Raw genomic sequence first — 218,733 nt, 5'->3', positions numbered from 1 at the left:
CTGGACGAGGTGGCGCGCTCGCAGCTCGCGCCCTATCACGAGGAGCAGATCGAGCTGGCGGGCCCCCCGGTGCCGCTGGAGAACGCGGCGGTGCTGCATATCGGGATGGCGCTGCACGAGCTGGCGACGAATGCGGCGAAGTACGGGGCGCTCTCGGTGCCCGGCGGCCGCGTGCGGCTGGCCTGGGAGAGGACGGAGACGGAGTGCCGGGTGTCCTGGCGGGAGTCGGGCGGGCCGCAGGTGCGGCCGAGCAGCCGGCGCGGCTTCGGACGCGACGTGATCGAATGGGCGGTCGCGCATGCGGTGGACGGCGCGGTCGAGCTGGCCTTCCCGGAGGGAGGCGTGACCTGGGATCTGCGGTTTCCGCTGCGGGCGCGGGCTTGAGGGGGCTTCGCCTCCTGTCCAGATCGGAGAGATGGTTGACGGGTGTCCGGAGACATCCCTGACGGTTTGGACTGCCGGATTTGGCTCGGTGACGTCGATCTCTCCGAGCCTGAATCGCATGAAGTGGAGGCTGAGGACGCCCTCGCATTCGGTGGGCCGCAGGGCGATGTCGAGCCCTGCAAAGGCCTGGTACAGGCCCTACTCCGCCGCCTTCGCCACCACCGGATCCCGGAAGCGCGTGCGCAGCGCGTCCCACTCATCGGCGCCCCAGCGCCGGAAGCGCTCGCGCACCGAGGGCACGCCCTTCGAGGAGGGCGGCGCGTCCGTCTCGCGCACCTGCCGCAGCACCTCGTCGCAGGCCATCATGATCGTGCTGAGCAGCAGGCTCGGCATGATGGTGAGACGATAGCCCATGGCCTCGGCCTCGCCCAGCGCCAGGTCGGGCGTCTTGCCGGCGCGCACCATGTTCAGCAGGCAGGGGCCGTTCACCAGCCTCGGAATGGCGGCGACCTCCTCCATCGAGCGCGCGGCCTCGACGAAGGCCATGTCGGCGCCGGCCTGCAGCGCGAGGTTGGCGCGCGCGATGGCCTCGTCCCAGCCGAGCACCGCGCCGGCATCGGTGCGGGCGATGATCAGGAAGTCGGGATCGCGGCGGGCGGCGACGGCGGCGCGGACCTTGGCGATGTACTCGTCTCGCGGGATCACCTCCTTGTCGTCGAGGTGGCCGCATTTCTTCGGGAAGACCTGGTCCTCCAGGTGCAGGCCCGCGAGGCCGGCGCGCTCGTATTCCCGGATGGTGCGGGTGACGTTGAGCTCGTTGCCGTAGCCCGTGTCGGCATCGGCGATGACGGGCACGGTCACGGAGCGGGCGATGACCTCGCCGTTCCCGGCCATCTCGGACAGGCTCAGCAGCCCGAAATCGGGAAAGCCGCGCGCGGCCGAGGTGCCGGCGCCGGTCATGTAGAGGGCGGGAAAGCCGGCCTGCTCGGAGAGCTTGGCGGTGATGCCGTCATAGACGCCGGGGGCACGGACCATGCGCGGCTCGGCCAGCAGTTCCCGGAGCTTGCGGGTGGGGGTCATTGTCGTTCCTCCTCTTGCTGTCCGGATGTTCCGCCTGCGGAGCGGTTCCGTCCAGCACCCATCTCGATGAGGACGTACTGGTCCTCCACCGAGACCGGGAAGGTCTCGGCGACATAGGGCCCTTCGGCCAGTTCCGCGCCGTCCTTGACGGTGACGGCATAGGCGCGCGCGCGGATGCTGTGCGGGTCGCAGTAGGACTGCCCCGTGCGGATGTCGAACTCCCAGCCGTGCCAGGGGCATTGCAGCATCTCGAAGGGTCGCGTGCGCTCGTAGGTCCCGGGCTCGCTGGAGCGGACCAGGCCGATCAGCCGGCCGCGGCACAGGCTGCCGCCCTCATGCGGGCAGGTGTTGCCGATGGCGAAGTACTCGCCGCCGACATGGAAGAGCGCGATCGGCCGGCCCTTCACCTCCACCAGCTTGCTGCCCCTGTCCGGGATCTCGCCCACCTTCGCGACGACGTGCCGCGTCATCACGGCCGCGCTCATGCCAGCAGGTCCCCGTAGATCGCCTGGGCGTTGCCGGCGAAGACGCCGTGCCGCTCCGCCTCGCTCATGCGGAGCTTGAAGACGTGGCGGGGGTCGTCCGAATCCCAGTGCGGGTAGTCCGAGGCGAAGACGATCCGGTCCCAGCCCATCCAGTCCAGCATCTGGCGCAGGTGCCAGGGCTTTTCGGGCTCCTCCATGGGCTGGGTGGTCCACCAGAAGTTGCGGCGCAGGTATTCGGAAGGCTTTTGCTTCAGATAGGGCACCTCGCCGCGGAAGCGGTCGAAGAGCCCGTCCATCCGCCAGCCCAGCGGCGCGGCCCAGGCGAAGCCGCCCTCGACCACGACGATCTTGAGCTCCGGCAGGTGCTCCAGCACGCCCTCCAGGATGAAGCTGGCCACCATGGCGTGCAGGCTCAGCGAGACCGCCTGGTGCTCCTCGAAGTAGAAGGAGGGCGGGCCGCCGCCCGTCACCGCATGGCCGTTGGTGCCGGAATTGTGCAGGCCGAGCGGAAAGCCGTGATGCGCGGCGGCCTCGTAGATGCGCCAGTAGCGGCGGCGGCCCAGCGGCTCGGTCGAGCGCGTCGCCATCGCGACCTGCGCGAAGCCCTTGATCCTGGCGCAGCGCTCGATCTCGGCGACCGCGCCGTCGGGGTCCTCGTCCATGACGGTGATGGTGGCCCGCAGGCGCGGCTCGGGCCCTGTCCACTCCGCGATCTGCCAGTCGTTGATGGCGCGGCAGACGGCATGGGCGCAGTCGATGTTCCGCTCGTCCAGCGCGCGCGGGAAGAGCGGGAAGAGCAGGCCGCGGTCGATGCCGTTCGCGTCCAGGTGCTGGCGCTGCATCATCGCGAGGTCGGAGCCGGGCGGGCTGCCGTCCTCAGGCCAGGCGTCGCGGCGGGCGAGCTGCGGCGTGGCCTTGGGATAGGGCGTGGAGGCCACGAAGGCCTGGCGGAAGCGCTGGCCATAGGCGTCGAGATGCTCGCGCCAGCGGGCGGGCATGTAGGGGTAGAGGCTCCTGAGGGACCGCACTGTGGGATGGATGTCGCAATCCACCAGGGTGATGGCGGCATCCTTCGGCTTCGCCGGTGCCTGCAGGGTCGAACTGCTCATCACGCGGTCTCCTTCAGGCGGGGATAGGTGGCCAGCGGCGTCTCGCGCAGGGCCTTGGCCAGCAGCGCGGGCGGCAGGCCGCGCGTGGGGTCGCCGCCGTCGAAGCGCCAGTGCGGGTAGTCGGTCGAGAAGAGGAAGATATCGTCGGCGCCGATCTGCTCGAGGAGCTGGTCGAGCTGAACAGGATCCTGCGGCAGGTCCCAGCTCTGCAGCGAGAAGCGCACGCGGTCGCGCACGATGGCGGCCGGCGAGGCGTCCACCCAGGGGATCTCCTTGCGCAGGCCGCGCCACATCTTGGTGCCGCGCCAGAAGAAGCTCGGCAGCCAGGAGATGCCGGATTCCAGCAGCACCACGCGCAGCGCCGGGAACTTGGTGAAGACGCCCTCGGCGATGAGGTTGAGGAGCTGACTCTGGAAGGTCTGGGCGAAGCTGACATGGTCCTCGTAGAGCGTGGAGGGCCAGCCATTGGCGGTGGGCGCATGACGCATGGCGCTGCCGGCGTGGATGGCGATGGGCAGGTCGTGCTTCTCGGCCGCCCTGTAGATGGGCCAATGCACGCGCTGGCCGAGCAGCGACTCATGCGCGCCCAGCACCAGTATCTGCACGAAGCGGCGGTCCGGCGCCCAGCGCTCGATCTCGTCCACCGCGAGCTCGACGTTCTGGAGGGGGATGACGATGGAGGCGCGGAGACGGTCGTCCCGGTCGAGCCATTCGGCCGCCATCCAGGCATTGGTCGCGCGGCAGATCGCGGCGCCGAGGTCGGCGCTGTACATGGCCGGCCCGCCATAAAGGCAGTTGAGGATGGCGCGGCTGATGCCGAAGGCATCGAGCGCCTGGGCCTGCATGTCGGCCAGCGTGGAGCCCGCCTTGCGGCCGGGGACGCGCCAGTCCGGGCGCGCGCTGACCGGCGCGTTGGGCGGGTAGTAGCTGAGGTCGAGCCCATCCACGCCGCGGGCGTCGATGACCTCCTGCCAATGCGCATCGAAATAAGGGAGCAGCGCCTTCATGCCGGGCACGGCGGGGTGGATGTCGCAGTCGATCAGGCCGGTGGCGGCGATGTGCCCCATCCGATGTCCTCCTGGAAGGCCGCCATTTGTCCGGGCCATTCCGGCGAGCCTAGGTCCCGCGGAGCCTCCAGGCAACATTGTGGTCTCGAGGCAGTGCGGGTGGCGTGCAAGGGGACTTCGTCCCCCTGCACCCCCTACCAAAGGCCGAGAGGCCTTTGGAAACCATGACTTATGGGAGTTTGGGAGAGGGCGCGGAGCAACCGCCGAACATGCGGTTGTGCGATGCCCTCTCCCAAACTCCCATGTACCGGGGTCCAGGGCCCACTGGCCCCTGGTGGGGGAGCGCGAGGGGGCGAAGCCCTCTCGCAGCCGCCCGTGCCGCCTCAGGCCCTCAATGCGCCGAGGGGGGCTCGCGCAGGCCGAGGTTCGCGCGCAGCGTCGTGCCCTCGTATTCCCTGCGGTACAGGCCGCGCTTCTGCAGGATCGGAATCACCTGGTCCACGAACTCGACCAGGCTGGGCGGCGAGAGCGCCGGCAGCACGTTGAAGCCATCGGCGGCGCCGGCCTCCATCCATTCCTGCATCGCGTCGGCGACCTGCTCGGGCGTGCCGACGACGACGTTGTGGGTGTTGCCGATGGCCGTGCGCTGGAAGAGCTGGCGGATGGACCAGTTGTTCTCGCGCGCGAGGTTCAGGATGATCTGCGCGCGGGTGGCGAGCTCCTTGTCCTTCCGGAGGTCGGGCACGGGGCCGTCGATGGGATAGTCGGACAGGTCGCCGAAGAGGGCGCTGAGGTAGCGCAGCCCCACATAGGGGTCGATCATCTCCTGCATCGCACGGAACTTGGCCTTGGCCTCCGTCTCGGTGCCGGCGATGACCGGCAGCAGGCCGGGCATGATCTTCATGTCGTCGGGCTGGCGGCCGTACTTGGCCATGCGCGCCTTGAGGCCAGCATAGAACTTCACCGCGCCCGGAAGCGTGGGCTGCACGGAATAGACGACGTCGGCGGTGCGGGCGGCGAGCTCCTGCCCCTCCTCCGAGGCGCCGGCCTGGATGATGATGGGCCGCCCCTGGACGGAGCGCGGCGTCCCGAGCGGACCGCGGACCCTGAAGTGCTTCCCCTCGTGGTTGAGCGTGCGGACCTTCTGGGGATCGAAGAGCAGGCCGCTCTGCCGATCGTAGAGATAGGCATCGGGCGCCATGCTGTCCCAGAGGCCGAGGACGACATCCACGAACTCCTCGGCGCGCTCGTAGCGCGAGGCCTTGGCCAGGATCGCCGAGGAGCCGAAGTTCATCGCCTCCTCGTCCTGGTAGGAGGTGACGACGTTCCAGGCCGCGCGCCCTTTGCTGAGCAGGTCGATGGAGGAGAAGGCGCGGGCGACGTGGAAGGGCACGCCGAAGGTGGTGGAGGCGGTGGCGGCGAGGCCGATGTTCGTCGTCATGGGCGCGAGGGCGGCGAGCAGGGTCAGCGGCTCGAAATTGCCGCCGCGGACGCTGCGGCCGCTGGCGCCCCTGGGCGTGTCGATCATCGAGAAGGTGACGAAGTCGGCCAGGAAGGCCATGTCGAAGAGGCCGCGCTCGGCGGTGCGCGTCAGGTTCAGGTAGAAGTCGAAGCTGCTGATTCCGTCGGGCGGGACATCCGGATGGAGCCAGGCGCTGTGGTGATAGCCGTGTCCTGCCATGGACAGGCCGAGCTTGATCTGCGGTCTCTTATCGCTCATTCGCTGGTCATCCGTCGCAACGCGCTCAGTCTGCGCCTGAAAGGCTTCGTCGTAAAGGTATTGAAGCTGCCGATCAGGGCCTGGCGGCGATGATCGCGCCGGAGAGGCTGGCCGGAATGCGGCTGCGCCAGGAGCCGCCGTCCACCGCCGTCACGAAGTCGAGCACCGCGCGGTTGAAGGCGTCGGGATCCTCGATGTTCATGGTGTGCCCGCATTTCGGCAGGACCACGAGCGCCGCGCCCGGGATGGTGCGCTTGAGGTAGAGAGCGGGCTCCAGCGTGGGGTCGTCCTCGTCGCCGGCGACGATCAGGGTCGGCGCCGCCATCTTCCGGAAGCCGGCCTCGAGCTCGAAGAGCGAGGGGCGCTCGCGCTGGACGCCCTGCATGGTCAGGGCGGACCCTTCGGTGGAATGGGCGGCGAGCTGCGCCTCGAACTCGGCGAAGCCGCGGGGGTCCTTCTCCTCGAAGACCAGGCGCGTCGGGCCATGCGCGTAGATGGTGGCGAATCTCTCCATGCCCATCTCGCGCAGCTTGGCGATGGAGGCGTCGATCTCGGCCTGGAACTGGACGCGCCTGGACGGCTCGGCGCCGTAGCCCACGCCGGCGGCGACGAGGCTGCGGGCCAGGTGCGGGTGCCGCAGGCCGAGATGCAGCGTGGCGAAGGCGCCCATGGAGAGGCCCACCACATGCGCCGGCGCCAGCTTCAGCGCGGTGATGACGGCGGCGATGTCGTCCGTCGCGCGGTCCTGGCTGTAGGCCCCGGGATCGGTCGGGATGCCGCTGGGAGAATAGCCGCGGGCGAAAAAGGCGACGCAGCGGTAACGGCGGGAGAAGAAGCGCATCTGCGGCTCCCAGGAGCGCGCATCGCCGGCGAATTCATGCACGAAGACCATCGGCGTGCCGGAGCCGGCCTCGATATAGCTGATATCGACGCCGTCGTCGGTGCGGATGCTCGGCATGCAGAACCCCCTCGGTGCCCTCGGAGATTGCGCCGGGCGACGGGGTGCGGCAAGGCGAGGAGGCCCCTGGAGCCACCGCCATGAAGACCACCCGCCGCGCTCTCGCCTTCCGCGTTCCCATGCGCGACCCGGGCGACGTCTCCGGCATCGTGGCGCTGTTCGACAGCGGCGTGCTGCGGCCGGAGGAGGTGGTGGCGATCCTCGGCAAGACCGAGGGCAATGGCTGCGTCAATGATTTCACGCGCGCCTATGCCACCAGCATGCTGTCCGCGACGCTCGGTGCCCGGATGGGGCTGCCGCCGGAGAGCGTGACGCATCGCGTGGCCCTGGTGATGTCGGGCGGGACGGAGGGCGGGCTCTCGCCGCATTTCCTGGTGCTGTCAGCGCGGGAGGAGGTCGGCGCGGGCACGGGCGCGCTGGCGCTCGGCGTCGGCTTCACGCCGGAGCTGCCGCCGGAGGCGATCGGCCGGATGGCGCAGGTGCGGGCCACCGCGGCGGCGGTCCGCATGGCCATGGGCGATGCCGGCATCACCGACCCGGCGGAGGTGCATTTCGTGCAGGTGAAGTGCCCGCTGATCACCTCAGCGCGGGTGGCGGAGGCGGCCTCGCGCGGGGAGAGCGTGGCCACGGCCGGGACCTATGCCTCGATGGGGCTCTCGCGCGGCGCCTCGGCGCTGGGGGTGGCGCTGGCCCTGGGCGAGATCGCGGAGGATGCGGTCACCGACGCCGCGATCGGCCGGGATTTTTCCCTGTTCTCCGGCCGGGCCAGCTGCTCCGCCGGGGTGGAGCTGCGGCATGGCGAGGTGGTCGTGATGGGCAACAGCCCCGCATGGGCGGGCGACCTGCGCATCGGCCACGACGTGATGCGGGATGCCATCGACCTGCCGGCGGTGCAGCGGGCGCTGGCCTCGGCGGGGCTGGCGGCCCCAGGGGAGGGCCTTGGCCAGCTCGGCGAGGCGGAGCGCGGCCGGCTGGTGGCGGTGCTGGCCAAGGCCGAAGCCTCCAGCACCGGCACCATCCGCGAGCTGCGGCACATCATGAACGACGACAGCGACATCCACTCCACCCGCCACGCCCGGGCCCTGGTGGGCGGGGTGATCGCGGGGGCCGTGGGGCGGACGGACCTCTTCGTCTCGGGCGGGGCCGAGCACCAGGGGCCGGATGGCGGCGGGCCCATCGCGGTGATCGCGACGCGGTAAGGCCGAGCCGCCCCGGAGGCGCGCCAGCCATGCCTTGTCGCAAAAGGTTTTTTTGCCGAAAAGCATGGCTCAGGGGGACTCAGCCCCTTCAAAGCGGACGCCATTGGTCCTATTTGAGGTGCATCGCAGGAGAACGGCGGTGCTGAAGCTCTCGAGATTGACCGACTACGCGGTGGTCGTGCTGTCCCGCATGGGGCAAAGCGACGCGCCGCTCCTCAGCGCCCCGGGGCTCGCGGCGCGGACCGGCCTGGCCGAGCCGACGGTCGCCAAGGTGCTGAAGATCCTCGCGCAATCCACCATCGTCGAGGGTCTCCGCGGCGCCCGCGGCGGCTACCGGCTGACCCGGCCGCTCACCGAGATCAAGCTGTCCGAGGTGATCGTGGCCTTCGATGGCCCGATCGCGCTGACCGCCTGCGTCGAGGGCGGCACCGGCGGGTGCGAGAGCGAGCACTGCTGCCCCGTCCGAGGCCGCTGGGATCCGGTGAACCGGGCCATCCGGGACGCGCTGGCGAACATCTCCGTCGCCGACCTTGCGGGAGGGGGCTGTCTCGGCGGATTCCTGCCCCTCCCCATCGACCACCATGTTGCCGCCAAGTAGAGTTGTAGGAGCGTCGTATGGGTGCCGTTGCAGAGACCCTCGAAACCGTCCAGGCCGCCAATGACGGCGGCTACAAATGGGGCTTCGAGACCGACATCGCGATGGACTTCGCGCCCAAGGGGCTGAACGAGGACATCGTCCGCTTCATCAGCGCGAAGAAGAACGAGCCGGAATGGCTGCTCGAATGGCGCCTCAAGGCCTATGCGATGTGGCTGAAGATGGAGGAGCCCGAATGGGCCGCCGTCACCTATCCGAAGATCGACTACCAGGACGCCTACTACTATGCGGCGCCGACCCAGAAGGCCGGGCCGAAGTCGCTGGACGAGGTCGATCCGGAGCTGCTGCGGACCTATGAGAAGCTCGGCATCCCCGTGCAGGAGCAGCAGCGGCTGCAGGGCATCGCCGTCGACATGGTGTTCGACAGCGTCTCGGTGGCGACCACCTTCAAGGACCGGCTGGCCAAGGAGGGGATCATCTTCTGCTCGATCTCCGAGGCGGTGCAGAACCATCCGGAGCTGGTGAAGCAGTATCTCGGTAGCGTGGTGCCGCAGGGCGACAACTACTTCGCCTGCCTGAACTCGGCCGTCTTCACGGATGGCAGCTTCGTCTTCATCCCCAAGGGCGTCCGCTGCCCGATGGAGCTGAGCACCTATTTCCGTATCAACGCGAAGAGCACGGGCCAGTTCGAGCGCACGCTGATCATCGCCGAGGCCGGCAGCCACGTCTCCTACCTGGAGGGCTGCACCGCGCCGATGCGCGACGAGAACCAGATGCACGCCGCCGTGGTCGAGCTCGTCGCGATGGACGATGCGACCATCAAGTACAGCACGGTGCAGAACTGGTACCCCGGCGATGCCGAGGGCAAGGGCGGCATCTACAACTTCGTGACCAAGCGCGGCGCCTGCCGCGGGGCGCGGAGCAAGATCTCCTGGACGCAGGTGGAGACCGGCTCGGCCATCACCTGGAAGTACCCGTCCTGCATGCTGCTCGGCGACGACAGCGTGGGCGAGTTCTACTCGGTGGCCATCACCAACAACCACCAGCAGGCCGATACCGGCACGAAGATGTGGCATGTGGGCAAGAACACCCGCTCGACCATCGTCTCGAAGGGCATCAGCGCGGGCCAAGGCCAGAACACCTATCGTGGGCTGGTGAAGATCAGCCCGAAGGCGACCGGCGCGCGCAACTTCACCCAGTGCGACAGCCTGCTGATCGGCGACCAGTGCGGCGCGCACACGGTGCCCTATATCGAGAACCGCTGCGCCACGGCGAAGGTGGAGCACGAGGCGACGACCTCGCGCATCGCCGAGGACCAGCTGTTCTATTGCCGCAGCCGCGGCCTGACGCAGGAAGAGGCGGTCGGCCTCATCGTGAACGGCTTCTGCCGGGAAGTGCTCAAGGAATTGCCGATGGAGTTCGCCGTGGAAGCCCAGAAGCTTCTGGCGATCTCGCTCGAAGGGAGTGTTGGCTAAGTGTTGAAGATCGAAGGCCTGACTGCGGAAATCGACGGAAAGCCCATCCTGAAGGGCATCGACCTCCACGTCCCCACGGGCGAGATCCACGCGATCATGGGCCCGAACGGCTCGGGCAAATCCACCCTCTCCTACGTGCTGAGCGGGCGCGAGGGCTATGAGATCACCGGCGGCTCCGCCACCTTCAACGGCATGGACCTGCTGTCGATGGAGCCGGAGGAGCGCGCGGCCTCGGGCCTCTTCCTCGCCTTCCAGTACCCGGTCGAGCTGCCGGGCGTGGGCAACGCCAACTTCCTCCGGACCGCCGTGAACGCCGTGCGCAAGCACAAGGGTGAGCCCGAGATCGACGCCATGCAGTTCCTCAAGCTGGCGCGCCAGAAGATCAAGGCGCTGCAGATGTCGGACGACATGCTGAAGCGCAACGTCAATGTCGGCTTCTCCGGCGGCGAGAAGAAGCGCAACGAGGTGCTGCAGATGGCCCTGCTGGAGCCGTCGCTGGCCATCCTCGACGAGACGGATTCCGGCCTCGACATCGACGCGCTGAAGATCGTCGCCGACGGCGTGAACGCCATGCGCGGCCCGAACTTCTCCGCCCTTGTCATCACCCACTACCAGCGCCTGCTGGACTACATCGTGCCCGACCGCGTGCATGTGCTGATCGGCGGGCGCATCGTGAAGTCCGGCGGGCCCGAGCTCGCGCTCGAGCTGGAGGCGGAGGGCTACGCGAAGGTGGCGGCATGAGCGCGCAGCCTTCCGGGACGCAGGCCTTCCTTGCGCGGTTCGACGGGCTGCGCGAGCACCTGCCGGGCCACCGGCTCCCCTGGCTCGCGGCGCAGCGTGACGCGGCGGCGGAGCTGTTCCGCGCCGCCGGCCTGCCGGGACGCCGCGTCGAGGCCTGGCGCTACACCGACCTCGCGCCCATCGCGCAGGCCGGCTTTTCCGAAGCGCTGACGCTGGCCGACGAGACCCCTGCCCTGCCGCCGAAGCGTGCGCCCTATCGCGCGGTCTTCATCGACGGGCGCTTCGCCGAAAACCTTTCCGTGCTGCCCGAGGGCTATCGCTGCGGCTCGCTCGCGGCCGGGCTCGGCGACGCCGAGGCCCTGCTCGGGACCATGGCGGAAAAGCTGCCGCTGGTGGCGCTGAACACCATGCTTTTCGAGGATGGGCTGCTGCTCGACCTCCCCGCCGGCCTGGACGGCGGCGCGCTGGAGCTGCTGAGCGTGGCGAGCCATGCCGGCCGCCCGATCGCCTTCCACCCGCGCCATCTGATCCACATCGGCGACGGCGCCTCGCTCACGCTGATCGAGACCAGCATCGGCCCGGCCGAGGCGGCCTATCTGCACAACCCGGTCTTCGAGATCGCGGTTGGCGCCAGCGCCACGCTCTCCCATATCCGCATCCAGCGCGAGGGGCGCGCGGGCTTTCAGCTCTCCACGGTGCAGGCCGCGGTGCAGGCGGGCGGGACCTACGACAACTTCACGCTGAATGCCGGCGCCAAGCTGGTGCGCAACGAGATCCACGCGGTGCTGCTCGGCCCCAAGGCCGCCTGCCACATGAACGGCGCGCAGCTCGCGGGCGACGGCCAGCACGCGGATACGACGACCTTCCTCGACCATGCGGCGCCCGACTGCGCGAGCCGCCAGACCTACAAGACGGTCCTCGCCGGCAAGTCCCGCGGCGTATTTCAAGGAAAAATCCTGGTCCGCCAGGTGGCGCAGCGCACCGACGGCTACCAGATGAACCAAGCCCTCCTCCTTTCCGAGGAGGCCGAGATCGACGCCAAGCCGCAGCTCGAGATCTACGCCGACGACGTGAAGTGCAGCCACGGCGCCACCGTCGGCGCGCTGGACGAGGCGCAGCTCTTCTATCTCCGCGCCCGCGGCATCCCCGCCGAGCAGGCCCGCGCCATGCTGGTGCAGGCCTTCCTGGTGGAAGCCGTCGAGGGCGTCACGAACCCCATCGCCCAGGCCGCCCTGGCCGAGGCGACTGAGGGCTGGTGGGAACGCGAGGCCGCCTGAACATGGACACGATCATCACGCCAACCTTCGACATCGAGCGCATTCGCCAGGATTTCCCGATCCTGTCGACGAAGGTGCACGGCAAGCCGCTGACCTTCCTGGACAGCGGCGCGTCGGCCCAGAAGCCGCGCGCGGTGATCGATGCGATGGTCCGGGCGATGGAGACCGCCTACGCCAACGTCCATCGCGGCGCCTACCACCTCAGTGAGGCCGCGACGGAATCCTACGAGGCCGCGCGCGTCGCGACGCAGCGCTTCCTCGGCGCGGCCGAGGCGGAGGAGATCGTCTTCACCTCCAACAGCACGGCGGCGATCAACCTCGTCGCCCACAGCTACGGGCGCGGGATGATGCAGCCCGGCCAGTTCGTGCTGACCTCCGAGATGGAGCACCATGCCAACATGGTGCCCTGGCAGATGCTGCGCGACGAGAATCGCGGCATCGGCCTGCGCTACGTCCGTGTCACCGAGCGCGGCGAGCTGGACCTCAAGGACCTCGCGGCCAAGCTCGCGGACGGCAAGGTCGGGCTGGTCGCGGTCACGCACATGTCCAACGTGCTGGGCACGGTGACGCCGGCCGCGCAGATCGCCCGCATGGCGCATGAGGCGGGCGCGAAAGTGCTCTTCGACGGCAGCCAGGCCGCCGTGCACCGCCATGTGGACGTGACGGCGATCGACGCCGATTTCTACGTCTTCACCGGCCACAAGCTCTACGGCCCCACCGGCATCGGCGTGCTCTACGGCAAGCGCAAGCTGCTCGACGCCATGCCCCCCTTCATGGGCGGCGGCGACATGATCGAGACCGTGACGCTGGAACGCACCACCTACGCCGCCTCGCCGGCGCGCTTCGAGGCCGGCACACCGCCGATCATCGAGGCGGTCGGCCTCCATGCGGCGATCGACTACGTCACCAACATCGGCATGGGCGCCATCGAGGCGCATGAGCGCGCGCTGGTGGACCACGCCATGGCCGTGCTGCCGCATGTCGAGGGGCTGACGCTGATCGGCGGCGCGCAGGACCGCGGCGGCGTCTTCGCCTTCGCACTGGACGGCGTGCATCCGCACGACCTCTCCACCTTCCTCGACCGCCACGGCATCGCGGTGCGCGCCGGCCGGCACTGCGCCGAGCCGCTGCACACGCGCTTCGGCGTGGAGGGCGGTACGACGCGCGCCTCCTTCGGCCTCTACACGACGCCGGAGGAGATCGATCTGCTTGCGCAGAAGCTCACGGAGGCGCGACGCTTCTTCGCATGAACGACACGGCCGACATCGCGGATCTCTACTCGAAGACGCTGCGTGAGCTCGCGCGCGATCCCGCGCACAAGGGCAAGCCCGAGGCCTTCGACGCCACCGCCCGCGGCGACAACCCGATGTGCGGCGACCGCGTGGACATCTATGTCAGCCTCGATGGCGAGCGCATCCGCGAGGCGCGCCACGTCGCGCGCGGCTGCGAGATCTGCCAGGCCAGCGCCTCCCTGCTGGCGGAGCTGGTGCCGGGCAAGACGCATGCGGAAACCCACGCGCTTGGCCGGCGCGCCGGCGAGATCGCGAAATCGGGCACCGGCGATGACAGCAGCGAGGAACTTCGCCGCTTGTCGATCTTCGCCGTCGTGCACAAGTTCCCCAGCAGGGTGAAGTGCGTGACCCTGGCCTGGAATGCGCTGGACGCCGCCTTGTCCGGCGTGAAGGAGACGAGCAGTGAGTGAACCGGCCACCCAGAATCACGGAAGCTGGACTCCCGAGGGCGAGGCGCTTCCTGCCGTCAGCGAGGAAGGCGTGATCGCCGCCCTCAAGACCGTCTTCGACCCGGAGATCCCCGTCGACGTCTACGAGCTCGGCCTGATCTACGCCATCGAGCTCGAGGATAGCGGCAAGGTGAAGGTGGAGATGACGCTGACCACCCCCTCCTGCCCCTCTGCCCAGGAGCTGCCGGGCATGGCCGAGGAGGCCATCCGCCAGGTCCCCGGCGTCACGGATTGCCAGGTCGAGATCGTCTGGGATCCGCCCTGGGACCAGTCGCGCATGAGCGAAGACGCGCGCCTCGCGTTGAACATGTACTGAGGAGACACGCGAATGAGCACCACGTCAGCCGCCCCCCGCGTGAAGCGCGAGCTGCCGCCCCTGATGAGCGTCTCCGACAGCGCCGCCGAGCGCCTGCGCGCGCTCTATGCCAAGGCCGAGGCCGGCAAGCTCCTGCATATCGGCGTGAAGACCAAGGGCTGCTCCGGCCTCGCCTACGATCTCAGCTTCGTGGATGCGCCGGCGCCCAGCGACGAGCGCGTGACGGACAAGGGCATCACCATCCTGGTCGACCGCAAGGCCAGCCTCTACCTCATCGGCACGATGATGGACTACGAGGTGAAGGCGATGAGCGCGGGCTTCACCTTCGTGAACCCGAACGAGAAGGGCCGCTGCGGCTGCGGCGAGAGCTTCCACGTCTGAGCTTCGCTCAGACGTTTGTTTTTGCGCCCTCAAGCGCCGGGCGGTTGCGTCCGCGGCCTTGGCTTCGCCGCGTCACTGAAGCACCCGGCCGCTGAGTCGAGTGGGCGGCGTCGGCGGCTTCGCGGCCGAATTCTCTGAAGGCGTTCGAGACCTTGCGCCGCGAGGGCCCTGCCCGGCTTCACGCCCCCGCTTCCCCGGCCTAACCTCCCGACCGACCAATCGGTAGGAGGAATCGCCGCATGATGCTCAAGGACAAAGTCGCCGTCGTCACCGGAGCCGGTGGCGGAATCGGGCGCGAGATCGCCATCGCCATGGCCGATGCCGGCGCCAAGGTGGTCATCAACGACATCGGCGCCTCCCTCGGCGGCGAGGGCTTCTCCACCACCCCGGCCGAGCAGACCAAGGCCATCATCGAGCAGAAGGGCGGCCAGGCCGTCATCAGCACCGAGAGCGTGGCGGAGTGGGAGAAGGCCAAGGCCATCGTCCAGACGGCGATCGACGCCTTCGGCCGCATCGACATCGTGGTGAACAACGCGGGCATCCTGCGCGACCAGATCTTCCATCGCATGACGCCGGAAGAGTGGCTGGCCGTCATCAACGTCCATCTCAACGGCAGCTTCTTCGTCAGCCGCGCCGCCGCCGAGCATTTCCGCAAGCAGGAGAGCGGCAGCTTCGTCCACATCACCAGCACCTCCGGCCTCATCGGCAATTTCGGGCAGGCGAACTACTCCGCCGCCAAGCTCGGCATCGTGGCGCTGTCCAAGTCCATCGCGCTCGACATGAAGCGCTACAACGTGCGCTCCAACTGCCTCGCGCCCTTCGCCTGGTCGCGCATGACCAGCTCCATCCCCGCCGAGACGCCGGAGCAGAAGGCGCGCGTCGAGCGCATCATGCAGATGGGCCCGGAGAAGAACGCGCCGCTGGCCGTCTTCCTTGCCTCGGACGCCGCGAAGGAGGTCACCGGCCAGATTTTCGCCCCGCGCATGCACGAGCTCTTCCTGTTCAGCCAGAACCGGCCGATCCGCTCGGTGCACAGCGACAGCGGCTGGACGCCGGAGAAGATCGCCGAGATCGCCCTGCCCGCCTTCCGCTCGAGCTTCGTGCCGATGGAACGCTCGGGCGACGTGTTCAGCTGGGATCCGGTCTGAGCGTGATCGGGGTCCCGATGCAGCGTCCCTCGCCATGAGGGCGCTGCTCGCGCCCTCCAGCATCGCGCTGATCGGCGCGTCGGGCGATCCGGCGCGCCTCACCGCGCGGGCGCAGATCTACCTGCGCAAGCACGGCTATGCCGGTGCGCTCTATCCCGTGAATCCGCGCTCGCCGGAGGTGCTGGGCGAGAAGGCCTACGCCCGCGTCGAGGACATCCCGGCGGAGATCGACTTCGCCTATATCCTGCTCGGCACGGAGCAGGTGGAAGCGCAGATCGCGGCGGTCGCGGCCAAGGGTGCCAAGGTCGCCTGCATCCTGGCCGACGGCTTCGCGGAGGCCGGCCCCGAGGGCCAGGCCCTGCAGGACCGTTGCCTCGCGGCGGCGAAGGCGGCCGGGCTGCGGCTGCTCGGGCCCAACTCCATGGGCATCATCAACATCCCCCGGAAGATCGCCGCCAGCGTGAACGCGGCGCTGGAGGCGGAGACGCTGCCGCTCGGCCGCCTCGCGCTGGTGAGCCAGTCGGGCTCCATGCTGGGCGCCATCATGGGCCGCGGGGCCGCGCGCGGGCTCGGCTTCAGCCACATGATCGCGACGGGTAACGAGGCCGACCTCACCGCCGGCGAGATCGCGACGATGCTGGTGCAGGATCCCGGCGTCGATGCGGTGATGCTCTTCCTGGAGGCCATCCGCGCGCCGGAGCACTACGCCGAGGCCGCGCGGCTCGCGCATGCGGCGGGCAAGCCGATCGTCGCCTTCAAGCTCGGCCGCTCCAGCTTCGGCGCGGAGCTGGCGACCAGCCACACCGGCGCGCTCGCGGGCAGCGATGCCGCCGCGGAGGCCTTCTTCCGCGCCAACGGCATCCTGCGCGCGACCATGCTCGAAAGTTTCCTGGAGCTTCCCGCGCTGGTGCTGGGCCGCAGGCCGCTCGCCAAGCCGCACCGCGCCGTCTCGGTGCTCACCACGACCGGCGGCGGCGGCGCCATGGCCGTGGACGCGCTGGGCGTGGCCGGCATCGAGGCGCGCGTGCCCGATGCGGCGGCTGCGGCGAAGCTCCACGACATCGGCATGAAGGCGCATGGCCGCCTGCTCGACATGACGCTGGCCGGCACGAAGCCCGAGCGCATCGAGGCCGCGATCACGGCGCTGGCCGCGGCGCAGGACACGGACGCGGTCATCCCCGTCATCGGCTCGTCCGCGCAGTTCCGCCCCGCCGATGCGGTCGCCGGCATCCTGCGCGGCCGCGACGCGGTGGGCGGGCAGAAATTGGTCGCCGCCTTCCTGGTGCCGCAGGCCGACGCCTCGCTGCGCCTGCTGGCCGAGGCCGGCATCCCCGGCTTCCGCACGCCGGAGAGCTTGGCAGATGCGATGCGCGCCTTCCTCGACTGGCGCGCGCCCGTCCCGCCGGACATCTCGGTGCCGCCCTTCTTCGATCTGTCCGAGGCGCCGGACGAGGCCGATGCGCGCAACCTCTTCGCCGCGCTGGGCCTCGCGACGCCCTATGCCTACATGGCGGGCGCCGCCGACATCCCGGCCGATGCGGTCTACCCGGTCGCGCTGAAGATTCTCTCGCCGGACATCGCCCACAAGACGGAGATGGGCGGCGTCGCGCTCAACATCCCCGACGCGGACGCGCTGAGCGAGGCCGCGGCGAAGATGGAGGCCCGCGTGAAGGTCGCCGCCCCCGAGGCACGGCTCACCGGCTTCCTCGTGCAGACCATGGCGCGCGGCCTCTCCGAGGTCATCCTCGGCTTCCGCCGCGATCCCTCGGTCGGCCCGATCGTCCTGCTCGGCGCCGGCGGCGTCCTCGCCGAGCTGCACCGCGACGTCGCCCTTCGCCTCGCCCCCATCGACGAGGCCGGCGCGCGCGAGATGATCGCCGAGGTCCGCGCGCTCCGCGTCGTCGAGGGCTGGCGCGGCCTGCCGCGCGGCGATGTCGAGGCGCTGGCGGCGGCCATCGTCGCCGTCTCGCGGCTGGCGACGATGCCCGGCATCGCCGAGGCCGAGATCAATCCCTTGATGATCCACGAGAGCGGCGTCACCGTCGCCGATGCCTGGGTGGTGCGCGCATGACCGATCCCCGTCCTCTGATCGAGGCGCGCTTCGGCCACCTCCCCTTCGAGCCGCCGGCGGACGTCCCGCCGGCGCTGGCCGCGATCCTCGATCGCCGCGTGACCCGCCGCTACAGGCCCGACGCGATTCCCGAGCCGCTGCTGTCCACCATCCTCGCCGCCGCGCAATCGGCGCCGAGCAAGAGCGACATGCAGCAGCTCTCCATCGTCGTGCTCGAGGACAAGAATCGCATCGCCGCCGTCGCCGACTGGATCGGCACCATGCCCTGGATCAAGGACGCGCCCGTCCTGCTGATCTTCTGCGCCGACATCCGCCGCAACCGCGACATCACCGCTCGCGCCGGCCGCGAGCACGCGAACGACAACCTCGACACCATCCTCAACGCGACCGTGGATTCCGCGCTCGCCATGGGCATGACCATCGCCGCCGCAGACGCCGCGGGCCTCGGCACCTGCCCCATCAGCTACGTGCGCAACCACCTGGAGAAGGTCGGACCGCTGCTCTCGCTGCCCAAGGGCGTCTTCCCGATCGCCGGCCTGACCCTCGGCTGGCCCTCCGCGCGCAACGAGCCCAGCGCGCGGCTGCCGCCCTCCGTCGTGATCCACCGCGACCGCTACTCGACCGAAGGCGAGGCCGAAGCCCTCGCGGCCTACGACGCTCGCCGCGAGAAGGCGAAGCCGCGCTACCCGGAAGTGCACGGACCCGCGCCCGAAGGCTGCAGCTGGACCGACAACGTGGCGCGGCAGCTCTCCGTGCCAGAGCGCGCGGGCTTCCGGGCCTGGCTCAGATCGCGCGGCTTCGCGCTTGATTGACAAGCCAAAGCGGGGCGCCGCCGCGCACCCCGCTGGGGTCCATGGCGGACCCCAGACCCCGCCGCAACAGGACGACAACCCCGGGGGCGCCGATCAGGGGGGGCGGAAGCCCAAAAGGGCCGTGCGGCCGAAGGACGCGGCCAGCCTGATCCTGTGGAAGGACGGGCCGCGGGGCATCGAGATCCTCATGGGGCGCCGGCACCACAACCTGCGCTTCATGCCGGGCGTGCTCGTCTTCCCCGGCGGCCGCGTGGACCCGGACGACCACCGCGCGCGGCCGATCAGCCCCCTGCCCGCGGAGACGCGGCGCATGCTGGAGATCAGCGCCTCCCCGGCGCGGGCCACGGCACTCGCCCATTGCGCCCTGCGCGAGCTGCATGAGGAGGCCGGCCTCGTCCTGGGCGAGATGGAGGGCGACCGGCTCCGGCCCGATTTCGCGCCCCTGAGCTACCTGACGCGCGCCATCACGCCGTCGGACCGGCCCATGCGCTTCCACGCGCGCTTCCTGATCGCGGAGGCTCGGCATGCGAAGGGCAAGATCCAGGGCTCGGGTGAGCTGGAGGAAATCCGCTTCTTCGCGCTGACGGAGCTGCACGCGCAGCCCGTGGCGAAGATCACCGCGATGATCCTGGCGGAATTCGAATCCTGGCTGGCGACGCCCGCGGCGGAGCGCGTCCACCGCCAGTTCATCCGCATCCAGGGCCGCGACAACCGTCTGCCGGAAAAGGCCTGAGCGGCCTCAGCGGCCCGGCGTCTCGAGCACCGAGGCGTGCACCCAGCCCATGGCGCTGCCGGCCTGGCCCACCTGGTACCAGCCGCCCGGCGCTTCGCCGATCACCTCCAGCGTGCTGGAGGGCGGCAGGGTCCGGATCACCTCGCCGCCGCGGGTGGCGCTGCGCAGGTTGGCGCCGCTGCGCGAGGAGACCATGACGGTGTTGGTCGGCCGTGACGGCTCGGCCGGCGCCGCTGCGACGGTCTCTGCGCCCGGCTCGCCCGTCGGTGCGCCGGGGATCGGCAAGGGCGGGAAGGTCCGCGCCATCGCGCGCGATGTGACGGGGCCGCCGCCGTCGAAGCAGCGATCCACCATCTCGACGAAGACGCGCGAGGCCTCGGGGCCGGTGGCGCCGAGCACGAAATTCGACATGCGCGGCGCATCGCCCTCGAAGGACACCACGGCGACATAGGGCACGAAGGGATCGCTGACCGAGCCCGTGGCGCTCGATCGCCCGCAGACGGCCAGGGTGTTGGGAAGCGCCTGCGAAAAGACCTGCACGCCGCGCTGCTGCACCGACTGGGCGCGGAGCCGGCCCTTGATCGCGGTCGCGGCGGCGTCGCGGGCGGCCTGCTGGCGCCCTTCCGGCGTCGAGGAGCGGGACGCGGTCTCATCCTCGCGGCACGCCGCGAGGGCGAGCAAGGCGACGGAGAGGGCGAGGACGACACGCATGTCCGACTAACGCGGGATGCCGCCGGTCGTTGCGGTTGCGCCGCTTGATCCTAAGATAGATGCGGCGCGAAGCGGCGGATCAGCCGCATCATTTCGGTCGCGCTGGTATCGAGCGCGTCGAGCGGCACGCGGACCTTCCGCAGTCCGGAGCCCCGGTTCCCGGCGCCGCTGAGGAGGTCGGAGCCGACCTCCATCGCTTCGGCCAGCTCCAGCTCGATGATATTGGCGCTGTTGCCGAGCCCGAGATTTGTCGCCGTCCCCACCGCCGGCCAGGGGATCAGCACGCCGCCGGAGCGGCGGTCGCGAAAGCCTTCCGGGGAAAGGGTGAGCTGCACTGTGCGATCCAGCCCGATCCGCAGATGGGCAAGCCCGATCGCGACGAAGCCGAGGCCGGCGATCCAGGCGAAGGCCAGCGGCCCGATCGCGGCGCCCTGCCAGGAGCCATAGGCCGCGAAGCCGCAGAAGATGAGGCCGATGCCGAGCTTGGCCGCGATGACGAGGACATGTCCGGCGCGCAGGCCGTTGCGGATCTCGACGACGTCCAGCCTGTCCCCCTCTGCTAAGCCGCCGCGAAAGCCTGGGTCCGCACCAGCCGCGCGTAAAGCCCGCCCTGCGCCATGAGCTCGGCATGCGTGCCCTGCTCGATGGCGCGCCCCTCCTCCATCACCACGATGCGGTGGGCGTTCTGCACCGTCGCCAGCCGGTGCGCGATGACCAGCGTGGTGCGGCCCTCGCGCAGGGTGGCGAGCGCGGCCTGCACGGCGGCCTCGTTCTCGGCGTCGAGCGCGCTGGTGGCCTCGTCCAGCAGCAGCACGCGGGGATTGCGCAGCAGGGCGCGGGCGAGGCTCACGCGCTGGCGCTGCCCGCCCGAGAGCCGCCCGCCGCCCGGGCCGAGCGGCGTGTCGTAGCCGGCGGGCAGCGCCTGGATGAAGGTGTGCGCCTGGGCGGCCCGCGCCGCGGCCTCGACCTCCTCGCGCGTGGCGCCGGGCCGGCCGCAGGCGATGTTGGCGAGCGCCGTGTCGTCGAAGATCACGGCCTCCTGGCCGACATAGGCGATGGCGTCGCGCAGTTCCGTGAGGTGCACGTGGCGGATGTCGGCGCCGTCGAGCAGGATCCGGCCCGAGGTCGCGTCGTAGAGCCGCGGCAGCAGCGCGATGGCGGTGGACTTTCCCGCGCCTGAGGGGCCGACCAGCGCCACCGTCTCGCCCGGCGCGGCACGGAGGCTCAGCCCCTCCACGGCTGGCACCGTGCTGCCGGCATAGTGGAAGCCGACGCGGTCGAAGACCACCTCGCCATGGCCCGAAGGCAGTGGGCGGGCGTCCGGCGCGTCGGCGATCTCGCGCCGGATGTCGATCACGCCGAAGACGCGGACGAGGCCGGCCAGCCCCTCCTGCAAAGCCGCGTTCAGCGAGCCGAGCGAGCGCACCGGGCGGGCCGCGATCAGCACGGCGGCGACGAAGCCGGTGAACTCGCCGATCGTCCCCTGCCCCGTGGTCACCCGCCAGCCGACCACGCCGAGCACCACGCCCACCGTGAGCCCGCCCAGCGCCTCCAGGATGGGATCGACGCGGGCGCGGGCGCGGACGATGCGCTGGAGGCTTCTGCGCAGGTCGGAGAAGGCCGCGGCGGCGCGGGCCTCCTCCTGCTCCTCCAGCCGGTAGGTGCGCACGACGCGGGCGCCGGCAAAGCTCTCGTTGAGCAGGGCGCTGGTCTCGCCGGCGCGGTCCTGCATGCCGCGCGAGGCGCGGCGGATGCGCTTGCCGATGGTCAGGATCGGCCAGGCCGCAACGGGGTAGAGCAGCGCGGCCATGGCGGCAAGCTGCCAGTCCAGCCAGATCATGGAGCCGACGAGGCCGATCACCGTCAGCAGGTCGCCCATGCCGTTGATGCTGCGGGTCAGCGCCTCGCGGATCTGGGTGGCGTCCAGGGTGAAGCGGGTGACGTGGCGCGCCGGCGCCTCCGCGCTGACGGCGGCGTAGTCGGCGCGGGTCAGCGCGGAGAAGAGCGCGTTCTGCAGGTGCTCGATGCTGCCGAGGACGGCACCCTGCATGGTGGTCTGCTGGAAGTACATGGCGGCGCCCCGGGCCGCGGTGACGAGGACGATGACCGGCGGCAGCAGCCAGACGATCCGGGAATCCCCGGCGCCGAAGCTGTCGAAGGCCTGCTGGATGATGACCGGGTAGAGCGCGGTGATGCCGGCCAGGATCAGGGTGAGCAGCACGGCCATGGCGAGGCGGCCCCGCTGCTGGTGCAGGTGATCGCGCCAGAAGCGCTGGATCAGGGGAAGCGAGGCGGTCTCGGAGGACATGGGGCGCGGGGTATCAGGAAGCGTCCCGCTCGACCAGTTCGCGGAGTTTTCGGAGGCAGGCGGCGTGATCGGCCGAGGCGCCGGTCTGGAGCCACCAGTCGCGGACCTCGGCGAGCAATTGGCCGATGCGCGGGCCATGCGGGACACCAAGGGCGATGACATCACGGCCCTGGAGGGGAAAGGCCGGGCCGAGGCCGGGTTCCAGGTGGTCGAGCAGCGTGCCGTAGTCGAGCTCGGGGTGCTGGGCCGCTGCGATGAGGAGGATTTCCCCTGGCAGGGCGGCCTCGCTGCGCAGGCGCGCGGCGGCCCGGAAGCGGCAGAGGGCGGCGGGATCGCGCTCCTCCGGGCCGGGGGCGTCGGCGATGGTGTGGAGCGCGCGAAGCCGCGCGGCCTCCTCGCCGGAGAGCTTCAGGCGGGAGGCCAGCATCGAGGTGTCGACACCGACAGGCAGGAGCAGGGCGATGCGCAGCAGGATATCCGTCACGCCTCGGGCGAGGGCGATATCCAGCCGCGAGGGATCGCCCGCCTCGGGCAGCACGGCCGGCAGGACGCCCGTCTCGATCATCAGCCGCAGCGCGGCGCGGGGATCCTCCGCCTCCATGAGCCGCTTGAGCTCGCTCCAGACGCGCTCGGCCGAGAGGCGGGCGAGGCCCGGCACCGCCTCGCGGATGGCCTGGATCGCGACGGGGTCGGGCTCCGCGCCGCCGTAGCGCGCGTGGAAGCGGAAGAAACGGAGCGCGCGGAGGTAGTCTTCACGCAGGCGCTGGGCCGCGTCGCCCACGAAGCGCACGCGACGCGCTTTCAGGTCCGCCGTGCCGGAAAAATAGTCGTGCAGCACGCCGTCGGCGCCCATCGACATGGCGTTGATGGTGAAGTCGCGCCGCTCCGCGTCCTCGCGCCAGTCGGTGGTCCATTCCACCTCGGCGTGGCGGCCGTCCGTGGTCACGTCGCGGCGGAGCGAGGTGACCTCGATGGGCACGCCGTGCAGCACCGCCGTCACGGTCCCGTGCGCGAGCCCCGTCTCGAAGACCTTGAAGCCTGCCGCCTTCAGCCGGTCCGCGATCTCCTCCGGCGGGAAGGGCGCCGCCATGTCGAGGTCGCGCACCGGCAGACCCGCCAGCGAATCCCTGACACAGCCGCCGACCGCCCGGGAGCCTGCCAGCGCCGCAAAGACCCGCTGAGGGCCCTCGGCGCGCAGATAGTCCGGCAGGCTCACCGCCCGGTCCCGTGGATGATCCCGCCGCGCTCCATCCGCGCGGGCACGTAGTCGTCGCCCTCGAAGCTGCGCGACAGCCCGTAATAGATCGCCGCGGCCACCCCGCAGAGCACGCCGATCGCCGCCAGCGTAATCAGCCGGCGCGAAGGCTCGTGCCCCGGCTTCCGCCCCGCCATCCGCCACCAGACGGCATAGGCCAGGAAGGGCAGCGCGAAGAAGAAGAACTCGATGAGGACGCCCATGAGGCTGTGCCTAGCCGGCCCGCAGCGCTGTGGCGAGATTTACCAAGATGGTCGCCGTCGCGCCCCAGATGAAGTGTTCGCCATGCGGCCAGACCCAGTATTCCCGCATCCGCCCCTTCCACTCCGCCCGCTCGCGGCGGGGCGCCGCGGGGTCGAGCAGGATGGAGAGCGGCAGCTCGAAGGCGGTCTCCACCTCGTCCGGCGAGGGAATCAGGGTGAAGCCAGGCCGCAGCGAGGCCAGGATGGGCGTGATCTCATAGCCCGTGCCGGTGAGGTGCCGCGGCAGCCGGCCCATCACATGCGGCAGGGCCGGGTCCAGCGCCACCTCCTCATAGGCCTCTCGCAGCGCGGCCTGCTCGGGCGACTCGCCTGGCTCGATGCGGCCGCCGGGGAAGCTCACCTGTCCCGCATGGTTGTTGAGGTGGGAGGCCCGCTGGGTCAGCAGCACGCCGGGCTCGTCTCGGTGCAGCACCATGGCCACCAGCACCGCCGCCGGCTTGATGATGGTGCCGGGCGGCAGCAGGTGGTCGTCGCCGGTCGGCGGCGGCATGGCCTCCAGGAATCCAGGATCACGCAGCCGGGCGCAAAGCTCCTCGGCCGTCACTCCGCCGCCACGTCGAGGGCAGGTTCCTCGTCGATCGGGAAGAAGACGCCCTCGCTCCAGACGCCCATGATCTGGCGGTCCTCGATCCGCTCGGTCACGGCCAGGGCCACCATCTCGTAGAAGACGGGGCGAGCGATTCGCGCCTCGATCCCCGGCCGCACCGTGAGGTAGGGCCGCGGCTCGCGCGTACGTGGGTCCAGCTGGATGCGGATCGGGTGCTCCGCGTTGCAAGGGATGACCTCGTCGCAATTGGTGCGGAAGCTGAGGCACTGGCGGATCGGCCCGCCATCGCCGCAATCGCAGTCGCGCCAGACCATCTCGACTGCCACGAAGGGCGCGTCCTCGACGGTAATGCGGCCTTTTTCCACAGGCGTCTCAAGGAGATAGCCGCCATCCTCTGCCCGCTTCAGCACCGAGGCGAAGAGGCAGACCAGCTCCTTGCGGTTGATCGGGCTGCCCTTGTAGTACCAGGTGCCGTCACGGGCGATCCGCATGTCGATCGTTCCGCAGTCATGCTTCTGGCGGAGGGGCAGCTTGCCCATGGATTGATCAATCCGCCGCGCGCAGTCGGGGAGTTCCACCCCAATCGATGCTTTGATCCCGGCTTCGGGCGGCATAGGCTTTCCTGGCAATCACCGTGTGGTCCGGCGAGGTTGCCCAACGCAGCATCGCCGCCACACCTCGTCAATATGGGAATCGCAACCAGATGGGTGAAGTGGCCGACGCAGAATCCCTGATCGCCGATATCGAGGCCCTGGGCGGCAAGCTCCAGAAGGCCCGCCAGTCCGTCGGCCGGGTGATCTTCGGCCAGGACGAGGTGATCGACCAGGTGCTGATCACGCTGCTCTCCGGCGGCCATGTACTGCTGGTGGGCGTGCCGGGCCTGGGCAAGACGAAGCTGGTGGACACGCTCGGCACCGTGATGGGGCTCGACGCGCGGCGCGTGCAGTTCACGCCGGACCTGATGCCGGCGGACATCCTGGGCTCCGAGGTGCTGGAGGAGGGCGCGGACGGCAAGCGCGCCTTCCGCTTCCTCCAGGGCCCCGTCTTCTGCCAGTTGCTGATGGCCGACGAGATCAACCGCGCCTCGCCGCGCACGCAATCGGCGCTGCTGCAGGCCATGCAGGAGCACAAGGTGGCCATCGGCGGCCAGATCCTGCCCCTGCCCGAGCCCTTCCACGTGCTGGCGACGCAGAACCCGATCGAGCAGGAAGGCACCTACCCCCTCCCCGAGGCCCAGCTCGACCGCTTCCTGCTGGAGATCGAGGTCGACTATCCGAATGCTGCGGCCGAGCGCGCCATGCTGCTCGCCACCACTGGCGCCAGCGAGGCGAAGCCCGTGGCGGCCATGACGGCACGGGAGCTGATCGCGGCCCAGGCGCTGATCCGCCGGATTCCGGTGGGCGAGCAGGTGGTGGACGCCATCCTCAAGCTGGTCCGCGGCGCGCGGCCGGGCGCGGACGGGCTTGAGACGGTGCGCCACAACCTCGCCTGGGGCCCGGGGCCCCGCGCGGCCCAGGCGCTGATGCTGGCCACGCGCGCGCGGGCCGTCCTGGACGGCCGCCTCTCGCCGAGCCTGGACGATGTGCTGGCCCTGGCCGAGCCGGTGCTGCGGCACCGCATGGCCCTCTCCTTCGCGGCGCGGGCCGACGGGGTGAAGCTCTCGGACGTGATCGCCGAGCTGAAGGCCAGTCTTGGCTAGCCCCACGGAAGTCACGCATCTCCGGGCGGAGGCCGCGGCCGCCCGGCTGCCGCCGCTCATCGTCGAGGCCGAGCGCGTCGCGAACACGGTGATGCAGGGGGTGCATGGGCGCCGGCGGTCCGGCCATGGCGATGCCTTCTGGCAGTTCCGCGCCTATTCGCCGGGCGATGCCGCCTCCTCCGTGGACTGGCGGCAGAGCGCCAAGGCGGATCGGCTCTTCGTGCGCGAGACGGAGTGGGAGGCGGCGCAGACGGTGCTGCTCTGGCGCGATCCGTCGCCCTCGATGCGCTGGCGGTCCGACCGGAACCTCGAGGAGAAGGCGGCGCGGGCCGACCTGCTGCTGCTGGCGCTGGCCTCGCTGCTGCTGCGCGGGGGCGAGCGGGTGCGGCTGATGCCGGGCGACCGGCAGGCCTTCATGGGGCGCTCGGCGCTGCCGGCCCTGGCGGCGGCGATGATGCGGCCGGCGCCGGCGGAGGCCGAGGAGATCACCCTGCCCCGGCATGCGCGGCTGGTGATGTTCGGCGACTTCCTGCAGCCCCTGCCGGAGCTGCAGGCGATGCTGTCGCGCTATGCGGCGCGGCCCCTGCGGGGGCAGATGCTGCAGATCCTGGATCCGGCGGAGGAGAGCCTGCCCTATTCCGGGCGCATCCGCTTCGACGGGCTGGAGGGCGAGGCGCCCTTGCTGGTGCCGCGGGTGGAGACGATCCGCAGCCTCTATGCCGAGCGGCTGGCGGCGCATCGCGAGGGTCTTTCGACCATGGCGCGGGCGGCGGGCTGGGGCTTTTCGACGCATCGCACGGACCAGCCGCCGCATCTGGCCCTGCTGTCCCTGTGGCAGGCGTTGGCGCCGTCATGAGCTCCATCGTATGCTGACGAATAAATCTGATCGGAGATGCAAGAACATGGTGGACATACATGTCCACCTTGCAGGGTCTTTCAGGGCGCAAGCTGAATGATCACCTTCGCCGCCCCTCTTCTGCTCCTGGCGCTGCCGGCCCTGCCCTTGCTGTGGTGGCTCCTGCGCGTCACGCCCCCCCAGCCCCGCCGGATGGACTTCCCCGCGGCGATGCTGCTGCGCGACCTCCCCATCGCCGAGGAGACGCCGGCGCGCACGCCCTGGTGGGTGCTGCTGATGCGCATCGCGGCGGCGGCCCTGCTGATCCTGGGGCTGGCGCGTCCGGTCCTGGGTCCCGGCGCCACAGGCTCGGGCGAGGGCACGCTGCTGCTGGTGCTGGATGACGGCTGGGCTTCGGGTCCCGACTGGCCCCTGCGGGTGGCGATCGCGCAGGCCGAGCTGGACCGCGCGGAGCGCGAGGGCCGCCCCGCGGCGCTGCTCACCACCGCGCCCGGCGAGGGCGCCGCGCCGCCGCGCGTGATCGGGCCCATGCCTGCGGCGGACCTCGCGCCGCGGCTGGCGGCGTTGCGGCCGCGCTCCTGGGCACCGGACCGGCAGGCGGCGCAGGCCGCGCTGGAGGCCTGGAGTGGCCGATCGGAACGGTTTTCCGCCCTCTATCTCTCGGACGGGATCGCGCATCGTGGCGACGACACGGCCGAGGCCTTCATGGCCCGGCTCCAGGCGGGCGGCGCGCTGATCCTGGCCCGGGCGGAGGAGCGGCCGGTGCGGCTGCTCGCGCCCCCGCGCACCGAGGGCGACCGGCTGATGCTGACCCTGCGGCAATCGCCGGTGAGCACGCCGGGCGAGGCCCAGGTGATCGCCCGCGCGCAGGACGGCCGCGCGCTCGCGCGCACGACCTTCCAGCTCGGCGCCGGCGCCACGGAATCCGAGGCGGTGCTGGAGCTGCCGACGGAGATCCGCAACCGCGTCTACCGGCTGGACCTCGCGGACGAGGCCGGCCCCGGCGGTGTGGTCCTGCTGGACGAGCGTTTCCGCCGCCGCCCGGTCGGGCTGCTGCCGGGCGCCGAGGAGACGGCCGCCGACGCGCCGCTCATCGGCGACCTCTTCTATCTGGAGCGGGCGCTGAACCCCTTCGCCGAGCTTCGCCGCGGCGAGGTGGACCGGCTGCTGGCCCGCCCGCTCTCGGTGCTGATCCTCGCCGACCGGCCCGTGGCGGAAGGGCCGGAGATGGCCGCCCTCACCCGTTTCGTGGAGCAGGGCGGCATGCTCATCCGCTTCGCCGGGGCGCGGCTGGCCGAGCATCCGGATTCGCTCCTGCCGGTGCAGCTGCGGGCGGAGCGGCAGCTGGGCGGCTCGCTCTCCTGGGAGCAGCCGCAGCACCTCGCCCCCTTCGCAGAGGGCTCGCCCTTCGCGGGCCTGCCGGTCCCCGCCGAGATCAGTGTGGAGCGCCAGGTGCTGGCCGAGCCTTCGGCGCGGCTGGCGGACCGGGTCTGGGCCCGGCTGACCGATGGAACCCCGCTGGTCACGGCGGAAACGCGCGGCCAGGGCCGCATCGTGCTCTTCCACGTGACGGCGACGGCGGAGTGGTCGGACCTGCCGCTTTCGGGGCTGTTCGTCAGCATGCTGCGGCGGCTGGTGGCGCTCTCCTCGGGCGTGTCGGGCCAGGAGGGCGAGGGTGCGCTGACGCCGCTGGAGGCGCTGGACGGTTTTGGCCGGCTGGTCCCGCCGCCGCCCGGCGCGCAGCCCATCCCGGCCAGCGGCGAGGCCGTGCCCTCGGCGCGCAACCCGCCGGGCTGGTACGGCACCTCCGGCGGCGAGGGATTCCGGCGCGCGCTCAACCTCGGCGACACGCTGCCGGCGCCGCGGCTGCATGCCAACCCGCCGGCCGGGACGACCCTGCGGACCATCGCCGGCATCCCGCCCGAGCGCGACCTCGGGCCCTGGCTGATGGCGGTGGCGCTGGCGATCCTGGCGATCGACCTGCTGGCCTCGCTGCGGCTGCGCGGGCTGCTGGGCTTCGCACGGGCGGCCGGTGTGGCGCTGGTCCTGATGGCGGGGACGGCGCAGGCGCAGGAGGATAACCTGCCGGCCCTGGTCACGCGGCTCGGCTATGTCGTCACCGGCGACAGCAGCGTCGACGAGACCATGCGGCAGGGCCTCGTCGGCCTCTCCGACTTCGTGAACCGCCGCACCGCCGCCGCCCTGGCCGAGCCGGCCGGCGTCACGCCGGGGCGCGACGACCTCAGCCTCTACCCCCTGCTCTACTTCACGGTACGGCCCGACGCCCCGGCGCTGAGCCCGGAGGCCGTCACGGCGCTCAATGCCTTCATGCGCAATGGCGGCATCATCCTCTTCGACACGCGCGACGAGGGCTCGGGCGAAGGATTTTCCCCGGGCGCGCGGGCCGCGCTGCGGCGGGTGACGCAGGGGCTGGCCATCCCGCCGCTCATGCCCGTCCCCGAGGAACACGTCTTGCGCCGCGCCTTTTACCTGCTGGCCGAGCTGCCCGGGCGCTTCGCGGGCGGCACGGTGTGGGTCTCGCGCGAGCAGGACCGCGCCAATGACAGCGTGAGCCCCGTCGTCATCGGCGGCCACGACTGGGCCGGCGCCTGGGCCGTGGATGCGCGCGGCCAGAACGTCCACGCCGCGGTGCCGGGCGGGGCGCGGCAGCGCATCCTCGCCTATCGCTTCGGCGCCAACCTCGTGATGTATGCCCTCACCGGCAACTACAAGGGCGATCAGGTCCACGTGCCCGCCATCCTCGAGAGGCTGGGCAATTGATGCAGACCGCCTTCGGCTTCGACTTCGCCCCCATCCTGCCGATCTGGCTGATCGCCTCCCTCGGCGTGCTGTGCCTGCTGGCGCTGGTCCCGGCCGCGATCCGCGGCGCGCGCGGGACCTGGTGGCGCGCGCTCGCCTTTCTTCTTCTCCTGGGCGCGCTCTCGCAGCCCCGCCTCGTCGAGCAGACGCGCGAGACCCGGCCGGACATCGCCCTCCTCCTGGTGGACCGCAGCGACAGCACCCGCGTCTCCACCAACCACGCCGCCGCCATCGAGGCCGCCCGCCGCCAGATCGAGGCCCGCATCGGCCGCATGCGCGAGGTCGAGCTGCGCGTGGTCGACGTGCCAGAGGGTGGCAACCAGGGCACCCGTGCCTTCACCGCTCTGGAGCGCGCACTCGCCGACATCCCCGCCGCGCGGCTGGCCGGCGTGCTGCTGCTCTCCGACGGGCAGGTCCATGACGTCCCCACCGATGGGACCGGCTGGGCGCCCGGCGAGGGCGTGCCGCTGCACCTCCTCATGCCGGGACGCCAGGGCGAGGTGGACCGGCGTATCCGCCTGCTGGAGGCGCCGGGCTTCGGCATCGTCGGCCGCAGCGTGGAGCTGCGGCTGATCGTCGAGGATCTCGGCGTGCCCACCCAGACCGGGCAGGCCCAGCTCACGCTGCGCCGCGACGGGCAGGCGCCGATCACCGAAAGCGTGCCGATCGGGCGCGAGCACCGCATCACCCTGCCCATCGAGCGCGCCGGCCCCTCGATCATCGACCTCGTGGCCGAGACGCGGCCGGGCGAGGTCTCCGACGTGAACAACCGCGTCGTCGTCGCCATCAACGGCGTGCGCGACCGGCTGCGCGTGCTGCTCGTCAGCGGCGAGCCGCATGCGGGCGAGCGCACCTGGCGCCGGCTGCTCAAGGCCGATCCGGGCGTGGACCTCGTCCACTTCACCATCCTCCGCCCGCCCGAGAAGGACGACCTGACCCCGCTCAACGAGCTGGCGCTCATCGCCTTCCCCGTGCGCGAGCTCTTCCAGGTGAAGCTGCGCGACTTCGACCTCGTGGTCTTCGACCGCTTCGCCAATCGCGGCATCCTGCCGCCGAGCTACCTCCGCAACATCGCCGAATATGTCCGCGGCGGCGGCGCGCTGCTGGTCTCGGTGGGGCCGGAATTCGTGGGCGGGACGAGCCTCGCCGCCACGCCGCTCGGCGCGGTGCTGCCGGCAAGGCCAGCCGGGTCGCAGGCCATCCTGGACCAGGCTTTCCGTCCCCGCATCACCATCCCCGGCGCGCGGCATCCCGTCACCGAGGGGCTGACCGGCGCCAACACCGAGACCGCCGATGCCAGCTGGGGCCGCTGGTACCGCACCATCCGCACCGACGCGCGCGCGGGCACCACCGTCATGGAGGGCGGCGGCGGCGCGCCGCTACTCGTGCTGGACCGCGTCGGCCAGGGGCGGGTCGCGCTGATGCTGTCCGACCATATCTGGCTCTGGTCGCGCGGGCATGACGGCGGCGGGCCGCAGCAGGAGCTGCTGCGCCGCACCGCCCACTGGCTCATGCGCGAGCCGGAGCTCGAGGAGGAGGACCTGACGGCGCGGATCGAGGCCGGGCGGCTGATGGTGAACCGCCGCAGCCTCGACGCCGGGGCGCCGCCCGAGGTCACCATCACCGCGCCGGATGGGGCCACGAGCCGCGTGCCGCTGGCCAATGGCGGCGGCGGGCGTTCCTCGGCCGATGCGCCGGCGGCGGCCCCCGGCCTCTGGCAGGTGAGCGACGGGCGGCGACAGGCCTTCGCGGCCGCGATGCCCGCCAACCCCCCGGAATTCGCCGACCTCCGCGCCGATCCCGCGCGGGTGCAGTCGCTGGTGACGGCCACTGGCGGCGCGGCCCGCTGGTTCGGCGACGGCACGACCGTCCCCGAGATCCGCAGCGTCTCGGCCGGGCGCGACGCCCAGGGCTCGGGCTGGATCGGGCTGCGCCGCCGCGAGGACCACACGGTGACGGGAATCGCCGCCCTGCCCCTGCTGCCGCCCTGGCTGATGCTGCCGCTGCTGCTGGGTGTCGCCATCATCGCCTGGCGGTCCGAGGCGCGCTGATCCCGCGGCACCGCGTGACAGACGATGCAAAAACCCCGTTGCGCCGCCCCGCCCGCCGTAGGAGCCTTCGCCGAACTCAGCCCCGGGAGGCATGCTTGTTTTCGAGAATCCTGGCCGTTTCGGCCGCGGTCCTGGCCGTCACCGCCGGCAGCGTGGTGGCCCAGAACTACAACCGGCGGCCGACCTTCGGCACGGTGAACCTCAGCGCCAACTTCGCCCCCGATCCCTTCGTGGTGAACGTGACGGCGGGCGGCAACATCCCCGCCGAGCGCATCGGCGGCCCCGGCTGCGTCGGCTCCATCGCCGATCCGCCGGATGTCCGGTTGAACTACCGCGCGGGCGGCTATCCGCTCTACCTGTCCGCGACCTCGAATTCCGACGTGACGCTGGTGGTGAACCTGCCCAACGGGCGGTGGATCTGCAACGACGACTTCAAGGGGACGGATCCCGGCGTGGTGCTGAACAACCCGATGTCGGGCCAGTACGACATCTGGGTCGGCCACTACAACCGCGGCTCGGGCGTGCCGACGCAGTTGCGCATCTCGGAAATTGCGCCACGTTGAGCGCGTCACACTGCGAAAGATCGATTCATGACTGACATCAAGATCGGCACGGGCGAGACGGCCGTCGCCGGCAAGCCCGTCGCCGTCCACTACACGGGCTGGCTCTTCGACGAGGCCGCGCCCGAGAACAAGGGCCGCAAGTTCGACAGCTCGGTCGACCGCGGCGACCTCTTCCGCTTCCAACTCGGCGCCGGCCACGTGATCGCGGGCTGGGACGAGGGCGTGCAGGGCATGCAGGTCGGCGGCCAGCGCCGCCTCGTGATCCCGCCGGAGAAGGGCTACGGCGCGCGCGGCGCGGGCGGCGTGATCCCGCCCAACGCGACGCTGGTCTTCGACGTGGAACTGTTCGAAGTCGGCTGAATCCTGATGCGCCGGGAGATGCAACAGCTCTCGGCGCTGATCGAACGGGGCGCCTTCCTCCCGGAGGCGCCCGGTTTCCCCGGGGATCGCGTCGTCACGCGGGTGATCCTCGCGCCCTCGCGCAACCTGCTGCCCCCGGCAGCGCTCCTCCTTTGCGCCGGTATCGGCTGGGGGGCGCTCGGCCTGCCCGGCCTCGTCGCGACGCCCGCCCTGGCCTGGCTGATCGCCGGCCGCCGCTTCACCGCCTGGTCCTGGCGCTGGGCCGAGCGGCGTGCCGGGCTGGAGCTGGGCGCCGCCCTCGCCCGCTTCGCACAGGCTCGCCTCATCGAGTTCGGGAGCGGCACCGAGCGCCTCGGCCGCGTCACTTACGCCGCCTCCGGCATCGCGCTGGAGGCCGCGCCCGTCCTGCATCTCGTCGAGCGCGGCATCGTCTCGCGCATCCCCCTTCCCCTGCTGCGCGGCTGGCGCGCGGAGGAGGGTGCTCTCCTGGTCGAGACCGCCGAGCGCTCTTGGCGCATCCCCCTCGCCGATCCCGCGCCCTGGGCGCGGCGGCTGGTTGACAGGTGCGGTGAATCTCCGGTCGGCTGAGGCAAACCAAACGAGGAGACGTCGCCATGAACGTCATGGACCGTCCGGCAAGCGCCACCGTCACCGCCTGGCTCGACGCCTTCGACCAGGCCCTCTCCCGCGGCGAGGCCGAGGCCGCCGCCGCCCTCTTCCTGCCCGAGGGGCATTGGCGCGATGTGCTCGCCTTCGGCTGGGACATCGTCACCGCCAACGGCGCCGCCGCCATCGCGGAGCGGCTGTGCGGGACGCTCGCCCGCACGCAGCCGCGCGGCTTCCGCCTCGCCGAGGACCGCACGCCGCCGCGCCGGGTGAAGCGCGCCGGCGTCGAGTGCATCGAGGCCATGTTCGCCTTCGAGACGGCGACCGGCCCCTGCGAGGGCGTGCTGCGCCTCGTCGCCGCCGAGGCCGGGCCGCGCGCCTGGATCCTGCTCACCGCGCTCGACGCGATCCGAGGCCAGGAGGAGCGGCTCAACCGCGCCGGCGCCGGCGAGGCGGACTACCAGCGCGACTTCGGCGGTGAGAACTGGCTCGACAAGCGCCTCCGCCACCAGCGCTACGAGGATCGCGAGCCCGCCGTGCTGGTCATCGGCGCGGGGCAGTCGGGGCTCGGCATCGCGGCGCGGCTGGGCGCGCTCGGCGTGGACACGCTCATCGTCGACCGGCAGCAGCGCATCGGCGACAACTGGCGCAAGCGCTACCACGCGCTGACGCTGCACAACGAGGTGCACGTCAACCACCTCCCCTACATGCCCTTCCCCCCGACCTGGCCGGTCTTCATCCCCAAGGACAAGCTGGCCGGCTGGTTCGAGGCCTATGCCGAGGCGATGGACCTCAACGTCTGGACCGGGACGGATTTCCGGGGCGGCGACTACGACGAGGCCGGCGGCCACTGGCGCGTCACGGTCCGCCGCGCGGATGGATCCGAGCGCGTGCTGAAACCCCGGCACATCGTCTTCGCGACCGGCGTCAGCAGCATCCCGGTGAAGCCGAAGCTTCCCGGCCTCGAAGACTTCCAGGGCACCGTCCTGCACTCCGGCGCCTATACGGAGGGCGCGGCCTGGAAGGACCGCCCGACCATGGTGCTCGGCAGCGGCAACAGCGGGCACGACGTGGCGCAGGACCTCTGCGCGAGCGGCTCGAAGGTCACGATCGTGCAGCGCAGCCCGACCTATGTGGTCGGCATCCGCGAGGCGCAGCGCGTCTATTCCATCTATGCCGAGGGCATTCCCTTCGAGGATTGCGACCTGCTCGCCATGGCCTCGCCCTTCCCGGTGATGAAGCGCGGCTACCAGCTCTCGACCGCGCATTCGCGCCAGGTGGACAAGCCGCTGCTCGACGCGCTGGAGGCGCGCGGATTTCGGCTGGACTACGGGCCCGACGAGACCGGCTTCCAGATGAAGTACCTGCAGCGCGGCGGCGGCTACTATTTCAACGTCGGCGCCTCCGACATGATCGTGGAAGGCCGCATCGGCCTGCTGCAGTTCGCCGACATCAACCGCTTCGTCGCCGGGGGCGCGAAGCTGAAGGACGGCTCCGTCGTGCCGGCGGAGCTGCTGGTGCTGGCCACCGGCTACCTCAACCAGCAGGAGGTGGTGCGCCACTTCCTCGGCAGTCCCGTCGCCGACCGGATCGGCCCCGTCTGGGGCTTCGGCGGGGATGGCGAGCTGCGCAACATGTGGCGCCCGACCGGCCAGGACGGGCTCTGGTTCACGGCGGGAAGCCTGGCGCAGAGCCGCATCTACTCGAAAGTGCTGGCCCTGCAGATCCTGGCGCGGGAGCTCGGGCTGACGTGAAGCTCGACTGGGATGGCCTGCTCCGCGGCCGCGCTCGGCCGGCGGATGGCGCCGAGGTCACGCTGGAGGGCGAGGTCTTCCCGCTCGACGACGCGCCCGAGGGCCGGCTGCTGCTGGTCGCGGAGGCCGCCTGCTGCCTCGGCTGCCGGCCGGAGCCGGAGACCACGGTGGAGGTGCTGCTCGACGGCGCGGCGCCGAAGAACCGTTCGATCCGCGTCACCGGTATGTGGCGCAACCTGCCGGACGAACATCCCTGGCGCTGGCGCATCGAGGCCGCACAGGTCGCGGCGCGCGCGACGGGCGGGCCCTGGCTGAACCGCCGCGCGCTGCTGGCCGCCTCGCCGCTGCTCTGCGCCGCGCCACGCGTCCCGCAGGCACAGTTGGCCGCCGGTGCCGGACGCGCGCTGGTCGGCGCCGCCATGGACCTGCACAGCCATGCCGGCCGCGTGATCCTGCTGCCGTCCGATCCCGACCGGGCCTTCCAGCCGCTCGCCGCGCCCATGCGCGAGGGCGGCATGTCGCTGGTCTCGCTTGCCATCGTGCCGGACAGCCCGGTGATCCGCGTCTCCGGCGGCTACATCATGCCCTATCGCGATCCGGCGCCGGGCGAGCTCTGGGCGCATGGCCAGCGGGCCTTCGCGCGGCTGCACCGGCTGGTCGCGCAGGAAGGGCTGGCCGTCGTCACCGACAAGGCCGGCCTCGCCCGCCAGATGCGGCCCGGCGCGCCGCCGGCCATCCTGGTGGAATCCGAGGGCGGCGATTTCCTGGAGGGCCGGATCGACCGGCTCGAATGGGCCTTCCGCGAGCAGAAGCTGCGGCACCTCCAGCTCACGCACTATCATGTGAACGAGCTGGGCGACATCCAGACCGTCGGCGCCGTTCACAACGGCCTCACCGATTTCGGCGTAGAGGTGGTGCGCGCCTGCAACCGCCTCGGCATCCTGGTGGACGTGGCACATGCGACGCTGCCCATGGTGCGCAAGGCGGCGGAGGTGAGCAGCAAGCCCATCAACCTCTCGCACACGGCGCTGACCAGCCAGCCGCGCCCCTTCACGCGGCTCGTCCCGGCCGAGCATGCGCGCGTCGTGGCGCAGACCGGCGGCGTGGTCGGCATCTGGCCGCTGGTCGGCGACAACCCGACGCCGCGCCGCTACGCGGAGAGCATCGCGCGCATGGTGGATGCGGTGGGCGTGGACCATGTGGGCATCGGCAGCGACATGCGCGGGCTGCTGGCGCGCAGCGCGCTGGAGGACTACCGCGAGACGCCGGATATCGCCCAGGCGCTGCTGGAGGTGGGCTTCGACGCGGAGGGCGCGAAGAAGATCATGGGCGGCAATTTCGCCCGGGTGCTGCAGGCGGTGCTGCCCGGCTGACAGCTCCGGCGGGGCGCGCCGCCCCGCCGGCCGCTCCCGTCAGGGCGTCGTCATGGTGTTGGCCTTGTCCATCAGCGCGATCGCCGCATCGACACAGGCGCGCATCGGCTCCGATTCCGCGCAGCGCACGCCGATGCTGATGTCGCCGCGCTCGATGTGGAACGCCGCTGCGCGCGACGGCGGGCCATGCCGCCAGCCGCGGGCGCCCTGCATCATTCCCGGACCTTCGCCCGGCGACATCATGGGGCCGCGCGCCTGCGGCCCCGGGGGCGGTGGAGGCGGACCGCCCGGCTGGGCCTGCGGCGGAGGCGGTTGAGGAGGAGCGGGCTGCGCCAGGGCGCCCGCCGCCACCGCGCCGACCATGCCGGCGGCGGCGACCATCAGAAGGGCCTTGTTCATCGAAAACGTCTCCGTGCCAGTGGATCCGGCCGGCGCATCATGCCGGCTGGGCGCTTTGCTGTGCTTTCCGAAAGGAAACGGAAGGTTACGGCGCGGAACGACAACGCCCCATTCAGTACAGCGGCGGCGTCACCGCCCAGACCACCACGCAGCGCAGCGGTCCGGGGTTGGAAAAGCGGTGCGGCTGCGTCGCCGGGAAGCGGAAGGAATCGCCGGCCTGGAGCCGGCCGGCCACGCCGTCCACCTCCAGTTCCAGCACGCCCTCCAGCACCGTGCCGGCATCCTCGCCGGCGTGCTGGTAGGGCGCATCGCCCGAGGAGCCGCCGGGCTCCACGGTGATGAGCATGAGCTCCAGCACGCCGTCGCCGTCGGGCACCAGCAGCTCCTTGGTGATGCCCTTGGCCGAGAGGTCCAGCACGCGGCGCTGCGCACGGCGCTGGATCCAGGCCGGCCCCTGCTGCGGCGCCGTCGCCTCGGAGAAGAACCAGCCGACGGGGACCGCGAAGATCTCCGCCAGCTTCTGCAGCGAACGGATGGAGGGCGAGGAGAGGCCGCGCTCGATCTGGCTCAGCATGCCGACCGAGAGGCCGCTCCGCGCCGAAAGATCCTGCAGGGTCCATTGCCGGCGCTGGCGCATGCTGCGCATCCGCTGGCCCAGCACCTGGGCCGCGGATTCGCCTTCGCGCAGCAATTCCTCGCTCATTGAAAATTTCACCCGTATATTTTCATTCTGGTTGCACATGCGCCCAGGTTCGTTAAGCTACTCCTAAGGCAGTTCGGAATCAAAGCATGCGTGTGGGCATCGAGGTCGGCGGCACTTTCACGGACCTGGTCGCGGTGGACCGAGGCGAGGTGAAGGTCATCAAGGTGCCCTCCACGCCGCGCAGCCCCGATATCGGCGCCTTCAACGCGCTGGGCGCGGCCGGCATCCCGCCCGAATCGGTGACGGACCTGGTGCACGGCTCGACCGTCGCGACCAACGCCATCCTGGAGCGGCGCGGCGCCAACATCGCCTTCGTCGCGACGAAGGGATTTCGGGACATCCTGTTCATGCAGCGGCACGACCGCCGCAGCATCTACGATCTGCACTACGCCAAGCCCGCCCCGCCCGTGCGCCGGCGCGACTGCTTCGAGGTGATCGAGCGTATCGGCCCCGACGGCAGCGTCATCGCGGCGCTGGACGAGGCGCAGGTGGCACGGGAGCTGATCCCGGCGCTGGCGGCCGGGGGCTTCCAGGCCGTCGCGATCTGCCTGCTCTCGGCCTATGCCTCGCCGCTGCATGAGATGCGGCTGAAGGAGCTGATCGCGACCGCCCTGCCCGGCGTCACCATCGCCGCCAGCCACGAGGTCGCGCCCGAGTTCCGCGAGTTCGAGCGCGCCTCCACCACGGCGCTCTCCGCCTATGTGCAGCCAGTGATCGACGGCTACCTCGCGCGCTTCGAGAAGACGCTGGCCGGCGCCGGCTTCAAGGGCCATTTCAGCGTGATGCAGTCGAACGGCGGGCGCATGCCGGCGGTGGCCATGCGGCGCAACGCCATCTCCGCGCTGCTCTCCGGCCCCGCGGCCGGCGTGGTGGGCGCGATCCGGCAGGCGGCACGGTCGGGGCGCGGCAACCTCGTCACCTTCGATATGGGCGGCACCTCCACCGACGTGGCGCTGGTGCAGGATGGCGAGGCCGCGCTGGCCGCCGAGACCGAGGTGGACGGCCTGCCCATCCGCACCCCTGTGCTCGACATCGTGACGGTGGGCGCGGGCGGCGGCAGCCTCGTCTGGATCGACGATGGCAACATGCTCCGCGTCGGCCCGCGCAGCGCCGGCGCCGAGCCCGGCCCCGCCTGCTACGGCCGCGGCGGCACGCTGCCGACCATCACCGACGCGCATGTGGTGCGCGGGACCATCCGGCCCGACGCCTTCCTCGGCGGCGGCATGAAGCTCGACACCGACGCCGCGCATCGCGCCTTCGAGGAGATCGCGAAGCGCCTCGGCACCGACATCCGCGGCGCGGCGGCGGCGGCCATCCGGCTGGCGGTGGCGAATATCGTGCGCGCCATGCAGCTCGTCTCCACCGAGCGCGGCCGCGACCCCCGCGACTACGCGCTGCTGCCCTTCGGCGGCGCCGGCCCGCTGCTGGCCGCCGAGATCGCCGAGGAGATCGGCATCCGCGAGATCCTGGTGCCACCCAATCCCGGCGTGATCTCGGCGCTGGGGTTGCTCTCCGCCGATTATGTGAAGGTGCGCGGCGTCACGCGGCGCATGGCGCTGGCGGACGACACGCCCGCCGTCGTCGCCGCCGATTGCGCGCGCCTTCAGGCCGCGACCGAGGCGGAATTCGCCGAGCTCGGCCTGACCGGCCCGCTGGAGCACAGTCTGGAGCTGGACATGCGCTTCGTCGGCCAGGCCTTCGAGATCCCTGTTACCGTCGATCCCGCGACGCTGGCCAAGCTCACCGCCGCCGACCTCGGCGAGCGCTTCGCCGACGAGCATCGCCGCGTCTACCTGCATGGCGGCGAGGCCGGCCGGAAGGTGGAGCTGGTGGGGATGCGCTTCGGCGTCCGCAAGCGCCTCGACGCGCTGCCCGAAGTGCGCGAGCGCGCCGCTGACCTCCAGCGTCCGCCGACCGCCGAGGTCGTGACCGGCGGCGTCGCGGTGCAGGCGCGGCTCGCCGATGCGGCGAAGCTCGGCATCGGTGAAATCGTGAGCGGACCCGCGCTCATCGAGGGATACTCCTCCACGACCTGGGTTCCCCCGGGCTGGAGCGGCGCGCGCGATGCCGCCGGAAACATGCTGCTGCGGAAGGAGGGCTGAGCCATGCAACTCGATCCCGTCGAATACGCGATCCTCAGCCAGTCCGTCATCGCGGCCGCGCGCGAGATGGGCGTGAAGCTCATCCGCTCCGCCTATTCCACCATCCTGCGCGAAGCCCGCGACGGCTCAGCCGCGCTGCTGGACGCCGAGGGCTTCACCGTCGCCCAGGCGGAGCTGATCCCCATGCAGCTCGGCTCCATCGGCCCGATCTTCCAGCCCTGCAAGGCGATGTTCCCCAAGGAGACGCTGGAGCCCGGCGACTTCCTCGTCATCAACGACCCCTATTCCGGCGGCCAGCATCTCCAGGACGTCTTCTTCTTCCACCCGATCTTCGTGGACGGCGAGGTCATCGGCTTCGCGGCCTCCGTGGCGCACCACCTCGATCTCGGCGGCGGCGCGCCCGGGCTGAACGCGGGCGCGCGCGACGTCTATGCTGAAGGACTCATCATCCCGCCGATGAAGGTGAACATCCACCGCGACTGGGAGAATGGCGGCGGCTTCCAGCGGCTGCTGCGCGCCAATGTCCGCGTGCCGCAGCAGACCATGGGTGATTTCGATGCGCAGATCGCCGCCAACAACATCGGCGTGCTGCGCGTGCAGGAGCTCGCCGCGCGCTACGGCGTGCCGAAGGTGAAGGCCACCATGGCGGGCCTCCAGGACTATTCCGAGCGCCGCATGCGCGCCGCCATCGCCCAGGTGCCCGACGGCACCTATCGCGGCGAGGCGCAGCTCGACGACGACGGCATCGGCAACGGCCCGATCACCGTGCGCACCGCCGTCACTGTCACCGGCGATTCCATCACGGTCGATTTCGCCGGCACGGACCCGCAGGTGGGCACCAACCTCAACTGCCCCTTCGCCTCGCTGATCTCGGCCTCGGTCTCCTGCCTGAAGGCGGCGCTGACCAGCCCCGACATCCCCTTCAACGACGGCGCGCTGCGGCCCATCCAGGTCACGGCGCCCAAGGGCTGCCTGCTGAACCCGAACCATCCGGCACCAGTGCGCGCGCGCATGGTCTCGGCCTCGCGCGCCTGGAACGCCGTGATGATGGCGATCTCGCAGGCCGTGCCCGACAAGGTCATCGCCCAGGGCTACGACACCACCACGGCCTTCTGCCTGTCCTGGCTCGGTCCGAAGGGCTGGTCGGTCTATCTGGAGGTCTATGGCGGCGGCTACGGCGCGGGAATCAACAACGACGGCTGCGACGCCGTCGACAATCCGCTGGCCAATTGCTCCAACACCCCTGTCGAAGCGATGGACCAGGATTTCTCCTTCTTCCGCGTCACCGAATACACGCTGCGCGCCGACAGCGCCGGCATCGGCGCGCGGCGCGGCGGCGCCGGCTTCAGCCGCAGCTACGAGATCCTCTCCGACGAGGCGCTGGTCTCCTACTACAGCGACCGCTTCACCGGCTCGGCCTCCGGCATCTTCGGCGGCGGCCACGGCGCGTCCGGCGCCTGCGAGGTGCTGCGCGGCAACGAGCTCATCAGCCTCACCAGCAAGGCCTCCTTCCCGCTGCGGAAGGGCGACCTGGTCACCATCAAGCTCGGCGGCGGCGGCGGCTACGGCGCGCCGGCCGAGCGCCCGGCCGCGCTGATCCAGCGCGACGTCGAGGACGGCATCATCACGCGAGAACTGGCGGAATCCTGGGCGAAGTAGCCCATCAACCCAAACAGGCGAGGCTGGACCATGAAGCGTAGGACTTTCCTTGCGGCCGCCGGCGCCGCCGGCATCGCCGCCCCATCGCTGGCCCAGGCGCAGGGCTCGCGGGTGCTGAAATTCAAGCCGAACGCGGATGCGACCATCCTCGATCCGCTGTTCAGCACCGCCTTCTCCACGCGTTATCTCGCGCTGCTGAGCTACGACATGCTTTACGGCATGGACGATGCGCTGAACCCGCATCCGCAGATGGCGGCGGGCCATGTCATCGAGAACGACGGCAAGCTCTACCGCATCACGCTCCGCGACGGGCTGAAGTTCCACGACAACGAGCCCGTCCGCGCCCGCGACTGCGTGGCGAGCCTGCGCCGCTGGGGCCGCGTGGACGTCATGGGCCAGATGCTCATGGCCGCCACCGACGAGCTCTCCGCGCCCGACGACAAGACCATCGTCTTCCGCCTCAAGGCCCCCTTCCCGCTGCTGCTGCACGCGCTCGCCAAGAGCACGAGCTACATCCCCGCGATGATGCCCGAGCGCCTCTTCGCCGCCGACCCGACGAAGCAGGTCACCGAGGTCGTGGGCAGCGGCCCCTACCGCTACGTCGCGAGCGAGCGGGTGAACGGGGCGCGCTCGGTCTGGCAGAAGTTCGACGGCTACGTGCCGCGGCCCAACGGCACGCCGCAATTCACCTCCGGACCGAAGCACGCCTATGTCGAGCGCGTCGAGTGGAACATCATCCCCGACCATTCCACCGCCGCCTCGGCCATCCTCAGCGGCGAGATCGACTGGTACGAGGACCTCCTGCTCGACCTGCTGCCGGTGGTCCGGCGCGACCGCAACGTGGTGGTCGGCAGCGTGAACCCGGCCGGCAACATGGGCATCCTGCGGATCAACCACCTCCAGCCCCCCTTCGACAACCCGGCCATCCGCCGCGCCCTGCTGGGCGCGATCAACCAGGCGGAGATCATGACGGCGGTGGCGGGCAACGACGCCTCGCTCTGGGACGCGAAGGTCGGCGTCTTCTGCCCGAGCTCGCCCATGGCGTCCGATGCCGGCATGGCCGCGCTGAACGCGCCGCGCGACTACGCCAAGGTGCGCAGCGACCTCGCCGCGGCCGGCTACAAGGGCGAGAAGATCGGCTTCCTCTCCGCCATCAACTTCAACACCATGGCGCGGCAGGTGGATGTCGCGGCCGACCAGTTCACGCGCGCCGGGCTGAACGTCGAGGTGATCCCCGTCGATTTCGGGGTCTGGCTGCAGCGCCGCGCCAATCGCGGGCCGGTGGACCAGGGCGGCTGGAGCTGCACCACGACCTTGCTGCCCGGCCTCGACCTCTGGGATCCGACGGCGCATCTCGGCCTGCGCGGCAACGGGCTCTCGGCCTGGCCGGGCTGGCCGACCAGCACCGAGCTGGAGAGCCTGCGCACGCAATGGGTGGAGGCGCCCGATGTGCCGGCGCGGCAGGCGATCGCGCGGAAGCTGCAGGAGCAGGCCTTCGTGGACGTGCCCTACATCCCCACGGGCCAGTGGAAGGACCTCACGGCCTATCGCCGCGGGTTGACCGGGATGCTCCAGGGCATGCCGCTCTTCTACAACCTGCGGAAAGGCTGAGGCGGGACCTGGGACGGCGGCCCAGGCTGGCGCGAGGCCGCGGATCCTGCTGCGCTGGCCGGCGCGGAGCGCAACACCGCCGCCGGAGAAGGCGCCGTCCTTCCCGAACCCACGGAGGAAACCCATAACGCCATGAGCGGAAGCCTCTTCTCCCCCGCGCGCCTCCTGCCCTTTCCGGGCGGCGGCGGGCTGATCCTCGTCTCCGGCATCATCAGCCGCGATCCCGCCGCGAAGAACGACTGCGGCAGGCAGGCCGAGGCCGTCTTCGCCCAGATGGAGACGGCCCTCGCCGCCCATGGCGCGACGCTGAAGCATGTCGTGCAGATGCGCTGCTTCCTGGTCGATCTCGCTGACTATGACGCCTACAACGCCGTCCGCCGCCGCCTCTTCGCCGGCATGGACCCTCTGCCCGCCAGCGCCACGGTGGGCGTGGCGACGCTGCTCGGCGAAGGCACGCGGCTGGAGGTCGAGGCCACGGCCTTCCTGCCCCCGGCGTAGCGGAGGCGGGCGCTTGGCGCCCCCCACGGCCAGTCATGACTGGCCCGCCGGTTGCCCCCTTGCCGCCGGCCATGCAGGATCGACGGCAAGAACCGGGGAAGCGCGACATGTATCGACGGACGTTCATCGCTGCGGGCGCGCTGCTCGCCCCCGCAGCGCGCGCCCAGGCCGCCTTCCCCTCCCGCCCCGTCGAGATCGTCGTTCCCTACGCGGCGGGCGGCCCGGCCGACCGCTACGTCCGCGCCATGACCTCGGCGCTGCGCGAGGCCTGGGGCCAGCCCATCGTCATCAGCAACCGGCCCGGCGCCGGCGCCTCCATCGGCGCGGCCATGGTCGCGCGGGCGGCGCCGGACGGGCACATCATCCTGATGGCCAGCTTCGGCCTCGTCAGCAATCCACTGCTGATGCGCGACCTGCCCTACGACCCGCGCTCGCTGGCGCCCATCTCGCTCGCCGCGGTCGGCGGGATGACGCTCTACACCCGCGCCAGCCTGGGCGCGCGCGACGTAGCGGCCTTCCTCGCGGCCGCCCGGGCCCGGCCCGGCGGGCTGCGCTTCGGCTCCTCCGGCGTGGGCTCGACACCGCATGTCGCCGCCGAGCTCTTCGCCGCCCGCGCCGGCGTCGAGATCATCCACGTCCCCTATCGCGGCTCCGGCCCGGCGCTGACCGACCTGCTGGCCGGCAATCTGGACGCCGTCTTCACCGCGACATCAGGCGGCCCCGCGAGCTCCAATGCGCTGGTCGCCATCGCCTCCAGCGGCACGCGGCGCTCCCTGCTGACGCCCGACGTGCCGACACTCGCCGAGGCCGGGATCGATGTCGTGGCCCGCACCTGGTACGGCTTCCTCGTTCCATCAGCGACGCCGCCGGCCGCGCAGGCGAAGCTGGAAGAGGCGTTCCGCGGCCTCGCCAGCGTGGACGAGGCCCGCCGCGCCCTCACCGAGGACGACCTGGAGCCGCGCTTCACCGGCGCGGCCGAATTCGCCCGCTTCCTCGCGGAGGAGCAGGCCTATTGGACCCCCGTCTTCCGCGAACGGAACATCCAGCCATGAAGCCTCACCCGTGACGGGCCCCCGCATCCCCCTCCCCGCGCCGACCGAGATGAACGCGGCGCAGCGCGACCTCTACGACCGCATCCTCGCGAGCCCCACGCGCGGGATGAACGGCCCGCAGCGCGCCAATATCCACAGCCCCGAGCTGGCGGAGGCCTGGTGGCGGCTCGGCGACACGCTGCGCAGCCGCACGGTGCTGCCGCAGAAGCTCACGGAACTCGCGATCATCGTGGTCGGCCGCCGCTGGAACAGCCAGGTCGAGTTCCATGTCCACGGCGCGGCGGCGGTGAAGGCCGGGCTCGACGCCGCCATCGTCGAGGCGATCCGCATCGCCGCGCCGCCGCCGATAGAGGCGGCCGAGGAGCGCGAGGTCTACGAATTCGCCCGGCAGATCCAGGTGAAGGGCGAGCCCGGCGATGCCGCCTATGCCGCCATCTTCGCCCGCTGGGGCGAGCGCGGCGTGGTGGAGCTGACCGCGCTGATCGGCTTCTACACGATGGTCTCGGTCGCGCTGAACGCGCACCGCATCCCGCTGCCATCGGGCGCCCCGCCGGCGCTGGCCGAGGCGGAGGGCTTCACCGACCTGCCGGCCTGAGCCTCACCCGTCGCCGAGGCAGCGGCGCACCAGCTCCATCAGCTCCGAGGCCCGGAAAGGCTTGGCGATGGAGGCGTCCGCGCCCAGCTCGACGGCCAGGTCGAGGTAGCTGCGTCCCTCGGTCTCGCCGCCGCCGGACATGGCGATGATCCGCACCTCCGGGCTGCGCGCGCGGATCTGCCGCACGATCTCCAGCCCCAGCGGCCCGGGCATCCGCATGTCGGTGATCACGAGGGCGTGGCTGCCGCCCGCCAACGCCGCCAGCCCCGCCATGCCGTCCTCCGCGGTGTCGACCGCGTGGCCCTTCATGCGCAGCATGAGCCGCAGCGACTGCCGGATCGGCTCCTCGTCGTCGATGACCAGGATGGCATGCGGCATGCGCGTCAGGCCGGCACGGGGAATTCGACGTCGAAGCGCGTGCCGAGGCCGAGCCGGCTCGTCACGCCGATCGTCCCGCCATGCTCCGCCACGATCCCGCTCACGACAGAGAGGCCAAGCCCCGTCCCCTGCCCCGCCGACTTGGTGGTGAAGAAGGGCTCGAAGATGCGCCGGCAGGTCTCCTCGTCCATGCCCGCGCCGTTGTCCTGCACGTAGAGCAGCACGCGGCGGTCCGCCTCCTCCACGCCGATGGTGATCGTGCCGTCGCGGTCGCCGATGGCCTGCGCGGCATTGGTCACGAGGTTCAGCACCACCTGGTAGAGCTGCCCCTGGTTGCCGGAGACCTCGGGCACCGTCTGCACGCGCAGGCTGCAGCGGATGAGGATCGGCAGGCCGGCCGTGATCATGCGCATGGTGTCGCGCACCAGCTGGTCGAGCCGGACGGGCTGGCGCTCGCCGCCGCCCTTGCGGCTGAAGGCGAGGATCTGCGCGACCAGCCCGCGCGCCCGCTCCGCCGCGTCGAGGATGAGCGTCAGCCCGTCGCGCCGCACCTCGTCCTCGCCGGCCGCATCCAGCATCATCGAGCCGAGCGTGGTGATGGGCACCAGCGTGTTGTTGAGGTCGTGCGCGATGCCGCCGGCCAGCGTGCCGAGCCCGTCCAGCCGCTGGGCGTGGCGCAGCTGCTCCTCGATCTCCGCCTGGCGCGCCTGGGCCTCGCGCAGCTCGGTGACGTCGCGCAGCACGCCGATCACGCGGGCCGGGCCGGGAGTCGTCCCCTGCCCGTCGCACCGCAGCAGCACCTTGCGGGCCGCGCCGTCGCCGCGGCGGAAGGCGAACTCGATCTGCTCCGGCTGCTCGCCGGCCCGCGCGGCCTCGACGAGGCGCGCCACCTCCGGCCGCGTCTCCGCGGGGATGCAGAGCTCGAGGAAGCGCTCCCAGGGCAGCAGCGCCAGCTCCTCGCGGCCCGTCATGGCCCGCAGCTGCCCGCTGCCGGCGCAGAGCATGGTGCCGGCGTCCAACTCGAAGCTGCCGGTGGCGGCGATGCGCTGCGCCGCCTCGAGGTGGCGCTGGCTGCGCAGCAGCTCCTCCTCGCTGCGATGGAGCGCGCGGTCGCCCTCGACGCGGGCGATCGCGTAGTCCACCGCGCGGCGCAGGGTGCTCACGCGCATCTCGTCCTTGCCGATGTAGTCCTGCGCGCCGGCGGTCAGGCATTCAAGGGCGAGCGCCTCGCCGGCCATGCCGGTGAGCACGATGATCGCCGCGTCCGCCGCGGCGTCGCGGATCCGCGCGACGCATTCCACGCCGGCGCCGTCCGGCAGCCGCAGGTCGAGCAGGATGGCGTCGAAGGGCGCGGCGCGCAGCGCCTCGCGCGCGGCGGCGATCGTCTCGACGCGCTGGATCCGGTCCGCCGCCTCCCCGGCACCGGAGAGCATGTCGGCCACGAGCTCCGCGTCGCCCGAATTGTCCTCGACCAGCAGGATGCGATAGCCCGCGCGCTGCCGCTGTCTCATGGCAGCTTCGCGACGTCGAGCCAGAACTCCCCCACCGCGCGCACGACGCCGCGATAGGCCTCCAGCCCCAGCGGCTTGGTCAGGTAGCAATTGGCGCCGAGCTCGTAGCTCCGCGCGATGTCCCGCTCGGAATCGGAGGAGCTCAGGATGACGACGGGGATGGACCTCAGCTCCGTCCGGCACCGGAGCTCGCCCAGGAGCTGGCTGCCGTCCAGGCCCGGCAGGTTGAGGTCGAGGAGGATCAGGTCGGGCCGGGGCGCATTGGCATAGGGCGCCTCGCGCAACAGGTAGGCGCGCGCCTGCTGCCCGTCGGTCACCGCCTCCACCCGCGGCGAGGACCGTCCGGCGCGCAGGGTCTCGCGGGTGAGGTCGGCGTCCGCCTCGTTGTCCTCGACCAGCAGGATATGGGCGGAAAGGGTCATGTCGGGCGTCCCCCGGCGGCTGCGCGCAGCGTGAAATGGAAGGTGGAGCCCTGGCCGGGCGCGGATTCAAGCCAGATGCGCCCGCCGTGCCGCTCCACGATGCGCTTGGCGATGGCGAGCCCGATGCCGCTGCCGGGATAGCGGCTGCGCGCATGCAGCCGTTGGAACATCTGGAAGATCCGTGTGGCGTGCTGCATGTCGATGCCGATGCCGTTGTCATCGATGGAGAACTGCCACTCCGTCCCCGACCGGACGGCGGAGATCCGCACGGCCGGCGGCTGCTCCCCGCGGAACTTGATCGCGTTGGCGATCAGGTTCTGGAAGAGCTGGCCGAGCTGGGATTCGTCGGCGAGCACGGCGGGCAGCGGACCATGTTCCACCGCGGCGCCCTGCTCGCGGATCAGTGCGTCGAGCGAGGCGACCACCTGGTCCAGCACCGTGCCGGAGGCGACCAGGCTGAGCGGCTTGCCCTCGGAGCCCACGCGCGAGAAGGCCAGCAGGTCGGCCACCATGCGCTGCATCCGGCGCGCGCCGTCGGAGGCGTAGCCGATGTACTTGTCCGCCCGCTCGTCGAGCTGGCCGCGATAGCGCTCGGCCAGCAGCTCGACGTAGTTCGCGACCATGCGCAGCGGCTCCTGCAGGTCGTGCGAGGCGACATAGGCGAACTGCTCCAGTTCGGCGTTGCTGCGGCGCAGCTCGGTGTCGCGGCGCTTCTGCTCGGTGATGTCGCGCATGATGGAGGAGGCGCCGATCACCCGTCCCAGCCCATCGCGCAGCGGCGAGAGGCTGGCCGAGATCTCGAGCACTGCGCCGTCCTTCCGCAGCCGTCGGGTCTCGACATGCTCGGCATGCCGGCCGCCGGCCAGCTGCTCCAGCAGGCGCGCCTCGGCCTCGCGCTCCTCCGGCGGGATGATGAGGAAGACGGAGCAGCCCACCGCCTCCTCCTCCGTGTAGCCGAAGAGCCGCTGCGCCCCGCGGTTCCAGCTGGTGACCATCCCATCCAGCGTCTTGCTGAGGATCGCGTCCTCCGAGGATTCCACGATGGCGGCGAGGCGGTCATGCGCGGCCTGAGCGCGCTTGCGCTCGCTGATGTCGATGATCGAGGCGAGGGTATGCGGCTCGCCGCCCATCGACAGCGGGTTGAGGCCGATCTCGACAGGGAACTCGCTGCCGTCCTTGCGGCGGCCGTAAAGGTCGCGGCCGGCGCCCATGGGGCGTGTCGCGGGGGCGCGGAAGAAGCCCTGGACGAGGCCGGGATGGTGGGCGCGGAAGCGCTCTGGGACCAGGATCTCCACCCCCTGGCCGAGCAACTCGTCGTGGTCGTAGCGGAACAGCGCCTCGGCGCGGCGGTTGCTGCGGCAGATCCGGCGCGCATGGTCGATCACCACGATGGCATTGGGCATGGCCTCGAGGATGTCGCGAAACTGTTCCGCCTCACGCGGCGGCGCTTCCCTGGCTTCTTCCGTCGAACCGGCCACACCGAACCATCCCTAGGCCTCGGGTGTGGTAGACCAATCCCGCAGCCTATTCCAGGCTATTTTCATCCGACAGAAAGGTCCGGAGACCAATACATTTTAAGTAAGTGACCAGGACGTTTCTTCCGCAGCGCAACATCATTCCGACACGGATCGTTTCGCAGGGCCGACTTACTGACGTTAAGTCCGAACCACCCGGCGGATCTCCGATGTCACAGAGCCGCGACTTGCTACTCTCGCTGCAGCCCCGCCCGCCGAACCACTTCACCCCAGAGGCGGATGTCCCGCTCGGTCGCCGCCAGCGTCTCGGCGGGGTCGCTGCGCAGCGGCGTTAGGCCGAGGCTCACCAGCCGCGCCTGGATCTCCGGCGTCTCGTTGATCTTCTGGAACTCCTGGTTCAGCCGCGCGATCGCCGCGGCCGGCGTGCCCGCGGGCACCATCAGCGCGTGCCAGGTGGTGCTGACGAAGCCCGGCAGGTCGCAGGCCTCGGCGACGGTCGGGACCTCGGGGAGCTGCGGATGCCGCTCGGCCGAGGTGATGCCGAGGATGCGGACGCGGCCGGCACGCATGTCCTCCACGACGGTGCCGCTCTGGTAGAAGAAGAACTCCACATCGCCCTGGTAGAGCGCGATCATGGCCGGCGGGCCGCCGCGATAGGGAACGTGCTGCGCGTCGAGCCCCGTCGCCTGCAGGAACTGTGCGGCGGCCAGGTGCGTGGAGGCGCCGATGCCGCTGCTCGCGTAGTTCAGCCGGCCGGGCGCCGCCCGCAGCGCGGACATCACCGCGCGGCAGTCGGTGTATTGCGGCCGCGCCGCCGTGCTGACGGTGAAGGCGTTCGGCGCGTCGAAGGTCCGCATGACCGGCAGCAGGTCCTTCATCGGGTCGATCGGCATGCGAAGCAGCAGCGGGTTCACGGCGGTGAGGCTGGTGGTGACGAGCGCCACCGTGTGCCCGTCGGGGGCCGAGCGGGCCACGGCCTCGGCGGCGATGTTGCCCGTGGCGCCCACCCGGTTCTCGACCGTGACCGGCACGCCCAGCGCGGCCGAGAGGCGCGGCGCGGCCAGGCGCAGGTAGACGTCGCCCGAGGTGCCGGCCGGGAAGCCGTAGATGATGGTGATCGACCGGCCCGGGATGGGGAAGGTCTGCGCCCGCGCGGCCGGCAGCAGCGCGAGCGTGCAGAGGAGGACGGAACAGAGCAGTCGGCGCATGCGGGGCCTCACATGTTTCGGTCGCGTCGTGCCGTGCGGGGCGAGGTCTTCTTGGGCGCCGGACGCGCCATGGTCGATTGCGAGCCAAGCCCGGATGGGCGGCTCAGTAAAGGCGGTTGGTGTAGCTTTCCTCGAGGAGCACCTGGATCTCCTCCTTCGTCTTGAAGTTGCGGCCCGTGTGGTCGCGCCAGATCTCGGCGGCGGAGGGCATGTCGCCGAGCTCCGGCCAATGCTCGGGATGCCAGAGATGCGAGCGCATCACCGCCTTGGCGCAGTGCAGAAAGGCGTCCTCGACCGCGATGACCATCACCGTCGCCGGGACGCGCCCGAAGATGGCCAGCCGCTCGCGCAGCGCCGCGTTGCGCGTGAGCTGCGCACGCCCGCTGATGCGCAGCACCTCGCCGAAGCGCGGCACGAAGCTGCAGATGCCGATGCGCGGGTTGGCCACGATGTTGCGCAGCGTGTCGATGCGTCGGTTGCCCGAGGCGTCGGGGATCAGCAGCGTGTGGTCGTCATGGACGGTGATGAAGCCGGGCGGGCCGCCGCGCGGCGAGGCGTCGCAATCGCCGTCGGCATCGGCGCTCGCAATCATCGCGAAGGGGCTGCGGGCGAGGAAGGTCCGGCAGTGGCCGTCGAGACGGTCGAGATGCTTCAGCACCGGGATTCCGGCGGGCGGCGCGTAGACCTCGCGCAGCTGCACCTCGGAGGTGATGGCGTCGTCTTCGGGAAGGTCGAGGGCCATCGGTCCGTCTCCTGCGCGGGAGGATTCTGATAGCAGCCATCTGCGCCGCATGGCGAGCGCGATGCCTTTGACAGGGCGCGAATTCGGCTCCTAACCTTCGCATGCTGCATCGCACCGACGTCCGGCGCGAGCGGCCGTCTCATTATAAGGATGCGGCTGCGCTCCCATGGCTTCCCATCGCTTCTCCGGCCGCCTCGCCATCGTGACGGGCGCGGCCTCCGGCCTCGGCCGCGTCACCGCGGAGGGGCTGGCCCGGGAGGGCGCCCGCCTCGTCCTCTTCGACCGCGACGCTGAGGGCCTCCGCCAGACCGCCGAAGCCTGCCCCGGCTCCGTTGCGGTCCAGGGCGACGTCACCCGCGCCGAGGACCAGGAGCGCCTGGCCGAGGCGGCGCGGGCGCTCGGCCCGGTCACGCTGCTCGCCACCGCCGCCGGCATGCTCGGCCCCACCCTGCCCCTGGACCAGACCAGCGAGGCCGATTGGGACAGGCTCTTCGAGGTGAACGTGAAGGGCACCTGGCTCACGCTGCGCGCCGTCCTGCCGCTGATCCGGGCGGCGGGCGGCGGCGCGATCGTCACCTTCGCCTCCACCGCGGGCCTCACCGGCTCGCCCGCGCTGCCGGCCTATTCCGCGAGCAAGGCGGCCGTGGTGATGATGAGCCGCAGCCTGGCCCGGGCCGAGGCGCCGGGGGGCATCCGCGTGAACTGCGTCTGCCCGGGCTCGATCGAGACGCCCATGCTGGAGCTGACCTTCGCCTCCGCCGGCACCCCCGAGGCGCGCGCCGCGCGCGAGGCCGAGTTCCGTGCGCGCCACCCGCTCGGCCGCTTCGGTAAGGCGGAGGAGGTCGCCGCCGCCGTGCTCTACCTGCTGAGCGACGAGGCCGGCTTCACGACGGGCGTGTCGCTGCCGGTGGATGGGGGCCGGCTTGCCTGAGGTCGGACGCTTCGCCAGCCGCGCGGCGCTGGTCACCGGGGCCGCGCGCGGCATCGGTGCGGCGATCGCGGCGCGGCTCGCGGCCGAGGGCGCGCAGGTCCTGCTGACCGACATCAACCCCGAGGTCGCGGCCACCGCCGCGGCCATCGGCGGCACGGGCTTCGTCTTCGACATCGGCGCGCCCGGCGCGGGAGAGGCCGTGGTCGGCGCCGCCATGGCCGCCTTCGGCCGGCTCGACATCCTCGTGAACAATGCCGGCATCGGCGGCTCTAAGCTGCTGGCGGAATCCGACGACGCGCTGATCGACCGCTTCATCGACATCAACCTGAAATCCGTGCTGCGCGTGACGCGCGCGGCGCTGCCGCACCTGACACGGCCGGGCGGGCGGATCGTCAGCATTTCCTCCACCTTCGGCCTCGCCGGCTATCCCGGCACGACGGCCTATGCCGTGGCCAAGGCGGGCGTCGCGCAGTTCACGCGGCAACTCGCGGGCGAGGTCGGTCCCGAGGGGATCCTGGTGAACGCCATCGCCCCCGGCGTCATCGAGACTGCGATGACCGAGAAGCATCTGACGCGGCGCTACTACCAGCGGGCCGTCGTGGAGCCGACGCCGCTGCGGCGTGCCGGGAAGCCCGAGGAGGTGGCGGCGGTGGCTGCCTTCCTCTGCTCCGGCGACGCGTCCTTCGTGACGGGGCAGGTCCTGGTGGTGGATGGCGGCTGGCTCACGTCGCGCAACCCGCCGCGCGAGCCTGGGGAAGAGGTGATGGGATGATCGACAAGAGCGTGAACTGGCCAGGGGGCGCGCGCATCGCGGTCATGCTCACCTTCGACTTCGACGCCGAGACGCTGTGGCTCTCGCGCGATCCGGACAATGCGCGCCGCCCCGGCGTGCTCAGCCAGGGGGTCTACGGCGCCAAGGTCGGCGTGCCGAAGATCCTGGAGACGCTGAAGGACGAGGGGCTGAAGGCCACCTTCTTCGTCCCCGGCTGGACCGCCGAGCACCACCCCCAGCGCACCGAGATGATCCTGCACGAGGGCCACGAGATCGGCCATCACAGCTACTCGCACAACTGGATCCATCCCGACTTCCCGGACCAGGAGGTCGAGGAGATGGAGAAGGGCCTGGACGCGCTGAAGCGCGTGGTCGGCGTGGTGCCGAAGGGCTATCGCTCGCCCGCCGGCGAGACCAGCGACAACCTGATCCGGCTGCTGCACAAGCACGGCTTTCTCTACGACAGCTCGCTGCTGGATGATGTCGTCCCCTACCGCATGACCATGCCGGATGGCGGCAAGGGTCCGGTCGAGCTGCCCTGGCACTGGAGCACGGACGACGCGCCGCACGCGCTCTTCTCCGTGAAGTCGCCGCGGCCGATCTTCCCCAACAGCCACATCCTCGAGATTTTTCGCGATGAGTTCCGGGAGATCTACCGCTGGGGCGGGCTATACAACCTCGTCATGCACCCGCAGGTGACCGGGCGGCCGAGCCGCATCGCGATGCTGCGCGACATGATCGCCTTCATCAAATCCTTCCCGAACGTCTGGTTCGCCACCGGCACCGAGGTCGCGGAAGCCTGGATCGCCGCGCACGACACGCCCTGACCCAAAGGATCACGCGAATGGCATTTCCGAAAAGCTTCCGCACCGCGCTCGCCGCCGTGCTGCTGGCCGCGACCGCCCTCGCCGCCCCCGGCCTCGTTGCTCCCGCCGAGGCGCAGCAGCCGCAGCGCCCGCTGCGCCTCGTGCTCAATGTCGGGCTGCAGAACCTCGACCCCATCGCCGGGCCGTCCTTCGTCACCCGCAACTTCGCCTACATGGTCTACGACACGCTCGTCGCCATGGACGGCAGCGGCGAGTACCGGCCGCAGATGCTGCAGGGGTGGCAGGTCAGCCAGGACGGGCTGACCTACACCTTCACCCTCCGCGACGGGCTGGAGTTCAGCGACGGCACGCCGGTGACGGCGGAGGACTGCATCGCCTCCATCCGCCGCTGGGGCGGCCGCGACTCCCTCGGCCGGCGGCTGATGGCGGCCACCAAGGAGTTGCGCGTCGTTGACCCGAAAACCTTCGTGCTGGAGCTGTCGCGCCCCTTCGGCCTCGTCATCGAGGCGCTGGGCAAGCCCAGCGTGCACGTGCCCTTCATCATGCCCGCGCGGCTCGCGGCCAGCACGCCGCCGACCAGCCAGGTGGCCGAGGTGGTCGGCTCCGGCCCCTACCTCTTCGTCCGCGAACAGTGGATTCCGGGCGAGCGCACCGTCTTCGTCCGCAACCCCCGCTACCGCCCGCGCAGCGAGCCGGCGGACGGCCTCGCCGGCGGCAAGGTGGCGCGCACCGAGCGCGTCGAGTTCGTGAACATGGGCGATCCCGGCCTGCGCGCCGCGGCGATCCAGCAGGGCGAGGTCGACTACCTCGAATACGCGCCGATCGACTACCTCCCGCTCTTCCAGCGCGACCGTAATCTGGTGCTCGCCCGCGCGCGCGGCGGCGCGGAGATCCTGGGCGGCGTCAGCATCAACCACTTCCAGCCGCCCTTCGACAACGTGCTGGTGCGCCGCGCCGTGCAGCAGGCGCTGGACCGGCGGGAGAACATCGCCTCGCGCGGCCTGCCCGAGAGCTTCACCCGGCCGGACTGCCTCTCCATCTTCGTCTGCGGCACCTACTATGCGAGCGACACCGGCACCGAGCCCGTGCGCGACCCGACGATCGCCCGCGCCCGCGAGCTGCTGCGTCAGGCCGGCTACAACAACGAGCGCGTCGTCTGGCTGCAGCCCGCGGATTCCGCCCTCATCAACCCGATGGGCCTCGTGATGCTCGACCGGCTGCGGCAGGCGGGCTTCAACCTCGACGTCCAGACCTCCGACTGGTCCTCGCACGCGCAGCGCTGGATCCAGCGCCAGCCGCTGAGCCAGAACGGCTGGAGCCTGATCCCCGTGATCTACACGGGCTTCGACCTCGCGAACCCGCTGAGCAACATGGGCGTCGGCTACAACTGCACGGACAACCAGCCCTGGGGCTACTGCGATCCCGCAATGACGCCCGTCCTCGAGCGCTTCGAGGCGGAGAGCGACCCGGCGAAGCGGCGCGAGATCGCGGGCGAGCTGCAGCGGCTCTCGATCGCGAACGCGAATTTTCCGATGTCGGGACAGTTCGCGAGCCCGGCGGTGTGGCGCGCGGAGCTGCGCGGGGTGATCGACTTCGGCTTCCCGATCCTGTGGAACATCGAACGCGCGGCGCGGTGAGGCCTGCGAGAGGGCTTCGCCCCCTCGCGCTCCCCCACCAGGGGCCAGTGGGCCCCTGGACCCCGGCACATGGGAATTTGGGAGAGGCATGGCGCAACCACATGTTCGGCGGTTGCTCCGCGCCCTCTCCCAAATTCCCATAAGTCATGGTTTCCCAAAGGCCTCTCGGCCTTTGGTAGGGGGGTGCGGGGGACAAAGTCCCCCGCGGCGCCACCTCACGCGCGCCGCGCGTCCGCGGGCCGCAGGTACTCCGCCAGCAGGAACAGCGCCGTCACCACCAGCACCACGACCACCGAGGCGGCCACCAGCAGCGGGCTGACCTGCAGGTTCACGTCGTCCCACATCTGCTTCGGCAGCGTGACGCGCACGCCGCCGCCCACGAACATCGCCACCGTCAGCTCCTCGAAGGAGGAGAGGAAGGCGAAGATCAGCGCGCCCACCATCCCGCCGCGGATCAGCGGCAGCGTCACGCGCCAGAATGTGCGCGGGCGATCCGCGCCGAGCGTGGCTGCCGCCTGGTCCAGCCGCCGGTCGTGCCCCTTGATCGTCGCCAGCAGGATCACGAAGGCGATGGGGATGGCATGCACCATATGGCCGAGCGCGATGCCGAGGTCGCTCGCCAGCAAGCCGATCTTCGCGAAGACGTAGAAGAGCGAGACGCCGATCACGAGGCCCGGCACCACCATGGGCGCCATGAAGATCAGGAAGAACGCCCCCGACAGCCGGCTCGTGCTGCGCGCCAGCCCGATCGCGGCCAGCGTCGCCAGCGTGCAGGTCAGGAAGGCCACCACGATCCCGATGCCGAAGGAGCGCAGCGTCGCCGCGACCCAGATCGGCGCGGCGGCATAGGCCTCGAACCAGCGCAGGCTGAAGCCCGGCGGTGGGAAGGACATGAAGGTGGAGCTGGTGAAGGCCATCGGCACCATGGCGACCACCGGCACGATCAGCACCGCGACCGCCAGCCCGGCATAGGCCTTCAGCAGCCAGCCGAAGCGATGCCCGCCGAGCAACCGCGCCAGCCCCTCCGAGAGACCGCCGAAGACCGTGGCAAGGAAGGCCGCGATGGCGAGGCCGAGCCGGCGGATCGGACCACGCCGCCGCGCCGTCCCTCCCCCGCCCGAGACGCCGGAGAGGCCGAAGACCGCGTCGTAGACGAGGCAGGTGGCGAGTGCGGCGCCGATCATGATCGCGGCCAGCGCGGCGCCGAAGACCATGTTGTCCATCTGCATCACCTGCACGATGATGGCGTTGCCCATCATCGTCTCGCGCGGGCTGCCGAGCAGCGCGGGGGTGATAAAGTAGCCGAGCGAGGCGATGAAGACGAGCAGCCCGGCCGAGGCCACGCCCGGCATCGAGAGCGGGAAGTAGACGCGCCAGAAGCCCGCGACGCGCGGCGCGCCCAGCGTGCCGGCCGCCGCCCGCAGCCGCGGGTCGATCGTGGTCATGGTCGAGAGCATGGTGATGACGGCGAGCGGCAGCAGGCTGTGCGTCATGGCGAAGAGTACCACGCCGCGGTTGAACAGCAGGTCCGGCGCGTCCATCCCGAGCGAGCGCAGCGCGCCCGCCACCACGCCGTTGCGGCCCAGCAGCACCAGCCAGGCGAAGTTCTTCACGAGAGCGCTGGTCCAGAAGGGCAGCAGGACGAGCAGGCTCATCATGCGCCGCCGGCGCGCGGGAATCTCGGCCAGCCAATAGGCCAGGGGATAGCCGAGCAGCAGGCAGAGCCCGGTGGTCTGCGCCGCGACCGTGAAGGTCTGCCCCACGATCCGCCGCCAGGAGGCCGTGCCGAAGGCGCGCTCATAGGCCGCGAGCGTGAACTCGCCCGTGTCGGCGTCGGTGAAGCTGACGGAGAGCAGCGCGAGCGTCGGCAGCAGCAGCAGCGCCGCCAGGAACAGAAGCCCGGGCAGCGCGAGCCAGAGGGCGTCGCGCCGCTTCGTTGCCACGGCGCTCATCGCTCAGCCCAGCAGGAAGTCCTGGAAGCGCTGCTGCACGCGGCGGCGGTTCGCCGCCCACCATTCGGGGTTCGAGGGGACGAGGCCCTGGATGTTGTGGGGCGAGGTCGGCAGGATGGCGGCGCGGTCGGGCGGAATGAAGTTGAAGGCGTCCTCGTTGCTCGGGCCGTTGGCCACCTGCGTCGAATAGGCGGCCTGCCGCTCGGCCTTCGTGCAATAGGCGACGAAGCGCCGGGCGAGGTCCAGCTTCGGCGTGCCCTTCAGGATCGACCAGCCGTCGGCGGAATAGAGGCCCTGGTTCCAGGTCAGCCGCACCGGCGCGCCGGACTGGATGGCGGCATAGGCGCGCGCCCCCCAGGTGTCGCACATGTCCACCTCGCCGCTCTGCAGGATCTGCGTGTTCTGCGCGCCGCTGGTCCACCAGACGTTGATGTGCGGCTTGATCTGCTCGAGCTTGCGGAAGGCGCGGTCGAGGTTCAGGGGATAAAGATCCTTCGCCGCCACGCCATCGGCCATCAGCGCGGCCTCGATGACGCCGGTGAAGTTGCGGTAGAGGCCGCGGCGGCCGGGGAATTTCGCCACGTCCCAGAAGTCCGCCCAGTTCTTCGGGCCGTTGTCGCCGAACTTGTCGCCGCGATAGGCCAGCACGGTCGAGAAGACGGAGAAGCCGAGCCAATAGGGCGTCACCAGGCTCGGCACGAGGTTCGGCACCGGCGGGAGGTTCAGCGGCTCGCAGTACATCCGCGGCGCCGTGAGCGTCAGCAGCTCGGACGGGGTCACCATGCTGATGTCCCAGATGAAGCTTCGGGTATCCACGATCATCCGGAACTGCTGCGAGGGATCGGCCTCCTGCGAGACCAGGTTCACGCGGATGCCCGTCTCCCGCTCGAAGGGATCGCAGAAGGCGGCCTTGATCGCCGCGCCCGGCGCGCCGCCGACATTGCTGGCGGCGATCTCGTCGGCGGCGAAGGCGCGCTCCATCGTGAAGAGATAGGGCGCGGCGAGGCCGGCCGTGGCGAGGCCGGCGCCGCGGAGGACGGAACGGCGGGAGGCTTTTGCGGCGTGGCTCATCTGGGTCTTTCCTTACCTGGTCATTCGGTCAGCAGGCGGGCGCGGTCGGGCGCCCAGCCCAGGGACACCTCGTCGCCGATGGCGGGCACGTCCTGGCCGGCGGAGCGGCGGACGACCAGCGTGGCGCCGGAGGGCAGCGTCACCATCAGGCGGAACTCGGAGCCGGCATAGACGGACTCCGTGACACGGCCCCTGAGCGGCCCTTCCAGCTCGACATGCTCGGGCCGGATGACCAGCGCGGCCTCGCCGGTCGCGGCCGCGTCGGACGGCAGCGGGAGCGCGCCGTCCGCCGTCTCCAGCACGCCGGCGCCCACGCGGCCGCGCAGCACGTTGGAGATGCCGATGAAGTCCGCGGCGAAGAGGCTGGCCGGGTGCTCGTAGATCTCGCGCGGCGTGCCGAGCTGCTCGATCCGCCCGTGATCCATCAGGCAGATCCGGTCGGAGAGCGCCAGCGCCTCCTCCTGGTCGTGCGTGACGAAGACGATGGTGGCGCCGGTGTCGCGGTGCAGGCGCTTGATCTCGACCTGCATGGTCTCGCGCAGCTTGCGGTCCAGCGCGCCAAGCGGCTCGTCCATCAGGATCAGGGCGGGCTCGTAGACGAAGCAGCGGGCGAGCGCCACGCGCTGCTGCTGCCCGCCGGAGAGCTCCTGCGGCAGCCGGTCGCGGAAGGGCCCGAGCCCGACCATCTCCAGCGCCGCGTCGGCGCGGCGGCGCAGCTCCGCGGCGGCGATGCGGCGCATCTGGAGGGGGAAGCAGACATTCTCCTGCACGGTGAGATGCGGGAAGAGCGCATAGCTCTGGAAGACCACGCCGATGCCGCGCTTGTGGACGGGGGTGTGCGTCTCGTCGCGGCCGTCGATGAAGAGGTGGCCCGCGCTGGGCTCGACCAGGCCGGCGACGAGCTGCAGCAGCGTCGTCTTGCCCGAGCCGGAGGGGCCGAGGACCGTGACGAACTCGCCGGGCGCCACGTCGAGGTCGAGCGGCAGCAGGGCGTCGGTCGCGCCGTAGCGCTTGGCGATGCCGCGCGCGGAGAGCTTAGGCCGGAAGCCCTGATTGGCGGAGGTGGTCACGATCCGTCCGGCACTCGCGTTCATGTTTCAGGCCCGAATCAGCCGGGTGAGACCGGCACTCTAGGCAAGCGGACGAGAATGGGCATCCGGGGGCGGAACGAAAAATTGCGAGGTTTCAGGCCGGCTCACAGCCGATCATTGCTGGTGTGGAAGCAATTGCACAAAACGATGCCAGGCGCGGCCTACTCCCGGCGGACCAGCGAGGCCGCCGTGTAGCCGCTCATGTTCGGCTCGAAGCTCAGCCCCTGGCGCAGGCCCCAGACCAGGGAGAGGTGGAAGAGCGGGATCATGAGCACCTCGTCCGAGACGAACTTCACGGCCTCGCGGAGCACCGCCTCGCGCTCGCCGTCGTCGAGCAGCGTGAAGGAGCGCTCGATCAGCGCGTCCAGCCGCGGGTCGGAATGGCGGCTCCAATTGGTCGCGCCCGCGCGCTTGGCGGCATTCACCGTGGCGACGTTGTTGTTGAGGAAGTACGAGGCCTCTCCGGTCGAGCTCGCCCAGGTGTGCAGCCAGATGCCGTATTCCTGCCGGCTCGCCCTTGCGGAGAAGGCCGAGTAGGGCAGCGCGTCCACCTGGGTCTGCACGCCGGCGCGCGTCCACATCTGCGCGATCGCCTGGGCGACGCGGCTGTCATTGGCGAAGCGGTCCGTGGTCGCATGCAAAGTGAGCCGGAAACCCTGCGGGAAGCCGGCCTCGGCGAGCAGGCGCCTGGCGGCATCGAGGTCGAAGGGTGGGATCGGGACCTCGGGATTGTACGAGAAGAAGCCCTCCGGCAGCCATTGGCCGTTGGGCGTGCCGCGGCCCTCCATCACGCGGTCCACCAGGGCACGGCGGTCGATCGCGAGCGAGAGGGCGCGGCGCACGCGCAGGTCGAGGAAGGGATTCTGCGGCAGCGGTGTGCCGGCATTGTCGGTCACATCAGGCAGGCTGCCGGCCCGGGAAAAGTTCGGCTGGAGGAAAACGAGCCGCGTGGCCTGCGTCTCCACCACCTTCACCCGGCGGTCGCGCTGGAGGGCCTGGGCGTCGTTGGAGGAGACCTCATCGATCAGGTCCACGTCGCCCGCCAGCAGCGCCGCGGCGCGCGGGCCGGCCTGCGGGATGACGCGCAGGTTCACCCGCTCCCAGGGCTCGGGGCCGCCGAAATAGGCGTCGTTGCGAGTCAGCTCGACCAGGCTGCCCGGCTGAAAGCGCGCGAGCTTGTAGGGGCCGGTGCCGATGGCGGCCTTGCCGCTGTTGTAGTCGTCGGTGGTGGCCCCCTCGCCCGCGTGCTTTGAGACGATGGCGACGAAGGTGAGGTCGTTGGGCAGCACCGGATGCGGACCCGAGGTGTGGAAGCGGACGGTCAGGGGATCGACGATCTCGACGCGCGAGATTGGCCGGACATAGCCGCCGAAGCCGCCGGGGCTGTTGGGCACGTTGGGCGCGCGGGCGATGGTGAAGGCCACGTCCTCGGCGGTGAAGTCGCGCCCGTCATGCCATTTGACGCCGGGGCGGAGGTTGAACTCCCAGAGCGTGTCCGTCACCGGGCGCCAGCGGAGGGCGAGGCCGGGGATGGGGCGCAGGCGCGCGTCACGCTCGACCAGGCGGCTGAAGACGTGGAGCGCGAGATTCAGGTTGGGTTGGAAGGTGTAGAAGAGCGGGTCGGCGGAGGTCGGCGTGGTGGCGATGCCGATGTTCAGGACGGGGCGCTGCTGGGCGCGGGCGGCGGCGGGGAGGAAGCCGGCGCCGAGGAGCACCGGGAGGGTGCGGCGGGGGAGCGGGAGATGACGCATGGCAAACCTTCTCGCGAGGAGAGTGGAAGAACGGATGTTTCCTGCCAGCGTCCGGACATTCGACGGCATTTTGGTGAGGTCGTCCATTCGGTCCTGGACAATTATGTCCCTCGGCGGGTTATGGCGACTTTTCGAGACGTCCGCCTCCTCTCCGTGGCAGCATCTCACGCTTTCCGTGCAATGACGGGGGAAGTCATAGGAGTGACAGTTGGTGAGATGCACCGATGACCGCCGATGAACGCGTTTCCTATGATCGATACATTTGCGGTCGATTGAAGTCGGCTCCGGTGCCACAGTTTTTGCTCGTGGGTGAAGAAGACGCTCGGGTCATTGAAGCGGATTGTCACCGGAACGCTGAGAGATGGTCCGCCAGCGAGCGCGGTTTCGCTCCCGTTCGCGGCTGGCTCCTGCATGCCAGCTACGCCCCCGTTGGCTGTCAATTAGCCGCACATTCGGTCGTGGAGAACTCGGTAGGAGAATTGATCGACATAACACTGCGTGGACGCGGGCGGGAATACATGCGTTTTGTGAAGCACGTAGGTCCGGATAGCATTTTTTTCGCCAGGGAACAGATATGCAAGACATTGGATTGCTTATACTCGAGCGATTGTGATTAGAAATATGATAAATCTTGCTCTATTTGGATAATTATAAAGTCGGAGGCTTGCAATGTTTAACTTCCACAACATCTCCATGAACCTCCGCGCCAGCGGGCCAGCGGCGGTCATATGTGTTTGGATCACCTCCATTGCCGCACTCGGCATGTTTGGAGAGCGGCCACTCACGGGGCTAGCGCCAGGTATTTTGGGCGGGTCCGGCGCCCTCATCTTCCGGGTTCTATCCGAATTACCCAACCCTCCTCCGAAGTAACGACGCCACGGAGGATAATCCTCTATTTGATACAGGGTCGCAGCGCTCCGCGTCGCAATAGCGCCGCGTTGAGGGGCTGATCACGAACCCGCCAGGGTAGGAAGAAGGAACCTTCGCGACACCGTAATGCACGGCACTTCTAGCTGATGCGGCTGAGTTGTGAGTGATTTTGGCCCAAGGCCGCCCCGTGATGCACGGCCCGGTAGAAAAGGCTGCAATCACAAGGGCTTGGTCGAGCTGGCTGGGGGACCTGGATTCGAACCAAGACTGTCCGAGTCAGAGTCGGAAGTTCTACCGTTAAACTATCCCCCAAGCGCTGCCGCTCGGCTGGCGGGGCAGATAGCATCGCCCCTCCGGGCTGCCAACCCCGCAATAACGCTTGCGATGACAGCCCCGCTTCATGATCATGACAGCTACGCATCCCGAACGAGTCAGCCCCCATGACCGCTCTCCACCAAGGCTACGGCCATCAGGGCCCTCCCCCGGCCCTCTTCGCGGCCCTGGATCTCGGCACCAACAATTGCCGCCTGTTGATCGGCGCGCCCACCCGCCACGGCTTCCGCGTGGTCGACAGCTTCTCCCGCATCGTCCGCCTCGGCGAGGGTCTGGCCGGCTCCGGCGCGCTCTCGGACGCGGCGATGGACCGCACCATCTCCGCGCTCTCCGCCTGCGCCGAGCGGCTGCACCGCCGCCCCGTCCGCCGCCTCGCCGCCGTCGCCACCGAGGCCTGCCGCCGCGCGGCCAACGGCTCCACCTTCCTCGCCCGCGCCGCGCAGGAGACCGGCCTGCGCCCGCGCATCATCTCTCCGCGCGAGGAGGCCGAGCTCGCGATGGAGAGCTGCGCCCCCCTTCTTGAGCCCGACGACCGCCGCGCCATCCTCTTCGACATCGGCGGCGGCAGCACCGAGATCGCCTGGATCCGCACTGGCCCGCGCCCCGAGCTGATCGGCTACCTCTCCATCCCCTGCGGCGTCGTGACGCTCGCCGAGCGCGAGGGCGGCGACTGCTTCTCCGTCCATGGCTTCGAGGCCGTGGTGGACGACATCCACGCCCGCCTCATGAGCTTCGACCGGCTGCACTGCATCGGCCAGGAGATCCGCCGCGGCGGCGTGCGGCTCATCGGCACCTCCGGCACGGTGACGACGTTGGCCGGCGTGGTGATGGACCTGCCGAAGTACCGCCGCCAGCTGGTGGACGGCACGCGCCTCTGCACGGAAGCGGCCGACGACGCGCTGGCGCAGCTCTTCGCCATGGGCCGCTCCGGGCTTTCGGCGCATCCCTGCATCGGGCCGGAGCGCGCGGATTTCGTGCTGCCGGGCTGCGCGGTCTACGCCGCGATCCGCAAGCTCTGGCCGGTGCGGGAGCTGACGGTGGCCGATCGCGGGCTGCGCGAGGGCATGCTCATGCGCCTCATGCGGGGTGACCGGAGCGTCTGGCGCGCGTAAAGGCACGCCATGGCCAAACCAACCAGCCGATCCGGCAGCGGCGGCCCCGTGGGGGGGCCCCGGGGCACCCATTCCAACCTCAAGACCGCGCGCGGCCGCAGCAATGCGAGCCAGCGCTGGCTCTCGCGCCAGATCAACGACCCCTATGTGAAGGCCGCGCAGCAGGCCGGCTACCGCAGCCGCGCCGCCTTCAAGCTCACCGAGCTGAACGAACGCTTCAAGCTGCTGAAGCCCGGCCAGCGCGTGGTGGATCTCGGCGCGGCCCCGGGCGGCTGGACGCAGGTCGTGCTGCGGGCGCTGGACGAGCGCGGCGAGATCGTGGCGCTGGACCTGCTGCCGATGGACGGCCTCCCCGGCGCGACCATCCTGCAGGGCGACTTCCAGGACGACGCGGTCGAGGCCGCGGTGCTGGCGGCGCTCGGCGGGCCGGCGGACCTCGTGCTCTCGGACATGGCGCCCAACACCACGGGCCACGGGCCCACGGACCACCTGCGCATCATGGACCTGGCGGCGCTCGCGCTCGACTTCGCGGTGAAGGTGCTGGCGCCCGGCGGCGGATTCGTGGCCAAAGTCTTCCAGGGCGGCTCGGAGAAGGCGATGCTCGAGCGGCTGCGGCAGCATTTCGCCAAGGTCCAGCACGCCAAGCCGCCGGCCAGCCGCAAAGAGAGCAGCGAGCTCTACGTGGTCGCCCAGGGGTTCCGCCGCGACGCCTCGTCGGGCTGAGCGCATCGCCCCGAAGGTTACGTCCGTCATGGGAAACGACGATCCCAACATACGGGCGTAGCGCGACGCCCTCAGGAAGGCGCCCTCACCGCCTCGATGAGGAGCGCCCCATGTCACACGCCCTGTTGAAACGCCGGAACAGCGCCCGCCTGGATGCGGCCGCGATCGAAAGCCTGCGCGAGGGTTTCGCGGGACGGATCATCCAGCCCGACGACCCCGCCTATGAGGACGCCCGGCGGGTCTGGAACGCGGATATCGACAAGTATCCCGGCCTCATCGCGGTCTGCTCCGGGACGGCCGACGTCGTCCGGGCCGTCGGCTTCGCGCGGGCGAACGGCCTTCTGGTCGCCGTCCGGGGCGGTGGGCACAACGTCGCCGGGCGCGCTTCGTGCGACGACGGCCTGGTGATCGACCTGTCGGCGATGAAGGGGGTCTTCGTCGATCCCGCCTCCGAGACGGTCCGCGTCCAGCCCGGCGCGACGCTGGGCGACATCGATCGCGAGACGGACCTGCACGACCTGGCCATCCCGACCGGGGTGGTCCCGCAGACCGGCATCGCGGGGCTCGCGCTCGGCGGCGGCGTGGGCTGGCTGACGCGGAAATACGGGCTGACCTGCGACAACCTGCTCTCCTGCGAGGTCGTGACTGCCTCGGGCGCGGTGCTGACCGCCAGCGCGACCTCCAATCCGGAGCTCTTCTGGGGCCTGCGCGGCGGCGGCGGGAATTTCGGCGTCGTCACCTCCTTCCTGTTCCGTGCGCATCCCGTGGGCACCGTGCTGGGCGGGCTGATCCTCTGGCCGCGCGACCAGGCGGGCGCGATGCTGCGGCACTATCGCTCCGTCATGGCCAAGGCGCCGGACGAGCTGACCGTCTATGCCGGTCTGTTCAGCGCCCCCGACGGCACGCCGGTCGCCGGCGTGATGGGTTGCCATTGCGGCGACCTGGAGGAAGGCGAGCGCGCCTTCGACCGCCTGCGCGCCTTCGGGCCGCCGATCTTGGACCTCGTGCAGCCGCGCCGCTTCACGGAGATGCAGAAGCTGGCCGACCTGCACGGCCACCTCAGGACCCGCAACTACTGGCGCTCCGCCTTCCTGGAGGAGCTGAGCGATACGGCCGTCGACCTTCTCGTGGAGCACGGCAACAGGGCGGAATCCCCGATGACCGTGACCCTCGTCCAGATCTTCGGCGGCGCGGTGGGACGGGTCGCCGAGACGGACACCGCCTTTCCGCACCGGAAGGCGCGCTGCAACATCGGCATCGAGGCCTGTTGGCTCGAGGCCGGCGAGGGCGAGCGGCATCGCGGCTGGGCCCGCACCTTCTCCGAGGCGCTCGCTCCGCATTCCACCGGCGCGGCCATGCTGAACTTCCTCGGCGAAGAGGGTCCCGACGCCACGCGCCGCGCCTTCGGGGTCAATCATGAGAGGCTGGTCGCCCTGAAGCGGCGGTACGACCCCGACAACTTCTTCCGCGTCAACCAGAACATCCAGCCCGGGACGGACTGGCTGCCCTGAAGACGCCGTCAGGATCCCGGCCCGGCTGGGACGGGGACTGGATGCGCCGCATGGGCCACGGCTCCGCCCATGCGGCGTCCGCCCCGGCGCCGCGCGAGGTGCCACCGGGAGGCCGTCGCAGGAAATTCACGCGCCTCCGGCGGGCGGCCTGCGGCGTCCGGGATCGGCCCGCAAGACCAGCCGCGTCCTGACACGGGATCCGTGAACCGAAATACAACACGCGCTCCGCGCATGCGGGCATCGCGAAGACTCTCGCTGGACGACACCCTCTTGCAAGGTTATGGACGCACGCCAAGGTCGACTGACCGCCCGAAAGGTCCCCCGCCCATGGCAGCCCTCGATTTCGCTGAACCGATTCGCATTGCCGAGGCCTACGCCTTCGACGATGTGCTGCTGCTGCCCGCCTATTCGACGGTGCTGCCGGGACAGACAGACACGCGCACGCGCCTCACCCGCGAAATCTCGCTGCACATCCCGCTCATCGCCGCGGCGATGGACACCGTCACCGAGGCGCCGATGGCCATTGCCATGGCGCAGCGCGGCGGCATCGGCGTCATCCACAAGAACATGACGCCGGCCGAGCAGGCCGAGCAGATCCGCCAGGTGAAGCGCTTTGAATCGGGCATGGTGGTCAACCCCGTCATGGTCCATCCCGATCAGACGCTGGCCGAGATCCAGGAGCTGAAGGCGCGCCACCGCATCAGCGGCTTCCCCGTGGTGGAGCCGGGCACGGGGCGGCTTGTCGGCATCATCACCAGCCGCGACGTGCGCTTCGCCACCGATCCCAACCAGCGCGTCTACGAGCTCATGACGCGTGAGAACCTCGTCACGGCGCCGCTGAACGTCACCGTCGAGCAGGCGCGCAACCTGCTGCACAAGCGGCGGCTCGAGAAGCTGCTGGTGGTGGACGAGCAGGGCCGCTGCGTGGGCCTCATCACCGTCAAGGACATGGACAAGTCCGAGGCGCATCCGAACGCCGTGAAGGACGCGCTGGGCCGGCTGCGCGCCGCGGGCGCGACGGGCGTGGGCGAGGACGGCCTCAAGCGGGCCGAGGCGCTGGTCGAGGCCGAATCCGACGTCATCGTGGTGGACACGGCGCATGGCCATTCCGGCGGCGTGCTGGCGGCGATCGAGCGGATCAAGCGGCTCTCCAACACGGTGCAGATCATCGCCGGCAACGTGGCGACGCCCGAGGGTGCGATCGCGCTGATCGAGGCGGGCGCGGATGCGGTGAAGATCGGCATCGGGCCGGGCTCCATCTGCACCACGCGCATCGTGGCCGGCGTCGGCGTGCCGCAGCTGACGGCTGTGATGGAATGCGCTGCGGCGGCGCGCGAGCGCGGCGTGCCCGCGATCGCCGACGGCGGCATCCGCAGCTCCGGCGACATCGCCAAGGCCATCGCGGCCGGCGCCGAATGCGTGATGATGGGCAGCCTCTTCGCCGGCACGGACGAGGCGCCGGGCGAGGTGTTTTTGTACCAGGGCCGCTCCTACAAGTCGTATCGCGGCATGGGCTCGCTGGGCGCCATGGCGCGCGGCTCGGCCGACCGCTACTTCCAGGCCGAGGTGCGCGACCAGTTGAAGCTCGTGCCCGAGGGCGTGGAAGGCCGCGTCGGCTACAAGGGGCCGGTGGGCAACGTGATCCATCAGCTCGTGGGCGGGCTCAAGGCCGCCATGGGCTACACGGGCAGCGCCACCATCGCCGACCTGCAGAAGAACGCACGCTTCCGCCGCATCACCGGCGCCGGCCTGCGCGAGAGCCATGTGCACGACGTCGCCGTGACGCGCGAGGCCCCGAACTACCGCAACGATGGTTGAAGACTTCGAGCCCTGGCGACGGAAGGAGAAGCCGGGGCGCGAGGTCGAGGCGGTGGTCTTCGACGCCTATGGAACGCTGCTCGACGTGCATTCCGCGGTCGCGCGCCATGCCGACCGGCTCGGCGAGCTGGCCGGCGACTTTTCCCAGGAATGGCGTGTGAAGCAGCTCGAATATTCCTGGGTCCGCAGTCTCACCGGCCCCGCGAGGCACCAGGATTTCTGGGCCTGCACGGTCGACGCGCTGCGCTTCGTCTGCGCGCGCTACAGCGTCACCAACGAGAGCTTCATGGCCGAATTGCTCGACGCCTATCGCCTGCTCTCCCCCTATCCCGAGGTGCCCGCCATGCTGCGCGCGATCCGCGCCAGGGGCGTGCAGGCGGCGGTGCTGTCCAACGGCTCGCCGATGATGCTGGCGGAGGCCTTCGGCCATGCCGGGCTCTCCACGCAGATCGACGCGCTGCTCTCCGTCGAGGCCGTCGGCGTCTTCAAGCCGGACGCCCGCGTCTATGCGCTGGCCGAGAAGCGGCTCGGCCAGCCGGCGCGGCGGATGATGTTCGTCTCGGCCAATCCCTGGGACACGCAGGCCGCCCATGCCGCAGGCTTCCGCTGCGTCCGCGTGAACCGCATGGATGCGCCGGACGAATACGGCCTGGCGGCCGCCGGCGTGCCCAGCCTGCCGGATCTTGCCGGCCTGCCGGAGTTGCTGAATTGACCCCCGAAGGGCGGCTCGCCGCCGCGATCGACCTGCTGCACGCCGTCTTCGACCAGCCGCGCCGCCCGGCCGACGCGATCGGCGCGGACTTCTTCCGCAGCCGCCGCTACATCGGCGGCAGCGACCGGCGAGCGGTCGCGGACCTCGCCTGGGGCGTGCTGCGGCAGCGGCTGCGGCTGGAATGGTGGATCGGACAGACCGGCGCGCGGATCACGCCGCGGCTGCTGGCCCTGGCCTATCTGATCCTCGTCGAGAAGCGGAAGCCGGGCGAGGCCGCGAAGCTCTTCGATGCCGGGCGCTACTCCGCCGGCCTGCTCGATGCCGGTGAGGTGGGCGTCGCCGACCGCCTCGTGGGCAAGCCGCTCATGGGCAAGGAGATGCCGGATTCCGCCCGGCTGAACCTCCCCGAATGGGCCCTGCCCGGCCTCGTTGCCCGCTTCGGAGACAGGCTCGACGCGGAGGCGGCCGCGATGGAGGCCAATGCCCCGCTCGACCTGCGCGTGAACATCCTCAAGGGAACCCGCGAGGAGGCGCAGCGCGGCCTGCGCGCCGAGGGGCTGGCCTCCGAGACCACCCCCCTCTCCCCCTGGGGCCTTCGCCTGGCCGGCCGCACGCCCATCACCGGCACGGCCGCCTATAAGTCTGGCCTCGTCGAGGTGCAGGACGAGGGCAGCCAGCTCATCGCCGCGCTCGTCGGCGCCGCCCCGGGCATGCGCGTCGCCGACTACTGCGCGGGCGCCGCGGGGAAGACGCTCGCCATGGCCGCCACCATGAACAACCAGGGCCGCGTCACCGCCTGCGACGTCTCGGCCCCGCGGCTCGAGGGTGCCACCAAGCGCCTGCGCCGCGCCGGCGTCCACAATGCCGAGACGCACCTGCTGGAGCCCGGCGACCGCTGGGTGAAGCGCCGCGCCGGCCAGTTCGACCGCGTCCTGGTCGACGCCCCCTGCACCGGCACCGGCACCTGGCGCCGCAACCCCGACGCCCGCTCGCGCACCGGCCCGGAGGACCTCGCCGAACTGCTTCGGAAGCAAGGTGAAATTCTTGTAACTTCTTCCCTTCTCGTTCGTCCTGGCGGTAGGCTCGTTTACGCGACGTGTTCGCTGCTGCCCGAGGAGGATGAATTGCAGGTTGAGCAGTTCCTGGAGGCCCATCCGGAGTTCCGTGCGATCCCGCTCGGCGCGGCCTGGCCTGCCGCTGGACTTACGGGCGCGCCGCCCATGGACGGCGTCCACCTGCTGCTCTCCCCGGCCGCCCACGGCACCGACGGCTTCTTCTGCGCCGTCCTGGAACGGCAGGCCTGAGGCCCGCGTGCGATGGTCACCATTCGCCGCGCGAGACCTGGGGACGCGCCCGCCCTCGGCCGGGTGCATGTGGCCTGCTGGCGCAGCACCTATGCCGGCGTCCTGCCCGACGAGTATCTGAGCTCCCTCTCCGCCGCGCGCGAGACGCTGGGCTACGAGCGCGGCATGGCGGAGCGCCGCGGCGGTCATGCGGCCTTCGTGGCCGTGGCGGACAACCTGGAGATCCCCGGCGGCGGGGTGGTGGGCTTCATCACCGGCGGCCTCTCGCGCCGCCCCTCCATCGCCGAGGGCGAGGTCGAGACGCTCTACCTGCTCGACGACTTTCATGAGCGCGGCATCGGCCGGCGGCTGATGCGCGCCATGGCCTCGCACCTGGCCTCGCTCGGCGCGCAGTCGGCCTTCGCCTGGGTGCTGGAGCACAACCCCTCGCGCTGGTTCTACGAGCGTCTCGGCGCCAAGCTGGTGGCGCGGGAGGAGATGCTCTTCGCCCGCGAAAAGACCACCCAGCTCGCCTATGCCTGGGACCCGATCCACACGCTGCTGACGGCGACGGCGACGACCAAGCTGCCGCGGTAGGGCCGCCCTTATGGGCCGCTTGCGTCTTCCGGGGGCTTTTTGTTGCCTCCGGAACTGGTGTGCCGGAATGTATACGCTATCCTGCGGCATGACCCGACATATCCGAGGACAGGAGCCCCTGGAGTGACCGCCCGCATCCTGCTCGCCGGCCTTTTCGCCGCCGCCCTGCTGCCCCGCGCCGCGCTCTCCGCCGACGCCATCCCGACCTATGACCCCGTCGTGAGCTGCACCGAGGCGGCCCGCCGCGCCGGCGACCGCGACGCCGGGCCCCGGCCGGAATGCCTCGATGCCGAGACGGAAGCCAAGGCGATCACCGCCACGCTCTGGCCCGCTCAGCCGGCCAGCCTCCGGCAGCGCTGCGCGCGCCTCAGCGAGCGGCGGAAGTCCTTCGTGACCCTGAACAGCTGCCTGCGCAGCAACGCTTCCGGCACCCGCTGAACGCCCCTCGCCGAACGCAGGGCCCGATGCCGTAACTCGCGCTTGACGCCGGGCGGATTCGCCCTTTCAAGCGCGCATGACCCAGCACGACCGAATCCTGATCCTCGATTTCGGCAGCCAGGTGACGCAGCTCATCGCCCGGCGCCTCCGCGAGACCGGGGTGTATTGCGAGGTGTGGCCCTTCAACGCCGCCGCCCCCGAGCGCATCCAGGCCTTCGCCCCCAAGGGCATCATCTTCTCCGGCGGCCCGGCCTCCGTGACCGAGGGCGAATCGCCCCGGGCGCCGCAGGAGGTCTTCGGGATGGGGCTGCCCATCCTGGGCATCTGCTACGGGCAGCAGACCATGGCGGCCCAGCTCGGCGGGACCGTCGAGGGCGGGCATGCCGCGGAGTTCGGCCGCGCCGTCGTCACCGTCACCGGCGAATGCGCGCTGACCCAGGGGCTCTGGGCCAAGGGCGCGCACGAGACCGTCTGGATGTCGCATGGCGACCGCATCACTGTGCTGCCGCCGGGCTTCCGGGTCGTCGCGGAATCCGAGGGCGCGCCCTTCGCGCTCATCGCCGACGAATCCCGCCACTACTACGGCACCATGTTCCACCCCGAGGTGGTGCACACCCCGCACGGCGCGGCACTTTTGAAAAACTTCACCCACGGCGTCTGCGGCTGCACGGGCGACTGGACCATGGCCGGCTTCCGGGCCGAGGCCATCGCCCGCATCCGCGCGCAGGTCGGCACCGGCCGCGTGATCTGCGGGCTCTCGGGCGGCGTGGATTCCTCGGTCGCGGCGGTGCTGCTGCACGAGGCGATCGGCGACCAGCTCACCTGCATCTACGTGGACCACGGCCTCATGCGCGCCGGCGAGAGCGAGCAGGTGGTGAAGACCTTCCGGGACCGCTTCAACATCACCCTGGTGCATCGCGACGCGAGCGACCTGTTCCTCGGCCAGCTCTCCGGCGTCACGGACCCCGAGCAGAAGCGCAAGATCATCGGGCGGCTCTTCATCGAGGTCTTCGAGGAGGAGCAGAACAAGCTCGGCGGCGCCGATTTCCTCGCGCAGGGGACGCTGTACCCGGACGTGATCGAATCCGTCTCCGCCACGGGCGGTCCCTCCGTGACCATCAAGTCCCACCACAATGTCGGCGGCCTGCCGGAGGGCATGCGCATGCGCCTGGTGGAGCCGCTGCGCGAGCTGTTCAAGGACGAGGTGCGCGCGCTGGGCCGCGAGCTCGGCATGCCCGAGGAGATCGTGGGGCGGCACCCCTTCCCCGGGCCGGGCCTGGCGATCCGCATCCCCGGCGAGGTGACGCGCGAGAAGGCCGACCTGCTGCGGAAGGTGGACACGGTCTATCTGGAGGAGATCCGCAATGCCGGGCTCTACGACGCGATCTGGCAGGCCTTCGCGGTGCTGCTGCCGGTGCGGACCGTGGGCGTGATGGGGGATGGGCGGACCTACGACATGGCCTGCGCGCTGCGCGCCGTGACGAGCACGGATGGGATGACGGCGGAGTTTTATCCGTTCGACATGGGGTTCCTGGGGCGGGTGGCGAACCGGATCGTGAACGAGGTCCGGGGGGTGAACCGGGTGACTTATGATATTACGAGCAAGCCGCCGGGGACGATTGAGTGGGAGTGAGCGGAGCAAGAATCGTCCTATCTTGCTCCGATAGCTCGATGGGTGTGTGCTTGCGCTGCAAGAGTGATCTAATGCTTATTTGATAGACATTTTGGCGACCAGAACGTCTTCTGCCATCAAACATCTCCCTAAAGGTGTCCGATGCTCTCGTTTGCAACTGAATTCCCAGTCGATCCTAAGAGAACCACAGGGGATTTCCTTGAGGTAGGCCGAGATTGGATTCTGGGATCTCCTCACACCACCTTTAACAAAGACACGCTTAAACCCATGCTAACGGAGAAATCGTGGTTTGCATGCCGCGACGATAATTGCATTGCCGTTTTGCAGATACAACAAGATGACAATAAAATAGCGGCACTCCGCTACACTCAAAACGATTCAGATCTTGAATGGCAAACTGAAGTTGTAATGTGGCACCGCGACAATGCTAGCTGGATTGGCATACGCGTAAGTCGAGAGGCATCTGTTGCCACGAGTCATCTTCCATCTGCGAAAAAACCAGTTCTTGTCCGATTTCTTCTTGACCGACTTGGAGGTGGATTTGATGGAGAACTTCAGGTCGGCCAGAGAGCATACAAATTTTTAGAGCATGAAGTCGATAAGGCAGCCCGCGTACTCTTGGCTAGTGCTGGCTGTAGGCTTCCAGTTATTTATATTAGCAGATCTTTTTTTGACGATTATGCCATTGATGTGAATTCTATAGCGAATGATCTCATGGGCATGGGTCATGTTGTTGTTGAACCAAGTAGAAAATTTTCGTATCGATTGAGAATGAGTGTTGGTGGGCAAAATGCCTATGGAGGATCTGTAGGTATATATTGGCCAGAGGATGGTGGAAATTATATAATTTTTCGACCATCTGATTTTACCAATCAACAAGAAATGAAAAAGGCAATCATTAGCGAAATTCGCCATTCTTTGCTCAATAGCCGGCCAAATAATTTTGTACTTGGCACGGCGCGCAAGATATTTCATCCCGCCTGTCATACAATACCCTGCGAGAATCTGGCTCAAAAGAACTTTCCAACTACATTAGATCATTTGACAGTGAAATTATCGCTAAAGCCCAGCAACTCGCAGATGCGGAAAAAGAAATTATTCGCTTAAAAAATCAAATTGAAGAATATAAACGCACTTATGTCAAAAAGACGGGCATTACAATCGATGCCGGTTCAGAACAAAATTTCTTTGAATCCGAAATAAAAGATATTATTATTGATGCTTTGGAAGAAGGTATAAACCGCACGGTGAAGGACAGTCGGAGGCAACACGTTCTCACCGCACTCGTGCAAGCCAATACCTACTATGGGGAAGGCTCGCGCATGCGAGATCGAGTAAAAAATGCACTCAGTAAATATGATGGTATGAATGCTGGAATCCGTCGAGCATTAGAGGGTATCGGTTTTGAGCTTAGCGAAGATGGAAAGCATTTTAAGTTAATTTTTCGAGGCGACGATCGTTACACTTTTAGTATAGCGACAACTCCAAGCGATCGACGAGGCGGCCCCAACTCTGTGAGCGACATAAATAAAAGATTATTTTGAATACATGATTTTGAAGAAAAATAGATTCGTATGAGCATTGTTCATTCCTCCCTATAATGAAGGAGAACTCTATGGTGATGCTCGCGTTCTAACCCACTTCAACACAACCTCGCATTCTTCCTCCAAACCACCGCCGCCGATGACGGCCACGCCAAGAGCCACGGCCTGATCGACGCCACCCTCACCATCCTCCCGGGCCTCCCGCCTGAATACGCCCAGGACCTCTTCGCCCGCCCCGGCGAGCACCCCGCCGTCCTGCGCTTCTCCGCCATCCCCGGCGACCTGCTCGATGATGCCATCGGCCTCGTGAGGCCGCGCCGCAACGATCAGCGACATGGCGAGAAGAGCCTCAGAAGTGGTCCTCCTCCCGCATCGCCCGCACTAGATCGGCGGCCACCTGCGCCTGGGGTGGCAGGCTGGCCGTCAGGGCCTGGAGCCTGGCCGCATCGACCGGCTTGCACGGCCGGGCGACCGAGGTGAGCCGCGCGACCGGCCTGCCGCGCCGGGTGATCTCGACGGAATCGCCCGCCTCGATCCGATCGATCAGTTCTCTCTGATGCGCCCTGGCCTCCGCCAGACTGATCGCATTCATGCCCACCTCCTGACCATCCGGATGGTCCCATAGCCCATCTTCGGGCCGGGCTTCAGCCAAACGTATCCCGCGCTCTTCCCAAGGCGCAGAATGCCGCGCATGCCATCCGAGAAGGTCACGCTCACCGGCGAGAAGGAGACCCTCCTCCTCACCCTCGTCGCCAAGGCCGGCGAGAGCCGCCTGCCCGACTCCCTCCTGCACGACCATTTCGCCGCCGGGGCCGTCGCGCGCATCGACTACGACTTCCCGAAGCTGCGCGTCGACCACGACCTGATGATCGCCCTCGCCCTCCGCTCCCACATCCTCGACGGCTGGACGCGCGCCTTCCTCGCCCGCCACCCTGAGGCGGTGGTGCTGCATCTCGGCTGCGGGCTGGACAGCCGGGTCTTCCGCATCCACCCCGGGCCGGGCGTGCACTGGTTCGAGGTGGACTACCCCGAGGTCATCGCGCTCCGCCACCGCCTCTACCCCGTGCGCCGCCACTGCCGGGCGATCGGCACCTCCGTGACCGAGCCCGGCTGGCTCGCCCAGATTCCCGCGGACCTCCCGCGCCTCGTCCTGGCCGAGGGGCTGCTGCCCTACGTCCCCGCGGCCGAGGTGCTGCCCCTGCTCGACCGCGTGACGGCCGGGCCGCCCTCCGGCGAGGTGGGTTTCGACGCCTACGGCCGGCTTGGCCTCTGGATGATCCGCAACAACCCCGCGATCCGCGCGACCGGCGCCGAGCTGCACTGGTTCCTGGAGGACCCCGGCGAGATCGAGCGCCAGGTCCCGCGCCTGCGGCTGGCGCAGGAGATCCTGGCCTATGACCCCGAGGGCTATGACCCCGCGCAGGTCGCCCGGATGTCGCTGGCGGCGCGCTGGGCGGTGCGGGTCTTCCGGATGGTGCCGGGGCTGGGGAAGCTCGGGCGGCTGCTGCGCTACGAGTTCTGACGCGGGAGATCGCGCCGCCAGTCCGCCATCCGCACGAGGTCGGCCACGGAGCGGGCGCTCATCTTCCGCATCAGGCGGCCGCGGTGAAGCTTCACGGTGAACTCGCTGAGGCTGAGGCGATAGGCGATCTACTTGTTCAGCAGGCCGTGAATGGGCTTCCGCCGCCGAGCCGCATCCCGGCGGCGACGGCGCCGGACCTCGGCGTGCTGAGCGCCCTGCTCTGCCTGTGCTCGGCTGGTCGGTGCCGCCGGCCTACCTGACCGCACGCCGGCGCGACGCGGGCGAACTCGTGGAGATTCCCGCGCCGGTCGTCCGGCCCGAGAACACCTACAACCTCGTCTGGGCCGCGCTGCGGCAGCCGCGGATTGTGTTCGCCCGCGACCTGCTGGTGAAGGCTCTCCGGGACGGTTGCCGGATGGACTCCGGGGGGTGATCGGCCTATATGCCGATCAGAACATACCGTGAACATATAAGGCGAACGATCATGTCCAGCTGGCAGGCTCGGGTCCCCGGGCAACTTTGGTTCGACGGCTTCGAGGTGCCGGCGGGGCCGCCCGGGCCGCCGAGACCGCCGGGATCGTCGAAGCCGCCGGAGCCGCGGCGCTTCCGGCACAACCTGTTCTTCGCGGTCCGGCTGGACGCGGCGGCGACCGGGAGCGTCCTGGCCATGCGGTCGGAGCTGAGCCGGACCTTCGACCTGCGCGAGCGCCCCGTCGCCCCGGAGCAGCTCCATCTGACGCTCTTTCCCGTCGCTTCCTCCGACGAGCCGCCGGCACCAGAGCTGGTGGACCGCGCCCGCGGCGCCGCGGACGCCGTCACGGCTCCACCCTTCACGATCGAGCTCGACCGGGTCCTCAGCTTCCGCAACCGCCGGACGGCCAAGCCGCTCGTTTTGACCGGTTGCCGGGGCAGCGAATCCTTCGTCGCCCTGCAGCGCCGCATCAGCCTGGCCGTGGGCGCCACCGGGCTCCACGCGCGGCCACACGGCTTCGGCACGCCGCATGTCACCATGACCTGGGACCGCGACATCGAGCGGGAGCTGGAGGTCGACCCGATCCCGCTGGTGGCCCGCGAATTCGCCTTCATCCACAGCCATGTCGGCCAGCGGCGGCACGACATGCTCGGGCGCTGGCCGCTGCGGGGCTGAGGCGGCCGGGCTGGGCAAGGGTGCCCTGCCCCGGCAGGATCGCCGCCATGCCATTCCTCCATGCGAGCGCGGCGCAGATCGAGGCCTATCTCGCGGCCTATGGGCTCTTCGCGATCTTCGGCCTGATCTACCTGGAATCGCTCGGCCTGCCGCTGCCGGGCGAGAGCGCGCTGATCGGCGCCTCCGTCCTCGCGATCCATGGCGAGTTCTCGGTCTTCCACCTGCTGGCCGTCGTCTGGGCCGCGGCCGTGCTGGGCGACAGCACGGGCTATGTGATCGGCCGGGTCGGCGGGCGGCCGCTGCTGCGGCGCTACGGCTGGCTGGTCCGCCTCACGCCCGAGCGGCTGGAGAAGCTGGAGGAGCTGTTCCGCCGGCGGGGCGCGTGGATCGTCCTGGGCGCACGCTTCGTGGTGCTGCTGCGGCAGCTGAACGGCGTGGTCGCCGGCTCCATGGCGATGCCCTGGCCGCATTTCGTGGCGGCGAATGCCCTGGGTGCGGCGCTGTGGGCGGCCGCCTGGACCCTCGGGCCCTACTATCTCGGCGCGTTCTTCGGGCTCAACAGCTTCCTGCACCGGCCCTGAACGAGGCCCCAGCTGCCGGAATCGGGGCGATTCCGAGGGAATCCGGGTTGCGTTCCGGGCCGGCGCATGGGTTCATGGACGACATCATCGCCCGAAGCGACGCGCCGGCCCTCGTCGCGAGACCGCGCCCAGATGGAGCAGCCCATGGACACCATCACCCACACCCCCGCCGACCTCCTGGAAGCCGAGCGCCGGCAGGCACGCATCGACATGGCGGCCGCGCATCGGCTGGCCGTGACGCACGACTTCCACGAGGCCATCGACAACCACTTCACCTTGATGGTGCCCGGCCGCCCCGGCCGCTTCTACCTCAACGCCTACGGCCTGCACTGGACCGAGGTGACGGCGAGCAACCTCATCGAGGTCGCCTATGACGGCGAGGTGATCGAGGGCACCGGCCCCGCCGACCGCAGCGCCATCTGCATCCACGCGCCGATCCATGAGATCACCGGCGCCGAATGCGTGCTGCACACGCACATGCCCTACTGCACGGCGATCTCGCAGCTCGAGGACATGACCATCGAGATGACGGGCCAGAGCGCGCTGCAGTTCAACAACCGCATCGCCTACGACTACGACTACAACGGCTTCGCGCACGAGCACGACGAGGGCGCGCGCATGGCCGCGCTCATGGACGGCAAGCCGATCCTGATGCTCGCCAATCACGGCGTGGTGGTGACGGGCAGGAACGTCGCCCAGGCCTATCACCGGCTCTACTATCTCGAGCGCGCCTGCCGCACCCAGATGTTCTCCATGTGGACCGGCCAGCGCCGCCGCTTCGTGAAGGAGGAGGTGCTGGAGAAGATGCGGGCGCAGGCCGGGTGGAAGGACCCGACCATGGCGATGTCGGGGCCGGAGTACCACTTCGCCGCGCTGAAGCGCGTGCTCGACCGGACCCAGCCGGACTACGCGGACTGAGAATCGGGGCCGGCACGCCCGCCCGCCGCATGCGGGCCTGCAGGGCAGCTGATTCCGCTCTGGCAACGGTCCGCCTTTTCCCATAGGTTTCGAGCGCCTCCGGCACCGGAGGCGACGCCGGGACATCACGGGGACGGAACTTCCATCGGAGGGGCTGGCCTTGCGACTTTCCGGAACCCGGCCGCGGCCCGCTGGCCGCCGTGCCTGACCTCCAGCTCCTGGAGCTGATCGGCCATCTCTACGATGCGGCCGCCGATCCCCGCCTCTGGTCCGGCATGGCCTCGCGCATCGCCGGCGCCTTCGGCTCCACCAGCACGGTCATCAAGCTGCATGGCGGCTCGGCGCGCTTCCAGCTCCTGGAGACGACCGAGAACCTCCTCGTCCCCGATCGCCTGCGGAGCTGGGCGGAGGACTGGCACCGGCGCGACCTCTGGGTGGAGCGCTCCATCGCCCACGGCCCCTCGCGCGTCGTGACCGGCGACGCCCTGGTCGATCCGGAGGAGCAGCGGCGCAGCAGCTTCTACCAGGAATGGCTCCGGCAGCTCGACATCCACCACATGGTGGGCGCGGTGTTCCCCGTCGGCGACGGCGCCATCGGCGTGATCGGCGTTCATCGCCCCTTCGACGCGGGGGCCTTCGCGGAGGCCGAGCAGCGCAAGGTGGCGCTGCTGCTGCCACACCTGCGGCGCGCGCTGGAGATCGGGCAGCGCCTCGCCGACGCGGCGCTGGTGCAGGCGGCAAGCCTCGACGCGATGAACCGGCTGGACACCGGCGTGCTGGTGCTGGACCAGGCCGGCCGCATCCTCCACGCCAATGCCGAGGCGGACGCCATCCTCGTCGAAGGCGCCGGGCTGGGCGTGCGGAACGGCCGCCTCGCCGCGCACCCGCCGGCGGTGCTGGCACGGCTGGAGGCCGTGCTGCACGACCCGGCCGGGGCGGCGGCACTCGGCATCCCCCGGGCGGACCGCCCGCCCCTGACGCTGACCGCGGCGCCGATGCGGCCGGGGCGGATGGCTTATGCCAGCCTGCGGCCGCTCGTGCTGGTCTTCCTGCGCGATCCCGAGCGCGGCGGGCCGCGCGCCGACCTGCTGCGGGACCTCTTCGGTCTCACGCGGACCGAGGCGGCCATCGCCGCCAGCCTGGGCGCCGGGCTGGACATCGAGGAGGCGGCGCGACGGCAGGGCATCGGGCCGGGCACCGCACGCTGGCACCTGAAGAGCATCCTCGCCAAGACCGGCACGGGAAGGCAGGCGGAGCTGGTCGCGCTGCTGGCCCGGAGCGTGGCGACCCTGCCCAGGCGGTAGCGAGAGGGCTCCGCCCCCCTCGGTTGTCCCACCTTCGGCGCCAACCCCCGCCAGGGCTTTTGGCCCGGGCCCCTTTGACTCGGGGAGCCGTCCCCTCCCGTTTGGCAGGCGACGCGCGGCACCCCGTCGCCGCAGCATCCGCCCCTGGCAGCAACGAGGGGAAGCAAGGCCATGCAAGAGTACCGGGGCATCCTGAAGCGCATCGGCGGCAAGGATTCCGACATGATCGTGGGCGGCAACGTGCGCGTGGGCGGGCTGATCTCGGTCATCCAGATCGGCGACACGGTGCTGCGCAAGGTGGCCTGCAGCCGCGACATCTACGACCTGCTGGACCCGGGCGAGGAGGCCATCCTCTACGTCCACTGGCACTTCTTCCGCACGCCGATCGTGCTGGGCGTGAAGTACCCGGCGACCGGCCGGAAGTTCACCATGGGCCTGATGGGCGTCGTGGCCGGCGCCGTGAAGTACCTGGTGATCACGCCGCTGCTGATCGTGATCGGCGGGATCGTCTCGACCATGTTCCTGGGCAACGCGCTCGGCGCGCTGCTGATCCTCGTGGGGCTGGGCCTGTGCCTCTACAACGCCGGGACGCTGTTCCTGGGCAGCGTGAAGCTGGCGCAGGCCTAGCTAGAAGGAGCCCCCGTTCACCGGCAGCATCTGGCCGCTGACGAAGCCCGCGAGTGGCGAGGCGAAGAACATCACCGCGTCCGCGATGTCCTGCGCCGCGCCCAGCCGTCCCAGCGCGATGCCCGCCAGCGTGGCGTCGCGGCGCTCCTGGGTGAGCGTGTCCCAGTTGTCCTGCTTGTCGGCGTCGGTGAGCACCAGGCCGGGCGCCACCGCGTTCACGGTGATGCCGAAGGGGCCGAGCTCCATCGCCATCTGCCGCGTCAGGCCGAGCACCGCGTGCTTGGCGCTGCAATAGGCCTGGATGCGCGTGCGCGAGGGCTTGAAGGCCGCGCCCGAGGCCAGGTTGACGATGCGCCCCGCCCCTGCCTGCTTCATCGCCGGCGCGGCCGCGCGGATGGTCACGAAGCTGGCGTCCACGTTGAGGTCGAAGATCGAATCCCACTCTTCGTCGGTGACCTGCTCCACCGGCTTGCCGCGTTGGCCACGCATGCCGCCGGCGTTGTTCACGAGGATGTCGATGGCCTTGCCCGCGGCGTCCTCCACCTCCGCGATCCAGCCGGCGGCCAGCGCGCGGTCGGTCAGGTCGAAGGCCTGGACTGTCATGGGATGGCGCCCTGATGAACCTTGGGCGGTCTCCGTCAGCCCGGCCGCGTCCACGTCGGTGGCGAAGACCTTCGCGCCGCGCTTGGAAAAGCTGCGCGCGATGGCGCGGCCGAAGCCCATGGCGGCCCCCGTGACGGCGACGGTGCGGCCGGTGAAATCGAGGGGATCGGTCATGGCGGTGTCCTTCCGGCGCGGATCGTTTCGGCGCTAACAATCACCCGCGCGACGCAACGCGCAACCGCGGGGGATCGAGATTTGACGTCCACCAACCATCCCGAGGGCGAGCCCTGGACCTGGCCGGAGCCCACCTGGCGCCGCATCACCGGCCGCGCCCGCGCCGGGCGGTCGCTCAAGCCCACCCATTGGCCGGACGGCGCGCGTTGCGCCGTCGCCCTCTCCTTCGACGCCGATCACGACACCATCCCGCTGCGCGACGGCGACGAGAGCCCCATGCGGATCAGCCAGGGGCAGTACGGCAACCGCCAGGCCATGCCGCGCATCCGCCGGCTGCTGGCACGCGAGGGGGTGAAGGCCAGCTTCTTCTACCCGGCCGTCTCGGCGCTGCTCTATCCGGACGAGGCGCGCGGCGTGGCCGAGGAGGGGCACGAGATCGGCATCCACTCCTGGATCCACGAGCGCAACACCGCGCTCCCCTACGAGGCCGAGCGCGACCTCGCCTTCCGGGCCAGGGACGCGCTGGAGAAGGTGACGGGCCAGCGCCCCGTCGGCATGCGGACCGCGAGCTGGGACTTTTCGCTGCGCACGCTCGATATCATCCGGGAGATGGGGCTGCTCTACGACAGCAGCCTGATGGCCGACGACGACCCCTACGAGCTGGTCGCCGACGGCGTGCCCACCGGCATCGTCGAGCTGCCGCCGGAATGGATCCGCGACGACGCGGTCTATTTCAACATGAACCGTTTTTCCGCCCTCCGGCCGTACACGCCGCCCTCGGCGGTCACGGAAATCTTCCTCGCCGAACTGGACGGCGCCTGGGAGGAGGGCGGGCTGTTCCTCCTCACCATGCACCCCCACTACACCGGCCATCGCAGCCGCATGCCCGTGCTGGAGAAGGTGATCGAACATGCCAAGGCGAAAGGCGGTTGCTGGTTCGCCACCCATGCCGAGGTCGCCGCCTGGTGCCGCGACCACGCCGCGCCGTGACCGCCGACCGGGAGGCCCGGCTGGCCGCGGCGCTGCGGGCCAACCTGCGGAAACGGAAGGTCCAGGCCAGGGGACGCCAGGATGCCCGCGCCGACGACGCAAAGCAGCCCCCCGAGCCCACCGATGGACGCACCACGGCGGAAGAGGCTAGACCGGCCTCCCGCAAGGACCCCGCTGACAGCAAGGACCCCTGATGCCGATCATGCCCGACCACTGGATCCGCCGCATGGCGACGGAGCAAGGCATGATCTCGCCCTTCGTCGAGGCCCAGAAGCGCGAGGGGGTGATCTCCTTCGGCCTCTCCTCCTACGGCTACGACGCGCGCGCGGCGGATGTCTTCAAGGTCTTCACGAACGTCGACAACGCCATCGTCGACCCCAAGGCCTTCTCCGAGACCGGCTTCGTCACGAGGCAGGGCCCGGTCTGCATCATCCCGCCCAATTCCTTCGTGCTGACCCACACGATCGAGGTCTTCAAGATCCCGCGCGACATCCTGGTGATCTGCCTGGGCAAGTCGACCTACGCCCGCTGCGGCCTGATCGTGAACGTCACCCCGCTGGAGCCCGAATGGGAGGGCCAGGTGACCATCGAGATCAGCAACACCACGCCGCTTCCGGCCAAGGTCTACGCCAATGAGGGGATCTGCCAGTTCCTGTTCCTGAAGGGCGAGAGCGCCCCCGAAGTGAGCTACGCCGACCGCGCGGGCAAATACATGGGACAGCGGGGCGTCGCCCTGCCGAAGCTCTGATGGACCGCATCCGGATCCGGGGCGGCGTCCCGCTCAACGGCACGGTCCCCATCTCCGGCGCCAAGAACGCGACCCTGCCGCTGATGGCGGCCGCCCTGCTGGCCGACGGGCCGCTGGTGCTCACCAACGCGCCCGACCTCGCCGACATCGCCACCATGCGCGCGCTGCTCGTCCAGCACGGGCTCACGGTGGAGCACGACAAGACGGCCCGCACGCTGACCCTGTCGGGCGCCGCGACCAACCTGGAAGCGCCCTACGACATCGTGCGCAAGATGCGCGCCTCGGTGCTGGTGCTCGGCCCGCTGCTGGCCCGCTATGGCCAGGCCCGCGTCTCGCTGCCCGGCGGCTGCGCCATCGGCACGCGGCCGGTGGACCTGCACATCAAGGGGCTGGAGCAGCTCGGCGCCGAGATCGAGATCACCGCCGGCTACATCGAGGCCCGCGCGCCCCAGGGCAAGCTGCGCGGCGCGAAGATCATCTTCCCCCAGGTCAGCGTCGGCGCCACGGAAAACCTGCTCATGGCCGCCTGCCTCGCCGAGGGCGAGACCGAGCTGGTCAACGCCGCCCGCGAGCCCGAGATCACCGACCTCGCCATGTGCCTCATGCGCATGGGCGCGCGGATCGAGGGCATCGGCACCGACCGCCTCCGCATCGAGGGCGGCGCCAGCCTCCTCCCCGCGACGCACCCCATCGTCCCCGACCGCATCGAGGCCGGCACCTATGCCTGCGCCGCCGCCATCACCGGCGGCCAGCTGCACCTCGAAGGCGCCCGGCTGGAGCACCTCGGCTCCGTTGCCCGCGTGCTCAGGGATTCGGGTGTGGATGTCGCCGAGACCAATTCCGGCCTCACCGTCAGCCGGCTCAACGGGCTGCGCGGCGCCGACGTGATGACCGAGCCCTTTCCGGGATTCGCGACCGACATGCAGGCCCAGTTCATGGCGCTCATGACCGTCGCCGAGGGCGCCTCGATGATCACCGAGACCATCTTCGAGAACCGCTTCATGCATGTGCCCGAGCTCATGCGCATGGGCGCCCGCATCAACTTCCACGGCAGCTCCGCCATCGTGCGCGGCGTTCCGAAACTCTCCGGCGCGCCCGTGATGGCCACGGACCTCCGCGCCTCGGTGAGCCTCATCCTCGCGGGCCTCGCCGCCGAGGGCGAGACCATCGTCAACCGCGTCTACCACCTCGACCGCGGCTACGAGCATGTCGAGCAGAAGCTCGCGGCGGTGGGGGCGAAGATCGAAAGGCTGGCCAACTGATGGACCTGCCCCTGTCGCTGACCGAGTCCGATGTGGGCACCGGCCTCGTCATGGCCCTGCCCAAGGGCCGTATCCTCTCCGAGCTGAGGCCCGTCCTCGCCCGCGTCGGCATCACCCCCGCCGCGGATTTCGAGGACGAGGACAGCCGCCGCCTGCGCTTCGAGACCAACGAGCCCGCGCTCGACGTCATCCGCGTGCGGCCCTTCGACGTCGCGGCCTTCGTGGCCCATGGCGCGGCTCATATCGGCGTCTGCGGCGCCGACGTGCTGATGGAATACGAGACCGACCAGATCTACGCGCCGCTCGACCTCGGCATCGGCCGCTGCCGCGTCTCGGTGGCCGAGCAGGTGGCGACGGCGGGGCTCGACGATCCCTCGCGCTGGTCGCGCATCGCGGTGGCCACCAAGTACCCCAACATCGCCCGCCGCCACTTCGCCGCGCGCGGCGTGCAGGCGGAGGTGGTGCACCTCAACGGCGCGATGGAGCTGGCGCCGTCGCTCGGCCTCTCGCGCGTCATCGTGGACCTCGTGCAGACGGGCTCGACGCTGAAGGCCAACGGCCTCGTGGAGACGGAGGTGATCGCAAACGTCACTTCGCGCCTCATCGTGAACCGCACGGCGCTGAAGACGCGTCCCGAGGAGATCGCGGCCTGGATCGCGCGCTTCCGCGCGGCGCTGGCCACCGCCTGACCATGGAAATCCTCTCCACGGCCCAGGCCGAGTTCGAGACCCGCTTCCAGGCCCTGCTGGACGATGCGCGCGAGACCACTTCCCGCGTGGACGGCGCCGTCTCCGCCATTATCGCCGAGGTCCGCGCCGAGGGCGACGCCGCGCTGCTGCGCCTCACCGCGCGCTTCGACGGTTGGGTGCCCAACGACATCACCGCATTGCGCGTGACGCCGGAGCAGATCGACGAGGCCGTAGAGAGCATCGAGCCGGAGCTGATGGCCGCGCTCGACCTGGCCGCGACCCGCATCGAGGCGTTTCACCGCGCGCAATTGCCCGCCGACATCGAGCTCCCCGGCACGGACGGCGTGGCGCTGGGGATGCGCTGGAACGCGCTGGACGCCGTCGGCCTCTACGTGCCCGGTGGCAAGGCGGCCTACCCCTCCTCCGTGCTGATGAACGCCCTGCCCGCCCGCGTCGCCGGCGTGGGCCGCGTTGCGATGGTGGTGCCGACCCCGGGCGGCGTGCTGAAGCCGCTGGTGCTGGCCGCGGCCCGACGCGCGGGCGTGACCGAGGTCTGGCGCGCCGGCGGCGCCCAGGCCGTGGCAGCGCTGGCCTGGGGGACCGAAAGCCTCGCGCCCGTGGACCGCATCGTCGGCCCCGGCAACGCCTATGTGGCCGAGGCCAAGCGCCAGGTCTTCGGCCGCGTCGGTATCGACAGCATCGCCGGCCCCTCCGAGGTTCTGGTCCTGGCCGACGCGACCAACGACCCCGCCCATGTCGCCATGGACCTGCTGGCCCAGGCCGAGCACGACGAGGCCGCGCAATCCATCCTCATCACCGACCACGCGGATTTCGCCGCCGCGGTGATCCGCGAGGTCGAGAAGGCGCTGATCGCCCTGCCCCGCCGCGCCATCGCCGGCGAGAGCTGGGCGCGGCACGGCGCAGTGATCCTGGTGCGCGACTGGGACGAGGCCTGCGCGCTGGCCAACCGCCTCGCGCCCGAGCACCTGCAGATCATGCTGGACGACCCGCGCGCGGTGTTCGGCAAGATCCGGCACGCGGGCGCGGCCTTCCTCGGCCGGCACACGCCCGAGGCGATCGGCGACTACGTGGCCGGGCCGAACCACGTGCTGCCCACCGGGCGCAGCAGCCGGTTCTCCTCGGGGCTGTCGGTGTTCGACTTCCTTAAGCGCACGACCTGGGTGCAGGCCGAGCCGCACGGGCTGCGGGCGATCGGGCCGGCGGCGGTGAAGCTCGCGGAGGCAGAAGGGCTCGGCGCGCATGCGGCAAGCGTCGCGGTGCGGCTGGACGAGATGCAGGTGCGAGGATAGCGGGGAAGTCGAGAGCCAATACTGACGGCTCCTGGCTGACTTATAGGGCACCCGCGAAGAAACCATTTGCGCCCGGCGCGCTGTGCGACCCAAAAATTGCGGCAGGAATAGGGCGGTCGTGGCGCATTCCGCCCCCTATGCCGGGCCTTGCTATTTGCTGTGGCATATAGCAAGGCAGGGCCACGTCATCGCTCTGCCTTCGACGGACCTCCGTCGTTCGCCTCTACTGCCGCGCTCCCCACCGGACCTGCCCACTGGACCTGTAGGACGCTCGGCGCGTGCTTGGCAGAGCACTGGAAGAAGCAAGGGAGGCCTTCCATGGAGTGCCTACGCCATTCGTCGCAGATTCGCCCCACTTCCATCATCGATGCTTCGTCGACACGGAGGCTGATCGGAGGCAGTGGCTGATGCGGCGCGCCGGCTGGCGGTTGGCCGCCAGCTGCGCGGTGCTTGGCCTGGGTTCGATGACAATGGGATGCGCGTCGCAACCCGTCGCCAGCGCCGGCCCCGCGACGGAGCAGCCGAATGGAGAGCCCGGCGATCCCTCCGCCGAGGCCTCCTCTCTCCCGGCGACCGGAACCGGGTACGCGCCCCGGCTCGGCCAAGGCTCGTATCCCCAGATTGGCCGGGCCTCGTACTACGCGGCGCATTTCACCGGCCGGCGGACGGCCTTCGGAACGCGCTTCGATCCGCGAAGGGCCACGATCGCGCACAGGACCTTGCCGTTCGGGACGGTAGTGAGGATCACCAACCTCGAGAACGGCCGGTCGGAAACGGCGACCGTCGAGGATCGCGGGCCCTTCACCCCTGGCCGCATCGTCGACATGAGCCGCAGCCTGGCCGAGCGCCTCGACATGATCCGGCAAGGCGTCGTGCGCGTGGAGGTGACACCTGTGGAGATGATCCCCGTGGAGGGGACCGAGAGGCGAGGGTGATGTGGGGCGGGTTCGGCCGAAGCGCTTCCTAGATTATTCCCATATAAATGGACGGCTGCTCCCCTCCGCCTTCCCCACAACCTTCTCTCCGATGCGGAATGGCAGGCCATCCTGCCCCATCTCCCCGACAGCGGGCGCGGCCGCCCCTGCGACCTCCGCGCCCGGCTCGACCCATCTCCGCGTCGCCGCCAAGACGGCCCCTGGCGTGATCTCCCCGAGCCCCACGGCAAGCCCGACACCATCTCCCGTTACTATCCGGCGCCTCACCCTTGAAGGCTTCTGGGAACACCCGCTGCTCGCCCTCGCCGCCGCGCCCCAGGGCCACCCGCGGCGCAACCTCCTCGGCCCCATCTGCTTGCTGGCTATGACGCCCGGCCCCCTAAAGCAGCGGGCTGAGCACCGCCACCGTGTTGTTCCACAGCCGCCGCCAGGCCGGCCACGCGGCCACCTCCGCGGGCGTCACAAGTCGGCTCGCCGCGATGTAGCTCTCCTGCCGCTCCCGCACCTCCGTCGTGGTCGCGCGGTCGTGCAGCAGGATATTGTTCTCATAGTTCAGGTCGAAGCTGCGCCTGTCCATGTTCGCCGAGCCGATCAGCGTCACCTCGCCGTCCAGGGTCAGCGTCTTCGCGTGCAGCAGCCCGTCCGGGTATTCCAGCAGCCGCACGCCGGCCTCCAGCAGGTCGGCGTAGTAGCTGCGGCTGGCGGCCGCCACGGCCCAGTTGTCGTTGCGCTCGGGCACCACCAGCGTCACGGCCACCCCGCGATAGCCCGCCGCGCAGAGCGCCGCGTGCAGCGCGCCGTTCGGCACGTAGTAGGGCGTGGTGACGACGAGCTCGCGCCGCGCGCCGTAGATCAGCGTCTGAAAGATCTCGGGCATGGCCGAGTTGCGCACGGTCGGCCCGCTCGCGATCACCTGGGCGGCGAAGCCCCCGACCGCGAACTCCGGCGGGTCCAGCAGCAGCGCGCTGATATCCTCCCCCCGCCAGGCCATCCAGTCGCTGGCGAAGAGGTGCTGGTTCTGCAGCGCGACCGGCCCCTCGAAGCGCATCATCACGTCCACCCAGGGCGCGAACTTCGCCTTCACCAGGAATTCGGGGTCGGCGCAGTTCTGGCTGCCGGCCCAGGTGATGCGGTTGTCGATGACGGCGATCTTGCGATGGTCGCGCAGGTCGATGCGGCCGTTCAGCGGGCGCAGCAGCGGAAATCCCACGCGCAGCGCCCGCGAGAGCCGGATGCCCGAGGCCGCCATCGCCTCCCAGTGCGCCGTCCGCACCAGCGCGCTCGAGCCGATGTCGTCCACCATGGCGCGGCAGGCCACGCCGCGCCCGGCCGCGCGGCGCAGGGCGTCCACGACCCGCAGGCCATTATGGTCGGGCAGCCAGATGTAGAAGAGCAGGTGAACATGCGCCGTCGCGGCGTCGATGTCCTCCACCAGCGCAGTGATGGCGGCGTTGGAATCCGCCGACAGCCGCGCGGTGTTGCCGCCGATCGGCGGGTAGCCGCTGATCGACTGCCCCACCTGGAAGAGCGGCCGGTGCCGCGGGGGAATTTCCGGCGCCGGCGTGGTGGCCGGGGGCGGCAGCGTTTCCAGCGCCCGGCGCACCCGGTCGGCGCGGCGCCGGCCGATGCTGGTCTCGCCGAGCAGGATGTAGCCAACCACGCCCACGATCGGCAGCCCGAGCACCACGGCGATCCAGGAGATGCGCGAGGCCGGGTCCCGATGCGGCCGGAGCAGCACGCGGATGATGGTCAGGAGCTGCGTGGCGAAGATGGCGAGGGCGAGGAGCATTGCCCCGATCCTGGACGGAAATGCGCCTCCGGGCGAATTCGATTGCCGGCCGATGCGCCGGAGGTCCAGGATTCAGGCCGCGAATCGAGGAGATTTCCCTTCCCGCGGCGCGTGAAACGATGGCATGCCGGGGGCGTTGACGGTCCCGGAACCCGGTCCCCTTGCCGGCCTGTCGCCATCTCAACCCAACTGGAGCGAGTCGATGCCCACCAAGACGCCAGAGAAGAAGCCGGCCCCGAAGGCCAAGGCTGCCACCCCCGCCAAGGCGAAGGCCGCGCCGTCCGGGAAGCCTAACGCCCTTCAGCAGCCGCTGACGCCCTCGGCCGAGCTCGGCGCGGTGGTCGGCACGGCGAAGATCGCCCGCGGCGAGGTGGTCTCGAAGATGTGGGAATACATCAAGGCCCACAAGCTGCAGAACCCCGAGAACAAGCGCGAAATCCTGGCCGACGACAAGCTCAAGAAGGTCTTTGGCAAGGACAAGGTGACGATGTTCGAGATGAACAAGTACATCGCCGCCCACCTCAAGTAGCCGTCGCGGCATCGGGGGGCCGAGCCCCCCGGCGCCGTCATCGAACCGAGCAGCGCTCCACGATCGTGCCGCCCGACGGCTCGAGCAGCACATTGCGGGCGTTGCCGAGCGAGAACTCCTGCCGCCAGTTGATCTCGGGAACCTCGGCGGTGAAGCTCTGGGCGCTGCTGGCCGAGATGGCCCGCGCGGATTCGAGAACACCCGAGCCACGCTGGTTGCCGTTCACCACGCCGTTGAGCAGGGGCATGCTGTAGTTCTGCCCGTCCACCACGAGCTGCAGCGTCTTCGGCCCGTCCAGCGAGCGGCCGTGCGCCTCGACCGAGATCGTCGGCCCCTGCTGGAACTGCCCGTTCGAGCAGTTGAAGGCGACATAGGATTCGTCGGGCGATCGGATCATCGCCTGCAGCACGCCCTGACCGTAGCCGGTGGCCCAGCGATAGGCGACGGGCTGCTGCGCCAGCGCGGCGCCAGAAATTGCGCAGAGGGCGCCGAGCGCCAAGAGTGTCTTGCGAGCCATGGGGTATCCTCCATCCGGCATTGTCTGTCGGATGGAGAATGCCCGAGCGGCCGGTCGGGTTGCCGTCAGGTGCTTTGCGCGGCCGCCTTGAACTTCGTGGGCAGGAAGGGCACCGAGCGCATCCGCACCCCCGTCGCGTCGAAGACCGCGTTGGAGACGGCCGAGGGCACGATGGCCGCGGCCGGCTCGCCGGCGCCCCAGGGGGCCTCGGCGGGGCGATCGATGAGCTCGATGGTGATGTCAGGCACCTCCGGGAAGGCGATGACGCGGTAGCTGCCCCAATCGAGGCTGGTCACGGCGCCGCGGTCGTAGGTCAGCTCCTCGAAGAGGGTGCGGCTGAGGGTGTGGATGATGTTGCCCTCGACCTGAGCCTTCACCCCGTCCGGGTTGATGATCTGGCCGCAGTCATGCGTGCAGAAGAAGCGCGTGACCCGGATCTCGCCGGTGCCGCGGTTCAACGAGACCTCGGCGACGCCGGCAATGTAGGTGCGGATCAGCTCGTACTTGCAGTAGGTGACGCCGCGGCCGGTCACCCAGTCGCCGGTGAGGTCGCGCTGCGGGCTCGGGCGCTTCTGCCAGTTGGCCAGCCGCGCCACGCGCTCCAGCACCTCGCGGCCACGGGTCTCCTCGGGCGGGAGCAGGCGGAGGCGGTAGTCGATCGGGTCCACCTTCGCCTCGGCCGCGCATTCATCGAGGAAGGATTCATTGGCGAAGGTGTTCTGCATGCGCCCCGGCGTGCGGATCCAGCTCGGGCGGAACGGCGTGGTCTCCAGGCGCTGGCAGGTGGTCTTCACCGCCGGCATCGCATAGGGCAGCGCCAAGTTGTGGACGATGTTGCCGGGGCTCTGGATGGACTCGCGCGGCGCGCCGGAGAGCTCGGCAGCGGTGAGGTCCACATTGCCGCCGGCGCCCTTGGGAATGAAGGCCTCGCTCTGCCAGCCGACGATGTTGCCGGCAGCATCCAGCCCGGCCTGCAGGTCTACGAGATGCGGCGGGCCCTTGGGATCCCAGCCGTGCTCGTCGGCGCGCATCCACTGCACGCGGACAGGGCGGCCGACGGCCTTGGCGAGCAGCGCCGCGTCGGCCGCGGCGTCCTCATGGCCGTTGCGGCCGTAACAGCCGGCGCCCTCCAGGTAGATGCAGCGCACCTGATCCACCGGCATGGCCAGCATCATCGCAAGCTGCTTGCGGAGATTGTGCGTGGCCTGGCTGGCGGACCAGCTCGTCAGCCTTCCGTCCTTGAACTCCGCGACGGCGCAGGAAGGCCCCATAGAGCCGTGGGTGTGGATGGCGAAGTCGTAGCTGGCCGACAGGCGTTTCGCCGCGCCGGCCATGGCCGCGGCCGGGTCGCCGCGCTCCTGCGTGACCTGGGCCTGGGCGATCGCGCTGGTGCGGACGTGCTCCCAGATCTTCGCCTGGTCGGGCAGGCCCGCCCAGGAGGACCAGCGCACCTTGAGGTCGCGCGCGGCCTTGATGGCGGACCATTCGTTCTCCGCCACGACGCCGACAAAGGCGCCCTGGTGCACCACGCGGACGATGCCGGGGATGTGGGCGATGCTGGATTCATCCACGGCCTCGGCGGTCGCGCCCATCTGCGGCGGGCGCACCGGGCGGCCGTGCAGCATGCCCGCCACCTTGAAATCGTGGACGTAGCCGGGACGGCCGAAGACCTTGTCCGGGATGTCCACGCGCGGAACCGTCCGGCCGACGATGCGGCGGGCATTGGGCGGCTTGATGGGCGCCGCCGTGTCCACCTTCAGCTCCAGCCCGCCGGCGCGGACCAGCTCGGCATAGGAGACGCGGCCGGTGGGGGCGACCACCACGCCGTCCTGCACGCCCACCCCCGCGACGGGCACGCCGAGGCGCTCGGCGGCGCGGGAGAGCAGCTCGCGCCGGGCGGTGGCGGCGGCCGCGCGCAGGGCCACGCCGCCCACCTGGATGGAGAGCGAGCCGTAGGTGGCGCCCTGGTCCGGCGTCAGCGCCGTGTCGCCCTCGACCACGCGGATGCGGGCGAGCGGGACGTCCAGCTCCTCGGCGGCGATCTGCATGAAGCCGGTGCGCACGCCGGTCCCGAGGTCGACCTTGCCGACATAGACGGTGACGTTGCCCTCCTGGTCGATCGCCAGGAAGGAGGCGACCTGGTCGCCCGCGACGGGCTTCTCCGTCCAGGCCGCGGCGGGGTTGGGGAGGCCGGCCGCGAAGCCGACGACGAGCGCACCGCTGGCCTTGAGCCAGGAGCGGCGGTCCATGCTGATGGCGTTCATGTCCCTGCCCTCCCTCAGCCTTGCGCCGCGGCGCGCATCACGGCGGCCACGACGCGAGGATGGGTGCCGCAGCGACAGATATTGTTGACCAGCTCCTCCCTCACCTGCGCCTCGGTGGGCCGCGGCGTCTTCGCCAGGAAGGCGGCGGACTGCATGATCATGCCATTGGCGCAGTAGCCGCACTGGACCGCCTGCTCGGCGATGAAGGCCTGCTGCAGCTTGTGCGGGCGCTCGGGCGTGCCGAGGCCCTCCAGCGTCACGATGGTTTTCCCGGCGGCCGAGGCGACCGGCATCACGCAGCTGCGCGCGGCCTCGCCGTCGAGATGCACGGTGCAGGCACCGCACTGCCCGAGACCGCAGCCGAAATGCGGGCCGGTCAGGCCGAGCTCGTTGCGGAGCGCGTAGAGCAGCGGCATGTCGGGATCGTCGACGGTGACGGTGACGTTGCGGCCGTTCACGGTCATGGCCAGGTTCTGGCTCATCCTTTTCCTCCCTGGGCGCCTGTGGCGGCGCTCTGTGACTGGGCGCATTCAAGCGCCCCGATGTCACGGGAAGCAACAAAAAGGGGGGCGAAACTTGACCTTGCCGGGTTGAGGGCGCATTTCACCCTCGCCCGTGCCGGGGCCTGCCCGCGGCGCGATTCCGCACGCCCGCGAAGCCCTCAGCACTCTCACAAGGATACGAATGTCGAAAGAGGATATGATCGAGTTCAGCGGCCAGGTCGTTGAACTTCTGCCGAATGCCATGTTCCGCGTGAAGCTCGACAACGAGCACATGGTCCTCGCCCACACCTCGGGGAAGATGCGCAAGAACCGCATCCGCGTGCTCGCCGGCGACCGCGTGAACGTCGAGATGACGCCCTACGACCTGACCAAGGGCCGCATCACATTCCGCTTTAAGTAATTGGGCCGCTTCAAGTGAACCCCGGCACCGGGGAGCGCCTGCCCCTGGTCCTGGCCTCCGCGAGTCCGCGCCGGATCGAATTGCTGGCCCGCATCGGCGTGACGCCGGACCGCGTGGCCCCCACCGACATCGACGAGACGCCCCGCCGCGACGAGCTGCCGCGCCAGCTGGCCGCGCGGCTGGCCGCCGCCAAGGCCGAGGCCGCCGCCGCGCCCGATGCGCTGGTGCTGGCGGCGGACACCGTGGTCGGCGTCGGCCGCCGCATCCTGGGCAAGCCGGCCGACGAGGTGGAGGCAGCGCGTTTCCTTAATCTGCTCTCGGGCCGGCGGCACCAGGTGCACACCGGCGTCGTGCTGCGTCGTCCCGACGGGCGCTTGGGAAAGCGGCTGGTGACGACGGTGCTCGCCTTCCAGCGGCTGACCGACCAGCAGGTCGCGGCCTATGTCGCGGGCGGCGAGTGGCGCGGCAAGGCCGGCGGCTATGCGCTGCAGGGCGCGGCCGAGATGTTCGTGCGCTTCCTGTCGGGGAGCCATTCCAATGTGGTGGGCCTGCCGCTCTTCGAGACGGCGCAGCTGCTGCGGGGCTGCGGCTGGCTCCGGCCGTGATCGAGATCCGGCATGATTGAGATCAGATTGGCGCGCTCGCCGGGCGAGCGGCGGGTGGCCCTGCTGCGCGACGGCGCGCTGGAGGGGTACCGGCTGGAGCGGCCGTACCGGCCCGATGGCGTGGGCGACATCGTCAGGGGCCGGATCGCCGCCGCCATGCCCGCCCTGTCCGGCGCCTTCGTGGCGCTGCCGGAGGGCGAGACGGGCTTTCTCCCCGAGGGCGATACGGAAGGCCGCCGAATCCCGTCCGAAGGCACCTACCTGACCCTGCGCGTCACCCGCGCCGCCCAGGCCGGCAAGGGCAAGCGCGTAACGGCGCGCGTGCCGCAGGTCGCGGGCGAGGGCGTGATCGAGCGTGGGCCGGATGCCGCGCTGCGCTGGGCCCTCGCGCATCCCCAGGCCGTGGTGCTCGCCGACGACGCGGCCGAGGTCGCGCGGCTGCGCCGTGCCCTGGCCGGGTCCTCCCGGATCCGCCAGGGCATTGCCTTCGACGATGCCGTCGAGGACGAGGTGGCGCGGCTCCACGCGCCCGACTGGGCGCTGCCGGGCGGCGGGCGGCTGATCTTCTCCCCCCTCCCTGCCCTGACCGCCGTGGATGTGGATTCGGGCGGCGCGGACCCGCGCGAGGTGAACCGGGCCGCCATCGCGGAATTCGCGCGGCAATTGCGGCTGCGCGACCTGGCGGGGCCGATCCTGCTCGACCTGGCCGGCCTGTCGGTGAAGCAGCGGATAGCGCTGGAGCCGGCGCTGAAGGCCGCGCTGGGGCCGGACGGGCTGACGCAGCTCCTGGGAATCGGGCCTCTGGGGCTGTTCGAGATGCGGCGCGCCCGCATCCATCCGCCGCTGCACGAGGTGCTGGAGGACCGCGCTCTGGCCCGCGGGCTGGCGCTGTTGCGCCGGGCCGCGCGCGAGGCCGCGGTGGCGCCGTCCCGGCGGTTGGCGCTGCGTGCATCGCCGGCGGCGCTCGCGGCGTTGGAAGCCATGCCCGAGGCCCTGGCGGAATTCGCGGCGGGCGCGGGCCGGCCGATCGAGCTGCGCGCCGCCGAGAACGAGGAGATCACCGATGCCTGAACCGCGCTGCCCCATCTGCGGCAAGCCGGCGGCCAAGCGCGAGCCCGGCCGAAGGACCGCCTATCCCTTCTGCTCGGAGCGCTGCCGGCAGGTGGATCTGGGACGCTGGTTCAGCGAGAGCTACACGGTGCCGGCGGTCGATCCGGAGGACCAGGAGGAGGAGCGGTAGGGGCTTGGTCGCTTCGCGTTTTCGTCTCGCGACAAAGCCCGCACGGGTGGCTGGACACCCCTTCGTCACTCCGTTATCACCCGCCCACCCAACGGCGCCCAGGTAGCTCAGTTGGTAGAGCATGCGACTGAAAATCGCAGTGTCGGTGGTTCGATTCCGCCCCTGGGCACCATCTCTTTACGATCCGCGCCAGTATATTGCCGCCGCGGCGGAGTTCGAATGCGGTCCGGCCCGCTCTCAGCGAAATATCCAAAACCCGCCGGCTGCCTAGCCTTCCGTCCAAGCCTCCGCATGCCAGACAGTCGACGCCGTTGCGTAGATTGTCATAGGCTATTCGCATCCGGCATGTAGATGCCCGATAATGCACAGAAATCACCTCATAATTTTTTTCTTTTAAATATGAAATCCACTGGATATAAATACCTCGATATTTGCTTGACATTCAAATCAAAAGAATTCGTCACAGTTTCCCTCGCCTCCAGAAAAAGGAAACGCAGCGATGCCATCCCCTTCCCTCTCGCGGTGGCGGCCTTGGATCATTGGCGCGATGCTCGCAGGCGCCGTCATCTTCGGCTTCCCAGCACCGCCCTATTTCGAGGCATCGGCCCAGACAGATCCGATCTGGCGGGTCAGGGGGAAGCTCCTCGGCGAACCCGTCGGCCCCAACGCGCTGGATAGCAAGAAGGCTGAGGACATTAGCGGGATCGCCTGCGCGACGGACAGCGGTTCCCCCCGACTCTGCATCATCGCCGATGACGAGTCCCAGGGTGCCCAGATCGTCATCCTCGGGGATGGGGAGATGAGAGCCGGCAGCTTCATCCGCCTCATCGCCAACGACTTCGCGGGAGAGCTTCTCGAGCTGGATGCGGAAGGTGTGGCCTATGCCGATGGCGCCTTCTATGTGGTCGGCTCGCATGGCCGACCTCGCCACCGCGACGCTGAGACGGATGCGCAAAGGGCGCAGAGCGACGCCCGCGCAGCGGCGACCCGGCAGCTCTTCCGTATCAGGCTCCCAGCCGGGAGCGTGGACATGGCCACCGGTACGCTGACCGGCGCGGCCGAGATCACCCCAGCTCCATCCCCGGCGCTGAACGCGCTGATCCAGGCGAACGCCAGGCTGGCTCCATCCTTCGACAGGCCACTGGCAGACAACGGCCTCACCATCGAAGGGATCGCGGTGCTGGGTGAGCGGCTTTACGTCGGCATGCGGGGCCCCGTCCTGGACGGTGCTGCCGTCATGCTGGTGGCTCCACTGGCCTCCTTGTTTCCCACCCAGGGCACGACGACGGGCTCTTCCGCGACCGCCGCGAGCCTCGGAAGCGTCGATTTAGGCCGGGACAGCCAAGGCCAGGCTCGCGGCATCAGAGATCTCCTGGCCTATCGCGGGCGCCTGCTCATCCTGGCCGGGCCAGCGCAGGACCCGGCGGACGATCGTGTCAGGCCCGGCGACTACAGCATCTATGCCCATCAGGATGGAGGCACTCCGAGGCTGCTGCTGAATCTCCCAGGCTTTCCCGACAAGACGAAGCCGGAAGCGATGCTCCCCCTGGTCGAGACGAATGGGGAGCTGCAGCTGCTGCTCCTCTTCGACGGTCCGGACGAGGGCGCGCCAAGACCCGTTCGGCTGCGGTTGAACTGACCGATCGCGGCCAGGTTCTGCGTCTATCGCACCGTCACCCCGGTCTCCCCGATGATCCGCCGCCAGATCGGCGCGTCATGCGCGATCATCGCGGCGAACTCCTCCGGCGCGCTCCCCACCGGCTCGTAGCCCACGCTGCGGATGAACTGCGCGGGCGCCGGCCGATGCGTCGCTTCCCCCATCGCGCGCCCCAGCCGCGCCACCACCTCCGGCGGCGTCCCCGCCGGCAGGAACATCCCCTGCCAGATCTGCGGGTCGAAGCCGGAGAAGCCCAGCTCCGTCAGCAGCGGCACCTCCGGCAGGTCGCGCGAGCGGCGCGGCCCCGTCACGCCCAGCGGCCGCAGCTGCCCGGCCCGGATGAACTCGCGCGCCGAGCCCGCATCGATGAAGGCGCAGCAGATTCGCCCGCCCAGCATCTCCGACATCAGCTGCGAGGTGCCGTTGTAGGGCACCGTCTCGACGTCCAGCCCCAGCTGCTTCCCGACCAGGATTCCCTGCAGGTGGCTCGACGAGCCGTAGCCGTAGCTGCCCCAGTTCAGCAGGCTCCGGTCCTCGCGCGAGAGCGCCACGAGGTCGCGCGGCGCCCGCGCCTCGACGGCGCTGCGCACCACGAAGACCGCCATCGCCGCGGTGATCTGCGAGAGCGGGATCAGGTCGCGCCCGATCTCGTAGGGCATGCTGCGGTCCATCATCGGCCCGATCAGCGTGCCCGAGACGGCCGAGAGGATGGTCGTCCCGTCGCGCCGCGACTGCACGACGCGCCCGGCGCCGACCATCCCGCCGCCGCCCGCAACGTTCTCCACCACCACCTGCTGCCCGAGGATGTCCGCGAGCGGCTCAGCCAGTACGCGCGCGACGGCGTCGGCGGCACTGCCGGGCGCGCTGTTCAGCACGATGCGGACGGGGCCCTGCTGGGCCAGCGCCGGCGCGGCCAGCGCGAGGACGATCGCGGCCGCGCCCAACGCGCGCTTCAGGACGGATGGCATGTTTCTCTCCCGGACGGTTCCGCCTGTCGTAGCAGCGCAGGCCGCGTCAGGCGACCTCGAGCCGGAGCTCGCGCAGCGCCGGCATCACCTCGCGCGCATAGAGGCCGATCGAATGCCGCGCGACCTCGTGCGGCATGTCGCCGAAGACGAAGCTGCCGATCAGGTAGTTCAGCCCGCCCTCGCTCACCTGGCGCAGCAGCGCCTCGCGCACCGTGGCCGCGGAGCCCGCGACGGCATGGCCGGATTCGATCAGCGCGTCGAAGCTCGGCGGCAGCTTCGCGTTCACGGGCTGCGTGCCGTGCTTGCTCCAGAGCTTGAAGAAATTGCCGTGGAAGCGCGGCCAGGCGGCACGGCCGATCGCCAGCGCCTCCGCATCGGTGTCGGCGACAAGGATGTAGCGGTTCACCCCCATCAGCGGCTCCGGCCCGGCGAGGCCGGCCACCGCGCGCTCGGCGCGGTAGCGGTCGGTGACGGCGCGGATGCGCGCGACCGGCCCACCGCAGACGATGTTCACGCCCCGCTGCGCCGGCCAGACCGTGCTGTCCGGCGAGGCCAGCGCGTACCAGATCGGGGGATGCGGCTGCTGCAGCGGCTTCATCTCCACCGGCACGTCGCGGATCTGCCAGAAGCGCCCCTCGTGGTTCAACGTCTCGGAGGAGAAGTAGAGCTGCAGGATCTCGAAGGCCTCGGCATACATCTGCGGCGCCAGCGCCGGGTCCACGCCCAGCGCCTCCAGCTCGTGCGGCGAGGCGCCGCGGCCGATGCCGAACTCGAAGCGCCCGCGGCTGAGGTGATCGAGCATGCAGATCTCCTCGCCCAGACGCATCGGGTGATGGATCGGCAGGAGGTAGACCAGCGGGCAGAAGCGCAGCCGCGTCGTGCGCTGGGTCATGGCCGCGAGGAAGACGCTCTGCGCGGGCGCGGTGCTGAGCGGCGTCGCATGGTGCTCGCTGATGTGATAGGCGTGGAAGCCGCTGGAATCGTAGAGTTCCGCGAGCTGCAGCCGCTGCTCGTACTGGTCTGCGAGCGGGATTCCGCTGCGGTCGTTCTGGTCGAAGATGCCGAACTTCATGGCGCGGCTCCTGCGGGGCGGGAGAAGAGCTGGAAGAGGTTTCCGTCCGGGTCGGCGAAGGTGAACGTGGCGCCGTGCGCGCCCATGTCGCGCCGCATCAGCAGCTGGCCGCCGGCCGCGATCACGCGGGCCTCGGTCGCCGCCAGCTCCTCCACCTCGAAGACGGGGACGCTGCCCACCGCGCCGGGCGCGGCCTCCTCGGCGGAGCAGAGCGCGAAGCGCGTATCGCCGAGCTTGAACTGGCACCAGCGCTCGCCGTCGCGGAAGGCCGGCTGGAGGTCCAGTGCAGCGGCGTAGAAGCGCTCTGCGCGGTCCATGTCCCGGATGACCGTGTAGACGCTGTGGATCTTCGCCATGGCCTCCTCCTATTATTCAAATATATTGAATAATTGTTCTTATGTTGTAAGATTGAGCCGCATTGATCCGATCTGTCAACGGAGTTCCAGATGGAAGAAGCGCCGTCGCGCAAGGGCATCCAGTCGGTGGAGGTGGGCTTCCGCCTCCTCGCCGCGCTGCGCGACAGCCCGCAGCCCCTGCCCTTGAAGGGGGTCGCCGCCCGCGCCGGGCTCAGCCCCAGCGCGGCCAACAATTACCTGGTGAGCCTGGTCCGCACCGGCCTCGCCGCCGCCGATGCGAAGCCCGGGCACTACCGCCTCGGCCCCGCCGCGCTGACCCTCGGCCTCGCCGCCATGCGCCAGATCGACGGCTTCGAGGTGGTCCGCCAGGAGGTCACCGCCCTGCGCGACGCCACGAGCCACAGCGCCGCCGTCACGGCCTGGACGCGGGATGGCCCGGTCAGCCTCTTCAAGCAGGAAGGGTTCTCCCGCACCGCCTTCGACCTGCGGACCGGCCTGCTCTCCATCACCGGCACCGCGGCCGGAAAGGTCTTCGCCGCCTGCCTGCCGGAGGCGGCGACGCGGGGGATGGTGGAGGAGGAGACGGCGGCGCCCGCCGCCTTCCTCGCCGCCGCGCGGCGCGAGCTGGCGGAGGCCGGCTTCGCCGTCATCCGGCGCGACGACGGCACCGGCTATGCCTCCGCGGCCGCCCCGGTGCGCGACTGGAGCGGCACCGCGCTCTTCGCGCTGAGCCTCATCGGCCCACAGGCCCTGCTGGAGATGCAGCCGGGCAGCCCGGAGATCCGGGCGCTGCTCGCCGGGGCCGCCCGGGCGACGGAGGCCCTGGGCGGCCCGCCTCGCTGACGGGCCGCCTCCCAGCGAGGGGCGTCGTCTCTGATTTGTCTCAGTTCCCGAGGAGCTTGCGGCTACCGGGAGTCCCGCAGATGACGTAAAGGCAACCCAGGCGATGCGGGGCGGTTAAGGCCCCGCCGGCTGAAAGGGAGAATCGAGAGCCATGTCCGACCGTTTCCTCGACGACCGACGCGCGGGTCTGGAGGAGGCCTTCTTCGCCCGCCAGAACGAGGAGCTCCGGCGCCGGCTCGTCGAGGCCGGCGTGCAGTCCGACCGCCGCCAGGCCCTGGCCGCCGCCTCGCACATCCAGGATGCCGCCGTGCTGGACCGGCTGCTGGAGCTGGGCCTAGGCGCCGAGACGCTGTCCGCCCTCACGCTGGTCCCGCTGGTGCTGGTCGCCTGGGCCGATGGCGACCTTTCCGACCTCGAGCGCGACGCCGTCATGGAGGCCGCCGCGCAGGAGGGTATCCACCATGCCGCGCCAGGCCACGCGCTGCTGGAAGGCTGGCTCCGGGCGAAGCCCGGGCCGCGGCTCGCCGCCGCGTGGAAGGACTACGTGCGCGCGCTCACCAAGCCGCTCGATCTCGACGCGCGGCGCGAGCTGGAGCACCAGGTGATGTCCCAGGCGACCAAGGTGGCCGATGCCGCGGGCGGCTTCCTGGGGCTGACCTCGCGCGTCTCGGTCGCCGAGCGGGAGATGCTCTCCGACCTCAGCGCGGCGTTCCACCCGTAGGGCAAGACAGGGCTACCTGAAGCGGCTCATGAAGTAGAGGCGGGTCCGGATGTCGCTGAGGCCCGGCGGCGGCGTCGCGGCCGCCTTGGGGCCCGGATCGCCGATCTTCCCCGCGAAGTAGCGGCTCCGGGATTCCGTCATGGCGGGGTCGGCGAGATGGATCTGATCGTCGGCGTCGTTCCATTTGCGGCGCTAGCCCAGGCCCGCCGCGCGGATGAGCTGCTCCGCCCGGACCACGCCGAGCCACTCCCAATCCGCCCCGCGCGGCCGGAAGACGGCCGCCGCACCCTCCGGGAATTCGGCCTGGGACAGGCTGCGGCCGAGGATCAGCCCGAGCGGGACGATGTGGCCCACCATCACCCGGTTGCCGCCCGGGATGGGCTCGGCGAGGCGGCGCGAGACGCGGCGCGCATCCTCGGCGGCGTCGCCGGGCGTGTATTCGTCGGCGATCAGGTCGGGCTCCACGCTGGCCCAGCCGAAGGCCAGCTCCGCTGTGTCGCGCGCCCGGAACACCTCGCTCGTCAGCACCTCGGCGACGGGAATGCCGAGCGCGCGGAAGGCCTCGCCCAGCCGCGTCGCCTGCGCGCGGCCGGCCTCGCTGAGGTTGCGCTGGCCGGCGCGGTCGCCACGGCGGCCCGTGTCGATCTGGCTGCGGTCGGTGATGCCGTGACGGAGGTAGAGGTTCAGCCCGCCCTCCCGCAGCAGGGCGACGGCCCGGTCGTCGGCGAGAAGCCCCTGAGCGAGGGCCGGAGCCGGCAGCGCAAGCAGGCTGAGCAGGAGGCGGCGATGCATGCGCGCAGATTGCTGCACCCGCTCCCACCCGTGAAGATGCGCGCATGACCCGCATCCTCCGCCGCGCCCTGCTCGCGATGCCGCTTGCCGTGCCGGCCCTCGCGCAGCCCGGCTTTCCCAACCGGCCGATCCGGCTGATCGTGCCCTGGCTGCCGGGCGGCAACACGGATCACCTGCGGCTGCTGGCCGATCTCGCCTCGCAGGGCCTCGGCCAGCCCGTCGTCACCGAGAACCGGCCGGGCGTGAGCGGCACGCTCGGCCCCACGCTGCTCGCGCAAGAGGCGCGCGGGGACGGCCACCTGATCGGCCAGATCCCGATCACCTGCTTCCGCATCCCCGCGATGATGCGCCGGCCGCCCTTCGACCCCACGGCGGACTTCACCTGGATCATCCACCTCTCCGGCTACTGCTTCGGCGTGGTCGTGCGCCGCGACAGCCCCTTCCGGAGCTGGGAGGAGCTTCTGGGCCACGCCAGGGCCAATCCGGGGAAGCTCAGCTACGCCTCGCCCGGCATCGGCTCGAGCGCGCATATCGCCATGGAGCGCATCGCCGCGGAGACCGGCGCGTCCTTCCTGCACGTGCCCTATCGCGGCGGCTCCGACACGGCGCAGGCGCTGCTCTCCGGCGCGGTGGACTGCACGGCGGACGCCACGAGCTGGGCGCCGCTGGTGCAGGACGGCAGCTTCCGGCTGCTCGTCACCTGGGGGGCCGAGCGCGCCAGGCGCTTCCCCGAGGTCCGCACATTGCGCGAAACGGGCATCGACCTCGTCGCCGACAGCCCCTTCGGCCTGGCCGCGCCGAAGCACACCGATCCCGGCGTGGTGCGCGCGTTGCACGATGCCATCAAGCCCGCGCTGTTCGACCCGCGGCATGTCGAGATGCTCGACCGCTTCGACATGCCGCTGCGCTATATGGGGCCGGAGGAGTACGCCGCCTTCGCGCGGCGGCTAAACGAGGAGGAGGGCGACGCCGTGCGCCGCCTGGGCCTCCGGATGGATTGAGGGATGGGCACAGAGATCGCACAGGCCGGCACGGAAACCGATCTTACCGCCGTCGTCGCGCTGTTCCGCGCCTATGCCGCCTCGCTCGACGTGGACCTGGCCTATCAGGGCTTCGAGGCCGAGATCGCCGCCATGCCCGGCAAGTACGCACCACCCGCCGGGCGCCTGCTGCTGGCCCGCTCGGCCGGGGGCGCACCGCTCGGCTGCGTCGGCCTGCGCGCCCTCGACCTGCCGGGCTGCTGCGAGATGAAGCGGCTCTACGTGGCGCCGGAGGGGCGCGGGACAGGCCTCGGCGCGCGGCTGGTGGAGGCCGTGATCCGCGAGGCGGAGGCCATCGGCTACCGCGAGATGCGGCTCGACAGCCTGCCCTCCATGGGGCCGGCGATCGCGCTCTACCGCAGGCGCGGCTTCGAGACGATGGCGCCCTATTACGACACGCCGGTGGCCGGCACGGTCTTCCTGCGCCGGATCCTGCATCCCGCCTGACACGTGTCGCGCCCCTGTCGCGCGCCTTGTCGCATGCGTCTCGCCAGGCCCGTTCGTTCCGATTTCCTCGTAGGCCTCATCCATCCCCAAGCATAATATGCCCTGCATGCCGCCGAGCGGCGGCGAAGCCGCGCAGGGCCATCGGGGACAGCGCCATGAGCTACGTCGACAGCATCGTCGCCTTCGCCGCCGGCGAGGAAGGCCGGAACTGGAAGACGGACGAGGCGCAGATCCTCGAATACTTCCGGGTCGCCACCGGCAACACCTACACCAAGGAGAGGGCGAAGACGCTCTCCTGGTGCACCTTCTTCGTCATGTGGGTGCTGAAGAAATCCGAGGTGAGCCCCTTCCCGCAGGTCGGCCTGCCGCCGCCGGAGAATTTCTCCACCGCCCGCTTCATCAAGAGCCTCGACGGGAAGACGGGCGCGTCCAACAAGGCGGGGGCGCACAGCTACTGGGGCGTCTATCCCGCCTTTACCGTCTCGTCCAAGGGCTACCAGCCCAAGGCGGGCGACCTCTTCTACCTGCCGAAGTTCAACGATCACATCGGCATCATCGAGGAGGTGCTGGACGACGGCACCCTCGTCACGCTGAACGGCAATTCCGGCCCCGTGCTGGGCGAGCGCTTCGACGCCCGGCTCGAGACCGGCATCGGCGGCGGCTTCGTCTTCCGCAAGAAGCGCAAGCTGACCGACGGCTCGGCCCCGCATGCCGGCTCCTGCTACATCCAGGTCCCGGACTGAGCTTGCCCATTCGCGGCGTTGCGGCGATAGGTCTCGGCAAGATCAAGCCGAGGAATCTCATGTCCGTCATCACCCGCCGCGGCGCGCTCGCGCTGCCCCTCGCCACCGGCCTCGCCGCGCCCGCCTATGCCCAGCAGAATTTTCCGAGCCGGCCCATCCGCATGCTCGTCCCCTGGGCGCCGGGCGGCACCTCCGACATCGCGATGCGTGCCCTGTGCGAGGCCGCCGGGCGCCGGCTTGGCCAGACCGTGATCGTGGAGAACCGGGCGGGTGCCGGCGGCGTGCTCGGCGCGCAGTTCCTGCTGAGCGCCTCGGCCGACGGCTACGTGCTGAGCCAGTTCCCCATCAGCGTGCTGCGCCAGCCGCTGCTGAACAGCCGGGCGCTCTTCGATCCGCTGGCGGACTTCACCTATGTCTCGCTGATCACGGGCTATCTCTTCGGCATCGTGGTGCGGCCGAACGCGCCCTGGCAGACCCTCGGCGAGCTCATCGAGGCGGCGCGGCGCGAGCCCGGCAAGCTCAACTACGGCACGCCCGGCGTCGGCACCTCGCTGCACCTGACCATGGAGCAGATCGCCAAGGCGAAGGGCATCGAGTGGACGCATGTGCCCTTCCGCGGCGTCGCCGAGAACATGCAGAGCCTGCTGGGCGGGCAGACCGACATCCTGGCCGACAGCTCCGGCTGGGGGCCCCAGGTTAAGGACGGCGCCTTGCGCTGCCTCGCCGTCTGGAGCGAGGCGCGCGCCAAGAGCTTCCCCAGCGTGCCGACGCTTGTCGAGAGCGGCATCGACATCGTCTCGGTCAGCCCCTACGGCGTCGGCGGGCCGAAGGGCATGGATGCGGGCGTTGTCCGGGCGCTGGACGCGGCCTTCCGGGAGGCAGTGTCCGACCCCGTGCATATCGGCGTGCTGGACCGCTACGACATGGCGCCGATGTACAAGAACAGCGCCGACTACACGGGCTATGTGCGCCAGACCATGGAGGAGGAGCGCAAGCTCATCCAGGAGCTGGGTCTGCGGCTGAGCTGAGTGCAGGGGGAGGCCGTCGCCTGCCTTCCCTCGAGCGCCGAGGCGGCGTCGGCGTCGCGAAGCGCGAGGCCAGGCCGTGACGGGCATATGGGCGAGCCGAGCCGGCATGGGCTGTCTCTCTCGCGCCCGACCCTGAACGAGAACGGCCTGCCCGGAACTTCCGCGCAGGCCGTCTGTGATGGTGTCGACGGGACGGCGCCGGGCGCCATCGGATTCCGCGCTACGGGCGGGCCTCCGCCGCCGAATACCTCGGCGGCGAGCCCACCTGCGGCGGAACTCCGGGCGCCCTGCGGGCTAGCCCCGTGCCGGCGGAACCGGAGCCGGAGCGGGGGCCGGCGGGGCCACGTAGACCGGCGCCGGCGCCGGGGGCGGCGTTTCCGCGCAGGCCGCGAGGAGCGCCACGGGAGCCACGATGGCGACCATCGCCGCGCCGCGGAACATCTTGCGGCCAGCCACTATCTTGGAAACAACGGACATTTGTAGCTCCTCGATTGAAACGTTGCATGGATAGGGTAGGGTTGAAGGACGAGTTTTAGCAAGTATCAACTGCCGGTTGTGTGGATCGGCAAGGGTTCAGGAATGGGATCGGTGCACGCGCCGCGATGCAAGGGCAGGCTGGAGGACCAGGAACCATCGGCCTCCGCCCGGGTCCGGGTGTCCCGGCGCACCGCGATCGCAGGCGGCCCGATCGCTCTTGCCGCATGTGCGCTTGCCGCGTGCAGCGCGGATCCGGAGCCCATAGCGACCTCCGCGCCGGCGCTGCGTGCCGATACGGAGCTCGGCGATCTGAGCGACGGCTCGCCCGACCTGATCGTCGCCGGCGAGCGGCTGAATGGAGGCTTGCTGCGGCGCTTCTACGCACGCCGTGGCTTCGAGCGGGTATGGACGGCCCGGCCCGCGCAGGCGACGTCCCTGGTGAATGCCGTGCTGCGCGCCGGCGATCATGGTCTGGACCCCGAGCTGTTTCACGCCAGCCTGCTATGGCGCAGGGACACGTTTCCGCCGATCCGCCGGGAATTGCTGCTGTCGCACGCCTTCCTGGCCTATGCCGACGCGCTGGCCGCCGGCGCCGTGCCGGTGGAGCGCCGGAAGGATGGCGAGGCCTTGAGGCCCGAGCCGATCGACGTGGCTGCCGCGCTCGATGCGGCCATCGACAGCCCCGATCCGACGGCGGCGATCGAGGCGCTGGCGCCGGCGACGCCGACCTACCGGGCGCTGCGGCAGGCTTTGCCGAATGAGCGCCCGGTCCCCGGAGCCGGCGGTGCGGCCGCGGCGAACCTCCTACGCAAGATCGAGGCAAACCTCGAACGCCAACGCTGGCTGCCGCGGCGGCTGCCGGCGGACCGCGTCTGGGTCAACGTCGCCGACCAGAAGCTGGTGCTTTACCGCGCGGACCGGCCGGTCTTCTCCACGCGCGTGGTCGTCGGGGAAGATGTCGAGCGCAGCCAGAGTCCGGAGTTCCGCGCCACGATCGAGGCCAGCTTCTTCAACCCTCCCTGGGTTATCCCGGCCGACATCGTGACGGCGGAGATCCTGCCGAGGATCGAACGCGACCCGGACTACCTCACGCGCAACAACATGATCCTGCGGGCCAATGGCGAGGTCGAGCAGCTGCCGGGACCCCAGGCGGGACTCGGGCTGATCATGTTCGACATGCCGAACCGATTCGACGTCTACCTGCACGACACCCCGGACAGATTCATCTTCAGCCGCGACAACCGCCGCATCAGCCATGGATGCATCCGGGTCCAGAACCCCCTCGAATTCGCCGCCCTGCTGATGCAGCAGCCTCTGGACGCGATCCGTCAGGGAATCGCGATGGGCGGCACCACCCGGAACGCGCTGCCCACGCCCATGCCGGTCTTCGTGACCTATCAGACCGCCTTCGCGGATACCGACGAAGCGCTGCAGTTTCGCCCGGATTTCTACAACCGTGACGCCGACATCTGGCGGCAGCTGCAGAGACGCTCTCAGGCGTGAAATCCTCCCGCACAGGCGGGTGACCGACCAGGCCCCTGTCCCTGGAGCCATTCGCTTCAGGCCTCGATCCGAATCCGCTCCGCGAGGAAATCCAGAAAGGCGCGCACCCGCGCCGGCAGCGGGCCGCCCTGGCCCAGATAGACCGCATGGATCTCCTCGCGGTCGCCGGGGTTCAGCTCCTCCAGCACCGGCACCAGGCGTCCCGCCGCGATGTCCTCGTCCAGATGGAACCGGCCCAGCCGCGCGAGGCCGACCCCGCCCAGCGCCAGCGCCCGCGAGATCTCGCCGTCGCTGGCGCGGGCCACGGTGCGCGGCGAGGCGGTGACCGTCCCCTCCCCGCTCAAGAAGGGCCATCCCGTGCGCATGCGGAGGAACGTCCAGCCGATGCCGCGATGCCGCGCCAGCTCCGCGACGCTCGTCGGCGTGCCATGGCGGGCGAGGTAGTCGGGCGAGGCCACCACCGTGACGCGGGTCGAGCCCAGCCGGCGCGCCATCAGCCCGGAATCGCGCATGGGGCCGATGCGGATGGCGATGTCCGCGCGCTCCTGCATCAGATCGATCACCGTGTCGGACAGCACGAGGTCGAGCGTGATCTCCGGGTGCCGGGCCAGGAATTCCGGGACCAGCGGCAGGAGGTGGAACCGGCCGAAGGAGACGTTGCTGTTCACCCTGACATGCCCGCGCGGCGCGGCGCCGGCGGCGGCCTCGCGTTCAGCCTCTTCCAGCTCGGCCAGGATGCGGACGGCGCGGTCGTAGAAGGCCTGCCCCTCGGGCGTGAGCTGGAGCTGCCGCGTGGAGCGGTTGAGCAGCCGCGCGGAAAGCCGCGCCTCCAGCCGCGCGACCAGCTTGCTGACGCCCGAGGGCGTGAGGCGGAATTCCTTCGCCGCGGCGGTGAAGCCGCCCAGCTCCACGACGCGGACGAAGACCTCCATCTCGGCGGCCCGGTTGGTGTCGAGGCGCGGCATCGTGAATTCATCTCACGGATGATTGGAATTGTCGCGGCCTAACTCCACGTGCTGCGGCGCACCATCCTGGACGGATCGAACCCTCACCGGAGTCCGGGCCATGCCCATCGCCGTCCTCGCCCTCACCGCCGGTGCCTTCGGCATCGGCACCACAGAATTCATCATCATGGGCCTGCTGGTCCAGGTCGCCGAGGAGATGCAGGTCGCGATCTCGACCGCCGGCCTGCTGATCTCGGGCTATGCGCTCGGCGTCTTCGTCGGCGCGCCCGTGCTGACGCTGGCCACGCGCCGCATGCCCCGAAAATTCGTGCTGCTGGCGCTGATGGGCATCTTCACCCTCGGCAACATCGCCTGCGCCATCGCGCCGGACTACGCCTCGCTGATGGCCGCCCGCGTGCTGACCTCGCTGGCGCACGGCACCTTCTTCGGCGTCGGCTCCGTGGTGGCGACGAGCCTCGTGCCCGAGGACAAGCGCGCCTCGGCCATCGCGACCATGTTCGTGGGCCTGACGGTGGCGACGCTGCTCGGCGTGCCCTTCGGCGCCTGGCTCGGGCTGGAGCTGGGCTGGCGCGCGACCTTCTGGGCCGTGGCCGCGATCGGCGTCGCCGCCTTCGTGATCCTCGCGATCTTCGTGCCCGGCCATGTCGGCCGCGACGAGACGCCGACGCCGATCCGCGAGGAGCTGCGCGCCATGGGGCAGCCGCAGGTGCTGCTCGGCTTCGCCATGACGGTGCTGGGCTTCGCCGGCCTCTTCACGGTCTTCACCTACATCCAGCCGATCCTGACGCGGGTCACCGGCTTCTCCGAGGCCGCGGTCTCGCCGATCCTGCTGGTCTTCGGCGCGGGGCTGGCCATCGGCAACATCTGGGGCGGCAAGCTGGCCGATCGCGGGCTCGGGCGCTCGCTGATCCTGACCCTGGCGGGGCTGGCCCTGGTGCTGCTGATCCTGGCGCCGGCGCTGTGGTCGAAGATCCCGGCGGTGGTGATGCTGGCGGCGCTCGGCGTCGCGGCCTTCGCGACGGTGGCGCCGCTGCAGCTGCGCGTGCTGGAGAAGGCCGGGCCCGCCGGTCGGAACCTGGCCTCGAGCCTCAACATCGCGGCCTTCAACCTGGGCAATGCGCTGGGCGCCTGGGTCGGCGGCGTGACCATCGACCATGGGCCGGGCCTCGCCGCGCTGCCCTTCGCCGCGGCCGCACTGACCGGCGCGGGGCTGGCGATCGCGCTGGTCAGCCTGCGGATGGACCGCGTCGGCCGCGTCGTCGCCACGGCTTGACCGCGCTCACCCGCCGCGCCCGGCCCGGAGCTTGAGTAGGGTGTTGCGGGCGTCAGGGATCCCCGGAAATCCGGGCATGACAGCAGCCCCCGATCCGCCTATGCGGGAGGGCTGTCGTGGTCCGGAGGATCCTTCATGGCCGACTGGTATGCGCGCCCCGTCTTCTTCGTCGAGGCCGTGGAGCGCAGCGTCGCCTTCTACACGGAGAAGCTCGGCTTCACCGAAGGTCCGAGCTTCGCGGCGGAGGGACGCCTCCTCGTCGGCCAGGTCGACCGCCGGGGCTGCAGCATCATCCTCTCCTGCCAGTGGCCCGAGAAGAACGGCCGCGGCCGCATGTTCATCTCGCTCGAACTGGAGGAATGGGCCGGGCTGAAGGCCGAGTTCGGCGAGCGCGGCGCGCCGGTGAAGGACGGCTGGTGGGGCTCCGAGATGATGATCGTCGAGGACCCCGATGGAAACGAGCTGTTCTTCCCCCATCCGGGCGAGGCCAGCGAGGGCTGACTACGCGCTGGTGGACAGCTTCATCAGCACCAGCCCGGCGAGGATCAGCACCGCCGCGGCGACCCGCATCGGGCTCGCCGCCTCGCCCAGCACCATGACGCCGACGAGGAAGGCGCCCACGGCGCCGATCCCCGTCCAGACCGCATAGGCCGTGCCGAGCGGCAGCACGCGCATCGCCAGGGTGAGCAGGCCGACGCTGCCGACCATCGCCACCAGCATCACGATCGTGGGGGCCAGCCGCGTGAAGCCGTGCGACTGCTTCATGGCGAAGGCCCAGATGATTTCGAGAATGCCGGCGGCGACGAGATAGATCCAGGCCATGATACGGCCCTCCAGAGACAGGGCCGGGCCGTCCCGGACAGTGATACCCATGGCGGGGGAGGTCGTCCTCGCCCCTCGATATGGGGCCGCCGCGCGTCGGGTCTAGGGTGCGCGGAGGGGCATCAGCGCCCGCAGCCGGTCGTCGCGCAGCCAAAGGCCCAGCCAGGCGAGCGCGCCCAGATACACCCCGAATAGTGTGTGGCTGAACAGCGGATCCTCGACGCGCACATGGCTGGCGATGGCGCCGCCCATGACTGATGTCAGCAGCACCGCGCCGAGCACCGAGGTCCGCGGCACGAGGTAGAGGACCAGGATCACGAGCTCCAGGAGCCCGATCGGCCGCGCCACGCCGGCCGGGAAGCCGAGCGCCTGGAAGGAGTCGAGGACGGGCTGGATCGGGACCAGCTTGATCACGGCATCGAAGGCCAGGAAGACGCCGACCAGCCCGGTCAGTCCCCAGCCGATGCGGCGCTGCAGGGTGGATGGCATTCCGGTTCCTCCTTGCGCCGGAGCTTAGGCCGGCAGCCCCTTCTCCCAATAGGGTGGATCGCCGAAGGCCTTGCGCAGGTGGCGGATCAGCGCGCGCAGCTTGGCCGAGCCGCCGGAATCCTTGCGGTGGATGAGATGGACATCCGCCGGCTCGGTCCGCTCGCCGACATCGACGATCCGGAGCCGCCCGTCGCAGATCGCCTCATGCGCGATGAAGCTCGGCAGCAGGCTGACGCCGAGCCCGGCGATCGCGGCGTCGCGCATCACGATGCCGTTGTTCACCCGCAGCACGCTGCGCGGATGCACCGCGGCCGGCCCGATGTCCCGTCCCTCGGGGCCGAGGAAGCGCCAGTCCTGCGCGCGGTTGGTGTAGAGCACCGCGCGGTGCGCCTCGAGCTCCTCCAGGCTGCGCGGCGCGCCATGCGCCGCGAGGTAGGCGGGCGAGGCCACCAGCAGCCGCCGGCTCGGCGCGAGGCGCGTGGCGATCAGCCAGGAATCCTGCACGGCGCCATGGCGGATCACCGCGTCGAAGCCCTCGCCGGCGGCATCGACGAAGCGGTCGTCCAGCTCCAGCGCCAGCTCGATGCCGGGGTTCTTCGCGAGGAAGGGGTAGAGGGCGGGACCGAGATGCAGCGAGCCGAAGGTGACCGGCGCCGAGACGCGCAGCCGCCCCACCAGCTGGCCGCGCCGGGCCGCCATCTCGGCCGCGGCCTCCTCGCTGTCGCGGACGATGCGGCGGGCGCGTTCCAGGAAGGCCTGGCCGTCCTCGGTCAGGGTGAGGCGCCGCGTGGTGCGGTTCACGAGCCGGCCGCCCAGCAGGCGCTCCAGCTCCGACAGCCGCTCGCTCACCACTGATTTCGACAGGCCGAGCAGGCGCCCGGCGGCGCTGATGGATCCCGCATCGGCGACGGCCACGAAGGTGGCGATGCCGTCCAGCCTCATCATCGTTCGGAAATCCCGGACGCTTCGTCGTGAATTCGCCCTCTACTCCCGAACCCGCCAGGACGCCTAGTGTTCGCCCACAAGACGCCGCCGAGGGGCGACGCCAGACCGGAGTCCACCCCATGTTCCGCAGAATGCTGGCCGCTCTCGGCGGCCTCACCTTACTCGCCGCGCCGGCCCTGGCGCAGGTGCATCCCTTCCCCGCCGGCTTCCAGACCCGCGAGATCCCCACCAACGGCGTCACGCTGCATGTCCGCACCGGCGGCACCGGCCCGGCCGTGCTGTTGCTGCACGGCTATGGCGAGACCGGCGACATGTGGGGCGCGCTGGCGGAGGACCTGGCCCGCGACCACACGGTCATCGTGCCGGACCTGCGCGGCATGGGCCTCTCCTCCATCCCCGAGCGCGGCTACGAGAAGATGGTCCAGGCCGAGGACATGGCCGGGCTGCTCGATGCGCTGCGGATTCAGAGCGCCGAGGTCGTGGCACACGACATCGGCAACATGGTCGCCTTCGCGCTGGCCGCGCGGCATCCGCAGCGGGTGACGAAGCTCGTGCTGATGGACGCGCCCGTCCCCGGCGTCGGGCCCTGGGAGGAGATCCTGAAGAACCCGCTGCTCTGGCACTTCCGGTTCGGCGGGCCGGACATGGAGCGGCTGGTGGCGGGCCGCGAGCGCATCTACCTCGACCGCTTCTGGAACGAGTTCTCCGCGAACCCCGCCCGCTTCACCGAGGCCAGCCGCGAGCATTACGCGGCGCTCTACGCCCGCCCCGGCGCCATGCGCGCGGGCTTCGCGCAGTTCGCCGCCTTCGACCAGGACGCCATCGACAACCGCGCCGTCCTGGCCAATGGTCGGCTGACCATGCCGGTGCTGGCGGTGGGCGGGGAGAAATCCTTCGGGACGGCGATGGCCGAGGTGATCCGGGCCGGAGCGACGAACGTCACCGGGGCGGTCATCCCCGATGCCGGGCACTGGCTCATGGAGGAGCAACCCGCCGCGACGGTCGCGACCGTCCGCGGCTTCCTGGACAGGCGCCCATGAGGACGACGACGTGACGACGACGATCTACGGCATCAAGAACTGCGACACGATGAAGAAGGCGCGCGCCTGGCTGGACGCCAGGGGCGTGCCCTACGCGTTCCACGACTACAAGGCCTCGGGCATCGAGGCCGCGACGCTGAAGGCCTGGGCCGGCCAGGTGGGCTGGGAGAAGCTCTTGAACCGAGCCGGCACGACCTTCCGCAGGCTGCCCGAGGCGGAGCGGGAAGGCATCGACGAGGGCAAGGCCATCGCGCTGATGGTCGCGCAGCCCTCGATGATCAAGCGGCCCGTGCTGGCGGACGGGAAGAGCCTGCTGGTCGGCTTCTCGCCCGAGTCCTATGCCAAGGAATTCTCCTGAGCCCCAGCCCACCGGGGCCGCCCGGCGCTTGCAGGGACACTGGCAAAGGCCGAAACAAGGCTTGGTGCGGAGATCGAAGTGCCCTTCCGCGTCGCGACGACCAGTCCATGAAGGTTCCATTCGGCCCATGACGACCTCCGACGACGAACTGACGCCGCTCGGGGAGCTGCTCGATACGCCGGACCTCGCGGAAGCGCTGGACAGCGACCGGTTCAAGCAGTTCCTCGACCACCTGCCCTTCGCGATCGCCGTGGCGGAGCTGCATCCGCAGGAGCGGATCACCTACGCCAACCCCGAATTCCAGCGCCTCGCCGGCGAGGACGCGACGCAGATCGTCGGCCGGCCATGGAGCCTGGTGGCCGCCGTCGCCGCGGCCGCCGACGGGGAGCGCAAGCTGATCGAGGCCCTGGACACCGTCGCGGCCAAGGCCGGACAGGATGATTATGTGGGCCTGTTCCAGATCCTGCACGGCGCGACACCGCTGACGGTCGATGTCTGGCTGAACCTGATCCAGAACGACCACGGCGCGCCGGTCTTCCGCCTCCTGGCGCTGGCACAGAGCCGCCAGCGCGATCCGGCCGAGCTCGAAGCCTATGAGAAGCGGGTGAAGGAGAAGGACACGCTCCTGCGCGAATTGCAGCACCGCGTGAAGAACAACCTCCAGATGATCACCGCGCTGATCCGGCTCGAGACGCGCAACATTCCGGATGACGCCGCGGGAGATGCCTTCGAGCGCCTGGCCGGGCGCGTCGAATCCCTTGCGCTGCTCTACCGGTCGCTCGCCGACCAGGGCGAGGGCGAGACGATCGACCTCGGCATCTACCTCAGCCAGATCGCCGCCGCCGTGATGCGCGCGCATGCGGTGGAGGGCATCCGGCTCGACCTCAAGGTCGATGCCTGGCCGGTCTCGGTGAATGTCGCGATGCCGGCGGGGCTTGTGGTCAACGAGCTGCTGACCAATGCGCTGAAGCACGCCTTCGAGGGGCGCGAGGGCGGGACGATCACCCTGCACAGCCTGGTCGATGCAGAGGGCTGCCGCGTCGTCATCGCCGATGACGGGATCGGCCTCGCCGAGGGCGTGCAATGGCCCAAGCCGGGCCGGCTGGGCGCGATGATCGTGCAGTCGCTCCAGCAGAATGCCGGAGCGAGCGTGGACGTCGTGTCGTCGCCGGGCCGTGGGATGCGGGTCACGATCCGCTTCGCGCGGGTGGATGCGGTTTAGCCGGCCGGCCGAGGGGATCCGGGCGGCAAGGAGAAATCGCCCGCCTCCAGCCAGCGCGCCACCTCCTCGCGGACGGCCTCCGTCAGCCGGCGCGTCGCCATCGAGGCGGGCCGGTCGGTCGGCTCGGCCAGATACAGGATCCGCGTGATCGCGGGCCCGCGCAGCGGCGCGGCGCAGAGCCGCCCCTGTGCCAGCTCCTCCCGCACCGCCTGCCGCGAGGCGAGCATCTGCCCCACGCCGCCCAGCGCCAGGGCCTTCTGGGGCGCCAGCGCCTCCACCTCGAAGCGCACGTCGAGCGCCAGGCCGCGCGCCGCGGCCAGCGCCTCCAGCCGCTGCCGGAAGGGGTTCTTCGGGCTCGGCAGCGCCAGCGGCACCTCGCCGAGATGGCGGAAGGGCAGCGGCCGGTCGGCGCGGTAGCCGGCGGCCGGGGCCGCCACCAGCACCATCTCCTCCTGGAGCAGCGGCGTCAGCGCCATGGCGCGGGCCGGCGCGGGATCGAAGACCAGCGCAAGGTCGGCCTCGCCGGCCAGCAGAACCTCGCGCAGATGGTCCGCGAAGCCGCCGACGAAGCGGATGTTCACCGCCGGATGCGCCGGGATGAAGCCGCGCGCGAGGCCGGCGCTCAGCCGCTCGAGCAGCAGCCAGGGCAGGCCGATGGTGACGCGGCCGGAGACCGCGCCGCTCAACGCGCGCATGTCCGCGCGAAGCTGGGCGAGGCCGTGCAGCAGGGGCGCGGCGCGCTCGCGCAGCACGCGCCCGGCCTCGGTGAGCGCGAGGCCGCGGCCGTGCCGGCGGAAGAGGGCGGTGCCGAACTCCTCCTCCAGCAGGCGCATCTGGCGGCTCAGCGCCGTCTCCACGATGCGCAGCCGGACGGCTGCCTGGCGCAGGCTGCCCTGCTCGGCGACCTCGAGGAAGGTGGTGAGCTGGCGAAGGTCCATGGCGTCCAAGCCTGCGAATTCGGTGAAGTCTGGCTCCGCTATATTATCATGGGAAGCAGGTCTCGACCTCCCTAGGCTTCGGGTGTCCCCCGCGGAGTGTCCCGACGCATGCTGAGCCGCCGCCTCGCCCTCGCCCTGCCTCTCGCCGCGCCCGCCGCGGCGAGCGCCCAGGGCTTTCCGAGCCAGCCGATCACGCTGGTCGTGCCCTATTCGGCCGGCGGCATCACCGACATCCTGGCCCGGCTGGTGGCGGAACGGCTCTCGGCGCGGCTCGGCGTGCCGGTGGTGCCGGACAACCGGACCGGCGCCGGCGGCCTCATCGCCGCCCAGGCCGTGGCCCGCGCGCGGCCTGACGGCTCCACGCTCTTCATACACAGCAGCGCCATCCTGGTGGTCGCCGCCAACACGCCGGACCTGCGCTTCGATCCGATGCGGGAGCTGGTGCCGGTCGCCTTCGTCGCCGGCCTGCCCAGCGTGCTCACGGTGAACCCCGCCGTCCCCGCCCGGACCATGCCGGAGCTGCTGGCCTGGCTGCGCGCCAATCCCGGCCGGGCCAATTGCGGCAATCTCGGCGAGGGCGGCAACGACCATCAGGGCTGCCAGGCGATCGAGCGCGCCGCCGGCAGCCGGATGGAGCACCTCACCTATCGCGGCCTGCCGCCGCTGGACCTCGACCTCGTCGCCGGCACCATCCAGATGAATATCGGCTCAGCACCCGTGCAGCTTCCGCTGGTGCGCGAGGGCAAGCTGCGGCTCCTCGCCGTCGCCACGGCCGAGCGCGTCCCGGATCTGCCGGACGTGCCGACGCTGCTGGAATCCGGCGTGGCCTACGACGCGCTGGCGAGCAACGCGATCTTCGCGCCCGCCGGCACGCCGGCCGCCATCGTCGCCCGGCTCAACGCCGAGATCGCCGCCATCCTGGCCGAGCCCGCGGTGCGCGAGCGGGTGGAGCGGACGGGCGCGATCCTCGGCCCGCCGGACACGGAATCCCTGCGCGCGCGATTCCAGCGCGACTGGGATCGCGCGCGCGCCGGCCGCCCGGCGGGAAGCGCCGGATAATCCCTGGGAGGAACGACATGACCTATTCCATCGCCGCGCGCTGCCCGCGCAGCGGCCAGTACGGCGTCGGCGTCGCCACCTACTCGCCCAATGTGGGCGCCAACGTCCCGCTCGTCGTGCCGGGGCATGGGGCCGTGGCCTATCAATGCGTGGCCTCGCCGCTCCATCGGGCGCTGGCGGGCCAGCTGCTCGCGGAAGGCATGACGGCCGAGGCCGCGCTGGCGCGGCTCGCCGCGGAGGACCCGCACTGGCCGAGCCGGCAGGTCTCGCTGGTGGACCGGGCTGGCAGCGTCGCGGCCCATACCGGCGAGCGGGCGCCGGCGCATGCGGGACACCGGCTGGGCGAGGGCTTTCTCTGCGCCGGCAATGTTGTGACGGCGAGCTGCGTGGACGACGCCTTCGAGGCCTTCGCGGCCACGCAGGGCAGCGGCCTGCCCCTCGCCGAGCGGCTGATGCGCGCGCTGGAGGCCGGGGCACGTTCCGGCGGGCAGGAAGAGGGGCTGACCTCGGCCGCGCTGCTCGTCTACGGGACGGACGATTTCCCGTTGGCCGACCTGCGCGTAGACCTGCACGACACGCCGGTGAAGGAGCTGCGGCGGCTCTGGGACTTCATGGCGCCGCTGGAGGGCTTCTACGTGCAGCGCAAGACCGATCCGACGGGCCTGCCGCGCTGGTGGCAGCGGCGGATGGAGCTGATGCCCGGCTGGCAGCCGAACCACCTGATCCGCGTGATTCCGCAGCAGTAGAGGCGCTCAGGACATGGACGACCTCACCCTGCTGACGGCCTTCGCCGCGGCCTGGAACCGCCACGACCTGGAGGGGCTGCTCGCACTGGTGACGGAGGACTGCGTCTTCGAGACTGCCGCGGGACCGGAGGCGCATGGCACCCGCCACCAGGGCAAGCCGGCGCTGCGCGAGGCCTTCCCCGCCGCCTGGCGAATCTGGCCGGATGCGCGGTGGGAGGCGCCCGTGCATGTGCCCGCGGGCGACCGCGCCTTCAGCGAGTGGACCTTCCGCGGCACCGACCGCGAGGGGCGCATGACGGAGGTCCGCGGCGTGGACCTCTTCGAGATCCGCGACGGGCTGATCGCGCGGAAGGACACCTATCGGAAGGTCAGGAGCGGCTGATCCGCCGGGGTCAGCGGCTGCCGCGCCGCGGCGGCCGGGGCGGCTTGCGGCTGAGCGCCCAGTCCCGCGAGGCGCCGATCATCGCCAGGACCCGTTCCGGGTCCTGGCTGTCGTAGCGCACCAGCAGGGCCGGCCAGCCCTGGTAGTGCCGCGTCTGCCAGAAGGTCGCGGGATCGGTCTCCAGCAGCATCAGCTTCGCGTCCTCGCCGATGTGGAGCACGAAGCTGCCCGCCTCGCGCCCGGGGCTGATGAGCGCGTGGCCGTTCGCCTTCACCGTCGGCTTGCCGAAATACGTGCCGGGCTCCGTGTCCGGAAGCGACAGCGCATGGGCGGCGACGGCGGACCAATCGAGCGCCATCAGGCCCGGATCCAGGTCTCCGAGAAGGCCAGCATCGCCGTCGAGATGCGCTGCCCCGCGATGTCGCGCGGGATCGGCGCGCCCGGCCGGACCTGGCCGTTCACCGTGACGGTCGCCTTGTCGCAGCCGACGAAGAGGCTGGGCATGTGGTGCTTGCCGGTAGCGGACTGCGCGGGCGACAGCGCGAAGCAGAAGGGCTTCCCGAGGCCCGACCAGTCCAGCTTCACCGTCACGTCGCCGGCCTTCACCGTCTCGCCGTAGCGCGTGATGGCGTCGCCATCCGCCTCCACGCTGTCGAGCTTGCGGAAGGTCAGGGAGGACAGCCCGGCCAGCCCGCGCCAGGCGCCGAAGTTCGAGACGTATTCCGCGATCAGCCAGCGCGCGAGCGGCTCGTTGTCGGTCAGGCAGAGATTGCCCGGCGAGCCCTCCTGCGGCGACTGCAGCAGCACCAGCGCATGCCCGCGCCCGTGCGGCGAGAGCATCACGCGGAAGAAGGAGGCCAGCGTGGTGAAGGGGCCGCTCGGGTCCTCCTTCAGGGAGATGCCGGGATTCTCGCCGGTCCATTCGACGGTGCCGGGAAAGAGGGTCGTCTCAGCCATGGGTTTGTTCCTCCTGGGGCCGCCATTGGTGCCGCGCGGCGGGCGCGCGTCAATCAGCCGAGGCTGCCGGCGAAGCGCTCGGCCAGCCGCTGTTCCCGGAACGATTCGCTGACATGGTCCACGAAGGCGCGGGTCTTGGCCGGCATCAGCGTGCGGTGCGCGTAGTAGAGCGAGATCGCCCCCGCATCGGCGTACCAGCGCGGCAGCACGCGCCGCAGCGCGTCGCTTTCCAGATGCGGCAGCGCGTCCGGCACGGCGACCAGCGCGACGCCCAGGCCGAGCACCGCCGCCCGGCAGACGGCGGCCGTGTCGGAGAGCATGGTGCGCTCGTCCATCAGGGCGGCCATCTCCTCACCCGCCGCGTCGCGCATCACCCATTGGCGGATGCGGCCGGTGCTGGGCGAGCGCATCACGATGCCGTCCAGCGCAGCGAGGCCCGAGGGATCGGCGACGGGCGGCCTGCCGTCGAGATAAGCCGGCGACGCGACGGCGATGATGTGCGCCGGCGCCAGGCTGCGCGCGATCATGCCGGGCGAGAGCTCGAAGCCGCCGCCGATGGCCGCATCGAAGCCCTCGGCGATGAGGTCCACCTGGCGGTTCTCGAAGCTCCAGTCGGGGCGGATGCGCGGGTGGCGCGCGAGGAACCCGGGCAGCAGCGGCAGGATGTGCTCGAGGCCGAAGCCCAGGCTGACGCTGACCTTCAGCGTGCCGGAGGGCTCCGCCTCGCCGGAGGAGGCGTCGGCAATCGCGGCCTGCAGCCCTTCCAGCGGCGAGGCGATGCCCTGCAGGAAGCGCTCGCCGGCCTCGGTGAGGGTCAGGCGCCGGGTGCTGCGCTGGAAGAGCCGCTGGCCGAGGTTGCGCTCCAGCATCGCCACGTTGCGGCTGACCGCGGCGGGCGTGAGGCCGAGGCGCCGCGCGGCGGCGGAGAAGCCGCCGGCCTCGGCGCTGAGCCGGAAGGATTCGAGGTTGGTGAGGGTTTCCATCCCGCATTCTCAAGAATTGCTTGAGAATGATAACATTCATTTCCGGCTAATTGGAATGGAGTGGCGGCGCGATATCGGAGGCACCAAGCCAGGAGCCTTTCGATGACCTATACCCTCCCCCTCGCCGGCAAGACCGCCCTCGTCACCGGCGGTTCGCGCTCCATCGGCGCCTCCATCGCGCGGCGGCTGGCCGCCGACGGCGCCCAGGTCGCACTGACCTACAGCGCCTCGCCGGAGAAGGCGCAGGCCCTCGTCGCTGAGATCGGGGCCACCGGCGGCGCGGCGCTCGCCCTCCAGGCCGATGCCGGCGATCCCGCGGCGGTGCGCGCCGCCGTGGCGCGCACCGTCGCGCGCTTCGGCGGGCTCGACATCCTCGTGAACAACGCCGGCATCGCGCTGGGCGGCCCGATCGAGACCATCGGTTTCGAGGACTACCAGCGGATGGTCGCGGTGAACGTCACGGGCGTCTTCGTGGCGACGCAGGAGGCCGCCCGGCACATGAAGGAGGGCGGGCGGATCATCCAGATCGGCTCCTCCATGACGCGCTATGCCGCCTTCGGCGGTGCCTCGCTCTACACGCTGACCAAGGGCGCCGTGGCCGGCTTCAACCGCGGCCTGGCGCGCGACCTCGGGCCGCGCGGGATCACGGTCAACACGGTGCATCCCGGTCCGACCGACACGGACATGAACCCCGATGGCGGGCCGGTCTCGAAGATCGTCGGCCCCGGCATGGCGATCGGCCGCTACGGCCGGCCGCGGGAGATCGCCGCCGCCGTCGCCTTCCTGGCCAGCCCGGAGGCGGGCTTCGTCACCGGCGCGGAGATCGTCGCCGATGGCGGCTTCACGGCGTGACGGAGATCGAGATGAGCATCGGCATCATCGGCGCCGGCCGGATCGGCCAGGCCTTCGCCACCCTTCTCGCCCGCCACGGCATTCCCGCGGTGATCGCCAACAGCCGCGGGCCGGAGACGCTGGCCGGCATCGCGACCGGCTCCATCCGCGCCGGCACGCGCGAGGAGGCCGCGGCGCAGGGCATCGTCCTCGTCGCGGTGAACTGGTCGAGGCTGCCGGCCGCGCTGGCGGGGCTGGACCTCGCCGGGCGCATCGCGATCGACGCCAACAACCCGATCGAGGCGCCGCTCTTCCGGCCGGCGGAGCTGAACGGCCGTGCCTCGACGGAGGTGTTTTCCGGGCTCGTGCCCGGCGCCCGCGTGGTGAAGGCGTTCAACCATCTGGCGCCGGGGCTGCTCGCGGCCGAGCCGCCCGCGGGCGGGAAGCGCGTGCTGTTCCTGTCCGGTGATGACGCCGCCGCGCGGGCGGAGGTCGCGGCGCTGATGGAGCGGCTGGGCGCGTTCCCGATGGATCTCGGCCCCCTGGCGGCGGGAGCGCGGCTGATGCAGTTCCCGGGCGGGCCGTTGCCCGGCCAGAATCTGGTGCGGTTCAGCTGATCCCCAGCCGCGACAGCCGATGCGCCTCCGCCGCATTCACCGCCCCGTCCGGCAGCTTGCCGGCGGCCAGCGAGGCGATCTGCCGCACCGTGTCCATCGCCTGGTGATAGGCCGCCTGGGGTGTCACGCCGCCGATATGCGGCGTCGCCACCACGTCCGGGCGGCGGGCCAGGCGCGGGCTCGGCTTCTGGTCGGGCGCACGTCCGACATCCATCGCGGCGCCGCCGAGATGGCCAGAATCGAGCGCCGCCTCCAGCGCCTCCTCGTCCACCAGCTCCCCGCGCGAGAGGTTGATGAAGAAGGCACCCTGCTTCATCCGCGCGAAGGCGGCGGCGTCCATCAGGTTCGCGGTCTCCGGGCTGGAGATGGCGAGGCAGAGGAGGAAATCGGCCTGCGCCTGCACCTCCTCCAGGCTCGTCTCCGGGCGGACATAGGGATCGTGCACCAGCACCGTCATGCCGAGCGCCCGGGCGATCTCCTCCACGCGCCTCGCGATGCGCCCGTAGCCGATGATCCCCAGCGTCGAGGCCGAGAGCTGCACGTTCCGCACCGCCGCCGGATCGCCGCCCGCGCGATAGGCCTGGCCCATGCGCGAGATGCCGCGGGCGAGGTCCACCATCATGCCGATGCCGAGCTCGGCCACGGCATCCACGAAGCCCGGCGTCGCGCGCGTCACCAGGATGCCGTGCGACGAGGCGGCCGGCACGTCGATCGTGCTGATGTCCACCGCGCAGCGCAGGAAGGCCACGAGATCCGGCGAGGCCGCGAAGGTCGCCTCGGTACCGGGCGAGCCGCGGAAGGCGATGATCGCCTGGCAGCCCTTCGCCGCCTCGGCCAGCTCGGCGTCCCGCAGATTGCGGTCGGTGGTGTTGCGGACGACGTCCGCGTGCTTCTGCAGCTCGCCCAGCGCGTGGTCGCCGAAATAACCGGCGAAGGTGTCGGTGCCGTGCGAAAGGAAGACCTTCAGTCGGTTGCCGGTCATGGTGTTCTCCCTGGACGGCCAGGATGCGGGCAAGCGGCAGCGCCGTCCACCTCGCCCCCGGCTTGCCGGATCGGCCCGAGGGGCCACAATGCAGGCAAGGTGATGGGAGTGGGTGGATGCGGTTCTCGATGATGATGGCAGGTCTGCTGGCGCTCGCGCCCATGGGCGCGATGGCGCAGGACGCGGAGGCGGGGCAGCGCGTCTTCAACCAGTGCCGCGCCTGCCACACCATCAACCAGGGCGGCCGCAACGGCGTGGGGCCGAACCTCTTCGGGATCTGGGACCGGGCGGCGGGCGCGGTCGAGGGCTTCCGCTACTCCGCGCCGATGCGCGAGCGCGCGGCGGCGGGGCTGGTCTGGAACGAGGAGAACCTGCGCGCCTACATCACGGATCCCAAGGCCATCGTGCCGGGCGGGTCGATGTCCTATGTGGGGCTGCGCAACGAGGAGCAGCGCAACAACCTGATCGCCTATCTGCGGCAGGCGAGCACGGCGGCGGCCAACTAGCCGACCGGATACCGCGCGTCCCTGGCTGCATGTGCCCGCTTGTGCGCGGGGCCCCCAACTCTACAAGTCCAGGCGACATATGTTGGGGGCTGCGTCGTTGGCGATCATTCTGGAAAATCCGGTCAAGCGGAAGCTGGCTGCCGGCGGCTGCGCCCTGGGCCTGGCGGTGCATCTGATCCGCTCGGCGGAGATCGCGCGCATCGCCAAGGCGAACGGCTACGACTTCCTGTTCCTTGAGGTGCAGCACGGGCTGTTCACGCTGGAGACGCTCGGCCACATCGCCCAGGCGGCGCTGGCGATCGGCATCGCGCCGATGGTGCGGGTGCGCGGCGTGCACGATCCGGACGTTCAGGCTCTGCTCGACAACGGCGTCACCGGCATCATCTATCCCGACGTCAACACCGTCGAGGAGGCGAAGCGGGCGGTGCGGACGGTGCGCTTCGCCCCGCTCGGCCGGCGCAGCGTGACCGGCACCTATCCGCATTTCGACTTCCGCCCGCTGCCGCCGGCCGAGGCCCTGCCGGCGCTGGAAGCGGCGACCCTGCTGGTCTGCATGATCGAGGCGCAGGAGGGGGTGGAGAACATCGAGGCGATCGCCGCGGTGCCGGGGATCGACGTGATCTATGTCGGGCTGAACGACCTGCTGCTCGACATGGGCAAGGCCGGTCAATACGCCGATCCCGCGCTGCTCGCCGCGGTCGCCCGGGTGGAGGCGGCCTGCAAGGCCAACGGCAAGTATTTCGGCATGGGCGGCAACCGCGACCCGAAGGCGCAGGCGGCGGCGATCCGCCGGGGCTCGCAGTTCATGAGCACCCAGACCGACATCGCCATGCTGTCCTCCGGCGCCGCGGCCTGGATGCGGGGCATCCGCGAGGCGCTGGAGGATTAGGCGGAACGCCCTTCAGCGCCGGGCGGCGCCGAAGCGGCGAAAGATCCGGTCTTCGCCGGCGCTCAATGCGCCCCGGCGAAGGCCAGCATCATCGCATAGACCTCGCGCGTCACCGCCGACAGCGTGCGTCCCAGCTCCTCCAGGTCGGCCACCTGATCCACGCGCTTGCCGACGGTCTCCTGCTCGGCCGGCGTCAGGATCAGCGGGATGATGCCGCTGGCGCGCGCCAGGCCGATCATCAGCGAATCATGCGGCTCGGGGATGTCGTCCTCCAGCAGCACCTTCCGCAGGCGGGCGCGCACTTCGAGCACCTCGGTCTCGCCCTCGGCGGCCTTGGGATAGCGGCGGTCGGGGAAGACCCAGAGGAAGCGGCCCTCCTCCTTCTTCAGCACGCCCTTGGCCACGAGGCGGTCGAGGATCATCGCGCGGTAATGGTCGCCCTGGCGGCCGATCTCGACGATCCAGTGGCGGCTGTCGCGCATGCCGAGATTGGTCGAGATCATGGTCAGCGCCTCGTCCAGCACGGGGTCGCCGGAGGGCTTGTGGCTGGTGACCATCAGCCGCTCGGGGTCGGTGTCGATCCGGTTGTCGAGGGAGAGCTGCATGAGGATGGCGCTGGCGATGGCATAGTCGCCGGCGGGCGCGGGCAGGCCAATGGGACGGCCCGTCTTGTCGTCGAGCAGGAGGAGCATGATCTCCTCCGGCATGGTGAGCTTCATGGCTGGTCCTCCAGGCGGTGGCCGCCGCCGGGCGGTCCCGGGGCAGATTCGGGCGCGATGTTGTTCGCCCGCGCGGCCGCTGTCCAGCGTGGTCATGCCGCCCGGTCACCCCGGGCTGGCCGTGGCGCATGGCATATGCCTTGCTTGCCCCGGCAGCAGGGCCGGCAGGGCCGGTGCAAGGCGAGAGGGCGATCAGCGCATGGATATCGGCGTCTTCATTCCCATCAACAACAATGGCTGGCTGATCTCGGAGAACGCGCCGCAATACATGCCGAGCTTCGAGCTCAACAAGCAGGTGGTGCAGAAGGCCGAGGGCTACGGGCTCGACTTCGCGCTGTCGATGATCAAGCTGCACGGCTTCGGCGGGAAGACCGAGTTCTGGGACCATGGGCTCGAGAGCTTCACGCTGATGGCCGGGCTGGCGGCGGTGACAAGCCGGATCAAGCTCTTCGCGTCAACGGCGGTGCTGACCATTCCCCCGGCGATCGTGGCGCGCATGGCGGCGACGATCGACAACATCTCGGGCGGGCGCTTCGGGGTGAACATCGTCTCGGGCTGGCACAAGGTCGAGTACAGCCAGATGGGGCTCTGGCCCGGCGACGCCCATTTCGGCAAGCGCTACGACTACAGCACCGAATACGTGCAGATCCTGCACGAGCTCTGGGAGACGGGGCATTCCGACTTCAAGGGCGAGTATTTCCAGATGGATGCGTGCAAGCTGAGCCCCCGGCCCAGCCAGCGGCCGAAGATCGTCAGCGCCGGCCAGTCGGACCGCGGGATGGAGTTCGGCGCCACGTATTGCGACTATAATTTCTGCCTCGGCGAGGGCGTGAACGAGCCGACGAAATCGGCCTCCGTGCCGGCGCGCGTGCTGGAGCATGCGCAGAAGACCGGGCGCGACGTCGGCGCCTACATGCTCTTCATGGTGGTCGCGGCCGAGACGGACGAGGCGGCGATGGCCAAATGGGACAGCTACGAGAAGGGCGCCGACCGCGCGGCGCTGCAGCACCTGCTGGGCCATGCGGCGCATGACGTGAACACCGAGGCGACCTCGATGGCGGCGGTGGTGCAGCGCAACCCCTCGCCGATCAACTTCAACATGGGGACGATCGTCGGCAGCCCGGCGAGCTGCGCGCGCATGCTCGACGAGGTGGCGGCCATGCCGGGCGTGGCCGGGATCATGCTGTGCTTCGACGACTTTCTGGGCGGCATGGACATGTTCGGCACGCAGATCCAGCCGCTGATGCAATGCCGGAAGGACCGGATGCCGCTCGCGGCGTAAGGGCCGGCAGCCCCTGAAGGAACAACGGCGTGCCCGCTGACAGCCTGACCCCGGCCCTGCGGCGCACCGTCATCGCCGTCGCGCTGCTGAACCTCGGCTATTTCGGCGTGGAGTTCGCCGTGGCGCTGGCCATCGGCTCGGTCTCGCTCTTCGCCGACAGCGTGGACTTCCTGGAGGACGCCTCGATCAACCTGCTGATCGCGCTGGCGCTCGGCTGGACGGCGCGCCAGCGGGCGCGACTCGGCATGCTGCTGGCGGGCATCCTCCTCGTGCCGGGCCTGGCGACGCTCTGGACCGCCTGGGAGAAGTTCAACCTGCCCGCCGCCCCGGAGCCGGCGGCGCTGACGCTGGCTGGGCTCGGCGCGCTGGCCGTCAACCTGACCTGCGCCTGGCTCCTGGCGCGCCACCGCCATCACGGCGGCAGCCTGACGCGGGCGGCCTTCCTCTCCGCGCGCAACGACGCGGCGGCCAATGTCGCGATCATCGCCGCGGGGCTCGCGACCGCCTTCGTCTGGCGCTCGGCCTGGCCGGATCTGGCCGTGGGCCTGGCCATTGCGGCGATGAACGCCGATGCGGCGCGCGAGGTCTGGACGGCGGCGCGGGAGGAGCACCGCGCCGCCGCCTGACCCTCGGCCGCTACGCCGCCGAGATGTTGTAGCGCCGCGCGACCGTGGTCCATTCGGTGATCTCGGCCCTGATCCGGTCCGTGAAGCCCGTGCCCATCACCGGCGTCGCCGGCGGCATGGTCTGCAGGTCCTCGAAGCGCGCGACGAGCTCGGGCCGGGCCAGGATCTGCGGGATCAGCGCGGAAAGCCGCTGCACGATCGGCTGCGGCAGGTTCTTCGGCGCCGAGAGCCCGAGCCACTGCGCCGAGGTGAGCCGGGGAAAGCCCTGCTCGGCGAAGGTCGGGATGCCCGGCAGCGCCGGCAGCCGCTGCGGCGTGGAGATGCCGAGGCAGCGCAGCGAGCCGTCCTTCAGCATCTGCACGTTGGTGGTGACCGGGTCGATCATGCTCTCGATCTGGCCGCCCATCAGGTCCTGGAGCGCGGGCGCGCTGCCGCGATAGGGCACGTGGTCGAGGTTGGGCGCGTTGGCCTCGCCGGAGAGCATCGCCCCCAGCAGATGCGGCGCCGAGCCGATGCCCGAGGAGCCGAAGCGCACCGGCTGCGTGCGCGCCGCCGTCACGTACTGCTCCAGCGTCCGGTAGGGCGAATCGGCCTTCACCAGCAGCACGTTCGAGGCCTCCACCAGCAGGCCCATATGGGTGAAGTCGGCGATGGGGTCGAAGGGCAGCGAGGGCAGCGTCGCGGTGGAGAAGACATGCACCGAGGCGTGGCTGACCAGCAGCGTGTAGCCGTCGGCGGGGGCTTTCGCGACATAGTCGGTGCCGATGACGCCGCCCGCGCCGGCGCGGTTCTCGACCAGGACCGTCTGGCCCAGCGCTTGGCTCATCGACGGCGCCATGAGGCGGGCGATGGTGTCGACCAGGCCGCCAGGGGGAAACTGGGCGACCAGGCGGATCGAGCCGCGGGTCGGCCACGCGGCGCCCTGGGCGCGGACGAGGGCGGGCGTGCCGAGAAGTCCGGCAGAGGCTCCAAGAAGGGCGCGACGATGCATTTTTTGTAATCTCCCGTTCAGCCTTCCTGCCGAAGGATTGCGCAGGGTGCTGGCAATCCCGACCGGAAGGGGTGTCCCGGGACTGTCATCGCAAGCGGCGTGCCGGGCCTATCCTCGGGCGGCGCGGCTGGGCATAAGCGCGCCGCAACTGTTCCCGGCCCTCGCCCTTCCATGATCCGCCTCGACAACATCAGCAAGCAGAACGGCCAGCAGCTCCTCTTCATCGAGGCCTCGGCCGCCCTCCAGAAGGGCGAGAAGATCGGGCTCGTCGGGCCCAACGGTGCCGGCAAGTCCACGCTGTTCCGGATGATCACGGGGCAGGAGCCGCCGGACGAGGGCCAGGTGCTGGTCGACCGCGGCGTCAGCATCGGCTTCTTCAGCCAGGACGTGGGCGAGATGTCCGGCCGCAGCGCGGTCGCGGAGGTCATGGACGGCGCCGGCGACGTCAGCACCGTCGCGGCCGAGCTGGCGGAGCTGGAGGCGGCGCTCGCCGATCCGGACCGCATGGACGAGATGGACAGCCTCATCGAGCGCTTCGGCGAGGTGCAGGCGCGCTTCGAGGACCTGGGCGGCTACGCGCTGGAGGGTCGCGCGCGCGAGGTGCTGGCCGGCCTCAGCTTCAGCCAGGAGATGATGGACGGCGACGTGGGCGCGCTCTCCGGCGGCTGGAAGATGCGCGTGGCGCTGGCGCGCATCCTGCTCATGCGCCCCGACGTCATGCTGCTGGACGAGCCCTCCAACCACCTCGACCTGGAAAGCCTCATCTGGCTGGAGCAGTTCCTGGCCGGCTACGAGGGCGCGCTGATGATGACCTCGCACGACCGCGAGTTCATGAACCGCATCATCAACAAGGTGATCGAGATCGACGGCGGCAGCCTGACCTCCTTCTCCGGCGACTACGAGTTCTACGAGCAGCAGCGCGCCATGAACGAGCAGCAGCAGCAGGCGCAGTTCGAGCGGCAGCAGGCGATGCTGGCCAAGGAGATCAAGTTCATCGAGCGCTTCAAGGCGCGCGCCTCGCATGCGGCGCAGGTGCAGAGCCGCGTGAAGAAGCTGGACAAGATCGAGCGCGTCGAGCCGCCGAAGCGCCGGCAGGTGGTGAGCTTCGAATTCCAGCCGGCGCCGCGCTCGGGCGAGGATGTCGTGAACCTGCGCGGCGTTCACAAGCGCTACGGCCACCGCGTGATCTACGAGGGGCTGGACCTGCTGGTGCGCCGGCGCGAGCGCTGCTGCGTGCTGGGGGTGAACGGCGCGGGCAAGTCGACGCTGCTGAAGCTGGTGACGGGCTCCACCGATCCCGACGAGGGGAGCGTCACGCTCGGCGGCAGCGTGAAGATGGCCTATTTCGCGCAGCACGCGATGGAGCTGCTGGACGGCAATCAGACCGTCTTCGAGGCGCTGGAGGAATCCTTCCCGCGGGCGGCGCAGGGCTCGCTGCGGTCGCTGGCAGGATGCTTCGGCTTCTCGGGCGACGAGGTGGAGAAACGCTGCCGGGTGCTCTCGGGCGGCGAGAAGGCGCGGCTGGTGATGGCGAAGATGCTCTACGACCCGCCCAACTTCCTGGTGCTGGACGAGCCCACGAACCACCTGGACATGGCGACGAAGGAGATGCTGATCACGGCGCTCTCGCAATACGAGGGCACCATGCTCTTCGTCTCGCACGACCGGCACTTTTTGGCGGCGCTGTCGAACCGCGTTCTGGAGCTGACGCCGGAGGGCATCCACCAGTATGGTGGCGGCTATACCGAATACGTGGCGCGCACGGGCCACGAGGCGCCAGGGCTGCACGGGTAAAGGGGGCCAGGGCCAAAAGCCCTGGCGGGGGTTGGCGCCGAAGGCGAGACAACCGAGGGGCGGAGCCCCTCGATCTTGTTTTTACTCCGCGATCGCCGCCGACCAGGGCGACATCACGTCCGACACGCCCACCCGCATCCCGCCGCGCTGCAGGATGAGGTTCGGGCAGGCGAAGTTGCCCGGTGCCACCGTGTGCTCGACCAGCTCGACTTCGGCATCCGCCGCCAGCGCGGAGAGCGTCGCCTCTCCCAATCGCTTGTCGGCCATCACGCCTTCCGGCCCGTGCACGTCGAGGCGCGGGTGGTGCGCGGCGGCTTCCGGCTCCATCGCGAAATCGGCGACGTAGGTGTACTGCTGGAACACCGCGGCCATGATCTTTCGGCCGCCCGAGGCGCCCAGGGCGATCTCCGGATTGCCCTTCGTGTCCAGCGCGATCACCGGGCACATGTTGCACAGCGGCCGCTTGCCCGGCGCGATGGCGTTGGGGCTGCCGGGCTCGGGGTCGAACCACATCACGCCGTTGTTCATCAGCACGCCGGTGCCGGGCAGGACCACGCGGCTGCCCATCGACGAGAGCAGCGTCGTGGTCATCGCGATCATCATGCCGTCCTTGTCGGCGACGGTGAGATGCGTGGTGCAGCTGTCGGCGCCGACAGGCTCGGCCTCAGTGGGCGTGTCGTCGCCCAGGCCAGCGAGGCGCTCGGCGTAGGAGGTGCGCAGGGAGCGCGCGAGATAGGCGTACCAGGCCGCGTCCGGCACGGCGCCGTAGGGCGCGTCCTCCATCATCGCGAGCAGGCGCTTGAGCGTCGGCGCGGCGGTGAGGCCGTTGGCGAGCATGAGCCGGCGGCCGCGGAAGGTGGCTTCCATGGCCGGCAGCACGCGCGCCTCGCAGGCGGCGAGGTCGGCGGCGGTGACGAAGCCCTCCATCGCCTTCATGTCGGCGGCGATCGAGGCGGCGATGTCGCCCTTGTAGAAGTCCTCGAGGCCGGCGGTCTGCAGCCGCTCCAGCGTGTCGGCGAGGCGGCCCTGGCGGAAGTGGCCCGAGGCGCCCTGGTAGGGGGGCACGGGGGGCAGGCCGTTGGGCAGATAGATGCGCGCGCTCTCCTCGTAGAGCCGCAGCACGGAGGCGCTGTTGGCGATCTTGAGCGTGGTGAACCAGTCCTGCGACAAGCCGCGCTTAGCGAGCGCCACGGCCGGCGCCAGCACGTCCTTGATCGGCATGCGGCCGTAGCGCTTGTGCAGCAGCGTGTAGCCGGCGACGGCCGAGGGGATCAGCGCCGATTTCGGCCCGTGGATGTTGATGTCACCCACGACCTCGGGCCAGGAGAAGAGGTCGTTCTTCATCTTCCCGGTCAGCGGATAGGCGGAGGCGTCGAGGCCTCGCGGCGCCACCGGTCCGAAGTCGAAGGTCTCGGCCGGGCCGCCCGGCTGCATCACCTGCGTGAAGCCGATGCCGCCGAGGCCGGAGTTCCAGGGCTCGACCGTCGCCAGCGCGAAGGCCGCGGCGACGGCCGCATCGGCCGCCGTGCCGCCGGCGCGCAGGATGGCCACGCCCGCCTCGGCCGCGTCGCGCGACTGGCTGGCGACGATCCCCTTCTCGCCCCGGCCGGCGGGCTTGCGCACGTTCCAGTGCTGCGTGGTGTGCGGAGGGAGGTCCATGGGCGCGTCCTTCGTTTCGGTAAGCTATCCTGGGCCTTAACCGCTGAATTCGGCAAGCCGGCCGCCCCTTTCCCGCCAGGGGATTGCCGGTTAAGCCTCCTCCGGAAAGACGTCCCACGGAGCGCCCCGATGAGCCTGAATGTCGCCGAACCACTGAAGAGCTTCATCGAGACCGAGGCGCTGCCCGGCACGGGCCTGGACGCCGCCGCCTTCTGGGCCGGCTTCGAATCCATCCTGCGCGACCTCGCGCCCCGCAATGCGGCGCTGCTGGCCGGGCGCGACGACCTCCAGGCGAAGATCGACGCCTGGCACCGCGAGAATCCCGCCAAGCCCATCGACGTTCCCGCCTACGAGGCCTTCCTCCGCGAGATCGGCTATCTGGTTCCCGAGCCCGCGGACTTCGCCATCACCACCGCCAACACCGATCCTGAGTTCGGCGGCATCGCCGGCCCGCAGCTCGTGGTGCCCGTGAGCAACGCGCGCTATGCGCTGAACGCCGCCAATGCGCGCTGGGGCAGCCTCTACGACGCGCTCTACGGCACGGACGCTATCCCCGAGGCCGACGGCGCCGAGCGCGGCCGTGGCTACAACCCGACGCGCGGCGGCAAGGTCATCGCCTTCGCGCGCAAGGTGCTCGACCAGGCCGTGCCGCTGATGGGCGCGGGCCATGCCGAGGCGCTGAAGTACACGATCAAGTCGGGCGCGCTGGACGTGGCGCTGCAGGGCGGCGGCTCGGTGCCGCTGAAGCGGCCGGACCAGTTTGTGGGCTTCGTCGGCGAGGCCGGCTCGCCCTCCGTGCTGCTCTTCCGCCACAACGGCCTGCACCTGGAGCTGCACATCGACCGCGCCAGCGAGATCGGCAAGACCGATGCGGCCGGCGTCTCGGACCTCGTGATGGAGGCCGCGCTCACCACCATCCAGGATTGCGAGGACAGCGTCGCGGCCGTGGATGCCGCGGACAAGGTGGATGTCTACCGCAACTGGCTCGGCCTCATGAAGGGCGACCTCAGCGCCGATCTGGAGAAGGGCGGCAAGACCATCACGCGCCGGCTCAACGAGGACCGGACCTACACCGCGCCGGACGGCGGCACGCTCACCCTGCCCGGCCGTTCCGTGATGCTGGTGCGCAACGTCGGCCACCACATGATGACCGATGCCGCGACGCTCGACGGCGCGGAGATTCCGGAGACCATCCTGGACGCCGCGGTCACCAGCCTGATCGCGATGCACGACATCAACGGCAAGCGGCTGAACAGCCGCGCCGGCAGTGTCTACATCGTGAAGCCCAAGATGCATGGGCCCGAGGAAGTGGCCTGGGCGGTGGAGCTCTTCGGCCGCGTCGAGAATCTGCTCGGCCTCGCGCCCAACACGCTCAAGATGGGCATCATGGACGAGGAACGGCGCACCACCGTCAACCTCAAGGCCTGCATCAAGGAGGCCGCGGAGCGCGTGGCCTTCATCAACACGGGCTTCCTGGACCGCACCGGCGACGAGATCCACACCTCGATGGAAGCCGGCGCCATGATCCGCAAGAACGACATGCGCGGCACGGCCTGGATCAAGGCCTATGAGGACTGGAACGTGGATATCGGCCTGCTCTGCGGGCTGCGCGGCAAGGCGCAGATCGGCAAGGGCATGTGGGCCATGCCCGACGCCATGGCGGCGATGCTGGAGCAGAAGGTCGGCCATCCCAAGGCCGGCGCGAACACCGCCTGGGTCCCCTCGCCCACCGCCGCCACGCTGCACGCGCTGCACTACCACCAGGTGGACGTGGCCGCGCGCCAGGCGGAGATCGCCGAGGGCGGCCGCCGCGCCGAGCTCACCGACCTGCTGACCGTGCCGGTCGCGACGCAGACCAACTGGCCCGCGCAGGACCTGCAGGCCGAGCTCGACAACAACGCGCAAGGCATCCTCGGCTACGTGGTCCGTTGGGTGGACCAGGGCGTCGGCTGCTCCAAGGTGCCGGACATCAACAATGTCGGCCTCATGGAGGACCGCGCGACGCTGCGCATCTCGGCGCAGCACATCGCCAACTGGCTGCGCCACGGCATCGTCACCCAGGACCAGGTGATGGAGACGCTGCGCCGCATGGCCGCCGTCGTGGACAAGCAGAACAAGGACGACGCGGCCTATACGCCGATGGCGCCCGACTTCTCGGGCGTCGCCTTCCAGGCCGCGGCGGCGCTGGTGCTCGAGGGCGCAGCACAGCCGAACGGCTACACCGAGTTCCTGCTGACCAGGTACCGCCGCGAGGCGAAAGCGGCCTGAACCCACTGATTTGAGGAGGGCTCTGCCCTCCTCAAACTCCACCCGCCAGGGCTTTTCGCCCTGGACCCTAACACCAGTGGTGCCAACGGCTGTCTTGGTCAGTCTCCCCGGATCACGAGATCCGGGATCACGTAGCGCTCGCTGCCGTCCACCGTGACGACCATGTTGTCGCCCTCGCGGCTGGCGACGACGGGCTCGCGCCCCTCGGTCGAGACCTGGCCGCTGCGGAAGACCAGCGAGCGGCGCTGGCCGCTCGGCAGGGTGATGTCCACCGTCGCCGTCTGCGGGCCGTGGCGGCGCACGCCGAAGGGGCAGGTCACCGGCGGCTGGCCCTGGAAGCGGCAATCCACCTGCCCCGTCGCCTGATAGGGCGTGCCGGGCACCCGGGCGTCACGCGCCGGCGCCGCGACCTCGCGCAGGTAGCGCGCCGAGGCCCAGCCCACGGGGCGCTGCGCATCGGCCGGGGCGACGCTGCACCAGGTCGCGCCCGCCACCTCCTGGCAGCCGAAGCTGCGCAGCATGGCGCCCTCGGGGAAGCGCAGCACGGTCCGCGAGGAATAGGACGGCCCGGTGCGGACGGTCAGCACGTCGCCCCGCGCCAGCCCGGCGACCTGCCGCGCGTCCGGACGTCCCGGCGGCCCGCGATCGGTGGAATCCTGCCGGGCCGGCGGGCCGGGCGGCGGCCCCTCGGCCACCCGCGCGCCGCGCCCGTCGATGCCGAAGGCGATGGTGTAGCCCGCGCCCGCATTCCGGCGGGGCGCGCCGCGGGCGAGAAAGACCCGCACGATATAGGTGCCGCTCGCCTGCAGCGTGCCGGTGAACTCGTTGCCGGCCGCCTGGCTGTCATGGATCGGCGTGTCGCTGCCCGGCGGCAGGACCACGTATTCGACATGGTTGCTGCCCGGCCGGAAGCGGACGGTCATCGCCTGCCCCGCCTGCGCGTTCAGACGGTAGTCCACGGTGTCGTTGCCCCGGACGCGGCCGTTGAACGAGGCGGCCGTCGCCCCGGGCGAGAATCGGACCGCGACATTGCTGGCCTTGTCGGCCGCCCAGGTCGCGGTGGCGGGCAGGCCCATGGCGCAGGCCAGGGCGATCATCGGAATGCGGTTCCACATGGCGGGACTCCTTCTTGTCCCGCCTTAACCCTGCTGGAGGCCTTGCGGCGGCATTGCGCTCACACAATGCGGCGGATCAGCCCCACCACGACCAGAAGCACCACCGCGCCCGCGGCCGAGGCCAGGATGACGCCGATGATCCCGCCGCCGAGCCCGATCGCCAGCCCGGGAAAGAAGTAGCCCGCCACGAAGGCGCCGATGATGCCGACCAGGATATTGCCGAGCAGACCGAAGCCCGCGCCCTTGACCGCCAGCCCCGCAAGCCAGCCGGCGATGGCGCCGACGACAAGCACCGCAATGATACCCATGGCATTCTCCCTCGGGCCAAGCGCCCTATGCTTCCTGCAGCTGTGCTTCCTATACGGGCAGGGCCCGCGCCGGGGCGAATGAAAGCGTGGCCGTCAGGGCTATGATCGCGCCGCCCGATGGTCCAGGAAAGGGTGCCCCCGGCCCCTCAGGACGCCCCTCATGCTCAAGCGCCTCGCCGCAGCCCTGCTGCTCCTCGCCTCAACCGCCCAGGCCCAGAACGCCGTCTCGACCGGCCCGACGCTCACGACCGTGCGCGCCCGCGGCCAGGTGGCTTGCGGCATCTCCACCGGCGACCCCGCCTGGTCCCAGCCCGACAGCCGCGGCGAGTGGCAGGGCATGGACGCCGATTTCTGCCGCGCCGTGGCCGCCGCCGTGCTGGGCGATGCGCGCCGCGTCGCCTGGCACCCGCTCACCGGCCAGAACCGCTTCCCGACGCTCTCCACCGGCCAGATCGACCTGCTCAGCCGCACCACGACCGTGACCTACCTGCGCGACGTCACCAACGGCCTCAACTTCGCCGCGCCGAACTTCTATGACGGCCAGGGTTTCCTCGTGCGCTCCGACAGCGGGGTGACGCGGGCCGACCAGCTGAATGGCGCCTCGATCTGCTTCACCTCGGCCAGCACGCACGAGCTGAACCTGCAGGACTGGTCGCGCGCCGGGAACATCCGCTTCACGCCGGTGATCTTCGCCGACAAGGACGAGGCGCGCCGCGCCTTCGAGGCCGGGCGCTGCGACAGCTTCACGGGCGATTCCTCGCAGCTCGCCGCCATCCGCGCCGCCTTCCCCAATCCCGCGGCCTACACGCTGCTGCCGGACCGCATCAGCAAGGAACCCTATGCCGCCGCGGTGCGCCATGGCGACGACCAGTGGTTCGACATTGTGAAATGGGTCGCCTACGGGCTCATCGAGGCGGAGGAGCTGGGCGTCACCCAGGCCAATGTGGATGAGATGCTGAACAGCCCGCGTCCGGCGATCCGGCGGCTGCTGGGCCAGACGGGCGACCTGGGGCCGGCCCTGGGGATGGACCGGCGCTGGATCTACAATGCGATCAAGGCTGTCGGGAACTACGGCGAGATCTACGACCGGCACCTCGGCGCCAACAGCGCGGTGCGGCTGCCGCGCGGGCTGAACGCGCTGTGGAACCAGGGCGGGATGATGTTCTCGCCGCCGATGCGGTAACGCCTTCGGGGGCAAGGCCCCCTTCGACAGGCGCCGCTCAGAAGGTCGGCGGCGCCGCTTCCTCCTCGCCCATGTCCGGCATCGGCACCTCGATCCGCACCGTCGACGGATCGACGCCGGTGCCGCGGTCGAGCCAGTAGGTCACGCTCTGCGGCCAGAAGATCACGACCGCGACCAGGATCAGCTGCAGCAGCACCCAGGGGATCGCGCCCCAGTAGATGTCGCTCGACCGCACCTCCTTCGGAGCGATGCCGCGCAGGTAGAAGAGCGCGAAGCCGAAGGGCGGGTGCATGAAGCTCGTCTGCATGTTCACGCAGAGCAGCACGCCGAACCACACGAGATCGATGTCCAGCTTGGCCGCCACCGGCGCCAGCAGCGGGATCACGATGAAGACGATCTCGAAGAAGTCGAGGAAGAAGGCCAGGAAGAAGATGAAGATGTTCACGAAGATCAGGAAGCCCACCTGACCCGCGGGGATGTGCGAGAGCAGATGCTCGATCCACAGCCCGCCGTCCACGCCCTGGAAGACAAGGCTGAACACCGTGGAGCCCACCAGGATGAAGATCACCATGGCGGTGATCCGCATGGTGCTCTCCATCGCCTGGTAGAGCAGCGACCAGGTGAAGCGGCCGTTGATGGCGGCCAGGCCGATGGCACCGACCGCGCCCATCGCGCCCGCCTCGGTCGGGGTGGCCAGGCCCAGGAAGATCGTGCCGAGCACGAGAAAAATCAGCACGATCGAGGGCACCATGCCCTTGGCCACGCGCCAGATCAGCGACCAGCCGCGCTGCGTCAGCGCCTCGGGCGGCAGCGGCGGCACCTTGTGCGGCGCGAAGATCGCGACACCCGCGATGAAGGCCATGAAGAGCAGGATCTGCAGGATCGAGGGGCCGATCGCGCCGGCATACATGTCGCCGACCGAGCGTCCCAGCTGGTCGCCCAGGATGATCAGCACCAGGGACGGCGGAATGACCTGGGTGATCGTGCCCGAGGCCGCGATCACGCCGGTCGCGATCCGCATGTCGTAGCCGTAGCGCATCATGATCGGCAGCGAGATCATGCCCATGGCGATGACCGAGGCGGCGACGGTGCCGGTGATGGCGCCGAGCACCGCGCCCACCAGGATGACCGCGAAGGCCAGCCCGCCCGGCACCTTGCCGAAGAGCTGGCCGGTGCCCTCCAGCAGATCCTCGGCTAGGCCGCAGCGTTCCAGCACCGCGCCCATCAGGGTGAAGAACGGAATCGAAAGCAGCAGGTCGTTCGACATGATGCCGAAGATCCGCAGCGGCAGGTTCCCCAGATAGGCCGAGGTGAAAAAGCCCATCTCGATGGAGAGGAAGCCGAAGAAGAGCCCTGTCGCGGCCAGCGAGAAGGCGACCGGGAAGCCGATCAGCAGGAAGACGACCAGCCCGCCGAACATGATCGGCGGCATGAGCTCAAGGGTCATTCGGGGCGCCGTCCTATTGCTCGGGCCTGACGTATTCGGCGACCAGCTCGACCTCGTCGGTCGGCGCCCCGATCAGCGCCGCGACGCGCTTGATGAGCTCGGAGACGCCCTGCAGGAAGATCAGCGCGAAGCCGATCGGCAGGATGAGCTTCACCGGCCAGCGCAGCAGCCCGCCGGCATTGGACGAGGTCTCATGCCGCGTCCAGCTGTCGAGGAAGAAGGGCCAGGTCATCCAGGCCAGCAGCGCCATGGCCGGGCCCAGGAAGAGAATCAGCCCCAACACGTCCACCCAGAGCCGCGCCCGCTGCGGCAGGTTGCCGTAGACCAGGTCGACCCGGACATGCTCGTTGCGCAGCAGCGTGTAGCCCGCGCCCAGCATGACGATGACGGTGAAGAGGTACCACTGCACCTCCAGCCAGGCATTGGAGCTGTAGGAGAGCAGGTAGCGCACGGCGGCATTGCCGGCGCTGACCACGCAGGCCAGCAGCACGGCCCAGACCGCCAGCCGGCTGACGGCCCGGTTCACGACATCGATCACATGGCTGACGCCGAGAAGCGGGCCCATCGTCACTCCTCTCAGCGGCGCTGCTGCTCCTGAGCCTGCATCAGGTAGTTGAAGCTGTCGAAGGTGTTCTCGGCGACGCGGAACCAGGGCAGCGTCGTGTCGCGGAAGGCCTTGGCGTGGTCGTAGACCTTCTTGAACATCGGGTTCGCGGCCGAGGTCTCGGCATAGAGCTCGTTGGCGGCGCGGTAGCAGGCCTCCAGCACCGGGCGCGGGAAGGGCCGGAGCTGCGTGCCGGCGGCGATCAGCCGGCGCAGCGCGGGCGCGTTCACCGTGTCGTACTTCGCGATGGTCTCGATGGTGGCGTCGCGGCAGGCGCTTTCCAGCGCTTCCTTGTAGAGCGTCGGCAGCGCCTCGTACTTCGCCTTGTTGCTGTAGAAGGAGAGGTTCAGGCCGCCCTCCCACCAGCCGGGGTAGTAGTAGAAGGGCGCGACGCGGTTGAAGCCGAGCTTCTCGTCGTCATAGGGGCCGACCCATTCGGCGGCGTCGATCGTGCCGCGCTCCAGCGCCGGGTAGATGTCGCCGCCGGCGATCTGCTGCGGCACGACGCCGAGCTTGGCGAGCACGTTGCCCGCGAACCCGCCGACGCGGAACTTGAGGCCGCGCAGGTCCTCCGGCGTGCGGATCTCCTTGCGGAACCAGCCGCCCATCTGCGCGCCGGTGTTGCCGGCGGGGATGGAGACGATGTTCATCGGCTCGAAGAATTCCTTCAGCACGTCGCGGCCGCCGCCATGCTCCATCCAGGCGTTGAGCTGGCGGAAGTTGAAGCCGAAGGGCCAGGTGGCGTCGAAGGTGAAGGTCGGGTCCTTGCCGACGAAGTAGTAGGAGGCGGTGTGGCCGCAATCGACCGTGCCGCCGGTGACGGCATTGGCCACTTCCAGCGCGGGGACCAGCTCGCCGGCGCCGAAGACGCGGATCTGGAACTTGCCGTCGGTCAGGGCCAGGACGCGCTTCGCGACGTGCTCGCCGGCCCCGTAGATGGTGTCCAGCGACTTGGGGAAGGAGGATGCGCAGCGCCAGCGGATCTCCGGCATGGCCTGGGCCAGAGCGGGGGCGGCGAGCGCGGCGACGCCCAGGGCGCCGGCGGCGGTCCCGGCGACGATGTTGCGGCGATTCATGGGGTTTCCTTCCGGTTCAGCACCGTTACCGGCACGTGTCATTCCGTCCGGTATCCATACGACATAAAATTACGCGGGGTCCAGGGGCTCAAAGGCCCCTGGTGGGGGTGCGGGGAGCGAAGCCCTCCGCTGTCATCCCTTGTCGATGGTGAGATCCGGCGCCTCGGGGTTCTTCATCCCTATGATATGATACCCGCAGTCCACATGATGGACTTCGCCCGAGACGCCGGTGCTCAGCGGCGACAGCAGGTACAGCCCCGCGCCGCCAACCTCGTCGAGGCCGACATTGCGCTGCATGGGCGAGTTGTACTGGTTCCACTTCAGGATGTAGCGGAAGTCCCCGATGCCGCTGGCGGCCAGCGTCTTGATGGGCCCCGCGCTGATCGCGTTCACGCGGATGCCGTCCGGCCCGAGGTCGGCGGCCATGTAGCGCACGCTGGCCTCCAGCGCGGCCTTGGCGATGCCCATGACATTGTAGTGCGGCACCCATTTCTCGGCACCGAGATAGGTCAGCGTCAGCAGCGAGCCGCCCTCGCTCATCAGGGCCGCGGCGCGGCGGCCGGCGGCCGCGAAGGAGTAGCAGGAGATGTCGAGCGCCTGGAGGAAGGCCTCGCGCGGCGTGTCGAGGAAGCGGCCCCGGAGGTACTGCTTGTCCGCGAAGCCGATGGCGTGGACGAAGAAGTCGAGCTTGCCCCAGCGCTCCTCGATGGCGCCGAAGGCGGCGTCCAGGTCCTCGTCGCTGGCGACGTCGCAGGGGATGACGATCTCGCTGCCGATGCTGGCGGCGAGCGGGCGGACGCGCTTCTCCAGCGCCTCGCCCTGGTAGGTGAAGGCGATCTCCGCGCCCTGCGCCGCGCAGGCCCGGGCGATGGCCCAGGCGATCGAGCGGTCGTTCGCCACGCCCATGATGAGGCCGCGGCGGCCCTGCATCAGCGTCCCGGTGGGCAGGGTGGCGGGGGCGGCGTCTTCGTTCATAGCGTTCCGTGTCTTGGCGCGGGGCAGAGCCGCAGCAGGTGGCGGGGGCGGAAGTTGTGGTGGCACATGCCCCACAACCGGGCAAGGCCCCGTCCGGCAGTCCGGGGCCGATGGAATTGGCCGGTGTCATCCTAATCTCATGTCCGGATCGGATTCACGCCTTCGGCGATCCGGTCTAAGGAAGCGCCATGCCCGATCCCCATGATCCCCTTGCCCTCTTCGCCGAATGGTTCGCCGAGGCGGAGGCGTCCGAGCCGAACGATCCCAATGCCATGTGCCTGGCGACATCGACGCCGGAGGGGCGGCCCTCGGCGCGCATGGTGCTGCTGAAGGGGCAGGACGACAGGGGCTTCGTCTTCTACACCAACCTCGAATCGCGCAAGGGCGAGCAGCTGGCGGCCAATCCCTTCGCGGCGCTGTGCTTCCACTGGAAGTCGCTGCGGCGGAGCATCCGGGTCGAGGGCCGCGTGGAAGCCGTGACCGATGCGGAGGCCGACGCCTATTATGCCACGCGCGCCCGCGGCTCGCGGATCGGCGCCTGGGCCTCGCGCCAGTCGCGGCCCCTGGAAGGGCGCTTCGCGCTGGAGAAGGCGGTGGCGGAATACACGCTGAAGTTCGGGGTGGGCACGATCCCGCGACCGGAATTCTGGTCGGGCTTCCGCATCCTGCCGGACCGCATCGAGTTCTGGCGCGACATGCCCTTCCGCCTGCATGAGCGCCGCGTTTTTCTCGCGGACGGCGCCGGCTGGCGCGAGGAAGCCCTCTACCCCTGATGGCCGTTGCCGGAGAACATCCCTGATGGCGGTCCCCGGAGAGCATCCCTGATGGCGGTCCCCGCCGGGCAGCGGGAGGCCGCGGCCTTCCTGGAGAAACTGACCGGCGGCCCTCCCAAGGAGACGCATATCTCGGCCGTCTTCCTCGGGCCCGAGGAAGCGCTGAAGCTCAAGAAGGCGGTGGATATCGGCTTCCTCGACTTCACCCGGCTCGAGGAGCGCGAGCGTCTCGTGAAGTTCGAGCACGCACTGAACGCGCCGCACGCGCCGCAGCTCTACCTCGGCGTCGAAAAGCTGACGCGCGGGCCGGACGGGCGCCTGCGCCTCGGCGGCGAAGGCGAAGCCGTGGACTGGGTGCTACGCATGCGCCGCCTCCCCGCCGACGCCTTCCTCTCCGAGCGCCCCTGCGAGCCGGCGCTGCTCGACCCCATGGCCGATGCTGTCGTGGCGCTGCACGCGGCCGCGCCCCGGCGCGAGGGCGACGGCGACATGACGCGGACCATCACGGGCAACCGCGAGGCCGGGCTTTCCGCGGGCCTGCCGCGCGCGGAGGTGCTGCGCTGGGCGGAGGCCGCGCTGGCGCTCCACGAACGGCTGAAGCCCTGGCTGGCCGAGCGCGCGCATCATGGCTTCCTGCGCCGCTGCCACGGCGACCTGCACCTAGGAAACCTCTGCCTGCTCGACGGCCGACCCACTCCCTTCGACGCGCTGGAGTTCGACGAGGCGCTGGCCACCATCGACACCGGCTACGATCTCGCCTTCCTGGTGATGGACCTCGCGCTGCGGCACGGCCGCGGGCCGGCCAACCGCGTGCTGAACCGCTACCTTGCCCGCACCGGCGACGTGGCGCTGCTGCGGGGACTGCCGCTCTGGCTCTCCCTGCGCGCCTTCATCCGCGCGCATGTGACGGCGCGGTCCGGCGGCGATCCCGCGCCGCTGCTGGCAGCCGCGCTCGACTGGCTGAAGCCGGCGCCCAGGCCGGTCCTGGTGGCGATCGGCGGGCTGCCGGGGACGGGGAAGACCACGGTCGGACGGCTGGTCGCGCCCGAGCTCGGCCCCTCCCCCGGCGCCGTCCAGCTCCGCAGCGACGAGATCCGCAAGCGCCGCCACGGCGTCCTGCCCGAGGTCCGGCTTCCGAAGGAGGCCTACGATCCCGGCGAAGGCCCGCGCGTCTTCGCCGAATTGCGTGAACTCGCTGGTGTCGCGCTCAATGCCGGCTGCTCCGTCGTCGCCGACGGCGCGTATCTCGCCCCTCACGAGCGAGAAGCGATCGCCGAAGCCTGGCCGGATTTCTTCGGCTTCTGGCTGGAAGCGCCGCTCGACACTCTGCGCGCGCGCGTGGCGTCTCGTATCGGCGACGCTTCCGACGCCGATGTCGCAGTGCTCGACATGATGGCCGCACGTGAAGCCGGCCCCTTGGACTGGACGCGCGTCGACGCCACATCCGATGCCGAGTCATCCGCACGCAAGATGCTGGACTCATTGCCTTCCGGCCCGCCATAACCGCGCCGGAACATTCGGGTTCGGGGGACACCAACATGGCCTATCGCCGCCTGCTTCTGCCGATGACGGGGACCGCCGCCGGGGAAGCCGCGCTCGCCACCGCGCTGCTCGTCGCCCGCATCTGGAACGCGCATGTCCATTGCCTGCATGTCCGCGTCGATGCGCGCGACGTGGCGCCGCTCGCCGGCGAGGGCCTGTCCGGCGCCATGATCGAGGAGATGATGGCCGCCACCGAGCGCGAGAGCGGCGACCGCGCCGGCCGCGTCCGCGCGCTCTTCGAGCGCTTCGCCGCCACGGCCGGCGGCATCACCATCGCCAACTCGGCAGAGACCGCGCTGAAGTCGGAGGGGCCGACCCTCTCCTTCGAATCCATCGCGGGCCGCGAGGAGGACATCGTCGCCCAGCAGTCGCGCCTCTACGACATGGCCGTGGTGCCGCATCCCGAGGCCGACGAGGACGTCTCCAGCTCCGACGCGCTGCACGCCGTGCTCTTCGACAGCGGCCGTCCCGTGCTGATCGCGCCGCGCGTGGCGCCGGTCACCATCGGCACGCGGGTCTGCTGCGCCTGGAACGGCTCGGCCGAATCCGCCGCGGCCATCGACGCCGCCCTGCCCTGGCTGCACCGTGCCGATGCCCGCCGCATCCTCTACGCCGACGAGTACCAGCGGCGCGGGCCCAAGGTGGAGGGCATCCTGGCCTATCTGCACTGGCACGAGATCAGCGCCGAGGCGATGCAGTTCAAGCCGATGACCAAGGATGTCGGCGCCGGCCTGCTGGGCGCGGTGCGCGACTTCGGGGCCGACCTGCTCTGCATGGGCGCCTACAGCCATTCACGACTGCGCCAGCTCATCCTGGGCGGCGTCACGCGGCACGTGCTGGAGAACAGCGACGTCCCCGTGCTGATGTGCCGCTAAGCGTTCCCCGTTCGCAGGAGCTCGCTGCAAAGCCTCCAGCTTCTTGTTTTGAGAGCATGATCCACGCTTCCGGTGATTCCACCTGCGGGCCCTGGGCTCCGCCCAGGCTGGAGGCGTAAGCGGCGGAGCAGATCGCGGCGATCGCCCGGAACGAGGCGGAGGTCCTGGCGGGCTTCGAGGATCACAGGGGCGTGGGCGAGCCGGTCGCCCTGCCCGACGGGACGATGGTGCCGAGGCTGCCCGGCTTCCGCCGCTGGATCTGGAACGGCGAGGTCACCTGCGGCAGCATCGCCGCGCGCTGGCAGGGGGGCACGGTGGAGCTGCTGCCGCATGTGCTCGGCCATGTCGGCTATGCCGTCGTGCCCTGGCGGCGCGGCGAGGCGATCGGCACCCGGGCGCTGGCGATGATGCTGGAGCAGCTGCGGCCGCTGGGCTTGCCTTATGTCGAGCTGACCTGCCAGCCCGACAACGAAGCGTCGATCTGCGTCATCCGGAACAACGGCGGCGCGCTGGTGGGATCCTTCGAGCGGCCGACGGTCTATGGTGGCGGGACGGCGCTGCGCTGGCGGATCGCGCTGCAGGGTTGATGCGGGAGGGCCCGGCGCGCCAGCGGAGGCGCGCGATCATCCCGGCGCCCATGCTGCGGGCGCCGGCATCGCCGGAGCCGCAGACCGCGACTATTCGAGGCCGGAGGGGACAGGGCACCGCCGCGCCAGGGCCGTCATCTCCGCCGCGAAGCCGGCATCCTCCGCCCCGCCGAGAAGGAAGCGGCCCAGCCCGAGCCCCAGCGCGCGGAAGCCCGCCGCGTCTAGCCCGCGGATCGCCATCGGCGTCGAGCCCAGCCGCAGCCCCATGCGCCCCGGCAACGTCGTCGTGTTCGCCACGATCCCATGCCGGAACAGCGCCGCGTTCAGCGCGGCATCCGCCCCCGGCACCTCCGCCACGACCATGTGCGTCGCCGTCCCGCCCGCATAGAGCCCGACGCCCGCCGCCGAGAGTCCCTCGGCCAGCGCCTTCGCGCCGTCGACGACCCGCCCCATCAGCACGCGGAACTCCGGCCGTGCCACCAGACCGAACAGCGCCGCCCGCGCCGCGATGATGTGCCCGCCCGGCGCCGCCTGCAGCCCCGGCGCCAGCGCCGCGTCGATCGCCGCCGCATGCGTCGCGCGGCACAGGATCAGCCCGCCCGTCCGCGGTCCGCACATGGTCTTGTGCGTCGAGCTGGTGACCACGTCGCAGAAGGGCACCGGGTTCTCGTGCAGCCCCGCGAGGATCAGCCCCGAGACATGCGCGATATCCGCAAACATCAGCGCCCCCGCCTTCCGCGCGATATCAGCCAGCCGCGAAAAATCCAGCGGCAGGGGATAGGCGCTGGAGCCCGCCACGATCATCCGCGGCCGGAACGAGACGGCCTGCGCCGCTGCGCCCTCGTAGTCCACGGCGCCGTCCTCGCGCACGCCGAAGAATGCGACCTCATGCTCCTGCCCAGAGATGTGACGGATCGAGCCATGGCTGCCATGTCCGCCCGCTACAGGGTCGAAGGCCAGGATGCGCTCGCCCGGTCGCAGCAGCCCGCGCAGCACGGCGACATTGGCGATGGTGGAGGACAGCGCCTGGATGTTCGCGTGCTCCGCGCCGAACAGCGCCCGGGCGCGCGCGCAGGCCAGCTCCTCGATGGCATCCATGACAGCGCCGCCGCCGAAGCCCCGGCGCGGCGGATATCCCGAGGCGTTCTTGTCCACCAGCACCGAGGCCTCGGCCTCCAGCGCAGCGCGCGGCGAATAGGTCTCGGAGGCGACGAGGTTCACCGTCGCCGCATTCTGCGCGCGCTGCGCGGCGATCAGCGCCTCCAGCTCCGGATCCGCCGCCGCTAGGCCATCGGCAAAGAAGGCATTCCAGGGCAGGTCCCGCATCCGTTACACTTCCTTCGTCGTTGACAAGCTTCCGCCGCCAATTTGTAGTGTCAGCCGGACAATCATGAATAGCGATGTTGTGAAGCCAGTATAAGGAATTCCAGGCTATCGGCACCACCATTGGCACCTTGGGCGCGCTCAGGATCGGTCTCGACGTCGGCGGCACCTTCACCGACGTCTTCCTCTCGGACGGCGCCACCGGCGCGACGGTGCGGCACAAGCTCTCCTCCACGCCCGAGAACCCCGACCGCGCCCCGGTCCAGGGCATCCGGGAGATCCTGGCGCTCGCCAGGCGCAGCGCGGCCGAGGTCGGCTTCGTCGGCCTCGGCACCACCGTCGCCACCAACGCGCTGCTGGAGCGTCGGCTCGCCCGCACCGGGCTCATCACCACCGGGGGATTCCGGGACCTGCTGGAGATCGCGCGCCAGCGCCGCCCGCATGTCTACGACCTCTTCGCGCGCCGCCCCCTGCCGCTGGTGCCGCGCGAGCTGCGCTTCGAGGTGCGCGAGCGCATGGCGGCCGACGGCTCCGTCCTGCTGCCGCTCGACGAGGACGGCCTGCGCGCCGCCATCGGCGCGCTGCGCGCGGCGGGCTGCGAGAGCGTCGCCATCTGCTTCCTCCACGCCTATGCCAATCCCTCGCACGAGCGCCGCGCGGCGGAGATCCTGCGTGCGGAATGGCCCGACGTGGCGCTGACCGTCGCGACCGACCTGCTGCCGGAATTCCGCGAGTACGAGCGGCTCAGCTCCACCGTGGTCAATGCCGCGCTGATGCCGGTGATGCGGCGCTACCTCAACGGCTTCCGCGCCGCGGTGGAGCGCCTCGGCATCACCGTGCCGCCCTGGGTGATGACCTCCGGCGGCGGCGTCTTCTCCACCGAGCTGGCGGCGGAGCGGCCGCTCGACACGCTGCTCTCCGGCCCCTCCGGCGGCGTCAGCGGCGCGCTGCATCTGGGCCGCGCGACGGGCCGGCCGAACCTCGTCACCTTCGACATGGGCGGCACCTCCACCGACGTCTGCCTCATCCGCGCGATGCGGCCCGAGGTCACGCAGACGCGCCAGATCGACGGGCTGCCCATCCGATCCGCCGCGGTGGACGTGCACACGGTGGGCGCCGGCGGCAGCAGCCTGGCCTGGGTGGATGCGGGCGGGCTGCTGCGCGTGGGGCCGCGTTCGGCCGGCGCCAAGCCGGGACCGGCCTGCTACCGAAAGGGCGGCACCGAGCCCACGGTGACCGACGCCAATGTCGTGCTGGGCCGGCTCAATCCCACGCACCTGCTGGCGGGGCGGCTGCCGATCGACGCCTCCGCCGCGGCCGAGGCGATCCGGCGCGTCGTGGCGGAACCGAAGGGCCTGGGTGTCGAGGAGGCGGCCGCCGCGATCATCGCCATCTCCAACACCAACATCGCCCAGGCCATCCGCTATGTCTCGGTGGAGCGCGGGCTCGACCCGGGCGATTTCTGGCTCGTCGCCTTCGGAGGCGCCGGGCCTCTGCACGCGGCGGAGGTGGCCGTCGAGCTCGGCATGCGCGTGCTGGTGCCGACCAGTCCCGGCCTGCTCTGCGCCATGGGCGTGCTGACCAAGGACGTGCAGGTCGACCTCAGCCAGACCCGGCTGATCCGCGACGGCGAGGACGGCGGCGGCGCAGCCGCGGCGGCGATCCTCGCCGGCCTCGCGGAGCGCGCGCGGGCGATCCTGGCGCGCAGCGGCCAGGAGCTGGCCGGCCTCGCCATGGAGCATGTCGTGGACGCGCGCTACCAGGGCCAGAACTTCGAGCTGCAGATCCCGCTGCCGGCGGCGCCCACGGCCGAGGGCATCATCCCCGCCGTGCGCCAGGGCTTCGACGCCGAGCATCGCCGCCTCTACGGCTACGACCAGCCGGACAAGCCCATCGAGCTCGTGACCTTCCGGCTGCGCGCCATGCTGCCGACAGGCCAGGCGGAGGCTGCGGCCCCTTCCCTCGCCCACCGCCTCGGACCGCCGCTCCCGATCGGCGAGCGCCGCGCGCATTTCCCCGCGACCGGCTTCGTCGCGACGCCGGTCTTCGAGCGCGACGCATTCCAGGCCGGCGACGTGCTGCAGGGCCCCGTCATCGTGGAGCAGATGGACACCACCACCATCGTCCCGCCCGGCTTCACCTGCACGGTGGACGCGCAGCTGAACCTCCTGCTCGAAGCCGGGGCCGCATGACCGCCGCGAGCACCGAGATCATCGCGAGCGGCCTCGAGGCTGCGGCCTGGGAGATGTGCGCGAGCCTCATCCGCACCGCCTATTCCCCCAATGTGAAGGAGCGCGCGGACTGCTCCACCGCGCTCGTCGACCTCCAGGGCCGCACGCTGGCCCTGGCGACGCATGCGCCGGCCCATCTCGGCTCCACGCTGCGCCTCGTGCCCGCGATCCTGGAGCGCTTCCCGCTCGACGAGCTGAAGCCCGGCGACGCCTTCCTTGCCAACGACCCCTATATCGTCGGCGTCACGCATCTGAACGACTGCACCCTGGCCACGCCCATCTTCGTGGACGGCCGCCCCGTCGCCTTCGCCGCCTCCGTCACGCATCATTCCGACGTCGGCGGCCGCGTGCCGGGCAGCGAGGCCGGCGACAGCACCTCCATCTTCCAGGAGGGTATTCGCTATCCTCCCATGAAGCTCATCGACGCCGGCGTGCCGCGACGCGACGTCTGGGAGCTCTTTCTGCTCAACACGCGCACGCCGCATTTCTCCGACGGGGACCTCAAGGCGCAGATCGCCTCCAACACGCGCGGCGTGCAGCGCATGCTCGCGCTCTACGCACGCTACGGCACGGCGGAGACCGAGGCCGCCATCGCCGCCATGCTCGACGCCAACGAGCGCCGGGCGCGCAGCCGCATCGGCTCCGTCCTCGCGAAGGGCGTCTACGAGGCCGAGGATTTCCTCGACGAGGACGGCATCAGCGACCGCCCGGTGCGCCTCGGCGTGACGCTGATGGTGTGCCGGAACGGCCTCACCTTCGACTTCTCGCGCTGCGGGCCGCAGATCGCCTCGGGCAAGAACGTTCCCTACACGCATCTCATGGCCACGGTGTATTTCTGTACCAAGGCCGTGATCGACCCTGCCATGCCCGTGAACGAGGGCCTCTACCGCGCCATCCGCGTGATCGCGCCCGAGGGCAGCGTGGTGAACCCGCGCCCGCCGGGCGGCGTCGGCTCGCGCAACCTGACCTCGATGATCCTGGCCGACGCCATCCTGCAGTGCTTCGGCCAGGCCGCGCCCGGCCTCGCCATGGCGGCGGGCGGCCCCTACCAGGGCATCATCCTGGCCGGGCCGGATCCGGCCCGGAAGCGCTTCTACGTGGACTACGAGAACTTCGCCGGCGGCCAGGGCGGCACGGCGAAGGGCGACGGGCTCGATGTCATGCAGCTGCACATGACCAACACCTCCAACCTGCCGGTCGAGGTGACCGAGCTGGAATTCCCCATGCGTGTGGAACGCTACGAGCTGATCCCGGACAGCGGCGGCGCCGGCAGGCACCGCGGCGGCCTCGGCGTGCGGCGCGACCTGCGCATCACCGCGACCGAGGCCGTGCTGGCGCTGCGCAGCGCGCGCCAGGTCTTTCCCGCGCTCGGCCTCGACGGCGGGGGCGAGGGCACGCTCGGCGCCTTCCTGCTCGACCCTGACAAAGCGGCGCCCGGGCCGCGCCTGCCCTCCACGGCTTCGGAATACGGCCTCGCGGACGGCGCGCTGCTGCGCATCGTCACGCCCGGTGGCGGCGGCTACGGCGATCCGCGCGAGCGCGACCCGGAGGCGGTCGCGCGCGACGTGCGGCAGGGCAAGGTCTCGGCAGCCGCCGCGCGCGATCTCTATGGCGTCGTCACCGACGATTCCGGCACGCTGGACGCAGCAGCCACCGCCGCGCTGCGCGCCTCGTTTCCACCACGGCAAAGGAGCCTCGCATGACAAGACATCGCGGCCCCGAATGGGCCTGGCCCCTTGTTCTCCTCCTCGCGCTCGTCGCGCCGGGCCTCGCCCTTGCGCAATCCTTCCCCGAACGCCCGCTCCGCATCATCGTACCCTTCGCCGCCGGCGGCGCCACCGACGTCACGGCGCGCGTCATCGCCGAGGCCATGGGCGCGCTGCTCCCGCAGCCCGTGGTCGTCGAGAACCGGCCGGGCGGCGGCGGCGTGGTCGGCTCCGAGGTCGTGGTCCGCGCGCCCCCCGACGGCCACACCATGCTGGTGAACAACAACAGCCTCGCCGTGCTGCGCCATTTCACGCCCAACGCGCCCTTCGATCCCGCGCAGGCGCTCTCGGCCGTCACGCTGCTGATCGACACGCCCATGGCGATGCTCGTCGCCAACAACCTGCCGGTCACCAGCGGGCAGGAGTTCGTGGCGCTGGTCCGCGCCAACCCCGGCAAGTACGACTACGGCACCACCGGCGGCGGCGGCACGCTGCAGATGGCGGCGCTGCTCTTCCTGCGCGCCACCGGCACCACGATGACCGAGATTCCCTATCGCGGCGGTGCGCCCGCCACGCTCGACCTCGTGGCCGGCCGCATCGCCTTGCAGTTCGACACCGGCACCACCGGCTTCCAGACGGCCCGCGGCGGCGGCGCGCGGGCGGTCGCGGTCACCTCGGCTCGGCGCAGCCGCTTCGCGCCGGAGATCCCGACCTGGCGCGAGATCGGCGTCGACGACGAGTTCTCCGTCTGGCAGGGCGTCTTCGTCAGCTCGTCCACGCCGCCCGCGGTGCGCGAGACCCTGCGCCAGGCGATCGCGCGCGCACTGCGCACCGAGGCGACGCAGCGCCGCTTCGCGGAGCTCGGCGCCGACAACATCCTCGGCGGCACCCTCGAGGAGAGCGATGCGGTCGTCCGCGCCGAATTCACTCGCTGGGAACGGCTGCTGGGTTCACGCTGATGGCACGTTCACAAGCGAAGGGCCGCAATATGCCGCATCTTCTCCGCCGCCGCGCACTGCTCGCGGCACCGGCCGCTTTGGCATCCCCGGCCCTGGCGCAGGAGGCACCCTGGCCCAATCGCGCCATCCGCATCATCGTGCCCTACCCGCCCGGCGGCGGCTCGGATGTGACGGCGCGGCTGGTGGCGCCCGGCCTCCAGGCGGCGCTGGGCCAGTCGGTGGTCATCGACAACCGCGCCGGCGCCACGGGGGTCGTCGGCACCGAGGCCGTCGCGCGCTCGGCGCCCGACGGCTACACGCTGCTGCTGGTCGACCTGCCGCACACGGTCATCCCGCATCTCATGCCGAACCTGCCCTTCGACCCCGTGGCGGATTTCTCTGCGGTCTCGGTGGTGGGCGTGGCGCCGATGATCCTCTTCGCCAATCCGCGCCTGCCGGCGCCCGACGCCAAGGCCTTCGCCGAGCTCGCGCGCGCCCGGCCGGACGGGTACTCCATCGCGCTCGCGGGCATCGGCGGCAACACGCATCTGATGTCCGAGCTGTTCCAGCGCCTGACCGGGACGAAGCTCGTGCAGGTGCCCTATCGCGGCTCGGGCCCCTCGATCACCGACCTCGCGGCCGGGCAGGTGCAGGTGGCCTTCACCACCATGCTGACGGCCGCGCCCTTCCTGCAGAACAACACCATCCGCGCGCTCGGCGTCGCCACCACCGAGCGGATGGCCGAGCTGCCCGACACGCCCACCTTCCGCGAGCAGGGCATCGACCTCGTGGCCGCGCATTGGTGGGGGCTGCTGGCCCCCGCCGGCACGCCCGAGCCCATCGTCAACCGCATCGCCGCGGCGGTGGCGGGCGCGGTGCAGGATCCCGCGATCCGGCCGCGCATGGCCACCATGGGGCTGATCCCGCAGGCGACCGGCCCCGCCGCCTTCTCCGCCCTCATCCGCTCCGACCTCGCCCGCTGGGGCGAGCTCGTCCGCGCCGCGCATATCAAGATCGAATGACCCCGCACGACCGCTTCGGCAACCCCATCGACCCCGCGGCCGGCTTCGCCCGCGGGACCATCCTCGCTTCCGCCACCAAGGACAGCCGCCGCCAGCAGCAGGGCGTCGCGCTGATCCGGGAGCGCGTGCTGCGGCTCGGGATGGAGAGCGTCGGCATCTTCACCGGCAACCGGCGCGACTTCCTGCTCCGCGAGGCCGATATCCCCACCCTGGCCGAGGAGTGGGTGGGCCCCTCGCTCTATGGCCCGGCGCTGGCGGCAGCCATCCGCGCGCATCTCGCCGCGCCGCCGGAGGCCGCCTGCTTCGTCTTCAACCGCGGCAGCGCGGCGCTGGTCGCGAGCATCCTGACCCTTGCGCCGCAGGGACGCGTGATCTCGGTCGTGCCGATGGGCAGCCGCTCGCATCCCTCGCTGCGGCGGGGCGCGATGATCGCAGGAGCCGGCTTCGAGGAGATCGAGGGCATCTCAGCCCTGCCGGCGCTGCTGGCGACGACGGCCTCCGTGGTCGCGATCACCACCGTGACCAGCAGCCTCGCCCGCATGCCCGAGGCCGAGATCGCGGAGGCCGTGGCGCTCGCCCATCGCGCGGGGCTGCCCGTTCTGGTCGACGACGCCTACGGCGCCCGCATCCGCACCGTGCTGCACGGCGGCGCGCCCGCCTTCGCGCACGGCGCCGATCTGGTGGTCACCAACGGCGACAAGGCCGGCATGCCCGGGCCCCGCGCCGGGATCATGGCGGGCGACGCGGCGCTGATGGCTGGTATCATCGCGACCGCCAGCCTCATCGGCATGGAGGCCCGCGCGCCGGTGGCGGCCGGCACGCTGCGCGGGCTGGAGGCCTATACGCCGGACGATCTGCGGCACGAGGCGGAACAGGGGGCTGCCCTCGCCGATGCCCTCGCCATCCGGCTGGGCGACGCCGTTCAGCGCTCCGACCTCGGCCCGATCGTCTCGCCCGAGGAGGTGCTGGCGCTGGCCTGCGCGCGGGCGGGGATCGCCACGCCGCCGATCGTGCCCGTCGAGGCGACGGCCGCGCTGGGCATGCTGCTGATGCAGGGCCACGGCATCCTGACCACCAACATCGCCGGCCAGCCCGGCTCGCACCCCGCCCTGCGGCTGAAGCCGGCCGGGCCGGCGCTGGAGCGCTGCGGCGGCGTGGAGGCGGTGGCGCGGGCGGTGGACGCGGGAATCTCCGCCGTGGCGGGGATGCTGGCAGGGCCGGAGGCGTTCCGGCCGCTGCTGCTGGGCGGAGCCTAGCTCCCCGGATCTGCCGTCATCGGGGGAGGCGCAGCATCGGTGAGATGCTGCAGGAGGAATCCACCGCGATCGTGCCCAGGACCTCGAAGCCGTGCCGCTCGTAGAGGCCGAGGTTGCGCGGATTCGTGGCTTCCAGATAGGCGGCCGTCCGGTCCCGGTCGCATTGCCGCAAGGTATGCTCGAGCAGCGCCGAGCCATGGCCTTGCTCCTGGTGCCGGCTGTCGACCCCGATGAGCGGCAGGTACCAGTGCGGTCCCTCCGGATGATACCGCGCCATCTGCTCGAACACGGCGCCGATGGCGCTCAGCCTCTCGGGCGCGACCGTCCGCCCCAGGACGGCTCCCAGCTCCTCGTCATCGACATGGATGCCGGGCGGCAGCCAGAGCGCCGCGCCGATGCCGCCCCCGATCGCACGGGCGCTCCCGGCCTCGAAGGCCCGGCCTCCGAAGGCACGCACGAAGGCGGGAAAATGGGCCAGGTAGAGATGGGGGTCGCCGCCATAGAGCCAGCGCCCGGCAGGATCGGTGCTGAAGGCCAGGGTCAGGGCCGCCACGGCCCGGTCGATGTCGGCGGGAGCGGTGATGTTGTCGATCGTGGCCATGGGGGGTCCTCGTGAAGCACGCTGCTGCTTACGGCTGGCCCCGCGACCTATTCATTTCGGAACAGGTATGTTGCGTTGCGGATGAAACGACTTGAGGAGGGCTCTGCCCTCCTCAAACTCCACCCGCCAGGGCTTTATGCCCCGGGACCCCAATACTTAAACTATTGGTTTCCAGAGGCCTTTCGGCCTCTGGTGGGGTGGGTGTGGGAGGGGCAAAAGCCCCGCCCAGGGAACCTCAGGCCACGCGCTCCGTCTCCGGCTCCAGATCCACATTCACCTCCAGCCGATGCGCACCGCCGCCCAGCAGCACGCCCCGCAGCGGCGAGATGTCGGAAAAATCCCGGCCCCAGGCCAGCACCACATGCTCGTCGCGCACCACGATGCCGTTGGTGGGATCGAGCTGCACCCATTCGTCGCCGATCCAGGCCGAGACCCAGGCATGCGACTGGTCCGCCCCGCGCCGCCGCGTCTGGCCCGGCGGCGGCCGCGTCCGCACATAGCCCGAGACATAGCGCGCCGGCAGGCCGAGGCCCCGCAGCCCCGCGAGCATGACCTGCGAGAAGTCCTGGCAGACGCCGCGCCGCATCCGCAGCACCTCGGCGATCGGCGTGGTGATGCTGGTCACGCCCGCCTGGAAGGTGAAGTCGCGGCGCATGCGGGCGTTGAGGTCGAGCAGCCCCTCCAGCACCGGCCGGCCGGGCGGGAAGCTCGCCGCGGCATAGGCGGTGGCGTCGGCGAGGAGCGGGATGTAGAGCGTCGGCAGCAGGAAGTCCGCCGTCTCGGCGCCCGCGGCGGCGGCCGCGACCGCCTCCCAGGGCGGGGTCTGCGCGGCCGGCGGCGGGGCGGGAAAATCCACCTCGACCAGGGATTCCGCCGTCACCTCGAAGGCCGTGTGCGGTGCCACCAGGAAGAGCCGGGTCGCGGCATTGCCGAAATGGTCGTGCGTCTCGGTGTGATGGTCCGGCGCGGGCAGGCAGGTGAGCCGCGCCGAGAGCACGCGCTGCCCGGCCAGGGTGCGCGGCTTCAGGTGCAGCAGGTGGGAGGCGAGGTCCACCGTGCGCGCATAGTCATAGGCCGTCCGATGGCGGAGCCAGTAGATCATGCGTGGGCTGGAAGCGGACGAGTCATCCGCCCATTTTGCCGCATGCAGCGCGGCGCCGCCATGCTTCTCAGCCTAAAGCGGGATGACCGAAGGCGCGGAGGCGCCGGAGGCCTGAATCCTGTGATGGAACAAAAGACTGGATCGTGACGAGTGAGCGGGTGCGAACTCATCAAGCTCCTAATACAACAAGCTAGAGGCTTTGTAGTGAGCCCTTGCGAACGGAAAAGGCTCTAGTCCCGCCCGCGCAGCGGAATCTCCTTCAGCAGCAGGCTGGCGACCAGCGCGAGGGCGGCGATCGCCGCCGCCGCCTCGAACACCCTGGCGAAGGCGGGCTCCGCCGCCGCCCCGCTCGCCCCGGCCGGCAAGGCACCGAGCAGCAGGGAGGAGAGGAAGGCGACCCCGAAGGCACCCCCCATCAGGCGGAAGAACATCATGCAGGAGATGCCGATCCCGCCATCCCGCGCCGGCAGCGCGTTCTGGACGATGATGGTGGTGGGGGAAAAGCAGCAGCCGAAGGCCAGGCCCAGCGCCAGCGTCACCAGCGAGTCCACCAGCAGGGAATGGCCGAGGCCGAACCACGCCACGAAGAGGCACATCGCCGTCGCCACCGACGTGCCGCCCAGCAGCAGGGCGCGGTAGCGCCCGGTCCGGCTGACGGCCTGCCCGGCGGCGAAGCTGCCGCTGACCGTGCCCATGGTCATCGCGATCATCCGCAGGCCCGCTTCCTTGGCGGAGAGACCGGCGACGGTCTGGTAGTGCAGCGGCACCAGGATCACCAGCGACATCATCACCATGGATGCCAGGCCGGTCATGCAGATGGCGGCGGTGAAGATGCGGTTGGCGAAAAGCTGCAGGGGAAGCATGGGCTGCTCCGCCACCCGTTCCCGCGCCACCAGGGCCACCAGGAACACGAGGCCGAGCCCGAAGCAGAGCAGCGCATCCGGCGCCGCCCAGGAGCCGGCACGCTGCACGAAGGTGATGCCGAGCAGCGGCGGGGTGCAGGCGCAGAGGATCAGCGCCGCCCCCAGCCAGTCGATCTTCGGCGTCTTGCCCGGCAGGGGCAGCCGGCGGAGCTGGAACCAGGTGGCGCCGAAGGCCGCGGCGCCAAGCGGCAGGTTCACCCAGAAGATCCAGTGCCAGGAGAGCGTATCGACGAACAGGCCCCCCAGCACCGGCCCGAGGATATTGGCCGTGGCGAAGGTCCCGGAAAGGTAGCCCTGCACCTTGCCCCGCTCCCTGGGCGGCAGGATGTCTCCCACCACGGCCAGAGCCAGGGCACGCATCCCTCCGCCGCCCAGCCCCTGCACCACCCGCGCGGCGATCAAGGCTAGCATGGTCGGCGCCAGCGCGGCCAGGATCGAGCCGAGGACGAAGAAGCTGACGGTCGCCAGCATCACCGGCCTGCGGCCATAGAGATCCGAGAGGCGGCCGTAGATCGGCGTCGTCACCGTAGAGGAGATGAGATAGGCGGAGACCACCCAGGGCATCAGTTCCCACCCGCCAAGATCCGTGGCGATGGCGGAGAGCGCCGTCGCCACGATGGTCTGGTCGAGCGAGGAGAGGAAGAGCGAGAGGATCAGGCCGAGGACGATGCCGCGGACCTCGCGCGGGGTGAAGAGGCTATAGGTGGGGGCAACGTCGGACACTGCCGGAGGCTAGAGCCGTTCTTCCATGAGCGTAATAGCCTCAGAGGCCGTTTGGAAACTCCTGCGGGTCGGCTTCGGGGATCTTTTCCGCGCCGGGTGCGTCATGCCGAAGGCGTGCTGTTCGCACGACGCCGGACGCGGCCGAAGCAACACAGCATCGGCCGCGTCCGGCGCCTTCCGGGCCCGGAAAATCCCTCGCGAATCCTCTGCCGCCGGAGTTTCCAAACGGCCTCTCAGGCCTCGATGACCGCCGCCTCGCCGGTATCCACCCCTACCGCGCGGGCCGCGGGCAGCAGGGCGAAGTAGCGGCGGGCCACGTCGTCCGAGAGCTCGCCGATCGCACCCGCCATCTCCCGCAGTACCGGCGGCAGCAGGCGGGTGGCCTCCACCGCCTGGTCGGGGGCGGCGAGCAGCAGCGCCGTCACCCCCTCGGCCTGGATCAACAGGCGCTCCGCGTCCTGGGCCGGGCCGTCCTCCTCCGCGAAGCCGGCCACCTCGGCCAGGGCGGCGCGGATGGCCTTGAGCTGGAAGGCCAGCCCGCGCGGGTTGGAGGGATCGGCCAGGACGAGGTCCAGCGCCGGCGCCGGCTGGAGGATGGCGAGGTAGCGGCTGCGATAGGTGATGACGCTGTCGCAGAGCTCCAGCACGAGCCGCAGTCCAGCCTCGATGCGGGCGGGCGGCGTGTCCAGCGCCATGGCCACCTCGGAGGCCACGGCCTGGGCCCGCTCCATCCGCCGGCCGAGCTCCAGGAAGAGGCGGGCGCCGCCGCGCACCATGTTCTCGGAGGCGATGCCGGCCACGGCATTGGCGAAGCGCAGCGAGGGCAGCAGCGCGCGGGCGAGGTCGGACAGCTCGGCCGGCGCCTCGTCCAGGGCCTCCTCGGCCGCGCGGAGGGTCTGCTTGAAGGTCGCGTGCATGTCGGCGGTCAGCCGGTCGCGCACGGATTCCACCAGCCCGCCGATGCGGCTCAGCAGCCGCTTCACGGCGGGGCGCGCGGTGCGCTCCAGCGCGCTGGCCAGCGGCGTGAGGCTGCCGGCGCTGGGCCGCGCCTCCTCGTCGATGAGCTGCGCCTCGCACAGGCAGGTGGCGAGGGTGGAGAGCTCCGCCAGCTCGCGCGGCAGCACGGCGCCGCGGCGCAGCCGGGCGATGGCCGCGCGCATCAGCCGGGCCGCGCGGTCCAGCCGCTCCACGTAGCGGCCGAGCCAGAACAGGTTGTCCGCCACGCGGGACGGGATGGCGCCCGGCGTGCGGCTGATGGCGATGGGCGGGCCGCTCTGGGCGGCCGGGCCGATGATGGCCTCGGAGGGATCGGCCGGCACCCAGACATCCTTGCACCAGCCCCCCCCGGGCAACCGCCCCGTGAGCGCGGTCCCGGCCTTGGCGACGCGCGCGATGCCGCCGGGCAGCACATGCCACTGCGTCCCGTCCGAGACGGCGTAGAGGCGCAGCACGAAGGGCGTGGGCGTCAGCACCGAGCCCACCAGCGAGGGCGCGACGGGCAGCAGCGGCAGCGCCGTGGCGGCCAGCCCGGCCGGCGGCGGGTTGAAGGGCCGGGTCGTCACCTCGGAGACCGCCCCCTGCCCGGCCGGACGGAAGCTCCAGGCCGCGTAGCCCTCGGGCAGCGGCGGCACGGGCGCGTCCGGCGGCAGCCAGTGCGTCGGCAGCGAGGGCAGCATGAGCGTCTCGCCCAGCACCCGCGGGCAGAGGGATTCGAGGTAGGCCGCCAGGGCCGGCGCCTCGCCCAGGCCGGCGCCCGGCGCGTTCAGCAGGGTCAGCGCGCCGTGGCGCACCGCATCCAGGATGCCTGGGACGCCGCCGGCGGCATTGGCTTCGGGCTGGTCCAGCGGATCGAGCGTCGCGGCGTCCACGCGCGAGAGGACCACGTCCACCGGCTGCAGCCCGGCCAGCGTCTTCAGGAAGAGCACGCCGCCGCGCATGGTGAGGTCGCCGGTCTCCACCAGCGCGCAGCCCAGCTCGCGCGAGAGCACCACGTGCTCGAACCAGTGCGGGTCCTTGGTACCGGGCGAGAGCAGCGCGATGGCGGGGTCGCGGCGGCCATGCGGCGCGAGGCGGATCAGCGCCTCCTGCCAGAGCTCGAAGAAGGGCGAGGTGCTGCGCGGCTGCGCGGCGCCGAAGGCCTCGGCCATGGCGGAGCTGTGCAGCCGCCGGTTCTCCAGCAGCTGGCCGAGGCCGGAGCAGAGGCTGGTCCGGTCCTGCAGCACGGCCCAGCTGCCGTCGGGCCGGCGCAGCAGGTCGGCGGCGTAGAGGTGCAGCATGGGCCGGTGGGGCAGCCCGGAGCTGCGCCGCGCGGTGCGCAGGAAGGCGGGGCTGCCGAAGATCAGCGGCGCGGGGATGTGGCCGGCGGCCAACAGCTCCTGCGGGCCATAGAGATCGGCGAGGACTGCATCCAACAGTCGCGCGCGCTGGGCCATGCCGGCCGCCAGCGCCTCGAACTCCTCGCCCATGATGGGCAGCGGCACGGGATCGAGCTTCCACAGCTCGCCCGCGGCGCCGGGCAGCAGCGAGGCCACGCCGTCATCGGCCATGGCGCGCGAGAGCCGCTCGCCGCGCTCGGCGAGCGCCGGGCGGCCGAGGCTGCCGATGATGCCCATGAGGGCGCGCCAATGGCCGCGGATGCGGCCGGCGCCGGAGACCATCTCGTCGGGGCCGCCGGCCAGGAGGTCTGCCAGGGCCCCGCGCCCGGCCATCAGCTCGTCGCCTGGCCGGCGAAGGCGCGCAGGTCCAGCGTGCAGGGATGCTCCAGGCTGCGCACGGGCTCGGCGACGACAACAGCGCCGGGCTGGTGGCCGAAGGGCTTGAAGCGCGAGCGGCGGCGCGCCTCGGCCGAGTTCGCGTTCACCGGGAAGCTTTCATAGGCCATGCCGCCGGGGTGGACGACCTCATGGGTGAGGCCGCCGATCGCGCGCCCGGTCCAGCGGTCGTGCACGTCGAGGACGAGCGGACCCTGCCCATGCACCGAGGGATGCAGCGCCGACGGCGGATCCCAGGCCTTGAAGCGGATGCCCGCGACGAACTCGCCGGCGCGGCCCGTGGGCTGCATGGGCACCGCGACGCCGTTGGCCGCAAGGAGGAAGCGCTCCGGCACCCAGTTGCTGACCTTGGCCTGCACGCGCTCGACGCTGCTGTCCACGTAGCGGACGGTGCCGCCAGCGGCCTGCTCCTCGCCCAGCACGTGCCAGGGCTCCAGCGCGTCGCGCAGCTCCAGCTCCATGCCCTCGACGGCGACCTTGCCGATCTGCGGGAAGCGGAACTCCAGGTGCGGCGCGAACCATTCGGCGTCGAGCGGGAAGCCGAACTGCCCCAGCTCCTCCAGCGCGCCGCGAAAATCCTGCTCGGCGTGGTGCGGCAGCATGAAGCGGTCGTGCAGGCTCGTGCCCCAGCGCACCAGCGACTGGCGGTAGGGCGTCTGCCAGAAGGCGGCGAGCGCCGAGCGCATCAGCAGCATCTGCGCGAGGCTCATCTCCGGATGCGGCGGCATCTCGAAGGCGCGGAACTCCACGAGGCCGAGGCGGCCGGTCGAGGAATTCGGGTCGTACATCTTGTCGATGCAGAACTCGGTGCGGTGCGTGTTGCCCGTCATGTCCGCGAGGATGTTTCGGAACAGCCGGTCGGTCATCCAAGGCGGCGGATTGCCGCCCATGCGGTCCAGCTCGAGGAACGCGATGTCCAGTTCGCGCAGCGCATCCATCCGCGCCTCGTCGACGCGCGGGTGCTGGCTGGTCGGGCCGATGAAGAGCCCGCTGAACAGGAAGCTCAGCGAAGGGTGGTTGTGCCAGAAGGAGACGAGGCTGCGCAGCAGGTCCGGCCGGCGGAGGAAGGGGCTGTCCTCGGGCCGGGCCGCGCCCATCACCACATGGTTGCCGCCGCCGGTGCCGACATGCTTGCCGTCCAGCATGAATTTTTCGGTGGCGAGGCCGACCTGGCGCGCCTCCTCGTAGAGCTGCTCGGTGCGCTCCACCATCTCCGGCCAGGAGGTCGCGGGGTGGATGTTCACCTCGATCACGCCCGGGTCGGGCGTGACGGAGAAATGCGGCAGACGCGGGTCGGAGGGCGGCAGGTAGCCCTCGATAAACACCTTCTGGCCCGTCTCCTCCGCGGTCGCCTCGACGGCGGCGACGAGGCCGAGCCAGTCCTCCACGTCGAAGAGCGGCGGGAAGAACACGTGGATCAGCCCGTTGCGCGGCTCGACGCAGAGCGCGGTGCGGACCTGGGCCGGGTCGTCCATGCCGATCTCGGGCGCGGCCTGCGGCGTGGGGCGCTGGTCGGCGGTGAGCTCGCCCTCCAGCCCGGCGGGCAGGCGCAGCGAGGCGCGGAGCTGATCGAGCAGCGGCAGCGCCTTGTCGGTCTCCGGCGAGAAGGGATCGGTGATGGAATCCGCCTCCATCGCCAGCTGCTCCGGATCGATCCAGGGCAGCGAGGAGAGCGGCAGGCGCAGGCCCATCGGCGCGTCGCCGGGGGTGAGGAAGAGCGTGTCGTCCCGGAAGAACCAGCGGCCCGACTGCCAGCGGCGCTCGCCGCCCTGTACCACGCGGCGCAGCGGCAGGACGGAGCCGGCGGATGCGGTCAGCCCGCCGCGGAAGAGGCGGGCGAAGCGGGCGCGCTCCAGCCTGTCAGCGAGCTTGGCGTCCTCGGCGACGACGTTGGCCGGCAGCCGGCTCTCGCGCCAGAGGTAGTAGTGGATGTCCTCATGGGCGGCGCGCAGGAGGTCGGGCGGCACCTGCAGCCGCTCGGCCAGCATCTTCCCGAAGGCCTCGGCCTCGGCGGCGGTGGCGGTGCCCTTGTCGTCGTCCGAGGCGAGCAGCGCGGGGTTGCGCCACACCGGCTCGCCGTCCTTGCGCCAATGCGCCGATAGAGCGAAGCGCGGCAGCGGCTCGCCCGGATACTGCTTGCCCTGCCCCGTATGGATCACCGCGCCCTTGGCCCAGAGCGGCGTCAGCCGCCGCAGCAGCCGCCCCGCATAGGCGCGCTTGGTCGGGCCGAGCGCGTCGGTGTTCCACTCGGCCGCGTCCCGGTCGGTGGCGGCGACGAAGGTGGGCTCGCCGCCCATGGTGAGGCGGATGCCCTGGGCCTGGATGGCCTTATCGACCTTCACGCCGGCGGCCTGGATCGCGGCCCAGACGGCGGGCGTGTAGGGCTTGGTGACGCGCGGGGTCTCGCGCAGGCGGGTCACCGCCATCTCGAAGCCGAACTCGGTCTCGGCCTTCTCGACGAGGCCCGAGATGGGCGCAGCCGATTGCGGCTCCGGCGTCGCGGCCAGCGGGATGTGCCCCTCGCCCGCCATCAGGCCGGAGGTGGCGTCGAGGCCCACCCAGCCGGCTCCGGGCAGATAGACCTCGGCCCAGGCGTGCAGGTCGGTGAAGTCGGCCGTCGGGCCCTCGGGGCCGCCGTCGACGGGCTTCTGGTCGGCGACGAGCTGGATCAGGTAGCCCGAGCAGAAGCGGGCGGCAAAGCCCAGATGGCGCAGCGCCTGCACCAGCAGCCATGCGGAATCGCGGCAGGAGCCACGGCATTCGGTGAGCGTCTTCTCCGGCTCCCAGACGCCGGGCTCCATGCGGACGATGTAGGCGATCTTGCTTTGGACGAGCTGGTTCACCTCGACCAGCATGTCCACCATGCGGCGCTCGGTGCGGGGGATCTCGGCCAGCAGCGCCGTCAGCTTCGGGCCAGGCGTCTCCAGCTTGCGGAAGGGCGCCAGCTCCTGGTCGAGGACCGGGTCGTAGACGAAAGGAAAGTTCTCGGCTTCGGGCTCAAGGAAGAAGTCGAAGGGGTTGATGGTCGCCATGTCGGCGACGAGGTCCACCGTCACGTCGAAATGCGTCACCCTTTCCGGGAAGACGACGCGCGCCTGGAAGTTCCCCTGCGGGTCCTGCTGCCAGTTGATGAAGTGCGGCCTGGGCTCGACCTTCAGCGAATAGGCCAGGATGGGCGTGCGCGCATGCGGCGCCGGCCTGAGCCGGATCGTCTGTGGGCCCAGCGTGACCGCGCGGTCGTAGGTGTAGGTCGTCTTGTGCGTGAGGGCGACGTGGATGGACATGCGCGGCCGATATCCCAGGGGAGAGGATGTTCGGCCTTATAGGCGGGATTCCGCCATGCTGCACCGCCGGGATTGCGCGAATTTCGCAGAGGCGTCCATGCTGGGCGCATGCCAGCGCTCTTCTCCCCTGACGATTTCCACATCACCCCCGGCGTCGCGCATCTTTGCGCAGGCGGGAAGACGCCCGTGCTACGCACGACGGCCGATGCCATCGTGCGCTACCTCGCCGACAAGTCTGACGGGCCGGCCGGCGACATCCGGCAGGAGGAGGAAATCCTCGGACTGCGCCAGCGTCTCGCGGGATCCTGGGGCTGCGATGTCGACGACATCGGGCTGGTCTCCTCGGTGGCCGAGGGCGTCTCGATGCTGGCCGGAAGCCTCGACTGGCGCGAGGGCGACGAGGTCGTGTTGCCCGATATCGAATACCCCTCGCTGGCCGCGCCCTTCGCGCTGCAGCCGGGCGTGACGCTGCGGGTGGCCGAGGGCGTCTCCGGCGTCGCGGCCGCGGTCACGCCGCGCACGCGCGTGATCGCCGTCAGCAGCACGAGCTTCCTCAATGCCGAGCGCGCCGATCTGCCCGTAATGCGCGAGCTCGCCGACCAGGTGGGCGCACTGCTGGTGGTGGACCACACGCAATCGGCGGGCTGGATGCCGGTCGACGCCGGGATCGCCGACTTCGCCTTCGCGGCCAGCTACAAGTGGCTGCTGGGCATCTCCGGCATCGCCGTCGCCTACTGGAACCGGACGCGGCAGCCGGGCTGGGCGCCTGACAGCGCCGGCTGGTACTCCATGGCGAGCCAGGCGCGGCCGGATTGGCGCAACCCGGTCGGTCTCGTGCCCACGGCCATGCGCTTCTGCCGCGGCAACCCGAACCACGCCGGCGTCTACACGCTCAACGCCTCGCTGGACTACCTGGCGGAGCATCCGGGGGTGGAGGCGCATGTGACGGGCCTCGCCGGCGAGCTGCGGCGCCGCTGCCTGGAGGCGCAGCTGCCGATGATGACGCCGGAGTTCCATGGCGCGAGCGTGTGCCTGCCGCATCCGGAGGCCGCCAAGGCCGTGAAGGCGCTGGAGAGCCAGGGCGTGCTGACCTGGAACGGACGCGGGCGCATCCGCGTCAGCTTCCACGGCTACAATGACGAGTTCGATCTGGAGCGGGCCTTCGAGGAACTGCGCGCCCTGTACTGATGCGAGGGGGCGCCGCCCCCTCGACCCCCGCAAGGGCTTTTGGCCCTTGACCCTCTTACCGGCCCTTGAAGACGGGGGCTCGCTTCTCGCGGAAGGCCGCGAGGCCCTCCTTCAGATCCTCGCTCTCCTGGCTGGCCTTGGCCCGCCAGCGCGCGCCCTCGGCGTCAAAGTCCTGCCGCCCGATCTCGTTGAGGCTCCGCTTCACCCCCTGCACGGACAGCGGCGCCAGCGAGGCGATGCGGTCCGCCAGCGCGTCCACCCTGGTATCGAGCTGGTCGGCCGGCACCATCTCGGTCAGGTAGCCGATCGCCAGCATCTCGGGCGCGAGGATCTTCTCGGCCGTCAGGAACAGCTTCTTCGCCGCGTTCAGCCCGAGCCGGCTGGCATAGCGCTGCATCCCCGAGGGGTAGTAGTGGATGCCGATCCGCGCGGCCGGCATGAACATCTCGCAGGCCTCGGTGCCGATGCGGAAGTCGCAGCAGAGCGCGAAATCCGTGGAGCCGCCGTAGACGCCGCCGTTCAGCCGGCAGATCACCGGCACCCGCAGGTTCTCGAGCGCCAGGGCCACCGCCTCGAAGGAGGGCCCCTCGTCCTGCACGGTCACCTCGGCGCCCGGCCGGCTCGCGAGGTCGCCCAGATGGTAGCCGGAGGAGAAGGATTTCCCCGTTCCCGTGAGGACCGCCACGCGGATGTCCGTGTCCGCGTCGATGGTGCGGAAGTGATCCAGCAGCTTCAGCAGGTCCGCCGGCTCGATGCGGTTGTGCACGGCCGGGCGGTTCAGGCGGATGGTGGCGCGCGCGCCCTCGATGGTGAGCAGAGGCGTGGTCGCCTCGGGCTGCATGCCGTCCATGGTGGCTCTCCCTGAATTCGCCGACAGGATACGCGAAATGCCCGCTTAAGAAAGGGAAGGTCAGGCCAGCGCCAGCCCGAAGCCGAGCAGCAGCAGCAGCAGGGCGAGGCCGGCCTGTGGCCAGCAGTTCAGCACGCGCTCCAGCCCATCCGCCGCTGATCCCAGCGGCCCGGCGGCCCGGTGGAAGCCGCGCTCGGCGGGGATGAGGATGTCGCCCTCCGGCACGGCGGGCAGATGGCCGAGCAGCGGGACCAGCACCGCGCCGATCAGCATGGGCCAGAGGGCCTTCCACAGCGCATCCGTGCTCAGGACGTCGGCAAGGTGGCCCACCTGGCCGAAGAGCGCCCAGGGCACCGCCATAGCAGCGGCGGTCATGCCCAGCCACGGCAGCAGCATGCCTCGGCCCGGCCAGGCCCCCTCCTCCTCCATGCCGGCGGCCAGCCGTCGCGCGAAATGCAGCATGAGCAGCGTGGTGCCGGCGGCCGAGACCGCGGAGAGCGTCCCGAGCAGCCCGTCGCCGAGCTGCTCCTTCACCGCGGCCTTGGCCAGCGCGCCGCCGGTCAGCGGGAAGCCGCCGAAGCTCAGAACCAGCAGCAGCACCGGGATCATCACCCAGCCCATCCGGCGCCGCCCGACGGCATAGGCCACGCCGACCGCGAGGAAGCAGGCGCCCTTCGCCAGCACATGGTGCGAGGCGTAGAAGGCCGCATCCATCGGGGCTGCCGCCCCCTGCCCGGCCGCCAGCCCAGCGCCGAGGGCGGCCATCACCACGCCCATCTGGCTCACGCTGGAATAGGCGAGCACGGTCTTGGGATTGGCCTGGGTGACGCCGATCACGACGCCGTAGAAGGCCGTGGCGAAGCCCAGCACCGTCAGCGCCTCGCCCAGGACGGGGACGCCGGCGTCCCAGGGCAGGAAGCGGATCAGCCCGATGATGCCGGCCTTCACGATGGCGCCGCTCAGCACCGCCGAGGCCGGCATGGGCGCCGCCGGATGCGCGACCGGCAGCCAGACATGCAGCGGCACCATGCCCGCCTTCAGCCCGAAGCCCAAGATGAGCAGCGCGATGGTCGCGCCGTGCCAGGGCGAGGCCGGCAGCGCCGCCGTGACATCCGCGATGGCGATACTGTCGCCAGGCGAGGCCACCGCCAGCACCGCGAAGCCGAGGAGGAGAAGAATCTCGCCGAGGACGGCGAGCAGCAGGTAGATCGAGCCCGCCCGCCAGGCGCGCTCGGTACGGTCGTGGATCACGAGGCCGTAGGCGGAAAGGCTCACCATGGCGAAGGCCAGGTAGAAGGTCACGAGGTCGCCGGCCACGAAGACGCCAAGGCTGCCGGCAAGCGTCAGCAGCCACCAGCAGGCGAAGCGCTGCGTGGCTTCCTCGCGGGGGAGGTAAGCGGCGGCATAGGCACCGGCGGCGCTCCAGAGCAGGGCCGCCACGCCGAGCAGCAGCGCCGCGGGGCGGCCGAGCTCCAGGGTGAAGCGCAGCCGGTCGGCGTCAAGCACGGCGGGCGGCGCATCGACGGCGAAGAGCGCGGCCGCGAGGCCGGGCAGCGGCGCCAGCCAGAGCAGCCGCGGCATGAGGCGCCGGACCCCGCCCGAGAGACAGGTGGCCAGCATCAGAAGCGGCACGAGCATGGTCGCGAGGAGGAGGTCCGCGCTCACGGCCGCCCCACCTGCACCAGCCCGAAGGAATAGAGCGGCAGCAGCCCCATCACGACCGAGACCAGCGCCAGAAAGAGGACCACCTTCTCCTGCACGCCGATGCCGGAGGCGGCGACCGGCGTGTCCGTGCTCCCCATCGATGCCGCGAGCACCCGGAAGACATAGCCGCCGGTGAGCAGCCCGCCGCCCAGCATCACCACGGCCCACCACCACTGCCCGGTCTGCAGCGCCGATTGGAGCAGCAGCCATTTCGCGGTGAAGCCGCCGCTCGGCGGGATGCCCATGAGCGAGAGTCCGGCGAGGGCGAAGGCGATCACCGGGATCGGCATGGCCCGCGCGACGCCGCCGAGACCGGCGATGCGGTCATGGCCCAGCGCCTTGGAGACCACGCCCGCGGCCAAAAACATCGAGGCCTTGGCGAAAGCGTGCGAGACCGCCTGCAGCACCCCGCCGAGCCAGGCCCCCGAGCCACCCGCGAGCACCAGGGGGAACATGAAGAAGAGGTAGCCGATCTGCGCGATGGTCGAATAGGCGATCAGCAGCTTCAGCCGCGCCTGCCGCAACGCGACCAGGCTGGCCAGGATGATCGCGGCGGAGCCTAGTCCGGCCAGGATCTGCGTTGCCGCGCCCACGGCCGCCGCCGGCATCACGAAGAGCCAGAGCCGGATCAGCAGGTAGACGGAGCCCTTCACCACCAGCGCCGACAGCACCGCGCTCGCCGCCGCCGGCGCGCCCGCATGGGCCGGTGGCAGCCAGAGGTGCAGCGGGAAGAGCGCGGATTTCGCGATCAGACCCGCCGTCATCAGCGTGGCGGCGAGGATGGTGGGCGTGTCCATCCGGACGGCTCCCCGCAGGAGCCCGATGTCGAGCGTGCCGTAGCTGCCGTAGAGCAGCGCCACGCCCAGCAGGTACAGCACCGAGCCGAGCAGCGCGAACATCAGGTAGCGCAGCGCCGCAGCGAGCACCTCCGCCTTGCCGTCGAGGGCGGCGAGCGGCACGGCTGCGAAGGTCAGCAGCTCCAGCCCGACGAAGAGGTTGAACAGGTCGTTGCTCAGCAGGATGCAGGCCATGGCGGTCCAGAGCGCCAGCAGCAGGCACCAGAACATCAGCTTGCGGCGTGTCTCGCGCTCGCCGGCCAACGTGCCGAATTCGGCGCGCGCAAAGACCGCCGTGGCGCCGAGGACCAGCGCCGTCGTCAGCAGCAGGGCCGCGGAGAGCCCGTCGGCGCACAGCGCGAGGCCGAGCGGCGGCGCCCAGGCGCCAAGATGATAGGTCAGCGGCTCGCCGTCCCGCAGCAGCGCCGCCGAGATGGCCAGCGCAACCATGAGGCCGAGCGGCGGCGTCCACAGCGCCAGCCGCTCCGCCACGCGGGCGCCGCTGGCGAAGGCGAGCGACATCGCCACCGCCGGCAGCATGGCGGCGAGCGGCAGCAGGCTGGCCTCATTCATCCGCGGCGTCCCGGCGCAGGGTCGCCAGTCGCAGCAGCAGCGCGATCGCGAGCGTCGTGGCCGCGAAGGCGACGACGATGCCGGTGATGATGATGGCCTGCGGCACGGGATCGCCGTCGAAGCCACCGCCGGCCCCGCGCCGCGCCACCACGCCGAAAACGAGAAAAACGCCGCCGCCCAGCAGGTTGAAGGCGAGGATGCGCCGCAGCGGCTCGGCGTGGATCAGCACGCCGTAGAGCCCGATGCCGACCAGCGCGGCCGCGGTCAGGCCGAAGATCGCGACCTCGCTCACGGCGCCGCCTCGGGTGGGCCGACCAGCAGCAGGACCAGCGCCACCGCGATGGAGAAGGTCAGCGCCGCCTCCACCACCAGGATCAGCGGCTTGGTGAGGGCGGCCGGATAGGCCAGGAAGCCGTCCGCCACGAAGCTGCCGAGCAGCCCGATCGCGACGAAGACGATTGGCCCCGTGATCACCCAGATCCGCAGCGTCCGAGAGGTCACTGCCGGCGAGCGGACGAGGCCGGCCATCCAGGCCAGCACCCACATGGCGGCCAGCACCGTCCCGCCCTGGAAGGCGCCGCCGGGCGCGTCGGCGCCGGTCCAGACGATGTGCACGCCGATGACCACACCGATCGGCGGGACGATCCGCGCCATGAGCCGCAGCGCCGGGTCGTGCCGCAGCGGCTGGACGGGGCCGGGGATGCCGCCCCAGGCGCCGTCGCCGGCCACCGACCAGACGCCGATCACAGCCAGCACCAGCACCACCGCCTCCAGCAGCGTGTCCAGCGCGCGCCAGGCCAGCAGCACGCCGGAGACCGGATTGCCGAGCTCCGTCGCGGCGAGGTTCGCGGCGGCGAGCGGGGCGAGGCTCGGCGCCGGGGTCGGCAGGCTCAGGATGGCCCAGCCCAGCGCCCCCGCGAGCAGCGCGCAGAGCAGGCCGGTCGCGATCCGCAGGGCCGGGATCGGCACGTCCCTGGCCTCCGCCATCGCCCGTGCGCCCAGCCGGGCCGAGGCGCCGAGCAGCAGCACGCCCCCTGCCCCCGCGCCGACGGCCGCCTCGGTCAGCGCCACGTCCACCGTGCCGAGCCGGACCCAGGCCAGCGACAGCAGCAGGCCGAAGCCGATGAAGCCGATGACCGCATCGAAGGCCCGCCGCGCCGCGATCGTCCAGAGCGCCGCTCCCACCGCCGAGAAGGCCAGCGCGAGGTCGATCAGCAGGAGCGCGCTCATGGCTGCTCCCGGCGCGCGACGCGGGCGATCATCTGGCCAACCGTGCCGCCGGCGAGCATCACCAGCGCCCATATCAGCAGCAGCTTCAGTGCGCCCAGGATACTCCCCGCCTGCGGCATCAGCCCGAGCGCGATGAGGCCGAGGCCGAGCCCGTCGGCCTTGGTCAGCGCGTGCAGCCGGCTCAGCGGGTCGGGGAAGCGCAGCAGGCCGAGCGTGCCGGCCGCCAGGAAGAAGAGCCCGGCCAGCACGGCGACCACCGTGAAGGCATCGCCCAGGACGCTCATCGATCGCCGCCCGGCGCGTGCAGCGCGAAGGCCACCGAGGCGAAGGCCGCCAGAACGGAGAGCGAGAGCGCAGCATCCACGATCGCGCTGTTGCCCATGCCGGCGGCCAGCAGCAGCAGCGCCGCGATCCCGCCGCTGCCCAGGAGCTGGGCCGCCATCATGCGGTCGGCATCGGTGGGGCCGCGCAGCACGCGCCAGAGCCCGACGGCGACCGTCAGCATCACGCAGCCGGACATGAGCAGGAGAAACTCAGCCACCGATGGCCCGCGCGAAGCGCGCCTCCTCCGCCGCCATCACCGTGGCGATCGGCTGCGTGGCGTCGAGCGCGTGGACCAGCACGGCGCCCGCCTCGTCCTCGCCGGCCGACAGCGTGCCGGGCTGCAGGCTCGACCAGGTGAGGAAGGCGTCGCGCTGCGGCGACGGCGCGGTCGCCGGCGCATAGGGCACGAGCCCGGGCTTCAGCCGCAGGTCGAAGGCCCGCCAGGCGACCTCGGTTCCGGCCCGCAAGGCCTGCAGCGGGAAGCGCAGCAGCAGGAGGGCGAGTGCGGCGGGATGCAGCCGGAACATCCCCACCGGCAGCAGGCGGAGGCTGAACCAGGTCGCGATGGCCGCCGTCGCGATCCCGACCAGCAGGCCCGGGAGGTCCGCGCCCCCGATCACGACCCAGACCGCCAGCAGCCCCGCGAATCTCAGCAGAGCCGCGGCCATCTCAGTCGCCCCCGACCGCCGGCTGCGGCTCGCGCGCCCGGAACCAGGCGACGTAGAGCGTCGGCAGGAAGACCAGCGTCAGCAGGGTCGCGACGAGAAGGCCGCCCATGATGGCGAAGGCCATCGGCCCCCAGAACACCGTGGGCGCGATGGGGATCATGCCCAGCACGGTCGAGATCGCCGTCAGCATCATCGGCCGGAAGCGCGAGGTGCTGGCGGCGACGACCGCATCCCAGATGGGCATCCCCTCGGCGCGGTCGGATTCGATCTGCACGATCAGGATCACCGCGTTCTTCGCGATCATGCCGAGCAGCGCGAGGATGCCGAGGATCGCCACGAAGCCCAGCGGCTGGCGGAAAGCCAGCAGCGCCGCGACCACGCCGATCATGCCCAGCGGCAGCACCGCCACCACCATCGCGAGCCGCTGGAAGCTCTGGAGCTGGAACATCAGCGCCGTCAGCATCAGCACGATCATGAGCGGCACCACGGCGGCGACCGAGGCGCTGGATTCCGCGCTCTCCTCGGCGATGCCGCCGGTGTCCACGCGGTAGCCGGCCGGCAGCGTGGCGTTGAGCTCGGCGATGCGGGGCGCGATCTCGTTCACCACCGTCTCCGGCAGCACGCCGAGGCGCACGTCCGCCAGCACGGTCAGCGTCGGCACGCGGTCGCGCCGCCAGACCAGCGGGTATTCTTGCTCGTACTCGAAGGTCACGAACTGGCTGAGCGGCACCGAGCGCCCGCCCGGCAGCGCCACCTGCATGGAGCGCAGGTTGGAGAGCGACAGCCGCTCCTCCGCCGTGGCCCGCGCCACCACGTTGATGAGGTAGATGTCGTCGCGCAGCTGGGTCACCACCTGCCCGGTCACCGCCGCGTTCAGCGCCGCCGAGACCTGGGCCGAGCTGAGGCCGAGGATGCGCGCCTGGTCCTGGTCCACCCGCACGCGCAACTGGCGCGAGGGCTCCATCCAGTCGAAGTTCACGTGCCGCGCGCCGCTGCTCGTCGAGACCACCTGCGCCACACGTAGCGCGATCTCGCGCACCTGCTCGAGGTCGGCGCCGGTCACGCGGTACTGGATGGGCCAGCCGACGGGCGGGCCGAGCTCCAGCGGCGAGACGCGGGCGACGAGGTTGGGGAATTCCTCGGCGAGCTTGTGCTCGAGCCGGTCGCGCAGGCGGTCGCGGCCGGGAAGATCCTTCGCCACGACGACGATCTGGGAGAAGAAGGGGTTCGGCAGCTGCACGTTCAGCGGCAGGTAGAAGCGGATCGCGCCGCGGCCGACATAGGTGCTCCAGCGCTCGACGTCCGGATCGTCCTTCAGCACGGCGTCCAGCCGCGCCGAGACGTCGGAGCTCGCGAAGATGGAGGCGTTCTGCGGCAGGGTCAGGTCCACCACCAGCTCGGTGCGGTCCGAGGCGGGGAAGAACTGCTGCGGCACGAAGCGGATCGCGAAGACGGCGAGGAGGAAGACGAGGAAGGTCAGCGGGATCGTGACGATCTTGCGGCGCATCGCGCCCAGCAGGAGGCCCGTGTAGAGCCGCATCATCAGGCCGACCTTCTCGGGCTTGCCGAAGACCTTGGGCTTCGGCGCCTTGAGGATCGCCAGACCGATCAGCGGCGCGAAGAGAACGGCCACGAACCAGGACACGATCAGCGCGATGCCCACCACGGCGAAGATGGAGAAGGTGTATTCGCCGGCCGAGCTCGCCGCGAAGCCGATGGGCACGAAGCCCGCGATGGTCACCAGCGTGCCAGTCAGCATGGGCGCGGCCAGGGTGCGGTAGGCGAAGGTCGCCGCCTGCTCCTTCGTGTCGCCCATGCCGAGGCGGCGGATCATGGCGTCCACCGTGGTCATCGCGTCGTCCACCAGCAGGGTCAGCGCGATGATGAGCGCGCCCAGCGAGATGCGCTGGAGGTCGATCCCCGCCAGCGACATCAGCGGGAAGACGATGGCCAGGGTCAGCGGGATGGACAGCGCCACCACCGAGCCCGGCCGCACGCCGAGGCTCACGAAGCTCGCGATCACGATGATCAGGATCGCCTGCCACAGGCTGTCGGTGAACTCGTTGATGGCGGTATCGACGGTCACCGCCTGGTCCGCGACGAGGTGCGGCTCGATGCCGATCGGCAGGTCGGCCGTGATGCGCCGCATGGCCGCGGTGATGTTGCGCCCCAGCGCCAGGATGTCGCCGGACTCCCGCATGGCCACGGCCACGCCGATCGCGGGCTGGCCATTCACGCGGAACATGGGCTGCGGCGGGTCGGAATAGGCGCGGTGCACCTCGGCGATGTCGCCGAGCCGGATGATCCGGTCGCCGGCGACGAAATTCACGGCGAGGATGTCGGCCTCGTTCTCGAAGGCGCCGGAAACGCGGATGGTCAGCCGCTCGTCGCCCGTCTGCACCACGCCCGCGGGGCGCACGACGTTCTGCGCCTGGAGCGCTGATATCAGCGCCTGGAAGTTCAGGCCGAGGCCGGCCAGCCGCTCGGTGGAGAATTCGATGAAGACCTGCTCGTCCTGCGCGCCGAGGATTTCCACCTTCGAGACGTCAGGCACCAGCAGCAGGCGGGAGCGCACGGCCTCCACCTGGTCGCGCAGTTCGCGATGGGTGAAGCCGTCGGCCGTGAAGCCGTAGATGATGCCGAAGGTGTCGCCGAAATCGTCGTTGAAGCCCGGGCCGATCACGCCCTGCGGCAGCTGGGCGCGCATGTCGCCCACGCGCTTGCGCACCTCGTACCACATGTCCGGCACGATGGAGGCGGGCGTGGAGCCCTTGAGGTCCACGAAGATCGTGGTGACGCCGGCGCTGGTGTAGCTGCGCAGGCTGTCGATGTTGGGCGTCTCCTGGAGCGTGCGCTCCAGCCGCTCCGTCACCTGCTGCAGCGTCTCCTCCAGCGTCGCCCCTGGCCAGGCGGCCTGGACGATCATGGTGCGGAAGGTGAAGGCGGGATCCTCGTTGCGGCCCAGCTTCATGAAGACCATGACGCCCGCGATGACCGCGACCAGCATGAAATAGACCATCAGCGACTTTCGGCCGATGGACCATTCGGAGAGGTTCGGCCCGATCACGACGCGGCGCCGAGCAGCCGGACCTTTTGCCCCGGGCGCAAAGCCTGCACGCCCGCGGTGACCACGATGTCGCCGACCGCGAGGCCGGAGGCGATCACCACGCCCGCCGGATCGAAGCGCGCGACCTCGACCTGGCGCAGCGAGACCGTCTGCGCGGCGGGATCGACCACCCAGACCGCCGGGTTGCCCTGGATGCGCGTCAGCGCGCTGGCCGGGATCTCATAGCCGTCGCCGCCGCCGATGCGCATGCGCCCCGTCACGGTCGAGCCAAGCCGCAGCCCCGCCGGCGGATCAGACAGGCCCACCCGCACGTTGAAGGTGCCGGTGACGGGGTCGGCGCGCGGCGAGACCTCGCGCACGCGGCCCGCGGCGCGGATGGTGGGATCGGTCGTCAGGAAGACCTCGATGACCGGGTTCTCCGGCGCGCGGTCCTTCACCGAGGCCGGCACGCCGAAGACGGCGTCGCGGCCGCCATCCTGGGCGATCTGCAGGATCATGCGGCCGGGCTGCACGACCTCGCCCGGCTCGGCGCCGCGCGCCGTCACGGTCCCGTTGGAATCGGCGACGAGATCCGTGTAGCCGAGCCGGTTCTCGGCGATGTTCACCTGCGCCTGGGCGGAATCCGCGGCCGAGGTCGCGGACTGGAGCTGCTGCGTCGCCTCGTCGTAGCGGACGCGGGTCGCGAAGCCGCTGGCCAGAAGCTGGCGCTGGCGGGAGTAGTTGTTGCGCGTCTCGACCACGCGCGCATTGGCAGCGGCGAGCGCAGCCCGGGCGGCGCGCAGGTTGCTTTCCTCGTTGTCGCGGTTGAGGCGGGCCACCACCTGGCCGGCCGTCACGCGGTCGCCGACATTCACCGAGCGTTCGATCATGCGGCCGTCGATCCGGAAGGCGAGGTTCACGTCGGTCTCGGCCTGGATGGTGCCGGTGAGCGAGACGACCTCGCCCCCTGCCCGCCCCTCGACCGTCATGACGCGGACGGGCCGGATATCCGGCGCCGCGGCGGGCGTGCCGTCGTCGCAGGCGGCGAGGCCCGCGAGGAGCAGCAATCCGAGCGTCCGGACACGTGCGGCTGACAGCATGGGCCTCCCCCGAGGATCTTTCCTCCTGTCCTGGTTAGCGCCTGGGTCACGCCGTGGGACTGGCACGGCATCCCAAGCCTGCGCCTGGCGTCCCAAACTCCTGATCATCGGACTACCGCGTCCCGCGGAGGGATCACCTCGCCGATGCGGGCGATGAGATAGTCGTAGAAGGGGTTCCAGGAGATGCGGATCAGCGAATCCAGCGCCAGGATCAGCACGCCCACCTCACCGCGCGCTGCCATGGCGCCGAGGCTCACGCCGAACTCCGGCTCGGGCCCGGGCTGGTTGCCGTAGAGGGAGTCGCTCGGCGGAAACGGCAGCGCCACATGCGAGAGCGAATAGACGTCGCGCGGGTAGAGCAGGCCAAGGCGCCGCGATTCCTCCTCCGTGGCGCCGGCCGCGACGGTGCGCTCCACCATCTCCGCCTCGTCCTCGCTGGCGTTGGTGACGAAGGTGAGGCGCCAGTTGCGCGGCGCCGGCGGCACCATGCGCGCCAGCACCGCGTCGAAGGCCGGGCGCAGCAGCGGGCCGAGCTTGGTGTTGCGGTTGCGGTCGAAGAGCACGAGCTCGCTGCCGTTCGCCGGTAGGAACTCGTACAGCGCCGAGATCACCGCCCGCGTGCTGACGGTGAAGTCCATCACCGACTGGAAAGTGAGGATGGGCGGCAGCCCCTCCAGCCGCCCGGCGCGGGAGAGCGTGCGGATCTGCTGCTGCAGCGCCTGGGTCAGCCGGTGCGACTGGCGCGCGCCGTTCACCGGAAAGGAGTTGTACTTGAAGGGGTTGAACTCGGGGATGCGGCTCAGCCAGGCCGCCTTGGCGAAGGACGGCAGGATGGCGGGCAGCCCCGCCAACCCGGCGAAGCGCGCGAAGGCGGTGATGCCGATCATGGGCGAGATCAGGACCAGCCGGTCGGGCCGCACGACGCGCGGATCCTCGATCGCGTCCAGCGCCTGCTTCATCGCCAGCGCGCCGCCATTGGAGAAGCCGACCATGTGGATCGGCGCGTTCGGCCCGACCCGGCGCCGGGCCTCGCGCATGGCGAGCCGCGTGGCGGCGGCCCAGTCCTCCCAGACGGTGTCGGTCAGTGCGGAGGGGACCGTGCCATGCGCCGGCACTCGGATGCCGATGGCCACGAAGCCGTCGTCGCGGTAGCGGCCGGCGATGTGGCGCAGGCTGTAGGGCGCGTCGGTCAGGCCATGGAGCAGGACCACGGCGCCGCGTGGTTGGCCATCCGGCTCCAGGACGTAGGAACGGTTCCAGTCCTGGGTGAAATGGCCGGGATAGATGGGACTGCCGGCGAAGTAGCGGTTGTCCGGCGTCTGGCGCTCGGGCTCCAGATGGTCGGTGACCTCGCGGCGCACCTGCTGGAAGGTGCGCTCCTCCGCCGCGAGGTAGCCGGCCCAGTCGAGCTGGTCGATGCGCTCGGCGTGCAGGTCCTCGGGCACGAAGCTGTGCCAGAGCTCGAGCGGCGGGCCGCGTTGGCTGTCCACCGCGCGGATGACAAGAAAGGCGCAGAAGGCGCCGACGGCGAGCAGCGACAGCCGCCTCGTCCACTTCAGAGTCCAGCGCCCCATTACCTTCCCCGATGCTCCCCTCAACCGCGGCTGTCGCGCGCGGCCTGCGCGTCACGGCCCGCCTGCGACACGCTGCCGACGCGGCCGCCGCTCACGATGCCACGCCGGCGCCTGCTGGGAAGCGCCCGCATGCCGCCGCGCGCGGTCGCGCCCGCCTCGGGATGGTGGATGGCCGTCTGTCCGCGCCGTGCCAGGGCCTCGCGCAGGGCCGCGGTGGCGCGGGCCCGCTTCTCCTCCGCACGGAGCAGCCCGAGCCGGGCGTTCACGCGCTTCAGCCCGCGGGCGAAGACCTGCTTCTTCTCGGCCATCGAGCGCTCGCCGGCGCTTTCCGTGGCGCTGCCGCGCGGCTCGGCCTTGCCGCGATGGATGCGGCGCCGGTCGCGCAGCGTGTCCCTGATACGTCCGTGCTGCGAGCGCAGCCAGCGGGCAAGGCCGACCAGCTCCTCGCGCTCCAGCCCCTCCAGCTCGGGGTAGTGGCTGCGGATCACCTGGCCGATCTCGTCCTCCGCCAGCAGGCGGCGCTCGGCCGCGAATGGGACACCCATGACGTTCTTCCTTCCTTCCCGATCGGCGGCGAGGGTTCAACCCTCGTCCGCCTAGAACGACCCCACCAGGCTTCCCAGCAGGATCACGACGGCGAGCGCGATGAGCGCGCCGACGATGCAGGCCATCACGATGTCGATGTAGCTCTGCCTGTGCGTCGTCCCGCAGACGGCCAGCAGCGTCACGACGGCGCCGTTGTGCGGCAGGCTGTCCAGCGTGCCCGCGCCGATCACGGCGACCCGGTGAAGCAGGCCGGGATCGATCCCCTGGTCCGCCGCGATCTGCATGTAGGTCGGCCCCAGCGCGTCCAGCGCGATGGTGAGCCCGCCCGAGGCCGAGCCGGTCAGCGCCGCCAGCACATTGGTCGCGACGGCCAGCGAGACCAGCGGCCCGCCGCCGATGCCGAGCACCCAGGCCCGCACCAGCTCGAAGGCCGGCATGGCCGCGACCACCGCGCCGAAGCCGACCAGGCTCGCCACCGCGAAGATCGGCAGGACGGCGGCATTGGCGCCGGCGTCCATGGTGGCGCGCATCGAGGGCAGCCGGTGGGCGCTGCAGGCCAGGATCACCAGGATCGCCGCCGCCAGCGCCACCGCCACCGACCAGACGCCGGCCACCGCGGCGAGCGTCGTGCCGCCCCAGCGCGGCTCGGCGAGGAAGGCGGCATCGAAGCGCGGCAGGACGAAGAAGGACATCAGCAGGTTCACGAAGACCACCACGACCAGCGGCAGCGCCGCGATCCAGATGGGGGGCTCGCCCGGCGCGTCCTCGCTGCTGTGGACCTCGGACGGATCGAAGGCGCCCGAGACGGAGGCGCGCTCGCGCAGGATGGGGTCGTCGGCCGCCGCATCCACGGCCACGGGAGTGGGGTCGCCGAAGCCCTCGCCCGCTGCGCGCGCCTTCGCCTCGGCCCGCTGCAGCCACCAGAGCCCGAAGCCCAGCATGATCGCCGAGGCCAGGAGGCCGAGGCCCGGCGCCGCGAAGGGCGTGGTGCCGAAGAAGGGCATGGGGATGGCGTTCTGGATCGCCGGCGTCCCCGGCAAAGCCGACATGGTGAAGGTGGAGGTGCCCAGCGCGATCGTCGCCGGCATCAGCCGCCGCGGTACGCCGGCCGTCTGGAACAGCGCCTGGGCCATCGGCGTCAGCACGAAGATCGCGACGAAGAGGCTGACACCGCCATAGGTGACGGCCGCACCCGCCAGCACGACGGCCAACACGGCCCGCCGCACGCCGAGCTTGTCGGTCATCCAGCGCGCAATGGCGGAGACCGCGCCGCTGTCCTCCATCAGCTTGCCGAAGAGCGCGCCGAGCAGGAACAGGGGAAAGAACTGCGCGATGAAGCCCGAGGCGCTGCCCATGAAGGTCTGCGTCCAGTGAGCCAGCAGCGGCTCACCCGCGAAGCAGGCGGCGATGAGGGCCGCGATCGGCGCCAGCAGCAGCACGCTCCAGCCCCGGAAGGCCAGGAAGACGAGCAGCGCCAGGCCGGCCAGGATTCCGAGCAGGCCCACGGCTCAATGGCCCTGCAACAGGCGGTCGATGTCGGCCGAGGAGCGCGTGCCCAGGTTCTCGCCCTTCTCCAGCAGGAAGGCCTCGGCGGCCCGCCGTCCCTCGTCGCGCAGCATGGTCAGGAACGGCCATTCCGCGTTGAGCTTCGAGGAGGAGCCGAGGCCCGTGACCAGATCGCTGTTGATCAGATGCAGGCGCATCTCCGCCCAATGCGCCGCGTCGGCCAACTTGTGGACTTCCACCGCCACCCTCGCCGCCCGGCGCAGCAGCGCCATCATCTCCAGCTCCTTCAGCAGCACCGCGTTGAAGGAGACCTCGTTCAAGCGGTTGAGGATGTCGCGCGCGGAGCGCGGGATGCCCGGCCGCTCGACCGGGTTGATGCCGATCAGGATGGTGTCGTCGGAGACGCATTCGTTGATCAGCGGCGTCATGGTCGGGTTGCCGCCGAAGCCGCCGTCCCAATAGCCGTCGCCGTCGATCTCCACCGCCTGGAACATCTGCGGCAGGCAGGCCGAGGCCATCAGGACCTTGGGCGTGATCTCCGCATTGCGGAACACCCGGCCGCGGCCGGTGCGCACATTGGTCGCGGTGATGAAGAGCTTGATGGGCGCGCGCGACAGTCGGTCGAAATCGATGTGGGCGGCGAGGATGTCCTCGAGCGGGTTCTTGGAGCCGAAGGGCATGTCGTAGGGCGAGAAGAGCCGCGAGATGATGTCCATCGCCACATAGGCGGGCGAATTGTCGAGCGTCCAGCGGTTGAGCAGGACGTCCATCGGCCCGCGCTTGAGCGGCGACATGGCCGCCGAGTCGGAGACCGCGCGCCAGAATTTGGCGAGCGCCGCGCGGGCGCCGGCAGGGCCTCCGGCGGCGAAGCCGTCGGCCATCACGGCGGCGTTCATGGCGCCGGCCGAGGTGCCGGAAACCGCCTCGATGGTCAGCCATTCCTCTTCCAGCAGCCGGTCCAGCACGCCCCAGGTGAAGGCGCCATGCGAGCCGCCGCCCTGCAGCGCGAAATCGACGAGGAGCGGCTTGCGGCCCTCGGGGACAGCCTCGGGGACCTCTGCCGAAGCAGCAGTGACGGGTTCGGGAGCGGGAAGCGCCGGCGCGCCGACGGCTTCCGGTGCGGGTGTCACGGCCACGACGGGTGGCGCAGCCACGGTGGGCGGCGCGGCTTCGGCCGCCTCGGCCTTGGCGGGACGCGGCCCGCGCGCCGCTCGGGCCTTGGGCTCGGCGACAGGCGGCGTATCGGCTGCCGGTTTGGTGGTGTCGGATTTGATGGTGATTCTGCTTCTCGCCACGGTGCCGCCACTCCTTTGGGGGAACGACGGAGCGCGAATCGAAGGCACATGGCCGCGACGGAGCCCATGGGATCCGGCGACCTGGCCCCGATCCTTGACCCGCCCATCCCCAAGCCTCTCACTGATCCTAGCGCCTCGGCAGCCCCCGCGTGACCGGCAATCCGTCCCAGGGTTGCGCCTCCCGTCCCAAATCCTGGGCATGGCGCCCTTACCGCCGCGGCTCATGTTGCCCGGCAGGGAGATGGATGCGAGCTTCCGCCCGCCGGACGGGTAGGACACGCCTTCGCATGATGATCGGTCTCTGCGCGGCCATCCTGTTGGCGGCGGCCCTGCACCTCGCGCAATCCATCTTCGCGCCCGTGGCCTTCGCGATCTTCCTCATCGCGCTGGTCTGGCCGGTGCAGCGGCGGCTGGCGCGTTTCGTGCCGTCGGGTCTCGCCATGCTGGCGGCGATGCTGGTGGCCCTGGTGACCGTGATGACACTGGCGCTGCTCATCGCCTGGGCCTTCGGGGGCGTGGGGCAGTGGGTCATCACCAACTCGGCGCAGATCCAGCTGCTCTACGCCCGCAAGATCGCCTGGCTCGAGGAGCAGGGCATCGCCGTCGCGGGGCTGCTCTCGGACGGGCTCAGCTCACGCTGGCTCATCTTGATCGCCCAGGAGGTGACGGGGCGGCTGCAGGGCATCCTCGCCTTCTCGGTGGTGACCGTCGTCTTCCTGGTGCTGGGGCTGCTGGAGGTGACGGCGGTGGACCGCCAGCTCGCGCGCATCCCCGGCGACGTCGCGCCGCGGCTGCGGCTGGCGGCGATCGAGACGGGCCAGAAGTTCCGCAGCTACATGGCCGTACGCACGCTGATCAGCGTGGTGGTGGGCCTGGCCGTCTGGGGCTTCGCGCGGCTGATGGGGCTCGACCTCGCGGCGGAATGGGGCGTGATCGCCTTCGTGCTGAACTACATCCCCTTCCTGGGGCCGCTGGTCGCGACGCTCTTCCCGACGATCTTCGCCATCCTGCAGTTCGAATCCTGGGAGACGGCTGTCGTGGTGTTCCTCTGCCTGAACGTCATCCAGTCGGTCTCGGGCAGCTACATCGAGCCGCTGCTGGCGGGGAAGCGGCTGGCGGTCTCGCCCTTCATGGTGCTGCTGTCGGTGTTCTTCGGCGCCTTCCTCTGGGGCGTGCCGGGCGCCTTCATCGGCGTGCCGGTGCTGATCGCGGCGCTGACGGTCTGCCGGCAGTTCGAGGGCAGCCGCTGGGTGGCGGCGCTGCTGTCGGGGCAGGACGGAACCTAAAGTCATAGGGTCCAGGGACTTGTAGTCCCTGGTAGGGGAGCGCGAGGGGGCGAAGCCCTCTCGCATCAGCCTAAGGCGCCGGCCTGACTCCCATCGCCGTCGTGACCTCGTCCGCGCGCGGCTCGAAGACCAGTCCGCGCCGGGCCGCCCAGATGTTCACCTGATGGTGCAGCGGCAGGAGCGGCAGGTCGCGCATCGCGAGGCCCATGGCCTCGCGGTAGGCGGCCTCGCGCCCGGCGGGGTCGAGCGTGACGAGGGCGCGGTCCAGCGCCGCATCGAAATCCGGGCGCGACCAGCGCACGACGTTGAAGGCCCCGCGGCCGCGCGCCGGGTCGAAGGTCGCGAGGACGTTGGCGAGCGGGCTGTCCGGCTCGCCCGTCGTGGTGCCCCAACCGAACAGCCCTGCGCTGAACTCCCGCCGCGGCGCCACGCGCCCGAAATAGGCCGCCGAGGACAGTGCCTCCACGCGCGTCCGCACGCCCACCCGCGTCCACATCTGCGCGATCGCCTGCAGGATCTGCGTATCGTTCGCGTAGCGGTCGTTGGGCCCGTGCAGCGTGAGGGCGAAGCCCTGCGGAAAGCCGGCCTCGGCGAGGAGGCGGCGGGCTTCCGCGGGATCGAAGGGGTCGGGCGGCAGCGCGGGATCGTGGCCGACGGCGCCGGCGGGCGCGAACTGCCCGGCCGGCACGCCCTGCCCGTCCATTACCTGCGCCATGAGGGCCGTGCGGTCGATGGCCAGCGAGAGCGCCCGCCGCACGCGAAGGTCGGCCAGCGGATTCGCCGCCAGCGGCCGGCCCTGGAGATCGGCGGCGAAGGGCGTGGCATCGCGGAAGCCGTCGAGGGAGAGGTAGAGCACGCGCAGGCCGGGGCGCGTGAAGAGCGCGAGCCGGGAATCGCGCGACACCGCGCCCACGTCGCGCGTGGGCACCTGGTCGATGAGGTCCACGTCGCCGGCCCGCAGCGCCGCAAGCCGGGCCGCATCCTGGCCAATGAAGCGGTAGGTCACGCGGCTCCAGGCCGGGCGACCGCCGTGCCAGTCCTCGTTGCGCGCGAAGACTGCCGCCTCGCCCGGCACGAAGGAGACGAGCCGGTAGGGTCCGGTGCCAATCGCGGCGCGGCCGGCGTTGAAGTCGGCGGTGGTGCGGCCTTCCGTCTGTCGGCGGCCGGTGATCGGCAGGCCCTGGAGCAAGGCGGGCAGCAGGGGCGCGGGGCCGTCGGTCTCGAATCGGACGGTCAGCGCGTCCACGACCTCGATGCGCCGCACTGGACGGGTGAAGTAGCCAAAGGAGGACGGGCTGTTCGGCACGGCGGGCGCGCGCTGGAAGGTGAAGGCCACGTCGTCGGCGGTGAAGGGCGTGCCGTCGTGGAAGCGCACGCCGGGGCGCAGGCGGAACTCCCAGGCGGTGGGCGAGACAGCCCGCCATTCGAGCGCGAGGCCAGGCGTGGGCCGCATCCCCGCATCGGGGTCGAGCAGCCGGTCGAAGACATGCTGGCTCAGCGCGGCATTGGGGATGAGGTTGTGGAAGTGCGGATCGAGCGCGGTGAAGGCACTGCCGACGGCGATTCCCACCTCCTGGGCCGCCGCCGGCGACAGCAGCAGGAGCAGCCAGGCCAGGAGGCGGGACAGGGATGACCTCGTGGGAATCACCGGCGCGATCCTGCGCCGCGGGCCGGTTGCGGCACAAGCGCGGCGCGTGTGGACCCTGCGACCGGGAGGCGGTGTTGCGCATCCCGCGAACGGCTGCTAGAGGCTCCCGCCCAAGGCGATCCGGCGTGGCGCAGCGGTAGCGCAGCGGACTGTTAATCCGTTGGTCGTAGGTTCGAATCCTACCGCCGGAGCCAGGGACCCCGAAACTCGTCAGATTTTGCAATTTGCTAGGCCGAAGCGCCTATCTCGGCCCCACCAGAAGCGGCGCGCTTGGAGTGGCTTTTAGTGGATGGTGATGGATGCCCGCGACGTGCCGCAGGTCGCCTGCCTTTCCGGATGCTCCATCGCACAACCCCTGTCGCCGGCTGCGACCGTCGTAGGGTCCGGCGCGCCCCTCGCGCACCAGGGCGGCCGCCACCTCGTTCCCCTACCGGTCGCGGACGGCCCCGGTGCGGCGGTCTGGTCGCAGCCGTGGCGCTCGAGGTTCAGGTCGCCAGCGATCAGCTCGGCGAGACGCTATTGGGCGGCGTGGGCCGCCCGGATATCGGCTGAGCAGCGGCTATGCATCCGGCGCGTCCAGGCCCTGATTGCGGATGCGTTCGGCGCCGCAGCGCATGGCATCATCGTCAGTCGCGATGCAGCGGCGCTGGGCTTGTGCGGCGAGACGGCGAGGAGGGCTGACAGGGCGAAAACGCTGGTGAGCAACTGCATGGTCTCCGAGATCGCGAGATCCAGGGTGCTAGCCAGGGGGGGTTAAGTAGCCCTGCCGTCGACGGCGAAGCCGTCTTGCGGTTGCGCGTCCGGCCGCTTCCCGCGCAACGGCGGGAGCATGGGTGGAAGGCGTCATAGGTGGAGGTGCTTACCATGCAGGATCGCCAGCAGCTCTCGAATGCTCGCAGCGACGCGAGTTCCGAAGCGCTTCGCTATCGGCTGCGCCAAGCCGGCGGTGGAGGCGTCGGTTCTTTATGCGTGTGCGGAGAATGCGCCGCCGCCAGCGAGGCCGGGTCGATTGGATCGGTTCATCCCCGCCTGCGCGGGGAACACGACCGCCATCGGCAATGCGGCCTCGCCGGCCACGGTTCATCCCCGCCTGCGCGGGGAACACTCGTCGATGGTGAGCGCGAAAGGGTCGTTCCCCGGTTCATCCCTGCCTGCGCGGGGAACACCACCAGCGAGTGTCGATCGGCGGCGGCTCAGGCGGTTCATCCCCGCCTGCGCGGGGAACACGGCGCCGCGTTCACGAAGGTCGAGCTGCAGCTCGGTTCATCCCCGCCTGCGCGGGGAACACGGCGCGGTCCTGATGAAGCGGTCGGTCAAGTCCGGTTCATCCCCGCCTGCGCGGGGAACACCGGGACCAAGTAGTCCGTACTGTCGCCCGGGTCGGTTCATCCCCGCCTGCGCGGGGAACACCCGCTCGAACGGCGGGTTCTCCTGAATAAAAGCGGTTCATCCCCGCCTGCGCGGGGAACACGCCGAGGCGGGCTGCAGGGTCGGGGGCTGGTCCGGTTCATCCCCGCCTGCGCGGGGAACACCTCGCCATAGCTCGCCTCCTAAACGTGACCCTCGGTTCATCCCCGCCTGCGCGGGGAACACGCCGCCCCTGACGGGCGCTGGCGGCGTGGTGACGGTTCATCCCCGCCTGCGCGGGGAACACGAGATCGATTATCGCGACACGGCGGTGGTGGCCGGTTCATCCCCGCCTGCGCGGGGAACACGCGATCCGGGCGTGTATGGACCTCGCCTCCGACGGTTCATCCCCGCCTGCGCGGGGAACACTCTTCCCAGAAGCATTTGATTCACAATCCAGATTCGACTGTCAATCAACCCACCGACTGGAACATCCGTTCTCGCTACCGGCCGCGCCGCCGCTGCGGCAGCGAGGCCGGCCCCGGCTCTGCCGGAAGTGCCGCCTCAGCCCCGAAGGAAACCAGACGAAACCCGTCAAGGTCCACCGGCACCCGCCGGTTCGCGCCGCAGGTGTCGAAGGCGAAGCCGGCATCCTCCGGCGCCGCCCAGGCGATCACCGCATTGCCGTTCTCGATATGGGCGCAGATCTCACCCCAGATCATCTCGCGCACCCGTCGGCCATAGGCGCCGACATAGACCCCCGCGCGCACTTCCAGCAGCCAGACCGCCAGCCGCCCCCGCAGCCGCGGCGGGGCGTTCTCAACCACGATGACCAGCATCGCCCCCGCCCTCCGCCGGCGGAATCGCCACCGGCATGGCCTCCGGCGCCGCCTCGGGCACCGGCAGACCGCCCGCGGCCAGCACCTCCTCGATGAGCGGGATCAGGCGGGCCAGCACGTCCGCCCGGCGGAAGGCGTCGCGGCAGCGGCGCCGCACCTCGGCCACCGGATCGAGCACCGGCCGCCCGTCGAGCGGCCGCCCCGCCTCGGCCGCCGCGGCCACCCGGAAGGCCTCCGGCACCACCGTGTCGAACTTCAGGATGTCGGCGATGTCGTAGACGAAGCTCTGCGGCTTGCCGCTGTGCAGGAAGCCGATGGCCGGCGCATAGCCGGCCGCCAGCACGGCCGCCTCCGTCACGCCGTAGAGCGCCGCCGTCGCGGCCGAGAGGCAGCGGTTCATCGTGTCGGCGCCATCCCATTCGTCCGGGTCGTAGCGGCGGCCCTCCCAGCGCAGCCCGAAGCGCTTGGCGAGCGCCTTGTACATCTCGCGCACCCGCACACCCTCGATGCCGCGCAGCTGGTCGATGGAGCGCCGCGCCGGCGGCTCCTGGCCGAAGCGCAGCGCATACATCTTCCGCACCACGCGCAGCCGCGCCTCGTCGTCGAGCGCGAGCCGCGCCTGGTAGAGCAGCCGGTCCGAGCGCGCACCGCCCGGCTGCCCGGCGGCGTAGAGCCGAACACCTGCCTCACCCACCCAGATCAGCAGCGTGCCGGCGCGCGCGGCCAGCGCCACGGCGGCGTGGCTCACCCGCGTGCCCGGCTCCAGCATCAGGCAGGCGAGGCCACCGATCGGGATGTGCGTGCGGATGCCGGCTTCATCGACCAGCACGAAGGCACCATCCAGCACGTCGAGCCGTGTCTTTTCGATGAAGAGGATGGAGGCGCGCTCGCGCATCGGGATCGGACGCGGCGGCGGCAGCCCGGGCAGCGCGCGACCGCTCATCTCAGGCCCGGCGGATCAGCATGAGGCCGCAGCCGAAGGCCCGCGCATGGCCGAAACCGCGCGAGAGCTGGGCAAGTAAGGTCGTGGGGTCGCGCACGGTCAGCTCGCCCTCGAAGTCGAGCACGCCGAAGCTGGCCGGCTTGCGCTGGCCGGACCGCGGCAGGCGGATGGTCTCGTAGCCGTCCACGCCGACCTCGCCCACCGGCGCGAAGCCGTGCCGCTCACCCTGGGCGGCCAGCCAGGCACGGCCGGCGGTGAGGACGGCGTCCTGACGCGATGCCGCGCGCTCGCCCCTGGGGATGTCGCGGATGGCGTTCATGACCACGTCGTGCCGCTGGCCGCGCCCGCCCTTCGCGCCGCGCGAGACGGTGGCATTGGCGCGCAGCGAGAAGCGCAGCCGTTCGCCCGCCTGGAGGCTAGGCTCGAAGGGCTTGGACTCCACGCGGAAGAGATCGTGCGCATCCACCGGCAGACGTGAGGAGAGGGTGAGGAATCGCCCAGGATGTTCCTCGCGCCACAGAAAATCGCGGCGGCGTTCCGGCCCGTCGGCGAAGAGGCTCCAGATGAGGCGATGGCCCGCATCCAGCCGCTGCGACGCCTCGCCGTCCGGCAGCAGCAGCGCGGCCAGCGACGCCGCCGAGCCGTCGCGCCGCAGGGTGAGGCGCGAGAGGTGGAGCGTCATGGCGCCACCACCGCCTCGGCGCGCAGGCCGAACTGCCAGCGCGCACGGGAGACCGGCTCGTCGCGCCGCCATTCGGTGCGCAGGATGCGCGGGTCCCCGTCGTCGATCAGGTCGGCGTCGAGGACGACGCGGCGGCTGGTCGCCGGGGAATCGGCCAGCAGCGGGAAGCCGGCCTCCCCGCCCTCGGCCTCGCGCCGCAGCAGCGCCGCCACGGCATCCTCGGCATCAACGATGGCGGGGGCGAGCGGCAGGCCGAGCGGGCAGGATTTCCGGCCAAGATAGGGCGTGAAGGCGGGGCGCTCCATCGCCCCGGCCAGCGCAGCGAGGGGCCAGCGGGCCCCCTCCCGCGCCCGCAGGGCGGCGAGGTGCCAAGCGCCGACGCGATAGTCGCGCCGCGTCAGCACGGTGTTGAGCTCCGGCGCGTCGAGCTCCTCGGCGCGCGTGCGGAAGCGCCGGCCGCGCTGCGAGGAGGGCACCTGGGCGGTATGGTAGTCGGCCAGCAGCCGGCCCGCGCTGCGGCAGAGCAGGGCCAGCCCGTAGCCCGCCGCCAGCGCCGACTGTCCCTCCTCGTCCGACCGCTCCAGCCCGAGGCAGGCGCCGACCAGCCCCAGCACCGCCGAGCGGGCCGGCCGGTCGAAGCCCGAGCGGCGCTCGCCCACCGCGAGGTCGCCGAAGCTCGCCAGCGGCGCGACCAGGGCGAAGGTGAGGAACTCAGCCACGGCAAAAGGCGAGGATGTCGGCGAGGCGGCCTTCGACGCCGACCTGCATCACCTTCTCGGCCTCCGGCGCCTGCCCGTAGGCCTGGTCGATGGCCTTGCGGAAGCCCGTCAGCGCGGCAATCGAGGCGTCCATCAGATCCTCCCCCTGCACCGGCCTGGCGAAGGCGCCGGCGAGGGTGCGTGGCTGGCGGTCGCCCTTCTCTGCCAGGACGTAGTGCGCGCGGCCATGCGCGGCGAAGCTGTTCTGCTTGCCGCGCGGCGCGGCCGTGGCCGCCGCCTCGGCCAGCGCGCCGAGCGCCGTAGTGGCCAGATCCGTCTCGCCGCCGAGGTTCCGGACCAGCAGCTCCGTGTTCACACAGATGTACAGATAGAAGACGCCGGAGCCGAAGGCCGCCTCGCCCACGAAGCCCGCGCCGGCATCCTCGGCCGGCGTCTTCAGGTCGTCCACGGCGGTGTAGTAGTCGTCCTCCACCGTGACGCGGTGGGTGGTGATGGCATGCGCGACCTGGGCGGCCGCCTCGCGGTTGAAGTCCGGGTTGTCGGCCAGCATGCGGCCGAAGAGCGCGATGTCGGCGGCCGTGTCGGTGCGCGCGAGGATCTCGTCCGGCTTCACCACCACCTTCTCGCCGGCGGCGAGCCGGTCGGCGAGCGCCAGCGCGGCCGTGCGCTCCTCCGGCGCGATGAAGGCGAGCTGCTCGGTGCGCGTGGGGTTCGCGTCCTTCTCCGGCTTCAGCTTGCCGAAGACGGGGGCGATCTCGCGCGCGATCCTCACCGCCTTGGCCTCGTCGGCGCCCTTGCCCAGCAGATGGTCCCGGATGGCCTCGCCGAGGCGCTGGGTGCGCTCGCCCATATGACCGTCGAGCGCGGCCCGGAAGGCCTCGGAGGTGCGCCAGGCGCGCTTCAGCGCCTGGGAGGAGAGGCGCAGCCGCGTGGCGCCGCCCACCACCGCAGTCTTGGGCCGGCCGAGGTCGTCGCGGTTGAGGTTGGCGGGCGGGAAAAAGGTGAGCAGATGCAGCTGCAGGAAGCGGCTCATGCGGGGGTTTCCTCGGTTTCTTCGGGGGTGTCGGCGCTGGGGGGGCCGGCATCCCAGTAGGCATAGGTCCAACGACGGCGGCGCCACTCGGTCCAGCCGAGCAGCGAGCGGGACAGATCGGTGACCGGCAGCGCGCCGCCGGCCAGGGCCACCATGCGGCGGAAAGCGGTCAGGCGGTCGTCGGGCGTGGCGGCCTCCAGCAGGCGGGTGAAGCGGAGCGGGGACATGAGCGCGGTCTCCGGCGCGTCCGGCCGATCGGGGCCGAGCAGCCGGGCGACGGGCGCGCCGCGCCGGTCCTCGCGGACGTACGCAAGGACCACGGCCAGGAGCGCGACCTTCGGCAGCTCCTCCGAGCCCTCGGCCCCGACCTCGCGGAAGAGGGCGATGGCGTTCTCGTCCATCATCGCCTCGGCGAGGCTGGCGCGGCGACGCAGCCGCGCCAGCGCGGCGCGGTTGCCGGGGTCGCCGGTATCCGGCTTGGGCTGCAGGCGCCACCACCAGAGGCGGGCCTTGCCGGGCTCGGCGATCATGCGGCCTTTCCTTTCCGGGCGGACTCGGGCAGCGGGAGGGACAGGGTCGTGAAGAGCTCCTTCCCCGCCTTGCCCCAGCCGGTGAGGGCGAAGATGAGGCTTTTCCGCGCGGCGGCGATGCGCGGGGCCTCCGCGCCGGTCTCGGGATCCAGCGGCGCGGCCTCGTCGAAGAGCGGAAGGGCGACGCGGCGCAGGCGGTCGGCCCAGGCGGCGCGTTCCTTCTCCTCGCCGCCCAGCACGCCGGGCCTTTCCGCCGCGGTGCGGAGGGCTTCGAAGAAATCCGCCTCGGTCGCGGCCCAGAGGCGCTCGCGCAGACTGGCCAGCCCCTCGGCGTCGAGCTTGACGGTGGCGCCGGGCGCGAAGAGCGCATGGCGAACGGCAGACCGAAGGAGGCCCGCGGCCTTCTCCGCCGCGTGTACCAAGGCGACGGCAAGCTGATCGAGGCGCCGGCGCTCCTCCGGCGGACCGCCGGGCAGCGGCATCTCCGATTCCACGAAGGCGCGGGCCTTCATGTTGTCCATGTCGAAGCCGGCGGCGAGGAGCCGGGTGTTCCGGCCCTCGCGGGCCGCACGCTGGCGGTTCTCGCGCCAGTTGGCGATGGCGGCGGCGGGCTGGCGCTGCCCCTTCTCCTCCACGACCAGGCCGAGCCAATGCCGATAGCCGATGCCGCCGGGCTGCGGATGCACCGGCAGCCAGCCCGCACCCGGCTTGGTCTGGTAGTGCGGCGAGAGCGGGTGCTTCCAGCCGGCATAGTTCGCCCCGCGCGGCCGCTGCCGCCAGCCGGTGACGCGGACCGTGTCGGGCATGCCGGTGAGGTCGCAGGCGGCGGGCGCGTCCAGCGCCTCGAAATCCAGCCGGATGCGGCGCGGCATGCCCCAGAAGGCCTGAAGCAGATGCGCCTCCGGCCCCGGCGTCACCACGCGGGCACCTTCGGAGGTGATGGTGGGCGCGAGCCAGGGGAAGACGTGCGAATGCTCGGACGGCGCGGGGGGCTTGCCGCAGGGGACGTTGGCCCAGAGCAGGTGCCAGAGGCTCGGGCGCTCGGGCCGGACCAGTGTCACCAAGGGACCGCCACCGCGCAGGCCCGTGCGGTTGCCGGCGCCGCCGGCGGGCGCCCAGGATTGCAGCGTGTAGAGCGCCATGGCAACCGCCGGGCGCGAGAGGCCGGCGACGCGGCCGCGCTTCACCAGGAGGTCCGTGTTTTTCGAGGTGGTGCTACCGCCCGGCGCCTCGATGAGCAGGCGCTCGACTGGCTCCGGATCGGAGGTGAGATCCTCGAGGTCCTGGAGGAAGCGCGGGCCGGGGCCGTCCAGGTTGAAGGCATGGGCGAAGGGGGCGAAGGCGGACTCCAGCGCCTCGGGCGTGGGCGGAGAGTGCCAGAGCTCGGTCCAGGCGACCTCGTCCTCCGGCGGGAAGGCGGTGGCGAGGAGGCCGATCAGGAATTCCAGGGTGGCGATGCGGAAGTCCGCACGGGGCCATGCGATGGCGACGACCGGATCATCTTCCAGAACTTCCACCATCTGGGTCGGACGGATCAGAAGGCACTCGCCCGATGCACGGCAGGCGGGAAGCCATGCCGCCTTTAGAAGATTCTGCGGTACCTCGACCACTCGCTTCCCCCTTCATACTCCTATTATTATATGAATTTTGAATTATTCTATGATGCTTCGAGAATAAATCAGTAAAAAACCAGTTCTTGAGTGATAGGACAAGGGACTACCGACTACACTCGCGCTTTCCCCACCTCCGCCGACCAACAGCGCCAGCCTGATCCGCGGCGAATCCCGCTCCCACTTTCCCCACCGCGCCCGCACCTCTTCCGCCGCCGCGCGATGCGCCTCCGGCACCTCCACCTCGCCCACCCGGTGCTTCGCCACTACCACCTCGGACAGCGCCCAGGCCCGCCGCGCGTCCGCATCCTCGGCATAGGGCACCACCGCCCCGTCCTGCAGCCGCGCGAGCCGCAGCGTGACCTGCTCCTGCTCCTCCAGCCGCGTCGGCGTGCGCTCCTCCGAGGCCCAGAGGCCGGCGCTGGCTGCGTAGCCTTTCTCGAAGTCCAGAAGGTTCCATTCGGCCTGGGCCATGGCCGTCAGGCGCTTCGCCTCGGCCTCCTGCGCCGCGCGGCGCAGCCCGTCCGGCTCCTCGCCCTCCGCCGCCGCCTCGATCAGCGCGCGCAGCCCCTCCGGCGCCGCGATCGCGCCCGTCGCGAAGAGCGCCCGCGCGCCGCGCCAGAGCCGGGCCGGGTCGCGATAGACCGCCGCCGTGCCGCGATGCTCCGCCAGCCAGTCCGCGCCCGGCGCCGCCACCGGCTCGGGCGACAGGATCAGCAGCTCCGCCTTCTCCAAGGGCCGGCCGGCGCGCCAGCCATGCCGCCAGAGCCGCCCCGCGCGCTGGATCAGCAGGTCCACGGGCGCGAGGTCCGTCACCATCAGGTCGAAGTCCAGATCCAGGCTCTGCTCGATCACCTGGGTCGCCACCAGCACGCCCTTCCGCCGCGCCGGATCGCCGTCCTTCCCGAAGCGCGCCAGCACCTCCTCCTCGATGCGCAGGCGGTCCACCATGGCGAAGCGCGCGTGGAAGAGCAGCGGCTCCAGCCCCTCGGCCCGCAGCGCCGCGGCCGCGGCGATGGCCTCGTCCACCGTGTTGCGCACCCAGGCGACCGCCGCGCCCCGCGCCGCCGCCGCGCGGATGCGCGCAAAGGCCTCCGCCTCGGTGCCGATCCGCGTCACGGGCACGCGCCGCGCGGTGCCGGGGCGCGGCAGGACCGGGCATTCCCGCACGCCAGATCCCGCGACCAGGCTCGCCAGCGGATATTCCATGGCCGAGAGCGGCGCCCTCAGCACCCCGAGCCCGTCGCGCCAGGCGTCCGACAGCCGCTGCCGCAGCTTCAAAGGCAGCGTCGCCGAGAGCAGGATCGCCGAGCCGCCCAGCGCCGCGTGGAAGTGCAGCAGCCGCGCCAGCTCCTCCTGCATGTAGGGGTCGAAGGCGTGCGCCTCGTCGATCACCAGCACCTTCCGGGCCAGGCCACGCTGGCGCAACGGCGCGTGGCGCACCGGCAGGACGGAGAGCAGCGCCTGATCGATGGTGCCCACTCCCACCTGGGCCAGCAGCGCCTTGCGCCGGTCGTCGGCGAGCCAGGCGGCGCATTGCGCGCCGGCGCTCTCCCCGGCCGGGTCCGTTCCCGACAGGTCATCGGGATCGGCCATGCCGGGCAGGATGGAGGCCGTGAAGCCCGCATCCAGCGCCGCCCGCCCATGCGCCAGCACCAGCGAGGGCGCGGCGCCCTCCGCGAAGAGGCGGCGATAGGCCGCGGCCATGCGGCGGTACATGGCATTGGCCGTCGCCATGGTCGGCAGCGCGACGAAGAGGCCGTCGGCGCGACCTTCGGCCAGTAGCCGGTGCGTGAGAAGCAGTGCGGCCTCGGTCTTGCCGGCGCCGGTCATGTCCTCCAGCACGGCGAGGACCGGCCCCTCCGGCAGCACGGCGTCGGCGGCCCAGCGCTGCAGGGGGGATGGTTCGCGGATCGCCGGCAGCAGGCGCGCGATCCCCCGAAACGGCGCGGCGCGGGCCGGCGCGAGGCCGCTCGCCGCTACAGCCTCTTTCGCCGCCCGGCGGGCCTGGGCCCAGTAGGCCGGGAGGTCTGCCGCCGCCTCGGGCGTCGCATAGGGGAAATGGGCGGAGTCCGAGCCGATCCAATCGGCCAGCGTGGTCAGGCCGGCGAGGCGCCAGGCCAGGGCCTGGCCATGGCGCTTCCAGAGTCTGGCCGTCACCGGCTCCGGCGCAAGGAGGTCCCAAAAGGCCTCGGCGCAGGTGGTGGCCGCCTTGCGGGAGTCGGGCCCGATCTGCGCCTCCGTGGGCCGGTCTTCCCCCGGCGGCCGACCGTGATGACCGGTCACGGTGCGGAGCAGGCTGTCGGTCCAGGACGGGTGCCAGCCGGGAAATAGGGGCGCGAGCAGGTCGGCGAGATGCTCGTCCCGCAGGAGGGCGAAACCGCTGGTGTCATGGCCGGGATCGGCGGGCTGGGATCGGAAGGAACCCAGCGCCCCGGCCGGCCAGGCCTGGGGCGCCTTGGCCTGAAAGGAGCGGGAGAATTTGCCGATGTCGTGCAGCGCGACGAGAAAGGCCTGGGTTGAGGCGGGCAAGCCCCCGACTGGATTTCCGAGCTCCATGGCGACGGCAGCAACGTCCAGGGAATGGCAGACGAGGGGATGAAATGTACTTCGCGAGTCCTCTCCCGGTCGCGCCTTTCCCCAGAACAAGAGCACTGGCTGAGGGAGGTGCATCTCGCCCATTCCTGCTTGCAGTCATGATCGACCATCGGGCTGTACCATGCACGAGCCAAGTTACAGCGGCGCGATACCGCGTCGAGGTGTGTGGAATTGCCAAGCGCGTTGTCCGACTGAAGATGGTGCCCCCGAAGATCCCGTCCGTCTGGTGAAGTCGGACCCGTAGTTTCCAGGTCCGCCGCCTACCGTGGCAAGCAGCGCGGAGGCCGCGACCGTCTTCGACGAGAGCTATCCGAACAACCGGCCCTCGATCTACGGCCTGAGGCCCATGATCGTCGTCAGCCAGATGGGTTCCTCGGGCAGCTTCCTCTCCGGCCAGAATGCCGCCGGTGAGCAGAGCCGGCAGTTCCAGTCCGTGTCCTGGCTGGACGAGCGCCGACGGATCCTCGGCCTCACCAACCGGGGACAATGCGCTCCTCGAGGTGGGCCATGCCCTCATCACCCGCAACGAGAACGTCCGCGCCGGCGCGCTGGCCGCGCCCTATTACGTCAGACGGAGCCAGGGACCCTCAGAAAACCCGACGTTCAGCGCGATGGGGCTTCCGGCCCACGAAATCGCCCGCAAACTTCACCCACGCAGCCCGATCGGGAGCGTCGTACAAACCTGCAACCGGATGCGGGAAGCCAGACCTCAATCGTGACTGCCCTGGCTGAATGACCCATCACCCCTCCCGCCCCCTTCCTCGAGCCTGCCGGTTCGCACCACTCGTGCAGCAGCGGGACCACCAGGCATCGCCATCGCCTAGGAGGGGCCGGAAGAGGTGAAGCCCAACCAAATCCGGCTCTATCTTGTCGCGGCTGTTGCGCAAGGAGATCCCATGTCCGGCTTTCGCCTCTCCATGATCGTCATCATCCTGACGATCATCGCGTTCGCGCTGGCGTTGGGGATCAGCCGGTAATGGGCCAGCGAGCCCGTTGAGCGATCGGCAATTCCTAGGTGATGATCCAGCCGAGCACGATGATCCCGAGCAGAAGGTAGCCCACCGCCCCGACCAGCGCCCAAAGATCCCCCTTGCCCGATCCCTCTTCCGGCTTGGAGGTCCGCAGCACACGCTCTCCTGGTGCTGGGTTGGTCGCGGCTGGATCGGCCATGGCGGGTCTTCCTGTTTTGGGTGCGGCTCTCCACCAGGTAGAGTATTCTTTCGCCTGGATCACCCTGAGCGGTTCTCCGGACTCCCGGCGGGACGGAGGTTTGGGGGAACGATCCAAAATCGGTCAGCGCGACAGCGCCTCCAGCCCGCGAATCCGTGACGGCCGGTTCCGGACTTGTCCGGAGCCGGGACGCGGTAATCACGACGTGCGACCTGCCGCGAGGCCGCCCGCGCGGGTGGATGACGTGCCCGGGATAAGCCTCCATCGTGACGGCGCATAGGGCACGGAGAAGACATGGCCGACATCACGGAAGACGCGATCCAGCAGGGCATCGACAGTTTCATGGCGACCTTCGGCCGGCTGCCGCCGAACTTCGCCCTGATGGCGGAGCACGCGCCAGGCGCCTTCGCGGGCTACGGCCTGATGCGGTCCTTCGTCATGCGGGACCGGGAAGCGGGCGGCGCGCTCGACCTCAAGACGAAGGAGCTGATCTTCGCCCTGCTGGACACCCTGGCGGGTCAGACGACGGGCGCCAGGAACCACGCGGCGGCCGCGATGCGGCTGGGCCTGACCCTGCCGGAACTGGCCGAGGGCCTCGTGCAGGTCATGATGGTCGGCGGCATCACGACATGGAACGTGTCGGGCGCGGAGGTGATGCGCCATTGCATCGACCTCCAGAAGGACGCTCAACCCTGATTCCCGTCGGGCCCGGCCTGGGTCCGGCCTCCATCATCCCGGCCGGGCGCCGGCCGGCGAAGCCGCATGCCGCGGTGCGGCATGCCGCTGCCCACGCCCGGCGCATTGCTCCATATTGTCCGCGAACAGGCAGGAACCGGCCATGGACACAGGATCGCTCACGGCCTCCCCGACCCCTGTGGTGCCGGATGCGAACAAGATCCTGACCGAGGAGGAGGTGGAGCGGCTGTTCCAGCTCATCCTCGAGCGTCCCAGCCGCGATCCCACCTATGTCAGCGGCACCGCCGCGCGGGCGCTCACCGCGGCCGCCTACACGCGCGAGCTCCTCGGCTCCCAGGAATTCAAGCGGAACTTCGAGACCCGGATCGGCATCCAGGAGGACCGCCCCGGCCTCGACGACGCGCGCTACAGGGTCCCGGATGCCCTGTCGCGGCCCGGGGCGCGCCGGATGAAGGTCGTGCTCATCGGCTCCTGCCTGATGGACGAATGGCCGAGGATCCTGCCCGGATACGCGGCCGGCCAGGGCATCGACCTCGCGGTCGACCACATGCCCTTCAACCACGCCTCCTCCCTGCCGCCGCTGACCGCCGGAGAGGCCGCGGAGATCGACTTCGCCATCATCCAGCTGCCGCTCCGCAGCGTGCTGCACGAGGGCACCTTCTTCGGCCTGCGCGCCGACGACCTCGCGCGGCACCAGACCGTGTTCCGCGAGGCCTGCGAGCGGCTGCGCCGGAACCTCGAGCAGGCGCTGGCGTACCACCGCGCCCATGGCCTGCGCTGCTACGTGGCGAACTTCCTGGTGCCCCAGCAGAACATCACGGGGCGGATGCTGCCGCGCTATTCCCTCTGCAACCTCGCCCATATGGTCGAGGAGCTGAACCGCCACCTCTGGACCCTGTGCGAAGGCAGGCCGGGCGTGCAGTGCGTCGACATCGACGCCATCAGCGCCACGATCGGCCGCCGCTACGTGCAGGACGACAGCGTGCTGCACAGCAACCATGGCGGCGTGCTCGTGCCGATCGGGCTCTGGCAGGATGCGAACCGCATCGAGAACGTGGGCGAGGTCGACCTGATCTACACCCGCCGGACCCGGTCCTTCGTGCAGACGGTCTTCGCGGAGGTGCTGGCAATGCACCGCACCGTGCTGCAGCAGGACAGCGTGAAGATCGTCCTCTTCGACCTGGACGACACGCTCTGGCGCGGCATCGCCGCCGAGCAGAGCCGGATCGGCCCGGAGATGACCGAGGGCTGGCCGCTCGGCGTGCTGGAGGCGGTGGACCAGCTGTGGCGGCGCGGCGTCCTGGTCGCCCTGGTCAGCCGGAACGACGAGGCGGTCGTGCTCGACGCCTGGAAGCGGCTCTACCAGGGCCTCTTCCCCATCGAGAACTTCGTGGCCCGCCGCATCAACTGGGCCCCGAAGGCCGGGAACATCCGCGAGATCCTCGAGGCGGTGAACCTGCTGCCCGAGAGCGCCGTCTTCGTGGACGACAACCCGCTGGAGCGGGGCGAGGTGCGCCAGGCCCTGCCCCAGCTGCGGGTGATCGACGCCCCCGCGGCCGAATGGCGGCGCATCCTGCTGTGGTCGGCGGAAACCCAGCGGGCCGAGGTGAACGCGGAGGCCCTCACGCGCACCGGCATGGTCCAGGCGCAGATCCGCCGGGAGGAGGAGCGCACCGCGCTGGATCCGGCGGCCTACCTGGCGGGGCTGGAGCTGCGGGTGGGGCTCGGCGCCGTCTCCTCGGAGGCGGATGCCGCCTTCGGGCGCTGCTTCGAGCTGCTGAACAAGACCAACCAGTACAACACCACGGGCCAGCGCTGGAGCCCGGCGGGGATGCAGCGCTTCCTCGCGGAAGGCGGCTGCCTGCTGCACCTCGCCGCGCGGGACAAGTACACCCAGTACGGCATCGTGGCCGTGGCGGTGCTCCGGGGAAACGTGATCGAGCAGGTGGTGATGAGCTGCCGCGTCTTCGGCATGGAGGTGGAGCGCGCGCTGCTGGGCACCGCGCTCGGCACGATCCGGAACTGGCAGAAGGTGGGGGCCGTCCGCGCGCGGCTCCGGCAGACCGGCAAGAACCGGCTCTGCCAGGACCTGTTCGCCGCGAACGGCTTCGTCCGGCTCGACGACGAGAGCTGGGAAGCGCCGGAGAAGCTTTCGCTCTACCTGCCCGCCCATATGCGGCTGGGGCTGGATGAGCCGGGGGGCGGTCAGGCGCCCGGCTGATCGAGGAAGGTATAGAGCGCGGCGATCCTGCCCTCGCGGAAGACGACCAGGTCCTGGCCGGTGACGACCGGCGGCTGGCCCGCCGGGCCGTAGCCCCAGCTCAGCCGTCCCGCATCCGGGATCGCCTGGGCCTCGCCCATCTCGCGGAACACGAAACCTGGCGTCGCCTCATGCAGGGCGATGACAGCGCGGTCGAGCGCATCTTGGCCGACCTGCCGGCCGTGCGGATCGGAGAAGACGCAGTCCTCGGTGAAGAGCTCGCCGATCGCCCTGCGGCGGCTTTCGCCGTCGTGATTGCCGAACACCTCGAAGAGATTGCGCCGCATGAGCGCGACGGGATCCGTGGCCATGTCTCGTCTCCTGGCTTCCATGGTTCCGCCTCCGGAAGGAAAGCGCCAAAGCGCCGGCGCCACCGGAAGGGAACCGCCTTGATTCTGGACATAGCAGACGACGCGGCCGAGCGGCGCATCATCGAGGCACTCATCGCCGAGCAGGACCGCGCCTGGGCCGCCGGTGATGCCGAGGCCTTCGCGGCCCGCGCCCTCCCCGGGCTGAGCTTCACCAGCATCCTCGGCATGTCCTTCGTCGGCCGCGAGCCCTTCCGCCTGCAGCAACACGCTCATCCTGCCGGCCTTCCTCGATGGCGGTCCGGCGCGGAGCGGAGGGCAACCATGGGTTGAAGCGGAGCCGAACCCCTGGCATGCCGGTCCAGGGAAGCGGAGGACACGCGCATGTCGGAGACCACCGAAAGCCCGCCGCGCCGCCGCCGCGGGCGGTGGCTCGTCCGGCTGCTGGTCCTGCTGCTGCTGGCCCTGGGCGCGGTGCTCGTCCTCGACGCCACCGACCGCCTGCCGCCGGAGCTCAAGCGGAGCTGCGAGGAGGCCGGGCTCTGCGGCCACGACATCCTTCCTGGGGCCCCGCGCGCCACGCGGCTGGAATTCCCCGTCGCCGCCAGCCCCGAGGCCCGGCAGGCGACACGGGCCCTGGTGGTGGCCGAGCGCCGGGGCGACAGCTGGATCCTGACGCTGCGCATCGACGCCCTGCCCGGCGCCCCGCGCTACTCGCTGATCCAGGTCCTCGCGACGCGGGAGCGCGCGCCGCAGGGCGCGCCGGCGGTCCTCACCCTCCACGACGAGAACCGGCAGCCCGTGGTGAACGGGCGCTGGGAGGTGACGGTGACCGTCCCCAACGAGGTCTTCCGGAGCCGCGACTGGGTGCTCCGCTACCGCGCGGACACGATCGACGCGCTGGCCGTCAGCGAGGATATCGCCCCCTACATCCGGCAGACGGGCGCGATCCGGTAGAAGCTGCCCTGAATTCGCCCCGGCAGGGCCGCGACCTCGTCGCAGGGCTGGCGTTACCCTTCCAGCCATCACACGAGGTCACGTCCATGGAACGCCTTTCGAACCGCCGCGCCCTGCTCGCCCTTCTGGCCGGAGGCGTCGCCATCGCTGCGGCCCCGGCCGCCCTCGCGCAGGGCTGGCAGGTGGAACATCACGGGCGCGAGGAGGATGGGCGCCGGCGGCAGCAGCAGGACGCCGCGCGCCGGCAGCAGGAGGAGCGCCGCCGACGTTCCCAGGAGGCGCATCGCCGCCAGGAGGAGGCCCGGCGCCGCCGCGAGGAGATGCGCCACCGCCATGCCGAGCAGGACCACAACCGGCGCGACGCCGACCGTCAGCGCCTGGCGGCGGAACAGGAGCGCGGCCGCGTCGAGGCGGACCGCCGTCGCATCGAGGAGACGCGGCGCTGGAACTGACGCCGGCTCAGGGCGCCGCGGGCGACCTTCGGGGCTCCGCCATCCCGGCGCCCTGCCTCGCCGGCCCGGACAGGCCCAGGACGGCGAGGAACGACAGCCCGGTGCCGACGGCGATGAGGAGGCCCGGGCTGTTCTCATAGCCCGTGCGGTAGACGAGCCAGGTCGCCGCCATCGGCGAGGTCCCGCCGACCAAAGCGAGCATGACGTTGTAGCCGAGCCCGATCGCCGTGCAGCGGACCTCGGCCGGCACCGCCTCGACCAGGAAGGCGGGCTGGGCGCCCAGGTACAGGCCGGTGGCCAGGACGAAGCCGAGCTGCCCCAGCAGCACGAGGCCGGGCTCCGGATGGTGCATCAGCCAGAAGAAGGGCACGGCGCCCAGGCAGGCGAGGCCCGAGGCGGCCAGCAGCACGGGCCGGCGCCCGATCCGGTCTGACAGCCATCCGCCGACGAAGATGACCGCCACCAGCGCCGTCATGCTGATCGTGTTGATGCCGAGAGCCTGCTCCGGCGCCAGCCCGTCCGCCGTCTGCAGCCAGCTCACGACATAGACGAAGGGCAGGTAGAAGGCCGTGCCGTTGAAGATCGACACGGCGGCGAGGCGCAGCACCAGCACGCGGTTGCGCCGCAGGCGCTCCAGCAGGGACAGGCGCTGCGCCGTGGCCGGGACCGCGACCTCCCCGACCTCCCGCCGCAGCAGGAAGCCCAGCAGTCCGACCGCGAGCCCGGCCAGGAAGGGAATGCGCCAGCCCCAGACGGCGAGGGCATCCGCCGGCAGGAGCGCGGTCAGCGCCGCGCCGGTCGCCGACCCCAGCAGGATGCCCGCGACCGCCCCGGCCGCGACCACCGCGCCGCTCAGGCCGCGGCGCCCCGGCGAGGCGTGCTCCACCACGAAGACGATGGAGGTCGTGTACTCGCCGCCCACGGAGAGGCCCTGGATCATGCGCAGCGCGACCAGCAGGATGGGTGCCGCGAGGCCCAGCGTGGCGTAGCCGGGCAGCAGCCCGACTAGGAAGGTCGGCACCGCCATCGCCAGGATCGAGAGGTTGAGCGCGGCCCGGCGGCCGAGCCGGTCGCCCACATAGCCCACCACGACGCCGCCCAATGGGCGCATGAGAAAGCCCACGGCGAAGATGCCGAAGGCCGCGAGAAGCTGCGCCACCGGCTCCTCATGGGGAAAGAAGGCGCGTCCGATCTCGGCGGCGAAATAGCCGTAGACGGCGAAGTCGTACCATTCGAGCAGGTTGCCGACAGCCCCCGCGGCGATGACCTTCCTCTGGCTCGGCATCCGGAATTCCCGCGGCTGTTCGCTCCCTTCATGGCCGAGCCGCGGGCGCGGCTCAATTCGGGAAATCCACGGGACCTGCATTTCCCGATATGCAACTAATAAGTTGCATATTCTCGACCGCCATGGCATCGAACAGGCAACCAGGAGGTTGCCCATGTCCGACCGCATCGAGAAGACCATCGATCTGAAGGCGCCCCTCGCCCGCGTCTGGCGCGCGCTCACGGACCACCGCGAGTTCGGCGCCTGGTTCCGCGTTGCGCTGGAATCCCCCTTCACCGTCGGCGGGACCGTGCGCGGCCAGGTCACCTATCCCGGCTACGAGCACCTCGTGATGGAGGCCAGGGTCGTCGCCATCGAGCCGCAGCGCTACTTCGCCTACACGTGGCATCCCTATGCCGTGGAGCCCGGCGTGGACTACGCGCAGGAGCCGCCCACGCTGGTGGAGTTCACCCTGCAGGCCATCGACACCGGCACGCGGCTCACCGTGGTGGAATCCGGCTTCGACCGCATCCCGGCGCATCGCCGCGACGAGGCGTGGCGCATGAACGACGGCGGCTGGGCCACGCAGCTGCGGAACATCGAGGCCCATGTCGCCGGCTGACCCGGCGCCGGTCTCCGCGGCCCCCATCTTCGCGGCCGCCATCTTCGCGGCCCTGGGCGACCGCACGCGGCTCGCGCTGATCGCGCGGCTGGCCGACGGAGAGCCGCGCTCCATTGCGACCCTCGCGGCGGACACGGAGCTCACGCGCCAGGCCGTGACGAAGCATCTGCGCGTGCTGGAGGAGGCCGGCCTCGTCGGCCACCTGCGCGTCGGACGCGAGAGGCGCTTCACCTATCGGCCCGGCCCCGTGGCGGAGGCGCGCTCCTGTCTCGACGCGGTCTCCGCGCAATGGGACGCCGCCCTCGGCCGGCTGCGCCGCTTCGTGGAGGGAGATTGCTGACCGCCCCTAGCGGGACCGCCGGCCCTGCCGCATGCTCCCCGGCGACAGAGGAGGACTTGTCCATGGTCAAATACGGCTTCGATCACATTCACCTGCGCACGCCCGACGTCGAGGCGACCGCCGCCTGGTACGAGCGCGTGCTCGGCGCGCAAATCATCCGCTCGATGCAGAACGGCAAGCCGCGCGTCGACATGAAGGTCGGCGGCACCGACATCTTCCTCATCGCAACCGACGCGAAGTCCGCGCCGGCGCCGGTGGCGCCCTATGCGGGCATCGACCATTTCGGCTTCATCGTGGAGGACCTCGACGCGGCCTATGCCGATCTGAAGGCCAAGGGCGTGACCTTCACCATGGAGCCCACGCAGCTCCGCCCGGAAATCCGCATCAGCTTCATCCGCGGTCCGGAGGACGTCTCGATCGAGATCCTGGAACGCAAGAAGGCGGCTTGATTTTTCTGCTCCCTCAGACGCCGGGCGCGCGCGCCGCGCGCTTGGCTTCGCCGCGCCATTGGAGTGCCAGGCACCCAAGTCGGTTGGGCGGCGCCGGCCGCCTTGCGGCCGGAATCTGAGGCGGCGCACCGATCTGAGAAGCGGTGCGACCGTGCGGCTTCAGCGCGGCGGGGGAAGCGCCAGGTAGGCCAGCCGCTTCATCTCCCGCCGGCCCTGCGTCACGGCCTCGAGCACCAGCCCGATCGCGAAGGACAGCAGCGCTGCGAGCATGATCGCCGCTGACAGCACCGCCGTCGGCAGCCGCGGCACCAGCCCCGTCTCCCAGAACTCGAAGACGAGCGGCAGGCCCAGCAGCAGCGAGAACAGCACCATCGCCAGCGCGGCGAGGCCGAAGAACTCCAGCGGCCGCTCGCGCCGGACGAGATGGCCGATCATCCGCAGGATGAGGAAGCCGTCGCGCCAGGTCTGCAGCTTGCTCGCCGAATCCTCGGGCCGCTCGCCATAGGGCGCCGAGATCTCGCCGACGGGAATGCCGAGCTCCAGCGCATGGATCATGATCTCGGTCTCGATCTCGAAGCCGCCGCTCATCGCCGGGAAGCTCTTCACGAAGCGCCGGGAGAAAAGCTTGTAGCCGGAGAGCATGTCGGCCGTCCCCGTGCCGAAGACGCGGGCCACCAGCCCGGTCAGCAGCCGGTTGCCGAAGCGGTGGCCCGGCCGATAGGCCTTCTGCGCCGTCTCGACCCGGGCGACGTTGACCATGTCGTAGCCGCCCTCCAGCGCCGCCCGGACGAGGCGCGGCGCGGCCGAGGCGTCGTAGGTCGCGTCGCCGTCCACCATGATGTAGAGGTCCGCCTCCACGTCGGCGAACATGCGGCGGACGACGTTGCCCTTCCCCTTGCGCTCCTCGCGGCGGACGGTGGCGCCGGCGGTGCGGGCGATCTCCGACGTGCCGTCCGTCGAGTTGTTGTCGAAGACGTAGATCTCGGCCCCCGGCAGGGCGGCGCGGAAGTCCTGCACCACCTGCGCGACGGTCGCGGCCTCGTTGTAGCAGGGCACCAGGACGGCGATTCGGCCTGCGTCGGGCGGGTTCGGGATCATGCCGGCGCTGGCACTACTGGACGGCCGGCGGCCGCGCAAGCCGCAAGGGGCCGGCGAACGGGCTCCACACTCCCGCGCTCGCCCGCCGGAGTGAACATGCATGTTCACGGTTTCCTGGACCTTCCTCCGATGGGCCCTCTCCGTCCCCTTTGGGGTTCTTCATGAGCCTGCTAGGGCTCCGGCTGGCCGTGGCACCGGGGAGTCGAGGCATGGACATGTCGTGGCGCGGCCTGCGCGCCTGGGTGGAACGCGGCGGGATCGGGCCGCAGGCCCTGCTGCTCGCCCTCCTCTGCGGGCTGGCCGGCTTCCAGTCCGTCCGCCTCGGCACGGATTCCAACTGGGACCTGCGGAACTACCACCTCTACACGGCCTTCGCCTTCCTGCACGGGCGGCTGGGCTTCGACCTGGTGCCGGCGCAGTTCCAGACCTTCTTCAACCCGCTGCCGAACCTGCCCTATTACGCGCTGGTCCAGGCCTTCAACGACCATCCCCGGCGCGTCGCCTTCCTGATGGGCCTGCCGGCCGGAATCTACGCCTTCGCCCTCGGCCAGATCGCCTGGATCATGGCGCGGCGGGCCCTCGGGCCCGGCTGGCCCGCGGCGCTCGCCACGGCGGTCGTGACGCTCATGGGCATGACGGGCGTGGCCGTGGCGCCATCCGTCGGCAGCACCATGAACGACGTCGCGATCGGCGCCCTCGTGATGGTGTCGCTCTGGCTCACCCTCCGCGCGGCCGACCCGCCGGAGCCGGAGCGGCGGCGGCTGAGGGTTCAGATGCTGCTGGCCGGGCTGATCTGCGGCGCCGCGCTCGGCCTGAAGCTGACCAACATCCTCTACGCCGCGCCGCTCGGGCTGCTGATCCTGACGCTGCTCGGGCTGCGCGCCGCCGTTGTCGCGGGCCTCGCGATGGCGCTGGGCTTCCTGCTCTTCTGGGGGCCCTTCGCGCTGCAGCTCTGGCGGGAATACGGCAGCCCCGTCTTCCCCATGTACAACGACATCTTCCGGGCGCCGGACTTCGCGCCGGTCCGCCTGTCGGACGACCGCTTCCTGCCGCGCGACTGGGCGCAGGCGCTGTTCTACCCCTTCTACTGGCTGCGGCCGAATGCCGGGCTGGTGACGGAGCTGACCATGCGCGACGCGCGCATCGCGGCCGGCTATCTCTCCGCCCTCGTGGTCGGCGCGGGGCTCGCGATGCGCGGGCCGTGGCGCGAGACACTGCGCGCGGAGCGGCCGGTGATCCTGTTGCTGCTGCTCTGCCTCGGCGCCTATGCGCTCTGGGCGAAGGTCTTCGGGATCTACCGCTACCTGCTGGTCGTGGAGAGCCTGTCCGGCGTGCTGCTTCTGCTGGCGCTCGCGCGGCTGATGCCGCGGGCGCCCTGGCGCGCCGCCGGCCTGACGGGGCTGGCGGCGCTGGCCGTCATGCTCACGACGAAGCTGCCCAACTGGGGCCATGTCCGCCACGGCGCGCAGGTGATCCGGCTCGATCCGCCGCCCATGCCGGCGGACGGCATGCTGCTGATCGCGGGCGATGACGGGCTGGGCTACGTGGTGCCCTTCCTGCCGCCGGGCATCCGCGCCGTAGGCATCTACAACAACCTGGTCCGACCCGAGCAGGGGACGGGGCTGGCGCGCCGCATCCGCGAGGCCATCGCGGGCCACCAGGGCCCCTTCCGGGTCCTGCTCGGCAGCGACCTGACGCCGGAGCGGGCCGCGCCGGTGCTCGCATCCTACGGGCTGCGGCTGGGGGCCTGCACCCGGCTCCGGAGCAACCTGGAGCCGGGCGGGCATGACTTCTGCGAGGTGGAGCGGGCGGGGTAGTTAGCCGATCCGGCCGGCCGCCGCCGGCGCCAGCCAGGCGAGCTCGCCCTTCGCGAAGACCGCGGCGAGCGCGCCCCCAGGCGTGACGAGCGTGACGTCGCCGCGCAGGCCCGGCGCGATGCGGCCGCGGTCCTTCAGCCCCAGCGCGTCGGCCGGGTTGGTCGAGACCAGCGCCCAGGCCTGGGCCAGGTTCATCGCGCCGCGCGCGGCCATGCGGAAGGGCGCCGCCAGCAAGGCGGGCCAGTGGTAGTCGCTGGCGAGCACGGTCACGAGGCCGCGCTCGGCGAGCGGGGCCGCGCTGGCCCAGCCGAGGTGGCTGCCGCCGCGCACCACGTTGGGCGAGCCCATGACCACGGCCTCGCCGGCCTCGCGCGCATTCTCCGCGACGGGCTCGGTGACGGGGAACTCGCAGATGCCGGCGCCGAGCGCGCGGAACAGCGCGCGGTCCTCGAGCTTCGCGTCGTCATGGCTGAGCATGGGGATATCGGCGGATTTCGCCGCGGCCGACATGCGGGCGCGGGATTCCGGAATCTCGCCGCGGCGCGCATAGGCGGCCTCGGCGAGGGCCTTGAACTCCTCCTCGCCCACGCCCGCGCGTCCCGCGTATTTCCCGAGCTCCTTGGGGTTGCCCAGCTTCTTGCGGATGCTCGGCGTGTGGTCGTTGAAGCCGAGGAGATGGACCTCGCCCGCCTCGATGGCGGCGAGTGCGGCGGGCTCGGCTTCGAAGTTGTCGGCCTCGAAGCGCAGGTGCACGCGCATCTCCGGCCCCGGCGGCGGGCTGCGCAGCGCGCCGAGCGTCGCCTCGAAGGCCTTCAGCGAGCGAAGCCCCGGCTCCCAGGAGAGCGTCACGCCGAGATAGGCCGTGGTGATGCCGTTCGCGAGCAGCTGCGACGCCGCGTCGCGCATGGCGAAGTCGGCGGCGAAGTCCACGTTGGGGCGCGGCTGCATCGCACGCTCATGCGCGTCGCCGTGGATGTCGATGAGGCCGGGCATGACCATCAGGCCCGTCGCGTCGAACCTCCGATCAGCGCCGTTGCCCTCGGCGATCCTACCCTCGGCCAGCGAGATCTCTCCGGCCGCCAGCGCGCCCTCGCGCAGGACGTTCCCGCCCGCAATGCTCCACGACATGCTCAGGACTCCACCACCAGCTGCGCGCGTCCGGCGGCGTAGCGCGTCAGCGTCGCGTCCACGGGCCTCCCTTCGGCATCGACATTGACCGCCTCGTTGATCAGGACGGGTCGGGAACGGGACTGCTGCAAGGCTTCGGCCTCCTCCGCCGTCGGCATGCGGGCGGTGATTCGGGTGATGCGGCGGCGGTAGTCCGGCACGCCGGACTCCGCCAGCGCGCGGGTGATGGACGGGTCTTCCCGGAGCAGCGCCATGATCCGGGGGAAGCGCTGCGCCGGGAAATGGTGCGCGCCGAGGGCGACGGGCCTTCCGTCGGCCATGGCGATGCGCTCGGCGAGGACCACGAGGCGGCCGGGGCGGATCTCCAGCAGCTCGGCGATTCGGGCATCGGCCGGGATCTCCGCGAGTCGCAGCAGGCGCCCGGCCGGCTCGCGGTTCTGGGAGCGGATGATCTCGCTGAAGCGCGTGCGCGGGCCCAGCGGATAGTCCAGCACGTCCTCGGCGACGAAGCTGCCGCGGCCCTGCTCCACGCGGACCATGCCGCGCCCCTCCAGCTCCTCCATGGCGCGGCGGATGGTGTGGCGGTTCACGCGGAAGCGGGCCGAGAGCTCGGCCTCGGTGGGCAGCCGCTCGCCGGGCGCGTGCTGGCCGGCCTTGATCGCGGCCTCGATGGCGGCGCCGATCTGGCGCCAGAGCGCGACGCCGGCCCCGCGGTCCAGCGGTGTCGTGTCGCGCGTCATGGAAGTTTCAACCAACTCGCAACTCCGGGGTGGCAGTTTCGGCTTGACCATACAGGGTCAGACGTTTAGTCGTCTATACAAATGATAGACCGTTCCGCATGGATGTCTATCCTCGCCCGAGCCTCGGTCGAGGATATGGAAGCCCGGCTGGCAGATGCACCTGCCCTGCCCCCGCATCGCGTGATCCGTGGGCCCGAAATCGGGTTGACGATGCTGCGCGGCCGCGCCGGCGGGGATGGCGCGGCCTTCAACCTCGGCGAGGCGACGGTGACGCGCTGCTCGGTGAGCCTGGCAGATGGCACGCTGGGCCATTGCTGGCGGCTCGGGCGCGACCGGCGCGCGGCGGAGCTGGCGGCGGCGCTGGACGCGGCGCTCCAGCAGGACGCCCTGCGGTCCGTGCTGCTCGACGCGGTGGTGGAACCGTTGCGCGCGACGCAGGCCGAGGCGGCGGCGCTGACCGCCCGCCGCGCCGCGGCCACGGAAGTCCGCTTCGCGACACTGGCGGCCATGCGATGAAGCCCGCCTTCACAGACTCGGTCTTCGGCGCCCAGGAAGCCTTCCGGTCGCTCATGGACGCCATGGCCCGCCCCGGGCGCATCCAGCGCTGCGACGTGCTGCCCGACCTGCCAGAGGCGCTGGCCCCTTCCGCCGCCGCCGCGCTGCTGGCGCTGGCCGATGCCGAGACGCCGGTCTGGACCGACGCCACCGGCGAGGCGCGCGAGTGGATCGCCTTCCACACCGGCGCGCCGCTCGTGGCCGACGCCGCGAAGGCGCAGTTCCTGCTGGCCACCGGCGCCATGCCGAAGCTGTCGGCGCTCGACGCGGGCACGGACGAGGTGCCGCAGGACAGCGCAACGCTGATTCTTCAGCTCGATGCGCTCACGGAAGGCGCGGGCTGGCGCCTGACCGGCCCCGGTATCGAGCACGAGCATCGGCTCGCCGCCGCCGGCCTGCCCGCCGACTTCGCCGCGCAATGGGCCGCCAACCGCAAGGGCTTTCCCTGCGGCGTGGACCTGATCCTCTGCACGGGGGCGCGAATTGCCGCCCTGCCGCGCTCCACCCGCATCGAGGAGGCTGGCTGATGTATGTGGCCGTGAAGGGCGGCGACGCCGCTATCTCCGCTGCCCACGCCTGGCTCGCCCAGCGCCGCCGCGGCGACGAATCCCTGGCCGAGCTCTCCGCCGAGCAGATCGAGCAGCAGCTCGGCCTCGCCGTGGATCGCGTGATGGCCGAGGGCTCCTGCCACGACCGCGGCCTCGCCGCGCTGGCCATCAAGCAGGCGCGCGGCGACCTCATCGAGGCCGCCTTCCTGCTGCGGGCCTACCGCAACACGCTCTCGCGCTTCGCCGCCTGCGAGCCCATCGACACCGGCGCCATGCGCGTCCAGCGCCGCATCAGCGCCACCTACAAGGACCTGCCGGGCGGCCAGGTGCTGGGCCCGACCTTCGACTACACGCACCGGCTGCTCGACTTCGCGCTGGCCGCGGAAGGCCTGCCGCCCGCCGAGCCGGAGGAGGCCGAGGCCGCTTCCGCCACGATGCCCCGCGTCACCGAGCTGCTGGCGCGCGAGGGGCTGATGTCGCGCGACATCGCGGGTGGCGACGAGGCGCCGCCCGACCTCACCCGCGAGCCCCTGCCCTTCCCCACGCCGCGCCCGCTGCGGCTGCAGTCGCTGGCCCGCGGCGACGAGGGCTTTCTGCTGGGCCTCGGCTATTCCACCCAGCGCGGCTACGGCAACGCGCATCCCTTCGTGGCCGAGCTGCGCATGGGCGAGGTCGAGGTGTTCATGGCCCCCTCCGAGCTCGGCTTTGCGGTCTCGATCGGCGACATCACGGTCACCGAGTGCCAGATGGTGAACCAGTTCGCCGGCAGCGCGGCCAACCCACCGCAGTTCACACGCGGCTACGGCCTCGCGATGGGCCATGGCGAGCGCCGTGCCATGGCGATGGCGCTGGTGGACCGCGCCCTCATGGCCCAGGAAATGGGCGAGGAGGCCACCGCCCCTGCCCAGGACGCCGAGTTCGTCCTTCTTCATGCCGACAATGTCGAGGCCACCGGCTTCGTCGAGCACCTCAAGCTGCCGCATCACGTCGACTTCCAGAGCGAGCTGGAGAAGCTCCGCAGCATCCGCGCGCGCTGGCAGGCGGACCGCGATGCCGCGCCCATCCAGGAAGCCGCCGAATGAACGCCATCACGCCCCGCAACGCGCCGGAGAACGCCTACAACTTCGCCTATCTGGACGAGGCGACGAAGCGGATGATCCGCCGCGCCATCCTCAAGGCCATCGCCATCCCGGGCCACCAGATCCCCTTCGGCGCGCGCGAGATGCCGCTGCCCTATGGCTGGGGCACCGGCGGCATCCAGGTGACGGCGGCGATCCTCGGCCCCCGCGACGTGCTCAAGGTCATCGACCAGGGCGCGGATGATACGACCAACGCCGTCTCCATCCGCCGCTTCTTCGCCCGAGTTGCGAATGTGGAGACGACCACGCGCACGGCCGAGGCGACCATCATCCAGACGCGCCACCGCATCCCCGAGCGGCCGCTGACCGAGGGCCAGGTGATGGTCTTCCAGGTGCCGATGCCCGAGCCGCTCTTCAAGCTGGAGCCGCGGCTCGCGGAGACGCGCCGGCTGCATGCGCTGGGCGACTACTCGCTGGCCCAGGTGAAGCTCTACGAGGACATCGCCAAGCAGGGCGAGAGCGGCAGCAGCTACAACCACCCGGTGATGGTGGGCGGGCGCTACCTCATGTCGCCCTCGCCCATCCCGGGCTTCGACAATCCGAAGCTGCACAACTCGCCCGCGCTGATGCTCTTCGGCGCGGGACGCGAGAAGAAAATCTACGCCGTGCCGCCCTACACGACGGTGCACAGCCTCGATTTCGAGGACCATCCCTTCAAGCCGATGCGCGCGCCGCAGCGCTGCTCGGCCTGCGGGAGCGCGACCAGCTACCTCGACGAGATCATCGCCGACGACCAGGGCGGGCGCATCTTCGTCTGCTCCGACACCGACCATTGCGCGGAGACCCAAGGGATATGAGCGCGCCGTTGCTGGAAGCCGCCAACCTGCATCTGCGCTTCGGCGCCGTGCGCGCGCTGGATGGCGTGGACATCGAGATCTTCCCGGGCGAGGTGGTCGCCATCGTCGGCGAGAGCGGCTCGGGAAAATCCACGCTGCTGCGCGTGCTGGCCGGCAACATGAACGCCGATGCCGGCACCGTCCTGTACCGCGACGCCGACGGCGAGGCGCACGACATCCACGCGCTGAGCGAAGCTGGGCGCAGAAAGCTCATGCGCAGCGACTGGGGCTTCGTGCACCAGAACGCGCGCGACGGGCTGCGCATGGGCATCTCGGCCGGCGGCAATGTCGGCGAGCGGCTGATGGCCGCGGGCGACCGCAACTACGCCCATATCCGCGCCGAGGCTGCCGACTGGATGGCGCGCGTCGAGATGGACCCCGCCCGCATCGACGAGCCGCCGAAGAATTTCTCGGGCGGCATGCAGCAGCGCCTGCAGATCGCGCGCTGCCTCGTGACCAATCCGCGGCTGGTCTTCATGGACGAGCCGACCGGCGGCCTCGACGTCAGCGTGCAGGCCCGCCTGCTGGACCTGATCCGCGGGCTGGTCTCGCAGCTCGGGCTTGCCGTCTTCTTCGTGACCCACGACATCGCGGCGGCGCGGCTGCTGGCGCACCGCATCGTGGTGATGCGCCACGGCCGCATCGTCGAGGAGGGGCTGGCCGACCGGGTGCTGGACGACCCGCGCCACGCCTACACCCAGCTCCTCGTCTCCTCGGTGCTCGCGGCATGAGCGCGGCCCTCCAAGTGGAAGCCCTGGCGAAGGGCTTCACCCTGCACCTCCAGGGCGGCATCGGCTTCCAGGTGCTGAAATCCGAGGCGCTGGTCGTGATGCCCGGCGAGTGCGTGGCGCTGACCGGCCCCTCGGGCGCAGGAAAGTCGACGCTGATGCGGTGCCTCCAGGGCAACTACGGGGCCGACTCCGGGCGGATCATGCTCGCCCATCGCGGCGGCCTCGCCGACCTCGCCGCCGCCGATGCGCGGCTGGTGCGGGAAATCCGGCGCGAGACGCTGGGCTATGTCTCGCAGTTCCTGCGCGTCATCCCCCGCGTCTCCGCCCGCGACGTGGTGGCCGAGCCGCTGATCGACCGCGGCATGGCGCCCGACGAGGCCCGCGAGCGCGCCACCGCCCTGCTCACCCGCCTCAACCTTCCGCCGCGCCTGCACGGCCTGCCGCCGGCCACCTTCTCGGGCGGCGAGCAGCAGCGGGTGAACCTCGCCCGCGGCTTCGCGCCCGACTACCCGATCTTGCTCCTGGACGAGCCCACCGCCAGCCTCGACGCCGCCAACCGCGAGGTGGTGATCGACCTGATCGGCGAGGCCAAGGCGCGGGGCGCCGCGCTTGTGGGAATCTTCCATGACATCGAAGTGCGCGACCGGGTGGCGGATCGATTCCACGAGATTCTCCCCCTAGAAGACGCGGCATGAGTGAAACAATTCTGACCAACGCCCGCCTCGTCCTGCCCGAGGCGGTCCTCGACGGCACCATCACGATCCGCGACGGGCTCATCGCCGACATCCAGCCGGGCCCCTCGCACTGCGCCTCCGCCATCGACTGCCAGGGCGACATCCTCATCCCCGGCGTGGTGGACGTGCACACCGACAACCTCGAGCGCCAGGTCCTGCCGCGCGCCAATGCCCGCTGGCCCTCGCGCTCCGCCTTCGTCTCGCACGACGCGCAATGCGCCGCCGCCGGCGTGACCACGGTGCTGGACGCGCTCTGCCTCGGCGACCTCGGCTTCGACCAGGGCCGCGACCAGACCTTTCGCGACGGCGTCGAGGATCTGACCGCCATGTCGACCTCGGGCCTCATGAAGTCCGAGCACCTGCTGCACCTGCGCTGCGAGCTGCCGGCCCGCGACATGCCGGGGGCCCTGGAGCCGGTGGCGAACCATCCGCTCATCGCCATGGTCAGCCTGATGGACCACTCCCCCGGCGTCGGCCAGTACCGCGACATCCCCCGCTACCGCGCCATGCGCATCCGCCAAACTCGGATGACCGACGACGAGGTGGAGCGCCGCATCGCGCAGCTCCGTGAGCAGCGCGCGGAGCTGCGCGAGAAGCAGCGGTCCTGGGTGCTCTCGCTCTTCGCCGGCCGCGACATCCCGCTCGCCAGCCATGACGACGAGGAGGCCGAGCAGGTCCGCCGCAACGCCGAGGACGGCATCCGGGTGGCGGAATTCCCGGTGACCATGGAGGCGGCCGAGGAGGCCGCGCGCATCGGCGTCGGCGTGGTCGGCGGGGCGCCCAACATCGTCCGCGGCGGCAGCCATTCGGGCAATGTGGCCATGATGGATCTGGTCCGGGCGGGCGCGATGGACGTGCTGGCCAGCGACTACGTGCCGCCGGCGATGATCGAGGCGGCCTTCATCGTCGCGAAGGAGGTCGGGCTGCCGCGCGCGATCGCCATGATCACCTCCGCGCCGGCCGCCATGTGCCGGCTGGCCGATCGCGGCACGCTGGTGCCGGGGCTGCGCGCCGACCTCGTGCGGATCACGCAGCACGATGCGATGCCGGTGGTGCGACAGGTGTGGCGCGGCGGGGAGCGGGTTGCCTGACGATGGTGGCACGGGTCGCCGTCTATTACGCGCCGGAGCTCGACGATCCGCTGCATCCGGCCGCCAGCGCCTGGCTCGGCCGTGATGCCGAGACGGGCGCCACGCTCGCGCAGCCGGAGCTTCCGGACATCGCCGGCATCACCGCCGATCCGCGCAACTACGGCTTCCACGCGACGCTGAAGCCGCCCTTCCGGCTGGCGATGGGCTACCCGGATTTCCTGGCCGAGGTGGCGCGCTGGGCCGCCGCCGCCGCGCCCTTCGAGCTGCCGCCGCTCTCGGTGCAGGATCTCAAGGGATTTCTGGCGCTGCGTGAGACGGAGCCCTGTCCGCCCCTGCACGCACTGGCCGACAGCGCCGTCGAAGCGCTCGATGCCCATCGCGCTCCGCCCACGGAAGCCGAGCTGGCACGCCGCCGCAAGGCGAAGCTCAGCGAAGCGCACGAAGCGATGCTAGCCCGCTGGGGCTATCCCTACGTCATGGGCGAGTGGCAGTTCCACATGACGCTGACGCGCCGCCTCACGCCGGAGGAGCGCGACATCTGCCGCCCCGCCGCCGAGGCGCATTTCGCCGGCATCGCCGGGGTTTCGAGAAAGGTCGGGGCGGTCTGCGTCTTCACGCAGGCCGCCCCGGGGGCGCCCTTCCTGATCGGGGAGAGGATCAGGCTGGGCGGCTAGGCGCTACTGCGCGGGCGCGGCCGGAGCGGCGGGAGCCGCCGGCGCGCCGCGCTCGCCACGATGACCGCGGTGGTGGCCGCCGCGCGGGCCGCGCTGCGGCAGCTCGTCGCGGGTGATCGCGCCGTCGGAATTCGCGTCCATGGCGCGGAAGCGCGCCTGGGCGAAGGGCTGGATCTCCGTCAGCGTGACGATGCCGTCGCTATTGGCGTCGAAGCCGCGGAACATGGCGCCGCGCATGCGCTCCGTCCGCTCGGCCTGGCCAGGCCGGGGCCCGGGCGGCGTCGCGACGTCGGGCCCACCGCCCATGAAGCGCATCGTGCCGAATTCCTGGATCGTCACCCCGCCGCTGCGGTCGGCGTCGGCCGCGTTGAAGCGCGAGGTCGCGAAGGCCCAGGACTCGTCCCAGGAGATGCGGCCATCACGGTTTGCGTCCATCAGTTCGAACATGCGCGCGCCCGGCGAGGGGCCGGGTCCCGCGGGTTGGGCCAGGGCCGCGCCGCTGCCAAGCAGCACCACGCCGAAAGCCAGGGTCTGGGCCAGTTTCATCGTTTTCTCCGTCGGCGGGGCATCGCGGGATGCGTCCCCGTTGATGTGGAAGATGGGGGATGCGTGTAACGCGGGCATGCCGGGCGGCGCGATTCCCGTGAGGAAATGTGACGAAGCCGATCCGGTGCGGGAGACCAGGATCGGCCCGTGTTCACCCCAGCTTAACGGCCCGCGGCGATGATGTCGCATGAGCATCTCGTCCGGCCCTTCCTTCGTCTCCGGCGCGCTCCAGCTTCTTGCGCACGGCCCGGAGGCGGGCGGGCGGCGGGGCAGCCAGGCAGCGGCCCCGCTCGTTCCCGGCGAGGCTCCGGAGCGAAAGCGCGGCGGCCTGCCCGCGGACGAGCTGGATGCGGTCCTGCAGGCCATGGCCCCGCTCATCGGGAATCGCCCCGCGGACGAGGCCATGGCCGGCGTCGGCAACCTGGCGGGCGACATCGCGGCCGTGCGAGCGACCGGGGAGGACGTCGCGCTGATCACCTGGGACGTGGCGGGCCATGGAGGCATGGGCTTCGCCCTGAGCGGGCGGGAACTGGCCGCAGCGCTCATGTCCGACGACCCGAACTCACTGGGCACCATCACCACGAGCGACGGGAAGGTCGTCTTCGGGCGCGACCTCCTGCGCGAGGCGCTCGTTCCGAGAATCGATCCCGAACAGGCGGCCGCGGGCCTCGGGCCCTCGGCGAAGGACAGGATCGCCGCGGCCGTTTCCAGGATGATCGAAAAGGCGGCGGAGGACGGCACCGGGGCTTCCCCTCCCTCCGCGGGCGGCGGCGAGGACGGCGGCGCCCCGGTCACCCAGATCAGGATCACGGCCGCGCAGAAGGGCGATCCGTGGATGACGGTCACGATCCTTCCGGCCCAGGCCAGCACAGCGGTCAGCGGCAAGGCGGAGGGGCAGTTGCTGGACATGCAGGCCTGATCGGTCGCCTGCCGGGTGTCGGGATTGAACCGACGACCTACCGCTTACAAGGCGGTTGCTCTACCGCTGAGCTAACCCGGCGCGCCGCGCGGCTTTCTAGAGCAGCGCGCCACCGCTTGCCAGCGAGCTGTTTCCCGCACCCTTGTCAGCGGGCCATTTCCCGCACCCTTGTCGGCGAGCCATTTCCGCGCCCTTGTCAGCGAGCCATTCCCGCGCCCTTGTCAGGGCGACGCGCCCGCGCTTCATGACGGCATGCGCCATCACCGCCACCGGCCCCGCCCCACCCCGGACGCCGCCTCCGTCGGCGAGGCCGGCGCCTGGCTCTACGGCCTGCATGCCGTCTCGGCCGCCCTCGCCAATCCCGAACGGCGGCTGCGGCGCCTGCTGGTCACCCGCACGGCCGAGCAGGAGCTGGCCGAGCGCTTCTCGCCCCCCTGGCGCGTCGTCCCCGAGCTGGTGGAGCGGCCGCGCCTCGATTCCCTGCTCCCGCCCGACGCCATCCACCAGGGCGCGGCCCTCCTCGCCGAGCCGCTGGACCCGCCGCCCATGGAGAAGCTGCTGGAGCACACGACCGGCCCGGTCCTGGTGCTCGACCAGGTGACCGATCCGCGCAACGTCGGCGCGATCCTGCGATCGGCCGCGGCCTTCGGCGCGGCGGCGATCGTCGTGCAGGACCGCCACGCGCCGCAGGAGACGGGCCTGCTGGCCCGCGCCGCCTCGGGCGCGCTGGAGGCGGTGCCGATCCTGCGCGAGGTGAACCTCGCCCGCGCGCTGGAGGTGCTGAAGAAGTCCGGCCTCTGGGTGGTCGGGCTGGAGGCCTCCGGCCCTGTTACCCTCGCGCAATCCGGCCTGACCGGCCGCCGCGTGGCCCTGGTGCTGGGCGCCGAGGGCGAGGGCATGCGCCGCCTCACCCGGGAAAGCTGCGACGAGCTGGTGCGGCTGCCCATCCGTCCCGCCATGGAGAGCCTGAACGTCTCGGCCGCCGCGGCGGTCGCCCTCTACGAACTGGCAAGGGAGTGAAAGCAATGAGTCCAGCGGCGAAGCTCATCCTGGAGGCCTGGAAGGCGAAGCGGATCCTGGCGCCGCTCGGCGCCGACGCCCCGAAGACGCCCGCCGAGGGCTATGCCGTCCAGTTCGAGGTCGCGAAGAGCCTGGGCGCCGTGCCGCCCGCCGGCTTCAAGATCGGCGCGACCACGAAGCAGATGCAGGACTATCTCGGCCTGACGCACCCGGCCGCGGGCTTCGTGCCCGCCAGCAGCCTGAACGCCGACGGCGTCACCCTGCCCTTCCAGGACTTTCTGAACGTCGGCGTGGAGTGCGAGGTGGGCGTGCGGCTCGGCGCCGACCTGCCCTTCGGCCCGACCGCCCGCGCCCAGGCCGAGGCCGCCGTGGCCGACGTCTTCCCGGCCATCGAGATCGTCGAGAAGCGCTATGGCGACCTCGCCGAGCTCGGCACGCCCACCCTCATCGCCGACCAGGTGTTTCATGCGGCCGGCGTGCTGGGCGCGCCCCATGCCGCCTGGAAAGACCTCGACCTCGGCGCCATCAGAGGCGAGATGACGGTGGACGGGGTCTCCAAGGGCTCCGGCCACGGGCGCGATCTGCTGGGCCACCCGATGGAGGCGCTGGCCTGGCTGGCCGGCTCCGGCGCGGCCGAGGTGTTCGGAGGGCTGAAGAAGGGACAGGTGGTCTGGCTCGGCTCGGTGACGCCGCCGATCTGGCTGGAAGGACCCTGCTCCGTGGTCGTCGCCTTCGAGGGGCTTGGAAAGGCCTCCCTCCGCTTCTCGTGAAAGAGTTTGTTAAGGCGACTCCATCTAGAGAATCCTGCCTGGCGATCTGCCGGGCTTCGACACCACCGCCAGAAGGGCGGGCAGCAGGATGAACCATCCCATGCCTCCCGACTGGAAGGAGATGCCGGACGAGCTGCAGCTCGTCCTCGCCCGCGAGGCCCTGCGCCGCGCCGCCGAGACGCTGGCCGAGCATGCCGAGCTGCTGGCGCTGGAAATGGAGGGCGGCGCGCTGCGTGACCGCGGCGGGCCGGATGCGCTGCGGCTCTTCGCCTCGGTCGTCCGTGCGACCAGCCTGGAGGGGCTGGGCCCGGTCGGGCATGCCTGATTGCCGCCCTCAGGCGCAGCCGCGCCGCTGAGGCAACACCGGGCCGGGGGGGGGGGTGGATTGGGCGGCACCGGCCCCCTCGAGGCAGCGGTCCGGCCGGGCGGGGCCGGGCATGGTTCGTCCCTCCTTCTACCGCATGACTTTCCATTCCGGCGCCGGACCGGCATTTTCCGGCGATGCAGTCTTTCGATATCCTGGTGATCGGCGGTGGGGTGAACGGCGCGGGGATCGCGCGCGACCTCACGGGGCGCGGCCATTCCGTGATCCTGGCCGAGCAGGGCGACCTCGCCCAGGCCACCTCCTCCGCCTCCTCCAAGCTCATCCATGGCGGGCTCCGCTACCTCGAGCATTACGAGTTCCGCCTGGTGCGCGAGGCGCTGGGCGAACGCGAGATCCTGCTGCGGCTGGCGCCGCACATCATGTGGCCCATGCGCTTCGTCCTGCCGCACCGGCCCGAGATGCGGCCGCGCTGGATGATCCGGGCCGGGCTCTTCCTGTACGACCACCTGGCCAAGCGCGTCTCGCTGCCCGGTGCCGAAACCTTCCGAACGGCGGAGAACCCGATGGGCGCGGCGCTGAAGCCGGAGATCACCCACGCCTTCGCCTATTCGGATGGCTGGGTGGAAGACAGCCGACTCGTCCTGCTCAACGCGCGTGACGCGGCGGCGCGCGGCGCCGATATCCGGACGCGCACGCTCTTCGAGGGGGCGGTCCGCCATGCCGGCCATTGGGAGGTCACGCTGCGCGGCCTGGACGAGCAGGCTCAGCATCTCCGCGTACGCGGCATCGTGAACGCGGCCGGCCCCTGGGTGCAGCGGGCGCTGGACCTGGCCCATGCGCAGAAGCCGGGCGCGGTGCGGCTGATCCGCGGCAGCCACATCGTCCTGCCGCGGCTCTACCAGGGCGAGCACGCCTTCATCCTGCAGAACGACGATCGCCGCGTGGTCTTCGTCATCCCCTACGAGGACCAGTTCAGCCTCGTCGGCACGACGGACGTGCCGCATGAGGGCGATCCGTCCCACCCCGTCTGCACGCCCGAGGAGGCCGAGTATCTCTGCGCCGCCGTCTCGCGCCAGTTCCGCCGCGCCATCACGCCGGCGGAGATCGTGTGGACCTATTCCGGCGTGCGGCCGCTCTTTGACGACGGCGCGGCCGACCCCTCCTCGGTGACGCGCGACTACGTTCTGAAGCTCGACACATCGGCGGCGCCCGTGCTGAGCGTCTATGGCGGCAAGATCACCACCTTCCGGCGGCTGGCCGAGGAGGCGGCTGGGAAGATCGGCCATGCGCTCGGGAAGGAAGGCACGGCCTGGACCGCCGGTGCCGTGCTGCCGGGCGGCGAGCTCGGCGGGAAGACGCGGACGGAGTTCGCCGCCGAGATGGCGCGCGCCCTGCCCTTCCTCGATCCCGCGACGCTGCCGAGGCTGGTGCGCACCCATGGCAGCGACCTCGTGAAGGTCTTCGCCAACGGCCCGGGCACCTCCCTTCCGGCCGGCCTCACCATGGCGGAGCTGGACTGGATGAAGCGCGAGGAATGGGCCCGCACGGCCGACGACGTGCTCTGGCGCCGCACCAAGCTCGGCCTGCACATGACCCCCGACGAGCGGGACATAGTGGGCGCGGCCATGGGCTGAGGCGCGATGTGTCCACAGCTGATCATCTTCGACTTCGACGGGACCCTCGCGGACAGCGCGCCCTGGTTCGCGGGCGAGCTCAACCGCGTGGCCCGGCGCTTCCGGTTCCGCGAGACCGATGATCAGGAGAGGGAGGCACTGCGCCGGATGGACACGCGGTCCATTCTCCGGTCCCTGCGCATCCCGGCCTGGAAGATCCCCTTCATCGCCCGGCACATTCGGCGCCGCGTGGCGGAGGACGCGGCGTCGATCCCGCTCTTCCCCGGCACGCCGGAATTGCTGCGCCGGCTGTCGGAAAGCCGGATTCCCCTGGCCGTCGTCAGCTCCAATTCGGAAGCCAACATCCGCCGCATCCTGGCCGGCAGCGCGGACCACATCGCGCATTACGAATGCGGCGCCTCGCTCTTCGGCAAGGCGCGACGCTTCCGCCTCCTGATCCGCCGGACCGGCGCCGATCCGCACGCCGTGCTCTGCATCGGCGACGAGCTGCGCGACATCGAGGCCGCCCGCGCGTCCGGGGCGCGAGCCGTCGCGGTCAGCTGGGGCTACGCCGCCCGCGACCTGCTGGCGAGCGGCGGGCCGGACCTGCTGGTCGACACCATGGATGAACTGCCCGGAGCTCTCTGGGAGGGGTTTTGCCCCTCCCAGACCCACCCCGCCAAAGGCCGAGAGGCCTTTGGAAACCAATAGTTTAGGGTCCAAGGCCAAAAGCCATGGCGGGTGGGTTGGCCGCGAAGCGGAGACAACGAGGAGGGCAGAGCCCTCCTCAAGTCAGCGCGACGCGATCGGCTGCGCCGGCCCCCGGTTCCGCGCGATCTGCGCCGCCGTCACCTGCCCCTGCCGCCCGCCGAAGCGCGCGATGGTGAAGTTCGCCAGCGCGGCCAGCTCCGCATCCGTGTAGCCACCCGCGAAGGCGTGCATGAACATCAGCCCCTGGCTGGTCTGCAGCTCCGTCCCGCGCGTCAGCACCTGAACGAGGTTGGTGCCCGCCGGGTCGCCCGTCGTGCGCGAGCCCGCCAGGCCTGCCCAGGGCGATTGTCGGCCCTGCCCGTTCGGCAGATGGCACCCGGCGCAGGCCTGCGCGAAGAGCCGCGCGCCCAACGGGTCCGGCTCGACCGGCGTCACGCCGGCCTGCACGACCGGCGGGCCGCTCGACTGCGGGGGGATGCTGCGCAGATAGGCTACCATCGCGCGGATATCGTCCGGCTCCAGGAAGCGCAGGCTGTGCGAGACCGCCTCCGCCATCGGGCCCGAGGCTGGCCCGCGCCCCTGGGCGTGGCCGGTCGAAAGGTATTGCGCGAGCTGGTCGTCCGTCCAGGCGCCGATGCCCGTCTCGCGGTCGCTGCTGATGTTGTAGGCGAGCCAGCCGTCCTGCACCTCGCCCGCATAGGCGCGGCTGCGATCCAGCGCGAACATGGCATTGCGCGGCGTGTGGCACTCGGCGCAATGGGCCAGCGCCTCCACCAGATAGGCGCCGCGATTCCAGGCGGCATCACGGCCGGGATCGGGTCGGAAGGACTCGGAGGGCAGGAACAGCGCCTTCCAGGCCCGGACGGCGTAGCGCTGGTTGAAGGGAAAGCCGAGCTCGTTGGGGCGGTTGGGCTCGCGCACCGGCGTCAGCGTCGCGAGGAAGGCGCGGATGGCCAGCGCGTCGTCCGTCGATAGCAGCGCATAGGCCGTGTAGGGGAAGACGGGATAGAGGTCCTCGCCGTGCCGGCCCACGCCCCGGCGCAGGGCACGCACGAACTCCGCGTCGCTCCAGGCGCCGATGCCGGTCTCGCGATCGGGCGTGATGTTGGGCGCGTAGATGGTGCCGAAGGGCAGCTCGAAGGGCCGCCCGCCCGCGAATTCCTGCCCGCCCGGCACGGTGTGGCAGGCCACGCAGTCGCCGGCGCGCGCGAGGTAGGCGCCACGGGCGACCAGGGCCTCGCCCGTCACCTGAGCGGGGCTGGCCGCAACCTGCGGCAGCGAGGCCGGCCAGAAGAAGAAAGCCCCTGCGCCCAGGCCGAGCACGACCAGGATTCCGAGGGTGAACTTGAGCCAGCGGCGCATGGTCAGCTCCCTCCCAGCGCGTCGGCAAAGGGCAGCCGTCTGATGCGCCGCCCCGTCGCCGCGAAGATCGCATTGCCCAGCGCGGGCGCGGCCGCGGCCGTGCCGGACTCGCCCATGCCGCCGGGCGCCTCCGTGCTCGCGACGATATGGATCTCGATCCGTGGTGCTTCGTTGATACGCATCGCGCGGTAGTCGTGGAAGTTGCTCTGTTCCACCGCGCCGGCCTTGAAGTCGATCCGGTTGTACATCGCGGCGCCGAGGCCGAAGATCAGCCCGCCCTCGATCTGGGCGCGCACCGTGTCGGGGTTGACGACCATGCCGCAATCCAGCGCCACGACGACGCGGTGCAGGAGGATCTCACCCTCCTTCACCTCCGCCTCCACGACGCAGGAGAGGTAGGTGCCGAAGGCCAGCTGCAGCTCGATGCCGCGCCCCCGCCCGGCCGGCAATGGCGTGCCCCAGCCCGACTTCTCCGCCGCCAGGTTCAGCACGGCCAGCGCCCGCGGGTCCTGCAGCATCGCCCGGCGGAACTGCACGGGATCCTGCCGCGCCGCCAGGGCGAGCTCGTCCACGAAGCTCTCCACGACGAAGAGGTTGTGGGTCGCGCCCACGCCGCGCCACCAGCTGGTGTTCACGCCCTCCGGCTCGTGCCGCACGAAGTCCACCAGGAGGGCCTTCTCGTCATAGGGCGTCTCGGCCGTGCTCTCGACCGCGTCGCTGTCGATCCCGTTGACGAAGAAAGCCGGTGCCCAGCGCGCCATGATGGAGGAGCCCGTGACGCGATGCGTGCGGCCCACCAGCCGGCCCGAGGCGTCGAGGCCGGCGGAGACGCGGTCGTAGTAGTAGGGCCGGTAGTAGTCGTGCTGGAGGTCCTCCTCCCGCGTCCAGACTAGCTTCACGGGATAGGCGATCTGCTTCACCAGCGCCGCTGCAAGCCCCACGCTGTCGATGTCGAGCCGCCGGCCGAAGGCGCCGCCCATGTACTGGTTGTGCACGACCACCTTGTCCTGCGGCAGGCCCGTCGCCTCGGCGACCGCCTTCTGCGCGCGGACCGGCACCTGCGTGCCCACCCAGACCTCGGCGCCGTCGGGGCGGATGTGGAGGGTGCAGTTCAGCGGCTCCAGGGCGGCATGCGACAGGAAGGGCAGCTCGTAGACGGCGGAGACCTTCGTCGCGGCGCCGGCGATGGCGGCCGCCGCATCGCCCTCGCGCTTCGCGACCACGCCGGGATTTCGGGAGGCCTGCTCCATCGAGGCCACGATCGCGGCGGTGGTGACGGCGCCGAGCGTCCCGGAATCCCAGACGGGCCGCAGCGCCTCGAGCCCCATCTTCGCCGCCCACATGTGGTCGCCGATGACGGCCACGGCCTCGTCGCCCGCGCGGACCACGTCGCGGACCCCGGGCACGCGGCGCGCGGCGGCCTCGTCCATGCGCAGGAGCTTCGCCCCCTTGGCCGGCGCGATCGCGAGCGTGCCGATGCCCATGCCCGGCACCTTCACGTCGAGGCCGAAGACGGCGGTGCCGTTGACCTTGGCGGGCGTGTCGATGCGCTTCGCCGGCGTGCCGATCAGCCGGAACGCGCTGGCGGGCTTGAGCGGAATCTCCCTCGGCACCGGCTGCCGCGCGGCGGCCTCGGCCAGCTCGCCATAGCCCGCGGAACGGCCGCTCGCCTCGTGGTGCACGACGCCCTTCTCGACGCGGCAGCTCGCGGGCTCGACGCCCCATTGCTCCGCGGCGGCGGCGACCAGCATCATCCGCATCGCGGCTGCGGCCTGGCGCAGGCGCATCCAGTCCGCGCGCGTCGAGGTGGAACCGCCGGTCGCCTGGTCGCCGAGCAGCGGGTTCATGTAGCGGCGCAGGTCCGGCGGGGCTGCCTCGACCCGCACCTGGTCGAGCCCGACCTCCAGCTCCTCCGCCATCAGCATGGCCGAGCTGGTGTAGATGCCCTGCCCCACCTCGGCATTCGGGGCGACCAGGGCGATGCCGCCCTGGGGGTCGATCCGCACGAAGGCGTGGGGGTCGGCCGACGGATCGGCCGCCTGGCTTCGGCTGGACAGCCGGAAGCCGAGCGCGAGCCCGCCGCCCAGCATCGCGACCTTGAGGAGCGTGCGGCGCCCTGTGGCGGCGCGCTCCAGCACGGCGCTCATGCCGAGGCCTCCGCCGCGGCGTGGATGGCCTCGCGGATGCGCACATAGGTGCCGCAGCGGCAGATGTTGCCCGACATCGCGGCGTCGATATCCGCGTCCGTGGGGCGGGGCGTCTGGTTGAGCAGCGCCGTCGCGGACATGATCTGGCCGGACTGGCAGTAGCCGCACTGGACCACCTCCTTGTCGAGCCAGGCCTGCTGGATCTTCCGGCCGTTCGGCGTCTCGCCGACCTTCTCGATGGTCGAGATCGGCTGGTCGCCGATCAGGCCGACGGGGAGCAGGCAGGAGCGGACGGCCTCGCCCGCCATGTGCACGGTGCAGGCGCCGCATTGCGCGATGCCGCAGCCGAACTTCGTGCCGGTCATTCCCAGCACGTCGCGCAGCACCCAGAGCAGCGGCATGTCATCGGGGACGTCGACCGCGTGGGTCTCGCCGTTGATGGTCAGGTTCATGGGGGTCTCTCCGGGTGCGCGACGCGGCACCCCGTAAAGGGTGCGATGTCCTGCATCTTGGCGCGGAGGACGTTCCGGCAAGTGAAGGACTTGCCGGGTTTTTGTCGATTTGTGCCCTGGTCTGCGGCGCGGGCGGCTAGGCTCAGGACTCATTGATTAGATCCAGAAGATGACGGCTGCTGCGATGCAGATGGCTGAGAAGAAGGTATGCGC

Annotated in this window: 217 protein-coding genes, 4 tRNA genes and 1 CRISPR repeat array (1 of these 222 only partly in view); of the genes, 123 read left to right on the top strand and 98 right to left on the bottom strand. The window is 70.8% G+C overall.

The window, feature by feature from the left end:
- Nucleotides 1-384, top strand: partial view of a sensor histidine kinase gene (locus AC1ROY_RS17390; protein ID WP_493150118.1) — the 3' end only. It extends 1,050 nt beyond the left edge of the window; 384 of the gene's 1,434 nt are visible here — the last part of the coding sequence; its start codon lies off the left edge, out of view; the stop codon is at nucleotides 382-384.
- Nucleotides 385-582: 198 nt separating this feature from the next.
- Here AC1ROY_RS17390 and AC1ROY_RS17385 read toward each other — a convergent pair whose 3' ends face one another.
- From AC1ROY_RS17385 to AC1ROY_RS17360, 6 genes are all read right to left on the bottom strand, one after another.
- Nucleotides 583-1,464: an isocitrate lyase/PEP mutase family protein gene (locus tag AC1ROY_RS17385; protein ID WP_493150117.1), complete on the bottom strand. Its 882-nt coding sequence runs from the start codon at nucleotides 1,462-1,464 to the stop codon at nucleotides 583-585.
- Nucleotides 1,461-1,949: a Rieske (2Fe-2S) protein gene (locus AC1ROY_RS17380; RefSeq protein ID WP_493150116.1), complete on the bottom strand. Its 489-nt coding sequence runs from the start codon at nucleotides 1,947-1,949 to the stop codon at nucleotides 1,461-1,463. The genes AC1ROY_RS17385 and AC1ROY_RS17380 overlap by 4 nt, the downstream gene beginning before the upstream one ends.
- Nucleotides 1,946-3,058 (bottom strand): amidohydrolase family protein, encoded by a 1,113-nt coding sequence (locus AC1ROY_RS17375; protein WP_493150115.1) that lies wholly within the window; start codon nucleotides 3,056-3,058, stop codon nucleotides 1,946-1,948. The genes AC1ROY_RS17380 and AC1ROY_RS17375 overlap by 4 nt, the downstream gene beginning before the upstream one ends.
- Complete coding sequence (locus AC1ROY_RS17370) at nucleotides 3,058-4,125, bottom strand: amidohydrolase family protein (protein WP_493150114.1); 1,068 nt, start codon at nucleotides 4,123-4,125, stop codon at nucleotides 3,058-3,060. Before AC1ROY_RS17370 ends, AC1ROY_RS17375 begins: the two co-directional genes overlap by 1 nt.
- A gap of 331 nt (nucleotides 4,126-4,456) precedes the next feature.
- Nucleotides 4,457-5,785 (bottom strand): LLM class flavin-dependent oxidoreductase, encoded by a 1,329-nt coding sequence (locus tag AC1ROY_RS17365; protein ID WP_493150113.1) that lies wholly within the window; start codon nucleotides 5,783-5,785, stop codon nucleotides 4,457-4,459.
- 73 nt (nucleotides 5,786-5,858) lie between these two features.
- Nucleotides 5,859-6,743, bottom strand: coding sequence for an alpha/beta fold hydrolase (locus AC1ROY_RS17360; protein WP_493150112.1), 885 nt, complete (start codon nucleotides 6,741-6,743; stop codon nucleotides 5,859-5,861).
- Between the two features lie 80 nt (nucleotides 6,744-6,823).
- Between AC1ROY_RS17360 and atzD the strand changes: the two genes are divergently transcribed.
- The 13 genes from atzD (at nucleotide 6,824) to AC1ROY_RS17295 (ending at nucleotide 19,232) form a co-directional block, all read left to right on the top strand.
- On the top strand, nucleotides 6,824-7,942 hold the full coding sequence (gene atzD / locus AC1ROY_RS17355) for a cyanuric acid amidohydrolase (protein WP_493150111.1): 1,119 nt from the start codon (nucleotides 6,824-6,826) through the stop codon (nucleotides 7,940-7,942).
- Between the two features lie 139 nt (nucleotides 7,943-8,081).
- Entirely contained in the window at nucleotides 8,082-8,540 is a 459-nt protein-coding gene (locus AC1ROY_RS17350; RefSeq protein WP_493150110.1) for an SUF system Fe-S cluster assembly regulator, read from the top strand.
- Between the two features lie 17 nt (nucleotides 8,541-8,557).
- The gene (gene sufB, locus AC1ROY_RS17345) at nucleotides 8,558-10,012 is read left to right on the top strand and encodes a Fe-S cluster assembly protein SufB (protein ID WP_493150109.1); all 1,455 of its coding nucleotides are present in this window, start codon (nucleotides 8,558-8,560) and stop codon (nucleotides 10,010-10,012) included.
- A complete protein-coding gene (gene sufC, locus AC1ROY_RS17340) occupies nucleotides 10,013-10,753 on the top strand; it encodes a Fe-S cluster assembly ATPase SufC (RefSeq protein WP_493150108.1) in 741 nt (246 codons plus the stop codon).
- Nucleotides 10,750-12,030, top strand: coding sequence for a Fe-S cluster assembly protein SufD (sufD, locus tag AC1ROY_RS17335; protein ID WP_493150107.1), 1,281 nt, complete (start codon nucleotides 10,750-10,752; stop codon nucleotides 12,028-12,030). The genes sufC and sufD overlap by 4 nt, the downstream gene beginning before the upstream one ends.
- A gap of 2 nt (nucleotides 12,031-12,032) precedes the next feature.
- Nucleotides 12,033-13,280 (top strand): aminotransferase class V-fold PLP-dependent enzyme, encoded by a 1,248-nt coding sequence (locus AC1ROY_RS17330; protein ID WP_493150106.1) that lies wholly within the window; start codon nucleotides 12,033-12,035, stop codon nucleotides 13,278-13,280.
- Complete coding sequence (sufU, locus tag AC1ROY_RS17325; protein ID WP_493150105.1) at nucleotides 13,277-13,732, top strand: Fe-S cluster assembly sulfur transfer protein SufU; 456 nt, start codon at nucleotides 13,277-13,279, stop codon at nucleotides 13,730-13,732. The genes AC1ROY_RS17330 and sufU overlap by 4 nt, the downstream gene beginning before the upstream one ends.
- Nucleotides 13,725-14,087: an SUF system Fe-S cluster assembly protein gene (locus tag AC1ROY_RS17320; protein ID WP_493150104.1), complete on the top strand. Its 363-nt coding sequence runs from the start codon at nucleotides 13,725-13,727 to the stop codon at nucleotides 14,085-14,087. The genes sufU and AC1ROY_RS17320 overlap by 8 nt, the downstream gene beginning before the upstream one ends.
- 12 nt (nucleotides 14,088-14,099) lie before the next feature.
- A complete protein-coding gene (locus AC1ROY_RS17315) occupies nucleotides 14,100-14,468 on the top strand; it encodes a HesB/IscA family protein (protein ID WP_493150103.1) in 369 nt (122 codons plus the stop codon).
- A 239-nt stretch (nucleotides 14,469-14,707) separates the two neighbouring features.
- Nucleotides 14,708-15,616 (top strand): SDR family NAD(P)-dependent oxidoreductase, encoded by a 909-nt coding sequence (locus AC1ROY_RS17310; RefSeq protein WP_493150102.1) that lies wholly within the window; start codon nucleotides 14,708-14,710, stop codon nucleotides 15,614-15,616.
- Nucleotides 15,617-15,650: 34 nt separating this feature from the next.
- The gene (locus AC1ROY_RS17305; RefSeq protein ID WP_493150101.1) at nucleotides 15,651-17,687 is read left to right on the top strand and encodes an acetate--CoA ligase family protein; all 2,037 of its coding nucleotides are present in this window, start codon (nucleotides 15,651-15,653) and stop codon (nucleotides 17,685-17,687) included.
- On the top strand, nucleotides 17,684-18,499 hold the full coding sequence (locus AC1ROY_RS17300; protein WP_493150100.1) for a nitroreductase family protein: 816 nt from the start codon (nucleotides 17,684-17,686) through the stop codon (nucleotides 18,497-18,499). Before AC1ROY_RS17305 ends, AC1ROY_RS17300 begins: the two co-directional genes overlap by 4 nt.
- A gap of 121 nt (nucleotides 18,500-18,620) precedes the next feature.
- Entirely contained in the window at nucleotides 18,621-19,232 is a 612-nt protein-coding gene (locus tag AC1ROY_RS17295) for an NUDIX hydrolase (RefSeq protein ID WP_493150099.1), read from the top strand.
- Nucleotides 19,233-19,238: 6 nt separating this feature from the next.
- Here AC1ROY_RS17295 and AC1ROY_RS17290 read toward each other — a convergent pair whose 3' ends face one another.
- Nucleotides 19,239-19,943, bottom strand: a complete 705-nt coding sequence (locus tag AC1ROY_RS17290; RefSeq protein ID WP_493150098.1) for an SH3 domain-containing protein — start codon at nucleotides 19,941-19,943, stop codon at nucleotides 19,239-19,241.
- A gap of 50 nt (nucleotides 19,944-19,993) precedes the next feature.
- On the bottom strand, nucleotides 19,994-20,278 hold the full coding sequence (locus AC1ROY_RS17285) for a hypothetical protein (protein WP_493150097.1): 285 nt from the start codon (nucleotides 20,276-20,278) through the stop codon (nucleotides 19,994-19,996).
- A 24-nt stretch (nucleotides 20,279-20,302) separates the two neighbouring features.
- Between AC1ROY_RS17285 and AC1ROY_RS17280 the strand changes: the two genes are divergently transcribed.
- Nucleotides 20,303-20,506, top strand: coding sequence for a hypothetical protein (locus AC1ROY_RS17280; RefSeq protein WP_493150096.1), 204 nt, complete (start codon nucleotides 20,303-20,305; stop codon nucleotides 20,504-20,506).
- On the opposite strand, the gene AC1ROY_RS17275 is transcribed toward AC1ROY_RS17280, so the two are convergent.
- The 5 genes from AC1ROY_RS17275 to AC1ROY_RS17255 are packed head-to-tail and all read right to left on the bottom strand — an operon-like array spanning nucleotide 20,503 to nucleotide 24,855.
- Complete coding sequence (locus tag AC1ROY_RS17275; RefSeq protein ID WP_493150095.1) at nucleotides 20,503-22,251, bottom strand: ABC transporter ATP-binding protein; 1,749 nt, start codon at nucleotides 22,249-22,251, stop codon at nucleotides 20,503-20,505. The genes AC1ROY_RS17280 and AC1ROY_RS17275 overlap by 4 nt on opposite strands.
- A gap of 13 nt (nucleotides 22,252-22,264) precedes the next feature.
- Nucleotides 22,265-23,467 (bottom strand): CCA tRNA nucleotidyltransferase, encoded by a 1,203-nt coding sequence (locus tag AC1ROY_RS17270; RefSeq protein WP_493150094.1) that lies wholly within the window; start codon nucleotides 23,465-23,467, stop codon nucleotides 22,265-22,267.
- Nucleotides 23,464-23,709, bottom strand: a complete 246-nt coding sequence (locus AC1ROY_RS17265; protein ID WP_493150093.1) for a hypothetical protein — start codon at nucleotides 23,707-23,709, stop codon at nucleotides 23,464-23,466. Before AC1ROY_RS17265 ends, AC1ROY_RS17270 begins: the two co-directional genes overlap by 4 nt.
- 10 nt (nucleotides 23,710-23,719) lie before the next feature.
- Complete coding sequence (locus AC1ROY_RS17260) at nucleotides 23,720-24,259, bottom strand: NUDIX hydrolase (protein WP_493150092.1); 540 nt, start codon at nucleotides 24,257-24,259, stop codon at nucleotides 23,720-23,722.
- Nucleotides 24,260-24,309: 50 nt separating this feature from the next.
- Complete coding sequence (locus AC1ROY_RS17255; protein WP_493150091.1) at nucleotides 24,310-24,855, bottom strand: DUF1285 domain-containing protein; 546 nt, start codon at nucleotides 24,853-24,855, stop codon at nucleotides 24,310-24,312.
- A gap of 164 nt (nucleotides 24,856-25,019) precedes the next feature.
- Here AC1ROY_RS17255 and AC1ROY_RS17250 point away from each other — a divergent pair, with 164 nt between their 5' ends.
- The 9 genes from AC1ROY_RS17250 to AC1ROY_RS17210 all read left to right on the top strand — a co-directional run bounded on the left by AC1ROY_RS17250 (nucleotide 25,020) and on the right by AC1ROY_RS17210 (nucleotide 36,398).
- Nucleotides 25,020-26,015 (top strand): AAA family ATPase, encoded by a 996-nt coding sequence (locus AC1ROY_RS17250; RefSeq protein WP_493150090.1) that lies wholly within the window; start codon nucleotides 25,020-25,022, stop codon nucleotides 26,013-26,015.
- Entirely contained in the window at nucleotides 26,008-26,871 is an 864-nt protein-coding gene (locus AC1ROY_RS17245) for a DUF58 domain-containing protein (protein WP_493150089.1), read from the top strand. The genes AC1ROY_RS17250 and AC1ROY_RS17245 overlap by 8 nt, the downstream gene beginning before the upstream one ends.
- Nucleotides 26,872-26,967: 96 nt before the next feature.
- On the top strand, nucleotides 26,968-29,652 hold the full coding sequence (locus AC1ROY_RS17240; protein WP_493150088.1) for a DUF4159 domain-containing protein: 2,685 nt from the start codon (nucleotides 26,968-26,970) through the stop codon (nucleotides 29,650-29,652).
- On the top strand, nucleotides 29,652-31,742 hold the full coding sequence (locus tag AC1ROY_RS17235; protein ID WP_493150087.1) for a hypothetical protein: 2,091 nt from the start codon (nucleotides 29,652-29,654) through the stop codon (nucleotides 31,740-31,742). The genes AC1ROY_RS17240 and AC1ROY_RS17235 overlap by 1 nt, the downstream gene beginning before the upstream one ends.
- A gap of 95 nt (nucleotides 31,743-31,837) precedes the next feature.
- Complete coding sequence (locus AC1ROY_RS17230) at nucleotides 31,838-32,305, top strand: hypothetical protein (protein ID WP_493150086.1); 468 nt, start codon at nucleotides 31,838-31,840, stop codon at nucleotides 32,303-32,305.
- A 27-nt stretch (nucleotides 32,306-32,332) separates the two neighbouring features.
- Nucleotides 32,333-32,665 carry an FKBP-type peptidyl-prolyl cis-trans isomerase gene (locus AC1ROY_RS17225; RefSeq protein ID WP_213670817.1) on the top strand — a complete coding sequence of 111 codons (333 nt, stop codon included), beginning with the start codon at nucleotides 32,333-32,335 and terminating at the stop codon, nucleotides 32,663-32,665.
- An 18-nt stretch (nucleotides 32,666-32,683) separates the two neighbouring features.
- The gene (locus tag AC1ROY_RS17220) at nucleotides 32,684-33,253 is read left to right on the top strand and encodes a hypothetical protein (protein WP_493150085.1); all 570 of its coding nucleotides are present in this window, start codon (nucleotides 32,684-32,686) and stop codon (nucleotides 33,251-33,253) included.
- A gap of 26 nt (nucleotides 33,254-33,279) precedes the next feature.
- Nucleotides 33,280-35,025 carry a flavin-containing monooxygenase gene (locus tag AC1ROY_RS17215; protein WP_493150084.1) on the top strand — a complete coding sequence of 582 codons (1,746 nt, stop codon included), beginning with the start codon at nucleotides 33,280-33,282 and terminating at the stop codon, nucleotides 35,023-35,025.
- On the top strand, nucleotides 35,022-36,398 hold the full coding sequence (locus AC1ROY_RS17210; protein WP_493150083.1) for a dipeptidase: 1,377 nt from the start codon (nucleotides 35,022-35,024) through the stop codon (nucleotides 36,396-36,398). Before AC1ROY_RS17215 ends, AC1ROY_RS17210 begins: the two co-directional genes overlap by 4 nt.
- A gap of 39 nt (nucleotides 36,399-36,437) precedes the next feature.
- Here the strand turns inward: AC1ROY_RS17210 and AC1ROY_RS17205 are convergent, their stop codons facing one another.
- Together AC1ROY_RS17205 and AC1ROY_RS17200 are read right to left on the bottom strand one after the other, a co-directional pair.
- Nucleotides 36,438-36,797, bottom strand: a complete 360-nt coding sequence (locus tag AC1ROY_RS17205; RefSeq protein WP_493150082.1) for a hypothetical protein — start codon at nucleotides 36,795-36,797, stop codon at nucleotides 36,438-36,440.
- A 112-nt stretch (nucleotides 36,798-36,909) separates the two neighbouring features.
- Nucleotides 36,910-37,500, bottom strand: a complete 591-nt coding sequence (locus tag AC1ROY_RS17200; RefSeq protein ID WP_493150081.1) for a helix-turn-helix domain-containing protein — start codon at nucleotides 37,498-37,500, stop codon at nucleotides 36,910-36,912.
- A gap of 86 nt (nucleotides 37,501-37,586) precedes the next feature.
- Here AC1ROY_RS17200 and AC1ROY_RS17195 point away from each other — a divergent pair, with 86 nt between their 5' ends.
- The 6 genes from AC1ROY_RS17195 to AC1ROY_RS17170 all read left to right on the top strand — a co-directional run bounded on the left by AC1ROY_RS17195 (nucleotide 37,587) and on the right by AC1ROY_RS17170 (nucleotide 45,017).
- On the top strand, nucleotides 37,587-39,602 hold the full coding sequence (locus AC1ROY_RS17195) for a hydantoinase/oxoprolinase family protein (RefSeq protein WP_493150080.1): 2,016 nt from the start codon (nucleotides 37,587-37,589) through the stop codon (nucleotides 39,600-39,602).
- Between the two features lie 3 nt (nucleotides 39,603-39,605).
- On the top strand, nucleotides 39,606-41,261 hold the full coding sequence (locus tag AC1ROY_RS17190) for a hydantoinase B/oxoprolinase family protein (RefSeq protein ID WP_493150079.1): 1,656 nt from the start codon (nucleotides 39,606-39,608) through the stop codon (nucleotides 41,259-41,261).
- A gap of 30 nt (nucleotides 41,262-41,291) precedes the next feature.
- Entirely contained in the window at nucleotides 41,292-42,872 is a 1,581-nt protein-coding gene (locus AC1ROY_RS17185) for an ABC transporter substrate-binding protein (protein ID WP_493150078.1), read from the top strand.
- Nucleotides 42,873-43,004: 132 nt separating this feature from the next.
- Nucleotides 43,005-43,370, top strand: a complete 366-nt coding sequence (locus tag AC1ROY_RS17180; RefSeq protein WP_493150077.1) for a RidA family protein — start codon at nucleotides 43,005-43,007, stop codon at nucleotides 43,368-43,370.
- A gap of 107 nt (nucleotides 43,371-43,477) precedes the next feature.
- A complete protein-coding gene (locus AC1ROY_RS17175) occupies nucleotides 43,478-44,422 on the top strand; it encodes a Bug family tripartite tricarboxylate transporter substrate binding protein (protein WP_493150076.1) in 945 nt (314 codons plus the stop codon).
- 10 nt (nucleotides 44,423-44,432) lie between these two features.
- The gene (locus AC1ROY_RS17170; RefSeq protein ID WP_493150075.1) at nucleotides 44,433-45,017 is read left to right on the top strand and encodes a carboxymuconolactone decarboxylase family protein; all 585 of its coding nucleotides are present in this window, start codon (nucleotides 44,433-44,435) and stop codon (nucleotides 45,015-45,017) included.
- Nucleotides 45,018-45,020: 3 nt separating this feature from the next.
- Here the strand turns inward: AC1ROY_RS17170 and AC1ROY_RS17165 are convergent, their stop codons facing one another.
- The 6 genes from AC1ROY_RS17165 to AC1ROY_RS17140 all read right to left on the bottom strand — a co-directional run bounded on the left by AC1ROY_RS17165 (nucleotide 45,021) and on the right by AC1ROY_RS17140 (nucleotide 50,753).
- Complete coding sequence (locus AC1ROY_RS17165; protein ID WP_493150074.1) at nucleotides 45,021-45,395, bottom strand: response regulator transcription factor; 375 nt, start codon at nucleotides 45,393-45,395, stop codon at nucleotides 45,021-45,023.
- A gap of 5 nt (nucleotides 45,396-45,400) precedes the next feature.
- Complete coding sequence (locus AC1ROY_RS17160) at nucleotides 45,401-46,906, bottom strand: hybrid sensor histidine kinase/response regulator (protein WP_493150073.1); 1,506 nt, start codon at nucleotides 46,904-46,906, stop codon at nucleotides 45,401-45,403.
- Nucleotides 46,903-47,328, bottom strand: a complete 426-nt coding sequence (locus AC1ROY_RS17155) for a response regulator (RefSeq protein WP_493150072.1) — start codon at nucleotides 47,326-47,328, stop codon at nucleotides 46,903-46,905. The genes AC1ROY_RS17160 and AC1ROY_RS17155 overlap by 4 nt, the downstream gene beginning before the upstream one ends.
- Nucleotides 47,325-48,806, bottom strand: a complete 1,482-nt coding sequence (locus tag AC1ROY_RS17150) for a sensor histidine kinase (protein WP_493150071.1) — start codon at nucleotides 48,804-48,806, stop codon at nucleotides 47,325-47,327. Before AC1ROY_RS17150 ends, AC1ROY_RS17155 begins: the two co-directional genes overlap by 4 nt.
- Nucleotides 48,807-49,033: 227 nt before the next feature.
- Nucleotides 49,034-50,011 (bottom strand): Bug family tripartite tricarboxylate transporter substrate binding protein, encoded by a 978-nt coding sequence (locus AC1ROY_RS17145; RefSeq protein WP_493150070.1) that lies wholly within the window; start codon nucleotides 50,009-50,011, stop codon nucleotides 49,034-49,036.
- A gap of 103 nt (nucleotides 50,012-50,114) precedes the next feature.
- The gene (locus AC1ROY_RS17140) at nucleotides 50,115-50,753 is read right to left on the bottom strand and encodes a pyridoxamine 5'-phosphate oxidase family protein (RefSeq protein WP_493150069.1); all 639 of its coding nucleotides are present in this window, start codon (nucleotides 50,751-50,753) and stop codon (nucleotides 50,115-50,117) included.
- 166 nt (nucleotides 50,754-50,919) lie between these two features.
- Between AC1ROY_RS17140 and AC1ROY_RS17135 the strand changes: the two genes are divergently transcribed.
- From AC1ROY_RS17135 to AC1ROY_RS17120, 4 genes are read left to right on the top strand one after another with little or no spacing between them, the layout of a single operon-like run.
- Nucleotides 50,920-51,684, top strand: coding sequence for an SDR family NAD(P)-dependent oxidoreductase (locus tag AC1ROY_RS17135; RefSeq protein ID WP_493150068.1), 765 nt, complete (start codon nucleotides 50,920-50,922; stop codon nucleotides 51,682-51,684).
- Nucleotides 51,677-52,456 (top strand): SDR family NAD(P)-dependent oxidoreductase, encoded by a 780-nt coding sequence (locus tag AC1ROY_RS17130; RefSeq protein WP_493150067.1) that lies wholly within the window; start codon nucleotides 51,677-51,679, stop codon nucleotides 52,454-52,456. Before AC1ROY_RS17135 ends, AC1ROY_RS17130 begins: the two co-directional genes overlap by 8 nt.
- A complete protein-coding gene (locus AC1ROY_RS17125; RefSeq protein WP_493150066.1) occupies nucleotides 52,453-53,283 on the top strand; it encodes a polysaccharide deacetylase family protein in 831 nt (276 codons plus the stop codon). The genes AC1ROY_RS17130 and AC1ROY_RS17125 overlap by 4 nt, the downstream gene beginning before the upstream one ends.
- Before the next feature lie 17 nt (nucleotides 53,284-53,300).
- On the top strand, nucleotides 53,301-54,920 hold the full coding sequence (locus AC1ROY_RS17120) for an ABC transporter substrate-binding protein (RefSeq protein ID WP_493150065.1): 1,620 nt from the start codon (nucleotides 53,301-53,303) through the stop codon (nucleotides 54,918-54,920).
- A gap of 215 nt (nucleotides 54,921-55,135) precedes the next feature.
- Here AC1ROY_RS17120 and AC1ROY_RS17115 read toward each other — a convergent pair whose 3' ends face one another.
- The 5 genes from AC1ROY_RS17115 to AC1ROY_RS17095 all read right to left on the bottom strand — a co-directional run bounded on the left by AC1ROY_RS17115 (nucleotide 55,136) and on the right by AC1ROY_RS17095 (nucleotide 61,967).
- Nucleotides 55,136-56,872 carry an ABC transporter permease subunit gene (locus tag AC1ROY_RS17115; RefSeq protein ID WP_493150064.1) on the bottom strand — a complete coding sequence of 579 codons (1,737 nt, stop codon included), beginning with the start codon at nucleotides 56,870-56,872 and terminating at the stop codon, nucleotides 55,136-55,138.
- A gap of 3 nt (nucleotides 56,873-56,875) precedes the next feature.
- A complete protein-coding gene (locus AC1ROY_RS17110; protein ID WP_493150063.1) occupies nucleotides 56,876-57,943 on the bottom strand; it encodes an ABC transporter substrate-binding protein in 1,068 nt (355 codons plus the stop codon).
- Between the two features lie 20 nt (nucleotides 57,944-57,963).
- Nucleotides 57,964-59,037, bottom strand: a complete 1,074-nt coding sequence (locus AC1ROY_RS17105; RefSeq protein WP_493150062.1) for an ABC transporter ATP-binding protein — start codon at nucleotides 59,035-59,037, stop codon at nucleotides 57,964-57,966.
- Between the two features lie 158 nt (nucleotides 59,038-59,195).
- On the bottom strand, nucleotides 59,196-60,785 hold the full coding sequence (locus AC1ROY_RS17100; RefSeq protein ID WP_493150061.1) for an ABC transporter substrate-binding protein: 1,590 nt from the start codon (nucleotides 60,783-60,785) through the stop codon (nucleotides 59,196-59,198).
- 1,108 nt (nucleotides 60,786-61,893) lie between these two features.
- Nucleotides 61,894-61,967 (bottom strand) — tRNA-Gln (locus AC1ROY_RS17095).
- Between the two features lie 128 nt (nucleotides 61,968-62,095).
- On the opposite strand from AC1ROY_RS17095, the gene AC1ROY_RS17090 reads away from it, so the two are divergent.
- From AC1ROY_RS17090 to AC1ROY_RS17045, 10 genes are all read left to right on the top strand, one after another.
- Nucleotides 62,096-63,100: a Ppx/GppA phosphatase family protein gene (locus AC1ROY_RS17090; RefSeq protein WP_493150060.1), complete on the top strand. Its 1,005-nt coding sequence runs from the start codon at nucleotides 62,096-62,098 to the stop codon at nucleotides 63,098-63,100.
- 9 nt (nucleotides 63,101-63,109) lie between these two features.
- Nucleotides 63,110-63,823 carry an RlmE family RNA methyltransferase gene (locus AC1ROY_RS17085; protein ID WP_493150059.1) on the top strand — a complete coding sequence of 238 codons (714 nt, stop codon included), beginning with the start codon at nucleotides 63,110-63,112 and terminating at the stop codon, nucleotides 63,821-63,823.
- Nucleotides 63,824-63,933: 110 nt separating this feature from the next.
- Nucleotides 63,934-65,334 carry an FAD-binding oxidoreductase gene (locus tag AC1ROY_RS17080; RefSeq protein WP_493150058.1) on the top strand — a complete coding sequence of 467 codons (1,401 nt, stop codon included), beginning with the start codon at nucleotides 63,934-63,936 and terminating at the stop codon, nucleotides 65,332-65,334.
- 327 nt (nucleotides 65,335-65,661) lie between these two features.
- Nucleotides 65,662-67,152: an IMP dehydrogenase gene (gene guaB / locus AC1ROY_RS17075; protein ID WP_493150057.1), complete on the top strand. Its 1,491-nt coding sequence runs from the start codon at nucleotides 65,662-65,664 to the stop codon at nucleotides 67,150-67,152.
- On the top strand, nucleotides 67,145-67,864 hold the full coding sequence (locus AC1ROY_RS17070) for a haloacid dehalogenase type II (RefSeq protein ID WP_493150056.1): 720 nt from the start codon (nucleotides 67,145-67,147) through the stop codon (nucleotides 67,862-67,864). The genes guaB and AC1ROY_RS17070 overlap by 8 nt, the downstream gene beginning before the upstream one ends.
- Nucleotides 67,861-69,168: an RsmB/NOP family class I SAM-dependent RNA methyltransferase gene (locus AC1ROY_RS17065; RefSeq protein WP_493150055.1), complete on the top strand. Its 1,308-nt coding sequence runs from the start codon at nucleotides 67,861-67,863 to the stop codon at nucleotides 69,166-69,168. Before AC1ROY_RS17070 ends, AC1ROY_RS17065 begins: the two co-directional genes overlap by 4 nt.
- 12 nt (nucleotides 69,169-69,180) lie before the next feature.
- Nucleotides 69,181-69,744, top strand: coding sequence for a GNAT family N-acetyltransferase (locus tag AC1ROY_RS17060; RefSeq protein ID WP_493150054.1), 564 nt, complete (start codon nucleotides 69,181-69,183; stop codon nucleotides 69,742-69,744).
- A 123-nt stretch (nucleotides 69,745-69,867) separates the two neighbouring features.
- A complete protein-coding gene (locus AC1ROY_RS17055) occupies nucleotides 69,868-70,182 on the top strand; it encodes a hypothetical protein (protein WP_493150053.1) in 315 nt (104 codons plus the stop codon).
- A 76-nt stretch (nucleotides 70,183-70,258) separates the two neighbouring features.
- Complete coding sequence (gene guaA, locus AC1ROY_RS17050) at nucleotides 70,259-71,815, top strand: glutamine-hydrolyzing GMP synthase (protein ID WP_493150052.1); 1,557 nt, start codon at nucleotides 70,259-70,261, stop codon at nucleotides 71,813-71,815.
- Between the two features lie 141 nt (nucleotides 71,816-71,956).
- Nucleotides 71,957-72,922 carry a hypothetical protein gene (locus AC1ROY_RS17045; RefSeq protein WP_493150051.1) on the top strand — a complete coding sequence of 322 codons (966 nt, stop codon included), beginning with the start codon at nucleotides 71,957-71,959 and terminating at the stop codon, nucleotides 72,920-72,922.
- Nucleotides 72,923-73,428: 506 nt separating this feature from the next.
- Here AC1ROY_RS17045 and AC1ROY_RS17040 read toward each other — a convergent pair.
- Both AC1ROY_RS17040 and AC1ROY_RS17035 read right to left on the bottom strand, forming a co-directional pair.
- Nucleotides 73,429-73,695 (bottom strand): hypothetical protein, encoded by a 267-nt coding sequence (locus AC1ROY_RS17040; RefSeq protein WP_493150050.1) that lies wholly within the window; start codon nucleotides 73,693-73,695, stop codon nucleotides 73,429-73,431.
- Nucleotides 73,696-73,708: 13 nt separating this feature from the next.
- The gene (locus AC1ROY_RS17035) at nucleotides 73,709-73,951 is read right to left on the bottom strand and encodes a type II toxin-antitoxin system Phd/YefM family antitoxin (RefSeq protein ID WP_493150049.1); all 243 of its coding nucleotides are present in this window, start codon (nucleotides 73,949-73,951) and stop codon (nucleotides 73,709-73,711) included.
- Between the two features lie 99 nt (nucleotides 73,952-74,050).
- On the opposite strand from AC1ROY_RS17035, the gene AC1ROY_RS17030 reads away from it, so the two are divergent.
- The gene (locus AC1ROY_RS17030; RefSeq protein ID WP_493150048.1) at nucleotides 74,051-74,881 is read left to right on the top strand and encodes a class I SAM-dependent methyltransferase; all 831 of its coding nucleotides are present in this window, start codon (nucleotides 74,051-74,053) and stop codon (nucleotides 74,879-74,881) included.
- Here AC1ROY_RS17030 and AC1ROY_RS17025 read toward each other — a convergent pair.
- Complete coding sequence (locus AC1ROY_RS17025) at nucleotides 74,869-75,009, bottom strand: LuxR C-terminal-related transcriptional regulator (protein ID WP_493150207.1); 141 nt, start codon at nucleotides 75,007-75,009, stop codon at nucleotides 74,869-74,871. The genes AC1ROY_RS17030 and AC1ROY_RS17025 overlap by 13 nt on opposite strands.
- 98 nt (nucleotides 75,010-75,107) lie before the next feature.
- Here AC1ROY_RS17025 and AC1ROY_RS17020 point away from each other — a divergent pair, with 98 nt between their 5' ends.
- The 6 genes from AC1ROY_RS17020 to AC1ROY_RS16995 all read left to right on the top strand — a co-directional run bounded on the left by AC1ROY_RS17020 (nucleotide 75,108) and on the right by AC1ROY_RS16995 (nucleotide 79,458).
- A complete protein-coding gene (locus AC1ROY_RS17020) occupies nucleotides 75,108-75,314 on the top strand; it encodes a hypothetical protein (RefSeq protein ID WP_493150047.1) in 207 nt (68 codons plus the stop codon).
- 51 nt (nucleotides 75,315-75,365) lie between these two features.
- A complete protein-coding gene (locus AC1ROY_RS17015; RefSeq protein ID WP_493150046.1) occupies nucleotides 75,366-76,028 on the top strand; it encodes a 2'-5' RNA ligase family protein in 663 nt (220 codons plus the stop codon).
- Between the two features lie 47 nt (nucleotides 76,029-76,075).
- Nucleotides 76,076-76,609 carry a DedA family protein gene (locus AC1ROY_RS17010; protein ID WP_493150045.1) on the top strand — a complete coding sequence of 178 codons (534 nt, stop codon included), beginning with the start codon at nucleotides 76,076-76,078 and terminating at the stop codon, nucleotides 76,607-76,609.
- 144 nt (nucleotides 76,610-76,753) lie between these two features.
- Nucleotides 76,754-77,527 (top strand): class II aldolase/adducin family protein, encoded by a 774-nt coding sequence (locus tag AC1ROY_RS17005; protein WP_493150044.1) that lies wholly within the window; start codon nucleotides 76,754-76,756, stop codon nucleotides 77,525-77,527.
- Nucleotides 77,528-77,727: 200 nt separating this feature from the next.
- Nucleotides 77,728-78,831: a helix-turn-helix transcriptional regulator gene (locus tag AC1ROY_RS17000; protein WP_493150043.1), complete on the top strand. Its 1,104-nt coding sequence runs from the start codon at nucleotides 77,728-77,730 to the stop codon at nucleotides 78,829-78,831.
- A 171-nt stretch (nucleotides 78,832-79,002) separates the two neighbouring features.
- On the top strand, nucleotides 79,003-79,458 hold the full coding sequence (locus AC1ROY_RS16995) for a hypothetical protein (protein ID WP_493150042.1): 456 nt from the start codon (nucleotides 79,003-79,005) through the stop codon (nucleotides 79,456-79,458).
- Here AC1ROY_RS16995 and AC1ROY_RS16990 read toward each other — a convergent pair whose 3' ends face one another.
- Nucleotides 79,459-80,235, bottom strand: coding sequence for an SDR family NAD(P)-dependent oxidoreductase (locus AC1ROY_RS16990; RefSeq protein ID WP_493150041.1), 777 nt, complete (start codon nucleotides 80,233-80,235; stop codon nucleotides 79,459-79,461).
- A gap of 81 nt (nucleotides 80,236-80,316) precedes the next feature.
- Here AC1ROY_RS16990 and AC1ROY_RS16985 point away from each other — a divergent pair, with 81 nt between their 5' ends.
- From AC1ROY_RS16985 to AC1ROY_RS16960, 6 genes are all read left to right on the top strand, one after another.
- Entirely contained in the window at nucleotides 80,317-81,225 is a 909-nt protein-coding gene (locus AC1ROY_RS16985; protein ID WP_493150040.1) for a polysaccharide deacetylase family protein, read from the top strand.
- A 193-nt stretch (nucleotides 81,226-81,418) separates the two neighbouring features.
- Complete coding sequence (gene dcd, locus AC1ROY_RS16980; protein WP_493150039.1) at nucleotides 81,419-81,973, top strand: dCTP deaminase; 555 nt, start codon at nucleotides 81,419-81,421, stop codon at nucleotides 81,971-81,973.
- Entirely contained in the window at nucleotides 81,973-83,235 is a 1,263-nt protein-coding gene (murA, locus tag AC1ROY_RS16975; protein ID WP_493150038.1) for a UDP-N-acetylglucosamine 1-carboxyvinyltransferase, read from the top strand. Before dcd ends, murA begins: the two co-directional genes overlap by 1 nt.
- A complete protein-coding gene (gene hisG, locus AC1ROY_RS16970; RefSeq protein WP_493150037.1) occupies nucleotides 83,235-83,924 on the top strand; it encodes an ATP phosphoribosyltransferase in 690 nt (229 codons plus the stop codon). The genes murA and hisG overlap by 1 nt, the downstream gene beginning before the upstream one ends.
- 2 nt (nucleotides 83,925-83,926) lie before the next feature.
- A complete protein-coding gene (hisD, locus tag AC1ROY_RS16965; protein WP_493150036.1) occupies nucleotides 83,927-85,234 on the top strand; it encodes a histidinol dehydrogenase in 1,308 nt (435 codons plus the stop codon).
- Nucleotides 85,235-85,641: 407 nt separating this feature from the next.
- The gene (locus AC1ROY_RS16960) at nucleotides 85,642-86,169 is read left to right on the top strand and encodes a septal ring lytic transglycosylase RlpA family protein (protein WP_493150035.1); all 528 of its coding nucleotides are present in this window, start codon (nucleotides 85,642-85,644) and stop codon (nucleotides 86,167-86,169) included.
- A gap of 379 nt (nucleotides 86,170-86,548) precedes the next feature.
- On the opposite strand, the gene cls is transcribed toward AC1ROY_RS16960, so the two are convergent.
- Nucleotides 86,549-87,958, bottom strand: coding sequence for a cardiolipin synthase (cls, locus tag AC1ROY_RS16955; RefSeq protein ID WP_493150034.1), 1,410 nt, complete (start codon nucleotides 87,956-87,958; stop codon nucleotides 86,549-86,551).
- A 202-nt stretch (nucleotides 87,959-88,160) separates the two neighbouring features.
- Here cls and AC1ROY_RS16950 point away from each other — a divergent pair, with 202 nt between their 5' ends.
- Entirely contained in the window at nucleotides 88,161-88,487 is a 327-nt protein-coding gene (locus AC1ROY_RS16950; RefSeq protein WP_493150033.1) for an SWIB/MDM2 domain-containing protein, read from the top strand.
- Nucleotides 88,488-88,524: 37 nt separating this feature from the next.
- Here AC1ROY_RS16950 and AC1ROY_RS16945 read toward each other — a convergent pair whose 3' ends face one another.
- The 3 genes from AC1ROY_RS16945 to AC1ROY_RS16935 all read right to left on the bottom strand — a co-directional run bounded on the left by AC1ROY_RS16945 (nucleotide 88,525) and on the right by AC1ROY_RS16935 (nucleotide 91,750).
- Nucleotides 88,525-89,004, bottom strand: a complete 480-nt coding sequence (locus AC1ROY_RS16945; RefSeq protein WP_493150032.1) for a YfjT/YkfB family phage-associated protein — start codon at nucleotides 89,002-89,004, stop codon at nucleotides 88,525-88,527.
- Nucleotides 89,005-89,069: 65 nt separating this feature from the next.
- On the bottom strand, nucleotides 89,070-91,268 hold the full coding sequence (locus AC1ROY_RS16940; protein WP_493150031.1) for a xanthine dehydrogenase family protein molybdopterin-binding subunit: 2,199 nt from the start codon (nucleotides 91,266-91,268) through the stop codon (nucleotides 89,070-89,072).
- A gap of 14 nt (nucleotides 91,269-91,282) precedes the next feature.
- The gene (locus AC1ROY_RS16935) at nucleotides 91,283-91,750 is read right to left on the bottom strand and encodes a (2Fe-2S)-binding protein (RefSeq protein WP_493150030.1); all 468 of its coding nucleotides are present in this window, start codon (nucleotides 91,748-91,750) and stop codon (nucleotides 91,283-91,285) included.
- A gap of 202 nt (nucleotides 91,751-91,952) precedes the next feature.
- Here AC1ROY_RS16935 and infA point away from each other — a divergent pair, with 202 nt between their 5' ends.
- The 6 genes from infA (at nucleotide 91,953) to AC1ROY_RS16905 (ending at nucleotide 95,655) form a co-directional block, all read left to right on the top strand.
- Nucleotides 91,953-92,171, top strand: coding sequence for a translation initiation factor IF-1 (gene infA / locus AC1ROY_RS16930; protein WP_007003972.1), 219 nt, complete (start codon nucleotides 91,953-91,955; stop codon nucleotides 92,169-92,171).
- Nucleotides 92,172-92,185: 14 nt separating this feature from the next.
- Nucleotides 92,186-92,776: a Maf family protein gene (locus AC1ROY_RS16925; RefSeq protein ID WP_493150029.1), complete on the top strand. Its 591-nt coding sequence runs from the start codon at nucleotides 92,186-92,188 to the stop codon at nucleotides 92,774-92,776.
- A 12-nt stretch (nucleotides 92,777-92,788) separates the two neighbouring features.
- Nucleotides 92,789-93,847: a ribonuclease E/G gene (locus AC1ROY_RS16920; protein ID WP_493150028.1), complete on the top strand. Its 1,059-nt coding sequence runs from the start codon at nucleotides 92,789-92,791 to the stop codon at nucleotides 93,845-93,847.
- Entirely contained in the window at nucleotides 93,840-94,016 is a 177-nt protein-coding gene (locus AC1ROY_RS16915) for a DNA gyrase inhibitor YacG (protein ID WP_493150027.1), read from the top strand. Before AC1ROY_RS16920 ends, AC1ROY_RS16915 begins: the two co-directional genes overlap by 8 nt.
- Before the next feature lie 96 nt (nucleotides 94,017-94,112).
- Nucleotides 94,113-94,188: transfer RNA gene (locus tag AC1ROY_RS16910), tRNA-Phe, on the top strand.
- Nucleotides 94,189-94,563: 375 nt separating this feature from the next.
- Entirely contained in the window at nucleotides 94,564-95,655 is a 1,092-nt protein-coding gene (locus AC1ROY_RS16905; protein ID WP_493150026.1) for a DUF3616 domain-containing protein, read from the top strand.
- Between the two features lie 23 nt (nucleotides 95,656-95,678).
- Here the strand turns inward: AC1ROY_RS16905 and AC1ROY_RS16900 are convergent, their stop codons facing one another.
- The 3 genes from AC1ROY_RS16900 to AC1ROY_RS16890 are packed head-to-tail and all read right to left on the bottom strand — an operon-like array spanning nucleotide 95,679 to nucleotide 98,069.
- Nucleotides 95,679-96,641 carry a Bug family tripartite tricarboxylate transporter substrate binding protein gene (locus AC1ROY_RS16900; RefSeq protein WP_493150025.1) on the bottom strand — a complete coding sequence of 321 codons (963 nt, stop codon included), beginning with the start codon at nucleotides 96,639-96,641 and terminating at the stop codon, nucleotides 95,679-95,681.
- Nucleotides 96,642-96,687: 46 nt separating this feature from the next.
- Entirely contained in the window at nucleotides 96,688-97,713 is a 1,026-nt protein-coding gene (locus tag AC1ROY_RS16895) for an LLM class flavin-dependent oxidoreductase (RefSeq protein WP_493150024.1), read from the bottom strand.
- A complete protein-coding gene (locus tag AC1ROY_RS16890) occupies nucleotides 97,710-98,069 on the bottom strand; it encodes a VOC family protein (RefSeq protein ID WP_493150023.1) in 360 nt (119 codons plus the stop codon). The genes AC1ROY_RS16895 and AC1ROY_RS16890 overlap by 4 nt, the downstream gene beginning before the upstream one ends.
- A gap of 90 nt (nucleotides 98,070-98,159) precedes the next feature.
- Between AC1ROY_RS16890 and AC1ROY_RS16885 the strand changes: the two genes are divergently transcribed.
- Complete coding sequence (locus AC1ROY_RS16885; RefSeq protein ID WP_493150022.1) at nucleotides 98,160-98,912, top strand: IclR family transcriptional regulator; 753 nt, start codon at nucleotides 98,160-98,162, stop codon at nucleotides 98,910-98,912.
- Nucleotides 98,913-99,063: 151 nt separating this feature from the next.
- Nucleotides 99,064-99,633, top strand: a complete 570-nt coding sequence (locus AC1ROY_RS16880) for a hypothetical protein (protein WP_493150021.1) — start codon at nucleotides 99,064-99,066, stop codon at nucleotides 99,631-99,633.
- 12 nt (nucleotides 99,634-99,645) lie between these two features.
- Here the strand turns inward: AC1ROY_RS16880 and AC1ROY_RS16875 are convergent, their stop codons facing one another.
- Complete coding sequence (locus AC1ROY_RS16875; protein WP_493150020.1) at nucleotides 99,646-99,774, bottom strand: hypothetical protein; 129 nt, start codon at nucleotides 99,772-99,774, stop codon at nucleotides 99,646-99,648.
- Nucleotides 99,775-99,825: 51 nt separating this feature from the next.
- Nucleotides 99,826-100,425, bottom strand: coding sequence for a histidine phosphatase family protein (locus AC1ROY_RS16870; protein WP_493150019.1), 600 nt, complete (start codon nucleotides 100,423-100,425; stop codon nucleotides 99,826-99,828).
- Nucleotides 100,426-100,469: 44 nt separating this feature from the next.
- On the opposite strand from AC1ROY_RS16870, the gene AC1ROY_RS16865 reads away from it, so the two are divergent.
- The 4 genes from AC1ROY_RS16865 (at nucleotide 100,470) to AC1ROY_RS16850 (ending at nucleotide 103,683) form a co-directional block, all read left to right on the top strand.
- Nucleotides 100,470-101,426 carry a tripartite tricarboxylate transporter substrate binding protein gene (locus tag AC1ROY_RS16865; RefSeq protein ID WP_493150018.1) on the top strand — a complete coding sequence of 319 codons (957 nt, stop codon included), beginning with the start codon at nucleotides 100,470-100,472 and terminating at the stop codon, nucleotides 101,424-101,426.
- A gap of 3 nt (nucleotides 101,427-101,429) precedes the next feature.
- Nucleotides 101,430-101,912 (top strand): GNAT family N-acetyltransferase, encoded by a 483-nt coding sequence (locus AC1ROY_RS16860; protein WP_493150017.1) that lies wholly within the window; start codon nucleotides 101,430-101,432, stop codon nucleotides 101,910-101,912.
- A gap of 155 nt (nucleotides 101,913-102,067) precedes the next feature.
- Entirely contained in the window at nucleotides 102,068-102,655 is a 588-nt protein-coding gene (locus tag AC1ROY_RS16855; RefSeq protein ID WP_493150016.1) for a CHAP domain-containing protein, read from the top strand.
- Between the two features lie 59 nt (nucleotides 102,656-102,714).
- Nucleotides 102,715-103,683 carry a Bug family tripartite tricarboxylate transporter substrate binding protein gene (locus tag AC1ROY_RS16850; RefSeq protein WP_493150015.1) on the top strand — a complete coding sequence of 323 codons (969 nt, stop codon included), beginning with the start codon at nucleotides 102,715-102,717 and terminating at the stop codon, nucleotides 103,681-103,683.
- A 294-nt stretch (nucleotides 103,684-103,977) separates the two neighbouring features.
- Here the strand turns inward: AC1ROY_RS16850 and AC1ROY_RS16845 are convergent, their stop codons facing one another.
- Nucleotides 103,978-104,160 (bottom strand): hypothetical protein, encoded by a 183-nt coding sequence (locus AC1ROY_RS16845; protein WP_493150014.1) that lies wholly within the window; start codon nucleotides 104,158-104,160, stop codon nucleotides 103,978-103,980.
- Between the two features lie 102 nt (nucleotides 104,161-104,262).
- On the opposite strand from AC1ROY_RS16845, the gene AC1ROY_RS16840 reads away from it, so the two are divergent.
- On the top strand, nucleotides 104,263-105,663 hold the full coding sequence (locus tag AC1ROY_RS16840) for a L,D-transpeptidase scaffold domain-containing protein (RefSeq protein WP_493150013.1): 1,401 nt from the start codon (nucleotides 104,263-104,265) through the stop codon (nucleotides 105,661-105,663).
- A gap of 56 nt (nucleotides 105,664-105,719) precedes the next feature.
- Here AC1ROY_RS16840 and AC1ROY_RS16835 read toward each other — a convergent pair whose 3' ends face one another.
- Nucleotides 105,720-106,628 carry a LysR family transcriptional regulator gene (locus AC1ROY_RS16835; protein ID WP_493150012.1) on the bottom strand — a complete coding sequence of 303 codons (909 nt, stop codon included), beginning with the start codon at nucleotides 106,626-106,628 and terminating at the stop codon, nucleotides 105,720-105,722.
- Nucleotides 106,629-106,728: 100 nt separating this feature from the next.
- On the opposite strand from AC1ROY_RS16835, the gene AC1ROY_RS16830 reads away from it, so the two are divergent.
- Both AC1ROY_RS16830 and AC1ROY_RS16825 read left to right on the top strand, forming a co-directional pair.
- Nucleotides 106,729-107,901, top strand: a complete 1,173-nt coding sequence (locus tag AC1ROY_RS16830; protein WP_493150011.1) for an MFS transporter — start codon at nucleotides 106,729-106,731, stop codon at nucleotides 107,899-107,901.
- Nucleotides 107,902-108,036: 135 nt separating this feature from the next.
- On the top strand, nucleotides 108,037-108,402 hold the full coding sequence (locus AC1ROY_RS16825) for a VOC family protein (RefSeq protein ID WP_493150010.1): 366 nt from the start codon (nucleotides 108,037-108,039) through the stop codon (nucleotides 108,400-108,402).
- Here AC1ROY_RS16825 and AC1ROY_RS16820 read toward each other — a convergent pair whose 3' ends face one another.
- The 3 genes from AC1ROY_RS16820 to AC1ROY_RS16810 all read right to left on the bottom strand — a co-directional run bounded on the left by AC1ROY_RS16820 (nucleotide 108,403) and on the right by AC1ROY_RS16810 (nucleotide 110,157).
- Nucleotides 108,403-108,723, bottom strand: a complete 321-nt coding sequence (locus AC1ROY_RS16820; RefSeq protein WP_493150009.1) for a DMT family transporter — start codon at nucleotides 108,721-108,723, stop codon at nucleotides 108,403-108,405. It lies immediately after the preceding gene.
- A 102-nt stretch (nucleotides 108,724-108,825) separates the two neighbouring features.
- The gene (locus tag AC1ROY_RS16815) at nucleotides 108,826-109,212 is read right to left on the bottom strand and encodes a DoxX family protein (RefSeq protein ID WP_493150008.1); all 387 of its coding nucleotides are present in this window, start codon (nucleotides 109,210-109,212) and stop codon (nucleotides 108,826-108,828) included.
- Nucleotides 109,213-109,236: 24 nt separating this feature from the next.
- On the bottom strand, nucleotides 109,237-110,157 hold the full coding sequence (locus AC1ROY_RS16810; RefSeq protein ID WP_493150007.1) for a LysR family transcriptional regulator: 921 nt from the start codon (nucleotides 110,155-110,157) through the stop codon (nucleotides 109,237-109,239).
- A 119-nt stretch (nucleotides 110,158-110,276) separates the two neighbouring features.
- On the opposite strand from AC1ROY_RS16810, the gene AC1ROY_RS16805 reads away from it, so the two are divergent.
- From AC1ROY_RS16805 to AC1ROY_RS16795, 3 genes are all read left to right on the top strand, one after another.
- Entirely contained in the window at nucleotides 110,277-111,197 is a 921-nt protein-coding gene (locus AC1ROY_RS16805; protein ID WP_493150006.1) for an alpha/beta fold hydrolase, read from the top strand.
- A gap of 10 nt (nucleotides 111,198-111,207) precedes the next feature.
- A complete protein-coding gene (locus tag AC1ROY_RS16800) occupies nucleotides 111,208-111,555 on the top strand; it encodes an ArsC family reductase (protein ID WP_493150005.1) in 348 nt (115 codons plus the stop codon).
- A 127-nt stretch (nucleotides 111,556-111,682) separates the two neighbouring features.
- Complete coding sequence (locus tag AC1ROY_RS16795) at nucleotides 111,683-112,777, top strand: sensor histidine kinase (RefSeq protein ID WP_493150004.1); 1,095 nt, start codon at nucleotides 111,683-111,685, stop codon at nucleotides 112,775-112,777.
- Here the strand turns inward: AC1ROY_RS16795 and AC1ROY_RS16790 are convergent.
- A complete protein-coding gene (locus tag AC1ROY_RS16790; protein ID WP_493150003.1) occupies nucleotides 112,774-113,715 on the bottom strand; it encodes a LysR family transcriptional regulator in 942 nt (313 codons plus the stop codon). The genes AC1ROY_RS16795 and AC1ROY_RS16790 overlap by 4 nt on opposite strands.
- Nucleotides 113,716-113,823: 108 nt before the next feature.
- Between AC1ROY_RS16790 and AC1ROY_RS16785 the strand changes: the two genes are divergently transcribed.
- From AC1ROY_RS16785 to AC1ROY_RS16775, 3 genes are read left to right on the top strand one after another with little or no spacing between them, the layout of a single operon-like run.
- Complete coding sequence (locus AC1ROY_RS16785; protein ID WP_493150002.1) at nucleotides 113,824-114,774, top strand: Bug family tripartite tricarboxylate transporter substrate binding protein; 951 nt, start codon at nucleotides 113,824-113,826, stop codon at nucleotides 114,772-114,774.
- Between the two features lie 17 nt (nucleotides 114,775-114,791).
- Nucleotides 114,792-115,520 carry a DUF1028 domain-containing protein gene (locus AC1ROY_RS16780; protein WP_493150001.1) on the top strand — a complete coding sequence of 243 codons (729 nt, stop codon included), beginning with the start codon at nucleotides 114,792-114,794 and terminating at the stop codon, nucleotides 115,518-115,520.
- Between the two features lie 13 nt (nucleotides 115,521-115,533).
- A complete protein-coding gene (locus tag AC1ROY_RS16775; protein ID WP_493150000.1) occupies nucleotides 115,534-115,902 on the top strand; it encodes a nuclear transport factor 2 family protein in 369 nt (122 codons plus the stop codon).
- Nucleotides 115,903-115,912: 10 nt separating this feature from the next.
- Here the strand turns inward: AC1ROY_RS16775 and AC1ROY_RS16770 are convergent, their stop codons facing one another.
- The 3 genes from AC1ROY_RS16770 to AC1ROY_RS16760 are packed head-to-tail and all read right to left on the bottom strand — an operon-like array spanning nucleotide 115,913 to nucleotide 117,842.
- Nucleotides 115,913-116,260: a hypothetical protein gene (locus tag AC1ROY_RS16770; protein WP_493149999.1), complete on the bottom strand. Its 348-nt coding sequence runs from the start codon at nucleotides 116,258-116,260 to the stop codon at nucleotides 115,913-115,915.
- Nucleotides 116,260-116,859, bottom strand: a complete 600-nt coding sequence (locus tag AC1ROY_RS16765) for a hypothetical protein (protein WP_493149998.1) — start codon at nucleotides 116,857-116,859, stop codon at nucleotides 116,260-116,262. The genes AC1ROY_RS16770 and AC1ROY_RS16765 overlap by 1 nt, the downstream gene beginning before the upstream one ends.
- Nucleotides 116,860-116,912: 53 nt before the next feature.
- The gene (locus AC1ROY_RS16760) at nucleotides 116,913-117,842 is read right to left on the bottom strand and encodes a LysR family transcriptional regulator (RefSeq protein WP_493149997.1); all 930 of its coding nucleotides are present in this window, start codon (nucleotides 117,840-117,842) and stop codon (nucleotides 116,913-116,915) included.
- A gap of 102 nt (nucleotides 117,843-117,944) precedes the next feature.
- Between AC1ROY_RS16760 and AC1ROY_RS16755 the strand changes: the two genes are divergently transcribed.
- Both AC1ROY_RS16755 and AC1ROY_RS16750 read left to right on the top strand, forming a co-directional pair.
- Entirely contained in the window at nucleotides 117,945-118,694 is a 750-nt protein-coding gene (locus tag AC1ROY_RS16755) for a 3-oxoacyl-ACP reductase family protein (protein WP_493149996.1), read from the top strand.
- Between the two features lie 11 nt (nucleotides 118,695-118,705).
- Nucleotides 118,706-119,290, top strand: a complete 585-nt coding sequence (locus AC1ROY_RS16750) for an NADPH-dependent F420 reductase (RefSeq protein ID WP_493149995.1) — start codon at nucleotides 118,706-118,708, stop codon at nucleotides 119,288-119,290.
- Here the strand turns inward: AC1ROY_RS16750 and AC1ROY_RS16745 are convergent.
- Complete coding sequence (locus AC1ROY_RS16745) at nucleotides 119,283-120,272, bottom strand: NAD(P)-dependent oxidoreductase (protein ID WP_493149994.1); 990 nt, start codon at nucleotides 120,270-120,272, stop codon at nucleotides 119,283-119,285. The genes AC1ROY_RS16750 and AC1ROY_RS16745 overlap by 8 nt on opposite strands.
- A 116-nt stretch (nucleotides 120,273-120,388) precedes the next feature.
- On the opposite strand from AC1ROY_RS16745, the gene AC1ROY_RS16740 reads away from it, so the two are divergent.
- Together AC1ROY_RS16740 and AC1ROY_RS16735 are read left to right on the top strand one after the other, a co-directional pair.
- Nucleotides 120,389-120,778, top strand: coding sequence for a c-type cytochrome (locus AC1ROY_RS16740; protein ID WP_493149993.1), 390 nt, complete (start codon nucleotides 120,389-120,391; stop codon nucleotides 120,776-120,778).
- A gap of 97 nt (nucleotides 120,779-120,875) precedes the next feature.
- The gene (locus tag AC1ROY_RS16735) at nucleotides 120,876-121,667 is read left to right on the top strand and encodes an HpcH/HpaI aldolase family protein (RefSeq protein ID WP_493149992.1); all 792 of its coding nucleotides are present in this window, start codon (nucleotides 120,876-120,878) and stop codon (nucleotides 121,665-121,667) included.
- 62 nt (nucleotides 121,668-121,729) lie between these two features.
- On the opposite strand, the gene AC1ROY_RS16730 is transcribed toward AC1ROY_RS16735, so the two are convergent.
- On the bottom strand, nucleotides 121,730-122,386 hold the full coding sequence (locus AC1ROY_RS16730; protein ID WP_493149991.1) for a GOLPH3/VPS74 family protein: 657 nt from the start codon (nucleotides 122,384-122,386) through the stop codon (nucleotides 121,730-121,732).
- A 199-nt stretch (nucleotides 122,387-122,585) separates the two neighbouring features.
- On the opposite strand from AC1ROY_RS16730, the gene rutA reads away from it, so the two are divergent.
- Both rutA and AC1ROY_RS16720 read left to right on the top strand, forming a co-directional pair.
- Entirely contained in the window at nucleotides 122,586-123,668 is a 1,083-nt protein-coding gene (rutA, locus tag AC1ROY_RS16725) for a pyrimidine utilization protein A (RefSeq protein WP_493149990.1), read from the top strand.
- 29 nt (nucleotides 123,669-123,697) lie between these two features.
- Complete coding sequence (locus tag AC1ROY_RS16720; protein ID WP_493149989.1) at nucleotides 123,698-124,294, top strand: cation efflux transmembrane domain-containing protein; 597 nt, start codon at nucleotides 123,698-123,700, stop codon at nucleotides 124,292-124,294.
- 10 nt (nucleotides 124,295-124,304) lie between these two features.
- Here AC1ROY_RS16720 and AC1ROY_RS16715 read toward each other — a convergent pair whose 3' ends face one another.
- Nucleotides 124,305-125,285, bottom strand: a complete 981-nt coding sequence (locus tag AC1ROY_RS16715) for a Bug family tripartite tricarboxylate transporter substrate binding protein (protein WP_493149988.1) — start codon at nucleotides 125,283-125,285, stop codon at nucleotides 124,305-124,307.
- Between the two features lie 171 nt (nucleotides 125,286-125,456).
- Between AC1ROY_RS16715 and AC1ROY_RS16710 the strand changes: the two genes are divergently transcribed.
- Complete coding sequence (locus tag AC1ROY_RS16710; protein WP_493149987.1) at nucleotides 125,457-127,079, top strand: ABC-F family ATP-binding cassette domain-containing protein; 1,623 nt, start codon at nucleotides 125,457-125,459, stop codon at nucleotides 127,077-127,079.
- A gap of 81 nt (nucleotides 127,080-127,160) precedes the next feature.
- Here AC1ROY_RS16710 and AC1ROY_RS16705 read toward each other — a convergent pair whose 3' ends face one another.
- Nucleotides 127,161-128,738, bottom strand: coding sequence for a gamma-glutamyltransferase (locus AC1ROY_RS16705; RefSeq protein WP_493149986.1), 1,578 nt, complete (start codon nucleotides 128,736-128,738; stop codon nucleotides 127,161-127,163).
- Nucleotides 128,739-128,867: 129 nt separating this feature from the next.
- On the opposite strand from AC1ROY_RS16705, the gene AC1ROY_RS16700 reads away from it, so the two are divergent.
- Nucleotides 128,868-131,006, top strand: coding sequence for a malate synthase G (locus AC1ROY_RS16700; RefSeq protein ID WP_493149985.1), 2,139 nt, complete (start codon nucleotides 128,868-128,870; stop codon nucleotides 131,004-131,006).
- Nucleotides 131,007-131,104: 98 nt separating this feature from the next.
- On the opposite strand, the gene AC1ROY_RS16695 is transcribed toward AC1ROY_RS16700, so the two are convergent.
- Both AC1ROY_RS16695 and AC1ROY_RS16690 read right to left on the bottom strand, forming a co-directional pair.
- The gene (locus AC1ROY_RS16695) at nucleotides 131,105-132,121 is read right to left on the bottom strand and encodes an SH3 domain-containing protein (protein ID WP_493149984.1); all 1,017 of its coding nucleotides are present in this window, start codon (nucleotides 132,119-132,121) and stop codon (nucleotides 131,105-131,107) included.
- 59 nt (nucleotides 132,122-132,180) lie between these two features.
- Complete coding sequence (locus AC1ROY_RS16690) at nucleotides 132,181-132,429, bottom strand: GlsB/YeaQ/YmgE family stress response membrane protein (RefSeq protein ID WP_493149983.1); 249 nt, start codon at nucleotides 132,427-132,429, stop codon at nucleotides 132,181-132,183.
- 160 nt (nucleotides 132,430-132,589) lie between these two features.
- Here AC1ROY_RS16690 and AC1ROY_RS16685 point away from each other — a divergent pair, with 160 nt between their 5' ends.
- Nucleotides 132,590-133,612: an amino acid ABC transporter substrate-binding protein gene (locus tag AC1ROY_RS16685; RefSeq protein ID WP_493149982.1), complete on the top strand. Its 1,023-nt coding sequence runs from the start codon at nucleotides 132,590-132,592 to the stop codon at nucleotides 133,610-133,612.
- Between the two features lie 37 nt (nucleotides 133,613-133,649).
- Here the strand turns inward: AC1ROY_RS16685 and AC1ROY_RS16680 are convergent, their stop codons facing one another.
- The 4 genes from AC1ROY_RS16680 to fabI form a co-directional block, all read right to left on the bottom strand.
- Complete coding sequence (locus tag AC1ROY_RS16680; protein ID WP_493149981.1) at nucleotides 133,650-135,059, bottom strand: TRAP transporter large permease; 1,410 nt, start codon at nucleotides 135,057-135,059, stop codon at nucleotides 133,650-133,652.
- A gap of 13 nt (nucleotides 135,060-135,072) precedes the next feature.
- Complete coding sequence (locus tag AC1ROY_RS16675) at nucleotides 135,073-135,624, bottom strand: TRAP transporter small permease subunit (RefSeq protein ID WP_493149980.1); 552 nt, start codon at nucleotides 135,622-135,624, stop codon at nucleotides 135,073-135,075.
- An 11-nt stretch (nucleotides 135,625-135,635) separates the two neighbouring features.
- On the bottom strand, nucleotides 135,636-136,739 hold the full coding sequence (locus AC1ROY_RS16670; RefSeq protein WP_493149979.1) for a TRAP transporter substrate-binding protein: 1,104 nt from the start codon (nucleotides 136,737-136,739) through the stop codon (nucleotides 135,636-135,638).
- Between the two features lie 132 nt (nucleotides 136,740-136,871).
- Nucleotides 136,872-137,714 carry an enoyl-ACP reductase FabI gene (fabI, locus tag AC1ROY_RS16665; RefSeq protein WP_493149978.1) on the bottom strand — a complete coding sequence of 281 codons (843 nt, stop codon included), beginning with the start codon at nucleotides 137,712-137,714 and terminating at the stop codon, nucleotides 136,872-136,874.
- A 188-nt stretch (nucleotides 137,715-137,902) separates the two neighbouring features.
- Between fabI and pdxH the strand changes: the two genes are divergently transcribed.
- The 4 genes from pdxH to AC1ROY_RS16645 all read left to right on the top strand — a co-directional run bounded on the left by pdxH (nucleotide 137,903) and on the right by AC1ROY_RS16645 (nucleotide 141,491).
- On the top strand, nucleotides 137,903-138,487 hold the full coding sequence (gene pdxH / locus AC1ROY_RS16660; protein ID WP_493149977.1) for a pyridoxamine 5'-phosphate oxidase: 585 nt from the start codon (nucleotides 137,903-137,905) through the stop codon (nucleotides 138,485-138,487).
- 51 nt (nucleotides 138,488-138,538) lie between these two features.
- Nucleotides 138,539-139,990 carry a bifunctional aminoglycoside phosphotransferase/ATP-binding protein gene (locus AC1ROY_RS16655; RefSeq protein ID WP_493149976.1) on the top strand — a complete coding sequence of 484 codons (1,452 nt, stop codon included), beginning with the start codon at nucleotides 138,539-138,541 and terminating at the stop codon, nucleotides 139,988-139,990.
- 35 nt (nucleotides 139,991-140,025) lie between these two features.
- The gene (locus AC1ROY_RS16650; RefSeq protein ID WP_493149975.1) at nucleotides 140,026-140,904 is read left to right on the top strand and encodes a universal stress protein; all 879 of its coding nucleotides are present in this window, start codon (nucleotides 140,026-140,028) and stop codon (nucleotides 140,902-140,904) included.
- Nucleotides 140,905-141,095: 191 nt separating this feature from the next.
- Nucleotides 141,096-141,491 (top strand): GNAT family N-acetyltransferase, encoded by a 396-nt coding sequence (locus AC1ROY_RS16645; protein WP_493149974.1) that lies wholly within the window; start codon nucleotides 141,096-141,098, stop codon nucleotides 141,489-141,491.
- A gap of 90 nt (nucleotides 141,492-141,581) precedes the next feature.
- Here AC1ROY_RS16645 and glyA read toward each other — a convergent pair whose 3' ends face one another.
- A complete protein-coding gene (gene glyA, locus AC1ROY_RS16640; protein WP_493149973.1) occupies nucleotides 141,582-142,817 on the bottom strand; it encodes a serine hydroxymethyltransferase in 1,236 nt (411 codons plus the stop codon).
- A 128-nt stretch (nucleotides 142,818-142,945) separates the two neighbouring features.
- On the opposite strand from glyA, the gene AC1ROY_RS16635 reads away from it, so the two are divergent.
- Genes AC1ROY_RS16635 through AC1ROY_RS16615 form a run of 5 tightly spaced genes read left to right on the top strand, consistent with a single transcriptional unit; the run spans nucleotide 142,946 to nucleotide 149,967 of the window.
- Nucleotides 142,946-145,006: a hydantoinase/oxoprolinase family protein gene (locus AC1ROY_RS16635; protein ID WP_493149972.1), complete on the top strand. Its 2,061-nt coding sequence runs from the start codon at nucleotides 142,946-142,948 to the stop codon at nucleotides 145,004-145,006.
- Nucleotides 145,003-146,748 (top strand): hydantoinase B/oxoprolinase family protein, encoded by a 1,746-nt coding sequence (locus tag AC1ROY_RS16630; RefSeq protein ID WP_493149971.1) that lies wholly within the window; start codon nucleotides 145,003-145,005, stop codon nucleotides 146,746-146,748. Before AC1ROY_RS16635 ends, AC1ROY_RS16630 begins: the two co-directional genes overlap by 4 nt.
- Nucleotides 146,745-147,710 carry a Bug family tripartite tricarboxylate transporter substrate binding protein gene (locus tag AC1ROY_RS16625; protein ID WP_493149970.1) on the top strand — a complete coding sequence of 322 codons (966 nt, stop codon included), beginning with the start codon at nucleotides 146,745-146,747 and terminating at the stop codon, nucleotides 147,708-147,710. The genes AC1ROY_RS16630 and AC1ROY_RS16625 overlap by 4 nt, the downstream gene beginning before the upstream one ends.
- Nucleotides 147,711-147,739: 29 nt before the next feature.
- Complete coding sequence (locus tag AC1ROY_RS16620; RefSeq protein WP_493149969.1) at nucleotides 147,740-148,711, top strand: tripartite tricarboxylate transporter substrate binding protein; 972 nt, start codon at nucleotides 147,740-147,742, stop codon at nucleotides 148,709-148,711.
- On the top strand, nucleotides 148,708-149,967 hold the full coding sequence (locus tag AC1ROY_RS16615; RefSeq protein ID WP_493149968.1) for an aminotransferase class I/II-fold pyridoxal phosphate-dependent enzyme: 1,260 nt from the start codon (nucleotides 148,708-148,710) through the stop codon (nucleotides 149,965-149,967). Before AC1ROY_RS16620 ends, AC1ROY_RS16615 begins: the two co-directional genes overlap by 4 nt.
- 16 nt (nucleotides 149,968-149,983) lie before the next feature.
- Here AC1ROY_RS16615 and AC1ROY_RS16610 read toward each other — a convergent pair whose 3' ends face one another.
- The 5 genes from AC1ROY_RS16610 to AC1ROY_RS16590 form a co-directional block, all read right to left on the bottom strand.
- Complete coding sequence (locus AC1ROY_RS16610) at nucleotides 149,984-150,568, bottom strand: GNAT family N-acetyltransferase (protein ID WP_493149967.1); 585 nt, start codon at nucleotides 150,566-150,568, stop codon at nucleotides 149,984-149,986.
- Nucleotides 150,569-150,803: 235 nt separating this feature from the next.
- Complete coding sequence (locus tag AC1ROY_RS16605; RefSeq protein ID WP_493149966.1) at nucleotides 150,804-151,670, bottom strand: transglutaminase family protein; 867 nt, start codon at nucleotides 151,668-151,670, stop codon at nucleotides 150,804-150,806.
- Between the two features lie 230 nt (nucleotides 151,671-151,900).
- Nucleotides 151,901-153,316 (bottom strand): MDR family MFS transporter, encoded by a 1,416-nt coding sequence (locus tag AC1ROY_RS16600; protein ID WP_493149965.1) that lies wholly within the window; start codon nucleotides 153,314-153,316, stop codon nucleotides 151,901-151,903.
- 233 nt (nucleotides 153,317-153,549) lie between these two features.
- Entirely contained in the window at nucleotides 153,550-156,024 is a 2,475-nt protein-coding gene (locus AC1ROY_RS16595; protein WP_493149964.1) for a circularly permuted type 2 ATP-grasp protein, read from the bottom strand.
- The gene (locus tag AC1ROY_RS16590; protein ID WP_493149963.1) at nucleotides 156,024-159,371 is read right to left on the bottom strand and encodes a transglutaminase family protein; all 3,348 of its coding nucleotides are present in this window, start codon (nucleotides 159,369-159,371) and stop codon (nucleotides 156,024-156,026) included. The genes AC1ROY_RS16595 and AC1ROY_RS16590 overlap by 1 nt, the downstream gene beginning before the upstream one ends.
- A gap of 186 nt (nucleotides 159,372-159,557) precedes the next feature.
- Between AC1ROY_RS16590 and AC1ROY_RS16585 the strand changes: the two genes are divergently transcribed.
- A complete protein-coding gene (locus AC1ROY_RS16585) occupies nucleotides 159,558-160,559 on the top strand; it encodes an aminotransferase class V-fold PLP-dependent enzyme (RefSeq protein ID WP_493149962.1) in 1,002 nt (333 codons plus the stop codon).
- 55 nt (nucleotides 160,560-160,614) lie between these two features.
- On the opposite strand, the gene AC1ROY_RS16580 is transcribed toward AC1ROY_RS16585, so the two are convergent.
- From AC1ROY_RS16580 to AC1ROY_RS16515, 14 genes are all read right to left on the bottom strand, one after another.
- Complete coding sequence (locus AC1ROY_RS16580; protein WP_493149961.1) at nucleotides 160,615-161,409, bottom strand: enoyl-CoA hydratase/isomerase family protein; 795 nt, start codon at nucleotides 161,407-161,409, stop codon at nucleotides 160,615-160,617.
- A 60-nt stretch (nucleotides 161,410-161,469) separates the two neighbouring features.
- The gene (locus AC1ROY_RS16575) at nucleotides 161,470-163,074 is read right to left on the bottom strand and encodes a complex I subunit 5 family protein (protein ID WP_493149960.1); all 1,605 of its coding nucleotides are present in this window, start codon (nucleotides 163,072-163,074) and stop codon (nucleotides 161,470-161,472) included.
- Nucleotides 163,071-164,522, bottom strand: coding sequence for a complex I subunit 5 family protein (locus AC1ROY_RS16570; RefSeq protein WP_493149959.1), 1,452 nt, complete (start codon nucleotides 164,520-164,522; stop codon nucleotides 163,071-163,073). Before AC1ROY_RS16570 ends, AC1ROY_RS16575 begins: the two co-directional genes overlap by 4 nt.
- Nucleotides 164,515-164,814, bottom strand: a complete 300-nt coding sequence (locus AC1ROY_RS16565) for an NADH-quinone oxidoreductase subunit K (protein WP_493149958.1) — start codon at nucleotides 164,812-164,814, stop codon at nucleotides 164,515-164,517. The genes AC1ROY_RS16570 and AC1ROY_RS16565 overlap by 8 nt, the downstream gene beginning before the upstream one ends.
- Nucleotides 164,811-165,752 (bottom strand): hydrogenase subunit MbhD domain-containing protein, encoded by a 942-nt coding sequence (locus tag AC1ROY_RS16560; RefSeq protein WP_493149957.1) that lies wholly within the window; start codon nucleotides 165,750-165,752, stop codon nucleotides 164,811-164,813. The genes AC1ROY_RS16565 and AC1ROY_RS16560 overlap by 4 nt, the downstream gene beginning before the upstream one ends.
- Nucleotides 165,749-166,036 (bottom strand): cation:proton antiporter, encoded by a 288-nt coding sequence (locus AC1ROY_RS16555; RefSeq protein WP_493149956.1) that lies wholly within the window; start codon nucleotides 166,034-166,036, stop codon nucleotides 165,749-165,751. The genes AC1ROY_RS16560 and AC1ROY_RS16555 overlap by 4 nt, the downstream gene beginning before the upstream one ends.
- Nucleotides 166,033-166,293 carry an MrpF/PhaF family protein gene (locus AC1ROY_RS16550; RefSeq protein ID WP_493149955.1) on the bottom strand — a complete coding sequence of 87 codons (261 nt, stop codon included), beginning with the start codon at nucleotides 166,291-166,293 and terminating at the stop codon, nucleotides 166,033-166,035. Before AC1ROY_RS16550 ends, AC1ROY_RS16555 begins: the two co-directional genes overlap by 4 nt.
- Nucleotides 166,286-166,744, bottom strand: coding sequence for a Na+/H+ antiporter subunit E (locus AC1ROY_RS16545; protein ID WP_493149954.1), 459 nt, complete (start codon nucleotides 166,742-166,744; stop codon nucleotides 166,286-166,288). The genes AC1ROY_RS16550 and AC1ROY_RS16545 overlap by 8 nt, the downstream gene beginning before the upstream one ends.
- Nucleotide 166,745: 1 nt before the next feature.
- Nucleotides 166,746-169,811, bottom strand: coding sequence for an efflux RND transporter permease subunit (locus AC1ROY_RS16540; protein ID WP_493149953.1), 3,066 nt, complete (start codon nucleotides 169,809-169,811; stop codon nucleotides 166,746-166,748).
- Nucleotides 169,808-170,890: an efflux RND transporter periplasmic adaptor subunit gene (locus AC1ROY_RS16535; protein ID WP_493149952.1), complete on the bottom strand. Its 1,083-nt coding sequence runs from the start codon at nucleotides 170,888-170,890 to the stop codon at nucleotides 169,808-169,810. The genes AC1ROY_RS16540 and AC1ROY_RS16535 overlap by 4 nt, the downstream gene beginning before the upstream one ends.
- Nucleotides 170,891-170,994: 104 nt before the next feature.
- A complete protein-coding gene (locus AC1ROY_RS16530; RefSeq protein WP_493149951.1) occupies nucleotides 170,995-172,464 on the bottom strand; it encodes an alpha/beta hydrolase in 1,470 nt (489 codons plus the stop codon).
- A gap of 20 nt (nucleotides 172,465-172,484) precedes the next feature.
- On the bottom strand, nucleotides 172,485-173,009 hold the full coding sequence (locus AC1ROY_RS16525) for a hypothetical protein (protein WP_493149950.1): 525 nt from the start codon (nucleotides 173,007-173,009) through the stop codon (nucleotides 172,485-172,487).
- Nucleotides 173,010-173,060: 51 nt separating this feature from the next.
- Nucleotides 173,061-174,515 (bottom strand): GntP family permease, encoded by a 1,455-nt coding sequence (locus AC1ROY_RS16520; RefSeq protein ID WP_493149949.1) that lies wholly within the window; start codon nucleotides 174,513-174,515, stop codon nucleotides 173,061-173,063.
- Between the two features lie 3 nt (nucleotides 174,516-174,518).
- Nucleotides 174,519-175,811, bottom strand: a complete 1,293-nt coding sequence (locus AC1ROY_RS16515) for a patatin-like phospholipase family protein (RefSeq protein WP_493149948.1) — start codon at nucleotides 175,809-175,811, stop codon at nucleotides 174,519-174,521.
- 287 nt (nucleotides 175,812-176,098) lie between these two features.
- On the opposite strand from AC1ROY_RS16515, the gene AC1ROY_RS16510 reads away from it, so the two are divergent.
- Entirely contained in the window at nucleotides 176,099-177,097 is a 999-nt protein-coding gene (locus AC1ROY_RS16510; RefSeq protein WP_493149947.1) for an AI-2E family transporter, read from the top strand.
- Nucleotides 177,098-177,167: 70 nt separating this feature from the next.
- On the opposite strand, the gene AC1ROY_RS16505 is transcribed toward AC1ROY_RS16510, so the two are convergent.
- The gene (locus AC1ROY_RS16505) at nucleotides 177,168-178,745 is read right to left on the bottom strand and encodes an ABC transporter substrate-binding protein (protein ID WP_493149946.1); all 1,578 of its coding nucleotides are present in this window, start codon (nucleotides 178,743-178,745) and stop codon (nucleotides 177,168-177,170) included.
- A 119-nt stretch (nucleotides 178,746-178,864) separates the two neighbouring features.
- On the opposite strand from AC1ROY_RS16505, the gene AC1ROY_RS16500 reads away from it, so the two are divergent.
- Nucleotides 178,865-178,939: transfer RNA gene (locus AC1ROY_RS16500), tRNA-Asn, on the top strand.
- Nucleotides 178,940-179,760: 821 nt separating this feature from the next.
- A CRISPR array of direct repeats spans nucleotides 179,761-180,521; the repeat unit is 29 nt; unit sequence CGGTTCATCCCCGCCTGCGCGGGGAACAC.
- Between the two features lie 74 nt (nucleotides 180,522-180,595).
- On the opposite strand, the gene cas2e is transcribed toward AC1ROY_RS16500, so the two are convergent.
- The 8 genes from cas2e to cas3 are packed head-to-tail and all read right to left on the bottom strand — an operon-like array spanning nucleotide 180,596 to nucleotide 189,121.
- Nucleotides 180,596-180,931 carry a type I-E CRISPR-associated endoribonuclease Cas2e gene (cas2e, locus tag AC1ROY_RS16495; RefSeq protein WP_493149945.1) on the bottom strand — a complete coding sequence of 112 codons (336 nt, stop codon included), beginning with the start codon at nucleotides 180,929-180,931 and terminating at the stop codon, nucleotides 180,596-180,598.
- Nucleotides 180,912-181,874, bottom strand: a complete 963-nt coding sequence (cas1e, locus tag AC1ROY_RS16490) for a type I-E CRISPR-associated endonuclease Cas1e (protein WP_493149944.1) — start codon at nucleotides 181,872-181,874, stop codon at nucleotides 180,912-180,914. Before cas1e ends, cas2e begins: the two co-directional genes overlap by 20 nt.
- 1 nt (nucleotide 181,875) lies before the next feature.
- A complete protein-coding gene (gene cas6e / locus AC1ROY_RS16485) occupies nucleotides 181,876-182,556 on the bottom strand; it encodes a type I-E CRISPR-associated protein Cas6/Cse3/CasE (protein ID WP_493149943.1) in 681 nt (226 codons plus the stop codon).
- Nucleotides 182,553-183,275, bottom strand: coding sequence for a type I-E CRISPR-associated protein Cas5/CasD (gene cas5e, locus AC1ROY_RS16480; RefSeq protein WP_493149942.1), 723 nt, complete (start codon nucleotides 183,273-183,275; stop codon nucleotides 182,553-182,555). The genes cas6e and cas5e overlap by 4 nt, the downstream gene beginning before the upstream one ends.
- Nucleotides 183,268-184,308, bottom strand: a complete 1,041-nt coding sequence (gene cas7e / locus AC1ROY_RS16475) for a type I-E CRISPR-associated protein Cas7/Cse4/CasC (protein WP_493149941.1) — start codon at nucleotides 184,306-184,308, stop codon at nucleotides 183,268-183,270. Before cas7e ends, cas5e begins: the two co-directional genes overlap by 8 nt.
- Nucleotides 184,305-184,838: a type I-E CRISPR-associated protein Cse2/CasB gene (gene casB / locus AC1ROY_RS16470; protein ID WP_493149940.1), complete on the bottom strand. Its 534-nt coding sequence runs from the start codon at nucleotides 184,836-184,838 to the stop codon at nucleotides 184,305-184,307. Before casB ends, cas7e begins: the two co-directional genes overlap by 4 nt.
- The gene (casA, locus tag AC1ROY_RS16465) at nucleotides 184,835-186,448 is read right to left on the bottom strand and encodes a type I-E CRISPR-associated protein Cse1/CasA (RefSeq protein WP_493149939.1); all 1,614 of its coding nucleotides are present in this window, start codon (nucleotides 186,446-186,448) and stop codon (nucleotides 184,835-184,837) included. Before casA ends, casB begins: the two co-directional genes overlap by 4 nt.
- Before the next feature lie 42 nt (nucleotides 186,449-186,490).
- Nucleotides 186,491-189,121: a CRISPR-associated helicase Cas3' gene (cas3, locus tag AC1ROY_RS16460; RefSeq protein WP_493149938.1), complete on the bottom strand. Its 2,631-nt coding sequence runs from the start codon at nucleotides 189,119-189,121 to the stop codon at nucleotides 186,491-186,493.
- Between the two features lie 764 nt (nucleotides 189,122-189,885).
- Between cas3 and AC1ROY_RS16455 the strand changes: the two genes are divergently transcribed.
- The gene (locus tag AC1ROY_RS16455; protein ID WP_493149937.1) at nucleotides 189,886-190,023 is read left to right on the top strand and encodes a hypothetical protein; all 138 of its coding nucleotides are present in this window, start codon (nucleotides 189,886-189,888) and stop codon (nucleotides 190,021-190,023) included.
- A 34-nt stretch (nucleotides 190,024-190,057) separates the two neighbouring features.
- Here the strand turns inward: AC1ROY_RS16455 and AC1ROY_RS16450 are convergent, their stop codons facing one another.
- Entirely contained in the window at nucleotides 190,058-190,216 is a 159-nt protein-coding gene (locus AC1ROY_RS16450) for a hypothetical protein (RefSeq protein WP_493149936.1), read from the bottom strand.
- Nucleotides 190,217-190,510: 294 nt separating this feature from the next.
- On the opposite strand from AC1ROY_RS16450, the gene AC1ROY_RS16445 reads away from it, so the two are divergent.
- Together AC1ROY_RS16445 and AC1ROY_RS16440 are read left to right on the top strand one after the other, a co-directional pair.
- Nucleotides 190,511-190,912, top strand: coding sequence for a carboxymuconolactone decarboxylase family protein (locus AC1ROY_RS16445; protein ID WP_493149935.1), 402 nt, complete (start codon nucleotides 190,511-190,513; stop codon nucleotides 190,910-190,912).
- A gap of 142 nt (nucleotides 190,913-191,054) precedes the next feature.
- Nucleotides 191,055-193,133: an HAD-IIIC family phosphatase gene (locus AC1ROY_RS16440; protein ID WP_493149934.1), complete on the top strand. Its 2,079-nt coding sequence runs from the start codon at nucleotides 191,055-191,057 to the stop codon at nucleotides 193,131-193,133.
- Here the strand turns inward: AC1ROY_RS16440 and AC1ROY_RS16435 are convergent.
- Nucleotides 193,118-193,756, bottom strand: a complete 639-nt coding sequence (locus AC1ROY_RS16435) for a nuclear transport factor 2 family protein (protein WP_493149933.1) — start codon at nucleotides 193,754-193,756, stop codon at nucleotides 193,118-193,120. The genes AC1ROY_RS16440 and AC1ROY_RS16435 overlap by 16 nt on opposite strands.
- A 108-nt stretch (nucleotides 193,757-193,864) precedes the next feature.
- On the opposite strand from AC1ROY_RS16435, the gene AC1ROY_RS16430 reads away from it, so the two are divergent.
- Nucleotides 193,865-194,437: a hypothetical protein gene (locus AC1ROY_RS16430; protein WP_493149932.1), complete on the top strand. Its 573-nt coding sequence runs from the start codon at nucleotides 193,865-193,867 to the stop codon at nucleotides 194,435-194,437.
- Nucleotides 194,438-194,523: 86 nt separating this feature from the next.
- Nucleotides 194,524-194,889 (top strand): hypothetical protein, encoded by a 366-nt coding sequence (locus AC1ROY_RS16425; protein WP_493149931.1) that lies wholly within the window; start codon nucleotides 194,524-194,526, stop codon nucleotides 194,887-194,889.
- A 7-nt stretch (nucleotides 194,890-194,896) separates the two neighbouring features.
- On the opposite strand, the gene AC1ROY_RS16420 is transcribed toward AC1ROY_RS16425, so the two are convergent.
- On the bottom strand, nucleotides 194,897-196,174 hold the full coding sequence (locus AC1ROY_RS16420; protein ID WP_493149930.1) for an MFS transporter: 1,278 nt from the start codon (nucleotides 196,172-196,174) through the stop codon (nucleotides 194,897-194,899).
- 154 nt (nucleotides 196,175-196,328) lie between these two features.
- On the opposite strand from AC1ROY_RS16420, the gene AC1ROY_RS16415 reads away from it, so the two are divergent.
- The 3 genes from AC1ROY_RS16415 (at nucleotide 196,329) to AC1ROY_RS16405 (ending at nucleotide 197,564) form a co-directional block, all read left to right on the top strand.
- On the top strand, nucleotides 196,329-196,775 hold the full coding sequence (locus AC1ROY_RS16415; RefSeq protein WP_493149929.1) for an SRPBCC family protein: 447 nt from the start codon (nucleotides 196,329-196,331) through the stop codon (nucleotides 196,773-196,775).
- The gene (locus tag AC1ROY_RS16410; RefSeq protein ID WP_493149928.1) at nucleotides 196,762-197,115 is read left to right on the top strand and encodes an ArsR/SmtB family transcription factor; all 354 of its coding nucleotides are present in this window, start codon (nucleotides 196,762-196,764) and stop codon (nucleotides 197,113-197,115) included. The genes AC1ROY_RS16415 and AC1ROY_RS16410 overlap by 14 nt, the downstream gene beginning before the upstream one ends.
- Nucleotides 197,116-197,177: 62 nt before the next feature.
- A complete protein-coding gene (locus AC1ROY_RS16405; protein WP_493150206.1) occupies nucleotides 197,178-197,564 on the top strand; it encodes a VOC family protein in 387 nt (128 codons plus the stop codon).
- A 159-nt stretch (nucleotides 197,565-197,723) separates the two neighbouring features.
- Here AC1ROY_RS16405 and AC1ROY_RS16400 read toward each other — a convergent pair whose 3' ends face one another.
- A complete protein-coding gene (locus AC1ROY_RS16400; protein ID WP_493149927.1) occupies nucleotides 197,724-198,662 on the bottom strand; it encodes a glycosyltransferase family 2 protein in 939 nt (312 codons plus the stop codon).
- 209 nt (nucleotides 198,663-198,871) lie between these two features.
- On the opposite strand from AC1ROY_RS16400, the gene AC1ROY_RS16395 reads away from it, so the two are divergent.
- Nucleotides 198,872-200,479 (top strand): hypothetical protein, encoded by a 1,608-nt coding sequence (locus AC1ROY_RS16395; RefSeq protein WP_493149926.1) that lies wholly within the window; start codon nucleotides 198,872-198,874, stop codon nucleotides 200,477-200,479.
- Here the strand turns inward: AC1ROY_RS16395 and AC1ROY_RS16390 are convergent, their stop codons facing one another.
- Nucleotides 200,480-201,607: an alpha-D-ribose 1-methylphosphonate 5-triphosphate diphosphatase gene (locus tag AC1ROY_RS16390; protein WP_493149925.1), complete on the bottom strand. Its 1,128-nt coding sequence runs from the start codon at nucleotides 201,605-201,607 to the stop codon at nucleotides 200,480-200,482.
- A gap of 2 nt (nucleotides 201,608-201,609) precedes the next feature.
- Nucleotides 201,610-202,347 (bottom strand): phosphonate metabolism transcriptional regulator PhnF, encoded by a 738-nt coding sequence (phnF, locus tag AC1ROY_RS16385; RefSeq protein WP_493149924.1) that lies wholly within the window; start codon nucleotides 202,345-202,347, stop codon nucleotides 201,610-201,612.
- A gap of 81 nt (nucleotides 202,348-202,428) precedes the next feature.
- Between phnF and phnG the strand changes: the two genes are divergently transcribed.
- From phnG to AC1ROY_RS16345, 8 genes are read left to right on the top strand one after another with little or no spacing between them, the layout of a single operon-like run.
- Nucleotides 202,429-202,863, top strand: a complete 435-nt coding sequence (phnG, locus tag AC1ROY_RS16380; RefSeq protein WP_493149923.1) for a phosphonate C-P lyase system protein PhnG — start codon at nucleotides 202,429-202,431, stop codon at nucleotides 202,861-202,863.
- Entirely contained in the window at nucleotides 202,860-203,429 is a 570-nt protein-coding gene (gene phnH, locus AC1ROY_RS16375; protein WP_493149922.1) for a phosphonate C-P lyase system protein PhnH, read from the top strand. The genes phnG and phnH overlap by 4 nt, the downstream gene beginning before the upstream one ends.
- The gene (locus AC1ROY_RS16370; RefSeq protein ID WP_493149921.1) at nucleotides 203,429-204,532 is read left to right on the top strand and encodes a carbon-phosphorus lyase complex subunit; all 1,104 of its coding nucleotides are present in this window, start codon (nucleotides 203,429-203,431) and stop codon (nucleotides 204,530-204,532) included. Before phnH ends, AC1ROY_RS16370 begins: the two co-directional genes overlap by 1 nt.
- Entirely contained in the window at nucleotides 204,529-205,386 is an 858-nt protein-coding gene (locus tag AC1ROY_RS16365) for an alpha-D-ribose 1-methylphosphonate 5-phosphate C-P-lyase PhnJ (RefSeq protein ID WP_493149920.1), read from the top strand. Before AC1ROY_RS16370 ends, AC1ROY_RS16365 begins: the two co-directional genes overlap by 4 nt.
- Entirely contained in the window at nucleotides 205,383-206,156 is a 774-nt protein-coding gene (gene phnK, locus AC1ROY_RS16360; protein WP_493149919.1) for a phosphonate C-P lyase system protein PhnK, read from the top strand. Before AC1ROY_RS16365 ends, phnK begins: the two co-directional genes overlap by 4 nt.
- Nucleotides 206,153-206,851: a phosphonate C-P lyase system protein PhnL gene (gene phnL, locus AC1ROY_RS16355; protein ID WP_493149918.1), complete on the top strand. Its 699-nt coding sequence runs from the start codon at nucleotides 206,153-206,155 to the stop codon at nucleotides 206,849-206,851. Before phnK ends, phnL begins: the two co-directional genes overlap by 4 nt.
- A complete protein-coding gene (locus AC1ROY_RS16350) occupies nucleotides 206,848-207,981 on the top strand; it encodes an alpha-D-ribose 1-methylphosphonate 5-triphosphate diphosphatase (RefSeq protein WP_493149917.1) in 1,134 nt (377 codons plus the stop codon). Before phnL ends, AC1ROY_RS16350 begins: the two co-directional genes overlap by 4 nt.
- 2 nt (nucleotides 207,982-207,983) lie before the next feature.
- Nucleotides 207,984-208,655 (top strand): DUF1045 domain-containing protein, encoded by a 672-nt coding sequence (locus AC1ROY_RS16345; protein WP_493149916.1) that lies wholly within the window; start codon nucleotides 207,984-207,986, stop codon nucleotides 208,653-208,655.
- Nucleotides 208,656-208,658: 3 nt separating this feature from the next.
- Here AC1ROY_RS16345 and AC1ROY_RS16340 read toward each other — a convergent pair whose 3' ends face one another.
- The gene (locus tag AC1ROY_RS16340) at nucleotides 208,659-209,201 is read right to left on the bottom strand and encodes an EF-hand domain-containing protein (RefSeq protein ID WP_493149915.1); all 543 of its coding nucleotides are present in this window, start codon (nucleotides 209,199-209,201) and stop codon (nucleotides 208,659-208,661) included.
- A gap of 187 nt (nucleotides 209,202-209,388) precedes the next feature.
- On the opposite strand from AC1ROY_RS16340, the gene AC1ROY_RS16335 reads away from it, so the two are divergent.
- Complete coding sequence (locus AC1ROY_RS16335; protein ID WP_493149914.1) at nucleotides 209,389-210,120, top strand: hypothetical protein; 732 nt, start codon at nucleotides 209,389-209,391, stop codon at nucleotides 210,118-210,120.
- A 9-nt stretch (nucleotides 210,121-210,129) separates the two neighbouring features.
- On the opposite strand, the gene AC1ROY_RS16330 is transcribed toward AC1ROY_RS16335, so the two are convergent.
- Nucleotides 210,130-210,201, bottom strand: a tRNA-Thr gene (locus tag AC1ROY_RS16330).
- A gap of 171 nt (nucleotides 210,202-210,372) precedes the next feature.
- On the opposite strand from AC1ROY_RS16330, the gene rlmB reads away from it, so the two are divergent.
- The 5 genes from rlmB to AC1ROY_RS16305 all read left to right on the top strand — a co-directional run bounded on the left by rlmB (nucleotide 210,373) and on the right by AC1ROY_RS16305 (nucleotide 214,559).
- A complete protein-coding gene (rlmB, locus tag AC1ROY_RS16325; protein ID WP_493149913.1) occupies nucleotides 210,373-211,140 on the top strand; it encodes a 23S rRNA (guanosine(2251)-2'-O)-methyltransferase RlmB in 768 nt (255 codons plus the stop codon).
- A gap of 5 nt (nucleotides 211,141-211,145) precedes the next feature.
- The gene (locus AC1ROY_RS16320; RefSeq protein WP_493149912.1) at nucleotides 211,146-211,910 is read left to right on the top strand and encodes a 2-keto-4-pentenoate hydratase; all 765 of its coding nucleotides are present in this window, start codon (nucleotides 211,146-211,148) and stop codon (nucleotides 211,908-211,910) included.
- Nucleotides 211,911-212,010: 100 nt separating this feature from the next.
- Nucleotides 212,011-212,235: a hypothetical protein gene (locus AC1ROY_RS16315; RefSeq protein WP_493149911.1), complete on the top strand. Its 225-nt coding sequence runs from the start codon at nucleotides 212,011-212,013 to the stop codon at nucleotides 212,233-212,235.
- Nucleotides 212,236-212,411: 176 nt separating this feature from the next.
- On the top strand, nucleotides 212,412-213,869 hold the full coding sequence (gene glpD, locus AC1ROY_RS16310; RefSeq protein ID WP_493149910.1) for a glycerol-3-phosphate dehydrogenase: 1,458 nt from the start codon (nucleotides 212,412-212,414) through the stop codon (nucleotides 213,867-213,869).
- Nucleotides 213,870-213,875: 6 nt separating this feature from the next.
- Complete coding sequence (locus AC1ROY_RS16305) at nucleotides 213,876-214,559, top strand: HAD-IA family hydrolase (RefSeq protein ID WP_493149909.1); 684 nt, start codon at nucleotides 213,876-213,878, stop codon at nucleotides 214,557-214,559.
- A gap of 81 nt (nucleotides 214,560-214,640) precedes the next feature.
- Here AC1ROY_RS16305 and AC1ROY_RS16300 read toward each other — a convergent pair whose 3' ends face one another.
- From AC1ROY_RS16300 to AC1ROY_RS16290, 3 genes are read right to left on the bottom strand one after another with little or no spacing between them, the layout of a single operon-like run.
- Complete coding sequence (locus AC1ROY_RS16300; protein WP_493149908.1) at nucleotides 214,641-215,921, bottom strand: c-type cytochrome; 1,281 nt, start codon at nucleotides 215,919-215,921, stop codon at nucleotides 214,641-214,643.
- A 2-nt stretch (nucleotides 215,922-215,923) separates the two neighbouring features.
- Nucleotides 215,924-218,068: a xanthine dehydrogenase family protein molybdopterin-binding subunit gene (locus AC1ROY_RS16295; RefSeq protein ID WP_493149907.1), complete on the bottom strand. Its 2,145-nt coding sequence runs from the start codon at nucleotides 218,066-218,068 to the stop codon at nucleotides 215,924-215,926.
- Complete coding sequence (locus tag AC1ROY_RS16290) at nucleotides 218,065-218,520, bottom strand: (2Fe-2S)-binding protein (RefSeq protein ID WP_493149906.1); 456 nt, start codon at nucleotides 218,518-218,520, stop codon at nucleotides 218,065-218,067. Before AC1ROY_RS16290 ends, AC1ROY_RS16295 begins: the two co-directional genes overlap by 4 nt.
- Between the last annotated feature and the right edge of the window lie 213 nt (nucleotides 218,521-218,733).

Source organism: Roseococcus sp. GW821-FHT12F05, from assembly GCF_058806835.1.
This window is presented reverse-complemented; position numbering and strand designations above follow the sequence as displayed.

Bases quoted from the DNA above. Each gene is read 5' to 3' on its own strand.
- AC1ROY_RS17385 (WP_493150117.1), bottom strand. From the start codon at position 1,464: ATGACCCCCACCCGCAAGCTCCGGGAACTGCTGGCCGAGCCGCGCATG.
- AC1ROY_RS17380 (WP_493150116.1), bottom strand. From the start codon at position 1,949: ATGAGCGCGGCCGTGATGACGCGGCACGTCGTCGCGAAGGTGGGCGAG.
- AC1ROY_RS17375 (WP_493150115.1), bottom strand. From the start codon at position 3,058: ATGAGCAGTTCGACCCTGCAGGCACCGGCGAAGCCGAAGGATGCCGCC.
- AC1ROY_RS17370 (WP_493150114.1), bottom strand. From the start codon at position 4,125: ATGGGGCACATCGCCGCCACCGGCCTGATCGACTGCGACATCCACCCC.
- AC1ROY_RS17365 (WP_493150113.1), bottom strand. From the start codon at position 5,785: ATGAGCGATAAGAGACCGCAGATCAAGCTCGGCCTGTCCATGGCAGGA.
- AC1ROY_RS17360 (WP_493150112.1), bottom strand. From the start codon at position 6,743: ATGCCGAGCATCCGCACCGACGACGGCGTCGATATCAGCTATATCGAG.
- atzD (WP_493150111.1), top strand. From the start codon at position 6,824: ATGAAGACCACCCGCCGCGCTCTCGCCTTCCGCGTTCCCATGCGCGAC.
- sufB (WP_493150109.1), top strand. From the start codon at position 8,558: ATGGGTGCCGTTGCAGAGACCCTCGAAACCGTCCAGGCCGCCAATGAC.
- sufD (WP_493150107.1), top strand. From the start codon at position 10,750: ATGAGCGCGCAGCCTTCCGGGACGCAGGCCTTCCTTGCGCGGTTCGAC.
- AC1ROY_RS17330 (WP_493150106.1), top strand. From the start codon at position 12,033: ATGGACACGATCATCACGCCAACCTTCGACATCGAGCGCATTCGCCAG.
- sufU (WP_493150105.1), top strand. From the start codon at position 13,277: ATGAACGACACGGCCGACATCGCGGATCTCTACTCGAAGACGCTGCGT.
- AC1ROY_RS17315 (WP_493150103.1), top strand. From the start codon at position 14,100: ATGAGCACCACGTCAGCCGCCCCCCGCGTGAAGCGCGAGCTGCCGCCC.
- AC1ROY_RS17310 (WP_493150102.1), top strand. From the start codon at position 14,708: ATGATGCTCAAGGACAAAGTCGCCGTCGTCACCGGAGCCGGTGGCGGA.
- AC1ROY_RS17305 (WP_493150101.1), top strand. From the start codon at position 15,651: ATGAGGGCGCTGCTCGCGCCCTCCAGCATCGCGCTGATCGGCGCGTCG.
- AC1ROY_RS17300 (WP_493150100.1), top strand. From the start codon at position 17,684: ATGACCGATCCCCGTCCTCTGATCGAGGCGCGCTTCGGCCACCTCCCC.
- AC1ROY_RS17290 (WP_493150098.1), bottom strand. From the start codon at position 19,943: ATGCGTGTCGTCCTCGCCCTCTCCGTCGCCTTGCTCGCCCTCGCGGCG.
- AC1ROY_RS17280 (WP_493150096.1), top strand. From the start codon at position 20,303: ATGGGCAAGCCCGATCGCGACGAAGCCGAGGCCGGCGATCCAGGCGAA.
- AC1ROY_RS17275 (WP_493150095.1), bottom strand. From the start codon at position 22,251: ATGTCCTCCGAGACCGCCTCGCTTCCCCTGATCCAGCGCTTCTGGCGC.
- AC1ROY_RS17265 (WP_493150093.1), bottom strand. From the start codon at position 23,709: ATGGGCGTCCTCATCGAGTTCTTCTTCTTCGCGCTGCCCTTCCTGGCC.
- AC1ROY_RS17260 (WP_493150092.1), bottom strand. From the start codon at position 24,259: ATGCCGCCGCCGACCGGCGACGACCACCTGCTGCCGCCCGGCACCATC.
- AC1ROY_RS17255 (WP_493150091.1), bottom strand. From the start codon at position 24,855: ATGGGCAAGCTGCCCCTCCGCCAGAAGCATGACTGCGGAACGATCGAC.
- AC1ROY_RS17250 (WP_493150090.1), top strand. From the start codon at position 25,020: ATGGGTGAAGTGGCCGACGCAGAATCCCTGATCGCCGATATCGAGGCC.
- AC1ROY_RS17240 (WP_493150088.1), top strand. From the start codon at position 26,968: ATGATCACCTTCGCCGCCCCTCTTCTGCTCCTGGCGCTGCCGGCCCTG.
- AC1ROY_RS17235 (WP_493150087.1), top strand. From the start codon at position 29,652: ATGCAGACCGCCTTCGGCTTCGACTTCGCCCCCATCCTGCCGATCTGG.
- AC1ROY_RS17225 (WP_213670817.1), top strand. From the start codon at position 32,333: ATGACTGACATCAAGATCGGCACGGGCGAGACGGCCGTCGCCGGCAAG.
- AC1ROY_RS17220 (WP_493150085.1), top strand. From the start codon at position 32,684: ATGCAACAGCTCTCGGCGCTGATCGAACGGGGCGCCTTCCTCCCGGAG.
- AC1ROY_RS17215 (WP_493150084.1), top strand. From the start codon at position 33,280: ATGAACGTCATGGACCGTCCGGCAAGCGCCACCGTCACCGCCTGGCTC.
- AC1ROY_RS17205 (WP_493150082.1), bottom strand. From the start codon at position 36,797: ATGAACAAGGCCCTTCTGATGGTCGCCGCCGCCGGCATGGTCGGCGCG.
- AC1ROY_RS17200 (WP_493150081.1), bottom strand. From the start codon at position 37,500: ATGAGCGAGGAATTGCTGCGCGAAGGCGAATCCGCGGCCCAGGTGCTG.
- AC1ROY_RS17195 (WP_493150080.1), top strand. From the start codon at position 37,587: ATGCGTGTGGGCATCGAGGTCGGCGGCACTTTCACGGACCTGGTCGCG.
- AC1ROY_RS17190 (WP_493150079.1), top strand. From the start codon at position 39,606: ATGCAACTCGATCCCGTCGAATACGCGATCCTCAGCCAGTCCGTCATC.
- AC1ROY_RS17185 (WP_493150078.1), top strand. From the start codon at position 41,292: ATGAAGCGTAGGACTTTCCTTGCGGCCGCCGGCGCCGCCGGCATCGCC.
- AC1ROY_RS17180 (WP_493150077.1), top strand. From the start codon at position 43,005: ATGAGCGGAAGCCTCTTCTCCCCCGCGCGCCTCCTGCCCTTTCCGGGC.
- AC1ROY_RS17175 (WP_493150076.1), top strand. From the start codon at position 43,478: ATGTATCGACGGACGTTCATCGCTGCGGGCGCGCTGCTCGCCCCCGCA.
- AC1ROY_RS17165 (WP_493150074.1), bottom strand. From the start codon at position 45,395: ATGCCGCATGCCATCCTGGTCATCGACGACGAGGAGCCGATCCGGCAG.
- AC1ROY_RS17160 (WP_493150073.1), bottom strand. From the start codon at position 46,906: ATGAGACAGCGGCAGCGCGCGGGCTATCGCATCCTGCTGGTCGAGGAC.
- AC1ROY_RS17155 (WP_493150072.1), bottom strand. From the start codon at position 47,328: ATGACCCTTTCCGCCCATATCCTGCTGGTCGAGGACAACGAGGCGGAC.
- AC1ROY_RS17145 (WP_493150070.1), bottom strand. From the start codon at position 50,011: ATGCGCCGACTGCTCTGTTCCGTCCTCCTCTGCACGCTCGCGCTGCTG.
- AC1ROY_RS17140 (WP_493150069.1), bottom strand. From the start codon at position 50,753: ATGGCCCTCGACCTTCCCGAAGACGACGCCATCACCTCCGAGGTGCAG.
- AC1ROY_RS17135 (WP_493150068.1), top strand. From the start codon at position 50,920: ATGGCTTCCCATCGCTTCTCCGGCCGCCTCGCCATCGTGACGGGCGCG.
- AC1ROY_RS17125 (WP_493150066.1), top strand. From the start codon at position 52,453: ATGATCGACAAGAGCGTGAACTGGCCAGGGGGCGCGCGCATCGCGGTC.
- AC1ROY_RS17120 (WP_493150065.1), top strand. From the start codon at position 53,301: ATGGCATTTCCGAAAAGCTTCCGCACCGCGCTCGCCGCCGTGCTGCTG.
- AC1ROY_RS17115 (WP_493150064.1), bottom strand. From the start codon at position 56,872: ATGAGCGCCGTGGCAACGAAGCGGCGCGACGCCCTCTGGCTCGCGCTG.
- AC1ROY_RS17110 (WP_493150063.1), bottom strand. From the start codon at position 57,943: ATGAGCCACGCCGCAAAAGCCTCCCGCCGTTCCGTCCTCCGCGGCGCC.
- AC1ROY_RS17105 (WP_493150062.1), bottom strand. From the start codon at position 59,037: ATGAACGCGAGTGCCGGACGGATCGTGACCACCTCCGCCAATCAGGGC.
- AC1ROY_RS17100 (WP_493150061.1), bottom strand. From the start codon at position 60,785: ATGCGTCATCTCCCGCTCCCCCGCCGCACCCTCCCGGTGCTCCTCGGC.
- AC1ROY_RS17090 (WP_493150060.1), top strand. From the start codon at position 62,096: ATGACCGCTCTCCACCAAGGCTACGGCCATCAGGGCCCTCCCCCGGCC.
- AC1ROY_RS17085 (WP_493150059.1), top strand. From the start codon at position 63,110: ATGGCCAAACCAACCAGCCGATCCGGCAGCGGCGGCCCCGTGGGGGGG.
- AC1ROY_RS17080 (WP_493150058.1), top strand. From the start codon at position 63,934: ATGTCACACGCCCTGTTGAAACGCCGGAACAGCGCCCGCCTGGATGCG.
- guaB (WP_493150057.1), top strand. From the start codon at position 65,662: ATGGCAGCCCTCGATTTCGCTGAACCGATTCGCATTGCCGAGGCCTAC.
- AC1ROY_RS17070 (WP_493150056.1), top strand. From the start codon at position 67,145: ATGGTTGAAGACTTCGAGCCCTGGCGACGGAAGGAGAAGCCGGGGCGC.
- AC1ROY_RS17060 (WP_493150054.1), top strand. From the start codon at position 69,181: ATGGTCACCATTCGCCGCGCGAGACCTGGGGACGCGCCCGCCCTCGGC.
- guaA (WP_493150052.1), top strand. From the start codon at position 70,259: ATGACCCAGCACGACCGAATCCTGATCCTCGATTTCGGCAGCCAGGTG.
- AC1ROY_RS17045 (WP_493150051.1), top strand. From the start codon at position 71,957: ATGCTCTCGTTTGCAACTGAATTCCCAGTCGATCCTAAGAGAACCACA.
- AC1ROY_RS17040 (WP_493150050.1), bottom strand. From the start codon at position 73,695: ATGTCGCTGATCGTTGCGGCGCGGCCTCACGAGGCCGATGGCATCATC.
- AC1ROY_RS17035 (WP_493150049.1), bottom strand. From the start codon at position 73,951: ATGAATGCGATCAGTCTGGCGGAGGCCAGGGCGCATCAGAGAGAACTG.
- AC1ROY_RS17030 (WP_493150048.1), top strand. From the start codon at position 74,051: ATGCCATCCGAGAAGGTCACGCTCACCGGCGAGAAGGAGACCCTCCTC.
- AC1ROY_RS17015 (WP_493150046.1), top strand. From the start codon at position 75,366: ATGTCCAGCTGGCAGGCTCGGGTCCCCGGGCAACTTTGGTTCGACGGC.
- AC1ROY_RS17010 (WP_493150045.1), top strand. From the start codon at position 76,076: ATGCCATTCCTCCATGCGAGCGCGGCGCAGATCGAGGCCTATCTCGCG.
- AC1ROY_RS17005 (WP_493150044.1), top strand. From the start codon at position 76,754: ATGGACACCATCACCCACACCCCCGCCGACCTCCTGGAAGCCGAGCGC.
- AC1ROY_RS16995 (WP_493150042.1), top strand. From the start codon at position 79,003: ATGCAAGAGTACCGGGGCATCCTGAAGCGCATCGGCGGCAAGGATTCC.
- AC1ROY_RS16990 (WP_493150041.1), bottom strand. From the start codon at position 80,235: ATGACCGATCCCCTCGATTTCACCGGCCGCACCGTCGCCGTCACGGGG.
- dcd (WP_493150039.1), top strand. From the start codon at position 81,419: ATGCCGATCATGCCCGACCACTGGATCCGCCGCATGGCGACGGAGCAA.
- murA (WP_493150038.1), top strand. From the start codon at position 81,973: ATGGACCGCATCCGGATCCGGGGCGGCGTCCCGCTCAACGGCACGGTC.
- hisG (WP_493150037.1), top strand. From the start codon at position 83,235: ATGGACCTGCCCCTGTCGCTGACCGAGTCCGATGTGGGCACCGGCCTC.
- hisD (WP_493150036.1), top strand. From the start codon at position 83,927: ATGGAAATCCTCTCCACGGCCCAGGCCGAGTTCGAGACCCGCTTCCAG.
- AC1ROY_RS16960 (WP_493150035.1), top strand. From the start codon at position 85,642: ATGCGGCGCGCCGGCTGGCGGTTGGCCGCCAGCTGCGCGGTGCTTGGC.
- cls (WP_493150034.1), bottom strand. From the start codon at position 87,958: ATGCTCCTCGCCCTCGCCATCTTCGCCACGCAGCTCCTGACCATCATC.
- AC1ROY_RS16950 (WP_493150033.1), top strand. From the start codon at position 88,161: ATGCCCACCAAGACGCCAGAGAAGAAGCCGGCCCCGAAGGCCAAGGCT.
- AC1ROY_RS16945 (WP_493150032.1), bottom strand. From the start codon at position 89,004: ATGGCTCGCAAGACACTCTTGGCGCTCGGCGCCCTCTGCGCAATTTCT.
- AC1ROY_RS16940 (WP_493150031.1), bottom strand. From the start codon at position 91,268: ATGAACGCCATCAGCATGGACCGCCGCTCCTGGCTCAAGGCCAGCGGT.
- AC1ROY_RS16935 (WP_493150030.1), bottom strand. From the start codon at position 91,750: ATGAGCCAGAACCTGGCCATGACCGTGAACGGCCGCAACGTCACCGTC.
- infA (WP_007003972.1), top strand. From the start codon at position 91,953: ATGTCGAAAGAGGATATGATCGAGTTCAGCGGCCAGGTCGTTGAACTT.
- AC1ROY_RS16920 (WP_493150028.1), top strand. From the start codon at position 92,789: ATGATTGAGATCAGATTGGCGCGCTCGCCGGGCGAGCGGCGGGTGGCC.
- AC1ROY_RS16915 (WP_493150027.1), top strand. From the start codon at position 93,840: ATGCCTGAACCGCGCTGCCCCATCTGCGGCAAGCCGGCGGCCAAGCGC.
- AC1ROY_RS16905 (WP_493150026.1), top strand. From the start codon at position 94,564: ATGCTCGCAGGCGCCGTCATCTTCGGCTTCCCAGCACCGCCCTATTTC.
- AC1ROY_RS16900 (WP_493150025.1), bottom strand. From the start codon at position 96,641: ATGCCATCCGTCCTGAAGCGCGCGTTGGGCGCGGCCGCGATCGTCCTC.
- AC1ROY_RS16895 (WP_493150024.1), bottom strand. From the start codon at position 97,713: ATGAAGTTCGGCATCTTCGACCAGAACGACCGCAGCGGAATCCCGCTC.
- AC1ROY_RS16890 (WP_493150023.1), bottom strand. From the start codon at position 98,069: ATGGCGAAGATCCACAGCGTCTACACGGTCATCCGGGACATGGACCGC.
- AC1ROY_RS16885 (WP_493150022.1), top strand. From the start codon at position 98,160: ATGGAAGAAGCGCCGTCGCGCAAGGGCATCCAGTCGGTGGAGGTGGGC.
- AC1ROY_RS16880 (WP_493150021.1), top strand. From the start codon at position 99,064: ATGTCCGACCGTTTCCTCGACGACCGACGCGCGGGTCTGGAGGAGGCC.
- AC1ROY_RS16875 (WP_493150020.1), bottom strand. From the start codon at position 99,774: ATGACGGAATCCCGGAGCCGCTACTTCGCGGGGAAGATCGGCGATCCG.
- AC1ROY_RS16870 (WP_493150019.1), bottom strand. From the start codon at position 100,425: ATGCATCGCCGCCTCCTGCTCAGCCTGCTTGCGCTGCCGGCTCCGGCC.
- AC1ROY_RS16865 (WP_493150018.1), top strand. From the start codon at position 100,470: ATGACCCGCATCCTCCGCCGCGCCCTGCTCGCGATGCCGCTTGCCGTG.
- AC1ROY_RS16860 (WP_493150017.1), top strand. From the start codon at position 101,430: ATGGGCACAGAGATCGCACAGGCCGGCACGGAAACCGATCTTACCGCC.
- AC1ROY_RS16855 (WP_493150016.1), top strand. From the start codon at position 102,068: ATGAGCTACGTCGACAGCATCGTCGCCTTCGCCGCCGGCGAGGAAGGC.
- AC1ROY_RS16850 (WP_493150015.1), top strand. From the start codon at position 102,715: ATGTCCGTCATCACCCGCCGCGGCGCGCTCGCGCTGCCCCTCGCCACC.
- AC1ROY_RS16845 (WP_493150014.1), bottom strand. From the start codon at position 104,160: ATGTCCGTTGTTTCCAAGATAGTGGCTGGCCGCAAGATGTTCCGCGGC.
- AC1ROY_RS16840 (WP_493150013.1), top strand. From the start codon at position 104,263: ATGGGATCGGTGCACGCGCCGCGATGCAAGGGCAGGCTGGAGGACCAG.
- AC1ROY_RS16835 (WP_493150012.1), bottom strand. From the start codon at position 106,628: ATGCCGCGCCTCGACACCAACCGGGCCGCCGAGATGGAGGTCTTCGTC.
- AC1ROY_RS16830 (WP_493150011.1), top strand. From the start codon at position 106,729: ATGCCCATCGCCGTCCTCGCCCTCACCGCCGGTGCCTTCGGCATCGGC.
- AC1ROY_RS16825 (WP_493150010.1), top strand. From the start codon at position 108,037: ATGGCCGACTGGTATGCGCGCCCCGTCTTCTTCGTCGAGGCCGTGGAG.
- AC1ROY_RS16820 (WP_493150009.1), bottom strand. From the start codon at position 108,723: ATGGCCTGGATCTATCTCGTCGCCGCCGGCATTCTCGAAATCATCTGG.
- AC1ROY_RS16815 (WP_493150008.1), bottom strand. From the start codon at position 109,212: ATGCCATCCACCCTGCAGCGCCGCATCGGCTGGGGACTGACCGGGCTG.
- AC1ROY_RS16810 (WP_493150007.1), bottom strand. From the start codon at position 110,157: ATGATGAGGCTGGACGGCATCGCCACCTTCGTGGCCGTCGCCGATGCG.
- AC1ROY_RS16805 (WP_493150006.1), top strand. From the start codon at position 110,277: ATGTTCCGCAGAATGCTGGCCGCTCTCGGCGGCCTCACCTTACTCGCC.
- AC1ROY_RS16795 (WP_493150004.1), top strand. From the start codon at position 111,683: ATGACGACCTCCGACGACGAACTGACGCCGCTCGGGGAGCTGCTCGAT.
- AC1ROY_RS16790 (WP_493150003.1), bottom strand. From the start codon at position 113,715: ATGGACCTTCGCCAGCTCACCACCTTCCTCGAGGTCGCCGAGCAGGGC.
- AC1ROY_RS16785 (WP_493150002.1), top strand. From the start codon at position 113,824: ATGCTGAGCCGCCGCCTCGCCCTCGCCCTGCCTCTCGCCGCGCCCGCC.
- AC1ROY_RS16780 (WP_493150001.1), top strand. From the start codon at position 114,792: ATGACCTATTCCATCGCCGCGCGCTGCCCGCGCAGCGGCCAGTACGGC.
- AC1ROY_RS16775 (WP_493150000.1), top strand. From the start codon at position 115,534: ATGGACGACCTCACCCTGCTGACGGCCTTCGCCGCGGCCTGGAACCGC.
- AC1ROY_RS16770 (WP_493149999.1), bottom strand. From the start codon at position 116,260: ATGGCGCTCGATTGGTCCGCCGTCGCCGCCCATGCGCTGTCGCTTCCG.
- AC1ROY_RS16765 (WP_493149998.1), bottom strand. From the start codon at position 116,859: ATGGCTGAGACGACCCTCTTTCCCGGCACCGTCGAATGGACCGGCGAG.
- AC1ROY_RS16760 (WP_493149997.1), bottom strand. From the start codon at position 117,842: ATGGAAACCCTCACCAACCTCGAATCCTTCCGGCTCAGCGCCGAGGCC.
- AC1ROY_RS16755 (WP_493149996.1), top strand. From the start codon at position 117,945: ATGACCTATACCCTCCCCCTCGCCGGCAAGACCGCCCTCGTCACCGGC.
- AC1ROY_RS16750 (WP_493149995.1), top strand. From the start codon at position 118,706: ATGAGCATCGGCATCATCGGCGCCGGCCGGATCGGCCAGGCCTTCGCC.
- AC1ROY_RS16745 (WP_493149994.1), bottom strand. From the start codon at position 120,272: ATGACCGGCAACCGACTGAAGGTCTTCCTTTCGCACGGCACCGACACC.
- AC1ROY_RS16740 (WP_493149993.1), top strand. From the start codon at position 120,389: ATGCGGTTCTCGATGATGATGGCAGGTCTGCTGGCGCTCGCGCCCATG.
- AC1ROY_RS16730 (WP_493149991.1), bottom strand. From the start codon at position 122,386: ATGAAGCTCACCATGCCGGAGGAGATCATGCTCCTCCTGCTCGACGAC.
- rutA (WP_493149990.1), top strand. From the start codon at position 122,586: ATGGATATCGGCGTCTTCATTCCCATCAACAACAATGGCTGGCTGATC.
- AC1ROY_RS16715 (WP_493149988.1), bottom strand. From the start codon at position 125,285: ATGCATCGTCGCGCCCTTCTTGGAGCCTCTGCCGGACTTCTCGGCACG.
- AC1ROY_RS16710 (WP_493149987.1), top strand. From the start codon at position 125,457: ATGATCCGCCTCGACAACATCAGCAAGCAGAACGGCCAGCAGCTCCTC.
- AC1ROY_RS16705 (WP_493149986.1), bottom strand. From the start codon at position 128,738: ATGGACCTCCCTCCGCACACCACGCAGCACTGGAACGTGCGCAAGCCC.
- AC1ROY_RS16700 (WP_493149985.1), top strand. From the start codon at position 128,868: ATGAGCCTGAATGTCGCCGAACCACTGAAGAGCTTCATCGAGACCGAG.
- AC1ROY_RS16695 (WP_493149984.1), bottom strand. From the start codon at position 132,121: ATGTGGAACCGCATTCCGATGATCGCCCTGGCCTGCGCCATGGGCCTG.
- AC1ROY_RS16690 (WP_493149983.1), bottom strand. From the start codon at position 132,429: ATGGGTATCATTGCGGTGCTTGTCGTCGGCGCCATCGCCGGCTGGCTT.
- AC1ROY_RS16685 (WP_493149982.1), top strand. From the start codon at position 132,590: ATGCTCAAGCGCCTCGCCGCAGCCCTGCTGCTCCTCGCCTCAACCGCC.
- AC1ROY_RS16680 (WP_493149981.1), bottom strand. From the start codon at position 135,059: ATGACCCTTGAGCTCATGCCGCCGATCATGTTCGGCGGGCTGGTCGTC.
- AC1ROY_RS16675 (WP_493149980.1), bottom strand. From the start codon at position 135,624: ATGGGCCCGCTTCTCGGCGTCAGCCATGTGATCGATGTCGTGAACCGG.
- AC1ROY_RS16670 (WP_493149979.1), bottom strand. From the start codon at position 136,739: ATGAATCGCCGCAACATCGTCGCCGGGACCGCCGCCGGCGCCCTGGGC.
- fabI (WP_493149978.1), bottom strand. From the start codon at position 137,714: ATGAACGAAGACGCCGCCCCCGCCACCCTGCCCACCGGGACGCTGATG.
- pdxH (WP_493149977.1), top strand. From the start codon at position 137,903: ATGCCCGATCCCCATGATCCCCTTGCCCTCTTCGCCGAATGGTTCGCC.
- AC1ROY_RS16655 (WP_493149976.1), top strand. From the start codon at position 138,539: ATGGCGGTCCCCGCCGGGCAGCGGGAGGCCGCGGCCTTCCTGGAGAAA.
- AC1ROY_RS16650 (WP_493149975.1), top strand. From the start codon at position 140,026: ATGGCCTATCGCCGCCTGCTTCTGCCGATGACGGGGACCGCCGCCGGG.
- glyA (WP_493149973.1), bottom strand. From the start codon at position 142,817: ATGCGGGACCTGCCCTGGAATGCCTTCTTTGCCGATGGCCTAGCGGCG.
- AC1ROY_RS16630 (WP_493149971.1), top strand. From the start codon at position 145,003: ATGACCGCCGCGAGCACCGAGATCATCGCGAGCGGCCTCGAGGCTGCG.
- AC1ROY_RS16625 (WP_493149970.1), top strand. From the start codon at position 146,745: ATGACAAGACATCGCGGCCCCGAATGGGCCTGGCCCCTTGTTCTCCTC.
- AC1ROY_RS16620 (WP_493149969.1), top strand. From the start codon at position 147,740: ATGCCGCATCTTCTCCGCCGCCGCGCACTGCTCGCGGCACCGGCCGCT.
- AC1ROY_RS16615 (WP_493149968.1), top strand. From the start codon at position 148,708: ATGACCCCGCACGACCGCTTCGGCAACCCCATCGACCCCGCGGCCGGC.
- AC1ROY_RS16610 (WP_493149967.1), bottom strand. From the start codon at position 150,568: ATGGCCACGATCGACAACATCACCGCTCCCGCCGACATCGACCGGGCC.
- AC1ROY_RS16605 (WP_493149966.1), bottom strand. From the start codon at position 151,670: ATGATCTACTGGCTCCGCCATCGGACGGCCTATGACTATGCGCGCACG.
- AC1ROY_RS16595 (WP_493149964.1), bottom strand. From the start codon at position 156,024: ATGGCCGGGCGCGGGGCCCTGGCAGACCTCCTGGCCGGCGGCCCCGAC.
- AC1ROY_RS16590 (WP_493149963.1), bottom strand. From the start codon at position 159,371: ATGTCCATCCACGTCGCCCTCACGCACAAGACGACCTACACCTACGAC.
- AC1ROY_RS16580 (WP_493149961.1), bottom strand. From the start codon at position 161,409: ATGGACGGCATGCAGCCCGAGGCGACCACGCCTCTGCTCACCATCGAG.
- AC1ROY_RS16570 (WP_493149959.1), bottom strand. From the start codon at position 164,522: ATGAATGAGGCCAGCCTGCTGCCGCTCGCCGCCATGCTGCCGGCGGTG.
- AC1ROY_RS16560 (WP_493149957.1), bottom strand. From the start codon at position 165,752: ATGAGCGCGCTCCTGCTGATCGACCTCGCGCTGGCCTTCTCGGCGGTG.
- AC1ROY_RS16555 (WP_493149956.1), bottom strand. From the start codon at position 166,036: ATGAGCGTCCTGGGCGATGCCTTCACGGTGGTCGCCGTGCTGGCCGGG.
- AC1ROY_RS16545 (WP_493149954.1), bottom strand. From the start codon at position 166,744: ATGGCCGCGGCTCTGCTGAGATTCGCGGGGCTGCTGGCGGTCTGGGTC.
- AC1ROY_RS16535 (WP_493149952.1), bottom strand. From the start codon at position 170,890: ATGCTGTCAGCCGCACGTGTCCGGACGCTCGGATTGCTGCTCCTCGCG.
- AC1ROY_RS16530 (WP_493149951.1), bottom strand. From the start codon at position 172,464: ATGGGGCGCTGGACTCTGAAGTGGACGAGGCGGCTGTCGCTGCTCGCC.
- AC1ROY_RS16525 (WP_493149950.1), bottom strand. From the start codon at position 173,009: ATGGGTGTCCCATTCGCGGCCGAGCGCCGCCTGCTGGCGGAGGACGAG.
- AC1ROY_RS16510 (WP_493149947.1), top strand. From the start codon at position 176,099: ATGATGATCGGTCTCTGCGCGGCCATCCTGTTGGCGGCGGCCCTGCAC.
- cas2e (WP_493149945.1), bottom strand. From the start codon at position 180,931: ATGCTGGTCATCGTGGTTGAGAACGCCCCGCCGCGGCTGCGGGGGCGG.
- cas1e (WP_493149944.1), bottom strand. From the start codon at position 181,874: ATGAGCGGTCGCGCGCTGCCCGGGCTGCCGCCGCCGCGTCCGATCCCG.
- cas6e (WP_493149943.1), bottom strand. From the start codon at position 182,556: ATGACGCTCCACCTCTCGCGCCTCACCCTGCGGCGCGACGGCTCGGCG.
- cas7e (WP_493149941.1), bottom strand. From the start codon at position 184,308: ATGAGCCGCTTCCTGCAGCTGCATCTGCTCACCTTTTTCCCGCCCGCC.
- casB (WP_493149940.1), bottom strand. From the start codon at position 184,838: ATGATCGCCGAGCCCGGCAAGGCCCGCCTCTGGTGGTGGCGCCTGCAG.
- cas3 (WP_493149938.1), bottom strand. From the start codon at position 189,121: ATGCACCTCCCTCAGCCAGTGCTCTTGTTCTGGGGAAAGGCGCGACCG.
- AC1ROY_RS16450 (WP_493149936.1), bottom strand. From the start codon at position 190,216: ATGGCCGATCCAGCCGCGACCAACCCAGCACCAGGAGAGCGTGTGCTG.
- AC1ROY_RS16445 (WP_493149935.1), top strand. From the start codon at position 190,511: ATGGCCGACATCACGGAAGACGCGATCCAGCAGGGCATCGACAGTTTC.
- AC1ROY_RS16440 (WP_493149934.1), top strand. From the start codon at position 191,055: ATGGACACAGGATCGCTCACGGCCTCCCCGACCCCTGTGGTGCCGGAT.
- AC1ROY_RS16435 (WP_493149933.1), bottom strand. From the start codon at position 193,756: ATGAGCGTGTTGCTGCAGGCGGAAGGGCTCGCGGCCGACGAAGGACAT.
- AC1ROY_RS16430 (WP_493149932.1), top strand. From the start codon at position 193,865: ATGTCGGAGACCACCGAAAGCCCGCCGCGCCGCCGCCGCGGGCGGTGG.
- AC1ROY_RS16425 (WP_493149931.1), top strand. From the start codon at position 194,524: ATGGAACGCCTTTCGAACCGCCGCGCCCTGCTCGCCCTTCTGGCCGGA.
- AC1ROY_RS16420 (WP_493149930.1), bottom strand. From the start codon at position 196,174: ATGCCGAGCCAGAGGAAGGTCATCGCCGCGGGGGCTGTCGGCAACCTG.
- AC1ROY_RS16415 (WP_493149929.1), top strand. From the start codon at position 196,329: ATGTCCGACCGCATCGAGAAGACCATCGATCTGAAGGCGCCCCTCGCC.
- AC1ROY_RS16410 (WP_493149928.1), top strand. From the start codon at position 196,762: ATGTCGCCGGCTGACCCGGCGCCGGTCTCCGCGGCCCCCATCTTCGCG.
- AC1ROY_RS16405 (WP_493150206.1), top strand. From the start codon at position 197,178: ATGGTCAAATACGGCTTCGATCACATTCACCTGCGCACGCCCGACGTC.
- AC1ROY_RS16400 (WP_493149927.1), bottom strand. From the start codon at position 198,662: ATGATCCCGAACCCGCCCGACGCAGGCCGAATCGCCGTCCTGGTGCCC.
- AC1ROY_RS16395 (WP_493149926.1), top strand. From the start codon at position 198,872: ATGGACATGTCGTGGCGCGGCCTGCGCGCCTGGGTGGAACGCGGCGGG.
- AC1ROY_RS16390 (WP_493149925.1), bottom strand. From the start codon at position 201,607: ATGTCGTGGAGCATTGCGGGCGGGAACGTCCTGCGCGAGGGCGCGCTG.
- phnF (WP_493149924.1), bottom strand. From the start codon at position 202,347: ATGACGCGCGACACGACACCGCTGGACCGCGGGGCCGGCGTCGCGCTC.
- phnG (WP_493149923.1), top strand. From the start codon at position 202,429: ATGATAGACCGTTCCGCATGGATGTCTATCCTCGCCCGAGCCTCGGTC.
- phnH (WP_493149922.1), top strand. From the start codon at position 202,860: ATGAAGCCCGCCTTCACAGACTCGGTCTTCGGCGCCCAGGAAGCCTTC.
- AC1ROY_RS16370 (WP_493149921.1), top strand. From the start codon at position 203,429: ATGTATGTGGCCGTGAAGGGCGGCGACGCCGCTATCTCCGCTGCCCAC.
- AC1ROY_RS16365 (WP_493149920.1), top strand. From the start codon at position 204,529: ATGAACGCCATCACGCCCCGCAACGCGCCGGAGAACGCCTACAACTTC.
- phnK (WP_493149919.1), top strand. From the start codon at position 205,383: ATGAGCGCGCCGTTGCTGGAAGCCGCCAACCTGCATCTGCGCTTCGGC.
- phnL (WP_493149918.1), top strand. From the start codon at position 206,153: ATGAGCGCGGCCCTCCAAGTGGAAGCCCTGGCGAAGGGCTTCACCCTG.
- AC1ROY_RS16350 (WP_493149917.1), top strand. From the start codon at position 206,848: ATGAGTGAAACAATTCTGACCAACGCCCGCCTCGTCCTGCCCGAGGCG.
- AC1ROY_RS16345 (WP_493149916.1), top strand. From the start codon at position 207,984: ATGGTGGCACGGGTCGCCGTCTATTACGCGCCGGAGCTCGACGATCCG.
- AC1ROY_RS16340 (WP_493149915.1), bottom strand. From the start codon at position 209,201: ATGAAACTGGCCCAGACCCTGGCTTTCGGCGTGGTGCTGCTTGGCAGC.
- AC1ROY_RS16335 (WP_493149914.1), top strand. From the start codon at position 209,389: ATGAGCATCTCGTCCGGCCCTTCCTTCGTCTCCGGCGCGCTCCAGCTT.
- rlmB (WP_493149913.1), top strand. From the start codon at position 210,373: ATGCGCCATCACCGCCACCGGCCCCGCCCCACCCCGGACGCCGCCTCC.
- AC1ROY_RS16320 (WP_493149912.1), top strand. From the start codon at position 211,146: ATGAGTCCAGCGGCGAAGCTCATCCTGGAGGCCTGGAAGGCGAAGCGG.
- AC1ROY_RS16315 (WP_493149911.1), top strand. From the start codon at position 212,011: ATGCCTCCCGACTGGAAGGAGATGCCGGACGAGCTGCAGCTCGTCCTC.
- glpD (WP_493149910.1), top strand. From the start codon at position 212,412: ATGCAGTCTTTCGATATCCTGGTGATCGGCGGTGGGGTGAACGGCGCG.
- AC1ROY_RS16305 (WP_493149909.1), top strand. From the start codon at position 213,876: ATGTGTCCACAGCTGATCATCTTCGACTTCGACGGGACCCTCGCGGAC.
- AC1ROY_RS16300 (WP_493149908.1), bottom strand. From the start codon at position 215,921: ATGCGCCGCTGGCTCAAGTTCACCCTCGGAATCCTGGTCGTGCTCGGC.
- AC1ROY_RS16295 (WP_493149907.1), bottom strand. From the start codon at position 218,068: ATGAGCGCCGTGCTGGAGCGCGCCGCCACAGGGCGCCGCACGCTCCTC.
- AC1ROY_RS16290 (WP_493149906.1), bottom strand. From the start codon at position 218,520: ATGAACCTGACCATCAACGGCGAGACCCACGCGGTCGACGTCCCCGAT.